Genomic DNA, 230,686 nt, shown 5'->3' with positions numbered 1-230,686 from the left:
GCGGTGGCAGCGGCCACAGCGGTGGGGTCGATGTCCGAGCCGAGGAAATGCCAGCCGTAGTCACTGTGGCCAATCAGCGGGTAAACGCAGTTGGCGCCCGTACCGATGTCCAAGGCTTTGATCAGGGCACCGCGTGGGATAACACCTTCATTGCTCTCTGCCAGCAGGTCCGCGAGGAAGTGCACGTAGTCGGCACGCCCCGGAATCGGTGGGCACAGGTAATCGGCCGGGATGTCCCAGTGAGCAATGCCATAGAACGACTTGAGCAGCGCGCGGTTGAATACCCGCACGGCGGACGGGTCGGCGAAGTCGATGCTTTCCTTGCCATACGGGTTGATGATCACGAACTTTGCCAGCTCGGGATTGCTCTTGATCAGCTTGGGAAAGTCGTAACGGCCTTGGTGGCGGTTACGCGGGTGCAGCGTAGCCTTCTCGCGCGGTTCGGCGGGAGTGCTGGGAGTCTTGGGTTTGCGTGGAGCTGTCATGGGTACAGAGGCCTGTAGGAGCGGGCTTGCCCGCGATCGAGTGCGAAGCGCTCGTCGATGATAGGCAATCGATGGTGAGGGTCGTGCCGACCTTATCGCGGGCAAGCCCGCTCCTACATAGGAGCGGGCTTGATCCTTACAAACTGGCGATACGTGCGTGTTGCTCGGCCAGTTTGCCCAGAGCCTGTTCGGCTTCAGTCATTTTGGCGCGTTCCTTGGCGATGACTTCCGGCGGTGCCTTGTCGACGAACGCGGCGTTGGACAGCTTGCCGCTGACGCGTTGCACTTCGCCTTGCAGGCGCTGGATTTCCTTGTCCAGACGCGCCAGTTCGGCATCTTTGTCGATCAGACCGGCCATCGGCACCAGCACTTCCATCTCGCCAACCAACGCCGTTGCCGACAGAGGGGCTTCCGCACCAGCCGCCAGTACAGTGATGGATTCGAGCTTGGCCAGTTTCTTCAACAGGTGGTCGTTTTCAGTCAAGCGGCGCTGGTCTTCGGCGCTGACGTTCTTGAGGAACAATTGCAGCGGCTTGCCGGGGCCGATGTTCATTTCCCCACGAATGTTACGCGTACCCAGCATCAGGCCCTTGAGCCATTCGATGTCGTCTTCGGCGGCCTGGTCAATGCGCGCTTCGTTGGCCACTGGCCAAGGTTGCAGCATGATCGTCTTGCCCTGCACACCGGCCAGCGGCGCGAGGCGCTGCCAGATTTCTTCGGTGATGAATGGCATGAACGGGTGAGCCAGGCGCAGGGCCACTTCCAGCACGCGAACCAGCGTGCGACGGGTGCCGCGCTGACGTTCGACCGGTGCGGTTTCGTCCCACAACACAGGCTTGGACAGTTCCAGGTACCAGTCGCAATACTGGTTCCAGATGAACTCGTACAAGGCTTGTGCCGCCAGGTCGAAACGGAATTGATCCAGTTGACGGGTCACTTCGGCTTCGGTGCGCTGCAGTTGCGAGATGATCCAGCGATCCGCCAGCGACAGTTCGACTTCTTCACCGTTCTGGCCGCAGTCTTCACCCTTGTCCAGCACGTAGCGCGCGGCGTTCCAGATCTTGTTGCAGAAATTGCGATAGCCTTCGACGCGGCCCATGTCGAACTTGATGTCGCGACCGGTGGACGCCAGCGAGCAGAAGGTGAAGCGCAGGGCGTCGGTGCCATAGCTGGCGATACCGTCGGCGAACTCGTCGCGGGTCTGCTTTTCGATCTTCTTCTGCAGTTTTGGCTGCATCAGGCCGGTGGTGCGCTTGGCGACCAGGTCTTCCAGCTCGATACCGTCGATGATGTCCAGCGGGTCAAGGACGTTGCCCTTGGACTTGGACATCTTCTGACCCAGGCCATCGCGGACCAGACCGTGCACGTAGACGGTCTTGAACGGAACCTGCGCGGTGCCGTCTTCATTCTTCACCAAATGCATGGTGAGCATGATCATCCGGGCAACCCAGAAGAAAATGATGTCGAAGCCGGTGACCAGCACGTCGGTGGAGTGGAAGGTCTTCAGCGCTTCGGTTTTTTCTGGCCAGCCGAGGGTGGAGAACGTCCACAGGCCCGAACTGAACCAGGTGTCGAGTACGTCGTTGTCCTGTTGCAGCGCAACGTCTGGACCGAGGTTGTGCTTGGCACGGACTTCGGCTTCGTCGCGACCGACGTAGACCTTGCCCGACTCGTCGTACCAGGCCGGAATCCGGTGGCCCCACCACAGCTGACGGCTGATGCACCAGTCCTGGATGTCACGCATCCACGAGAAGTACATGTTTTCGTATTGCTTGGGCACGAAGGCGATGCGGCCGTCTTCCACGGCGGCGATGGCCGGTTCAGCCAAAGGCTTGGTGGAGACGTACCACTGGTCGGTCAGCCACGGCTCGATGATCGTGCCAGAGCGGTCGCCCTTCGGCACTTTCAGTGCGTGATCGTCGACGCTGACCAGCAGGCCGGCTTCGTCGAACGCGGCAACGATTTGCTTGCGCGCTTCGAAACGGTCCAGGCCGGCGTAGGCGGCAGGCAGGGTGCCATCAACTGTATCGTTGAGCGTGCCATCAAGGTTGAACACTTGGGCGGCCGGCAGAACGGCGGCGTTTTTGTCGAAGATGTTCAGCAGCGGCAGGTTGTGGCGCTTGCCGACTTCATAGTCGTTGAAATCGTGGGCCGGGGTGATTTTCACACAGCCGGTGCCGAATTCAGGATCGCAGTAATCGTCGGCGATGATCGGGATGCGGCGGCCAACCAGTGGCAGCTCGACGAATTTGCCGATCAGGGCTTTGTAGCGCTCATCCTCCGGGTTAACTGCAACGGCGGCGTCGCCGAGCATGGTTTCCGGACGGGTGGTCGCGACGATCAGGTAATCCAGGCCATCAGCGGTTTTCGCGCCGTCAGCCAGCGGGTAACGCAGGTTCCACAGGAAGCCTTTCTCGTCGTGGTTTTCCACTTCCAGATCGGAAATCGCCGTGTGCAGCTTGGTGTCCCAGTTGACCAGACGCTTGCCGCGGTAGATCAGACCGTCTTCGTGCAGGCGCACGAAAGCTTCTTTCACCGATTCCGACAGGCCGTCGTCCATGGTGAAGCGCTCGCGGCTCCAGTCGACGGACGAGCCAAGGCGACGAATCTGACGGCTGATGTTGCCACCGGACTGATCTTTCCATTCCCAGATTTTCTCGAGGAACTTGTCGCGTCCGAGGTCATGACGGCTCAGGCCTTGCGCTTCGATCTGACGCTCTACCAGCATCTGCGTAGCGATACCGGCGTGGTCGGTGCCCGGCTGCCACAGGGTGTTGCGACCCTGCATGCGGCGGAAACGGATCAGCGCGTCCATGATCGCGTTGTTGAAGCCGTGGCCCATGTGCAGGCTGCCAGTGACGTTCGGCGGCGGAATCATGATGGTGTACGAGTCGCCCGCGCCTTGCGGAGCGAAATAGTTCTCGGACTCCCAGGTCTGGTACCAGGAAGTTTCGATGGCGTGCGGCTGGTAGGTCTTGTCCATGCGGGGCGGGAACCTAATTGGCATTAATTCGGGAAAGCCGGCAAGTATAGCGGGGATGAAGGGCGGGGCGTAGAGCGAGGCGATGGTGGGTGGCAGAAAAAGCGCAATTTTGTAGGAGCGGGCTTGCCCGCGATCGGCTGTGAAACAGTCGCAAAATGGTTAAAGGGTTACCGCAGGAAGGTCCTGCGGCCCTTATCGCGGGCAAGCCCGCTCTTACAGAGGGTCAGTCAAGCCGGATATTGACTCAACAACCGCTCCAGCCGTGCATCGAGGCGGCGTTTGATTTCGGTTTCGATGTGCGGAGCGAAGTCGTCGATCACGTCTTGCATGATCAATTGCGCGGCGGCGCGCAGTTCGTTGTCCAGGTGCAGCAGGGCATCCGGGTTGGGCGCTGCGGGCTCGGCCTTGACGGGCGCGGGCTCTGGTTCTTCGGTCAGGGTCGGGATCTGTGCGTCTGCGCTATCGGCGTCAGCCGCCGCGTCGCCGCCGACCAGATCGAACAGCAAGGGAATTTGATTCTCCGTGACGACCGTATCGGTCAGCAGCGGGGGTTGCAATGAATCATCGCCAAGCAACTGGCGGATCGACTCGAGGTCGTCCAGCAGGTGCGCGTCTTTCAGGGGTTTTGAAGTATCCATTGTGTACTCAGAGACGCTGTAACCGGTGATCTTGCAGAGGATAACCCTGTTCACGATAGAAGCGGAAACTCTCTCGTGCGGCCTGACGGATCGCGGGATCTTCCACGACGACTTCCGCCACCCGGGCAAAACGTTTGAAAAATTCGGGGATGCGCAGGTCGAGGTTGACCAGCAAATCCTGATGTTGCCCTGGGTCATCACCCAGTCCCAGTACGATCGGAGCGTCGTGATCGTCTTCGGCCGAGCCGTGGGGCACGAAGCTTTCGCCCTTGAAGCGCCACAGCCGTGCGTCGAGGTCGTCACGCTGCGCCGCGTCGCTGCAATGCAGGTACACCCGATGGCCGAGTCGCCAGGCTTTTTCGCTGAGTTTGCAGGCGAAATCCAGGCGCGCGGAAGGGTCAGCGCTGGGCAGGATATAAAAGTCGACTTGGGTCATGTCAGCGGTGGTTCCAGAAATAAAGCAATGGGCGCATCAATCAGAAGGCTGATGCGCCCATGAGCGCTTTACGCGCCAGCGCGGTCCAGCAGGTATTGGGTCAGCAGCGGAACCGGACGACCAGTGGCGCCCTTGTCCTTGCCGCCGCTCAGCCATGCAGTGCCGGCGATGTCCAGGTGCGCCCACTCGTAGGCCTTGGCGAAGCGCGACAGGAAGCAGCCCGCCGTGATGGTGCCGCCTTTAGGGCCGCCAATGTTGGCAATGTCGGCGAACGGGCTGTCCAGTTGTTCCTGATACTCGTCGAACAACGGCAATTGCCAGGCGCGGTCGTCGGCCGCTTTACCCGCGTCCAGCAGTTGCCCGATCAGCGCATCGTTGTTGCCCATCAGGCCCGAGGTGTGGCCGCCCAGGGCAACGACACACGCGCCGGTCAGGGTGGCAATGTCGATCACCGCTTTAGGCTTGAAGCGTTCGGCGTAGGTAAGGGTGTCGCACAGCACCAGACGGCCTTCGGCGTCGGTGTTGAGGATTTCCACGGTCTGGCCGCTCATGGTGCTGACGATGTCGCCCGGACGGGTCGCGCGGCCGCTTGGCATGTTTTCGGCGCAGGCCAGCAGGCACACCAGGTTGATCGGCAGTTTCAGTTCGAGCACGGCACGCAGGGTGCCGAATACGCTGGCAGCGCCGCACATGTCGAATTTCATTTCGTCCATGCCCGGTGCTTGTTTGAGGCTGATGCCACCGGTGTCGAAGGTGATGCCTTTGCCGACCAGCACGTAAGGCTGTTCGCTTTTTTTGCCGCCCTGGTAGTTCATGACGATCAGGCGGGGAGGTTGTTCGCTACCCTGACCCACGGCCAGGAAGGCACCCATGCCCAGTTCCTTGAGCTTCTTCTCGTCGTGGATTTCGACTTTGAGGCTTTTGTACTCTTTGCCCAGGTCTTTGGCTTGTTCTGCCAGGTAGCTCGGGTGGCACAGGTTCGGCGGCATGTTGCCTAGATCACGGGTAAAGGCCATGCCATTGGCGATTGCCTGAGCGTGGCTCACGGCGCGTTCGACGTCTGCCTGGTTGGCTTTGTCGGTCAGCAGGGTGATTTTCTTCAGTGCGCGTGGATCGGCTTTCTGGCTCTTGAAACGATCGAACACATATTCGCCATCGACCAGAGTTTCCGCCAGCAAACGCGCCTTGCCGTAGGCATTGCGGTTTTTTACTTTCAGTTGGTCGAGGGCGAGGGCTGCATCGCTGCCACCCAGACCTTTGAGAACCGACAGCACGGCGCTGATGACTTTACGGAACGGACGGTCACCCAGCTCTTCATCTTTACCCACGCCAACCAGCAGCACGCGCTCGGCTTTGAGGTTCGGCAGGCTGTGCAGCAACAGGCTTTGTCCAACCTTACCGGCCAGGTCGCCGCGCTTCAGTACAGCGCTGATCGCGCCGCCGCTGAGGGTGTCGAGGCTTTTCGCCGCGTCGCTGAGAGTACGGCCTTCGCCGACTGCAACCACCAGGGTGGCGGTTTTCAGGGTTTCTGGGCTAGTGCTTTTTACAACCAATTCCATGTCGGGTTCCCCGAATAAGCGGTGGATTTCGCAGAATAAATGGGTGCTCGCGGCCACAGAGAGTTGTCTCGTATCTGTGATGCCTGCGGCAAGGCACGCAGTTTGACCCTGACGTACGGACCCTGACAACCCTTCGCTTGCTACGCTGCCCCGTGCTTTCGTGCGGCTATCGCCTATCTACAGAGAGTGTTCAGTGACAGACACCCTCAATCACAGGATAATGCCGCATATTTTTTTGGTGGTTCGCTTCGGCGGGCCGGTAATCATCGTAGCTGATTCGCTTTTTGTTTGGCTGCCTGAGCCTGGCAATCCTGGAGTGTCTGGTTTGATCGTCTTTCGTTATTTGTCCCGAGAAGTGCTGGTGAGCCTGAGCGCCGTGAGCGCCGTGCTGCTGGTCATCATCATGAGTGGACGCTTCGTTAAATACCTGGCCCAAGCGGCCACGGGCGCGCTGGATCCGGGCGCGCTGTTCATGATCATGGGCTACCGCATGCCCGGCTTTCTGCAACTGATTCTGCCGCTGGGACTGTTCCTGGGCATTTTGCTGACCTACGGGCGGCTGTACCTCGAGAGCGAGATGACCGTGCTCGCGGCCACCGGCATGAGCCAGCAACGCCTGCTGTGGATAACCATGGCGCCGGCCGCCGTGGTTTTCCTGGTGGTGAGCTGGCTGAGCTTCGGGCTGGCACCACAAGGGGCACAGCAGGTGGCGATAATCGTTAACCAGCAGGATGCGATGACCGAATTCGACACCCTTGAACCCGGACGATTCCAGGAGTTGCGTGACGGTTCACGGATCACTTATACCGAAACCATGACCGACGACCGTGCCCACCTGGGCAACGTGTTCATTTCGGAAAAACGCACCTCTCGCGACAAGAAAAAAGATGCTGGCATTTCTGTGCTGGTGGCTGAGAAGGGTCGTCAAGAGATCAAGCCTGACGGTACGCGCTACCTGATTCTGGAAAACGGCTATCGCTACGACGGTAATCCAGGCGAGGCCAACTACCGCGTGATCAAGTACGACACCTATGGTGCTGTGCTGCCGAAGCCTGAGATCAGCGAGGAAGTTACCGACCGCGAGGCTATTCCGACCCGCGAGCTGATCAGCGCCACTTCGGCGCGTGACAGGGCCGAGCTGCAATGGCGAATAGCGCTGCCGATCCTGGTATTCATTGTCACCCTCATCGCTGTGCCGCTGTCCAAAGCCAACCCGCGTCAGGGTCGATTCCTCAAACTGCTGCCGGCGATTTTGCTGTACATGGCTTACTTGACGATTCTGATTGCCGCTCGCGGGGCGCTGGAGCGGGGGCGGATCCCGATGGCTCTCGGCCTGTGGCCGGTGCATCTGTTGTTCCTTGCGATTGGCGTGTTGTTGCTTTATTGGGAACCCCTGCGGTTGAAGATGGCAAGCCGCCGTGACGTGCAGGAGGTGGCCCGTGGTTAAACTCGACCGCTACATCGGCAAGAGCGTTCTGATCGCGATACTCGGTGTGCTGGGGGTCATTCTGGGTCTGGCTTCGCTGTTCGCTTTCATCGATGAGATGAAGGATATCAGTGCGACTTACACCCTGGCAGACGCCGTTTCCTTCGTGTTTTTGACTGCGCCTCGGCGGGTCTATGAAATGCTCCCGATGGCCGCGTTGATCGGCTGTCTGGTAGGCCTCGGCGGTCTGGCCAGCAGTAGCGAACTGACCATCATGCGCGCAGCGGGCGTTTCCCTCGGACGTATCGTCTGGGCGGTAATGAAGCCGATGCTGTTGCTGATGATCGCTGGCGTGCTGGTGGGCGAATATGTCGCGCCGGTTACCGAAAACATGGCGCAGTCCAACCGTTCCCTGGCTCAGGGGACCGGTGACGCACAAAGCGGCAGATATGGTGTCTGGCACCGTCAGGGGCAAGAGTTCATTCACATAAACTCCGTGCAACCCAATGGCGTGCTGTATGGAGTGACGCGTTATCACTTCGACAACGAACGCCACATGCAACTGGCGAGCTTTTCCAAGCGCGCCAAATTCGCCAATGGTGTATGGGATCTGGAAGAAGTCACCACCACCGTATTCCACCCGGACAGCACTGAAGTCATCACCACCCCGACTGAACGTTGGGATGTTTCTCTCAGCTCGCAGTTGCTCAGTACCTTGGTGCTGCCGCCGGATGCGCTGTCGATCAGCGGGTTGTGGAGTTACTCGCACTACCTGGCGGAGCAGGGTTTGAACAGCGGTCGTTACTGGCTGGCGTTCTGGACCAAGGTGCTGCAGCCACTGGTGACCGTGGCGCTGGTGTTGATGGCGATCTCGTTCATCTTTGGCCCGTTGCGATCGGTGACCCTGGGCCAGCGGGTGTTCACGGGGGTACTGGTGGGCTTTGTCTTCCGTATCGCTCAAGACCTGTTGGGGCCATCTAGCCTGGTGTTCGGCTTCTCGCCGTTGTTCGCGGTGTTGGTGCCGTCGGCGATCTGTGCGATTGCCGGAGTCTGGTTGTTGCGTCGGGCGGGTTAAGCCGTTCGCAGATCATTTGTAGGAGCCAACTCGTTGGCGAGGGGCTAGACGCGGTTTGTCTGACACACCGCCTCGCGAACAGGTTCGCTCCTACAGGTTTCCACCAATCCTTACTTCTTCTGCTTCGGTATCCGCACCAACTGGGTGTTGGAATACATGTCATGCCAGCTGCGCTTCTGCTTGTCGAACAGCGTCCAGAAAAAGCCCAGCCCCACGCACAACCACGATCCAATCGATACCACAAACCTCAACAAGGCCTGCCACAGGCTGATGCCTGTGCCGTCGGCGTTCTGCACGCGAATGCCCCATACCTGCATGCCCAGCGTCTGACCCGAGTGGGTCCAGAACTTGGCAAAGAACGCGAACAGGGCAAACAGCAGAATCGTCGACAACAGCGGATCGCCATCCAGCGCACCGGCATCGGACAGCGCATGCAGTTTGGCTTCACCCATGATCGCCATCTGCACCAGCTTGTAGATAAAGGTGGTGACCATCAGCAGCGCAACGCACAGCAAGGCGTCATAGAACATCGCGGCCAGGCGACGGCCGAGGCCCGCTACGGGGAAGTCGCCTTGTGGGCGAAGCTGGTGGGTCGGCATGACGGGGCTCTCCATTGCAAAAAAGAACCCATTTTACGGAATTCCACACATAAAAAAGCCCCTGATGATCACATCAAGGGCTTTTTAAGCTACAGCTATTTACGCGTCGGCTTGTACTTCATCAGCCTGCATGCCTTTCTGGCCTTGCACAGCGATGAAGGTCACTTTCTGGCCTTCTTTCAGGCTCTTGAAGCCGTTGCCTTGAATCGCGCGGAAATGGACGAACAGATCCGGCCCGCTTTCTGGAGTGATAAAACCAAAACCTTTTTCGTCGTTAAACCACTTGACGGTACCGCTCTGACGTTGAGACATTTTCTTATTCCCTTGGAGCTTCAATTAGTGACAGTACCTTTCACCTGAAAGCGTACTGGGCTGGTTGCAGGAAGAAGAAACGTCGAGCGGGATGTAGCAAATCTGGCGCTACTGCCCGGGTCCGAATCCAGCGACCCATGCAAACACAGTCAAGAAACTTTACGCTAACCCCAGCCGAAAAAACAAGCCCCGAGAAGTCCCGGTTTCCGGGGCTCTCAGGGCTGTTTGAAAAGTTTTACCGATGCCGAAGCATCGATAGTTTTTAACTTTTTCGGCTCAGTCCGACGTTAATAAATCAGTCACTTAGCCTCTGTAGTAGCGCTGCGCTACAAACGGCATTTTGCTGACTTTCATCAACACTTTCTTGCCGCGCACGATGGCCCAGACGTCAGTGTCCAGCGCCAGATGAGCGCTGTTCAGATACGCCATCACCAACGGTGCGCCAAGGGTCGGACCGAAGCCGCCGCTGCTGACGGTGCCGATTGGCTGGTCGTTGGCATCGACGATTTCCGCGCCTTCACGCACCGGGGTACGTTCCTGTGGCAGCAGGCCGACACGCTTGCTGCTCACGCCTGCGGCCTGTTGCGCGAAGATTTTCTCGGCACCGGGGAAACCACCGGCACGTGCGCCGTCGGCACGACGCACCTTGGAGATCGCCCACAGCAGGCTGGCTTCGATCGGCGTGGTTTCGGTGTTCATGTCGTGGCCGTACAGGCACAGACCGGCTTCCAGGCGCAGCGAATCTCGTGCGCCAAGGCCGATAGCAGCAACTTCCGGCTCAGCCAACAGGGCGCGGGCCAGGGCTTCGGCGTTTTCAGCCGGAACCGAAATTTCGTAACCGTCTTCACCGGTGTAACCCGAGCGGCTGACGAAGCAGTCAACGCCCAGCAGTTTCACGCTGGCGAATTGCATAAAGGTCATCTTCGCCACTTCCGGTGCCAAACGGGCAAGCACGGTAACGGCGGCGGGGCCTTGCAGGGCCAGCAGGGCGCGCTCTTCGAACAGCGGCTCGATGCTGCATTGACCGGCCAGGTGTTTTTGCAGGTGTGCGAGGTCTTCGTTTTTGCAAGCGGCGTTGACCACCAGCATCAGTTGATCGTTGCCGAGGTTGGCGACCATCAGGTCATCGAGGATGCCGCCGTTGTCGTTGGTGAACATCGCGTAGCGCTGCATGCCCACCGGCAGGTCGACGATGTCCACGGGGACCAGGCTTTCCAGCGCCTTGGCAGCGTTGGCGCCGGTCAGGCGAATCTGGCCCATGTGCGAAACGTCGAACAAGCCCGCTTGCTCGCGGGTGTGCAGGTGCTCCTTCATCACGCCGAGCGGGTACTGCACGGGCATGTCGTAGCCGGCGAACGGCACCATGCGCGCGCCGAGTTCGATGTGCAGCGCATGAAGCGGAGTGACGGACAGTTGTTCGGTGGACATACAGGAACTCCTTGGAAATTTAGCGCACTCGTCGGTATTGAGGACAAGCCCACGGGATGTCATGAGGCTGGTGTCAGCACTCGATAATGTTCACGGCGAGCCCGCCTCGAGCGGTCTCTTTGTATTTGCTTTTCATGTCGGCACCGGTCTGGCGCATGGTGCGGATCACTTTGTCGAGGGACACGAAATGTTGTCCGTCGCCCCGCAGTGCCATACGCACCGCGTTGATCGCCTTGACTGAACCCATGGCGTTGCGCTCGATGCAAGGCACCTGCACCAGTCCGCCAATCGGGTCGCAGGTCAGGCCCAGGTTATGCTCCATGCCGATTTCCGCGGCGTTTTCCACCTGCTGGACGTTACCGCCCAACACTTCGCACAAGGCCCCGGCGGCCATCGAACAGGCGACACCGACCTCACCTTGACAGCCCACTTCGGCGCCGGAAATCGAGGCGTTCTCTTTGTAGAGAATGCCGATGGCGGCCGCGGTGAGCAGAAAACGCACCACGCCGTCTTCGTTGGCGCCGGTGATAAAACGCATGTAGTAGTGCAACACCGCCGGGATGATCCCCGCCGCGCCGTTGGTGGGCGCGGTTACGACCCGTCCGCCGTTGGCGTTTTCTTCGTTGACCGCCAGTGCGTACAGGTTCACCCAGTCAAGCACCGACAGTGCGTCGCGCAAGGCGGCTTCCGGGTTCTGGCACAGTTGCCGATGCAGTGCGGCAGCGCGACGTTTGACCTTCAGCCCGCCCGGCAGGATGCCTTCGTTGCGGCAACCGGCTTCCACGCAATCCTGCATGACTTGCCAAATGTGCAGCAGGCCTTGCCGGGTTTCCGCTTCCGGGCGCCAGGCGGCTTCGTTGGCCAGCATTACCTGGCTGATGGACAAGCCATGGGCGGTGCAATGGCCGAGCAAATCCTTGGCGCTTTTGAACGGGTAGGTCAGCGGAGTGGCGTCTTCAACGATGCGGTCAGCGCCGGCAGCGTTGTCATCGACGACGAAACCGCCGCCGACGGAATAGTATTCGCGGCTGTGAATCTGCAAGCCGGCGGCATCGAAGGCACGAAAGATCATGCCGTTGGGATGGAATGCCAGGGGTTTGCGGATCATCGCCAAGTGTTGTTTTTCAATGAACGCGATGCTGTGTTCACCCAGCAGGTTCAAGCGTTCGCTGCTGCGGATTTGTTGCAGGCGCGCAGCGACGTTTTCGGTATCCACGGTGTCCGGGTGTTCACCTTCGAGTCCCAGCAGGACGGCTTTGTCGCTGCCGTGACCTTTGCCGGTGGCGCCCAGAGAACCATACAGCTCGACTTTGACGCAGGTGGTGGCAGCCAGCAGCCCGTCGCGCCGCAGCCCTTCAGCAAACCGCGCCGCAGCCCGCATCGGGCCCACGGTGTGCGAGCTGGAGGGGCCGATGCCGATCTTGAACAGGTCAAACACGCTCAGTGACATGGTGCACTCCGGGTTTTTGTTGTAGTGAATGCGGTGTTTCACGGGGACCGCGTTGGCCCATTCGCAGGCAAGCCTGCTCCCACACGGATCCCCTGTAGGAGCGAACTTGTTCGCGAGGCGGCGTGACAGATACACCGCGTCAAGCTACTCGCCAACAAGTTGGCTCCTACAGGCAAATGCGGTGTGTCAGACACACCGCAACAGTAGACCCATCCTTATCAAGCGTCTTGATAGCTCTCGATAGACGGGCACGCGCAGATCAGGTTGCGGTCGCCGAACACGTTGTCGACGCGGCCCACCGGCGGCCAGTATTTGCCGTCGATCAACGAAGCTACCGGGTACACCGCTTGTTCACGGCTGTACGGGTGGCTCCACTCGCCGACGATTTCCGCAGCGGTGTGTGGCGCGTTTTTCAGCGGGTTGTCTTCCTTGTCCAAGGTGCCTGCTTCAACTGCGCGAATCTCTTCGCGGATCTTGATCATGGCGTCGCAGAAGCGGTCCAGTTCTTCTTTGGATTCGCTTTCGGTCGGCTCGATCATCAAGGTGCCGGCCACCGGGAACGACATGGTCGGGGCGTGGAAGCCGAAGTCGATCAGACGCTTGGCCACGTCATCAACGCTGATGCCGCTGCTGTCTTTGATCGGGCGCAGGTCGAGGATGCATTCGTGCGCGACCAGACCATTGCTGCCGGTGTAGAGCACGGGGTAGTGCTCTTCCAGGCGACGCGAGATGTAGTTGGCGTTGAGGATCGCCAGCTGCGAAGCGCGCTTCAAGCCAGCGCCGCCCATCATGCGGATGTACATCCAAGTGATCGGCAAAATACTCGCGCTGCCGAACGGTGCCGCGCACACCGCGCCTTCTTTACGCTCCATGTGGCCGTGGCCGGGCAGGAACGGGGTCAGGTGTGATTTGACGCCGATCGGGCCAACGCCCGGACCGCCACCGCCGTGGGGAATGCAGAAGGTTTTGTGCAGGTTCAGGTGCGACACGTCGCCACCGAACTTGCCCGGTGCGCAGAGGCCGACCATGGCGTTCATGTTGGCGCCGTCGATGTACACCTGGCCGCCGTTGTCATGCACGATGCCGCAGATTTCGCGGATACCTTCTTCGAACACGCCGTGGGTCGACGGGTAGGTGATCATCAGCGCGGCGAGGTGTTCGCGGTGCTCGATGGCCTTGGCGCGCAGGTCTTCGATGTCGACGTTGCCACGCGCATCGCAGGCAGTGACGACTACGCGCATGCCAGCCATGTTGGCGGTGGCCGGGTTGGTACCGTGGGCCGACGACGGGATCAGGCAGATGTCGCGACGGTCTTCGCCACGGCTCTGGTGGTAAGCACGGATCGCCAACAGGCCGGCGTATTCACCTTGGGAACCAGCGTTCGGTTGCAGCGAAATCGCGTCGTAACCGGTGGCGGCGCAGAGCATCGCTTCCAGTTCGTCGGTCAGCTGCTGGTAGCCGGCGCTCTGCTCGGTCGGCGCGAACGGGTGCAGGTTGCCGAACTCGGCCCAGGTCACCGGGATCATTTCGCTGGCGGCGTTGAGCTTCATGGTGCACGAGCCCAGCGGGATCATGGTGCGGTCCAGCGCCAGGTCCTTGTCGGCCAGCTTGCGCAGGTAGCGCATCAGCTCGGTTTCGGAGTGATAACGGTTGAACACCGGGTGGCTGAGGATCGGCGATTGACGCAGCAGTGCAGCCGGCAGGCGCGCTTCAACGCTGGTAGCCAGCGCGGTGAAATCAGGCAGTGCCTGGCCATCGGCAGCGAACAGTGCCCACAGGGTTTCAACGTCGGCTTGCTGCACCGTTTCGTCGAACGACAGGCCAAGGCGCTGGGCGTCGATTTCACGCAGGTTGATCTGCTGGGCGCGGGCTTTGGCGTGCAGCGCAGCGGTATCCGCGCCAGTGTTCAGGGTCAGGCTGTCGAAGAAGAACTGCTGCTCGACGTTCAGGCCCAACTGGCTCAGGCCTTGAGCGAAAATCGCGGTCAGTTGGTGGGTGCGCTTGGCGATCTGGGTCAGGCCACGTGGACCGTGGTACACGGCGTACATGCTGGCGATGTTGGCCAATAGCACCTGCGCGGTGCAGATGTTGCTGGTGGCCTTCTCGCGACGAATGTGTTGTTCGCGGGTTTGCATCGCCAAGCGCAGTGCAGGCTTGCCATGACGATCAACCGAGACACCGACCAAACGGCCCGGCATGTCACGCTTGTACGCATCCTTGGTGGAGAAATACGCCGCGTGCGGACCACCGAAGCCCAGCGGCACGCCGAAGCGTTGCGCGCTGCCGATGGCCACATCGGCGCCAAAATCACCCGGTGGGGTCAGCAAGGTCAGGGCCAGCAGGTCAGCGGCGACCGCGACCAATGCGTGAGCCGCGTGGAAACGCTCGACCAGCTCGCGGTAGTCAAACAGATCACCGTTGCTCGCCGGGTATTGCAGCAGCGCGCCGAAGTACTGGCTGACGTCGGTGATTTGGCTTTCGTCAGCCACGACGACAGTGATGCCCAACGGCTCGGCACGGGTGCGCAGCACGTCGAGGGTCTGCGGGTGGCAGTGGCTGGAAGCGAAGAACAGGTGGCTGCTTTTGTTCTTGCTCAGGCGTTTGCAGAAGGTCATCGCTTCAGCGGCAGCGGTGGCTTCATCGAGCAGCGAGGCGTTGGCAATCGGCAGGCCGGTCAGGTCGCTGATCAGGGTCTGGAAGTTCAGCAGCGACTCCAGACGGCCCTGGGAAATCTCGGGCTGATACGGCGTGTACGCGGTGTACCAGGCCGGGTTTTCCAGCAGGTTGCGCAGGATCGGCGACGGGGTGTGGGTGTTGTAATAACCCTGGCCGATGTAGGTTTTGAACAGCTGGTTCTTGCTGGCAATGGCTTTGATCGCGGCGAGGGCGTCGGCTTCGCTTTGGCCGTCGCCGAGGTCGAGGACGCTGGTGCCTTTGATGCTGTCGGGGATGACGCTGGCGCTGAGGGCTTCCAGGGAGTCGAAGCCCAGGGTCGCGAGCATTGCGGTTTCGTCGGCCTGACGCGGGCCGATGTGGCGCGCGATGAATTCGTTGGCGGTGCTCAGTTCAATACGGTCAGTCATGTCTATTCCTCAAGCGTCGGCGTTGGCTTTGATCAGGCGGTCGTAAGCGTCCTGATTGAGCAATTGGGCGACGGCACTGGCGTCGGCCGGGATGAAACGGAAGAACCAGCCGTCAGCCATCGGGGCTTCGTTGACCAGTTCCGGGTTGCCGTCCAGGGCCGAGTTGGTTTCCACGACTTCACCGTCCAGTGGCATGTACACGCCACTGGCGGCTTTGACCGATTCCACGGTGGCGGCTTCAGCGCCTTTTGCGTAGGTTTGCAGTTCCGGCAGTTGCACATAAACCACATCGCCCAGAGCGTCCTGCGCGAAGGCCGTGATGCCGACTGTGACGCTGCCGTCAGCTTCGGTACGCAGCCATTCGTGGTCTTCAGTAAAACGCAACTCGCTCATAACAACTCCTCAACAGGGCAAGGGTCCGTGGCTTGCACGAACGTAATACCTGAGTACATAGCAAGTTTGCGGCCAAGGTTGTTAAGGCCTTGTAAATCAGGGCTTTACGCTGATTATTGAGAGATGGATTGTGAATGGGTGTAGCGAAATCGCTACAGGCAAAGCGGGATAAAAAAGGCTTATGGGATCAAAGCCTTGCAGTGCGGGGATCAGAGCTGTCTGTAGCGAAATCGTTCCGCTGTAGTGGTTTCAGTACAGAAGTCGCGATTTCTGTAGAAGCGGGCTTGCCCGCGATCATTGCGATGAGGGTGTGTCAGGAATATCGCCATCGCGGGCAAGCCCGCTCCTACAGGGCGTTAGGCTTTGCCAGGTATTCCGTATTTGCGCAGCCGGTGGGCAATCGCGGTGTGAGAAGTCTGCAACCGACTGGCGAGCTGGCGGGTCGAGGGGTAGCTGGCGTAGAGCTTTTCCAATAAACCTTTTTCAAAGTCTTCCACCGCTTGTTCAAGACTGGCCACTTCACCATCGTTCTGCCGCGCCACAGCGGTTCCGGCAATATCCAGGTCGCCGATGTCCACCAACGAACTTTCGCAAATCGCCGCCGCGCGGAAGATCACGTTCTGCAATTGCCGCACATTGCCCGGCCAGCGGTTGCCCAACAGTGCGGGATAAGTTCCGGGCGTCAGGCGACACACCGGACGCTGGATCTGCGCGCAGGCCTGTTCCATGAAGTAGCGTGCCAACAACAAAATATCCTGCCCGCGTTCGCGTAAGGGCGGCACTTCCAGATTGAGCACGTTCAGGCGATAGAACAGGTCTTCGCGGAAAGTGCCTTCGCTGACCATCTTTTCCAGGTCACGGTGGGTGGCGCTGAGGATACGCACGTTGACCTTTACTTCACGGTCGCCACCGACGCGCCGAAAGCTGCCATCGTTGAGGAAGCGCAGTAATTTGGCCTGCAAATACGGCGACATTTCACCGATCTCGTCGAGAAACACCGTACCCTGATTCGCCAGTTCCATCAGGCCCGGCTTGCCACCCCGTTGCGCCCCGGTGAAAGCGCCGGGGGCATAACCGAAGAGTTCGCTTTCGGCGAGGTTTTCCGGCAAGGCCGCGCAGTTCAGTGCCAGAAACGGCGCACTGTGGCGGGTGCTGACGGCATGACAGGCGCGCGCCACCAGTTCTTTGCCGGTGCCGGTTTCGCCTTGAATCAGCAAGGGGGCGTCCAGCGCCGCGACCCGTTGGGCACGGGTCTTGAGCAGGCGGATGGGTTGCGATTCGCCCAGCAATGAGTCGAAGCCTTCGCTGTGATCGTGGTGCAACGCAGCCAGTCGCTCACCGATGCGGCTCGGTTGATACAGGGTCAGCAGCGCGCCGGAGTCGGTAATCGGCGTTGCGTCCAGCAGCAGTACCTCACCCTTGAGCGTGACTTCACGCAGCGGCAGGCGGAAACCGTTTTCCAGCAAGGCGATTTGCAGGCGGGGGTCGGCGAACAATTCGCCCACCGACTCACCCTGTGGTTCGCGGCCGTAAAGCGCGATCAGGGCAGGATTGGCCAGCAGAACATTGCACTGTTTATCCAGCGCCAGCACGGGGTCGGTCATGGCCGCCAGCAGGGCGTCGAGTTGCAGGTGGCGACGTTGGCCGGGGAGGATGTCGACCACGGTGATGGCCTCCACGCCCCGCACGCGAAACAGCGCATCTTTCAGTTCTTCCAGCACTTGCGGGCTGAGAGTTGGCGCGTCGATGTAGACGTTCGGCGGCACCATCTCCACCGCATCCAGATTCAGATTGCGCCCACCCAGAATCGCCAGTACTTCCTGGGTGATACCAACGCGGTCGATAAAGCTGACGTGGATACGCATGGGCGGATTAAAGGTTCTGGGCGGCGGGGTGGCAAGTATGCCATCAGGGGCGGGTCAGGCACATCGCGTCAGATCATTCGTGGACGGCATCGCAGGTGGGCTCCGGGCGCGACCAGATCCACAGGTTGCCCAGGCTCATGCCGAAAATCGCCAGATAGATTGGCCAGCCATGGTCCAGCAGGGTCAGCATCAACACCGCGCACAGCAGCATGCTGACCGTCGCACTGATTTTTGCCCGGCGGGCGATCAGGCGGCCGTTGCGCCAATTGCTCAGGATCGGCCCGAACAGGCGATGGTTTTCCAGCCAGGCGCTCAGGCGGGGCGAGCTTCGGGTTGCCGCCCAAGCAGCCAGCAGAATGAATTCGGTGGTGGGCAGACCCGGCACGAAGATGGCGATCAAGCCGAGGCCAAGGCTGACATAAGCCAGGATGCCGAAGAGCATGCGGGAAAGTTTGGTTCCCGGCAGTTTCCGGGGTGGGTTCTGGTGGGTCATGGGGTGTCTGTTCATTTAACAACCCGGCCAGTCTAACAGGGCTGGCCGGGGGCAGGACGGATTCAGACGAGCTCGGTCTCGGCGGCGTAAGCCTGTTGCAGCAAGACATTGAAGCGTTCAAAGGCAGCGATGGCGCCTTGCTCTATCTGGGCTTCTTCCTCGGCGCTGAACACCAGGCCATCGAGGGTGCGCACGAAGTTCTTCCAACCTTCGGCGCGACCTCCGGCAGGTTCGCCCAGGTGTCGCGCGCCAAAGCTGTCGCTCAGGTTCAGCGCTGCAGCGCGCTTGATCAAAAAGGCCGCACCCAGCTTGGAACCTTCGGAGACGAACAGCCAGCCGAGCGCTTCGGCTGTGCCGGGATTCTGTAGCGCGCCGGTAACCGGGGCGGGCAGGGCGGTATTGAGGTCGGCGAGATCGGCCTTGGCCTGTTCGGCGCGGCAACGCTCGGCCAGATCAGGAATGATGTTGATCAGCTCGGGATCGGTGTACAGCGCTTTCAGTTCATTCTGAAAACCAAATTGCGCAACGACAAAGCGCGCGTAGCTTTCCAGGGTCTCGAACGGCGCGTTGGCCTTCACTGCTTTATCGAGCTGTTCATGGGGCGCGTTGGTCACCTGGTTCAGACGTTGCGAACGCAGGGCGGGGCGGTTTTCGGTCGTGGTCATCTTGTCTTCCTGGCAAAAATGGCGCGCGTTATAACGAGACGTATGCGCGCGCCCTGTGCGTAAAAAATCGTCGCTGGAGGTTAGATATCCCAGACCACATTGACGCCGAAGTTGCGACCCGGTTGGGTCAGGCGATCAAGGTTGGCCGGGCTGGTGACGGCGGCTTCACCGGTGCTGTCGTAGCCGCGCACGTCATCCCAACGCCAGTATTTCTTGTCGGTCAGGTTGTACAGGCCGGCGTTCACGGTTACGTCGTCGGTGACTTTGTAGTAGCCGGTCAGATCCAGGATGCCGAAGCCTGGGGTTTTGAATTGCTTGGAGGTACCGTCCGGAGCGTTGAACGCTACGCCAGTGTCATCCACACGATCCTTGCGTTTGACCAGGGTCCAGCTCAGCAAGCCGCCGTAATTATTCTGGTCGTAACCCAGACCGAAGACGCCGGTCAGCGGGTTGACGCTGTTGATCGGTTGGCCATTGTCGTTGTTCTTGCCGTAGAGGTAAGCAATCGAACCCTGGGTGTACAAGCCGGTCGGTGCGCCTAAGCTGTCGAGGTTCAAGCGACCTTTGACTTCGGCGCCCTTGATCGTCGCGTGTTTGATGTTGTTGGCTTCGAAGACGGTTTCAGTGGCACCCGGAACGATATTGTCTTCGTTAATGAAGTCGCGGTACTTGTTGTAGAACACCGCAACGTCAAACGAGCCGGACTCGAAATTGCCGCGCAGGCCGGTTTCGTAACTCTTGCTTTTTTCCGGTTCAAGGTTTGGATTCGGCGCGACGCTATATCCCTGGGGAATGTTCTCGAAGCGGCCGTAAAGTGCCTTGGCGGTTGGCGTGCGGAAGCCTTCGGCGTACTGGCCGTACCAGGTGTATTGCTCGGTCAGCGCGTAAGTTACGCCGAGTTTCGGCGACACACGATGCCAGGTTTTGTCCTCACTGCTGACTGTGCCGTTGCCTGTCGGGTCGGCACTTCTGAGGAATTCCTGAGTGATGTGCGGATCGAGTTTGGTGTAGTCGTAGCGTGCGCCTGGGAGGAAGGTCCAGTCGTTCCAGCGGATTTCGTCCTGAGCGAATAGCGAATAGGTAGTGATGGTGGGATCAGGGAAATCACTGATGGGATTCACACGGTCTGTAGCGCTGTCTGCCCCAATTGCTCGGCAACTACGGAACACTGCGACACAGGTCCCGCTGCCGGTGCGCAAACCTGTCACTTTCTGCTGCTTGATGGTCGTGCCATAGGTCAACAGGTGCTGGGTGTCGGCAATGGCAAACGCCTTGTCCAGTTGCGCGTCGAATACCCACTGCTTGTCTTTGTACACCGTGTCGCGCTCGCGCAGCACTGTGCGGTCGGGCGGGGAATACAATTCTTCGGTGCTCTGATCGGTCTTGGCTACCTGATAGTTCAAGCTCCATTTGACGTGATCCACCAGCAAGCTGTTCAGGGCGAAGCTGTTATCGATGCCAAAACGCTCCCGAGTCAGGGTGTCGTTGCCCGTACGCGACTGGTAGTAACCGAGCGCTCGACCTACGAACGGCCCACCCACTGCACTTTTCTGATTGGTATCGGTGTCGTCTTTATAACGCTCATAGGTCAAGCCCAGGCGCGATTCATCGCCATAGTTCCAACCCAGTTTCGCCAGTACGTTGGTGGCGCGAATATCTTGCGGGTTGGCGGCGGTTCGGCCCAGGCCGGTACCGCCGTGGTCGTCATAGGATTCGGTTTCGCGGCCATTGCGCTGGCTCAGGTGCAGCAAACCGTCGAAATCGTCGTGGCGGCCGGCAACGGTTGCCGAGTTCAGCCAGCTGTTGTCCGCCGAGCTGTAACCGGTCTTCAAGCGCGCACCCACGTCCTGACCCGGCTTGATGATGTCGTCCGGGTCGAGGGTGAAGTAACTGACCGCGCCGCCTATCGCGTTGCTGCCATACAGCACCGACGCCGGGCCACGAAGGATTTCCACACGCTTCATGATTTCCGGGTCGACGTAATTGCGGTGGGTCTGGGCGTAGGGGCCGTTGGCAAAGCTGTCGGGAATTTCGACACCATCGACCTGAGTCAGGATGCGGTCGCCGTCGATGCCGCGAATGTTGTAACCGGTGGTGCCAGCGCGCTGTCCGGCGCCGCCCACGGAAACGCCTGGTTCGTAACGCACCAGGTCGCGGATGTTGTTCACATTGTTGCGATCAAGTTCGGCGCGGTCATGCACAGTGACGGTGCTGGGCACCGAGTTCACCGGCTGCTCGGTACGGGTGGCGCTGACGGTCATCTGCTGCAAGGCCACGGCGTCGGCGGTGCGTTTCTCCAGCACCACATTGTTATTACCCAGCGAGCGGTAATCCAGCTGAGTGCCCGCCAGAATGCGCTGCAACGCTTTTTCCGGCGGCAAGGTGCCTTGAGCGCCCGGCGATGTCACCTCTTGCGCCAGTTCAGCCGGTAGCCCGACCTGCCAGCCGGTGACCCGACTGAATTCATTGAGCGCCGACACCAAGGATTGTGGCGCAATGTTGAATGAGTAGGTCCCCATGCTGCGGGCCGGTTGATCAGCCGAGGTTGCAGCGTTGAGCAGCGGGCTGTAGGCGCCTGCGCTGAGGACGGCAACCGTCAGCAAAGAAAGGCTGAGCTTCTGGCTCTTGTTGAAAGATGAGGCGGGGGACTTGTACGGCGACGGCATCGATAGCGCTCCCTGTCGGGCGTGTCTTTATAGTTGCTGACTGTTTCATAATGAGAATCAGTTGCATTGGCTATAACTAGACGAACGACGAACGGCTATCGCGTAAAAATAATTTCGCTCAGTTCAAAATCATCAGATCGGGCAGTTCATGCAAGTGCGCGGAGGTGATGTTGGCCAGCGAGCGAACCACGTCCACCGGGCTGTCCAGGCGATAGTTGCCGGTGACCGCAACGGTTTCCAGGTGGCGGTTGGTGGTGACGATCCAGCCGGGGTAATAACGCCGCAACTCGCTCAGGACATCGCCGAGCGGGGAGTTTTCAAAGACCAATCGACCCTGGACCCAAGCCAGATCTTTGTTGGCGTTAAGCTTTTCCCGTTGGCCGAAACCTTGCGGGCCGACGCGAATACTGTCACCGGCGGACAAGTTGATGTGGGAACTGTCCGGCACGGCTTGTAGGTCGAGGTTGCCGCGCTGCACCAGAATTTGCGCCACGCCGTCCAGATAGCGCACGGCAAATGCGCTGTTGTCGGCATTCATGCGTACCGGGCCGGCATCGATTTCCAGCGGCTGCTTGTGGTTTGTCGCGATGTCGAAAAAGGCTTCGCCCTGGTACAGGCGAGCGACGCGATGCCGGTCGTTGATTTCGCTGGAGAAGGCCGAGTTGGTGTTGAGCAGGACGTTCGAACCGTCATCCAGTTGCAAGCGCTGGCGCTCACCGACCACGGTCAGGTGATCGGCTTGCAGGCGTAGTGGCAGGTTGCTGAAACTGGTCAGGCTCAATAGCAAGACGGCGGCGATGGCCAGGGGTTTGCAGTGCGGACCAAGGCGTTGCCCGAGCGACGGTTTGCGTACCGGCAGAGCGGCGGCGACTTGAATCAGCGGGTCGGAATTCCAGATCGCCTGCGCGCGGGCGAAGGCCTCGCGGTTCGCCGGGTCGGCCGCCAGCCATGCGTCAAACGCGGCGCGCTGTTCGGCGTTGGCGCACTCCAGGTCGATCAGCCAATCCATGGCTTGATCCATCGCGCGCGTTATTTTTGGAGCCGTCACGGGGTTTCCTCGGCAGTCGCTTGGGTGGGGCAGCGTATCGCGGTGGTTGGGCTGGTGATTTCTGTAGGAGCTGCCGCAGGCTGCGATCCGTCGCAGTGAAGATCCTGCGGATCTTATCGCAGCCTTCGGCAGCTCCTGAAGTGGAATTGAGTTCTTCCTCAGGAGTCACTCATGCCGCCTCGCCACCCCTACACAGATCGCCATGATCAGTTTGAGTTCCTTCTGCACGGTACTGGCTGACACGCTGAGTTGTTCGGCAATCTGCACGTAGCTGTGACCGTTCAGGCGGTTGAGGGTGAAGATCTGTTGCTGGCGCGGGGTCAGTTTGCTGAGGCTGGCGCTGAGACTTTCCAGCAGACGCTTGGCGTGGGTCGCGTCTTCGGCGCTGGTTTGCGGTTCGACGACGTTTTCCAGGACGTCCATCGGCACGTCTTCGAGCAGCGTGCGGCCCTGGATTCGTTGCGCGCGCAGGTGGTCGAGCGCCAGGTTGCGCGCTGTCTGGTAGACAAAAGGTTCGAGGTGTTCGATTGCCCGCTCTTTCAACGCTCGGGTAACCCGCAGGTAAGTTTCCTGCAACAGATCCTCAGCGGTGCTGTGATTGCTCACCATCCGCTGCAAGGTGCGCAGCAGGATCATGCGTTGGGCGAGGAAGACTTGATTGAAGTGTGACTGACTCACGGGAGTACCCGACCAGGAAATGCAGCAGATGATAATGCTTATCATCTGCGATGCTGGTCAAGCACTTATCCGTGACGGTTCATGTACCAACGCTTACTGAGCGTTATGCAGCGCCAGGCAGTTATCCAGCATCCGGTTGGAGAAGCCCCACTCGTTGTCGTACCAGGCCAGGACCTTCAGCAGCTTGCCGCTGACTTTGGTGTGGTTGGCATCAAAAATCGACGACAGCGGGTTGTGGTTGAAGTCACTGGAAACCAGCGGCAGGGTGTTGTAGCCAAGAATCTTCGAGTGGCGGCTGGCTTCCTTGAAGATCGCGTTTACTTCGTCGGCGGTGGTTTCGCGCTTCAATTGCACAGTCAGGTCCACCAACGACACGTTGATCACCGGCACGCGGACCGACATACCGGTCAGTTTGCCCGCCAATTCCGGCAGCACCAGGCCCACGGCTTCAGCCGCGCCGGTCTTGCTCGGGATCATGTTGTGGGTCGCCGAACGCGCACGGTAGGGGTCGGAGTGATAGACGTCGGTCAGGTTCTGGTCGTTGGTGTAGGCATGGATGGTGGTCATCAAGCCGTTTTCAATGCCCAGTTCGCGGTTCAACACCTGGGCAATCGGCGCCAGGCAGTTGGTGGTGCAGGAGGCGTTGGAGATGATTTGGTGCGATTGGCGCAGCACGTCGTGGTTGACGCCGTAGACCACGGTGGCATCAGCGCCTTTGGCCGGGGCCGAAATGATGACTTTGCGCGCGCCGGCAGTGATATGGGCGGCTGCTTTGCTACGGTCAGTGAACAGACCGGTGCATTCGAACACCACGTCGATGTTCTCGGCTTTCCATGGCAGATCGGCAGGGTTGCGAATGGCGCTGACCGCAATCCGGTCACCATTGACCGTCAGACTTTCGGTGTCGAATTCGACGTTGGCGTCGAAGTGACCATGTACGGTATCGAACTGCAGCAAATGTGCGTTGATCGCGCTGTCGCCCAAATCGTTGATGGCGACGACCTGCAGGTCCTGACGGTAGCCTTGGGTATAGAGTGCTCGCAGGACATTGCGGCCGATGCGGCCAAAGCCATTGATTGCGATACGAAGGGTCATACAGCCGTCCTCATTTGAATTTGTTGTTGGAATTACAAGATTATTCGCATAAAAATAGAAAACAAGCCTTTTTAATGGCAATATTTTGTTTTATCTACAACGAGTAACCCGCAAGATCAGTACATTTGTTCAAAAATCAGCCTTTGCTCAGCGTAGGCCTGACTGTAGACAATTGGAATTATCTGAGTGGGTCACCTATCCGTTAGCCTGGAGTTCATCACATGCATCCCCGCGTTCTTGAGGTAACTGAGCGGCTCATCGCCCGTAGTCGTGCGACGCGCGAGCGCTATTTGCAATTGATTCGCGGCGCTGCCAGTGATGGCCCGATGCGCGCCAAGCTGCAATGCGCCAACTTCGCCCACGGCGTGGCTGGCTGCGGCACCGATGACAAAAACAATCTGAAGATGATGAACGCCGCCAACGTGGCGATTGTTTCGTCGTATAACGACATGTTGTCGGCGCACCAGCCCTACGAGCACTACCCGGAACTGCTCAAGCAGGCGCTGCGCGAGATCGGCTCTGTCGGTCAGTTCGCTGGCGGCGTGCCGGCCATGTGCGACGGCGTGACCCAGGGTGAACCGGGCATGGAGCTGGGCATCGCCAGCCGCGAAGTGATTGCGATGTCCACTGCGGTGGCTCTGTCACACAACATGTTCGACGCGGCAATGATGCTCGGCATCTGCGACAAAATCGTGCCCGGCCTGATGATGGGCGCGCTGCGTTTCGGTCATTTGCCGACCATCTTTGTGCCCGGCGGGCCAATGGTATCGGGGATTTCCAACAAGGAAAAAGCCGACGTCCGCCAGCGCTATGCCGAAGGCAAAGCCAGCCGCGAAGAGCTGCTGGAATCGGAGATGAAGTCTTACCACAGCCCAGGCACCTGCACGTTCTACGGCACCGCCAACACCAACCAGTTGCTGATGGAAGTGATGGGCCTGCACTTGCCGGGCGCGTCGTTCGTCAACCCGAACACGCCGTTGCGCGATGCGCTGACCCGCGAAGCCGCGCACCAGATCACCCGTCTGACCAAGCAGAGCGGCAGCTTCATGCCGATCGGCGAGATCGTCGACGAGCGTTCGCTAGTCAACTCCATCGTCGCCTTGCACGCCACCGGCGGCTCGACCAACCACACCTTGCACATGCCGGCGATTGCCATGGCCGCCGGGATCATTCTGACCTGGCAGGACATGGCCGATCTGTCGGAAGTGGTGCCGACGCTCAGCCACGTGTATCCAAATGGCAAAGCCGACATCAACCACTTCCAGGCCGCTGGCGGCATGTCGTTCCTGATCCGTGAATTGCTGGAAGCCGGTTTGCTCCACGAAAACGTCAACACCGTCGCCGGTTTCGGTCTGAGCCGTTACACGCAGGAGCCTTTTCTCGAAGAAGGCAAACTGGTGTGGCGCGAAGGCCCGATCGAAAGCCTGGACGAAGACATTCTGCGTCCAACCGCACGACCGTTTTCGCCTGAAGGCGGTCTACGCGTCATGGAAGGCAACCTCGGTCGTGGCGTGATGAAAGTCTCGGCCGTGGCGCCCGAGCATCAAATCGTCGAAGCGCCGGCGCTGGTGTTCCAGGATCAACAAGACCTGGCCGACGCGTTCAAGGCTGGTCAGCTGGAGCGCGACTTCGTTGCAGTGATGCGCTTCCAGGGGCCGCGCTCCAACGGCATGCCGGAACTGCACAAGATGACGCCGTTCCTTGGTGTGTTGCAGGACCGTGGTTTTAAAGTCGCGTTGGTGACCGACGGTCGGATGTCCGGTGCGTCCGGCAAGATCCCGGCTGCAATCCACGTGTGTCCGGAAGCCTTCAATGGTGGGCCTTTAGCGCTGGTTCGTGACGGAGACGTCATTCGTGTCGACGGTGTTAAGGGTACATTGCAAGTTCTGGTCGAACCGGCAGAATTGGCCGCCAGAGAACCGGCAGTCGGTCTGCTCGACAACGGTGTCGGTTGCGGACGTGAACTGTTCGGCTTCATGCGCATGGCGTTCAGCTCGGCAGAGCAGGGCGCCAGCGCCTTTACTTCGAGTCTGGAGACGCTTAAGTGAAATTGGCTTTGGTCGGTGATATTGGCGGCACTAATGCGCGTTTTGCCATCTGGGAAGACGATCAACTGCATTCGATCCGGGTATTCCCGACCATCGACTACGCTAGCCCGGAGAAGGCGCTGGAGGTCTACTTTGACGACCTCGATTTACATCCAGGCGATGTCGGCTCGGTGTGCCTGGCGGTCGCCGGGCCGGTCAGCGGTGATGAATTTCAGTTCACCAACAGCCACTGGCGCATCAGTCGCGCCGAGTTTTGCGCACACCTGAAAGTCGACAACCTGTTGCTGGTCAACGATTTCACTGCCATGGCGTTGGGCATGACCCGTCTGCGTGACGATGAATATTTGACCATCTGCCACGGCATTTCCGACAAGAGCTGCGCACGGGTGGTGATCGGCCCTGGCACCGGGTTGGGCGTCGGGACGTTGATCGGTCTGGCCGATAACCATTGGAAAGCCTTGCCGGGCGAGGGCGGGCACGTCGATTTACCGATCGGCACGCCTCGCGAAGCGCTGATCTGGACGCGCCTGATGCACGATCATGAGCATGTCAGCGCTGAAACCATCCTCAGCGGCGCCGGTTTGTTGTTGCTGTACCAGACCTGCTGTGCGCTGGACCACATAGAACCAACGCTGAAGTCGCCGGCGGCCATCACCTCGGCTGCCCTGGCCGGTGACCCAGTGGCGGCTGCGGTGCTGGATCAGTTTTGCTGCTGGCTCGGGCGTGTGGCCGGCAATAACGTGCTGACGGTGGGCGGTCGTGGCGGGGTCTATATTTGTGGCGGTGTCGTGCCGCGCTTTGCCGATTTCTTCATGACCAGCAGCTTTGCCAAGGCGTTCTCGGCGAAGGGTTTGATGAAAAATTACTTCAAAGGCGTGCCGGTGTGGTTGGTGACTGCCGAATATCCGGGACTTACCGGAGCGGGAGTTGCATTGCAGCAAACGTTTGGCTGACAGTGTAATCTGCGCGACCTCGGCCGCTACCTCAAGCTTGAGGCGCGTATTTTTCCCATAACAAGGACGACGGATGTGAACTCAGTCAGTAAGTCGATTTTGCTGGTCGATGATGACCAGGAGATTCGGGAATTGCTGCAAACCTACCTGAGTCGTTGCGGTTTTGCGGTGCGGACGGTGGGCGATGGGGCCGGTTTTCGCCAGGCGCTCAATGAAGAGCCCAGCGATTTGGTGATCCTCGATGTCATGCTGCCCGACGAAGACGGCTTCAGTCTGTGCCGCTGGGTGCGTCAGCATCCGCGTCAGTCACAAGTGCCGATCATCATGCTCACCGCCAGCTCTGATGAGGCCGATCGCGTGATCGGTCTGGAACTGGGCGCGGACGATTACCTCGGCAAGCCGTTCAGCCCCCGGGAGCTGCAAGCCCGGATCAAGGCGCTGTTGCGGCGTGCGCAATTCGGCCAGGAACAGCGGGTGACCGGCGAAGTGCTGGTGTTCGATGACTGGCGGCTGGACATGGTCAGTCATCGGCTGTTTCACCGTGACGGCGAGGAGGTGATTCTCTCCGGCGCCGATTTTGCGCTGCTCAAACTGTTTCTCGATAACCCGCAGCAGATCCTCGATCGCGACACCATCGGCAACGCCACCCGTGGTCGTGAGCTGATGCCGCTGGAACGCATCGTCGACATGGCGGTCAGTCGCCTGCGTCAGCGCTTGCGCGATACCGGCAAGGCGCCACGGCTGATTCGTACCGTGCGCGGCAGTGGTTATCTGTTGGCGGCGAACGTGACTTCACAGGCCAGCAATGGCTACTGAGAAAAAAACCTGGCGCCTGCCGGTACCGCGCTCGCTGTTGGGTCGCATGCTGTTTCTGACGTTGCTCGTGGTGTTGCTGGCTCAGGCGCTGTCCAGCGTGATCTGGCTGTCGCAACTGCGCGCAACGCAGATGGAAGGCCTGGTCACCAGTGCTCGCAGTCTTGCCTATTCGATGGCCGCCAGCGTCAGTTACTTTCGTTCGTTGCCGGTGGCCTATCGTCCGCTGGTGCTCGATCAGTTGCGCAGCATGGGCGGTACTCGATTCGTCGTGTCGCTCAATGACCGGCCGCTGGAAATGGCGGTGCTCGAGCCAACGCCACGCAAGCAGGCAGTGTTGAGCGCGGTGGGTGAAGTGCTGCGCGAGCATCTGGGCAACGAGCCGCGAATCTCGGCGATGTTCGTGCGTCCCGAAGACCTGCGGATTTTCAATAGCGGACTCAAGCTCGACGAACTGCCGCGCTCCTGGGCGCATTACGCCTTGAGTCTGGAGCCGGTCAACCCGCCGGTGTTGGTGACGCAAATCGAGCTGGCACCAGGTGAATGGCTGTACATCGCCTCGTTGTTGCCGGAACCCTACACCACCCTGGAAGACCAGAACCTGCCGGCGCAGCAGGTGTGGTTTATCGTCCTGACCAGTGGTTTTCTGCTGTTGTTCATTGGCTTGCTGGTGCATTGGCAAAGTCGGCCGCTCAAGCGGTTGGCGCGGGCGGCGCGGGAAATGTCGCTGGGCACGGTGGTCGAGCCGGTGGTGGAGGGCGGTGGCAGTGAGGTGGTGGAAGTCAGTCGCGCGTTCAACGCCATGCGCGAGCGAATCAGCCGTTATCTTTCTGAACGCAGCCAATTGTTCAGCGCGATATCCCATGACTTGCGCACGCCGATCACCCGTCTGCGGCTGCGGGTCGAGTTGCTCGAAGACGAAAGCGTGCAAGCCAAATTCAGCCGTGACCTCGACGAGTTGGAGTTGTTGGTCAAAGGTGCCTTGCAGTGCGTGAAGGACACCGATATCCACGAAAACATCGAGCCGGTGGACCTCAACCATGTGCTGCATTGGCTGATCGAACCTTACCTGTCACCCAACGGTAATGGTCGGGTCACGCGTGAGGGGGAAGCGGCTTCCGTGTACCTGGGCAAGCCGCTGGCGCTCAAACGCTGCATGGGCAACCTGATCGACAACGCGCTGAAGTACGGCGACCGTGCCCATCTGTACGTCGAGGACGATGCCGAAGCCTTTGTCCTGCATGTCGAGGATGAAGGCCCCGGTGTGCCCGAGCAGCGTCTGGAACAGGTGTTCGAACCGCATTTCCGTCTGGCTGGCAAACAGCAACAGGGTTACGGCCTGGGGCTGGGTATTGCGCGAAATATTGCCCACAGCCACGGCGGCGAAGTCAGCCTGCAAAACCTGCGTGAAGGCGGGTTGCGCGTGACTTTGCGCCTGCCGCGAATCAACGACTGACTCCCCAATCGCCAGGTCGGTTCCGTTATGTAACCGACCTGTGACCTTCGCGCGTCCCTTCGTTACCGTGCCGATAAACGGCTTGGTTAAAATCCTCCCAGTGCAAGCACCAGACTTGCTCATGCATAACAACAAGAAAGGTCAAATTGATGAATTCGATTACCCGTCTCGCCGCACTCGTTTCTCTCGCCTCGTTGTTCCCTCTGAGCGCTATTGCTGCTGATTCCAAAGGCACTGTCGAAGTCGTGCACTGGTGGACATCCGGTGGCGAAAAAGCGGCTGTCGATGTGCTCAAGGCTCAAGTTGAAAAAGACGGTTTCATCTGGAAAGACGGCGCTGTTGCCGGCGGTGGTGGTGCGACTGCCATGACCGTTCTGAAGAGCCGTGCCGTAGCCGGTAACCCGCCAGGCGTCGCGCAGATCAAAGGCCCGGACATTCAGGAATGGGCGTCTACCGGGTTGCTCGATACTGACGCTCTGAAGGAAGTTTCCAAGTCCGAAAAGTGGGACAGCCTGCTGGACAAGAAAGTCTCCAACACCGTGAAGTATGACGGCGACTACGTTGCCGTCCCGGTGAACATCCACCGCGTCAACTGGCTGTGGATCAACCCGGAAGTCTTCAAGAAAGCCGGCATCACCAAAAACCCGACCACCCTCGAAGAGTTCTACGCAGCGGGCGACAAGCTCAAGGCTGCGGGCTTTATCGCGCTGGCCCACGGTGGTCAGCCTTGGCAGGACAGCACCGTGTTTGAAGCGGTCGTGTTGTCTGTAATGGGCGCCGACGGTTACAAAAAAGCCCTGGTCGATCTGGATAACGGCGAACTGACCGGTCCAGGCATGATCAAGTCGCTGACCGAACTGAAGAAAATCGCGACCTACATGGACGTCGACGGTAAAGGCCAGGACTGGAACCTTGAGGCTGCAAAAGTCATCAACGGCAAGGCCGGCATGCAGATCATGGGTGACTGGGCCAAGAGCGAATGGACCGCTGCCAAGAAAGTCGCTGGCAAGGATTACGAATGCGTAGCCTTCCCGGGTACCGACAAGGCCTTCACTTACAACATCGACTCTCTGGCGGTGTTCAAGCAGAAGGACAAGGGCACGACGGCTGCTCAGCAGGACATTGCCAAGGTCGTTCTCGGCGAGAACTTCCAGAAGGTCTTCAGCATCAACAAGGGTTCGATCCCGGTGCGGACCGACATGCTGGCCGACATGGGCAAGTACGGCTTCGACTCCTGTGCCCAGACCGCTGCCAAAGATTTCCTGGCAGATGCCAAGACCGGCGGCCTGCAGCCAAGCATGGCGCACAACATGGCGACCTCGCTGGCAGTACAAGGCGCGTTCTTTGACGTAGTGACCAACTACATCAACGACCCGAAAGCCGATCCGGCCGATGCAGCCAAGAAGCTCGCCGCAGCGGTCAAGTCTGCCAAGTAATCACTGTTTCAAATAACACGTAAACCCCAGCCGCAGTTCGTGCTGTTGAAACCGTAGCCCGGTTTCACGCACGACTGTGGTCTGGATTTGATGTACTTAAAGTGGATTTTCCGATGAGCTCTGTCGCTGTGTTCAGCAAAGCCTCGCCGTTCGATGCGCTGCAACGCTGGTTACCCAAGCTGGTACTGGCGCCTAGCATGTTCATCGTGCTGGTTGGCTTCTACGGCTATATCCTCTGGACGTTTGTTCTGTCGTTCACAACATCCACCTTTCTGCCTTCCTATACGTGGGCAGGGCTGGCGCAGTACGAGCGCCTGTTCAACAACGATCGTTGGTGGGTCGCAAGCAAAAACCTGGCGGTATTCGGTGGCATGTTCATCGGTATCACCCTGGTAGTTGGCGTGTTGCTGGCGGTGTTCCTCGACCAGCGTATTCGCCGCGAAGGTTTCATTCGCACCATTTACCTGTACCCGATGGCGCTCTCGATGATCGTGACCGGTACGGCGTGGAAATGGCTGCTCAACCCGGGCATGGGCCTGGACAAATTGTTGCGTGACTGGGGCTGGGAAGGCTTCCGTCTCGACTGGCTGATCGACTCTGATCGCGTGGTGTATTGCCTGGTGATCGCCGCCGTCTGGCAGGCCTCCGGCTTCATCATGGCGATGTTCCTTGCAGGTCTGCGGGGCGTCGACCAATCGATCATTCGTGCGGCACAAATCGACGGCGCGAGCCTGCCGACCATCTACTGGAAAGTGGTGCTGCCAAGCCTGCGTCCGGTGTTCTTCAGTGCCGTGATGATCCTCGCGCACATCGCAATCAAGAGCTTCGACCTGGTGGCGGCAATGACAGCGGGCGGTCCGGGTTATTCCTCCGACTTGCCGGCGATGTTCATGTACTCGTTCACCTTCAGCCGTGGCCAGATGGGCATGGGCTCGGCCAGTGCGATTCTGATGCTCGGGGCGATTCTCGCCATCGTGGTGCCTTACCTGTATTCCGAGCTGAGGGCCAAGCGCAATGACTAGTTTCGCCGACAAACCTTCCATCAACTTCAGTCGCATCGCGATCCACGCGGTGCTGATCCTGGCGTGCCTGCTGTACCTGGTACCACTGGTGGTCATGCTGCTGACCAGCTTCAAATCGCCGGAAGACATCAGTACCGGCAACTTGCTGAGCTGGCCGACCGTGATCACCGCCATTGGCTGGGTCAAGGCCTGGGCCACGGTTGACGGTTACTTCTGGAACTCGATCAAGATCACCGTGCCTGCGGTGCTGCTGTCTACCGCGATCGGTGCGCTTAACGGTTACGTGCTGTCGATGTGGCGCTTCCGTGGCTCGCAACTGTTCTTCGGTCTGCTGCTGTTTGGCTGCTTCCTGCCGTTCCAGACCGTGCTGCTGCCGGCGTCGTTCACCCTCGGCAAAATGGGTCTGGCCAGCACCACCACTGGCCTGGTCTTCGTCCATGTGGTTTACGGCCTGGCGTTCACCACGCTGTTCTTCCGTAACTACTACATCAGCATTCCCGATGCACTGGTGAAGGCTGCACGTCTGGATGGTGCCGAGTTTTTCACCATCTTTCGCAAGATCATTTTGCCGATGTCGACCCCGATCATCATGGTCTGCCTGATCTGGCAATTCACCCAGATCTGGAACGATTTCTTGTTCGGCGTGGTGTTCTCCAGTGGCGATTCACAACCGATCACGGTGGCGTTGAACAACCTGGTCAACACCAGCACCGGGGTCAAGGAATACAACGTGGATATGGCGGCGGCGATGATCGCCGGGCTGCCGACACTGTTGGTCTACATCGTCGCAGGCAAGTATTTCGTGCGTGGGCTAACGGCCGGCGCAGTCAAGGGGTAATCATGGCAACGCTTGAAATCCGCAATGTAAACAAGACCTACGGCCACGGCCTGCCAGACACGCTGAAGAACATCGACCTGAAGATCAAGGACGGTGAATTCCTGATCCTGGTCGGTCCTTCGGGCTGCGGCAAGTCGACCCTGATGAACTGCATCGCAGGTCTGGAAACCATCTCCGGCGGCGCGATCCTGATCGATGATCAGGACGTCAGCGGCATGAGCCCGAAAAACCGCGACATCGCCATGGTGTTCCAGTCCTACGCGCTGTACCCGACCATGAGCGTGCGCGAGAACATCGAGTTCGGTCTGAAGATTCGCAAGATGAGCCAGGCCGCCATCGACGAAGAAGTCGCGCGCGTCGCCAAGCTGTTGCAGATCGAGCACTTGCTCAATCGCAAGCCGGGCCAGCTCTCCGGTGGTCAGCAACAGCGTGTGGCCATGGGCCGTGCGCTGGCGCGTCGTCCGAAGATCAATCTGTTCGACGAACCGCTGTCCAACCTCGACGCCAAACTGCGGGTCGAGATGCGCACTGAAATGAAACTGATGCACCAGCGCAACAAGACCACCACCGTCTACGTGACCCACGACCAGATCGAGGCCATGACCCTGGGCGACAAAGTGGCGGTCATGAAGGACGGCATCATTCAGCAGTTCGGTACACCGAAGCAGATCTACAACGATCCAGCCAACCAGTTCGTCGCCAGCTTCATCGGCTCGCCGCCGATGAACTTCATTCCTCTGCGCCTGCAGCGCAAGGACGGGCGTCTGGTGGCCTTGCTGGACAGCGGTCAGGCGCGTTGCGAGTTGCCGTTGGGCATCTCCGACGCCGGCCTGGAAGACCGCGACATCATTCTCGGTATGCGCCCGGAGCAGATCGTTCTGGCGCCCGTCGAACCCAATGGCTTGCCGACCATTCGTGCCGAAGTCCAGGTCACCGAGCCCACCGGCCCGGACACCCTGGTGTTCGTCACGCTCAACGAGAGCAAGGTCTGCTGCCGGCTGGCGCCGGATGTCGCACCGCAGGTAGGCGAAACGCTGACGCTGCAGTTCGACCCGTCCAAAGTACTGCTGTTCGACGCCAAAAGCGGCGAGCGGTTGGGGGTTCTGGGGAAGCCTCAGCCCGCTGAACGAGCGGGCAACGTGACACAGATTAACCGCGGCCTCTGAGGCGGCATGGAGCACTGCGGGTGGGTCGATCCTGCCGTATCGATCGATCAACCGGCAACACGATGTAAATAGAAGACCACGTACTAAAAGCTAATAACAATAAAACGAGGAGTTATGGATGAAAAAGGCACACAACAATAGCCGTTTGCTCTGCCAAGTGTCGGCAGTTGCAGCGCTGGTTCTTTCTGCCAATGCGATGGCAGACGACGCTTTCAGCGCCGATTCCAAATGGATGACTGGCGACTGGGGCGGTGAGCGGACCAAGCTGATCGAGATGGGTATCGACATCAAGGCGGACTATGTCGGTGAAGTAGGGGGCAACCTGCATGGTGGCTACAACAACGACAAGACTGCGCGTTATGCCGACCAGTTTGGCCTGGGCGCGGCGTTAGACCTGCAAAAGCTGTTGGGTTGGGATAACACCCAGGCCAAGGTCGAGCTCACCAATCGTAATGGTCAAAACATCTCCAATGACCGTGTCGGCGACCCGCGTGCCGGCACCTTGAGTTCTTCTCAAGAAGTTTACGGCCGTGGCCACATGGTGCGTCTGACCCAATTGTGGGTTCAGCATCAGTTCCTCGACAAAACGTTGGATGTTAAAGCCGGTTACATGGGCGTAGGCGAAGACTTCAACACCTTCCCTTGCGAATTCCAGAACCTGGCATTCTGCGGCTCCCAAGCGGGTAACTGGGCAACGAACATCTGGTACAACTGGCCGGTCATGCAGGCGGCTTTGCGCGTGAAGTACAACATCACGCCTGAGTTCTATGCGCAAATCGGTGTGTACGACCAGAACCCATCGCAGCTAGAGCACGGTAACGGCTTCAAGCTCAGCGGCAGTGGTACCACCGGCGCCCTGATTCCGGTTGAACTGGTCTGGTCGCCGAACCCTAACGGTCTTCCAGGCGAATACCGTGTCGGTTATTACAAGAGCTCGGCCAACGCCAATGACGTTCTTGAGGACGCCAACGGCAATAACGCAGCGACCACCGGTAATGCCTACAAGGTTCACAGCAGCAAGCACGGCTTCTGGGGCGTAGTGCAACAGCAACTGACCACTCACAACGGCGATGCTTCTCGCGGTCTGCAAGTTGCGGCTAACGCAACCTTCCACGACAAGGACACCAACTTCATCGACAACTACCAGTCGCTGATGTTTGTGTACAAAGGCCCGTTCGATATGCGTCCGAAGGATGACATGGGGATCGGTTTTGCCCGTATCCATGTTAACGATGACGTGAAGAAAAACGCCGAGTTGCTCAACGCCAGTAACGGTGTCACCGACTACGACAATCCGGCGTTCTCACCGTTGCGCAGCACCGAGTACAACTACGAAATCAACTACGGCTTCCACGTTACCAACTGGCTGACCGTACGTCCTAACCTGCAATACATCACCCACCCAGGTGGCGTGGACGAAGTCGACAACGCTCTGGTGGCCGGCCTGAAAATTCAGACGGTGTTCTGATACATCAAGAGCCCAGGCGGTGTTGATCAGGTCGGCAACGCACGCGTTGCTGGCCTGAGCATGCAGTCAAAGTTTCAGGAAGCGTTTAACAAAAGGACGTGAGCGCTTTTACAAATCAAGGGTCGTGTGTGCTTTGCGGGCAGCGTTGGCTGCCCGTTTTTTTGCTCTTTTTTTTCTGTTTTTTACGACGATCAATCGTCTTTATTTCAAGCCGCAGCAGGACAGTCATCATGATCACGGGCACGCTTGAACATCCACTGCAACGATTCTTCACCTCGTCCCGGGCACGACCGACGTTTGAGTGGGAGCGTTTTCAGCAGCGCGACGTGTTGTTGATCGATCACCCGACCTGCCAGGCGGTGTTCAGTCGTCAGGGCGGACAACTCCTGCATTTCCAGCCGCGTGGCCAGCACCCGTGGCTGTGGTGTGCGTCGCAGTGGCCGCAAGTCGGCGCGATTCGTGGCGGCGTGCCGGTGTGCTGGCCGTGGTATGGCCGTCATCCCAGTGAAGGGGTGTGGCCGTCCCATGGCTGGGCGCGGCTGCTTGACTGGAAACTCATCGACAGCACTGAAGACGAGTCCGGCGTCAGCCTGCACTGGCGCCTGAAGCTGTGGGACTGGCAGGTCGACTTGCACGCCGATCTGGGGCAGGGCATGGAGTTGCGGTTGAGCACCCAGCACGAAGACAGCGAGCCGTGCCACTTCAGCCATGCGCTGCACGCCTACTGGCGCATCAGCGATGTAGCCGACGTGGCACTCGACGGGCTCGACGGCGCCAAAGGTTACGACCAACTCAATCGACAGGCCTGCCAGCAAGAAGGCGAGCTACGGGTCGAGGGCGGGTGTCAGAGGGTGTTCAACCACGCCGGGCAACTGCAACTGCAGGACGAAACCTGGCAACGCAGCCTGTGCATTGATACCAGCGACAGCACCAACACCATCGTCTGGCATCCCGGTAGCCGCCCATTGATGGGCGTGGGCGGGCATGAGGCGATGGGCTTTGTGTGCGTTGAAGCGGCGTCCGGTGGCTCAAATGTGCTGAGCCTCGCGCCGGGGGAGCAAGCGCATTTGACGTTGCAGGCGCATTTGTTGCATTGAGGGGTGTCAGATACACCGCGATCCCTGTAGCAGCACGGCTTGCCGGCGATGGCGTCCGCAAAATCCCCATCGCCGGCAAGCCGTGCTGCTACTGGTTATTCAACTCATCATCAATCGGATAACGGCTGGCCGCTCTAACGCATTGCTGCCACGCGCCGGCCCAGCGCCTGAGTTTCTCTAAGCCGATTGGTCACTTCCAACGTCGCTGTAGACAGACTTTGTGCCGTGCTGTTTTTGAACATATCGCCGAATTCGGGGGTGTTGACGCTGCTGGCATTAAGCTGATCAAACATCGCGGTGATCGACCCCAGGCTTCCATCGATTCTTTGGATCAGGCCTGTGAGTTTATTGTCGAGTTTTTCAGCCTTTGCTTCCGACAGGCCAGAGGCGGCCCCTAAGTTTTCATGGATCAATTCAGGGATCTCAGGCAGTACTTTCAGCGCTTGGCCAAAGGGTGCTTTACCTAATGCGGTTTTTGAAAGGTCTTTCCCGAATTTGTAGGCTCCATTTTGAGTGGTCGGGAGCATTTTTTTAAATTTCGAGGCCGCGTATCCCGAGAGGTTGACGGTTTTGTGTTCACCTTCCTCGAATATTTTATCGGCGGATAAAGGACTGGTTTTCAGTTTTACAGAGGCGCTTAGTCCCGTTCTTTCGGCGGCATAATCGGCAAGCACGCTGGCTGTTTTACCGATCACATAACCACCCACCGCACCTGCCGCCGTTCCGATACCCGGCAAGATTGCCGTACCGAGCAACGCTCCGCCGATCCCGGCCCCTGTGCCGATAGCTGAGGTCGCCACGACTGCGACGCCTCGTTTGACAGCAGACGTTACGTGCTCCTGAAGTGACGAGTAATTGAGTAATTGCTGGTGAGCTGCTTCGGCGCGCTGTTTCGAGATGCTTAACACTTCCAGGTGAATGGCAACGGCGTCATTGAGCGGCTCCAGTTCTTGTGCTCGCGCCAGTTTCGCTGCGCGTTTCGATATGGTCGCTGCCTCGCTCGCTTTGCGTAATGCGCGTTCCTCGCGTCCTGCTCTTGTCATGCCATCGAAACCGAAGTTTGAGCCCGGCAGGTTTGACACACCTGCTCGTCCGTCTGGATCGCTATTGCTGATGGGATTGTTGCCCACCATTCGATAGAGATTCAGCCCGTCAATCGTCCCGGCAGGGTCGGGATTGATCCACCTCTGCAACCACGGCGCGTAGTAGCGCTGGCCGTAGTAGTAAAGGCCGCTGGCGTCGCGCTCTTTGCCCGAGTAACGAATGGTCTTGAAAGTGGCTTGCAGCGCTGACTTGGCGGCCCACCAGGCGCTGCCGCCATAAGGGTAATAGCCTTCGTGGCTGAGAAGGCTGGCTTGAAGATCCAGTTCCATGCAGCTGGTGCTCAGCAGGTCGTCAACGTTGTAACGCTGCTGATTGTTCTCGATGCCTGGTGGCTTTCCAACGACCCAGTGCAGATAGCGCATGTTGCAGCGACCGGCCTGCAACGTGATGACCTCCAGGCGCTCGCGGCTATCACTGCGAATTTCCAGACCCGGCAGGTAGCGGACCTCGGCGACGTGCGTAGTACTTTTAGCCTTGGTGGTGCTGACCTTACGTACCCGCGTTCCTTGGGCATCGTAGATATAACGCTCACTATCGTCGTCGCTGCCTTCTCGCGGCAGTATCACGGCTCCGCTGAGCTGGTTACGGTTGTCCCACTGCAAGTTCTGGCCGCGCTGCAAGGCTTGCAGGTTGCCGTTGGCATCGAAGTTTGTGTTGAAGTCGCGAGTGCCTTGATCCTCAATGATTGGCAGGGCGCGGTTGCTGCTGCGTGAAACGTCCATCACCCGCGTGTAAGAGCGGTTGCCTACATGCTGCAGCTGAGTCAGGTTGCCCGCGCTGTCGTACTGGTAGTGCTGGGTGTAGTTGAGCAACTGATGAGTGTCGCCCGGTGTCAGGTTCAGGTCCGGCAGTTGCTGGCCGATGGTGGCACCCAGGGCTTCGCGTCCCGTGGCTTTGATCAATTGATAAAGGCTGTCGTAGGTGTAGTGGTTAATCGGATCAATGCGTTGGTTGGAGAAATACCGGGTGGCTTGTGCGCTGTCTTCAACACGCACAATGTTGCCGACCGGGTCGTAGTGGTATTTCAGTGCTTGGAGGTTGCTGCGATCAGGCTTCAGTGTCTCGAGGCTTTTCAGGCGTCCGTCCGACGGGTCATATTCGGCTCGACTGATCACGCCGTTACCGGCAGTTTGCTGTTCTATCTGACCGTGGGCGTTGTAGGCAACGTCCAATAAGATGGGGTGTTCGGTGCCCCCTTTAGGGTGCAGCGTCAATGTGGACAGTTCACCCGATACGTCATAGGTCGAACGTTGCTCATTGCCCAGCGCATCGATTTGCGTCAGCGACTCACCGGTCGGGGCGTACTGCCAGTAGGTCGTGGCGCCCATACCGGGTTCCAGCAGATGATCACGGTCGGCGGGTTCGGCAGGCCAATCGGGCAGCTCCAGAGACTTCAGAAAGTGGCGGGTTTCACTCAGCGGCTGACCCAGCAACCCATACTCGGAAAACAGCAGCGAGCCTGCGCTGTCGTCCTCACGGATCGCCCGCCCGCATTGATTGTGTGCGGCGGTCACAGGTGACGCGTTGACATATGCAAAGCGCATAATGACCCGCGCGGGTTGATCTTTGCCGCGTTCGATCAGCTTCACCGGCCGCAGCATTTCATCGTAATCGGTTTGCCAGTGAGTGCCTCGACTGTCCCAGCTTTCTTTGATGTCGCCCGCATCGGTGTAGCGGTTTATCCGGTCTCCGGCGTCGACATTGCGGGTGACCAAAACCGAGCCGCCCAGGCTAAACACAGAGCGTTGGTTCGCGAGCGATGCTTCATTTAGTCGTGGGTCCCAAGCAGCAACGATGTTGCCTGTTGCGTCATGCTGGTGCCGTGTGATCCGTGCTTGAAGTGATTCAGTGGGGTCAACACGATGGTAGGCCACGTTCCGTAAAGTCAGGCCTCGGCTATCAATGGCAGTGAGTGTCGGTGTGTGGCGATGGAGTGCATGGTTCATGTTTACTCGACTCGTTAGTTTCCTGTGCTTGCAGGAAAAAAGTGCGAACAAATCCAGTTCGCGAGCGCATGAGTGAGCCGCGAAGTGGGTGATCGAAATAGAGACATAAAGCGGTCGCGAAGTAGCCGCGACCGGAACGTGTTAACCGAAGATTAAAATGTGTAGGGCTCTCTGACGCGACGCTTTACGACGCATTCTTCACATATTGATTGATCAACTCGGCTCTCTTTTGTTTGTTGATATCCTTCACTTGAGCAAACGCATTTTTGCCAAGCTCATTGGAAGTCAGGTCCTTGTGCTGTTCAGCAATTTTGGACAGTTCTTCCGCGGTATGTACGACCCCTGTCGCTTTCCACAGGAACGATGCTCCCATGATGCCCAGTTTGATCGGCCCTGGAGGGGCCAGGATTGCAGCGGTGTCCAGCACACCCGCAACACCGACGCCCGTGGCCACAGACGTGGTCAGCCCGTCCTTTGCTTCGTTACCTCTCCTGCGCAGTTCATCTTGTATTTCGTTTTGCTTTTGCGTCGGCACGGTAGCGGCGACGGCGGTTGTATGCAGCGCTTTTTTAGTCGCCGTTACGACGTTGCCTAAGTTGTTATAGGTATCAACAACTGCCGATTTAGCCAGGCTGGTCTTGTTGATTTCCGACACCTCTGAATGGGTCGCGAACTGAGCGGCCTCGGCGGTCAGTTCAGCACCTTTGGCGATGGCTTTGGCGCCCGGTAACTGACCTTGCGCCAGATTAAACGCGGTTGCCAGCCGACCGCTGAACGAGCCGATAATCTTGTCTTCTGGTTTTAAGACGTGCTGTTGCGATTTTTCCAGCCACTTGTTGGCTTGAGTTTCACCGGGTGTTTTCAGACCCGTATTGTCACGAGAGGAAGGTGTTGAGACAGAGGCATCCTGGATCTGGTTTTTTGATTTGTAGACCTGATAACCGGCAATGCCTGCTCCGCCAACTACCTTGGCTGCTGCGCGCGCAAACATCAACCCGTTCGGGTCGACCAAGGTAAGGGGAGAGTTATTAACCATTTTGTAAAGGTTAAGTCCGTCCGCATCTCCCGCAGGGTCCGGATTAATCCAGCGCTGCAACCACGGGGCGTAATATCGGAATCCGTAGTAATAAAGTCCGCTGGCATCACGCTCCTTGCCTGAGTAGCGAATGGTTTTGTATTTGGCTTGCAGTGCGGATTTGGCGGCCCACCAGGCCGTTCCGCCATATGGGTAGTAGCCTTCGTGGCTGAGCAGCTTGCCTTGGTCATCCACCTCCAGGCTGCTGGAGTTCAAGTGGTCGTTAAGGCCGAAGCGCAGTTGATTATTGTCGATACCTTGCGGTTTACCCTCTACCCAATACAGGTAGCGAACGGTGCAATGGTCGGCCTGGAGAGTCATGACTTCCAGACGTTCCGAGTTCTTGCTACGAATCTCCAGGCCTGGCAAGTAGCGGACTTCGGTGGTGAGCGTGGTGGTTTTTGCTTGCGTGATGCGGACCTTGCGCACACGCTGGCCAGCACCATCGTAGGTGTAATGCTCAACATCATCGTTGCCACCTGCGCGGGGCAACAAGACCACACTGTGCAACTGATCCAGGCCGTTCCACTGTAGCGTTTGCCCCCCCTCCAGCTTCAGCAGGTTACCGTTGGCGTCGAAGCCGCCTGGAAAATCCACTGGAGTTTTGCCCTGGGTAACGGGCAGGCTGCGATTGCTGTTGGACGCAACCTGCATGTCGCGAGTGTAGTTGTGCTTTCCGACATGGCGCAATTGCGTGAGGTTGCCGCCTGCGTCGTATTGGTAGTGCTGGGTGTAGTTGATCAATTGGCTGGTATCGCCAGGGTTGGTGCCCAGCTCGGGTAATCCTGGCTGGATGCGCCCGCCCAGCGCTTCGCGCCCAGTGGCTTCGATCAACTGGTCGAGGCTGTCGTAAACATAGTTATTGACGCCGTCGACCCGTTGATTGTTGAAGTAGTGGATCGATTGGGTGTGGTCTTCAACCCGGACGATATTGCCCACCGGGTCATAGCCATAGCTGAGGTCTTGTAGGACACCTCGACCCGGGCGTGACGCAGTGAGCCTGAGTAGATGTCCGTCGGCGGCGTCGTAGTCTGCGCGGCTGACAACACCATTGCCCGCTGTTTGACTGCTGAGTTGCCCGAAGGCGGTGTAACTCAAGTCCTGCAAAACCGTCAATTCGCTCTGGCCGCTTGGGTGCAGCTTCAGGCTGCCGAGCTGGCCGGCTACGGTGTAGGTTGAGCGCTGTCTGTTGCCTGACGCATCGAGCTGGCTAAGCATTTCTCCCACTGGACTGAATGCCCAGTGGGTGATTGCTCCCATTCCGTTTTCCAACAGTTTCTCGCGTTCGCTGACAGTGGCTGGCCAGTCCGGCTGCTCGAGATTGTTCAAGAAGTGTCGGGTTTCGCTCAACGAGTGACCGGTCAATCCATAGTCCGAATACAGCACGCTGCCAGCTCCGTCATCACGACGAATCAGACGGCCACATTGGTTATGGGCAGCATTCTGGGAGGCGTTGGCGGCATACACGAAGCGTTGGGTGACGCGGCTGGTTTGGCCGATGCTCTGGTGGTGAATGGCAGTAGGGCGAAACAGCTCGTCGTAGTCAGTCTGCGAATGCGCTCCCCTTATGTCCCAGCTTTCTCGTACGGGTCCGGCATCGGTAAAGCGTTGTATGCGGCACCCGGCATCTACGTTGGTGTTGCAGAGTAGAGCGCCGGTAAGACTGTAGATACGGCGCTGATTGGGAGGCCGGGTCTCACTGAACAAACGCGGGTCCCAGTCTGCGACGGGCAGACCTGACGCGTTGTATTCATGTCGAGTGATCCGCGCTTGCGGAGTACCACCGGCTTGTGTGCGGCGGTAGGTAACGACCCGCGCTATCAGACCTCGGCTATCAAGGGTGGTCAATGTCGGAGTATGGCGATGAACGTCCAGGTTCATGATGTGCGCTCCTTTTCTCGGCGCGCCTTGTCCGCCATGGCTTCGTCATAGGTGTCGTTTTCATCCTCGTTAATGCTGTACCAGGCCAGGTAACGTTTCCGGCGCCACAGGCCTTTGGCAGTGATGGTCAGCGTCGGTCTGCCTGACGGGTCATAGAATTGTTGATCGCTCAGCCCTAGTTGCCTGAGCGACGAGTCGTCTATGTACCGATAGTGGTCAGCGAAGAAGGGGCGGTAGACACGAATCGGCAAGCCTTTGTTGTTGTACTCGACCCCTTCGCTAACCCGCCAGCGTGAAGCGCTGGCTGCGGTCACCGGCTGACCACCCTGCCATGCGAGCCTGCCATCGGCATGGGTTTGGTAGGCGTCGCCAGGCTCGACTTTTTGCCGGGTTTGCAGCACGCGACCGAAGCCATCCCAAGAGGTGATGGAGATGCGGATCTGTGCGGCCTGGGGGTCGTCTGGGTAACGGTCGGCCAGCAGGCTGACCGCGTAGGCGGGCTCACGTTTTGCTTGCGACACCCACTGGGTCGAAGCTGGGTCAGTGGTCAGTCTCAGCCGCGCCGAATAACGGATATACCCATTGGGCAGCACGTTGCCCAGGGCCACTTGCTGTGCCAACCAGGTTTTGTCGTTGATCAAGTCTTGGGGTGCCCGGCCCATCCACGCGAATGCATGACTGAAGTGAGCGGCTGCTGCACCCTGTAATGCACTGTGTGGGTTCGCTATTGCATCTTCGGGGGCCGTGATAGCGACTCGATAGTCGGAGACAGGCGCAAAACCGGCTGCCTGGCCACGTTCGGTGCCATGGAAACTACTGACGCGCAACGTTCCAAAGGCGTCGTACAGCGCTTCTTGAGTATTTAAATTCGGGTCGATGATACGGGTAGGCAGCATGAGCCGATAATCATAGTGAGCCTCGGTAAGGCAGACGTCTGCCGTCGTGACTTGGGTTGGCAGGCAGTGATAGATGTCGTAGCCAACAGTGGTGGTGCCCTGACGTTGGGTCGCTTTCACGCCAAGGACTTTGTAGAAGCGATTGGCTGTCCCATAGGTGACGAAACCTTTGCAGGTTGACCAAAGCACGGCGTCGTCGGCGGGCAAGAACGTGGCCATGGTTTGATAGCCGTCACCCTTCAATCGGTCTTCCAGTTGAGCGGGAGACAGGACTGAGTCATAGACACGCAACGCGGTTTCATTTAGCTCTGCACTTTCGAAATACCCCTGCAGGGCCTGGTAGGTCGAGCTGCCCGCGTCGAGGATTTTGTCAGGTAGCTGCGGGTGTTTGTAACGCTGTACAGACAACCCAGTCAGTATCCGCGTGGCAGTGAGTTTGAGGGGGCCTTTCGAGTCTCGGAAATGCTCAAAGGAAATCCGTGAGGGCGTCAGTTCATGGGCTGCCAGTTCCAGCGCATCACTGCGCTGTCGGTAGGGCAAGCCCAGGCGACGATTTTCCGTAAGAGGATGTTGAATGAACTGAGCGCGCGTTTCATTGAGGTGGTAGCAGGCTTGCGCACCATCATGGGTGTCGCGCCACCAGGTTTGCTCATGCTTTTCACTGAACGGTGGTTCGTCTTGAGGGGTTTTGCGCCGTGCATAATTGACGTTCACGCTATGGGTCAGGTAGTCAAACATGTCCCAGGCGAGGTTAATGGTGTGCTGGCAAAGCGGGTCATCCGGCTGACGCTCGTAGTGGTAGGCGATGGACTCCAGCACCAGAGGACGCATGACGGCGTAGGGTTGCTGCTCGCTACTCGAACGCTCCAGTACCACCGCATAACGCGTCTGTTGCACTGCGTAGGGCAGGGCCTGTTGCGCGCTGCCGTCGAGGCCGAAAGTTTCCACGCGCAGGGTCAGGCCACTGAGGGCTCTGGCCATTTCTTGTTGGGTAGTTTTGTTCGCAGCGGGGATGACATTGTGGATGTCGTTGAACAATAGCGCCTTGCCCAAAGGCTGGGCCTGGCTGTCCGAGGTGTCATAGTCGTCGCCCGGCAGGTCGACGAAACGACCCGTGTGAAACCAGGTTTTGGTCAGCAGTGGCGCACCGTCATGCTCGCGTTCAGAGGTCCGGCTAGTGGTTTCACTGTCGGATTGCAGCAACAGACCAAACCCGCGCATTTCGCGGTCGTGCCCGTCGTAATAACCCTGGCGATAATTCAGCTGTTGAGTGAGTTGGTTGCCGGTGATCTCATCGAGTTGGTGCTGTTGGCTGACCAGATGAATCGGGAACGGCACGTAACAACTCGCGGGTTTGCCTGCCGCCAACAGTTGTTGTTTTTCGTCCAGCCATTCTTGTGCCGAACTGCGATAGGCGACCTTGCCCGATGCGCCCATATTGTTGTTGGTGCCCACCAGTAAATAGGGTTTGCAGGTGATGAAGTCACAGCGCCAATGCCGGGGCGAGCCGTGGGGCGATGTCAGAATCAGGCTGGAACAGCCCAGCCCTTGCAGGTCCGCCGTGCTCACCTGACAGAAACGGTCGTAGCGCACGCCTTCTGGCCAGGTTTGGATCCGCGGCTGCTGCTCAAAACCATTGCCGCCACGGTTCATGAAGATTTCCACGTGGTCGGCTTTGAGGTAAAGAATGTCGGCGGCTCCTGAGCCATCCAGGTCGGCCAGCAGGATGCGCGAGGCCTCGAATTCGTCGTAGGCAAACGGCAGCTCGGCGAGGCGAAAGCCTCGACCGAAATTGCCATGGCCCAGATTCGGCCAGCACCTGATTTCGTTATGACGGATCCGCACCAGGTGCTGTTGACCGCTGCCCAGCACGTCGCTGAACGCCACCACTTCGTTATGGCTATTACTCATCGCCGGCAAGCTATCGTCAGGAAGTTCATGCTCGACTTCAGTGGCGCTGGTGAAGCCTCGGCCCTGCGGGTTTGCAGAGTAGAGACGCACACTTTGGGTGCCTATCAAGGTCAGGTCGCTGAGGCCGTCGCCGATCAGATCAGCGAGTTGACCTTCGGGATGAAAGAACTCCCGAGGGAACACGCCGAAGGGCGCAAAGTTTGACCAACTGCGATCCGGGTTGAGGGTGAAAAACCCGTGCAACCCGTGCTGAGCGACAATCCAGTCCAGGCGCCCATCGCCCGAGAGGTCGGTCAAGGACTGGCTCACGTGCTTGTGTTGGTCGGCGTTGGGCAGACGGGGAAGTGCTTGCCACTCACCGTAGCTCACCTCATCAGGGTGTTGCGCTGCTTGCGCTCGCTGCGGCTCACGGTAGAACCAGCTTTTATCGGAGCGATAGAGCACTCCAGGTAAGCCTTCGCCGTAAAGATCCACTAACTGATAGCGTTGACCGTCGTTGAGTCCCGGCAAATTCTGAAAGGCGTGATAGCGACTTTTTTCGATGTCGAACGCGCTGTAACTGAATTCCAGCGGCGGTCGATATTCGACCTGACCCTTGGCGTCGTAGGCCTGGAGATGTGCAGCCAGAAGCTGGCTGTACGATAGATCGGTGGCCTGATATTCGAGCAACAGACGCTTGACCAATACCGGCGCTTCACCCAGCTCGTCAGGGAAGTGGTGAAACATCAACACTTGGCGGCACAGACGCGAGGTTCTGAGTTCGAAACCATAGGCATAACTGGAATACGGGTCACTGCGCACGGCCCAGGGATTGGGCGCGAGATAGTTGGGTTGATCGCTCAGGCCGGTGGCTCGTTCGCCGTAGTCAAAAACCAGCTGGAAATGCCATTGCAGCGGTTGCGTCAGCCGGCTCCACGCATAGAGATGGTTGTGGGCGGTGGCGTTGCCGTAGCAAACTCGGCGCAAATAGCGTTGGCTGTTGTGATCGCGTGTCGATTCCGATGTGAGTCCTTGCTCGTCTTCCTGTTTGTACTCATAAACGATGTGCTCGCCATGGGCATTCATCGATTCTTCCAGCAACCATTGAGCTACCCGTTGCTGGCCGGTTGCGGGCGCGGCGATGCGCGCCTGTTCATTGAAACCATAGAGGTGCAGGCCGCCGTCACTGGCATGGACCAGCCAGAATCCAGGATCGGTGACGCTGGAGCGCCAGTGCTCGATCAGTTCGGAGCCCGCTTTGATCCTGGGTTGGTAACGAGCGACTTGATAGGTCGTTCCCAGATTTAGCCCTTGGTACGCACGTACGCTTCGACGCTTGATACTGCCGTCGACGCTTCGTTCCGGCATCCACACCTCGCCGCCCGGACCTTCAAAAAGATCATCGTCGGTGTAGGTCGGCACACCCTTGCTGGTTCGTCGGGAAATCGCGTAATGCGACAAGCCCCACCCCAAGCCGCACACACCATTACCGGCATGGCTGCTATAGCCAAGGGACAGGGCCGGGGCGTAGCCACGGCCAGGGGAGATCGGCAACGGAATGTCAAACGAGGCCGTTCCCAGCGTGCCGACCGGCCCCAGGCCCTTGCCGATGCTTTGAATAGCCCCCCCGCCCTTGGGCAGGGAGGGGTTGTTGATGGTGAGGGAGTCTTGAGTGTGCATGCTCAAGCTCCTGTCCCGGCCTTGGCCGTGTACTGGACATGCACAATGATGTCGGTCAGCGACTCAAGCATGGTTTTTTGATCCGCATGAGCCGGGAACCTCAAGGACCAACGGGAAATTGCGCCCGTACCTTCGAACGGCAGGTAGCGCTCATCATCGAAGTTCAAGGTGAACATTCCGTCGTCGTCGACACCACTCGATAGTGCGATCTGCTGACTGGCGCGCAGGTTCTCGCGGACACTTGCGCCCACGTTGTTGGCCAGCTCGGCCTTGTTGTAGGTCTGCGTCAGCGTGGCGCGAATGTCCTCATAGGGGCCGAGTGTGACGGGTAGGGAAACGCTGATGCGCTTGATGCGTCGGCAATACTGGCCAGGGTAGTCATTGTCGAACATGGGCTGCGTCAGTTCGAAGTCCACACTGCCGTCCGCTTGCAGCTTGGTGTATACCGTTTCCCAGTCTTTGTTGAGCGCAGACGCCGAGTCTTTAGCCTTGAGCTGGCGCAGCGAGACGGTTTTGCTGATTTCCAATACTCGTTCGTTACGACTCAGGTAGGCGCTCTCCATTTTCAGCAGATTGAGTTTCAACGACTCGCCAGCGGTCAAGCCGCGATAAGCATCGTTCCAGGCCCCGGTTTGAATGAAACGGGTGGAGAAGTCAGCCAGCTCGTATTGCCAGCTGGCCTCGGCGGCCAGGCACAGTGACAGAGTGGCGTCATACACCTGGTAGTAGAAAGACGCGAGCTGGCCGTTGAGCCACTGATACAGCTGGGACTTGGTGAAGCGTTTGCCAAGGAAGGCGTAAGTGATTTTCGCCTGTTCGAGAGCGGTTTCTGCCTGACGCAATTGCAGGGCCGTGACCTGATCCTGCTCGTCCAGCACCTTGAGCTGGGCGTCGATCTGTTGGGTTTCCAGTTGTGCCTGATCGCGAGCGTGCATCCATTCTTGATGACGACGGCGGTATTGCTCGACGCGATCCAGGGCTTCACCGATACCGTGTGAAGTCGCCGCGACGCCTGATGCGGCTGCGCTGATCATTTCTGCCGGGCCTTCAAGGCGCCATCCGCCCGTTATTGCACCGTTAGAGAAACCGACAATCACACCATATTGGTTTGGCACTGTTTTAAGTGCGCTTCCAACAATGTTGGCAACGGCTGAAACCGTTTCTGCATGCCGACCTACAAGGTGGGCGGCACCGGCAGCAATCTCGCCCGGGCTGACGATCTCATCACTGCGCTCGCTGTAAAAGGCCAGACGCCCCTCAACGATTCGCCGGCTGGCGAGCAGCGCTTCGCGGTTTTCCTGGTCGATCTTCAGTGCCTGCTTTTGCAGATCGATGGCGAACTGAGCGAAATCCCAGGCTTGTTGATGTTGCAGCTCGAGCAGTTCAGCCTGCTCCTTGCGTTCGATCAGCGACAACAGGGTATTGCCGAATTGCATCAGGGTTTCCACCGCAGCATTGGCCCGGCTGTGCATGATCGAGAACCGATAGTGCGGTGTATCGAGTGTCAACAAGCGGCTGCCTTTGCCACCTGTTGCGCCTTGACCAAATGCGGCCAGTACATCCCTCGGGTCCAGCGGTGCTGCGAATATCGGCAAGGACAGGGGTTTACCGTCGAGGGTCCGGTTATTGCGCAGGTTACTCAGGCGCGATTCAAGGGTGTCCCACAGGGCAACCAGCTTGAAGTTGATCGGTAGGCGCAGGTACGGGTTGTCGATCTCGGGCAGCGTCGGGTCTTCGGCGAACGATCGCAGCCGCAGTGGCGGTTGTTCGAAGGTGTACTCAGACACCCCGTTATTGGCTTGCTGACTTTGCAGGCGCAATTGATCCTGATTATTCAATTGCATCTCGAAAGCTCTGAGCTTCTGATTTTTATCCCTGGACAGTTTCTGCAACGAGACGGGCGTCCAATGATCGATCAGCCTGATATCCGGACGGTTGCCTAACAGGTCCAGCACTCGCACGTACCACAGCTTGGCTTCGCCGAGGCTATCGGGGGTCAACTGCCGATACGCGGCGTCGCCTTGGTCAATCAGGTTTTTCAGGTAGTGGTTGTACACGGCTTTTTGGTAACGAATCGGGTGGCTGCTGGCGATACCATCCGGGTCAGTCGCGGCAAGGGTCGAGTAGCTCGAGCTGGTTTTTTCTTCTACCAGTGGCCGTACATTCCAGAACGCGGGGCGCGCAATACTTGTATCGGCCTTGCGGCCAGGGTCGAAGATAAAGCCCATCCAGCGCTCTGCCTCAGTGAAGTCCTGCTCTAGGTTCAGACGATGGGATATCAAGAATGGCAGGTGCAGGAACAGCTCCCAAAAATACAGGCCGTTGGCTCCGTGGAAATCCATATGGTCCGGTTTTCCGCCGCTGTTCTGCATGGGCGGCTCTGGCAGCCCTTGGGTTTCCCAAGACAGTAAGTATTCCAGGGCAACGTTGGCCTTTTCGGTCAACTCACGGGCAAATAGCGTATTCATTCGCAGGGGCGAACGGTTTGCCGAGGTAGATCCGTCAGTTCTGCTGATATCCGAGTCGTTGAAGTCAATAAATTCGGCAGTGCCCAAGGATTCGCTGTGATGGGTATTTATTTTGGGGGCTTTCAGGTCTTTTGAGGTGGCGGGAAGAAGCTGTAATTCAACAGTGACACCTTTGGTAGCCGCGCCCAAGTATCTATTCTGGTTGTTACCGTCCTGAACCAAAACGCCATGGATAAAAGGGATTTCTTTTTTTCCAGCGGGCCAGGTGGTGCCCCAGTCGGGAAGCAGTGTTTCTTCGTTGATTGGGATGCTGTAGGTCAACGAGTTAACGTGTGTGATAGAGGTATATCGAGTAGATATTTTTAGATCTGTTTGTTCTGTTAATCGAGTTGCTGGCCATGCGTTACTGATTTGTGTAGGTCTGGCAATGTAGTGTTGGTAATTTAATAATGCTGGTCGGGTAAGTGTCAATCTGGTGCTGCTATATCTATCGTAATAGCCATCGCCATAATGCCCGTTGTACTGTAGAAAATCTATGGATTTTGATGGGTTGGAAATAATTTGTCTTGCGGTATTTTTAACATATTTTCCTGAAAGTGAAGCAATATTTGCCACTGGCTTAGGAAGTGTGAGTTTTGTATCGAAAGGAGAGTCGCATATAAAGCTCCGGCACCAATCAATAGTTATCCCGGTTGGGCCGAGTAGATCGAAATCAAAGAAATCATACGGAATACTGGAGTGGCGAAAAGGAAGTGGAGGGCTAATTCCAGAGCCAGGAAGAAGTAAGTGGTGGGAATCGGTCGAAACGGCTCTGGTTATCAGGGTAATCGTGTGTGTTACATTCGTGCGGATTGTAAAATTAATAGTGATTGTTTGAATCGGCATTTGGAAGGGTTGGTTTACTTTTGAGCTGAACTCCAGGAGACTCGTCGTAGGGTTGTAGCGGATGTCAGTATGCAGATGTAGATCCCGTATATTAGGTTGCCATTGATTTATGTTCCAGTCCTTGACTCCTGCACCTGGGGTGAGGTTCTTCACACTTTTAATCGATATTTTCAAGTCGGGAGTTTTGAATTGAAACCGATTTTTGTTGGTCAGCGCAAAAGTCCGTGCCACGTTCAGGACATGGGCCTGCTTCACAGGTTGTGAAGATTTATCCGGAACCAAACCCAGGGTAGGGAATAGGGGAAGTGTATTGAAATTTTTGTCGACTCTTGCTGTTTTAAGAAATGAATAGGTATCACTCGTACCCTCTTTATCGGACCCGGCTCGGTAACCGGCATACATGGCAATTAGCAATGAAGTAGTCGAGTCCTGAACCGCTATGCTGTCCAATGTTTTTGGATCCGCGTCCGTATGCCACATCATGTAGGTGTGTGGTGCGCTCCAGCTATTATCATATTTTTTGTAGACCATGTTCATTCGAACCAAGGATCGAGTCTTGAATTTAGGGTCCTCGTCATAGGTGCTTTCGAAGGTCGAGCTGTCGCTGGAAATATATTCCAGCCAGCTCACGAACAAGCGGTTGTTGAAATGTACCGGGCGAATAGTGTGTTCCACCGCATTCTCAGAAATCGGCAGGCTGGCTTTTCTCCAGTCTGACCAGGCGCCGGGTTGCGGGGTGTCATGTTTTGGACCGTCGGCACCGGCCTTGAAACTACGCTGAGACATGTCCACAGAGCGCCAGTAATAGGCAGTCTCGCCACGGGATTTACCAATAAAATAATATGTGCCATTGGCAAAGTCGTCGGTGTCAATATAACCGTTAACAATGCTTAAATTAGCCACTTCCTCGAAGTTGGTCAGGTACGTCTTAACCGCTTCTTGAACCGTATCGACTTCAATTTTATTTTGATTGATGTCGTTTTCCAATTGGCGAAAATAATCGGATTTCTTCAGGCGCAAGCTCGGATCAATATAAATTTCCGGGTACCACGCCAGTTGTTGGTTGGCCGCCCAGATCGGGTATTGCGCCTGTTGATCGCGCCAAAGCGAGATCTGGTGAGGTTCCAGGGTCTTGCTTTCATAACCCGGTTCCATCCCCATCAAGATGCCATTGATATATTGCTGCAAACTGCTGATGGCTGAGGCCACCCAACTGGTTTGCACTTCCTGGCTGACCTGGACATCCAGCAGCAGGAACTGATAAAGGTCGTCAGCGTTTTTCAGTTTGTGGGTGAGCCCGAGCTCAGCCAGTTTCGGACTGTTGGTAGCGACCTCACCGAGATAATAGGCCACCAGCGCATCCCGTAGGGTTTCATTAAGCTGGCTGTCGATGGATGTAGACATAATCATTCCTTTGATCATTAAAAGTAGAGGTATCGATTAACGGCTCGCCGCCATAGCGGCTTCGCCCACGGCTTGCCAGTCAGAGGCTGGGCTGGCGGGATTCAATGTTGTGGCAAGCAGCAGGCTTGCTGCGGTCAGTCCGCTGGCCTGGCAGGTATTTTTGCAGCGGTAGAGCCAGTCAACTTCGGCGACCGTGGTGGCCTGTCGGCCGGGGAGGGTCTGGATCAGCGTGAGAATTTCGCTTTTGCTCCAGCTCAAGAGTTGGGCCAGCACGTGAGGGATGTTTTCGTCGGCGGCCGACGTGGGAGCAGAAAAGTTAGCCAACGACAGGTAATTCAATAACTCGGCTTCCGGTTTATCGAGGTTGTTGACTAGGTAGCTATAGCGTTCGAGCAAGTACAGCGATGCCAAGGACGGAACAGCGGTTACGATGGGTGTGCCCAACCACGAGGGGGGACGCCAGGAACAGCCGCAGTGCCAGCTCGCTCAAGTTAAAGGTCTGTGCGATGTGAGCATGGCGAAACAGCCGTTGGAGCGATTGCAGCAGCTCAGGGTCAAAGCTCTCCAGGGTCAGGCTGCGCTTTTTCGCAGCCGCGTTGACGGTAGTCAGCAGGGTTTCTGCCGACAAACCGGCCCAATGGGTGACCACTGCTGCACGGTCCATGGGCAGATTGGCCACCTCTTGCAGTAATCCCTCGATCAGCCGCAGTTGGCGGTCATGGGCAATCAACAGCAGTTCGCAGAGTTTGGTCTCGACTTGGGTCTTGTGCGCATCACTGAGTTTCAGCGGCTTGATCAGCGCATTAAGCGCGGTCGCCAGTTGAGCTTTTACATCTTCGATCGGTTGCAGTGGCAGCGCCTTGACCAGCCCGCCGTCGTTGATCAGCGTGCGCTTGAGCTCGGAAAACCAGTTGAATGAGGTTGGCGAAGAAGTAGGCAGATTGAGCTGTTGCACCTGTTGTTCGGTGATCTGGGTCTGTTCTACGTCCTGATGCAGTCGTTCAAGACGATCGATCAGCGCCTGGGTGGGAACCAACGTCGTGGTGTCCAATCCTATCTGACCGCGCACGGTGCTGATGTTCAGTTTGGTTTCCTTGAGCCAAGTCACTGCCCAGTCCATTTGCATCAGTACGTCGAGAATATCCGGCTGGTCGCCTGACGTGCGCAAGGCGCCCGACGTCAACGCCTTGTGGTAACTGGCGCCGCCCAGAAGGTCGGCTAGCGCCCACCCGTCTTCGGCAGACAAGCCGAACATCTGGGCTATGCGTGCCTGCCGGTATAGCGAGGACACGACCGCCAGCGAACGCCGTAACGGGCCAACGTAGGTCCGGGTATTGTGTGCAAGGCGTTCAAGGGAGGATTGCGTCGGCTGTAAACCCAGGCCGGCGCACAGTTGGTAAACGGTCTTCTGCTGTCCGGGGTCGGTGTTCGTGGTCTCGAAAGCGGTCTGATCCAGGATAAGTGGGGTATCAAAAGGGCAGGGCTGTTAAACACCTCATCGAACAGTGGAGTGCGATCACCGTCGGCATACGGCGACAGGTAATAAAGGAAGGCAGCGAACTCTTCGGCCTTGATGCCGTAGCGTTGGCTGAGGTAGCGGAACACCCCCAGTGTGCGCAAGGTGTTGTCGTTGAGCGCCATTGTCAGGTTGGCCTCACCTTCGGCGCGTATCGCCGCCACGATCAGGGTGTCCAACTCTGCGAAGGGGATATTCATCCAGCGTTGTAGGCGGATCATCCGTTGCAGGCGGTCGAAGCGCTGCAGCGAGGTGTTGGTCATGTGCCAGGCTTTACCGGTAGCAGTATCGACCTCTTTCAAGCCCAGTGAGTTGTCTACGTAGTCTTCCGAGTTTTTTTTCGAAGCCCAAGCACCTACGCCATTGACGTAACCTGCACCGTAGTGGGACGAGTAAGGGAATGCCAATGCACCGGCAACCCCGATATGCAACGGGTTGAGGGATTGGCAATTGGCCGAGACTTTCGGCGCGTGGCGACGCAGTGCAAGCAACGCTTCGACGGTGTCGGCATTCAATCCGCTTTGATCCATGAAGGTATCGAGTGCTATCAACGGATTCTGGTTGCTTAATGAAAATTCAACACCGTAGTGGCCTTTGAAAAAATGCTGTTCTGAGTCGGTGAGCAAATAATCATTACTGCCAACATCATCTAGAGAAATAGTGAAGCTACGTGCCATGAATGCTTTTTGAGGCGTGCCAGGAAGCTCGAGCCCCCCGCTGGCGATTGCTACTATGTGAAAAGTGGCTTTGTAGCCGTGTTCAGTTGGAAGATTCTCACCTTTTTGGAAGTTGATATTCAGGCATTTTGTATCGAGCCCGCTCCGGTAAGTGAAGTGTATTTGGCGTTCGGCTTTGGATACACGTAGATGGGACGCTAGATGAAATTTCAATGGGCGGTCGGCTGAGCCTGGCTTTGTAAAATTGATCTCTAAGGTATTGAACGTGGGGCTAGTTGCGCGGGTGAGCGCCGACGCGTCAGGCGTACAGCTTTTAATACTACTTTGTTTTGGCAGAACGTAGCCGTATTCCAACGCCTGCCAAGGAGAGAATGTGCTGCTGCCTGGAGAAATCCATCTACCCGCGACTGTATCTGCTCTGGAGAGGTAGAAATCAGAAAACAACGTCGGTTCAGTGATTACTGATTGCTGCTGAGGGCTAAGACCCGAAAGCAGAGCCTGTGCTGTAGCGCTGGTGGAGTTCGAAGTTTGATTGCCGAACCCATTGTCTGCATCGCGACCGGTTGGCAGGATTCGAGCAATGCGGTAGTTGATTTCGCCGAGTTGGTGATTTTTAGCGGCCAAGCCAAGTTGGCATTGATGATGGGCAAAGTGGTAAGGAAACACAAACGGGTGACGCTTTTCGGCTAACTGCTGGTTGAGTGGGGCGGCATTCTTGCCCAAAAAATCTTCGATGCCTTTGCTCAGCACCTCGTTGACGATGGTCAGCATGGGGAGCGGGGTAAAGGTTGTTTGCTGATTCACCACCAACTCTTTTAAATCCGGGCGCCTGGCGTCAAGCGGTATCTTGGAGGTGATCCCCTCGCCGTTGGGTTCCACGACAGTGGTAATCAAACGATAGAGCGATGTCAGATAAGCAACGGGCGAGTCGATGGCGGAGATGGCCCCCACCTTGCAGAACTCGCCCCATTTTTCCTTAAACAGGTTTTCGTAACTTGGGTAGTCAGGTGTTTTTTCAATCAAGGCCCTAGTGCCGGTCGGACTGGACTGGACGGCATCAGGCGAAGAGGTTTGTTGCTCTCGGTATAGCCGGCCAATCTGGATGGCATAACACATCGCGTGGTCATAAGTGAGTTCCGCATTCACCTCTTTCAAAGCGGGGCTTTTCTCGCTTAAAGCGGCGAGCTGTTGGCAGAAACTTGACTTTGGTTGTCGAATGATGTCAAAAATCGAGGTGATATCGAACTCTTTCAATGCAGCTTCGAACGCAGTGGTTTTCGACTCAGTGTCGTTTATTGGCGAGTGGGTTATGTCCGGGTTAGAGAAATCCGTGATGGGCGATTCCGCTGACTGGATGATGTTTAATAGTAGATGGTTTTTTTCGGTCATTTTAATCAGTGCTCTGTGTGAGTTCGATGTATCTGGAGTGCGCAGGCCCGTGTTAGTGGGAGTGGCTTGAGACAAAGAGTACAGAGGAACAGGGTTTGGGTGACCTTTGGTATTTTCGAGATATTGCGGTGGCGCGCTTGCGGTAGGGGGGCTGCTGTTGTGTTTCGGCGTTTTAATAGTTTCAAGTTGTTGATAGTTGGTGAGTAGAAAGTCCGCGGGGTATCTGCGTTGGATAAAGGAAATAAGGGTCGAATTGATTTATTGAATTTAAAAAAAGACCAAATATTATTTTGTAATGGAAATAGAGGTGGGTGGTTTTTAGATGTTTTTATTTTTCAGTAAAATATCACCCGTCTGAGGGGTGGATATCTGTCTATAAGTGCCCGGAATTCCTACAGTGTTTATTTTATTTTTTTTGTAGGCCGTAGTTGATTTCATACGCATGAGTTCTTCAATTCTGATGCTGTGCACCTGGCCGATGGCCGATGGCCGATGGCCGATGGCAGGTGCGCCTGAGCGTTCAGGCGCATTGGCTTAGTTGAAGTCTCAGCTCAACTCATCATCAATCGGATAACGGCTGGCATTCAGGCTTTCCTTGATCTTGCGCAGGTGCGGCTGGAAGTCCACGCCGCGGCGCAGGGTCATGCCGGTGGCCAGTACGTCGAGTACCGTGAGTTGAATGATCCGCGAGGTCATCGGCATATAGATGTCGGTGTCTTCCGGCAGCGGAATGTTCAGGCTGACGCTGCTGGCCTTGGCCAGGGGTGAGCCTTCGGCGGTCAGGCCGAGTACCGAAGCGCCGTTTTCGCGGGCAATGCGTGCGACTTCCACCAGTTCACGGGTGCGGCCGGTGTAGGAGATGATCACGAACAATTCGCCGGTATGAGCCACGGAGGCGATCATGCGTTGCATCAGCACATCGGCGTGGGCAGTCACTGCCAGGTTGAAGCGGAAGAATTTGTGCTGCGCGTCCAGCGCCACCGGTGCGGAAGCGCCGAGGCCGAAGAAGTGGATCTGCCGCGCCTGGATCAACATGTCCACGGCCTTGCTGATCAGGTTCGGGTCAAGCTGTTGCAGGGCGCTGTCCAGCGACGCGATGGCGCTGCCGAAGATTTTCCGGGTATAGGCCTCGGGGTTATCATCGGCTTCTACCGCGCGGCTGACATACGCCGCGCCGCTGGCCAGGCTCTGTGCCAGTTGCAGTTTCAGCTCGGGATAGCCACTGACCCCGAACGAACGGCAGAAACGGTTGACCGTAGGCTCGCTGACCTTGGCGCTCTGGGCCAGCGCGGCAATGCTCAGGCGAGTCGCTTGCTGCGGGTTGAGCAAGATGATCTCGGCGACTTTGCGCTCGGCCTTGTTCAATTCGTCGAGACGGCCCTGGATTTGCTCCAGGAGGTTACGCGTACGGTCCATTTAGTGTCCTTATCGGGTGCCTGTCATCGAGAGACTTCCAGAGGCGGGCAAAGGTGGCCTATCGTACTGACGGGCCTCGTGGATCACCATAAGATTCTGGTTTTAGACGAAATGTTGTGGTTATTACTACATTTGGCCTTGAGATATGCCTTTAAAAAAGGTATTTGTAGCCTAACTTGATAAAAGAACAAACATTATGCCTCTGATAACGGTTGAACCCTGCACTTTTGCCTTGTTTGGCGCGCTGGGCGATCTGGCGTTGCGCAAGCTGTTTCCCGCGCTGTACCAGCTGGATCACGCGGGATTGCTGCACGCCGACACGCGCATTATTGCGCTGGCGCGCGAGCCAGGCGGCACAGAGCAGCACTTGGCGAACATCGACACTCACCTGCGCCGCTTCGTGCCGGCCGCTGAGCTCGATGAAGCGGTGGTCCGCCGTTTTCAGGAGCGCCTGACGTACCTGCACGTGGATTTCCTCAAGGCTGAGGATTACGTTGCCCTGGCGGAAGCCGTTGGCGACGCTGAAACAATGATCGCCTATTTCGCCACGCCGGCGTCGGTGTACGGCGCGATTTGCGAAAATCTGCATTTGGTCGACCTGACCAACCGCACCCGTGTGGTCCTGGAAAAGCCGATTGGCCACGACCTGGCTTCGTCGCGTCGGGTCAACGATGCGGTCGCACAGTTCTTCCCGGAGAACCGTGTCTATCGGATCGACCACTACCTGGGCAAGGAAACCGTACAGAACCTGATTGCGCTGCGTTTCGCCAACAGCCTGTTCGAAACCCAGTGGAACCAGAATCACATTTCCCACGTGGAAATCACCGTCGCGGAACAAGTCGGCATCGAAGGCCGTTGGGGCTACTTCGATCAGGCCGGGCAATTGCGCGACATGATCCAGAACCACCTGCTGCAACTGCTTTGCCTGATTGCCATGGACCCGCCGAGCGACCTGTCGGCCGACAGTATTCGTGACGAGAAGGTCAAGGTGCTCAAGGCGCTGGTGCCCTTCACTCCGGAACGCCTCGCCACTCAGGTGGTGCGTGGCCAGTACATCGCCGGTTACAGCGAAGGCAAGCCGGTGCCGGGCTACCTGGAAGAAGAAAATTCCAACACCCAGAGCGACACAGAAACCTTCGTCGCCCTGCGTGCCGACATTCGCAACTGGCGTTGGGCTGGTGTGCCGTTCTACCTGCGTACCGGCAAGCGCATGGCGCAAAAGCTGTCGCAGATCGTGATCCATTTCAAAGAGCCGCCGCACTACATCTTCGCCCCCGAGCAGCGCATGCAGATCAGCAACCGCTTGATCATTCGCCTGCAGCCGGACGAAGGCATTTCCTTGCAGGTGATGACCAAGGATCAGGGCCTGGACAAGGGCATGCAGCTGCGTAGCGGTCCGTTGCAATTGAGTTTTTCCGACACCTATCGCAGCGCGCGGACCCCCGACGCCTACGAGCGGTTGTTGCTGGAAGTCATGCGCGGCAATCAGAACCTGTTTGTCCGTAAAGATGAAATTGAGTACGCATGGCAGTGGTGTGACCAACTGATCGCCGGCTGGAAAAAGGCCGGCGATGCGCCCAAGCCTTACGCGGCCGGGTCATGGGGGCCGATGAGCTCCATTGCACTGATTACTCGAGATGGGAGGTCGTGGTATGGCGATATCTAAACTGCAACTGCCAGCGGGGCTGAAGGCTCACGAGCTGAACAGTCCGGTGGCGCTGGCCACTGAGCTGGCGAACAACGTGGCCAAAGCATTGTCAGCGGCGATCAGTGCCAACGGCACGGCGACCCTGGTGGTTTCCGGTGGCCGAAGCCCGGTGGCGTTTTTCCAGAACCTGGCCCAGCAACAGCTCGACTGGTCGAAAGTGGTGATCAGCCTTGCCGACGAACGTTGGGTGCCGGTGGAACATGCCGACAGCAACGCTGGCCTGCTGAAGCGTTACTTGCTCCAGGGCCCTGCGGCCAAGGCGCGTTTCATCGGTTTGTACAGCGCTGCTGCCAGTGTTGAACAAGCGGCACTGGATGCTGACAGCGCCGTGGCTGAGCTGCCGCCCATCGATGTCCTGATTCTGGGCATGGGCGACGACGGGCACACCGCCTCGTTGTTCCCCAATAGCCCGAACCTGAGCGAAGCCTTGCGCCTCGACGGCGAGCGTCGCTGCCTGCCGATGCTGGCGCCGACGGTTCCGCGCCAGCGCTTGACCCTGACACGCCAGATCCTGGCGTCGGCCCGTCTGCCGATCCTGTCCATTTCCGGTCAGGCCAAACTCGACACGTTGCGCACGGCGCTGGCAGGGGATGACCTTGCCGAAATGCCGATCCGTGCCTTCCTCAACTCCTCGTTAGAGATTTACTGGTGCCCATGAGCAAAGGATCCGCCGCCATGAAAACAACTGAAAACGGTCTGCCGCTTAACAGCATGGCGAACAAGATTGCCCAAATCGATGAACTCTGCGCGAAAGCCAAGATTTTGCCGGTGATTACCATTTCCCGCGAAGAAGACATCCTGCCGATGGCCGATGCCCTGGCCGCCGGCGGTTTGACCACGCTGGAAGTGACCCTGCGCTCGGCGTTCGGCCTGACTGCTATCCGCGTGTTGCGTGAGCAGCGCCCAGAACTGTGTGTCGGTGCCGGCACCATCCTCGACCGCAAAATGCTTGCGGACGCCGAAGCAGCCGGTGCGCAATTCATCGTCACTCCAGGTTGCACTCAGGACTTGCTGGAGGCTGGCGTCGAAAGTTCGCTGCCGATGCTGCCAGGTATCAGCAGCGCCTCGGAAATCATGGTCGGTTACGCCCTGGGCTATCGTCGCTTCAAACTGTTCCCGGCTGAAATCAGCGGTGGCGTGGCAGCGATCAAAGCCCTCGGCGGCCCCTTCACCGAAGTGCGTTTCTGCCCGACTGGCGGTGTCGGTCCGTCCAACTTGAAGGCTTACATGGCACTGCCGAACGTGATGTGCGTCGGTGGCTCGTGGATGCTCGACAGCGCCTGGATCAAGAATGGCGATTGGGCACAAGTCGAGAAAGCCAGTGCCGAGGCGGTGGCTCTGTTTGATGTGAAGTGATGGGTTGGTTGTTGTTGCTGTAGACGTTTGTAGTGCTTGTGAAACGGCTTTTCACGGGGCGTCTTGGTCGGACGACCCCGTGTTTTTTATCAGGCCTGACTCAACGTTTGTAAGGCCCAGACCAACGTTTCGATCTGCTCCGCCGAAGTGGTGAACCCCGGCGTGATCCGAATGCACTGCCCGCAGGCTGCACCGTTGCGCACCACGGTGAACAGGTTGTACTCCTCCAGCAAACGCTTGACCATTGGCTGCTGATCCGCCACGCCGGTGAAGCGAAACGCCGTGATCCCGCAGTACAGTCGTGGATCATCCGGCGTCAGTACCTCAATCCCCGCTAATGCTCTTATTGGCTTGACCCACAGGTCGCGCAAGTACTTCAGGCGTGCGCCCTTGATCGCCGCACCGCCCAGAGCCTGATGTTCGTCGAACACCCGAGGCAGGCTCAACAGCGCCGGAATATTCGGTGTGCCATAGGGTGCGCGACCGAGTATGTCGTCGGCGGCGTAGCGGGTATCACCCATGTCCGGATCAATCGCTGACAAACGTTCCTTGGCGATGTAGATAAAGCCCAGGCTCAACGGCGCGCCGATCCATTTCTGCAGGTTGTAACCGGCGAAGGCTACCCCCAGTTCGTCGAGCTTGAATTCCAATTGCCCAAGGGCATGGGCGCCGTCGAGGATCACGTCGATGCCTTGGGCCTTGGCCATGGCAGCAATCGCCTGCACCGGCATCACCAGCCCGGTACGGTGGGTGACGTGGGTCAACGCCATCAACTTCAAGCGCGGGTAGCGTTCGAAGGCAGCGCGGTAGCAGTCCAGCAGAGTGTCGTAGGTGGCCGGGTGCGGCAGTTGAATTTCAATCACTTGCGCGCCACGGCTTTTTGCCAGCCAGCGCATCGAACTTTGCACGCTGATGTAGTCCAGGTCGCAGATCAGCACCTGATCGCCCGGTTGCAGGGCGTTGTAGTTACGGATCAGCGCTTGCAGCGATTCGGAGGCGCAACGGGTGAGGGCGATCTCTTCGGTCGGCACCTCGACCATCGCCGCCAGTTGCTCGCGAATCAACTGGCTGTCGACTTCATCGAACTGATAGCGCACGTACACCGAGTTGCTGGCGTTGATGTCGGCGATGTTGCGTTGGTAGTCCTCGACCACGCTGCGGGTCATGCGGCCAAAGTAACCGTTTTCCAGGTTGATCGGACCCGGTTCAACTTCGTAGCGTGCCGCGACACGCGCCCAGAAGTCTTCGTCGCGGGCGCATTCCTGGGCGGTGGCGGCGGTGTAATCGGTAGGCATGTCAGGCTCGCTTGTCAGGTGGGCGGATCAGGTGCGCGGTTTGCGTTTGCGTAATGGGTCGAGCAGAGCGCCGAGGCCGTTATGGTCGATCTCGTGCATCAAGGCCAGCAGTGCACCCAGCTCACCGGAAGGAAAGCCTTCGCGGGCGAACCAGTTCAAATACGGCCCCGGCAAATCGGCGATCAGGCGGCCTTTGTATTTGCCGTAGGGCATTTCGCGGGTCACCAGCAGTTCAAGTTTTTCCGGATTCATGTGCAGGCCATTCAAGGTGGAAGTGCCGTCGGAAGTTTCTACCGCGACCGTCCTACGATACGTGCATTCTGCATGCAGGCCAAACGACAGTTCTTGCAGAAAGCGCGATGGATCTGTCTCTTGTAATATTTAACCTGTTGATATTAGTCAGTAATTTTTATTCCGTGGGCTGGCATGAAGGCTGCTCCTTCTACTGTCATCTATAACCCGAAAAGGAGTTTGACCATGACAGATATCAACAAAGAAGCCATTTCGCTGCTTAACGATCTGATCCAGACCAGCAAGGATGGCGAAAAAGGTTTCCACACCAGCGCCGAAGACATCAAGAATCCGACCGTGAAGAGTTTTTTCATCACCCGTTCGCAAGAGTGCGCGACGGCTGTGCGTGAACTTCAGGCGGAGGTTCGAGTGTTGGGTGGCGATCCGGAGACGTCGTCTACGGTCGGCGCGTCCTTGCATCGGGCGTGGGTCGATCTGAAATCCGCGGTCACTGGTAAAAGCGATGAGGCGGTGCTGAACGAAGTAGAACGCGGTGAAGACCACGCGCTGAAGGTTTACCGGGACGCGCTGCAAAAAGCTAATGAAAAGCACCTGCCCAGCAACGTGGTGGTGTTGATCCAGAAACAATTGGACGGGGCTCAGCGCAATCATGATCAAGTCAAGGTCTTGCGCGATCGTGCCCGTGCCGCCAGTTAATTGAGCGATTGCGGCAGGAACGGAAAAACGCCAGCGAGTCTGGCGTTTTTTATTCCTGGGAAAAAAGCCGGATCACTGCGGCAGCGACTCGGGATGCGCTGCGGTTACGGCATGCTCCACGCGGTTGCGGCCGTTGTGCTTGGCCTCATACAGCGCTTTGTCGGCCGCCGTGACCAGCGCCGAGAGGCTCTCGCGAGAATGCTGAGCCTGGCAGGCAATGCCAATGCTCACGGTGATCGGGTTCGGGTCGCCGGCAAACGGCGGCAGGGCTTCGATGGCGATGCGGATATTCTCGGCGATCAGTTGCGCGCCCCTGAGCGGTGTTTCCGGCAGCACGACTGAAAACTCTTCGCCGCCATAGCGTGCCACCAGATCGCCCGGGCGGCGGATGCTGCCGACGATACTCTGTGCCACGGTGCGCAAGGTTTCATCGCCGCCATGATGACCATGGCGGTCATTGAAAGCCTTGAAGTGGTCGACGTCGATCATCAGCAGCGACATGGGCTTACCCGAACGCAGACCGCGCGCCCATTCGGTTTTCAGCACGTGATCGAGCTTGCGGCGGTTGGCCAGACCGGTCAGGCCGTCGGTGGTGGCCAATTCGGCGAGTTCATATTCGGCGCTCTGGCGAAGGCGCAGTTCGCGGCACAGCAGGAAGGTCAGCCACAGGATGCCGAAACACAGGACGCTGGTGGCCATGCCGACCAGCAGGGCATTGTGTCGCCAGACCCCATACACCTCTTCGGCGGACTGCCCGACCACTACCACCAAGGGCAAGTGGCCCACGCGGGAAAAGGTATACAACCGTTCTTTTTTATCGATGCTGGAGATGCTGGTGAAGCTGCCCCCCGCTTCGTTCAGAAAGCGTTTGAAGTTAGGTCTCTGGCTGAAGTCCTGGCCAACCAGGCTTTCACTGTCCGCACTTTCGGGCTGTCGTGCCAATAAAACGCCACGGGTGTTGATCAGGTTGACGTTGCTGTCGCGACCGATGGTCAGCGTTTTGAACAGTTCTTCGAAATACACCAGGCGCATCGCCCCCGAGGCCACGCCGAGGAACTCACCGTCAGGTGATGACATGCGTCGGCTGAAGCTGATGCACCAGTCGCGATAACCGGTGTGCAGTCTGAAGGGATCGCTGATGGTCAGGCCCAGGTCCGGGTGGTCGCGGTGCGCCTGGAAATGCGCGCGGTCGGCCAGGTTGACGGTTCTGGGCGTGACGTCCAATGAGTCGGCAAGAATGTTGCCGCGCTTGTCCAGCAATACCAGGTCACCCTTGTAAGGGGCCGCTGTCGAGCGGTCGAAGAGCACCAGTTGGCGCATTTCCGGGGACAGCGCCTGCACCTCCGGGCGCTGCCACGCGGTAATCATGCCCTGCAATGAGGTGTCATACAGTTCTGTGTTGCGCAGTACATCCGCGTCGATCAGTTGAACGATATTGGACGCTGAGCGCGCGGCAAAGTCCCGTGCACTGTCGCGCTCGCGAAACAACAGCGAGGTAACGATGGTCAGAATCGCGACCACGGCGAGGACGCTGCCCAAAATCAAAATGATTTCGGGCCTAGACCATTTGCCTGGTATTGGTCGGGTGGTAAGCGGCAAAGTCAATTCCGGGGTTCAACGGGTGTCAATGACACTGAATTAATGTAACTATATGATTTGATACATAATTATTTGTATCCAACTCATTAAGTTTGAAGAAGTGGATCCAGTTAATGAAACCGCTTATTTCGCGAGGTCATTAAAAGTTCTTTTTGCGAATTATTGCAAGTCGGATCTGTCTTTGATTTGTGTATGAATCAAATGTAGGAAATGCAACAGCGGGCATTCAACAGGTCAAAATAGCCGCCGAATGTTTTTGCGTCAGGAGCAAAATCGTTGTGTGAGCCAACTTGTTGGCGAAGGCGCGCTGTCAGTCACCGCTCAAAACGGCAAGTTGATCCCAAACGTATTAATGCCCTGCTGGCTGCGCACAAACACGGTGCCGCCATGCATCAAGGCAATGGCTTTGACGATCGCCAGGCCCAGGCCGTGATTGGCGCCACTGTTGCTGCGCGAGGCGTCGACGCGGTAGAAGCGTTCGAACAGCATCGGCAAATGTTCGCTGGCAATTTCATCGCCGGGGTTAGCGACACCAATGCTGACGTGGTCGTCCTCGGTCTGGATATCGACCCGAATAATCTGCCCCGGCGCCGTGTGTTGCACCGCGTTGTGCAGCAGGTTGATCAAGGCGCGGCGCAGGTGAGCCTTTTCGATGCGCACGCTGGCATCGCCCTGAACCTCGACGCGCACTTGCGCGTCTTCAAGGATGAAATCCAGGTAGTCCAAGGTGGTGGCGACTTCTTCGGCCATTGAGGTCGAGGTCAGTTCGGTGGCCTTGCTGCCCTGGTCGGCGCTGGCCAGAAACAGCATGTCGTTGATGATCGACCGTAGCCGCTCAAGCTCTTCGAGGTTGGATTGCAGTACCTCAAAGTAATGCTCGGCGGAGCGTCCACGGGTCAGCGCGACCTGGGTCTGGCCGATCAGGTTAGTCAGTGGCGAACGCAATTCGTGAGCGACGTCAGCGTTGAACGATTCGAGTCGCGAATAGGCCTGCTCAACCCGTTCCAGCGTCGAGTTGAACGAGGTGACAAAGTGGTCCAGCTCCGGCGGCAGTGGCGACAGTTGCAAGCGCCCGGACAGCCGCGGCGGCGTCAATTTGCGGGCTTCCAGTGACAGGCTGACCAAGGGTTTCAAGCCAATGCGCGCCACCCAGTAACCCAGTACCGAAGCGAACAGAATGCCAATCGCGGCGAGGCTGACCAAGGCCACCAGCAGTTCGTGCTGGGTCTGCCAAAAGGTCTCGGTATCGATGGCGATCAAGAAGCGCAAAGGCGGGCGTTGGTCCTGGGCCGGGAACTGGCTGACCAACACCTTGAACGGGTAATCGTGGTCGGCGAGCACCATATCGCGCATGCCCAGCTTGCCCTTGGCGAACGCGCGGACCTCGTCGGAGGGGTTGCCGAATTCATAGGTCGGGTTGTCGCTGATGGCCCAGAACCGAATGCGTTTGTCGTCTTCGCTGAGTAGCTTGAGTTTGGCGCTGACCTTGACCCAATGGTCCGGGGTGCCGAAGCGGGTGATGGTGGATTGCAGCACGCTGTAACGCGCGTCGACTTCGGCGGCCGGCAATTGGCCCAAGCCTTTTTCGACTTGCAGATAAAGCGCCCAACCAATCAGCAGGAAGACCAGCATCGCGACCAGCGCGAACATGCTGCCCAAGCGCAGGGCGATGGAATTACTCGGCACTGCGGCTCTCCAGCACATAACCCATGCCGCGAATGGTGTGCAGCAGTTTCTGTTCGAACGGCCCGTCTAGCTTGGCACGCAGGCGTTTGATCGCCACTTCGACGACGTTGGCGTCGCTGTCGAAATTGATGTCCCAGACCATCTCGGCAATCGAGGTCTTGGACAAGATCTCACCCTGACGCCGGGCCAGTACGCTGAGCAACGAAAACTCCTTGGCTGTGAGGTCCAGACGCAAGCCGGCGCGGCTGGCCTTGCGACTGATCAGGTCGACCCACAGGTCGGCGATGTTGATTTGCACCGGTTCATGACCACCGCTGCGGCGGGTCAGTGCTTGCAAGCGGGCCACCAGTTCGAGGAACGAAAACGGCTTGCCCAGATAGTCGTCCGCACCTTCGCGCAGGCCGCGGATACGGTCGTCCACTTGCTCGCGGGCGGTGAGCATGATCACTGGCGTCTGCTTTCTCGCCCGCAGCGCGCGCAGCACGCCGTAACCGTCGAGGCCGGGCAACATGACGTCGAGGATGATCACCGCGTAGTCGGTCTCCAGCCCCAGGTGCAGGCCCTCGATGCCGTCGCGGGCAACGTCCACCGTGTAACCCTGCTCGGTCAGACCTCGATGCAGGTAGTCGGCGGTTTTTTCTTCATCTTCGATAATCAGCACGCGCATGGAGCGACACTCATTTGTCTATGGCCAGAACCGGCGCGGGCTCGCTGGCCGCTTGCGGATGACGCCGGTGGAACAGCCATTCCAGTTTCAGGTAAATCACTGGGGTGGTGAACAGGGTCAAGGCCTGGCTGACCAGCAAACCGCCGACCACGGCGATGCCCAACGGTTGACGCAACTCGGCACCGACGCCATAACCGAGCATCAGCGGCAGCGCGCCCAACAGGGCGGCGAGGGTGGTCATGATGATCGGCCGGAACCGCGTCATGCAGGCTTCATAGATCGCATCGTGCGGGCTCAGCCCCCGCGTGCGCTGGGCCTCAAGGGCAAAGTCCACCAGCAGGATACCGTTTTTCTTGACGATACCGATCAACAGCACAATGCCGATCAAGGCCATGATCGAGAAGTCCTGCCCCATTAGCCACAGTAGCAGCAGCGCGCCGATACCGGCCGATGGCAGGGTCGAGATGATGGTCAGCGGATGGACGAAGCTTTCATAAAGCACGCCGAGGATGATGTACACCGCCACCAGCGCGGCCAGTACCAGCCACGGCTGGTTGGCCAGCGAGCTCTCGAACGCCTGCGCCGCGCCCTGGAACTTGCCGATGATCGCGGACGGCATGCCGATGTCGGCCTTGGTTTTGTTGAGCATGATCACCGCGTCGCCCAACGCCACACCGGGGGCGAGGTTGAACGACAGGTTGGCGGCGGGGAACATTCCGTCGTGGCTGATGGACAACGGTCCGACACTCGGCGCATCAACTTTGGCCAGCGCCGACAACGGCACCATTTCGCCGCTCAGCGGTGAGCGAAGGTAGAAATAGTTCAGGCTTTCGGCCTTGCCGCGTTGTTGCGCATCGAGCTCCAGAATGACTTTGTACTGGTTGATGTCGGTCTGGAATTCGTTGATTTGCCGTTGGCCAAACGCATCGTACAGCGCCTGATCGACATCGCTGGCGGTCAGGCCAAAGCGCGCGGCGGCACTGCGGTCGATGCTGATATGGGTGATGCTGCCACCCAGTTGCAAGTCGTTGGACAGGTCGCGAAACGCCGGGTTCTCTCGCAGTTTTTCCGTCAGGCGCTGAGTCCAGGTGTTGAGCAATTGGCCGTCGTTACTCTTGAGCACGTATTGGTATTGCGCCCGACTCGGTCCGGAGCTGAGGTTAATGTCCTGGCCTGCTCGAAGGTACAACACAATGCCGGGGATCTTCGCCAGCTTCGGTCGAACCCGGTCAATGAATTCGCTGACCGACACATCGCGCTTGCTGCGTTCTTTCAGTGAAATAAAGAAGCGGCCGTTGGCGATGGTCTGGTTGCTGCCGGAAACCCCCACCGAGTGGGAGAACGCCTGAACGGCCGGGTCTTCGCCGATGATTTTTGCCAGCGCCTGATGCTTGATCACCATGTCCGGGTAGGAAATGTCGGCGGCAGCTTCACTGGTGCCGAGGATGAACCCCGTGTCCTGCACCGGAAAAAAACCTTTGGGGATGTACACGTAGCCGGCAATCGCCAGCACCAGAGTCATGCCGAAGATGCCGAGCATGGTCCGTTGATGCGCCAGCGCTTTGAGCAGGATGCGTTCGTAGCCGCGCAACAGGCGCTCGCCGAAGCCGGGCTTGGCGTGCGGGTCATGTTTCGGCGCGCGCATGAACAGCGCGGCGAGGGTCGGGGCGAGGGTCAGTGACACCACCACCGAAATCAAAATGGTCGAAGTCGCCGTGAGCGCGAACTCTTTGAACAATCGCCCGACCACGCCGCCCATGAACAGCAACGGGATGAACGCCGCCACCAGCGAGAAGCTGATCGAGACCACGGTAAAGCCGATTTCGCCCGAGCCCTTGATCGCTGCTTCGCGCATGCTTTCGCCGGCTTCCAGGTGGCGGTGAATGTTTTCCACCACCACGATGGCGTCATCGACCACGAAGCCCACGGCGACCACGATGGCCACCAGTGTCAGGTTATTCAGGCTGAAACCCATGATGTACATCATGGCGAAACTGGTGACCAGCGACACACCGAGCACAGCACTGACGATCAGCGTTGCGGACAGCTGGCGCAGGAACAACGCCATCACCGCGACCACAAGCAAAATGGCGATCAGCAGGGTCATTTCCACTTCATGCAAGGAGGCGCGGATGGTCTGCGTGCGATCGACCAGTACCGAAACTTCGACTGAGGCCGGGAGCATTTCCTGCAGGCGTGGCAACTCGCGCTGGATACGGTCGACGGTCTCGACAATGTTGGCGCCCGGCTGGCGGAACACCACCACGTTGACGCCCTGGCGGTTACCGGACCAGGCCTTGACGTAGGCGTCTTCCGAACCATTGATCACCCGCGCGACGTCTTTCAGGTGCACCGGTGCGCCGTCCTTGTAGGAAACGATCAATTGATCGTAATCCTCGGGATGGAACAGTTGGTCGTTGGAGGAAATGGTCGAGATATTGTCTTTGCCGTACAGCGCGCCTTTGGCCAGGTTCAAACTGGTCTGTTGCAACGCCAGACGCAGATCGGCAAGGGTCAGGCCGAGGGCTGCGAGTTTTTCCGGCGCGGCCTGGACCCGAATCGCCGGCCGTTGCTGACCGGTGATGCTGACTTGTCCGACACCTTCGACCTGACTGAGCTGACGCGCCAGCAAGGATTCGGTGATGTCACTGAGTTCAGTGCCGGGCATCAGGTCCGAGCTGACGGTAAGGATCAACACCGGGCTGTCGGCCGGGTTGACCTTGCGCCAGGTCGGCAGGCTTGGCAGGTCTGCGGGCAGCTTGGCGGCGGCGGTGTTGATCGCCGCCTGCACTTCTTGCGCGGCGGTGTCGATGCTTTTGGTCAAGGCGAATTGCAGCGTCAGGTTGGTCGAACCCAAGGCGCTGCTGGAGATCATTTGCGTGACGCCGGGGACCGCACTGAACTGCACTTCCAGTGGCGTCGCCACCGAGGATGCCATGGTTTCCGGGCTGGCGCCGGGCAGCGAGGCCGAGACTTGAATCGTCGGAAACTCAGCCTCAGGCAAGGGCGCAACGGGCAGGCGCGGGAAGGCGATCAGGCCCAGCAACACCATGGCAAAGGTGAGCAATATTGTGGCAATCGGATGATCGATACACCAGGCAGAAGGACCCCGGCCTTTCATTGAGCGGACTCCTGCGTGGACTGGACCATCGCCGGCTCTTTATTGACGACATCAATCCGTGCGCCGGGCTTGAGACGCGACTGGCCATCGCTGACCAGCACATCGCCCGCGTTGGGGCCTTTGATCAGGGTCAGTTTGCTGTCCTGGTAGAGCACTTCCACAGGAATCACGTCGACCTTGTCGCCATTGACGCGATAGACGAAGTGGTTGTCGACGCCGCGCTGCACCACTTGCGGCGGAACTTTCAGCGCGTCGCGGTCGATGGCGGTCTGGATTCTTACGGTCACCAATTGGCCGGGCCACAGCTTTTCAGCGGGGTTGCTGAACTCAGCCTTGGCGCGGATGGTGCCGGTGTTGGCGGACACCTGGTTGTCGATCAGGGTCAGGTGACCGGCACCGAGCAGCGTGCCGGTTTCGCCGTCACCGATGTAAGCCTGGACCACCGCTGGCGGGGTGGCATGCGTCAGGTCCTGCAAGGTCGGCAACATCTGTTGTGGCAAGGAGAACTCGACCGACACCGGGTCGATCTGGGTCACGGAGAACAGGCCCTGGGCGTCGCTGACCCGCAGGAAGTTGCCCTCGTCAACGTTGCGAATGCCGACGCGGCCAGTCACCGGAGAGTGAATCTGGGTGTAGGACAGTTGCACCTGAGCCGCGTTGATCGTCGCCTGATTACCCAGCACGGTGGCTGAAAGCTGATGCACCAGTGCTTGCTGCTGGTCAAAGGTCTGCTTGGAAATGCTGTTGTCAGTGGTCAGCAGGCGATAGCGTTTCAAATTAACCTGGGCCACGTCCAGTTGCGCCTGGCTTTCTGCCAGTTGCGCCTGCGCCTGCTCCAGCGAGGCGCGAATCGAGCGGTCATCGATGGTCGCCAGCAGGTCGCCGGTTTTGACCTGCTGACCTTCCTTGACCAGCAATTTGGTGAGAATGCCATCGACCTGCGCACGCACGATAACGCTGTGCAACGACAAGACCGAACCGATGCCACTGACGTAACGCGGCACGTCTTCCTTGACCACGCTGATCACTTTGACCGGCACCGCTGCGGCGGCGGTGGCTTTGGCTGCAACAGGCCGGGTCAGGCCCCAACTGGCGAGCGCGATGAGCGCGACAACGGCGCTGGCAACGATGACGGTTTTGGTCTGTTTACGCATGCTGAAGAGGCGCCGGGCAAGTCGGAAATAGGAAGATGAAGGGAAGCGACAAGTGGGCTGCCTTCATCGTGGGTGTCAGCTCGTTCCTTATAGCCCTTCAACCCAGTCAGCAAGGTGACTGCTACCTGTCAGAAATGTCAGCTAGCGCTGAGGTTTTAGAGAGGTGAGCGCAGGATTCTGGATTATCTAAGTGCTGACAGTTTTATACAATAAGTAAGTACAGATGGGGTGGCTTGATTATCAGTGAAACAGTGCTGAAAGGTTGTAGAAAGAAAACGCTGGAAGTTTCCTACGGTAAATTTCTGGTTGTGCGAGCTTTTGTGGTTGTCCTGAGCTTTAATTCTTTATATGAAATGGACACACGGGGTATTGCAATGAAAAGCAAATCGGTCGGTTTCATGGTGTGCACGCTGATGCTATCCACCTTTTCAGGGACGGTATTGGCCAATGGTGGTGCGCTGAGGTTCAGTGGGCAAATGGTTGCTACAGGATGTGACGTGCTGCCGATGACGGGTCAATCGGGTGTGGATCATGGGCAGCAGATGCCGCTCGCGCAGCACGTCACGCTTGTTGTAGACACTCGGCGCGTCGCCTGTGGTGAGCGCTTCGTGCCGTTCCAGGCCGTGTACGGCGTGGTTCACGAAGGCCAGGCGAATGTCAGTGCTGTGCCTGCGATATCCCCGGCAGCGCATGGCCTGGTCACCCTGACGTATCAATAACGCAACCCGCTTATCACCCATTACGAGGGAAATGATTTCAGATCAATACATCGAATTAGTTGGAAAAACGCCAATGCGGGATTTGGCCAACACTTTGCACTCGGCTATTTCGCTGTAAGCCCCGTTTTCCGGGTGTGTCGCATTAGTTCTGAAATAACTTACAGAAAGTTCTTGCTTCATTTGTTGCCAAATCCCTATGGTTATTAGGGATATCCTGACAGCGATTCCAAGCCTGTGTCGTTATAGTTCTGCTCGTCCAATGATGGGCACACACGAACGAACGCAAGGAATGTCGTTAGCATGAAAAAAATTTCTCTTACATTGGTTGTACTGGGTGCTATGGGGCTGGGTACTGTGGGTTCCGCCAATGCGGCAAATAACGGGAAGCTGGTGTTCAACGGAACACTGACCAACATTTCCTGTGATGTCGGGCCGGGCACGGGTGTTGGTGCAGGACCTAATGGCGAAATCAACGTCGATCTGGGCAACGTTTCGTTCTCGGATATCGGTTCGTCGAGCCAGAGTAAACTGGACACTGCGACGCCGATTCAACTGCTGGTCAATTGCAGTGCCGGCGCCGAGCAGTACAACACCGTGAAAATGCGCTTCGCTGCACGTAACGGCAGCGGCCTGGACAACAATGACCAGTCGTTGCTGCGCACCACAGGTGCCGCCGATGGTGTCGGTATCGGCCTGGTCAACGCACAGAACCGGCTCATGGATTTGAGCGGGATCGAGACCATCGACAAACCACTGGTCAAGGACGGTAACGGTGGCGCAACTGCCGAGCTGAACTTTGCTGCGGTTTACGTCCTGAACGGTACTGGAACCAACCCAGGCAACGCCGACGGCTTCATGCCTTTCGTACTGGACTACGAGTAAAACCCACGACGGGGTGGGCCGTGCTCACCCCGTTGCACCTTGGCTCAAGGCGCGTTTCGTCATGGTTCTTCATACCCTGTTTCGCTTTGCTTGCGTCTGGTTGGCGATGGCGCTGGCCGTCAACGCCCACGCGGGCATTGTGCTTAATACCACCCGCATCATTTACCCGGCCTCAGACAAGGAAGTCAGCTTCGGCGTGCACAACAGTGGCGGTGGCGAAATCCTGCTGCAGTCCTGGCTCGAGTCTGCCAGCGGCGAAGCGGCCGACCTGCCCTTTGCAGTCACCCCCGGATTGGCGCGGATGCAGGGCGATGCCAAACAATTGCTGCGCATCCTGTATGCCGGTTCGGAAATGCCTCACGACCGTGAATCGGTGTTCTGGCTCAACGTGCAGGAAATTCCCCAGGCTGCTGGCGAAAATGCCTTACAAATCGCTATTCGTCAGCGCATCAAAGTGTTCTTCCGCCCACAAGGCTTGAAGGAGGAGCCGGCCGAAGCGCCGGAAGCCTTGCAATGGCGATTGTTGCAAAGCGACGTCGTGCAGGTGAGCAATCCGGGGCCTTATCACGTATCGATGGTGGGGATTGAGGTCAAGGAAGGCGTGGCTCAGATGATGAAAATGGACAGTCAAATGTTGGCGCCGAAGCAGACCATGAGCCTGACGCTCAACAAGCCTTCCACCGGCCGGCCGCTGGACCTCACGTTCACCAGTATCAATGACTTTGGCGGCCAGGTGCCGTACAGGGCCAGCCTGACTTTGCATGACATCAGCAACGCCGTCAGAGTCGCCAAAACACAAGGGACTCGTCAGTAACGCGCTTGCTTAACCTCTTCATTTGCCAAGCCATCCGAGCTGCGATGACCGCGCAGGCTCGGCAGTTTTGCGTCTGTGAGAAAGGACTCTGCGGCGCAGCAGAACTCCAGGGATTGAGTGATAACAACACATGGAAAGGCTCAACCGAAGTATCGGCGGCCTTAGCCGCTGCATAAAAGGCGCGTTTGGCGTGGCGTTGGCCATGCCGGCCATTGCCAGCGCCGAAACCCAAATCGAAGGCGGCAACCCCTCGCCAGTGAAATTCAACACGGCTTTTATTCAGGGCACTCAGGAGCCGCCTGATCTTCAGGAATTTCTCCGGGGCAACAGCGTGGTACCGGGGACATACAGTGTCGACGTTTACGTCAATCGCGCCTTGAGTGGGCGGCGCGATATTACCTTTGCGCGCAATTCGCTATCGGGGCGTATCGAGCCCTGTCTGACGGCGGAAATGTTGCAGGGGTTTGGTCTGGATATGGAGCGGCTGCAAAAGGATGCAGGGCTCGACAGTGACGCAGCGTCGGCGAGCTGTTTTGATTTGGCTAAGCACCTGGAATTCGCCCGTGTCGACTACCTGCCCAACAGCCTGCGCCTGAATATCAGTGTGCCGCAGGCCGCGATGGCACGCAGCGCTCGTGGTTATGTTCCGCCGGAGTTGTGGGATGAGGGCGAGACGGCGGCCTTCATCAATTACAACTTCAACGGCGTGCGGCGGCGAAACCAACAGCAAACCACCGATCAGTATTATTTGGGGCTGCGTAACGGTCTGAACCTTGGGGCGTGGCGTCTGCGCAATGAGTCGTCGCTGACCTATGGCGACAATCAGCCGTACACCTACCGCAGCAATCGTACCTACGCCCAGCGCGATCTCACGGGTCTGAAAAGTCAGCTGACGCTGGGGGAGATTTATTCCAACTCGACGGTCTTCGACAGTGTTCGCTTTCGCGGTGCCGAAATCGATTCGGACGACGGCATGTTGCCCGACAGTGAGCGGGTGTACGCGCCGACGATCCGAGGTATTGCCGAGAGCAATGCCACCGTGGAAGTCCGGCAGAATGGGTATTTGTTGTACAGCGGCAGCGTGTCTCCCGGACCGTTCGAAATCACCGACATTTATCCCGGTGGTTCCAACGGTGATCTGCTGGTGACGGTAATCGAAGCCGACGGCCGCACGCGAACCTTCACACAAGCCTTTACCTCGTTGCCGATCATGGTGCCGCAAGGTGCGTTGCGCTACAGCGTTGCGTTGGGGCAATACGACAGCAACACCGATCACCGGTCATCGCCGGCATTGACCAGTGGCACCTTGATTTATGGCCTGACCGAGCGCGTCACGGCGTTCGGTGGACTGCAATGGGCCGAGGAATATCAGGCGGGCAATGTGGGCGCGGGCATCAACTCGGCTGTAGGAGCGATCTCAGCGGACCTGACACAGTCGGCCAGCAAGGTTCGGGGCCAGACTGATCATGGGCACAGCCTGCGTTTGCGCTATGCCAATTCCCTTGAGGCGACCAGCACCACTTTTGCAGTCGCCGGCTACCGCTATTCCACCGAGAAATTTCGCACGCTGGAGGACCATGTCGACGAGTTGGATGCGCAAGTCGGGCAAAGCGTCATCGGTCGTGCCAAGGACCGCCTGGAACTGAATGTCACCCAGTCGTTGCTGGCATACAACAGCTCGCTCAGCCTGACTGCCAGCGATCAGCGTTACTGGAATCTGCCGGGTAGCACCCGTCAACTGTACCTGGCGTACAACGGTGTATGGGGGAGCGTCAGTTACAGCCTGTCGGTCGAGCGCAATCAGCAGCTCGACAGCAATGGCCAGTCTGTCAGCGATAACCGGGTTTCTTTGAGCCTGACCGTACCGTTGGGAACGAGTGCTGCTTCGTCCCGCGCGTCGTTCAACCTGGTGCGCGACAGCAGTGGCGAGTACAACGCCCAGGCCGGTTTGAATGGTCAGGTGCTGGATGACCGCAACACCTTTTATTCGGTGCAAGCGGGACACGACAACAGCTCCGGCTCGTTCGGTTCCGGCAAGCTCAATACCACCCAACCCTATGGCCGTTTCGAAGCCGGTTATAGCCAGGGACGTGATTACGACGCGCTCAGCCTTGGCGCTGCCGGCTCGCTGGTGGCCCATGGTGGCGGGGTGAACTTTGGCCAGCCGGTGGGCGAGACCTTTGCGCTGGTCGAGGTGCCGAGGATCAGTGGCGCGAAATTGACCACGTACAACAACGTCGAAACCGCCGCCAATGGTTATGCAGTCCTGCCTTATACGCAGCCCTATCGGACCAACTGGGTCAGTCTGGACACGCGACAGCTGGGGGCCGACGTTGATGTGGATAACGCCATTACTCAGGTGGTGCCACGGCGTGGCGCGGTGAATGTCGTGCACTTTCAGGCGTCGGTCGGGCGTCGGGTGCAATTTGAGTTGCTGAGGGCTGACGGCCGTAAGTTGCCATTGGGTGCCAGTGTCGAGGACGAGCGCGGCAAGGTGTTGGCGGTGGTCGATCCGAGCAGTCGTGCGCTGGTGTTGAGCGATCAGGATCAAGGCGTACTGCGGGTGAAATGGTCCGATCAAAGCTGCAGCTTTTCCTACAGCTTGCCGCCCAAAGACCCACAGCGAGCTTACGAGCGGCTCAAGGTCGTCTGCCAATGAAGCGCTGGCTGATCAGTCTGGTGTTGCTGTTGTCCAGCGGCGCCCAGGCAGCGGTGTCATTGAGTGGTACCCGGCTGATTTTCGACGGTGCGTTTGGCGAAGTCAGTATCGAGGTGCGCAATCGCAGCGACCATGAGGTGTTGCTGCAAACCTGGTTGAGCGAGCCCTCGGCGACCGATGTGGAACCGCCTCGCGAACTGCCGTTTGTGGTCACTCCGCACTTGTCGCAACTGCCGGCCAACGGCAGGCAGGCACTGCGGATTCTCTACGAAGGCGTTGGTATGCCGCTGGGGCGTGAGTCGTTGCTGCACCTCTACGTGATGGAGATTCCACGGCGCAGCGAGGGTGAAAATCAGTTGAGCATTGCCATCCGCCAGCGAATCAACGTGTTCTATCGACCGCCGGGGTTGTCGGGTGATCCGGCCGACACCGCGCAGCGATTGCGCTGGCAACTGAGTCGGGACCCTTCCGGCAACACTACGTTGCAGGTCAGTAACCCGACGGCCTATCACGCTTCGGTGCAACACCTGCAGCTGGGGTCGCGGGAGGTCAGTGATTATCTGTTGTTGCCTCCCGCTGAAACGCTGCGGCTGCCACTGCCTGAGTTCGAGGCGGCTCAGAAACTGACATTCAAAGCACTCACGGACTACGGCGGGCAGCGCAACTTCGTCGCTGATGCCGACTGGCACATGCCCTTCAGCGCTCGGCTGTTGCCGGACGCCACTTCTATCACGGACGTTCAACCATGAAAGATCTTCGCTGGATTCGACCCTTGTTGCTGTTGCTGGTACTCAGCCCGGCGAGTGCTTTTGCCCTGGTCTGCAAAGAACAAAACTCAGGCTCAGCGGTGATTCACGCCGACTTGAGCAGTGCAGTGGCGATCCCGGCGTCGGTGCCGGAAGGGACTGTGGTGTGGCGCTCCGATCGGCTCAATATTCAAGTGGAGTGTTTCAAGGACGGCCTGCAAGAGCAGCAGGAAGAAGTGTTCCTGTACCTGAATCCAGACAGCCTGCTGATAGGTCAGGGTATTCGTGCCGGGTTGACGCTGGACGGTGTCGATTATGTGCAGAACAGCGGTCGCATCAGCACGCGCCAGAGACTCCCGGTGTGTCATGAGGGCGACTCTAATATCGACGCCTGTCCACGCATCAGCTTCAATCTGGCGTTCTCGGTGTTCATCGAGAAATTCGGCCCGACGCCGCCTTCAGGGGTAGGCAGCCACCTGCTTAACTACCGGATGTTTCAACTGGACAGTGGGGCGGGTATTAACCCGTTGCCAGGACACAACCTGAATTACGTAATCAATAACCTCAACGGCTTGCGCTTCATTGCCTGCGACGCGGAGTTGCAGATAGTGCCGGAAACAGTGGAGTTCGGCTCGATCGGGATTCAGGGGGTGAAGGTGGGTCAAGTGGTCGAACGCCGACCCTTCTCGTTGTTGACCAGCCGCACCTGCGACACACCGTTTAGCCTGGGGGCGCGTTTCAGGCCGATGTCGGGCGTGCTTTCCGGCGATGTGTTGGTGCCAGCGGCCAACAACGGCGTAGGGATCCGCATCGCCAATGCGGTGAGTGGCAACACAATCCCCTACAACCAGCCTTTCCATTTGGCTGACTTGCTGGCGCAAAGCCCGGCATCCAGAGCCGACTTTGAAGCGCAGTTGCTGTGGAACAGCGCGAAGCCCACGGCGGGCGCCTTCGAGGCAGAGGTCATTGTTGACCTGTTTTACAAGTAGCGGTTCATGGGCGGCAAACGATGGGAGGTTGACGCGTATGGCGGCAGGTCGTCGGCGATTCAGGTATGCTGCCGGGTTTTGGGCGACTGCCGATTTCGCCAGATGATCAACTTGATACTTTTGGAGCTTCCATGACCACCCCCGAACACACACCCGCTCCAGAAGCCGCCGCCGACGACGAGAATGCTGTCGAGCAAACCGTGGACGCCGGCAAACAGCGTCCGGCAATCCCGGACTTCCGCTTTTCCTTCAAAGCGTCGGAGTTTGCCCCGGCCAAGACTCAGGATGAGCCCTACTACAAAAAGAAGGGTAAATCCGATCACACCAAAATCCCTGGCGCTGCCCCTCATGGCACGCGCAAGTCCATGGGCAAACGCTGATAGGGGTCTGTTCGAAAAGTCGGCGAGCGAAGGTCAGGCAAGGCAAAAGCAGGCGAGGAAGCGGAGTTTAGGGTCCTAAATGAGCATTCCGAGCCTGTTTTTAACGCAGCATGGCCGAGCGCAGCCACTTTTCGAACAGAGCCTAGGCTGTTTGCTGCAAGGAGATAAAGGTGTAATTCAACGGGTCGCTGCTCACCACGTGGGCACCGGCCCGTTGTAGTGTCTGGGCGATCTCCACCCCCGCGACATGAAACGACCAGCCGGATTCGGCGGACAGTTCAGGCAAGGCGTCGGCTTCGCTGATCTGCTGCACGGCGGCAGCGAATGCCTGCATATCCGGCAGGTACGCGGCGAAACCATTGCCCTTGAGGGCGGTGGTGCGAATGCCCAACAACTGGCAGATAGCATCCTTGGCGGCAATTTCATCGCGGTCGGCCTGGCGTGACTGCTCGATCAGCGCCAGCAGTTGGGTGTCCACTACATTGCCGCCAACAATTAAGTCCGGACCTTGTTGCCAGGATTCGGTTGGGCAGTCCTTGGCTTCCGGTCGCAGTGGAATATGTGGATTGATCTCCATCGGATAAATCCGACAGACCAGCGGACGCCGATCGTAGATGCGGCACAGGTTCTCTGCGTCAAGATTCCGGCAACGGCCAACGTTAAAGGCGGCGAAGGTGATGGCCACATACACCTGCGCATTGCCGCTGGGCACTCGGTGAGAACGTCGCTCGGCATGCCCGCGCTGTTCGGCCGATACACCGTAACCGTCTTCGAGGAAGGCCTCGGCCAGCACAATCACCGAGCCGCCGTCGGCCGCCCATTGTCTGGCCTCTGTCAGTGTCAGCGGGACATGGTGGTCAGTGCAGCACTTGCCACAACCGACGCAGGAAAACTGTGTGTTCATTGAGCTGTAAGACCCGAGAAGGCATGCGTTGAGGGTGACAGATCACCGCCGGATGCAGGTCTCGAAGCAAGTTGTACGCCAGCCGTTGACACCGGTTAACTGTAGGAGCGAGCTTGCTCGCGATGGCGGCGTGCCGGACACACCGCGTCAAGCTGATCGCGGGCAAGCCCGCTCCTGCAATGATTCACTTCTTCGGCGTCGTCGCGCCATCCCACTCGGTCACCACCGCCGTCTTGCTCTTGCGCTGATAAAGGCACAGCTCGGTGCCGACCTTGTTCTTCATGAACGGCTGCGGGTAGTGGCCTTTGAGCAGCAGGGCGTTGTAGCCAACGCTGTCGTCAAACATCGCTGCTGTGCCGGCCGGTTTTACATCTTTGAGCTGGCTGGCTTTGATGCAGCTACTGATCACTGCCTTGTCCAGATCGCTCCAGGCCTGCTCGCTGGAGGCCATGGCCTGGCTGGCGACAACCGTCAGGCCTGCCAGCAGCAATAGGGATGCTTTCATTATTAATTCCTTTTTTGGGTGTCACTTTCGAGCGGCGGATTATGGCAGGCAGGGCGCAGGATGCGTCTCAGTTGGTCGCAAGACGCTGGACGTAACCCATACCTGATGTTTCATACAGACGTCGCGCCGGCTCGTTGGTTTCCAACACCTTGAGATCAAGGCAGGCTTCGCCCCGCAGACGAAACACGGTAAAGGCGTGATGCAGAAGGGCACGCGCCAACCCCTGACGTCGAGCACGAGGATGGATCACCAGGTCCCTGATAAAGGCGCTGGTCCAACACTGAGCGACGCCAATCAAGCCCTGATCGTCAGCGACGACAAAGCACAGGCTTGGATCGAACTCTGCATCGTGGGTAAAGGCCGAAAACCAGGAGGGGTAATCCGGGAAGTGGCCGCAGCCGAGGTTCAACAGTTGGTGCACGGCTGGCGCGAGTTCAGGGTTGAATTCGAGCAGACGACTAGCGTGCGGCCACTGTGGAGGAGGGCAGGGCTGGCGCAGATCCCGCCGCATCAGCCAGCACCAGGACGCAGGGTCCTGGTGTTCGCTGCTGTTTATATAAGAGGCGCTTCGGGTTACAGGCCCTTGGCTTCGACCGTGCGGGCGGCCTGAATCAAGCATTTGGTCAGCTCGGGTGAGGAGAACTTGGTCAGTACGGCATCTGCCCCTGCGGCCTCGGCTTTTTCGCTGTTCATCTTGCTGTCCAGCGAGGTATGCAGCAGCACGTACAGTTCCTGGAAGTCCGGCGTTTCACGCAGGGTCCTGGTTAAGGCATAGCCGTCCATTTCCGACATTTCAATGTCAGACACCAATACGTTGATTTGTTCGGCGGTGCCTTGCAGTTCCAGCAGGACGTCGATGGCTTCCTTGGCGCTGCGCGCGGTATGGCAATCGATCCCCAGGTTACGCAGGGTGATCAGGGATTGCTGCAAGGCGACCTGACTGTCATCGACCACCAGAATTTTGGCCTTGGCCAGCACCAGCGCATCTTCTTCACTGAGTTGCGCTGCCTCGTGGACGATCTTCGCCGGGGCGATACCGTGGATGACTTTTTCGATGTCCAGCACCTGTACCAGCACGCCTTCGACCTGGGTCACGCCGGTGATGAACGACTTGCTGCCGGCGCCAAAGGGTGGCGGGCGAATGTCGGTAGTCAGGCAGTGCACGATCTTGCTCACGGCTTGAACGTGCAAGCCCTGCTTGGAGCGGCTGACGTCGGTGACGATCAGGCAGCCACCGTCCGGGTCAACCAGGGGTCGTTCGCCGATGGCGCGACTCAGGTCAATCACTGACAGCGAAGCGCCGCGCAAGGTGGCGACGCCTTTGACGTGAGGGTGGGATTCGGGCAGGCGGGTCAAGGTCGGGCAGGGGATGATTTCACTGACCTTGAGCAAATTGATCGCCATCATCTTGCCGCTGCGTAGGGTAAACAGCAGCAGCGAGAGGGAGTCTGCGCGGACGTTCTTCGAGGACATATCAACCTTCTGCGAATTAAAGGCGTCGCTACACGGGAGCGGCGAGCAGCTTTCTATAAGGGGTTATCGACTTGCACGGGGCAGGCTTGAGGGGATTTGTGGCCAAAGCCTGGAAAACCGCGTGAGCATGGCGCCCGGCACAGGAGTCATAAAGACGATGACAAGTCATTATGACTACCATGCGTTTTGTGTCTTTTTGACTGTTTATTCATATCTATTTGATTTTAATACAAAAAATAACTGGCACGGAAAATGGAATGTAGAGAGTAAACCAGCTAGAAGCCTCGCGGCTCAGGAGACCCCCATGTTGAATGCTCAAGATCGTGCCATCGTTAAGTCCACCGTGCCACTGCTCGAAAGCGGCGGCGAAGCACTGACCACCTACTTCTATAACATGATGCTGCGCGAATACCCGGAAGTGCGCCCACTGTTCAACCAGGCCCACCAGGCCAGCGGTGACCAGCCGCGTGCCCTGGCCAACGGCGTGCTGATGTATGCCCGTCACATCGACCAACTGGAGCAGTTGGGTGATCTGGTGGCGAAGATCATCAACAAGCACGTCGCCCTGCAGATCCTGCCTCATCATTACCCGATCGTCGGCACCTGCCTGATCCGCGCCATCGAAGAAGTGCTGGGCAGCGAAATCGCCACGCCGGAAGTGCTGCAGGCCTGGACCAATGCCTACAACCAACTGGCCGACATCCTGATCGGTGCCGAGCGCACCATCTATGACGACAAAGCTGACGCTGTCGGCGGCTGGCGTGGTCCGCGTGAATTCAAGGTGGCCAAGCGCGTCGATGAAAGCGCTGAAATCACCTCCTTCTACTTTGCACCGGCGGACGGCGGCCCGATCCTGTCTTACGTCGCTGGCCAGTACATCGGCATGCAGCTGTTTATTAACGGCGAAGAGACGCGTCGCAATTATTCGCTGTCGGCCGTGGCCGATGGCACGCACTACCGCATCAGCGTCAAGCGCGAGCCGAACGGTGTGGCGTCCAACCACCTGCACGACCACATGCCGGTCGGCGCCAGCATCAAGCTGTTCACGCCGTCGGGCGAATTCACCCTGACTGACAGCGACAAGCCATTGGTGCTGCTCAGCGGCGGCGTGGGCATCACACCGACCCTGGCCATGCTGGAAACCGCGCTGGCGACTTCGCGCCCGGTACACTTCATCCACTGCGCACGCAACGGTGCGGTCCATGCCTTCCGTGACCGGGTCGATGGCCTGGCCGCGCGTCACCCGCAGCTCAAACACTTCTATTGCTACGCCGAGGACGATGGCGTCAGCCCGGCTGCGCACAAGGTTGGCCTGCTTGACCAGCAGCAGTTGGAGGCATGGTTGCCGGCGAATCGTGACCTGGACGCATACTTCCTCGGCCCGAAAGGTTTCATGGCCGCGATGAAGCGTCAGCTGAAGGCCGCGGGCGTGCCTGAGCACCAGAGCCGTTATGAATTCTTCGGTCCGGCTTCCGCATTGAATTAATTCTGCGCAATAAAACAATGCCGCCGGTCTCTTTCGAGAGACTGGTGGCATTGTTGCGTCTGTTATTTGCAAGTTTACGTGCGACTATTCGACGCAGTATGTAAAGTGTCACTGCGACCAAGTGCCGCAGTGTCGCAAGTTTACCTGCGACACAATGACGCAGTATCTGGGGCAGGTATGAACCATCGATCTGCCCAATTGTTCCGTATAGCAGTTTGCCGCTTGAGTCGGCAACATCGGCCCATGAATATCGCGAGCGACCGAACAGCGGTGCATTTACACTTCGGACCACACCATTTCAGATAGGTAAAGGGATGAGCGACAACATGATGTACCTCAGACGCGAGAAGCGCTTTCTGGTCCTGCTCGGGGTGATCTGCCTCGCGATGATCGGCGGCGCCCTGTACATGCAGGTGGTGCTGGAAGAGGCGCCGTGCCCGCTGTGCATCCTGCAGCGTTACGCCTTACTGTTCATTGCGATCTTCGCGTTTATCGGTGCCGCCATGCCTGGAAGCCGCAGTGTCACGCTGCTCGAGGGCCTGGTGATGCTCAGTGCTTTAGGCGGTATTGCCGCTGCCGGGCGCCACGCCTACATTCTGGCTAACCCGACCGAGAGCTGCGGCGTAGACATCTTGCAACCGATTGTCGATGGTCTGCCGCTGGCGAGCTGGTTCCCGCTGGGGTTCCAGGTTGATGGTTTCTGCACCACGCCTTATCCGCCGGTATTGGGGTTGTCGTTGGCGCAGTGGGCTTTAGTCGCATTCGTGCTGACGCTGGTGCTGGTGCCGCTGGGCATTCTGCTCAACCGTCGCAACGGCCGCTAAGCCCGTAAATACGGCGCTGAAAGCCTTGTTTTCCCCACGGAAAGCAGGGCTTTTTTATGCCTGAAATTCGATTTTTACAGATTCTGAGAAAAACTGTTGCTGAATAAGTCATAGTCATTAAAAGGTTACATATCTACAATCGCCAGCATTCATCGGTCAGCAACCGTTCGAACTTAGCAAACTGCGATATCAAGCGCCCCTATGCAACTTATGTAGGCCGCGCCGGGTATCAGGAACTGAAGCCCTTTCAGAATACCCGCCAAATGGAATTGGACTGCTAACTCAGCCCGTTGCCCCCACTCGAATAAGAAATCTTTGTTATTTCGGACTTGTCGATTAGCTCCTCAGCTGTATTGGCCGGCCCATATTCGAATCCAGAAAATATGCCAACACCGGCAGGTTGAAGTGTTGGCGGTCGAAACCCAACTGCACTGCGCAAGCTGCTTTAGAGGTCGTGAGATGAGTAGAAAAAGGTACCCCAGACTGTCTGGCTTTTTGGCCCTTTTGAGCATGCTTGCGCTCAGTGGTTGCAACATGACCCTGCTCGATCCAAAAGGCCAAATCGGCATCGACGAGAAAAACCTGATCATCACCGCCACGCTGCTGATGCTGTTGGTCGTGGTTCCCGTGATCATCATGACGTTCGCCTTCGCCTGGAAATACCGCGAATCGAACACCAAGGCGACTTATGCGCCTGATTGGCATCACTCGACGAAAATCGAAGTCGTGGTCTGGGGTGTTCCAACCATCATCGTCGCCGCGCTGGGTGTTCTGATCTGGAAATCCAGTCACGACCTCGACCCGTACAAGCCGCTGGAATCCACCGTCAAACCGGTGACCATCGAAGTGGTCGCGCTCGACTGGAAATGGCTGTTCATCTATCCGGAACAGGGCATTGCCACCGTCAACGAGATCAAGTTCCCGGCCAACACCCCGGTTAACTTCCGCATCACGTCCGACACCACCATGAACTCGTTCTTCATTCCAGGCCTGGGCGGTCAGATTTACGCCATGGCCGGTATGGAAACCAAGCTGCACCTGATCTCGAATGAAAATCACGTGTACGACGGTATGGCGGCGAACCTGAGCGGCGAAGGCTTCTCTGACCAGAAATTCAAGGCTTATGCCACTTCTCAGGCCGACTTTGACGCCTGGGTTGCAGCAGTCAAAAAAGCACCACACCCGCTTGCCCTGGCTGAATTCAAAGAGCTCGCCAAGCCAAGCGCGAAAAACCCTGTCGAGTACTTCGACACCGTTCAACCCGACCTGTTTCAGACCGTCATCGACCAGTATGAAGGCATGAACAAGGGCATGGGCAAGCGCCATGAGGCCGGTGAGTCGAAGGAAGTGACAGAAGTGGACATGAACAAGCATTCGGCTGCCGGGGCAGAGGAGTAAGAGATGTTCGGTAAATTAACTCTGGAAGCGATTCCCTTCCACGTACCGATCGTGATGGTGACGCTGTGCGTCATCATGCTGGTCGGTGCTGGATTGCTCGCTGCTATTACGTACTACCGCAAGTGGTCCTATTTGTGGAGCGACTGGCTGACTTCGGTCGACCACAAGAAAATCGGCGTGATGTACATCATCGTCGCTTTGGTCATGCTGCTGCGTGGTTTTGCCGACGCCATCATGATGCGTTCCCAGCTGGCCCTGGCCAGCGGCGGTTCCGAGGGCTACCTGCCTCCTGAACACTACGACCAGATCTTCACCGCTCACGGTGTGATCATGATCTTCTTCATGGCGATGCCTTTCGTGGTCGGCCTGATGAACATCGTCGTGCCGTTGCAGATCGGTGCCCGTGACGTTGCCTTCCCGTTCCTGAACTCCCTCAGCTTCTGGCTGTTCGTGGTGGGTGCGGTGCTGGTTAACCTGTCGCTGGGTGTCGGCGAGTTCGCACGTACCGGCTGGGTTGCTTATCCACCGCTCTCCGGCTTGCAATACAGCCCGGGCGTGGGTGTCGATTACTACATCTGGGCACTGCAGCTATCGGGTTTGGGTACGTTGCTGACAGGGGTGAACTTCGTTGTCACCATCCTGAAAATGCGCGCCCCTGGCATGACCCTGATGAAAATGCCGGTGTTCACCTGGAACTGCCTGTGCACCGCGATCCTGATCGCTGCCTCGTTCCCGATCCTCACCGCAACTCTGGTTCTGCTGACGCTTGACCGTTACCTGGGCATGCACTTCTTCACCAACGAGCTTGGTGGCAACCCGATGATGTATGTGAACCTCATCTGGGCATGGGGTCACCCTGAAGTTTACATCCTGATCCTGCCGGCCTTCGGTGTGTTCTCGGAAGTGACGTCGACGTTCGCCAAGAAAGCGCTGTTCGGCTACAAGTCGCTGGTCTACGCGACCATCGCGATTACTGTTCTGTCCTTCGTTGTATGGCTGCACCACTTCTTCACCATGGGTTCGGGGGCGAACGTAAACGCCTTCTTCGGGATCATGACGATCATCATTTCCGTACCGACGGGCGTGAAGATCTTCACCTGGCTGTTCACCATGTTCCGCGGTCGTATCCAGTTCACCACACCTATCCTGTGGACCCTGGGCTTCATCGTGACCTTCAGCATCGGCGGCATGACCGGCGTACTGCTGGCGGTACCGGGCGCTGACTTCGTGTTGCACAACAGCCTGTTCCTGATCGCGCACTTCCATAACGTGATCATCGGTGGTGCTGTGTTCGGTTACCTGGCGGGCTTCGCCTACTGGTTCCCGAAAGCGTTCGGCTTCAAGCTGAACGAGCGTCTGGGCAAGTACGCGTTCTGGTGCTGGATCGTCGGTTTCTACCTGGCGTTCATGCCGCTGTACGTACTGGGCTTCATGGGCATGACCCGTCGTCTGAACCACTACGACAACCCACAGTGGACGCCTTGGCTGATCGCTGCCTTCGTTGGCGCCGTGGTGATCATGTTCGGCATCATCTTCCAGATCGCACAGCTGGTTGTCAGCATCCGTGATCGTGAGAAGAACCGTGACGTGACCGGCGACCCGTGGGATGGCCGCACCCTGGAATGGGCTACTTCGTCGCCACCTCCGTTCTACAACTTTGCTGAAGTGCCGCACGCTGACGAGCTGGACCACCATTGGGCAGTCAAGGCCAAGGGTGTGGTCGAGAAAGTCAAAACCGCAGCCGACTACAAAAAGATCCACATGCCGCGCAACACCGGTGTGGGCCTGTACATCGCCTTTGGCAGCCTGATCTTCGGCTTTGCGTTGATCTGGCACATCTGGTGGATGGCAATCGTCGGTCTGGTGGGCATGGTCGTGACGTTCATCATTCGTACCAACGATGACGACATCGACTACTACGTCCCTGCCGAAGAAGTGGCGCGGATCGAAAATGCACGCCTTCAAGCTATGGCCAAGCAGGTTTAAACCATGTCGAACTTAGTATTAGATAGTCAGTTAGAAAGTGAGGTAGGTCATGCTGAGGCGCATGACGACCACCACGACGCCGGGTCGATGACCGTATTCGGCTTCTGGATCTACCTCATGACCGACTGCATCCTGTTCGCGACGATCTTCGCCGCGTACTCGGTGCTCAGCAACAACATTGCCGGTGGTCCATCGGGCAAAGACATCTTCGAACTGCCTTACGTGCTGGTCGAAACCTTCTGCCTGCTGTTCAGTAGTATCACCTACGGCTTCGCCATGCTGGCGTTGCACAAGGGTAACAAGAAGGGCGTCATGGCCTGGTTGGCCGTGACCTTCTTGCTGGGCCTGGGCTTCATCGGGATGGAAATCAACGAATTCCATCACCTGATCGCCGAAGGCTTCGGTCCTGATCGCAGTGGCTTCCTGTCCGGCTTCTTCACGCTGGTGGGTACCCACGGTCTGCACGTGACGTCCGGTCTGATCTGGATGGCTGTGTTGATGTTCCAGATCAAGAAGAAAGGTCTGACCGCAACCAACGCCACCCGTCTGAGCTGCCTGAGTTTGTTCTGGCACTTCCTGGACGTGGTCTGGATCTGTGTGTTCACCGTTGTTTATCTGATGGGGACCCTGTAAATGGATCACGTACATATCAATGATGGCCACGCCACCGAGCACGGCCACGCCGGTGCTGATCACGGTAGCCTGAAGTCCTACGCGATTGGCTTCTTCCTGTCCGTGATCCTGACGGTGATTCCGTTCGGTCTGCTGATGCATCCGATCTTTGCCCAGCCTGTCACCCTGGCAATCGTCGTTGTGTTCGCTGTGGTGCAGATCTTTGTGCACCTGGTGTTCTTCCTGCACATGAACAGATCGTCCGAGCAACGCTGGAACGTCCTCGCGTTTGCTTTCACCGGCCTGATCATCGTGATCGTTGTTGGCCTGTCGTTGTGGGTGATGTACAGCATCCACACGAACATGATGGCGCACTGAGGAAATCCACATGTCACTGAAGCACTTTATCCAAATCACCAAACCGGGGATCATTTTCGGTAACGTGCTTTCGGTGGCGGGTGGCTTTTTCCTGGCCTCTAAAGGGCACGTCGACTTCGGCCTGTTCCTGGCGGCGGCGATTGGCACTTCACTGGTTGTGGCATCGGGTTGCGTGTTCAACAACTGCATCGACCGTGACATCGACGTCAAGATGGAACGCACCAAGAATCGCGTATTGGTCCAGGGTCTGGTTTCGTTGAAACTGGCCCTGGTCTACGCCTTCTTGCTCGGTGTGGCCGGGGTTGGCCTGTTGTACACCAAGGCCACGCCGCTGGCGGCGTTGTTTGCGGTTATCGGCTTTGTGATTTACGTCGGCTTCTACAGCCTGTACCTGAAGCGCAAGTCGGTGCATGGCACCCTGGTGGGTAGTCTGTCAGGGGCCATGCCGCCCGTGATCGGCTACGTGGCAGTGACCAACAGCTTCGACATGGCTGCACTGACCCTGCTGGTGATGTTCAGCCTGTGGCAGATGCCGCACTCGTATGCCATCGCGATCTTCCGTTTCAACGACTACCTTGCGGCCTCGATTCCGGTTCTGCCGGTCAAGCGTGGCATCGTGGTCGCCAAGCGGCACATCCTGATCTACATCCTGGCATTCCTCGTGGCCACGCTGATGTTGACCATCGGTGGCTATGCAGGTTTCAGCTACCTGGCGGTTGCCGCGGCCATGGGCATGTACTGGTTGTACATGGCCTGGACCGGCTACAAGGCAGTGGATGACACGGTCTGGGCACGCAAGCTGTTCGTGTTCTCGATATTCACCATCACTGCCCTGAGCGTCATGATGTCGCTGGACTTCAAAGTACCGACCGAGCTGCTGCTGACGTACGCACACTGAGTCAGCGTCACGCTCAACTAGAAACGCCCCGTTCTTCGAGAGAGGAACGGGGCGTTTTTTTGTGCTTGAATCTAGGGGGATGTAAAGCGGCCAAAACTGAATAGGCAGGGAGGTAGGCTTATCGCTACTCCGAAGTGTTCAGTGGCGGATGCTCCCGTATAAGACAGTACAAATTCGTCTCACTAACGCCTCCATCCCGCTTATTTCCACCGTGAAAATATAACAATCGGTGAGTTTTCGGCCTAGTTTGATTGCCTGTAGCGTAAAGCCTGCATTGAGCTCATGACAAAGGTGGCGTACATGGATCATGATATGTCGGCTTTAGTACAGTGAATGTAACGTGCCGTTCCGATATTCGCCGCCAGGGAGGTTGCCGATTATCGGGTCCAGAAAAATTCAAGCCAGTTGAATAAATGGCTCTGTCAAATGACGTAGTGACACATTGAATGATGACTGAAGAATTGACCTCCAGGCGTAAACAGGCGAGGGACATGGGGCCGCTTGTTTCTATTGTGGCGCCTTGCTACAACGCAGAAAAATATCTGGAGGACGCGCTCGCGAGTATCTTTGCTCAGGACTACGCCAACACCGAAGTCATCATCGTTGACGATGGATCGACCGACAGCAGCTATGCCATGTTGCAGGCATTGCAAAAAACCTATGATTTCCAACTGTACACGCAACCCAATCAGGGCGTCAGTGCGGCGCTGAATCACGGGTTGATGTACGCCAAGGGCAAGTACGTTTCCACGCCGGACCTAGACGACATCATGCTTCCAGAGTCCGTCCGTATAAGGGCTGAGTACCTGGATAAGCATCCCGAAGTGGGCTGTGTCGGGGCGCTGGTCGTGTATATGGACAGCGAAGGTAAAAATGTAAAAACGCAAAAGCTGGCAGCAATAAAACGGCTGGATTTTGACGAGATTCTCGCTAACGCGATTGTCGTGGGCGCACCGGTTTCTCTGTATCGCATGGATGCACTGCAGGCCGCGGGCTTCTACGAGCCGAGCATTAAAGTACAAGACTTCCAGATGACCCTGAGAATCGCCAGTCAGGGCTACCAAATACATGTATTGCCGGTCAGCGTGACGCGTTATCGGCGCCATCCCAACAACTTGTCCCGCCGTTACAAAGTCCTGCTCGACGCCGACATGAAAGCCATCAGCCCTTACCAGTCACATCCTGGCTATGAGAAGGGCAGGGTGGTACTTGTCAACAAGGCACTTAAATACGCGGTCGTTACCGACAAGAAAGATGCCTGGCGTCTGCTGCGCAGCATCCCGCTGATGCGATTCAACAAGACCACTTTTCGTCGATTGAAACGTCTATTGCTGCACCGCTCATAGCAGGCCGTCGTTTCCATTACGTTGCACATTTCTAGGTCAAATCCCAATCACTATAAGAGGGGAAGGCGTGAAGCTTTTGGAGTATTTTGAGCAGCGCAAAACCAGAAAGCGCCTCCGTCGTCTTGAGAAAATTGAGCGTGGTGCCGAGAAAATCAGGCTGCGCTATCCACGCTTTTCCATCGGTATTGGCACTTACGGTATTCCCGAGGTTTTAGAGTTCGGTGACGACACCGTCCTTAAAGTCGGGTCCTATACCTCCATCGCTGGCGGGGTAAAAGTCCTGTTGGGTGGCGGGCATCGTCCTGACTGGATCACCCAATACCCCTTTCCCGCAATCATTAACGAGGTCAAGGACGTTACTGGTTTCGCGCCCACCAAAGGCGATGTGATCATTGGCAGCGATTGCTGGATCTGCACTGATGTCATGATCCTCTCCGGCGTCACGGTCGGCCATGGTGCGGTTGTGGCGGCAGGGGCGGTGGTCACCCGTGACGTCGAGCCCTTTGCTATTGTCGGCGGCAACCCTTGCAAGTTCATTCGCTGGCGCTTCGACGAAAAAACCCGCCAGGTGTTGCTGGCCGCTGCCTGGTGGGACTGGCCAGTGGATGAAGTCAAATCCGTGGCCAGAACCTTGTGCAGTACCGACGTCGATGCGTTTGTCGATTACATCAAGGCGCGCAACGGTGCTGCGTCTTCATCCGTCTGAGCGCCCCCTCGATCATCCCGCCAGGAACATGTCGTTGAACTGATTGACGAATGCCGCCTCGTTGGCGCCCGGGTTGTTGCGCATCATGCGGGCGTGTTCGACCAGTACTTCATCGGCATCGGTCGCCAGCGCCGTCATGGTCTCTTCGATGAACTGTGCGAGCGGCATGGCGCGCGGTTCGTCGTTGCTGCCGAGCAGATCGGTCTGCACCCAAGGCGGCGCGATTTCCTGGACGTTTACTGACGTGCCCTTCAATTGGTAGCGCAGTGACTGGCTGTAGGAGTGGATAGCGGCCTTGGTGGAGGAGTAAACGCCTGCCACTGCCATCGGCACAAAACCCAGCACCGAAGAGACATTGACTACAGTCGCCGACGGCTGCCGTTTGAAGTGCTCGATCAGTGCGGAGGTCATGCGAATCGGGCCCATCAGGTTGGTGGTCAGGGTCGAGACCAGCAAGGCGTCATCGACCTCGGTGGCGAGGTTGTCGATCTGCATGATGCCGGCGTTGTTGATCAGCACATTGAGGGTCGGATGCTCTTCAATCAGCTGCTTGGCAACGGCCGCGATGCTTGCCGGGTTTTCGATGTCCAGTTCGATGGCAAGCATGCCGGGGTTGGCCTTGAGCGTTTCTTGCAGACGACTTTGGCGACGGCCGGAGATGATCACCTGGTTGCCCAGCTTATGCAGCGCTTCAGCCAGGCCACGGCCGATGCCGGAACCACCGCCCGTGATAAAAATGGTGTTTTCTGTCAATTTCATGGGAAAAGTCCTGCGCAAGGAAGAAGGAAACGAGCTGACGTACACGAAGTGAGTGGACGTATAAAACCAGTCGGTTCATTATTAAGTCAGCCTTTCCTGCTTTGCAAGAGTTTTGAACCAAATAGTTTTATTCGGAGTTTCGCCCATGGGACGACCCAGAAAATTCAGTCGCGAAAGCGTTCTGGAGAAAGCCCTGCCAGTGTTCTGGCAGCATGGCTACGCGCGCACTAGCGTGCAGGACCTGGAGCAGGCCACCGGCGTCAACAAATCCGGGCTGTATTCGGAGTTCAAGGGCAAGGAAGATTTGTTCCTTGAAAGCCTGCGCTTTTACTTCGAAACCCGCGGTGGGGCCGACCTCATGGTCAGCGAGCCGCTGGGCTGGGGCAACATTGAGGCGTTCATTCGCCTGGGTGAGGAACATCCGAACGGTCAATCAGGCTGTTTCTCGGTCAACTCCATGCGTGAGTTCAGCGACCTGCCGGCCGATGTGCATGACCTGGTCGCCAGCACGCGCGCCCGGCTCAAGCCGTTGGTAGTGCAAAACATTCAGGCGGAAAACCCGACCATGGACGCCGAAGCGCTGGCAGAACTGGTGATGGTGTTCTTCTCCGGGATTTGCATCGAGCAAAACATGGCCACTGGCAAACAGGCGACCAACGCCCGGATCACCAGCTTCATGCAAGCCATGCGCGTCCTTTGAAACCTGATAACAGGACGGAAGGCGGCGATTTTGAGCGCTGGGCACTAGCAGGCCGGCCCCCACTTCTGATTTGATACACCGTTGCAGTTAACGTTTATTGTCGAGGTTGGTTGGGTATGGGGTTGGCACAAATCGCACCGTATGGCGGTATTACCGTCATGCTGCCTGCTGCGGTCGTCATTGGCGCCTGGCTATGGTTCTCTGGCAACCCGCGCGGCGCACGGCTGTGGGGCGCGACGTTGCTGTCGGTTTACTGCATCGTGGCCTTCAGCAAGATCCTCTTCAAAGGTTGGGGCATCGGCCTCGAAAGCCTGAACATCGAGGTCATCAGCGGCCACGCCATGAACACCTGCCTGGTGCTGACCGTCACCCTGAGTCTGCTCGCCCGGCAATTCAAACACAGCCTACGCTGGCCAGCGGCGGCACTCGGGTTGTTGCTCGGCTGGTTGTTTGCCGTCAACTGCGTCGCGCCGTACATCCACCCCCTGGAAGAAGCCGTCGCCGGCGCATTGCTCGGTTCGATGGGCGCGTGCGTGTTTCTGTACTGCCTCGAAGAAACCGCCGAGCGGGTGAAGATTCCGGGAATGGCCCTGGCGTTGGGGCTGATGTTCATGGCCTTCAATGCGACCACTCCCAAATACACGGCTGAGCATCTGCTCAATCACGTCGCTGTTACAATCTCGGGTGGGGAGAGGGCGTACGCCAAGCCGGAATGGCGATCGCCCGAGGAGCTGTCGGAGATGAGGCCATCCAGTTGATTGAATAAAAAGCCCGCAGACTGCGGGCTTTTTGTCATTGATTGGTGCGAAGAACGAGGCCGTGTAGAGCGCCTTATTACTGTTGAACGACGCTATACCCTTCAAAAGCCGTCTGCTCTTGAATAGCCGTCACAATATTCTTGCGAGTCGCTGGCTGCTCGGCGCCGTCCTTGTCCACAAACGTTGCGACTTCCAGTTCGGCCTCATCGCCTTCACCGACAAAGCTGAAACCCAGGAACTCAAACGCTTCACGGTCCGCGCTTGGCTTCGAACGAGGCGAGCGGAGCGGGAAGGTCATGCTGACCTCGTCCTTGCTGATCACGAACACTTCAGCTTCTTTCTTCGGGCGAGGGTTCTTGGCTTTACCGCCAGCAGGCTCTTTGATCGCCTGATGGGTGTGGTTCAACACCTTCAGTGCCAGACCGAACACGATCTCTTCGAAAGCCGGGTCGGTCTTGAAACTCGACAGAATCTGCTGAATGGTGAACTGAGTGCTCAACTCTTCAAGCGCCGCGCTGCTGGCAAGCTCAGCGTCTTTCAGCTGCTTCAACTGACCCATCAACTCATAGGCCGTGTCGTCGTCGAACGCGTCGTTGGCTTTACGAATCTCGGCGCGCAGTTCACGAATCTTGTCGCTTTCCTTGGCGGTATCGAACGCGTCCAGCACCATCTCGCTGATGGTTTTGGCCTGCGGCACGTGTTGGGAAAGACTGATGGCGTTTTCGTATCCGGCTTTGGATTGAGGGGAGGTGAAGGTGTCGACGGTGTCCATATTTTGCATTTTCAATCCACTGTATCGGTTTAACTGACTATTTTGCGCGGGCGATACTATGCCACACAACACCCGTTCGTAGCAGTCTGGCTGACCAGTGATGGCGGCGCCTTAGGTCGAAGCGCTGTCTTTGTAGGAGCTGCCGAAAGCTGCGAATGGCACTAAAACGCATTGAGTGTTCTGGCACTATTGCAGCCTTCGGCAGCTCCTACCGGGGCTCGCGCTTAAGCCTCCCAGCCCGCCCCGCTGACCGCCGCCTGCGCCAGTGGGTGCATATCCTCCCCCTGATGCGCCGTTTGCCAGGCCAGCAATTCCTTGCGCATGCCGGGCGTCCAGAACATCTGCAGATGATTGCGCACGCCGAGCACGGCCTGTTGCTGGTCGGGCTCGGTGGCGAAGTACTGGGCGATTTGATTGGCCATTTTAATCAGGTTGGCAGTGCTCATCGGCGTACCTCGGCTGTTGTTCCGACACTGCGTGCCTGGCGACGTTCGTCGAGCAGGCGTTGTTGTTCGTCACTGAAGGCCTGGTAGCGTTTTTGCCACTCGGAAGGGTGGTAGACGCGGCTGACTTCCACGGCGGTGACCTTGTACTCCGGACAGTTGGTGGCCCAGTCGGAGTTGTCGGTGGTGATGACGTTGGCCCCCGATTCAGGGAAGTGGAAGGTGGTGTACACCACGCCTGGGGCGACCCGTTCGGTGATCCGCGCTCGCAGTACGGTCTGCCCGGCGCGGCTGCCGATGCCGACCCAGTCATCTTCGTTGATGCCACGGCTCTCGGCGTCGGTCGGGTGGATTTCAATGCGGTCTTCATCGTGCCAGGCGACGTTCTCGGTGCGCCGGGTCTGGGCGCCGACGTTGTACTGGCTGAGGATGCGCCCGGTGGTCAGCAACAGGGGATAGCGAGCGTTGACCTTTTCCTCGGTGGGTATGTAGCCGGTGAGCATAAAGCGCCCTTTGCCGCGCACGAATTCCTCGATGTGCATGGTCGGCGTGCCATCCGGTGCTTCGGCGTTGCACGGCCATTGCAGACTGCCGTGGCGGTCCAGTTCGGCGTAGCTGACGTTGGTGAAGGTCGGCGTCAGGCTGGCGATTTCATCCATGATCTCGGACGGGTGTTGGTAATGCATCGGATAACCCAGGGCGTTGGCCAGAGCCACGGTGCCTTCCCAGTCGGCCTTGCCGCCGAGGGGTTCCATCACCTTGCGCACGCGGGAGATGCGCCGTTCGGCGTTGGTGAAGGTGCCGTCTTTTTCCAAGAACGAGCTGCCCGGCAAGAACACGTGAGCAAACTTGGCGGTTTCGTTGAGGAAGATATCCTGCACCACGATGCACTCCATCGCCGACAGCGCGGCAGTGACGTGCTGGGTATTGGGGTCGCTCTGGGCGATGTCTTCGCCCTGGCAATACAGGCCCTTAAAGCTGCCGCCCAAAGCTGCCTCGAACATGTTGGGAATGCGCAGGCCCGGGTCGGGTTGCAGGGTGACGTTCCACGCCTGTTCGAACTGCGCGCGTACCACTTCGTTGGAGATGTGCCGATAGCCCGGCAGCTCGTGGGGGAATGAGCCCATGTCGCACGAACCCTGAACGTTGTTCTGTCCACGCAGCGGGTTCACGCCGACGCCTTCGCGGCCAATGTTGCCGGTGGCCATGGCCAGGTTGGCGATGCCCATCACCGCCGTGCTGCCCTGACTGTGCTCGGTGACGCCCAGGCCGTAGTAGATCGCCGCATTGCCACCGGTGGCATACAGACGAGCGGCGGCACGAATGTCGCCAGCGTCGACGCCGCAGATGGTGGCGAGGACTTCCGGCGAATTTTCCGCACGGCTGACGAACTCGCTCCAGTGGGCGAACTCGACGCCCGCGCAACGGGCATCGATAAACGCCTGATTGAGCAAGCCTTCGGTAACGATGACGTGAGCCAGCGCATTGAGCATGGCGACGTTGGTACCGGGGCGCAGGGCCAGGTGCACGTCGGCGCGGGCATGCACCGAGTCCACCAGATCGATGCGTCGTGGATCGATGACGATCAGTCGCGCGCCTTCACGCAGGCGGCGTTTGAGCTGCGAAGCGAACACCGGGTGGGCGTCGCTGGGGTTGGCGCCCATCACCAGAATCACGTCGGCCTGCATCACCGAGTCGAAACTCTGAGTGCCGGCGGACTCGCCCAGGGTTTGTTTCAGGCCATAACCGGTCGGTGAGTGGCAGACCCGCGCACAGGTGTCGACGTTGTTGTTGCCGAACGCCGCGCGCACCAACTTTTGCACCAGGTAGGTTTCTTCGTTGGTGCAGCGGCTGGAAGTGATGCCGCCAATCGAATCGCGACCGTATTTCTGCTGTAACCGACGCATTTCGCTGGCGGCGTAAGTCACCGCTTCATCCCAGCTGACTTCCTGCCACGGGTCGTTGATGTGCTTGCGGATCATCGGCGTGGTGATCCGATCCGGGTGAGTCGCATAACCCCAGGCAAAGCGGCCTTTGACGCAAGAGTGGCCGTGGTTGGCCTGGCCGTTCTTGTCCGGGACCATGCGCACCAGTTTGTCGCCTTTCATCTCGGCGCGGAACGAGCAGCCCACGCCGCAATAGGCACAGGTGGTGATTACGCTGCGTTCGGGCTGACCCAGTTCGACCACGCTTTTTTCCATCAGCGTCGCGGTGGGGCAGGCTTGTACGCAGGCGCCGCATGACACGCATTCCGAGTTGAGGAAGTTGTCGCCACCGGCGGCCGCGACCCGCGATTCAAATCCGCGTCCGGTAATGGTCAGGGCGAAGGTGCCCTGGGTTTCTTCGCAGGCGCGCACGCAGCGGTTGCAGACGATGCACTTGCTCGGGTCGTAGTCGAAGTACGGGTTGGAGGTGTCCTTCACGTCCGCCAGATGGTTGTCGCCTTCATAGCCGTAACGCACTTCGCGCAGGCCAACCTGGCCGGCGACAGTTTGCAGCTCGCAGTTGCCGTTGGCCGAGCAGGTCAGGCAGTCCAGCGGGTGATCGGAGATGTACAGCTCCATCACGTTGCGACGCAGGGTGGCGAGCTTGGGCGTCTGCGTGTGCACGCTCATGCCTTCAGTTACCGGCGTGGTGCAGGACGCCGGGTAGCCGCGCATACCATCGATCTCCACCAGGCACATGCGGCAGGAGCCGAAGGCTTCCAGGCTGTCGGTGGCACAGAGTTTCGGAATTGTGGTGCCCATCAGCGCGGCGGCGCGCATTACCGAGGTGCCTGCGGGCACACTGATGCTGCGACCGTCGATGTTCAGGGTGATTTGCACGTCGCTATGGCGGGCAGGGGTTCCAAGGTCGATATCGGTTTTCGGGTCGAAGAGAGTGATCATTGGTCGGCCTCCGAGGCCAGCAGGCCGAAGTCAGCGGGGAAGTACTTGAGGGCGCTGGCCACTGGATAGGAGGTCATGCCGCCCAACGCACACAGCGAACCGTACTGCAGGGTGTCGCACAGGTCCTTGAGGATGATCACCTGCGCATCGCGACTGCTCTGGTCAGGCGCGGCCAGCAGGCGGTCGATCACCTCTACGCCACGGGTCGAACCGATGCGGCACGGGGTGCATTTGCCACAGGATTCCTCGGCGCAGAATTGCAGGGCGAAGCGCGCCATGCGGGCCATGTCCAGGCTGTCGTCAGCCACCACCACGCCGCCGTGACCCAGCATAGCGCCGATGGCGGCAAACGCTTCGTAATCCAGCGGCGTGTCAAATTGCCCAGGCGGCACCCAGGCGCCGAGCGGGCCGCCCACCTGCGCGGCCTTCAGCGGCCGGCCACTGGCAGTCCCTCCGCCGTAGTCTTCCACCAGTTCGCGCAGGGTCAGACCAAAGGCCCGTTCCACCAGGCCGCCGTGACGAATATTGCCTGCCAACTGGAAGGGCATGGTGCCCAACGAGCGGCCCATGCCGTAATCGCGATAAAACTGCGCACCCTTGGCCAGAATCAGCGGCACCGAGGCCAGGGTCAGCACGTTATGCACCAGCGTCGGCAAGCCGAACAGGCCCTGCAAAGCGGGGATCGGTGGCTTGGCGCGGACGATCCCGCGCTTGCCTTCGAGCGAGTCCAGCAGCGCGGTTTCTTCACCGCAGATATAAGCGCCGGCACCGACGCGCACTTCCATATCGAAGGCCAGACCGCTGCCGCCGACATTGGCGCCGAGGTAACCGGCGGCGCGGGCGATATCCAGCGCCTCGCGCAGCGTGGCCACGGACTGTGGATATTCCGAGCGTACATAGATGTAGCCGTAGCTGGCGCCGACGCTGATACCAGCAATCGCCATGCCTTCGATCAGCAGGAACGGGTCGCCTTCCATCAACATCCGATCGGCGAAGGTGCCGGAGTCGCCTTCGTCGGCGTTACACACAATGTATTTCTGCGCCGCCTGAGTGCCGCGTACCGTGCGCCATTTGATCCCGGCCGGAAACGCCGCGCCGCCTCGACCACGCAGACCGGAATCGAACACCGCCGTCGCGGTCAGCTCGCCGCCCAAGGCAATGGCCCGAGTCAAACCTTCGAAGCCACCGTGGGCCCGGTAATCCTCAAGCGACAGCGGCCGGGTAATGCCGGCGCGAGCGAACAGCAGGCGTTGTTGAGATTTCAGATAAGGCAACTCCTCCACCAGACCCAAGGCCAGTGGATGCGCAGACGGCTCGCCTTGCAGCGCCTCAAGCACCGACGGCACATCGGCAGCCGTCAACGGGCCGAACCCAACACGGCCTTGCGCGCTGTCGACTTCCAGCAGCGGTTCCAGCCAATACAGGCCACGCGAACTGGTGCGTTGCAGCTCCAGCGGCAGATTGCGTTCCCCGGCCTGAGTCACCAGGGCCACGGCCACTTCATCGGCACCGACAGCACGGGCGAGCGAGTCACTGGGCAGATAGAGGCACGGCATCACGCATCCTCCCGGCAAGTATCGAGCAGCGCATCCAGACGCTCGGCACTGAGCCGCGCATGCAGCTGACCATCCAGCTCCAGCGCCGGCGAACAGGCGCAGGCGCCGAGGCAATACACCGGACGCAGACTGATACTGCCGTCTGCACTGCTGCCGTGATCGTCCAGTTGCAGACGCTCGCGCAACTGCGCGGCAAGCTGCTCGGCACCCCGGCTCTGGCACGACTCAGCCCGACACAATCGCAAGATATGCCGAGCCGGCGGCGCGGTACGAAAGTCATGGTAAAAACTGATCACCCCGCGCACCTCGGCCTGACTCAGATTCAGCGCATGGGCAATCTCGGGGATGGCGGCATCAGGGATATACCCGATGCCCGCCTGAACCTCATGAAGAATCGGCAACAGCGCACCCGCAGAGCCCTTATGGCGCTCCAGCACACTGTTGACCATCGGCAGCAACATCTCATCAGGCATACAGCATTCCTCACGGTCACGGACAAACCAGGCGGTTGTCGGTCGTCCGAAAGTGTCGGCTGCGGCACTCGCGCCACGTCACGGAAGCGTGGCAATTTCAGGCCGTTGGCCAGGGCACCCTTAGCGGGCATCTTGTTGAGCCCGGCACGGTCTTCGCCGCGCCTGTTGAGGGCATAAAGGGCAGATTGACACGCGGGCTTTGGTTTGGGTGTACCAAAACGACTTGGGTGGTTCTGTCTGCGACTATGTGTTTAGTCTAGAAGAGGCTGGGGGGGTGGTGTGGTCTTGGAAGGGAGTTATGAATTTTCGCTTCAGGAATTGATGGCGCTAGCCGCTTAAGTGCTTACGGCAAGAGCGTGAGTGATAGCAGGGGTGCCGTTGCGTAGCACCGTGAGAATCGGAAACCACCGTCGATGTTGCCGAGTGGAGGGCTGACCAGAACCTCGCGCACAGCGCCACCTTCGAGCATGGCGCGCAGCGTCTCCTCCTGAATTCCAGCCCGCATACCGCGCCCTAGATCAGGTGACGAAAAGTAGGTTCGATGTTGCGGCTATGCAGCAACTTCACTATGTCTTCCAGAGAGGCGTCCTTCAGCAGCAGCTCAGTCGCTACCTCTTGGCCAGCTTCCGCTTGCGGGTCCTCCCACTGGTTATTCGAGTCCAGAGGACCGCTTTCAAATAATCCGGTGCTGTAGATCGATTCGGTCTTGCTAATGAAGTCACCAATATCCGTAGGAATCTCAAAACCCAACGCACGATTTAGCGCTAGCCAAGTGCTGTCCGGGCGTGGACGGGCGAACTCACCACAATCGGGTTCTTCATAACGACGGGGCATGACCTCATGAATGCCTGCGGCACGGGCTAACGCAGCGCGGCTCATGCCGCGCAGCTCGCGACGGGCTTTCAATGCGGCCGGGAAATCGGGGTCACGAGGATAAGGTAGCATAACGTCACCAAAAGTTTGGTTAAGGAGCATAAAAGCGGGCTTACTGCCACTATATACATCTTTTTAAAACTATCAACAACTTAAAAAACACTTATAAAACTTTTTATATTTCGTAGTCTGCGTTATTCGCAGTCTCGTTCGCTTACCTTGACTCGGCTCCGCAGTTGGTCAGCACCGGCTAAGGGCCCGAATCCATGGGGCATGAATCCTTTAACTGTTCGTTAGGTGAATGTCTGTCGGATACGACCAACCGGTATGGGTCGATTCTGTTGAAAAAGTCAGCCTTAGTTTCCATTGCGAAAAAGTAAGCGTCTGAGATTAAAATCCAGGATTTTCGCAGTGGCATTCGGACTGATATTTTACGTAGCAGCGTGCTAAAAGGTGCTTCCACCGATCAATTTTTTGGCAGTTTGAGAAAACCGACTTTTTCAACAGAATCGGTCGAGAGTCGCCTCTCGTGACCGGAAATTCTCAACCCATACCGGCCGCTGACCCCAAATGTGAACGGGTCAGTCGGAGGGACTCCAAACGTGTCTAGAAAAGCAGAAGCTATTCATACAGCAGGTTTATCAAGGGCTTAGGTCGGTTCACCCTATGCCGGGGCTTTCGGTAACCCGCCCCGGTTCCCTTTCTAGCGGCGCCTGGCGCGATGCACCGGGGCTGCTCTCAAAATCCGGGCGACGCAGGTCTGCCGCGCCCGCACCAACCGCAAACAGCCCGGTTTAGCGCCGCCCTTCGACGGCCATGCGCACGGCCAAACCCGCGAGGACCGTCCCCATCAGCCAGCGTTGCACGATCTGCCACACAGGCCTGCCTGAGAGAAATGCCGCGATGGAGCCAGCCATGACAGCAATCAGCGCGTTGACGCTCACGCTAATGACGATCTGCGTGCAGCCAAGCACGAGGGACTGCGCCAGCACACTGCCGTGGTCGACGGGGTTGATGAACTGGGGCAGCAGCGACAAATACATGACCGCGATTTTGGGATTCAGCAGGTTGGTGACAAAGCCCATCATGAACAGCTTGCGCGGGCTGTCCTTGGGCAGGTCGCGCACCAGGAAAGGAGAACGGCCGCCTGGCTTGACCGCCTGCCAGGCCAGGTAGAGCAGATAGAGCGCGCCGCCGAGTCGCAGGGCGTCGTACGCATAGGGAACCGCCAAGACCAGGGCTGTGATACCCAGTGCGGCGCAAAACATGTAGACGACGAAACCCAACGCCACGCCTCCTAAGGAAACCAGTCCGGCCATTCGTCCCTGGCAGATCGACCGCGAGATGAGATAGATCATGTTCGGACCGGGAGTCAGCACCATGCCGAGTGAGATCAAGCCGTAGGCAAGCAGGTTGGACAGTTCGGGCATGGCGTAACTCCTAGGGGAAGAGATAACGAATTGGAAGCTCTGCTAAATCAATATAAAACGGTTTTCGCCATCTCTGAGGTAGCCGACCAGCCCAGTCCTTCATACACCGGCTTACCGGCCTTGGTCGCGTGTAGCACGGCAAAACTGATTCCGCGTTGAGCAAACTCGGCTTCAGCAAATTTCATCAGGGCTGAAGCCAGACCCTGGCGCCGGTAGGCGGGTTCGACGAAAACATTTAGCACATAACCGCGCTGGTCTAAGGTTGGATGGGACGGATGAGGTGGCCAGTCGATGTTCATTAGACCTATCGCTGCGACAGGCTGCTCTGTGTCGACCAACGCGAAACCGTAGTAGCGGCCATCGTGTAGGCGCTGGTGCAACCAAGGCCGGAAATATTCAGTCATCACCCGCAACTCCGATGGATATCCACCCGCCTCAAGGAACATCTTTTCTCGTTGCACACAAATTATTTCACGGTCACCCGGCCCCAGCCGACGGGCCGCCAAACCTGAGAAATCGATGTTGCCGGGAATCTCGTTCATCGTATGCACCTGGACGGAGCGGACGATAGTAGGGCGGTCAAAGGGAGAATGTTAGGCACAGATTGACTAACAAAACGTCATACAGCGGTCGCAGCACTTGGCATCCGCTCCTCTAGGGATACGTTGCGACTTCAACGTGAGCAATGACTTGCGCCAATAGCGCATCTAAACACTCTGACGCAGTCAACCACGGGCATTATGGATGACCGCTTCTGGCCGATTTCTGCCGGTGCTAACCGGCAGCTATAGGTCCAGACTGTGTGAAAACGCATGCAAGGTTTTGACGTCTGTGTTGTTACGTAAAATCAGCCAACATTTTGCTGCGCTTGGTTTCTTATGCAAATCCGTCACCCCGAGCATTTAAATCCCCGCCAAAACCATCCGTCCGACAGACTCATCCCTTTCCTTTGAAGGAAATTTCCGAGAAAATCCCCGCCGCTTGCGCCTGTCGATTTGCGCCATTAGTCTCTGCCCGTCGCTGCAAAATCAGCGGCCGGGTTTGGTAGCCCGTGGGTAATTCAAGGCGCACAGCGAATACGAAACAGGCGTTCTATCGTCTGATTTTATGGTGGCTGCGTGTAGGGCGCTTTCGAGCGCGCCGGTTTCCTTGATTCCCCGGTCTACCAACCTGCACAAAGCCACCACCCTAACGTTTGGTAGCGATAGGCGGTGGTTCCATAGGCAAAATCAAGGAATCGCTAGCATGAAGAAAATCACCCCCGATCCACCCTCCAGTAATTCCCCTCCCTCAGAAAATCTCACCTCAAGCGAAGCAGCCCAACGGGCAAGAACTCACTTCCAAAACCACTCCCAGCCCAGGGGAAAGCTGGTCAACTCCCTCCCCGAAAGCCTGTTCATTACTCGCCCAAACCTCAGTGTCGAGGAAGCTCTGACGACGGCGTATGAAGTGCTGGAAGCGGCGATCGCGACGGCGTATCAATCCGCCGAGCATCAAGACGGTTCGAGTCGGCAGCTAGCGCTGGCGGTGGTGCATCTGACTGAGATGGCGCACACCTTGGTGGCATCGGCACTGGACCAGCGGTGGGTCGCGGCGGCTGACAGTTGAGGGTGGACGCTAACTGCCGGCGGTTGTCCGGTGGTTTTAGATGTTGAGCAGAAATCTGCTGATTAATAGTGGCAGTGATTAAACCGCAAGGAGCAACACATGCAAGTGCAGCAACCCAGGAGCAGCCATGTACAACCCAACGCAACTACGCTCAGAGTCGGGGATCGGGCCTCGTACTTGACGGTGATCAACACGCCGCAGATGGCGCACGTTTACATCACCCACGGCCTGATCATCAAGATTGAGAACCAGCGGGCGACGTTGAGGTTGCCGGGTGGTCGGGCGGTGAAGGTGTTTTTGAAGAGCTTGAGTCCGGGTCGGGTGACTCATGACTTGAGTCGAGCGTTGCGTAGACGCTCGCTGCGTCGGCGGCGTAGGACGTTGTGATCAACTCTCTGTAGCGGTCCGGCTTGCCGGCGCCATCGCCCATGAAATCGCCATCGCCGGCAAGCCGGGCTGCTACGGGGTGTTCACCACTGAGCCGGTGGTAATCGACGGGTATGGAAAATGCGCAACACTTGCAGACGACCTTTACGGATGCGGTAGGGGATCAAATAGGGTAGGTCGGGTAAGGGCCACTCACGCGTACCGGGCAATCTGCCTTCACGGCCTATCGCAGGAAACTGAGCAAGGTGTTCGACGCTAGCGACTATGGAGCTGACGAAGCCGGCTGCGGCTATGGGATTGTCCAAGGCAATGTAGGCAGCTTCGTCATCAAGATTTTTAAGCGCTGTACGCAGCCACTCAACGCGCATTACCAGTCCATTTTGTTAGCGTGGCGCTGACTTCATCCGCTGTAGCGAAGTCGCCTGCATCGGCCTCTTCTATCGCTTGTTGAATCTCGGCGATTTGCCAGGCTTCGCGAGCCAGGTAATCGCGTAAGGCGTTGATGGCCAAGAAGGACTTACTACGTCCGGTAGCTTTGGCAAGTCTGGCCAGGGTGTCGGCCATTTCGTCGGGCAGGCGCAGGGACATTGTAGACATGGGAGTCTCGATGTAGTGATGTGTAATACAACATATTACGCTGTCCTACGTGAAAGTGCGTTAGTAGGCTGTCGCGAATCATTTCCTGTTCGGCTTTGCCGACGTCATCGCCCATGGAATCGCCATCGCCGGCAAGCCGGGCTGCTACGGGATTGTGGGACGGGCGCAGGGGAAAGCAGTACGCGCTGATTAATCAGCAGGCAAAAAAATACCCGCACAAGACAGCGGGTATAAAAATTATGTATCACAAGGAGTTGCTTGAAGATTGAGCTCGACGAGTTGAAGGCGGCGTGAAAGCAATGTCATAAAAACAGAAAACCCGGCATCAGGCCGGGTTCTCTGTAGATAGGGCCAAATCACTTTGGCTGACCCCATTGTGCTTGGTAAGTGTAACGAAGGTATGACACCGAAGCGGCTTGGCACAGAGTGGTAGGGGAACTGCGCGCTCAATGTTGATCGGGGTCATAGGTATACGCACCCCGTCCCCGTTGGAAGTCGTTCAAGTCTTTCAGCTCGTTGCGCACGCTGTGAAGGGTCGTCTGGATTTCGGTCAATTGCCGTTGATCGATCTCGATGTGCCCTTTGAGTTGCTTGATTTCTTTCTGCAAGTGCATCAGGTACGCCAGCGACACGACGGAGACCACTCCAATCAGCCCAACCATATCTTTCAGAAGATCCATGCGCCTATCCTTTCTGGCTTAGTGCAGGTCGAAGTCTCGTTGATCGGGGTTTACAGACGAGCATTACCGCGAGGTCCGGCCATGGCCCAGATGATCAGGCCTAGCACCGGGAGAAATGCAATCAGCGCTACCCAGAGAACTTTCTTTAAGGTTTCTGACTTGCTCCGTACCACATTGATGATCGCCCAGATATCCAGGACAAAAATGATGAAGGCGATAATGTCGTACAAGAAAGAGCCCATGGAAACACTCCAGCGTGATGAGGTTGCCGCTGAGGATAGCAAATGCTCCGCAGACTCAAGGTTCGCGAGCTGATCCGCTTAGAAAACTAAATATGTCTCCTTTTCGTCCTGGGCCAGATCGACCGCCACTGTCGTACACGCTGATGGATCGTTTGAAGACAGGACTTATTAACCGCCCTATTCTTTTTCATGGACTCGCCCTCGCTGCCGTTGGCATTCTTAAAATGCCACCGTGGCGCATTGACGCCTTGGCGTGGGCGAGTCCATCCAATTTTAGGGTGGGGCGTTACTCACCAAATCCCAGGCATAAAAAAACCGGCTCAGTGGCCGGCTTCTTCATTTCTTCAAGCTTGGTAAGCGCTTGAAGTTACTGCTATATGGTGCCCCGAGGGAGACTCGAACTCCCACTCCTTTCGAAAACGGATTTTGAATCCGCCGCGTCTACCAATTCCGCCATCAGGGCTCAATGGCGGCGAAGTATAGAGATGAGATTACCGTTGGTCAATCATGTTTCGTGGTCAATTTTGACTATTTCCGCTAAACTTTGCGGCCCTGCTAGACGAACCCCATCATGCGCGTTGCTGACTTTACCTTCGAGCTCCCTGATTCCCTGATCGCCCGCCATCCTTTGGCTGAGCGTCGTGGCAGTCGCTTGTTGACCCTGGATGGGGTTACGGGCGCACTGGCCCATCGTCAATTCACTGATTTGCTGGAGCATTTGCGCCCCGGCGATCTCATGGTGTTCAACAATACCCGGGTGATTCCGGCGCGGTTGTTTGGCCAGAAGGCTTCCGGCGGCAAACTGGAAATTCTGGTCGAGCGCGTGCTCGACAGTCATCGGGTGCTGGCGCATGTGCGCTCGAGCAAGTCGCCCAAGCCGGGTTCGATGATTTTGATCGACGGCGGTGGCGAGGCCGAGATGGTGGTGCGCCACGACACGCTGTTCGAGCTGCGCTTCACCGAAGAGGTGTTGCCGCTGCTGGAGCGGGTCGGGCATATGCCGTTGCCGCCTTATATAGATCGCCCTGACGACAGCGCCGACCGCGAGCGTTATCAGACGGTCTATGCTCAGCGCGCCGGTGCGGTCGCTGCGCCCACGGCGGGGCTGCACTTCGATCAGCCGCTGATGGATGCGATTGCCGAGAAGGGCGTTTCGAGCGCGTTCGTCACCCTGCACGTCGGTGCGGGCACCTTCCAGCCTGTGCGGGTCGAGCGAATCGAAGATCACCACATGCACAACGAATGGCTGGAAGTCAGCCAGGATGTGGTGGATGCGGTGGCTGCGTGCCGTGCGCGTGGCGGTCGGGTGGTGGCGGTCGGCACCACCAGTGTGCGTTCGCTGGAAAGCGCGGCGCGCGACGGCACGCTCAAGCCGTTCAGTGGCGACACCGATATCTTTATTTACCCAGGGCGGCCGTTCCATGTGGTCGACGCGCTGGTGACCAACTTTCATTTGCCGGAATCCACGCTGTTGATGCTGGTTTCGGCGTTCGCCGGTTATCCCGAAGCCATGGCTGCCTATAAAGCCGCGGTAGACAACGGGTACCGCTTTTTCAGTTACGGTGATGCGATGTTCATCACCCGCAATCCCGCGCCGACTGGTCCTCAGGACTCGGCCCCAGAGGATCAAGCATGAGTCGTATGTCGTTCGAATTGCTGGCCACCGATGGCAAAGCCCGTCGTGGTCGTCTGACTTTTCCACGTGGCGTGGTCGAAACGCCAGCCTTTATGCCCGTGGGCACCTACGGCACGGTGAAGGGCATGTTGCCGCGTGACATCACGGCGACTGGCGCACAGATCATCCTCGGCAATACCTTCCACTTGTGGCTGCGTCCGGGCACTGAAGTCATCAAGCGCCACGGCGACCTGCACGATTTCATGCAGTGGAGCGGGCCGATTCTGACCGACTCCGGTGGTTTCCAGGTGTTCAGCCTCGGCGCCATGCGCAAGATCAAAGAAGAGGGCGTGACCTTCGCCTCGCCGGTCGACGGCGCCAAGGTGTTCATGGGCCCGGAAGAGTCGATGCAAGTGCAGCGCGACCTCGGCTCGGACATCGTAATGATTTTCGACGAATGCACGCCGTACCCGGCTGACGAAGATGTCGCCCGGGTGTCGATGGAGCTGTCGTTGCGTTGGGCCAAGCGCTCGAAGATCGCCCACGGCGAGAACACCGCGGCGCTGTTCGGTATCGTACAAGGCGGCATGCACCAGGACCTGCGGATGCGTTCGCTGGAAGGCCTGGATCAGATCGGTTTCGACGGCCTGGCCATTGGCGGTCTGTCTGTGGGCGAGCCCAAGCACGAGATGATCAAGGTGCTGGATTACCTGCCAGGGCAAATGCCGGCTGACAAACCTCGTTACTTGATGGGTGTGGGCAAGCCGGAAGATCTGGTTGAAGGTGTGCGCCGCGGCGTCGATATGTTCGATTGCGTGATGCCTACCCGCAACGCGCGCAACGGCCATTTGTTCATTGATACCGGCGTGTTGAAGATCCGTAATGCGTTCCACCGTCATGACGATTCGCCACTCGATCCGACCTGCGATTGCTACACCTGCAAGAACTTCTCCCGCGCCTATCTGCATCATCTGGACAAGTGCGGCGAAATGCTGGGGAGTATGCTCAATACCATCCACAATTTGCGGCATTACCAAGTGCTTATGGCTGGTTTGCGCGAGTCTATTCAACAAGGTACATTGGCCGCCTTTGTAGATGCCTTCTATGTCAAACGTGGGCTACCAACGCCGCCTTTGGATTGATTGTTTATCGAGCTGCTGTCGTTTTTATAAAAATTTTGCACCTTGGAGTATTAAATGAGCTTTTTTATCTCTTCCGCTTTTGCGGACGCAGCTGCACCGGCCGCTGCTGGCCCACTGGGCGGCGGTTTTGAATGGATTTTCCTGGTCGGCTTCCTGGTCATCTTCTATCTGATGATCTGGCGTCCACAGGCAAAGCGCGCGAAAGAACAGAAGAACCTGCTGGGCAACCTGCAAAAAGGTGACGAAGTGGTCACTTCTGGTGGCATCGCCGGCAAGATCAATAAAGTGACCGACGACTTCGTGGTCATTGAAGTGTCCGACACCGTTGAGCTGAAGATCCAGAAGGGCGCTATCGCCGCCACGCTGCCAAAAGGCACCTTGAAAGCGATCTAAGATTCAGTCTTTTACCAATCGACGGGGCGCGCAAGGCGCCCCGCGTTATAAGCGGGCGGCGTGATGCTGAACAAATACCCTCTGTGGAAATACGTGGTGATCCTGGCGGTGCTGGTGATCGGCTTCATTTATTCCGCACCCAATCTCTATCCTGACGATCCGGCTATTCAGATCAGTGGCGCAAGCACTGCGCTGCAGGTGAATCAGGCTGACCTGGATCGTGCGAGCAAAGCGCTTGCCGACGCAGGCATTACGGTCAAAGCTTCCTCCCTGGCTGAGAAGGGTAAGGGCGGTTTGTTGCGTCTGAGCAAGCAGGAAGACCAGTTGCCGGCCAAGGACGTCGTGCGCAAGACGATGGGTGATGACTATGTCGTCGCACTGAACCTGGCACCGACCACGCCTAAATGGCTGCGCGGCATCGGCGCAAGCCCGATGAAGATGGGTCTGGACTTGTCCGGTGGTGTGCACTTCTTGCTGGAAGTGGACATGGACAAAGCGCTGGATGCACGTCTGAAAGTCTACGACGGCGAAGTCAAAACCCTGTTGCGCAAAGAGAAGATTCACTACCGCAGCCTGCCTCAACAGGACGGTGGCATTCAGCTCGGCTTCAGCGATAAAGACGCGCGTGACCAGGCAATTGCCCTGATTCGCAAGAACAACAACGATTTCACGCTGACCCCAAGCGATCGCCAGCGAAGACCTGTTCGTCCTGCGTTTGGCGATGACGCCAGCGAAGATCGCCGAAATTCGTGAATATTCGATCAAGCAGAACTTGACCACGGTGCGTAACCGGGTCAACGAACTGGGTGTCGCCGAGCCTCTGGTTCAGCGTCAGGGCGCCAACCGTATCGTGGTTGAGCTGCCGGGCGTGCAGGACACCGCTGAAGCCAAGCGTATTCTGGGCAAGACGGCCAACCTTGAGTTCCGTCTGGGCGCAGGTCCGGATGACAACAAGGCCACCAGCGAGCTGTTCGAGTTCCGCGAGGGTGGTCGTCCTGCGGCACCGGTCGAACGTGGTCTGATCATCACCGGTGACCAGGTGACTGACGCCAAGGCTGGTTTCGACGAGCACGGTCGTCCGCAAGTGAACATCAAGCTGGATGGCCATGGTGGCGATCTGATGAGTCGTGCAACCCGCAGCAACGTGGGTCGCAGCATGGCGGTGATCTTCATCGAACAGAAGCCGACCACCACTTACAGCAAGCAGATGGTCGACGGTGTCGAGAAAGACGTGCCGACTCAGACCTTCAAGGAAGAGAAAAAGATCATCAGCCTGGCGACCATCCAGTCGCCGCTGGGCAGTCAGTTCCGGATTACGGGTCTGAACGGCCAGGGTGAAGCTTCCGAACTGGCCCTGTTGCTGCGTGCCGGTGGTCTGGCTGCGCCGATGTACTTCGCTGAAGAGCGCACCATCGGTCCGAGCCTGGGTGCTGACAACATCACCAAAGGTATCGATGCTTCGCTGTGGGGCATGCTGTTCGTGTCGCTGTTCATCATCGCCATCTACCGCTTCTTTGGCATCATCGCCACGGTCGCGCTGGGTGTGAACATGGTGATGCTGCTGGCCCTGATGTCGCTGCTGGGAGCAACGCTGACCCTGCCGGGTATCGCCGGTATCGTGTTGACCATGGGTATGGCGGTCGACGCCAACGTACTGATCTTCTCGCGGATACGTGAAGAGATCGCGGCGGGCATGACTATCCAGCGCGCAATCAACGAAGGCTTCGGCCGGGCATTCACCGCGATCCTCGACGCCAACCTGACCACGCTGCTGGTCGGCGGGATTCTGTTCGCGATGGGTACCGGTCCGGTCAAAGGCTTTGCGGTGACCATGTCCCTCGGGATCTTTACCTCGATGTTCACGGCCATCATGGTGACCCGCGCAATGGTCAACCTGATCTTCGGCGGACGTGACTTCAAGAAGTTGTGGATTTAAGGGGCTGCCATGTTGAACACCATTAACTTCATGCGCGTTCGCAACGTTGCGTTCGCGTTTACCATGTTCCTCACGGCACTGGCGATGTTCAGCTTCTTCCATAAGGGGCTGAACTACGGGCTGGACTTTACTGGCGGTACGCTCATCGAGCTGACCTACGAAAAACCAGCCGATTTGGGCAAAGTGCGCGAAGAACTGGGTTCTGCCGGCTATCACGACGCGATCGTGCAGAGCTTTGGCGCGACCACCGATCTGTTGGTGCGTATGCCGGGTGAAGATCCACAGCTGGGCAACCAGGTGGCGGACGTACTGCGCAAGACTGGCGCGGATAACCCGGTGACAGTCAAGCGCGTGGAATTCGTCGGCCCTCAGGTCGGTGAAGAACTGCGCGACCAGGGCGGTCTTGGCATGCTGATGGCGCTGGGTGGGGTATTGATCTACCTCGCGTTCCGCTTTCAGTGGAAGTTCGCGATCGGTGCCATTGCCTCTCTGATCCACGACGTTGTGGTGACTGTGGGTATCCTGTCGTTCTTCCAGGTGACGTTTGACCTGACGGTGCTGGCTGCGGTATTGGCGATCATCGGTTATTCGCTGAACGACACCATCGTGGTATTCGACCGGGTTCGGGAAAACTTCCGGATGCTGCGCAAGGCGACGTTGATCGAAAACATCAACATCTCCACTACGCAAACCCTGTTGCGGACGATGGCGACTTCGATCTCCACCTTGCTGGCGATCGTGGCCCTGTGGATCTTTGGTGGCGACAGCCTGCACGGCTTTTCCGTCGCATTGTTCATCGGTGTTCTGGCGGGTACTTACTCGTCGATCTACATCGCTAACGTAGTGTTGATCTGGTTGAGCCTGACTACCGAGGATTTGATTCCTCCAGTAGTGGCTGAGAAGGTTGATGACCGTCCATAAAGCCTGAGCGCTTTACCGGTTAAATATTAAAGGGCGTGAGTTTTTGAACTCACGCCCTTTTTTGTGCTCCAAGGCTAGGAGTAGCGTGGGACATCTCTCGCAATCAGGTAAGCCAGGAGATTCAAGTGAACAAGTCATTATTAGTGGGTGCTGTATTGGGTGCTGTCGGTGTAACTGCCGGGGGCGCTGTGGCCACCTATAGCTTGGTCAAAGGCAATTCCGCACCTGAATACGCACAAGTGCTGGGCGTACAGCCTGTCAACGAACAAATCAAAACACCGCGTGAAGTCTGCAAGGACGTGGTGGTCACCCATCAGAAGCCAGTGCAGGACCAGCATCAGATCCTCGGCACGGTTATCGGTGCTGTCGCCGGTGGCTTGCTGGGTAATCAGGTCGGCGGTGGTAACGGTAAGAAGATCGTTACGGTTGCCGGTGCGGTCGGTGGTGGCTATGCCGGTAACAAGGTGCAGGAGCACATGCAGAACGGCGATACCTACACCACGAACCAAACTAAATGTAATACCGTTAACGACATCAGTAGCAAGGTTGTCGGTTATGACGTGAAGTACCAGTTGGATGGTAAAGTCGGTCAAGTGCGCATGGACCGTGACCCGGGTAATCAAATTCCGGTGAACAAACAAGGTCAGTTAGTGTTGGGTGATGGTGGGCCTGCGCCACAAGGCCAAACTAACCAGTAATACAGATTCAAAGAAAAGCACCTTCGGGTGCTTTTCTTGTTTAAGGGGCATGCACCCCATTTGTAGGAGCGAACTTGTTCGCGAGGCGGTATGCCTGATAGATCGCGTTATGCGGCTCGCCAACAAGTTGGCTCTGCAGATTTCGCGTCTCCCCAGGAATTTTCCGCGCAAAAAAAACCGGCCGAAGCCGGTTTTTGTTCACCTGTGTCGCTTAGCGCTTAAGCGATGCCGGCAGGTGCGGTGCGATCGAGGTCAGGACGGCCTTGAAGCACTTGGTGTTGCCGGCAACGATGTGGCCTTTTTCCAGGAAGTCGTGACCACCGGTGAAGTCGCTCACCAGGCCGCCGGCTTCTTGAATCAGCAGGGCGCCCGCAGCCATATCCCACTCGGACAGGCCCGACTCCCAGAACGCATCGAAACGACCAGCGGCTACATAAGCCAGGTCCAGGCTGGCGGCACCGGCGCGGCGGATGCCGGCAGTCTGACCAACCAGGCTGCGGAACATGCCCAGGTAATTTTCCAGGTTGTCCATCTGGCCGTCACGGAACGGAAAGCCAGTACCCAGCAGCGCGCCTTCAAGGCTCTTGCGCTGGCTGACGCGCAGACGACGACCGTTGAGTGCGGCGCCACGGCCACGGCTGGCGGTGAATTCTTCCTGGCGGACGGGGTCCAGAACCACGGCGTGCTCAAGGCGGCCACGGTATTTGCAGGCGATGCTCACGGCAAAGTGTGGAACGCCACGCACGAAGTTGGTGGTGCCATCGAGCGGGTCGATGATCCACAGGTAGTCGGTGCCTTCACCGCTGCCTTCATGCATGCCGCTCTCTTCACCCAGGATGCCGTGGGTTGGATAAGCCTTGCGCAGTGCGGTAATGATGCTCTGCTCGGCAGCGCGATCGATCTCGCTGACGTAGTCTTTCGCTTCTTTCTCGTCGACCTTGATGGTATCCAAGCGCTCGATGGAGCGGAAAATCAATTCACTGGCGCTGCGGGCGGCGCGCAGCGCGATATTCAGCATGGGCTGCATGGACGTTTCACCTAGGTCGTTAAAGAAAGCCGAACATTGTATTGGCTGCGACCAATTATTTCCAGCTTACATACGCGTCCATAGCGTAAATGAGGGGGTTTCTGTAAGATTTGCTCCCCTTTTCTCCAGTCTGTGAGAACCGCCTTGCTGCAAAATATTCGTGTTGTCCTGGTCGGTACCAGTCATCCCGGCAATATCGGTGGGGCTGCGCGTGCCATGAAAAACATGGGGCTTTCGCGCCTGGTGCTGGTCGATCCACTGTCTTTTCCCCACCATGAAGCCGACGCGCGGGCCTCTGGCGCCAACGACATTCTGGCGAACGCGCAAGTCGTCGCCACCCTGGAAGATGCGTTGGTCGGCTGCAATCTGGTGCTCGGCACCAGCGCTCGCGACCGCCGCATCCCGTGGCCGCTGCTCGATCCCCGTGAATGCGGGGTGATGGCGGCTGAACAGGCGGGGCAGGGTGCGGAAATCGCCCTGGTGTTTGGTCGTGAATACGCCGGCCTGACCAATGAAGAGTTGCAGCGCTGCCACTACCACGTGCATATCCCTTCCGACCCCGAGTTCAGTTCGCTGAATCTCGCGGCTGCGGTGCAGGTGCTCGCCTATGAGGTGCGCATGTCCTGGCTGGCGGCGCAGGGTCAACCGACCAAGCTCGAGAAGACCGAAGTGGCTTCTACTCGCAGTGCCGACGAAGTGACGATGGACGAGATGGAGCTGTTTTATGGCCATCTGCAAGCCACGTTGGTCGATATCGGCTTTCTCGATCTGCAAAACCCCCGGCACCTGATGGCGCGTATGCGTCGACTGTTCGGTCGTAGCGCGGTGTATCGGTCGGAAATGAATATTTTGCGCGGCATCCTCACCGAGACGCAGAAAGTTGCGCGCGGCGAGCCCCATAAGCGGAAGGATCAGTAATGTTCGAGCGCCTGCGGGAAGATATCCAGAGTGTGTTCCACCGTGATCCGGCGGCGCGCAACGCTTTTGAAGTGTTGACCTGCTATCCCGGCATGCATGCGATCTGGCTGCACCGTCTGTCGCGCTACCTGTGGTTGGCTGGCTGGAAATGGCTGGCGCGGGTGGTATCGAACTTCGGTCGCTGGTTGACCGGGATCGAAATTCATCCGGGGGCGTCCATTGGTCGGCGCTTCTTCATTGACCACGGCATGGGTATCGTCATCGGCGAAACCACCGAGATTGGCGATGACGTGACGCTCTACCAGGGCGTAACTCTGGGCGGCACTACGTGGAACAAAGGCAAGCGTCACCCAACGCTGGAGGCGGGCGTAGTGGTCGGTGCTGGTGCCAAGGTGCTGGGGCCGTTCACGGTTGGTGCGGGCGCCAAGGTCGGCTCCAACGCGGTGGTGACCAAAGCGGTGCCGCCGGGTGCGACCGTTGTCGGCATTCCTGGGCGAGTCATCGTCAAGTCCGATGATGAGACCGAAGCCAAGCGCAAAGCCATGGCCGAGAAGCTCGGTTTCACCGCCTATGGTGTCAGCGAGGACATGCCGGACCCGGTGGCGCGGGCCATTGCGCAGTTGCTCGATCATTTGCAGGCGGTGGATGTGCGTCTGGAAGGTATGGGCGAAGCGTTGAACAAGCTGGGCAGCGATTACCACGGCAAAGCGCTGCCAGAGCTGCGTGAAGAGGTGTTCGCCTGCGTCAAGGATGCGGATACGGTCACAACCGGCTAAAGGCTTTGGCATTGGAGTTCGGGATTAGACCTAAGGAGGGGCGTGCCATTACGCCCCTGTATTTGTTATGATGCCGCCGCTATTTCGCAGGTAATCCCGACTATTTTACTAGGTCTAATAGTTGACTTAAATACTCGGGAATAGCATACTCGCCCTCATTCCGAACCTCCGTGGTAACTGCCATGCGACTGACTACAAAAGGCCGATACGCTGTAACTGCCATGCTTGATCTGGCGTTACATGCGCAGCATGGGCCAGTGTCTCTGGCCGATATCTCTGAGCGGCAAGGCATCTCCCTGTCCTACCTCGAGCAACTGTTCGCCAAATTGCGTCGCAGCAATCTGGTGTCGAGCGTGCGCGGTCCTGGTGGTGGTTACCAGTTGTCCCGCGACATGAAAGGCATCCAGGTCGCGCAAGTGATCGACGCAGTCAACGAATCCGTCGATGCGACGCGTTGCCAGGGGCTAGGCGATTGCCATGCCGGCGATACCTGCCTGACCCACCACTTGTGGTGCGACCTCAGTCAGCAAATCCACGAATTCCTTAGCGGTATAAGCCTGGCCGACCTTGTTACTCGCCGTGAGGTGCAAGAAGTCGCTCAGCGTCAGGATCTGCGTCGCAACACATGCAGAACACCGCAGCTGGATAAGATCGAAACATCAGCCGTCGAATGAACGCAGATGAATGAGCGGCGCGCCTGCCTGATAGGAGAGACTCAATGAAATTGCCGATTTACCTCGATTACTCCGCGACTACCCCAGTCGATCCGCGCGTTGCGCAGAAGATGAGTGAATGCCTGCTGGTTGACGGAAACTTCGGTAACCCGGCATCGCGCTCCCACGTCTTTGGCTGGAAAGCTGAAGAGTCGGTCGAAAATGCTCGCCGTCAGGTTGCTGATCTGGTGAACGCCGACCCGCGTGAAATCGTCTGGACCTCCGGTGCCACCGAGTCTGACAACCTGGCGATCAAAGGTGTTGCTCACTTTTACGCCAGCAAAGGCAAGCACCTGATCACCTCCAAGATCGAGCACAAAGCGGTCCTGGACACCACGCGTCAACTGGAGCGTGAAGGTTTCGAAGTCACCTACCTCGAGCCGGGCGAAGACGGCCTGATCACGCCGGCGATGATCGAAGCAGCGCTGCGTGACGACACAATTCTGGTCTCGGTCATGCACGTCAACAACGAAATCGGCACCATCAACGACATCGCGGCCATCGGTGAGCTGACCCGTTCGCGCGGTGTGTTGTTGCACGTCGATGCGGCACAGTCCACCGGCAAGGTCGAGATCGACCTGTCCAAGCTGAAAGTCGACCTGATGTCGTTCTCGGCGCACAAGACCTACGGCCCTAAAGGCATCGGCGCACTGTACGTCAGTCGCAAGCCGCGTGTTCGCCTCGAAGCGACCATGCACGGCGGCGGTCACGAACGTGGCATGCGTTCCGGTACCCTGGCGACCCACCAGATCGTCGGTATGGGCGAAGCGTTCCGTGTGGCCAAAGAAGACATGGCTGCCGAAAACGTGCGCATCAAAGCCTTGAGCGACCGTTTCTACAAGCAGGTTGAAGACCTGGAAGAGCTGTACATCAACGGCAGCATGACTTCCCGCGTTCCGCACAACCTGAACCTGAGCTTCAACTACGTTGAAGGCGAGTCGCTGATCATGGCGCTCAAGGACCTGGCGGTCTCGTCCGGTTCGGCCTGCACCTCGGCGTCGCTTGAGCCTTCGTACGTGCTGCGCGCCATTGGCCGCAACGACGAGCTGGCACACAGCTCGATCCGCTTCACCTTCGGCCGTTTCACCACCGAAGAAGAAATCGACTACGCCGCGCAGAAAGTTTGCGAGGCCGTTACCAAGCTGCGCGCTTTGTCGCCGCTGTGGGACATGTACAAAGACGGCGTCGACATCTCGAAAATCGAGTGGGCAGCGCACTAATTTAAAGTCGCCTCCCCAACGGGCCCTGCGGATCCAGTATCCGACTCGGCCCGAAGAGCGATTCCTGATGAAAGAGGATTGATTACCATGGCTTACAGCGAAAAGGTCATTGACCACTACGAGAACCCGCGCAACGTCGGCAAGATGGACGCGGAAGATCCAGATGTTGGCACTGGCATGGTCGGCGCACCGGCGTGCGGCGACGTGATGCGCCTGCAAATCAAGGTCAACGAGCAGGGCATCATCGAAGACGCCAAGTTCAAGACCTATGGTTGCGGTTCGGCGATCGCTTCCAGCTCCCTGGCAACCGAGTGGATGAAGGGCAAGACTCTGGATGAAGCAGAGACCATCAAGAACACTCAACTGGCTGAAGAGCTGGCGTTGCCTCCGGTGAAGATTCACTGCTCGGTGCTCGCAGAAGACGCTATCAAGGCGGCCGTTCGCGACTACAAGCAGAAGAAAGGCTTGCTCTGAACAGAGCCTCTTTTTAACGAAGCTTGATTCAAGTAAGGAGTTTCGATGGCTATCAGCATGACAGAAGCTGCCGCTAACCACGTCCGTCGCTCCCTCGACGGTCGCGGCAAAGGTGACGGCGTTCGCCTGGGTGTTCGCACCACGGGCTGTTCCGGTCTGGCCTACGTGTTGGAGTTCGTCGATGAGGCGGACAGCGAAGACACCGTGTACGAATTGCACGGCGTCAAAGTGATCATCGATCCGAAAAGCCTGGTCTATCTCGATGGCACAGAGCTCGATTTCGTCAAGGAAGGGTTGAACGAAGGCTTCAAGTTCAACAACCCCAACTCGCGCGGTGAATGTGGCTGCGGCGAAAGCTTCAATATCTGAGGCTGAACGTGGGTACTCCTTGTCATTTCGCTTTATTCGAGCTGAAACCCGGTTTCCGTTTGGATCTCGATCAGTTGGCGACGCGCTACCGTGAGTTGGCGCGTGGCGTACACCCGGACCGTTTCGCTGATGCTTCCGAGCGTGAGCAGCGCCTGGCGCTCGAACATTCGGCCAGTCTCAACGAGGCCTACCAGACGCTCAAGAACGCTCCGAAACGGGCGCGTTACTTGCTGACGCTGAGCGGGCACGAGATCCCGTTGGAAGTCACCGTGCAAGACCCCGAGTTTCTGATGCAGCAGATGCAATGGCGCGAAGAGCTTGAGGAGTTGCAGGATGATGCCGACCTGGCGGGTGTCGCGGTCTTCAAGCGCCGGCTCAAAGTGGCTCAGGAACAACTGAACGAAAGCTTCGCTGTTTGTTGGGATGATGCTGCACAGCGCGAACAGGCCGAGCGCCTGATGCGTCGCATGCAGTTCCTCGACAAGCTCACCTACGAAGTGCGCCAGCTGGAAGAGCGCCTCGACGATTAACTCCGTGCTGGCCCTGGCCGCACGCCTGTGAAATTCAGATAAGCATGGCCCTACTGCAGATCGCCGAACCCGGCCAAAGTCCTCAACCACACCAACGTCGTTTGGCTGTGGGTATCGACTTGGGTACTACCAATTCGCTGGTCGCTGCATTGCGCAGTGGTCTTTCCGAGCCGCTGGCCGACGCTGACGGGCAGGTCATCCTGCCGTCCGCCGTCCGCTATCACGCTGATCGCGTCGAAGTCGGGCAGAGCGCCAAAAGCGCCGCCGCGGTCGACCCGTTCAATACCGTGCTGTCGGTCAAGCGCTTGATGGGCCGTGGCCTGTCTGACGTCAAGCAGCTCGGCGAACAACTGCCTTACCGCTTTGTCGGTGGTGAGTCGCACATGCCGTTCATCGATACTGTCCAGGGCGCGAAAAGCCCGGTGGAAGTGTCGGCGGAAATCCTCAAGGTGCTGCGTCAGCGCGCCGAAGAGGCGCTGGGTGGCGAACTGGTCGGAGCGGTGATTACTGTTCCGGCCTATTTCGACGATGCTCAGCGCCAGGCCACCAAGGACGCAGCGCGTCTGGCCGGGCTTAACGTGCTGCGTCTGCTCAATGAGCCCACCGCAGCGGCAGTCGCCTATGGTCTGGATCAACACGCTGAAGGCGTGGTGGCGATCTACGACCTGGGCGGTGGCACCTTTGATATCTCCATCCTGCGCCTGACCGGCGGTGTGTTCGAAGTGTTGGCAACCGGCGGCGACACGGCGCTGGGTGGCGACGATTTCGATCACGCAATTGCCAGCTGGATCGTCAGTGAAGCGGGCCTTTCCGCCGACCTCGATCCGTCTGCGCAACGCAGCCTGCTGCAAACCGCTTGCGTCGCCAAAGAAGCGTTGACCGATGTCGATTCGGTTGACGTTTCGCATGGCGAATGGCGTTCGGTGCTGACTCGTCAGGCGTTCGATGCGCTGCTGGAGCCGATGCTGGCTCGTAGCCTGAAAGCCTGTCGGCGTGCGGTGCGGGATGCTGGCATCGAAATCGAAGACGTCGAGGCGGTGGTCATGGTCGGCGGTTCGACCCGTGTGCCGCGCGTTCGCGAGGCGGTAGGCGAGTTGTTTGGTCGTCGTCCGCTGACCGAAATCGACCCGGATCAAGTGGTGGCCATCGGTGCCGCGATCCAGGCTGATACCTTGGCTGGCAACAAGCGCGATGGTGAAGAGCTGTTGCTGCTGGACGTGATTCCGCTGTCCCTGGGGCTGGAAACCATGGGCGGGCTGATGGAGAAGGTGATTCCGCGCAACACCACCATCCCGGTCGCTCGCGCACAGGATTTCACCACCTACAAAGACGGCCAGTCGGCGATGATGGTGCATGTGCTGCAAGGCGAGCGTGAGCTGATCAGCGACTGCCGTTCCCTGGCGCGCTTCGAGCTGCGCGGTATTCCGGCGATGGTGGCGGGCGCGGCGAAAATCCGTGTCACCTTCCAGGTCGATGCCGACGGCTTGCTCAGTGTCTCTGCCCGTGAGTTGGGTTCGGGCGTGGAGTCGAGCATCCAGGTCAAGCCATCCTACGGCCTGACCGACGGCGAAATCGCGCGCATGCTCAAGGACTCGTTCCAGCATGCCAGTGATGACAAGGTCGCCCGCGTGTTGCGTGAGCAGCAAGTGGACGCTCAGCGCCTGATCGAAGCGGTGCAAGGCGCGCTGGAGGCTGACGGTGATCGCTTGCTCGACGCTGACGAGCGGCTGGCCATCGAGCACCAGATGCAGGAACTGACTGAATTGATGCAAGGCACCGATGGTCTGGCCATCGAGCAACAGACCAAGCGTCTGTCGCAGGTGACCGATGCCTTCGCTGCCCGACGCCTGGACTCGACGGTGAAGTCCGCGCTGGCAGGCCGTAATCTGAATGAAATCGAGGAATAACTGATGCCGCAGATCATTTTTCTGCCTCACGCCGAGCATTGCCCGGACGGTATGGTGGTAGAGGCCGAAACCGGTAAGTCGATTCTCGAAGTGGCCCATGACAACCATATCGAGCTTGAGAGCGCCTGCGGTGGCGTCTGCGCCTGCACCACCTGCCATTGCATCATTCGCGAAGGTTTTGATTCGCTGAATGAGGCCGATGAGCTGGAAGAGGACTATCTTGATCGGGCCTGGGGATTGGAGGCGCAGTCGCGTCTGACCTGCCAGGCAAAGGTCGGGACTGAAGACCTGACCGTTGAAATTCCGAAATACTCGCTTAACCATGCTGCCGAAGCGCCGCACTGATTCAAGGGAACTGTCATGAGCCTGAAATGGGTTGATGTGCTGGAAATCGCGATCCAACTGGCTGAAAGCAAGCCTGATACCGATCCGCGCTACGTGAATTTCGTCGATCTGCAACGCTGGGTCGTAGCTTTGCCAGAATTCAGCGACGATCCGACGCGCGGTGGCGAGAAGGTGCTGGAGGCCATTCAGGCGGCCTGGATCGAAGAGGCGGATTGAGTCCGTCGCATGCAGTTAGGCAATACCTCTAAACCCGCGTATAATTCGCGGGTTTAATTTTTCGCAAATTACCGTTTCTGGAGTTACACCATGGCTGTTCAACGTACTTTCTCCATCATCAAGCCTGACGCTGTTGCAAAAAACGTTATCGGCGAGATCACCACTCGTTTCGAAAAAGCTGGCCTGCGCGTTGTAGCTTCGAAACTGAAGCAACTGTCCAAGGCTGAAGCTGAAGGCTTCTACGCTGAACACAGCGCTCGTGGTTTCTTCGGCGACCTGGTTGCTTTCATGATCTCCGGTCCGGTTGTCGTTCAGGTTCTGGAAGGCGAAAACGCTATCGCTCTGAACCGTGAGCTGATGGGCGCTACCAACCCTAAAGAAGCAGCTGCCGGCACCATCCGCGCTGATTTCGCTGATTCGATCGATGCCAACGCGGTACACGGTTCGGACTCCGAAGCCGCTGCTGCCCGTGAAATCTCGTACTTCTTCGCAGCTACTGAAGTAACCACTCGCTAAGCATTGGCTTAAGAGTGAAGGTGAAACCATGACTACATCGATCGGCAAAATTAACCTGTTGGGTCTGACTCAGCTGGAAATGGAAAAATTCTTCGACTCAATCGGGGAGAAGCGTTTCCGTGCCGGTCAGGTAATGAAGTGGATTCACCATCTTGGCGTCGATGATTTCGACGCCATGACGAACGTCAGCAAGGCCCTGCGTGAAAAACTCAAGGCCTGTGCTGAAGTTCGTGGTCCTGAAGTGGTCAGCGAGGACATCTCTACCGATGGCACCCGTAAGTGGGTGGTTCGCGTCGAGTCCGGCAGCTGCGTCGAGACCGTTTACATCCCTCAGGGCAAACGCGGCACCTTGTGTGTTTCGTCCCAGGCGGGTTGTGCCCTGGATTGCAGTTTCTGCTCCACCGGCAAACAAGGCTTCAATAGCAACCTCACCGCCGCCGAAGTCATCGGTCAGGTGTGGATTGCCAACAAATCCTTTGGCAGTATCCCGGCAACCGCCGACCGTGCCATCACCAACGTGGTGATGATGGGCATGGGGGAGCCGCTGCTGAACTTCGATAATGTCGTGGCCGCCATGCATCTGATGATGGATGATCTGGGCTATGGCATTTCCAAGCGTCGGGTGACGTTGTCCACCTCCGGCGTGGTACCGATGATCGATGAGCTCTCCAAGCACATCGACGTCTCTTTGGCCCTGTCGCTGCACGCGCCCAACGACGCGCTGCGCAATCAGCTGGTACCGATCAACAAGAAGTACCCGCTCAAGGTCCTGCTCGAATCCTGCCAGCGCTACATGTCGTCGCTCGGCGAGAAACGTGTGCTGACCATTGAGTACACCTTGCTCAAGGACATCAATGATAAGGTCGAGCACGCCGTCGAGATGATCGAGCTGCTCAAGGATATACCTTGCAAGATCAACCTGATCCCGTTCAACCCGTTTCCGCACTCGGGTTATGAGCGCCCGAGCAACAATGCGATTCGTCGTTTTCAGGATCAGTTGCATCACGCCGGTTTCAACGTCACTGTGCGCACCACGCGCGGCGAAGATATCGATGCGGCTTGCGGTCAGTTGGTTGGCCAGGTCATGGATCGTACTCGTCGCAGCGAACGTTATATCGCTGTACGCGAGTTGAGCGTCGAGGCCGATCTGGCTCAAAGCGCTGCGCCCCGTACCTGACTGAGAGGCTTTTGATGACCTTGCGTGCTGCACTGCTGTTGTGTTTTGTCAGCTTGCTGGTCGGCTGTGTATCAACGGGGAATGTCGACCCGATGAGCACCAGCAAAGGCCGGGATGCGGCGCGTGCGGCCTACGTCCAGCTGGGTGTAGGCTACCTGCAGCAAGGTCAGACCGAACTCGCCAAGGTTCCGCTGAAAAAGGCCCTCGACCTGGACAGCTCCGACCCGGATGCCAATGCCGCGCTGGCCGTGGTATTTCAGGCGGAAATGGAACCCGAGCTGGCAGACAAGCAATATCAGAAAGCCCTGTCATCGCGCTCCAACGACGCACGAATCCTGAATAACTACGGCAGCTTTCTGTACGACCAGAAGCGTTACAAGGAAGCCGGCGAGCGTTTTCTCCAAGCCTCCAACGATACGCTCTACACCGAACGCTCGCGGGTATTCGAGAACCTGGGGCTGACGGCCATCAAGCTTGGCCAGCGTGACGAAGCCATCACTTATTTCACCAAAGCATTGCGTCTGGACCCTCGGCAACCGCGCTCATTGCTGGAAATGGCTGAGTTGTCTTACGAAGACAGGCATTATGTGCCCTCACGCGACTATTACGACCGTTTTAGCCAACTGAGCGACCAGAATGCACGTAGTCTATTGCTCGGTGCGCGGTTGGCAAAAATCTACGACGATCGCAACAAGGCGGCCAGTTACGCCTTGCAACTAAAAAGACTCTATCCCGGTACGCCGGAATATCAGCAATACCTGTCGGAGCAATGATGAAAGCGGCGCATCCCGAAGTTGTAGCAGCCACTCGCGCAAACCCTGGTGAAACCTTGCGCCAGGGCCGTGAGAGTAAAAACTGGTCGCTGCCCGATGTGGCTTCGAGGCTCAACCTCACCGTAACGTCCTTGAGCAACGTCGAGTCTGGCGATTTTGAAAAGCTGCCTGGGCACACGTTTGCCCGCGGCTATATCCGTGCCTACGCCAAACTGCTGGGCCTGGATCAGACCTTGCTGGTGCAACAGTTCGATCACTACACCGGTACCGATGGCCAGGGCAGCAACGTGCATAGCCTGGGCCGTATCGAAGAACCGGTGCGCCTGTCGCACAACATTTTGCGCATTGTCAGCCTGTTGTTGCTGATCGTGTTGGTGGGCGCTGGATTTTTCTGGTGGCAAGACCAGGCAGCGATGCGCGGCAAAGAACCAACCGGCATGAACCTGGAGCACGTCGAAGTCGAAAGCGCCGACGGCACGACGCAGATTCACCCGCTGGATGAGCCGGAAGACCAGGCGGTCGCCGAGAACCAGAGCACACCGGCAACGCCTGCGGTCACACCTGCCGATGTTGCGGCCGCTGCTGCTGTTGCACCGTCTGTAGCGGCGGCGGCTGCTGTCGCGCCTGCCCAGGTGGTTGCGGTTGCACCGGTCCATGTCGCCGTGGCGCCGGTGGTGCCTGCTGCTCCGGTGCATACCGCGCCATTGGCTCCGGTCACCACCGTTGCACCGACACCGGCGACCACCGCGCCCGTCACCACGCCAGCGGCCCCGGCCGTTGTTGCGGCGGGTGCTGGCCAGGTCCACATACAGTTTGTGAATGATTGCTGGACCCAGGTTACTGATGGCAATGGTAAAGTGTTGGTCAGCGGTCTGAAACGCAAAGGCGATAGCCTGGACGTCAGCGGCAAGCCGCCACTGACCGTGCGACTGGGCTTCGCTCGCGGCGTTCAAGTGAGCTACAACGGCCAGCCCGTGGATGTAGCACCCTTTACCAGCGGCGAAACTGCTCGCCTGAAATTAGGGCAATAAGTCATGCACGGTGAATCCCCGATCAAGCGTCGCGAATCTCGTAAAATCTGGGTCGGTTCTGTTCCGGTGGGCGGCGATGCGCCTATCGCGGTGCAGAGCATGACCAACAGTGACACCAACGATGTTGCCGCCACCGTGGCCCAGATCAATCGTCTGGAAGCTGCTGGCGTCGATATCGTGCGGATTTCGGTGCCGGACATGGACGCTGCCGAAGCGTTTGGCCGGATCAAGAAGCTGGTCAAAGTGCCGCTGGTTGCCGACATCCACTTCGACTACAAGATTGCCCTGCGTGTCGCCGAACTGGGCGTTGATTGCTTGCGCATCAACCCGGGCAACATCGGTCGCGAAGACCGTGTGCGTGCGGTGGTCAATGCAGCGCGCGACCGTGGGATCCCGATCCGCATCGGCGTCAACGCCGGTTCGCTTGAAAAAGACCTGCAGAAAAAATACGGCGAGCCGACCCCGGAGGCACTGGTCGAATCTGCGCTGCGCCATGTCGAGCATCTGCAACGCCTGGATTTCCAGGACTTCAAGGTCAGCGTCAAGGCCAGTGATGTGTTCATGGCGGTCGCGGCTTATCGCCTGTTGGCCAAGCAAATCGTTCAGCCGTTGCACCTGGGCATCACCGAAGCCGGTGGCCTGCGTTCAGGCACAGTGAAATCGGCGGTGGGCCTAGGTATGCTGCTCGCCGAAGGAATTGGCGATACTATCCGCATCTCGTTGGCCGCTGACCCGGTCGAAGAGGTGAAAGTCGGCTATGACATCCTCAAATCGTTGCACCTTCGTTCGCGTGGCATCAACTTCATCGCCTGCCCGAGCTGCTCGAGGCAGAACTTCGATGTGGTCAAGACCATGAACGAGCTGGAAGGGCGCCTCGAAGATTTGCTGGTGCCGCTGGACGTCGCAGTCATCGGGTGTGTGGTCAACGGTCCGGGCGAGGCCAAAGAGGCGCATATCGGCCTGGCCGGTGGTTCGCCGAACCTGATCTACATCGATGGCAAACCGGCGCAGAAATTGACCAATGAAAATCTGGTGGACGACCTTGAACGTTTGATCCGTCAGAAAGCAGCCGAGAAGGTCGAGGCCGACGCAGCGCTCATCGCGCGCGGCTAATTCAGACCCATACAGATTTCGCTAAGGATTTTTTGTGAGTAAGTCTCTACAAGCCATTCGTGGCATGAACGACATCCTGCCCGATCAGACGCCGCTGTGGCGCTATTTCGAAGGCACGGTTTCGCGTCTGCTGGATAACTATGGTTATCGCCAGATCCGCATGCCGATCGTCGAGTTCACTGACCTGTTCAAGCGTTCCATCGGTGAAGTGACCGACATCGTCGAAAAAGAGATGTACACCTTCGAGGACCGTAACGGCGACTCCCTGACCCTGCGTCCGGAAGGCACTGCCGCGTGCGTGCGTGCCGTGCTCGAACACGGTATTACCGGTGGCGGCCAGGTTCAGAAACTCTGGTACATCGGCCCGATGTTCCGTCACGAACGTCCACAGAAAGGCCGTTATCGCCAGTTCCACCAGATCGGCGTTGAAGTGTTCAACCTCGACGGTCCGGACATCGACGCCGAGCTGATCGTGCTGACCTGGCGCCTGTGGGGCCTGCTGGGCATTCGCAACGCGGTCAAGCTGGAGTTGAACAGCCTGGGCACCAGCGAAGCGCGTGCGCGTTATCGTGATGCGCTGGTCGAGTTTTTGTCGGCGCGCCTGAGCGAACTCGACGAAGACAGCCAGCGTCGCCTGAAAACCAACCCTTTGCGCGTGCTCGACACCAAGAACCCTGAGACCCAGGCGGTGTTGGTCGATGCGCCGAAGCTGGCGGATTACCTGGACGACGAGTCGCGTATCCACTTTGACGGCCTCAAGGCGCGTCTGGATGCGGCGGGTATCCCGTACGTGATCAATCCCAAGCTGGTACGCGGGCTCGATTACTACAGCAAAACCGTTTTCGAATGGGTCACCGATCAGTTGGGCGCCCAGGGCACCGTATGTGCCGGTGGTCGTTACGACGGTCTGGTCGAGCAAATGGGCGGCAAGCCTACCACTGGCGTTGGTTTCGCCATGGGCATCGAGCGTCTGGTGCTGTTGCTCGAAACCCTGGAGCAGATCCCGGAAGAAATCTCGCGTCAGGTCGACGTCTACCTGTGTGCCTTCGGTGAAGCTGCCGAACTGGCTGCACTGGCGCTGACCGAACGTGTGCGTGACCAGTTGCCGAACCTGCGTTTGCAGGTCAATGCCGGCGCTGGCAGTTTCAAAAGCCAGTTCAAAAAGGCCGACAAGAGCGGCGCGGACTACGCGCTGATCCTGGGCGAGGAAGAACTGGCCCAGCAAGTGATAGGTGTCAAACCCCTGCGTGGCCAGGGCGAACAACAAAATATTGCCTGGGATGCTCTGTCCGAGCACCTGGCCGCCTGCGTTGTGCAGGGTTGAAGCTGATAAACAGCCGATTTACGAATAAGGAGTATTGGGGTGTCGGGTACCGAAGATGATGAGCTGGCGGCAGTAAAGGACTGGTGGCAACGCAACGGCAAACCCCTGGTCACCGGCGGTATGCTGGCGTTGATTGTGGTATTGGGCTGGCAGGCCTGGCACAGATATCAGAGCAATCAGTCGCAAGGCGCCTCGATTCTCTATCAGCAATTGCTGGAAACGACCCTGACTCCGGATGGCAAGGCAGACGTTGCACGCGTATCGGATATCGCCAACAAGCTGAAAAGCGAGTTCGGTGGTACGGCGTACGCGCAATACGGCAGCCTGTTCGTCGCCAAAGTGGCAGTCGATACCGGCAAGCTGGATGACGCTGCGGCAGAACTGAAGTCCGTGGTCGACAAGCCGGTCAGCGATACCTTGGGCGAAGTGGCGCGTCAGCGTCTGGCTCGGGTGTTGGCTGCACAAAACAAGGCTGCCGACGCACTCAAACTGCTCGATGGCGATGCCGACAAAGCATTCCTCGCCAGCCGCGAAGAACTCAAGGGCGACCTGCTGGTACAGCTGGGTCGTGCCGACGAGGCGCATGCTGCGTACCTGAAAGCCAAATCCGCGCTGTCTGAAGAAGCAGCTGTCGGTGGCCTGCAAATGAAACTCGACGACCTGGCTAAAGGGGATGCGTGACGTGATGCGTTGGAAACATGCAGCATTGCTGGCCCTGGCCGTTCTGGTCGTGGGTTGCAGCAGCAACAGCAAGAAAGAATTGCCACCCGCCGAGTTGACCGACTTCAAAGAAGAAGTGGTGTTGCACAAGGAATGGAGCCGTTCGATTGGTGACGGCCAGGGCGATGTCTACAACATGGTGACTCCGGCCATCGACGGCGAGCATATCTATGCCGCCGACGTGACTGGCGTCGTGATGTCGCTGAACCGCCTCACCGGTGACGTGATCTGGAAGAAAGACCTTGAACTGCCTGTATCCGGTGCCGTTGGCTCGGGTTACGGTCTGATCATGCTCGGCACCTTGAAAGGTGAAGTGGTGGTTCTCGATGCCACCACCGGCGATATCAAATGGAAGGCGCGCGCGACCAGTGAAATCCTGGCCGCACCTGGCACCAACGGCGATGTGGTTGTGGTTCAGACTCAGGATGACCGCGTGATCGGCTATGATGCCGCCACCGGTAACCAGCGTTGGATCTACGAAAGCACGCCTGCGGTTCTGACGTTGCGTGGCACTGGCGCGCCGCTCGTGACCAACCACCTCGCGGTGGCGGGTCTGTCGACCGGTAAAGTGGTCGCACTGGACACCAGCAACGGCGTGCCGATCTGGGAACAGCGCGTTGCTATTCCACAAGGCCGTTCGGAACTGGATCGTGTGGTCGACATCGACGGTGGCTTGCTGCTGTCGGGCGGCAAACTGTATGTCGCTACCTACCAGGGTCGTGTCGCTTCTCTGGATCTGGAAAGCGGCCGCGTCCTTTGGCAGCGTGATGCTTCCAGCTACTCGGGCGTTGCCCAGGGTTTTGGTAGCGTTTACGTGAGTCTGGCCAACGGTACCGTTCAAGGCATCGACGAGCGTTCGACCACCGCGTTGTGGAGCAATGATCAGCTGGCTCGCCGTCAGTTGGGTGCTCCGGAAGTGTATTCCAGCTACGTGGCAGTCGGTGACATGGAAGGCTATCTGCACCTGTTGAGCCAGGTTGATGGTCGCTTTGTCGGGCGTGAGAAAATCGACGGCGATGGCCTGCGGGCCCGTCCGCTGGTCGAAGGCAACATGATTTACGTCTACGGCAACAGCGGCAAGCTGGAAGCCCTGACGATCAAGTAACACCTGTCTATGCTTGAGACTTGAAGGTTTCAGGCGGCCTTGCTCCGGCAAGGCCTGCGGCACTTCGTGTGCTGCTCCGAACTCCGGCCGCTGCCCTGCAGCGGCTTTTGTATTTTCTGAAATAACGAAGTGGAGAGCCGCATGGTTCCCGTAATCGCCCTGGTGGGTCGACCGAACGTCGGCAAGTCCACCTTATTCAACCGCCTGACCAGGACTCGCGACGCCATTGTCGGCGATCTGTCCGGTCTGACCCGTGATCGCCAATACGGTGAGGCTAAGTGGCAAGGGCGCACCTACATTCTGATCGACACTGGCGGTATCTCCGGTGATGAGCATGGCATGGACGAAAAGATGGCCGAGCAGTCGCTGCTGGCCATTGAAGAAGCCGATGTCGTGCTGTTCCTGGTAGACGCCCGTGCCGGGTTTACCGCTTCTGACCAAATGATAGGCGAGCACCTGCGCAAGCGTGGCAAGCGTGCTTACGTGGTTGCCAACAAGGTCGACAACATTGACCCGGAAATGGCCCGCGCTGAATTCAGCCCGTTGGGCATGGGCGATGCGATTCCGGTAGCCGGTGCGCACGGTCGTGGCATCACCCAGATGCTGGAAATCGCGCTGAGCGAATTCCCGAAAGACGCCGATGAAGACATCGAAGTCGAAGACGTCGCCGAAGGTCAGGAAGCCAAGCGCATTCCTGGCCCGAGCGAAAAAGACGGGATCAAGATCGCGATCATCGGTCGTCCAAACGTCGGCAAGTCGACGCTGGTCAACCGCATGCTGGGTGAGGACCGGGTTATCGTTTATGACGAACCCGGCACCACTCGCGACAGTATCTATATCCCGTTCGAGCGTAACGACGAGAAGTACACGCTGATCGACACCGCCGGTGTGCGCAAGCGCGGCAAGATCCACGAGGAAGTCGAAAAGTTCTCGGTGGTGAAAACCCTGCAGGCAATCAAAGACGCCAACGTGGTGATCTTCGTGATGGACGCCCGCGAGGGTGTGGTTGATCACGATCTGAACCTGCTGGGCTTCGCTATTGAAGCCGGTCGTGCGCTGGTCATCGCCATCAACAAATGGGACGGCATGACCCCGAGCGAGCGCGACTTCGTCAAGGTCGAGCTGCAACGCCGGTTGTTCTTCGTCGACTTCGCCGACATCCACTTCATCTCGGCGTTGCACGGCACCGGTGTGGGCAACCTCTACCAGTCCGTACAGAACTCGTTCAAGTCTGCCGTGACCCGCTGGCCGACCAACCGTCTGACTCAGATTCTTGAAGATGCGGTGAGCGAGCACGCGCCACCGATGGTCGGCAGCCGCCGTATCAAGCTGCGTTATGCGCACTTGGGTGGTGCCAACCCGCCGATTATCGTGATCCACGGTAACCAGGTTGACGCGGTTCCGAAGTCCTACGTTCGTTATCTGGAAAACACCTACCGTCGCGTGCTGAAACTGGTCGGTACACCGATCCGGATCGAGTTCAAAGGTGGTGAGAACCCGTACGAAGGCAATAAGAACACGCTCACCGACCGTCAGGTCAACAAGAAGCGTCGGATGATGTCGCACCACAAGAAAGCCGACAAAAAGCGCCGCGATAAGCGCTGATTGTGTAACGGTCTTTCTCGAAAAGGGCGCCAATGGCGCCTTTTTTTATGCCCGTGGTATGGGCTATTCTGCTTGTCTTCCTAGCCGTCTCAGAGCCTAGAGTCGGTTGCCAAGCAAGAGAAAGACCGATGATCACCAGTAAGTTGCCGAATGTCGGCACCACTATCTTCACTGTTATGTCCCAACTTGCCGCGCAAACCGGCGCTATCAACTTGTCTCAGGGGTTTCCGGATTTCGATGGTCCGCAGGCGCTGCGTGATGCCGTGGGTCGTCATATCGCCGATGGCCACAACCAATACTCGCCGATGACCGGTCTGCCTGCACTGCGCCAGCAAGTCGCGGCCAAGATCGCTCGCAGCTATGGCAAACAGGTGGATGCCGACGGCGAAGTGACCATCACGCCGGGCGCGACCCAGGCGATTTTCTGCGCGATCCAGACCGTGATTCATCCCGGTGACGAGGTCATTGTTTTCGACCCTTGCTATGACAGCTATGAACCGTCGGTCGAACTGGCCGGTGGTCGCTGTGTGCATGTGCAATTGGGGCTGAACGACTTCGCCATCGACTGGCAAAAGCTCGCGGATGCGATCACGCCGCGCACGCGGATGATCATTCTCAACAGCCCGCACAACCCGAGTGGCGCGCTGATTACCCGCGCGGAACTCGACCAGCTCGCGGCGTTGATTGCCAATCGCGATATTTACCTGATCAGCGACGAAGTCTATGAGCATCTGGTGTTCGACGGGGTCAAGCATGCCAGCGTATTGGCTCACGAAGAGCTGTATCAGCGAGCGTTCGTGGTCAGCTCGTTCGGCAAGACCTATCACGTCACTGGCTGGAAAACCGGCTATGTGGTTGCGCCGCCAGCCTTGACCGCCGAGCTGCGCAAGATCCACCAATACGTGAGCTTCTGCGGGGTGACGCCGTTGCAATATGCGTTGGCCGACTTCATGGCTGAGCACCCGGAGCACGTTGAAGAACTGCCGGCGTTCTATCAGGCCAAGCGCGACCTGTTCTGTGATTTGCTGGAGCCCTCGAACTTCAGCTTTGAGCGGGTCGGTGGTACGTACTTCCAGTTGGTGGATTACTCGAAGATCCGCCCGGATTTGAACGATGTCGACATGTCGTTGTGGATGACCCGCGAGCATGGCGTGGCGACCATCCCGATTTCAGTGTTTTACCAGGAACCTCCACACGGACAGCGCCTCGTGCGACTGTGCTTCGCCAAGCGCGAGGACACATTGCGACAGGCCGCGGAGAAACTTTGCATGATCAAGCGCTATGCGTGACCTCAGCGAACTACCTAACCTCAACATCGCGTTGGTGCAGACCACGTTGGTCTGGCACGACGCGCAAGCCAACCGTGACCATTTCGAGCTGCTGCTCGATCAGGCGCAGGGCGCTGACTTGATTGTGTTGCCGGAAATGTTCACCACCGGTTTCACCATGGAGTCCGAAGCCCTGGCCGAGCCGGAGCAGGGCCCGACGTCGAAATGGATGCTGGCCCAGGCCAAGCGCCTGAATGCGGTAGTGACCGGCAGCCTGATCGTGCGTGCAGCGGACGGTGGCCATCGCAACCGGTTGTTGTGGGCACGCCCCGATGGCGAGCTGCTGCACTACGACAAGCGTCACCTGTTTCGCATGGCGGGCGAGCACAAACACTTCACGCCGGGCGATCGTCAGGTGCAGTTCGAGTTGAAGGGCTGGCGCATTCGGCCGCTGATTTGTTACGACCTGCGCTTCCCGGTCTGGAGTCGTGACGGCCAGGACACTGACTTGTTGCTGTACACCGCCAACTGGCCGGGCGCGCGTCGGCTACACTGGAACCGCCTGCTACCGGCGCGGGCCATCGAGAACTTGTGTTACGTCGCGGCGGTTAACCGGGTGGGCACTGACGGCAAGGGCTTCACCTATTCAGGTGACAGCCATGTGTTCGATTTCCAGGGCGAAAGCCTGCTGAGCGCGGGCGAGGCGGATGGGGTGTTCCAGGTGTGCTTGACCGCTGCCGATCTGGCCGCTTACCGCAAGCGCTTCCCGGCGTACCTGGATGCGGATGCGTTCGAGCTGCACTAAATAGATGTAGGAGCGGGCTTGCCCGCGATGGTGGTTTTTCTAATACTCCGCGTCGGCTGGATCGCAGGCAAGCCAGCTCCTACAAGGTTTTCTTGTGCAGCAGACACAAAAAACCGGCCTGAAATGAAGATTTCAGGCCGGTTTTTTATTTCAGGCGATCAGATCAAGCCGCTTTGGCTTCGGTCTGACTCAGCGAGCGGTTCAGCGCACTGAACAGGGCGCGGAAGCTGGCGGTGGTGATGTTTTCGTCGATGCCGACACCGTGCACCGCACGATCACCATTCACCCGCAGCTCGATATAAGCCGCAGCCTTGGCCGTGGTGCCCGAACCAATTGCGTGCTCGTTGTAGTCCATGATTTCCACGCTGATTGGCAGGCCGGCCACCAGTGCTTCCAGGGCGCCTTTACCCTTGCCGCGCCAGTGTTGGGTTTCGCCGTCGCAATGCACTTCGGCTTCGACCGAGCTATTGCCGTTCTCTTCCTGCAAGCGATGGCTGAGCAGGGCATAAGGCGTGTTGGCTTGCAGGTATTCACGGCGCAGCAACTCGTGAATCTGTTGCGCAGTCATTTCCAGGCCGAGACGGTCGGTTTCACCCTGAACCACCTGGCTGAACTCGATCTGCATGCGACGCGGCAGGCTGATGCCGTATTCCTGTTCCAGCAGGTAAGCGATGCCGCCTTTGCCCGACTGGCTGTTGACCCGAATCACCGCTTCGTAGCTGCGACCAATGTCAGCCGGGTCGATGGGCAGGTAAGGCACTTCCCACATTGCGTCGGATTTCTGCTGAGTGAAGCCTTTGCGGATTGCATCCTGGTGCGAGCCGGAGAACGCGGTGTGCACCAGATCGCCCACATACGGATGACGCGGGTGCACCGAAATCTGGTTGCACTCTTCGACGACTTTACGCACGCCGTCGATGTCGGAGAAGTCCAGCTCAGGGTGGATGCCCTGGGTGTAGAGGTTCAGTGCGACGGTGACCAGGTCAACGTTACCGGTACGCTCGCCGTTGCCGAACAGGCAGCCTTCGACGCGGTCAGCGCCGGCCATCAAGCCCAGTTCGGTGGCGGCAACGCCGGTGCCACGGTCGTTGTGGGTGTGCAGGCTGATGATCACGCTGTCACGGCGGTTGATGTGACGGCCAAACCACTCGATCTGGTCGGCGTAGATGTTCGGCGTGGCCACTTCTACGGTCGCCGGCAGGTTGAGGATGACTTTGTTCTGTGGTGTCGGGTTCCAGACGTCGATCACGGCGTCGCAGACTTCCTTGGCGAACTCAAGCTCAGTGGCGCTGAAGGTCTCTGGCGAGTATTCGAAGGTCCACTGGGTTTCGGGCTGCTTGGCGGCGTATTTGACGAACAGCTTGGCCGCGTTGACCGCGATTTCTTTAACGCCGTCCTTGTCCTGATTGAAGACAATCCGGCGGAACGACGGCGAGGTGGCGTTGTACAGGTGGACGATAGCTTTCTTGGCGCCGCGCAGCGATTCGAAGGTCCGTGCGATCAGGTCTTCACGGGCCTGGGTCAGCACCTGAATAGTGGTGTCGTCCGGGATGTGCTTGCCTTCGATCAGGGTACGAACGAAGTCGAAGTCGGTTTGCGACGCAGCCGGGAACGAGGCTTCGATTTCCTTGACGCCGACGGCCACCAGGGTCTTCCAGAAGCGCAGTTTTTTGACCGCATCCATCGGCTCGATCAGCGATTGGTTACCGTCGCGCAGGTCGGAACTGCACCAGATCGGCGCCGCTGTGATGGTCTTGGAAGGCCAGGTGCGGTCAGGCAGATTGATGGTCGCAAACGCGCGGTACTTGGTCGAGGGATCTTTGAGCATAGTCATGATGGCAATCCTTGAGTACGGGCCGAGAACTGGCGGCCTACCGTTGAAACGAAATAAGAGGGCGAGGCACCGCGATTAGCGTGGCAGTCGTGAACTGACGAGGCTAAGGCAGCGATGCTGGCGTAATAGAATGAGGGTCTGGGACGTGTTCATGCTGTCAACCGTAACCATTGGGGTGAAAGTTGGCAAGTAGTGCTTAAAAATTGAGAGGAATTTGCTGTTTTTCAGAATTTTCGGGATTTTATGGCCGGGCTGGGAGGAAAAGACCGCGTTAATTGCGCGGTCTTGGCGAGGTGCGCAAGTCAGGGCTGAAACGCACCAATGAAAATCGCCGGATCGACCCGCGCATCGTTCAGGCTGACATTCCAGTGCATGTGCGGGCCGGTAGCGCGGCCAGTGGAGCCGACGCGGCCCACAACATCCCCGCGCGCCACTGATTGGCCGACCGTCACATCGATCTTCGACATGTGGCAGAACATGCTGATGAAGCCCTGGCCGTGGTCGACGAATACGGTATTGCCGTTGAAGAAGTAGTTGCCGATCAGGATCACCTTGCCCGCTGCGGGGGTTTTGATCGGGGTGCCAGCGGGGACGGCGAAATCCAGACCGGCGTGAGGATTGCGCTCCTCGCCGTTAAAGAAACGTCGTACCCCGAACTTGCTCGAAAGCGGACCGTTCACCGGTTTATCCAGCAGCAGATTACTCGGTGTTCCCGGGGTGAATGTGCGATAGGCGCGAGTCTGGTCGGCCAATTCGATATTGATGCGCTTGAGGTCATCAGGATTCGGATTGACCTGACGCTGGTTTTTCAAGGTGATGTGCTGTTCTGGATAGGCCTTGCTGCCGACAACGAACGGCAGGGTCCGTGTGCCACTGGCGGTTTTCGCAATGATTTGCTGGCTACCCGGTTTGACCGTCAACGGCACGCCGACAATCGCCAACCATCGTGCATCCTGCTCTCTGACCACCAACACCGGTTTGCCTTGATAACTCGCCTGTGGCGCCTGCGCTGCGGGACCGAGATCGACCACGGCCACACCACCCGGCACCGGCTTGTTCAGCAGTCGGGCGATGTAGCTGTCAGACGCCGCGTGAGCGGGCAGGGTGAAGCAAAGAGCGAGCAGTGGAACAATAAAACGCAGCATTTAGATCAGTCCAAAAGAGAGAGGGTGACCGGTGTCAGGTGGTTATCTTCGACGCGCACCTGCAATTCACCTTCGCCGAGCCGCGCTTTCAGGCGCTGACCGTTATGGGTTTGTTCCGCGCTGCGAATTGCCTGGCCGCGCTCGTCGAGCAAGATGCTGTAGCCGCGGCTCAAGGTCGCCAGCGGGCTGACCACATGCAGGGTTTGCATCTGGCTTTGCAACTGCAAACGCCGGGACTTCAGGCTTTCGCGGATCGCTCGCGGCAAGCGTTCGGACAGACTGTCCAGCCGTTGCTTGAGGAACGCCAGGGTTCGCCCCGGATGCTGGGCGGCGAGGCGGGTCTCCAGATGCGTCAGACGCACGGCACGTTTGTGCGTCTGTTGCTCGAATGCCCGACGCAGGCGCATGTCCAGATCATCCAGACGCTGCGCTTGTTGGCGCAGACGTTCGCCGGGATGACGCAGGCGGCGAGATACGCCCTCAAGACGCAGGCGATCGCGCATCAGTCGATCCTGAATGCGCGCCACCAAACGACGTTTGAGGTTGTCGACCCGCCGTTGCAGGTCGCTGGAGTCCGGAGCCAGCAATTCGGCGGCGGCCGACGGGGTCGGTGCACGGACGTCGGCGACAAAATCGCTGATCGACACGTCGGTCTCGTGCCCGATCGCGCTGACAATCGGCGTCACACACGCGTCGATGGCCCGGGCCACGGCTTCTTCGTTGAAACACCACAAGTCTTCCAGTGAGCCGCCGCCACGAGCGAGGATCAGCGCGTCGAAACCGCGAGCGTCGGCCAGCTTCAGCGCGCGCACGATTTGCGCGATGGCTTCGCGACCTTGTACGGCGGTGGGGATCAGGGTCAGTTCGACTTGCGGTGCGCGCCGGCGGAACACGCTGATGATGTCGCGGATCACCGCGCCGGTGGGTGAGCTGATGATGCCGATACGCTGCGGATGTTGCGGCAGCGCCACTTTGCGTTCGGCACTGAACAGGCCTTCGGCGTTGAGCTTGTCCTTCAGTGCTTCGAAGGCTAGTCGCAGCGCGCCGTCGCCCGCAGGCTCGACGGTGTCGAGAATCAGCTGATAGTCGCCGCGTCCTTCGAACAGCGAAACCTTGCCCCGCACCTTGACCTGCAAGCCGTCTTTCAGCGCCTGACGCACACGTGCGGCACTCTGCCGAAACAGCGCGCAACGCACTTGGGCGCCGCTGTCCTTCAGGGTGAAATACACGTGGCCGGAGGCCGGGCGCGACAGGTTGGAGATTTCACCCTCCACCCAGATATTGCTGAATACATCCTCCAGCAGCACGCGCGCGCGGCCGTTGAGCTGGCTGACGGTGAGGACTTCCCGGTCGAGGCCGAGTCTTGCGAAGGGGTCTTTGATCATGGCGGGCATGATACACGGCTGCATGATGCACTTGTAGGCGCTGCCGCAGCCTGCGGCAGCTCCTACATAAAGCCGCGTTTTGGTAGAGTCAGCGCCAATACACTCAAGGACGTGAACCGATGACCGTTGCTGACCTGTTCAACCACCTGGCCTTCACCCCGCTGGATTGGATTTTGATGGAGCTGGGCGTCGTTGCCGCTTACGTGGTGTTCGGCATCGCCGGTTTTGGGACAGCTCTGGTGGCCGGGCCGATTCTGATCAATTTCATGTCGCTGTCGCGGATCATCCCATTGCTGGTGCTGCTGGATTTCATCGCTGCGTTCGGCAACCTGCTGCCGTCGCGCAAATCCCTGGTCAAGGCCGAGCTCTTTCGTCTCCTGCCGTGCATGGCTGTTGGCTGCACACTAGGCGTGGTGTTTTTGCTCAACCTCAAATCCGATGTGTTGCTGCTATTGATGGGGCTGTTTATTACCGCCTACGCGCTGTACAGCCTGTTGGTCAAAGTGCGCCCGACGCAACTCGCGGCGGGCTGGGCAATTCCGATGGGCACGGTGGGTGGTTTGTTCGGCGCATTGTTCGGCAGCGGCGGTTTTCTGTATGCGATTTACCTGAACAGCCGTTTGCCAGCCAAAGAGCAGGTGCGCGCAACGCAGGCCGCGTTAATCAGTTGCAGCACCATCGTGCGACTGAGCCTGTTCTTGCTGGCGGGAGTGTATGCCGAGCTGTCCTTGTTGCTTTTGGCCGCGTGCCTGTTACCGGCCATGGCGCTGGGCTCGTGGATCGGTCGGTCGCTGACCATGAAACTGTCCCGCGAGGCATTCGTGCGGCTGGTCACCTGGCTGGTGCTGGCCAGTGGTATCGCGCTGATTGGGCGCTATATTTCTACATGAAACGGCGCTTGACCTGACGATTCGAGGCATTAAGCTGCCGGCTTCTTGAAAAGCAGCAACAGGCAGCACCATGAATTCGCAGAGCATTATTGTCCCGAAGATTTCCACACTCCCGGTTCACGAACCCAGGGCGCGGGCGATTGTGCGATGGCTGGTGCGCAAGAACATCATTGCCGAGGAGTTGACCACTTGCGGGCGGACGGGCAATCGCATGGCGCATGCCATAGCGCCAGGCGCCGCCAGTGTGGTGCTGCATCCCGAGGCGCTGCCGTTTAATGAGCCAGTCAACGGCCTTGAAATCGTCTACAAGCGTTGCATCTATACCCCGGCCAAAGGGTTCCTCGAGGAAGCAGGCTGTGCCGAGTGCCGCAAAGAAGTCGGCGAAGCGCTGTTCGACAGCCTGGAAGAGTGGATGCCAGGGCGTACCGACAACTTCACCTGCCCGGAATGCGGGCACGAAGATGACATCAATGGCTTCCTGTTTCTGCAGCCGTGCGCGTTTTCCAACCTGGGATTCATTTTCAATAACTGGGCGGAAGCCGGTTTCAAGCAAAGCTTCATCGACGAATTCGCTGATTGGCTCGATCAGCCGGTGGCGTGGGTCAAGGTCGAACTGTAACGTGGGATTGTAGGAGCGGGCTTGCCCGCGATCAGCGTGATGTGGTGTGGTGTGTCAGGCGCGCCGCCATCGCGGGCAAGCCCGCTCCTACAATGAGTCGGAAAAGGTGTTTTGATATTAGACTGAGGTTTACATTGAGCCCGAGGGCCTGTCTGGGTATAATGGCGCGCTTCCAATTTCCCGCTCGGGAGCCCCCGCATGCTGCGTATCAGCCAAGAAGCTCTAACCTTCGACGACATTCTCCTAGTGCCCGGTTATTCCGAGGTGCTGCCTAACGAAGTTAGTTTGAAGACACGTTTGACCCGTGGCATCGAGCTGAACATTCCGCTGGTTTCTGCCGCAATGGATACCGTAACCGAAGCCCGACTGGCAATTGCCATGGCTCAGGAAGGCGGCATCGGCATTATCCACAAGAACATGACCATCGAGCAGCAAGCTGCCGAAGTGCGCAAGGTCAAGAAGTTCGAAGCCGGCGTGGTCAAAGACCCGATCACCATCGAGGCAGACGCCACGGTTCGTGACCTGTTCGAACTGACCCGCATGCACAACATCTCCGGCGTACCGGTGCTGCATGATGGCGACCTGGTCGGCATCGTGACCTCCCGTGACGTACGCTTCGAAACCCGTCTGGACGCTACCGTTCGTGAAGTGATGACGCCTAAAGAGCGTCTGGTCACTGTTCGGGAGGGCGCCGACAAGTACGAAGTGCGTGAATTGCTGCACAAGCACCGCCTGGAAAAAGTCCTGATCGTCGACGCTAAGTTCGCGCTCAAGGGCATGATGACCGTCAAGGACATCGAAAAAGCCAAGGCTTACCCACTGGCGAGCAAGGACGATCAAGGTCGTCTGCGTGTCGGCGCGGCAGTCGGCACCGGCAAGGACACGGGCGACCGTGTGGCTGCGCTGGTTGCCGCCGGCGTTGACGTGGTGGTGGTCGACACCGCACACGGTCACTCCAAAGGCGTGATCGACCGCGTTCGCTGGGTCAAACAGAACTTCCCTGAAGTGCAGGTCGTTGGCGGCAACATCGCCACTGGCGCCGCTGCCAAGGCACTGGTCGAAGCCGGCGCCGATGCGGTCAAGGTCGGTATCGGTCCTGGCTCCATCTGCACCACGCGTATCGTCGCTGGTGTCGGCGTGCCGCAAATCAGCGCCATCGCCAACGTTGCCGCAGCACTCGAAGGTACTGGCGTTCCGTTGATCGCCGACGGCGGCATCCGTTATTCGGGTGACCTGTCCAAAGCCATCGTCGCTGGCGCTTCGTGCGTCATGATGGGCTCGATGTTCGCCGGTACCGAAGAGGCTCCGGGCGAAATCGAACTGTTCCAGGGTCGTTCCTACAAGGCGTACCGCGGCATGGGTTCGCTGGGTGCAATGTCCCAGGCGCAAGGTTCGTCCGACCGCTACTTCCAGGACTCTTCGGAAGGTGCCGAGAAGCTGGTACCGGAAGGTATCGAAGGTCGCGTTGCCTACAAAGGCTCGCTGACCGCTATCGTTCACCAACTGATGGGCGGCCTGCGTTCCTCGATGGGTTACACCGGCAGTGCCGACATCGAAGAAATGCGCACCAAGCCTGAGTTCGTGCGTATCACCGGCGCCGGTATGGCTGAGTCCCACGTCCATGACGTGCAGATCACCAAAGAAGCGCCGAACTACCGCGTAGGCTAAATCGCGGTAGATGTTGTTCAAGTATCGGGGCTGCTAGCAGCCCCGTGTTGTTTCCGAATTTCACCGACGAGAATGAGTCATGGCCCTCGACATTCACGCCCACCGCATCCTGATCCTCGACTTCGGTTCCCAGTACACCCAACTGATCGCTCGCCGCGTGCGTGAGATCGGTGTGTACTGCGAGCTGCATCCGTTCGACATGGACGACGAAGCGATTCGCGAATTCAACCCGCGCGGGATCATCCTCGCCGGCGGGCCGGAGTCCGTCCACGTTGCTGACAGCCCGCGTGCACCACAAGCCGTGTTCGACCTGAACGTGCCGGTATTTGGTATCTGCTACGGCATGCAGACCATGGCTGAACAGCTGGGCGGTCGCGTCGAAGGTTCCGAGATGCGTGAGTTCGGCTACGCCCGTGTCGACGTGGTCGGCAAGAGCCGCGTCCTCGAAGGCATCGAAGATCACGTCGATCCAGACGGCGTCCTCGGTCTCGACGTGTGGATGAGCCACGGCGACAAAGTGACCAAAATCCCGGAAGGCTTCCACGTGTTGGCCAGCACCCCAAGCTGCCCGATCGCCGGCATGGCCGACGACAAGCGTGGCTACTACGGCGTGCAGTTCCACCCGGAAGTGACCCACACCAAGCAAGGCGGCCGCATCCTGTCGCGCTTCATCCTCGACATCTGTGGTTGCGAAGCCCTGTGGACGCCGTCGCACATTGCTGAAGACGCGATTGCCAACATTCGCGCCCAGGTCGGTACCGACAACGTGTTGCTCGGCCTGTCCGGCGGGGTTGACTCCTCGGTGGTAGCTGCCTTGCTGCACAAAGCCATTGGCGACCAACTGACCTGCGTCTTCGTCGACAACGGCCTGTTGCGTCTGCACGAAGGCGAGCAAGTGATGGCCATGTTCGCTGAGAACATGGGCGTCAAAGTGATTCGCGCCAACGCCCAAGAGCAGTTCCTCGGTAACCTGGCCGGCGAAAGCGACCCAGAGAAAAAACGCAAGATCATCGGCCGTACCTTCATCGACGTGTTCGATGCCGAATCCTGCAAGCTGGACAACATCAAGTACCTGGCCCAGGGCACCATCTACCCGGACGTGATCGAGTCGGCTGGCGCGAAAAGCGGCAAGGCTCACGTGATCAAGTCGCACCACAACGTGGGTGGCCTGCCGGAAGAGATGAACCTGAAACTGGTCGAGCCGCTGCGCGAACTGTTCAAGGATGAAGTGCGCCGTCTGGGTCTGGAACTCGGTCTGCCGTACGACATGGTTTACCGTCACCCGTTCCCGGGTCCGGGCCTGGGCGTTCGTATCCTCGGTGAAGTGAAGAAGGAATACGCCGACCTGCTGCGTCGTGCCGACCACATCTTCATCGAAGAGCTGCGAAAGGCCGATTGGTACCACAAAGTCAGCCAGGCATTCGTGGTGTTCCAGCCAGTGAAATCGGTGGGCGTGGTCGGTGATGGCCGTCGTTACGCGTGGGTGGTTGCCCTGCGTGCCGTCGAAACTATCGACTTCATGACCGCGCGTTGGGCACACCTGCCTTACGAACTGCTGGAAACCGTCAGCGGCCGCATCATCAATGAAATCGAAGGCATCTCCCGCGTCACTTACGACGTGTCGAGCAAGCCGCCAGCGACCATTGAGTGGGAATGATCTGATTGTGTTGAGCGCTTCTCGGTGCTGACATAATGAGACACATAAGGGCAGCTTAGGCTGCCCTTATTTTTTGCCAAACGTCGGTGAATCGTCCGCGCGAGTAGCGCTGGTGGCCGATAATCCCGGCATGGGGATGTTCCACTGCCATGTGATCGATCAAATGGAAACCGGCCTTATGGCCGCTATCGAGGTGTCGTGATGAGGCAGCCACAGATAATTGATCGCAGTCAGGATCAACACTTCATGCGCGAAGCCCTGGCGTTGGCGGCACAGGGCGCGGCGCTGGGCGAAGTGCCCGTGGGCGCGGTACTGGTGCAAAACGGTGAAATCATCGGTCGAGGTTTCAACTGTCCGATCAGCGGCAGCGACCCCAGTGCCCATGCGGAGATGGTCGCGATTCGCGCCGCCGCCCAGGCCATTAGCAACTACCGGCTGCCGGGCAGCACGCTGTACGTGACCCTGGAGCCGTGCAGCATGTGCGCCGGGTTGATCGTGCATTCGCGGGTCAATCGGGTGGTCTACGGCGCGCTGGAACCCAAGGCCGGCATCGTGCAGAGCCAGGGGCAGTTTTTCAGTCAGGGTTTTCTCAACCATCGAGTGCTGTTCGAAGGTGGGGTGCTGGGGGAGGAGTGCGGGACGATGCTGAGTGAGTTTTTCAGGATGCGGCGGGCAAAAACCTGAGATACACGATAACCCTGTAGGAGCGGGCTTGCCCGCGATGGCGGTGTGTCAGGTACATAGCAATCGCGGGCAAGCCCGCTTCTACAACGGGTGGTTTCAAAGCGTCGGATTAGTGCCTTCGGTGGGCTTGGTCTTGTCCACGCCAGGCACGTGCAGGTTGCCGTCGGCGACCTGGCTGCCTTCGAGTTGCGGCTGGGTCACCCACGTCAGGATGTCGTAGTAACGGCGGATGTTGGCGACAAAATTCACCGGCTCTCCGCCTCGCGCGTAGCCGTAGCGGGTTTTGCGGTACCACTTTTTTTCCGCCAGACGCGGCAGCATCTTTTTCACGTCGAGCCATTTATTGGGATTCAAGCCCTCGCTTTCGGCCATTTTTCGCGCGTCGTCGAGATGACCGCTACCGACGTTGTAGGCCGCGAGAGCGAGCCACGTACGATCGGGCTCTAATATCTTGTCGTCCAGCTGATCCTTCATGTAGGCAAAGTACTTCGCCCCACCTTCGATGCTCTGCTTGGCGTCCAGGCGGTTGGAAACGCCCATGGCTTGCGCGGTGTTCTGGGTCAGCATCATCAAACCGCGCACCCCGGTTTTCGAGGTCACGCCGGCTTGCCATAACGATTCCTGATAGCCGATGGCGGCCAACAGGCGCCAATCGACCTTTTCTTCCTTGGCTGATACCTGAAAGTGTTTCTGATATTTCGGCAGGCGTTCCTGCAGGTGTTGGGCGAAGGTGTAGGCGCCGACATAGCCGAGGACATCCACATGTCCGTAATAGCGATCTTTCAGGCGTTGCAGGGTGCCGTTCTTGTCGGCCTTGTCGAGGAAATTGTTGATCTCGTTGAGCAGGCTATTGTCTTCGCCGGGGGCCACGACCCAACGCTGGTCGCTGCCGTCGCCGAGGTCGAAGCCGACGCGAACGTTGGAGAAATACACCTGGTTCATGGCCAGCTCGTTGGAGTCGACCAGGGTCAAGTCGATCTGGCCTTCATCCACCATGCGCAGCAGGTCGACTACCTCTACGGCGTCAGACTCTTCGTATTCCAGCGCAGGTAACTTCTTTTTCAGCGCTGCCAGCATTTCGGCATGGCTGCTGCCTTTGAGCACCATGATTTTTTTGCCGATCAAATCATTGGGCGAGGAAGGGCGGGACTGGCCGTTGCGGTAGATCACTTGCGGGGTGACTTGCAGGTAAGGGTGGGAAAAACGCACCTGCTGCTTGCGTGCATCGGTGGCGACCAGTCCGGCGGCTGCCAGTACCGGGCCACCGGGTTTGTGCATTTGGTCGTACAGGTCGTCGATATTGTCCGCGGTCTCGATCTGCAGCTTGACGCCCAGATCGTCGGCGAAACGCTTGACCAGCTCGTACTCGAAGCCGGTTTCGCCGTTGCGATCCTGAAAGTAAGTGGCCGGGCTGTTACGAGTAATAACGCGCAGAACGCCGTCCTCCTTGACTCGCTCCAGTGTGTTGGGTTTATCAACACAGGCGCCGAGCATCAGGAAGAGTCCGGTTGCGATGAGCCATTTGGCACACAGCGGGCGGAAAGCGGATTGGGAAAACATCGGTGCAGTATACGCAAAGGACCCTCGTCGCCATATCTCGACAGTGAAGGTGTTGTCTGATAGATCAATACGATTCTTTACCTGCCGACATCCGGGCATCTCAGAGGCCACCGTTTTGGGTGCCGAAAGGCCCGGTTTAGGCTAGAATGCACGGCCTCAAAGCACACCCCCTTCCCGAGGCTGTCCCGAAGATGTTGATCCTGCGCGGTGCTCCTGCCCTTTCTGCCTTCCGCCACAGCAAATTACTTGAGCAACTGAAACAGAAAGTTTCAGCTGTCAGTGGCTTGTATGCTGAATTCGCCCACTTCGCGGAGGTCGCTGGCGACCTGTTCGGTGAAGAACAGCAGGTCCTTGCCCGCCTCCTGAAATACGGCCCTAGCGTGCCGGTTCAAGAGCCAAGTGGCCGTCTGTTTCTGGTATTGCCGCGTTTCGGCACTATTTCGCCCTGGTCGAGCAAGGCCAGCGATATTGCCCGCAACTGCGGCCTGACGAAAATCCAGCGCCTCGAGCGCGGGATTGCATTCTATGTCCAAGGCCAGTTCAGCGACGCTGAAGCCGCGCTGATTGCCAGCGCTCTGCATGACCGCATGACGCAGTTGGTGCTGGAGTCGCTGGATCAGGCCGCCGGTCTGTTCAGCCACGCCGAGCCGAAGCCGTTGACCGCCGTCGACGTGCTGGGTGGCGGTCGCGCTGCGTTGGAAAAAGCCAACGTTGACCTGGGCCTGGCCCTGGCCGATGACGAAATCGATTACCTGGTCACCAGCTTCATTGGCCTCAAGCGCAACCCGCACGACATCGAACTGATGATGTTCGCCCAGGCGAACTCCGAGCACTGCCGTCACAAGATCTTCAACGCCAGTTGGGACATTGACGGCGAGAGCCAGGAAAAAAGCCTGTTCGGCATGATCAAGAACACCTACGTGATGCACAGCGAAGGCGTTCTGTCGGCGTACAAGGACAACGCGTCGGTGATCGTCGGCAACGTTGCCGGTCGTTTCTTCCCGGACCCTGAAACCCGCCAGTACGGCGCGGTGCAGGAGCCGGTGCATATCTTGATGAAGGTAGAGACCCACAACCACCCGACCGCGATCGCTCCATTCCCCGGCGCATCGACCGGTTCCGGTGGCGAGATTCGCGACGAAGGCGCAACCGGTCGTGGCGCCAAGCCGAAAGCCGGCCTCACCGGTTTCACCGTGTCGAACCTGTTGATTCCAGGTTTCGAGCAGCCGTGGGAAGTGCCGTATGGCAAGCCCGAGCGCATCGTCACCCCGCTGGACATCATGATCGAAGGCCCGCTCGGCGGCGCTGCGTTTAACAACGAATTCGGTCGTCCGGCGTTGACCGGCTACTTCCGTACCTTCGAGCAGTCGATCAGCACCCCGCACGGTGATGAAGTGCGTGGTTACCACAAGCCGATCATGTTGGCTGGCGGTATGGGCAACATCCGTGAAGAACACGTTCAAAAAGCCGAAATCGTCGTTGGCTCCAAGCTGATCGTGCTCGGCGGCCCGGCGATGTTGATCGGCCTGGGCGGCGGCGCGGCGTCTTCGATGGCGACCGGCACCAGCTCGGCAGACCTGGACTTCGCCTCCGTTCAGCGTGAAAACCCTGAAATGGAACGTCGTTGCCAGGAAGTGATCGACCGCTGCTGGCAGTTGGGCGAGAACAACCCGATCAGCTTCATTCACGACGTTGGCGCGGGCGGTCTGTCCAACGCCTTCCCTGAACTGGTGAATGACGCTGGCCGCGGTGGCCGCTTCGAACTGCGTAATGTGCCGAACGATGAGCCAGGCATGGCCCCGCTGGAAATCTGGAGCAACGAATCCCAGGAACGTTATGTACTGGCCGTTGGCGCGGCGGATTTCGAGCGCTTCAAAGCCATCTGCGAACGTGAGCGTTGCCCGTTTGCCGTGGTCGGTGAAGCCACTGCCGAGCCACAACTCACAGTCACCGACAGCCACTTCGGCAACAGCCCGGTGGACATGCCGCTGGAAGTCTTACTCGGCAAGGCGCCACGCATGCACCGTTCGGCCGTTCGCGAACAAGAGCTGGGTGACGACTTCGACCCGAGCACGCTCGACATCGAAGACAGCGTCACTCGCGTCCTGCATCACCCGGCCGTGGCCAGCAAAAGCTTCCTGATCACCATCGGTGACCGCACCATTACCGGTCTGGTGGCTCGCGATCAAATGGTCGGTCCATGGCAAGTGCCAGTGGCTGACTGCGCCGTGACCGCCACCAGCTTCGACGTCAACACTGGTGAAGCCATGGCGATGGGCGAGCGTACCCCGCTAGCATTGCTCAACGCTCCGGCGTCTGGCCGTATGGCGATTGGTGAAACGTTGACCAACATCGCCGCATCGCGCATCGCCAAGCTGTCCGACATCAAACTGTCGGCCAACTGGATGTCTGCGGCCGGTCACCCAGGTGAAGACGCGCGTCTGTATGACACCGTGAAAGCGGTCGGCATGGAGTTGTGCCCTGAGCTGGGCATCACCATTCCAGTGGGCAAGGACTCGATGTCCATGAAAACCCAATGGCGCGAAGACAACACCGACAAGAGCGTGACCTCGCCGCTGTCGTTGATCGTGACCGGCTTCGCGCCGGTCACCGACATCCGTCAGACCATGACCCCTGAACTGCGCATGGACAAGGGCGAAACCGACCTGATCCTGATCGATCTGGGCCGTGGTCAGAACCGCATGGGCGCTTCGATTCTGGCTCAGGTTCATGGCAAGCTCGGTCGCGTGGCGCCGGACGTGGATGACGCGGAAGACCTCAAGGCCTTCTTCGCCGTGATTCAGGGCCTCAACGCCGACGGTCACTTGCTGGCGTACCATGACCGTTCCGATGGCGGCCTGTTGGTCACCACCCTGGAAATGGCTTTCGCTGGCCACTGCGGTCTGAACCTGTTCCTCGACGGTCTGGCGGAAGACTCGGCCGACCTCGCGGCGATCCTTTTCAACGAAGAACTGGGCGCGGTGATTCAGGTCCGTCAGGACGATACCCCGGACGTGCTGGCACAGTTCAGCGCTGCCGGTCTGGGCGATTGCGTGTCGGTCGTCGGGCAGCCGGTGAACAACGACGAAGTGGCGATCAGCTTCAATGGCGAGCCTGTGTTCGGCGCTCATCGTCGTCTGCTGCAACGTCAGTGGGCCGAGACCAGCTATCGGATCCAGCGCCTGCGCGACAACGCCGAATGCGCCGATCAAGAATTCGATGTATTGCTCGAAGAAGATAACCCGGGCCTCAGCGCCAAGGTTGGTTTCGACGTCAACGACGACATCAGTGCGCCGTACATCAAGAAAGGCATTCGTCCACAAGTGGCAGTCCTGCGTGAGCAGGGCGTCAACGGCCAGGTGGAGATGGCGGCTGCGTTCGATCGCGCCGGCTTCAACGCCATCGACGTACACATGAGCGATATCCTCGCCGGTCGCGTCGATCTGAACGAGTTCAAAGGCCTGGTCGCTTGCGGCGGCTTCTCCTACGGTGACGTACTGGGTGCGGGCGAGGGCTGGGCCAAGTCGGCACTGTTCAACAGCCGTGCACGCGATGCGTTCCAGGGCTTCTTCGAACGTCAGGACAGCTTCACCCTCGGTGTGTGCAACGGTTGCCAGATGTTGTCCAACCTGCGCGAGCTGATTCCGGGCAGCGAGTCGTGGCCGCACTTCGTGCGTAACCGCTCCGAGCAGTTCGAAGCGCGCGTGGCCATGGTTCAGGTCCAGGATTCGCCGTCGATCTTCCTGCAAGGCATGGCCGGTTCGCGGATGCCGATCGCCATTGCTCACGGTGAAGGTCATGCAGAGTACGCCAGTGAAGAGGCGCTGCTGCAGGCTGACGTATCGGGCACCGTGGCCATTCGTTTCGTCGACAACCACGGCAAGGTCACCGAGAAGTACCCGGCCAACCCGAACGGTTCGCCGCGTGGTATCGGCGGCATGACCACTCGCGACGGTCGCGTCACTATCCTGATGCCGCACCCGGAGCGTGTGTTCCGTGCCGTACAGAACTCGTGGCGCCCGGAAGAGTGGAACGAAGACGCGGCCTGGATGCGCATCTTCCGTAACGCTCGTGTTTGGGTGAACTGATAGGCGCAGGCCATGTACAAGCTCAGCTTTTTTGTTCCGCCGAGCCATGTGGAAGAAGTCAAAAGCGCTGTATTCGCCGCCGGTGCGGGGCGAATCGGTGCCTATGACCACTGCTCATGGCAGGTGTTGGGTCTCGGTCAGTTTCGCCCGTTGGACGGCAGCCAACCGTTCATTGGGCAAGCCGGCGAGATCGAACAGGTCGAGGAATGGAAAGTCGAGCTGGTAGTGGCCGACGATTTGATCGCTCAGGCAGTGGTGGCTCTCAAGCAGAGCCACCCCTATGAAACACCGGCTTATGAAGTGTGGAAGCTGGCTGATTTCTAGCCGTTACGCCTATCCCCTGTAGGCGCTAACTTGTTAGCGAGGCGGTTTACCTGACACACCTCTCGCCAACAAGTGGGCTCCTACAGCTTTCATCCCCGCAATATCACTCCCCACGCCCCAGGGTATTCAACCCGAATCGCCGGATGCACACATCGAACACGGTGTAGTACACCAGCGCATAGACCATCCCCAAGGGGAAAATCCGCCAGCCGTTGGTGGACTTGCCCCAGCCCAATACCATGTCTATCGCCCCTGCGGAAAAGGTAAAGCCCAGACGGATGTCCAGCAAATCAGACAGGGCCATGGACAGACCGGTCAGCAACGCGTGGATCAGATACAGCGGCGGCGCGAGGAACATGAACGCGAACTCGACCGGTTCGGTGATGCCCGTCAGAAAAGATGCCATAGCCATTGAAAACAGCACGCCCCCCGCCGCTTTGCGTCGACCTGGCAGGGCATTGCGGTACATCGCCAGGCAGGCGGCTGGCAATCCAAACATCATCACCGGGAACATGCCGGCCATGAATTGCCCGGCGCGCGGGTCTCCGGCGAAGTAGCGTGGCAGATCCCCGGTGACACTCAGTCCGGTGCTCGGGTCGGAGAAGCTGCCGAATACGAACCACAACAGGTGATTGAGGATATGGTGCAGGCCGGTAATGACCAACAGGCGGTTCAAGACCCCGAAAGCAAAGCCACCGAGGCTGCCGCTGTCCAGTAGCCATTGGCCAAGCTCGTTGATGCCACTCTGCAGGAGTGGCCATATCAGGCCGAAGATCAGACCGACCACCAATGCTGCCAGCCCGGCAGCGATGGGCACAAACCGCTTGCCGCTGAAGAAGGCCAGATAAGCCGGCAGTTCGATCCCCTCGAAGCGGTTATACAGGGCGCCACCCGCCAGGCCACTGAGGATGCCGGTGAGCATGCCCATCTCGATGCCGGGATGAAGCACGTTCAGTGTCGACACCATCACCAGATAGGCAATGGCGCCCGCAAGCGCGGCACTGCCATCGTGATCGCGGGCGAAACCGACGGCGGTGCCAATGGCGAAAATCAGCGCCAGATTGGCAAAGATCGCATTGCCGGCAGCGTGGAGCACAGCGATGTTCAGCAGGTCAGGGTCGCCCAGTCGTAGCAGCAGGCCGACCATTGGCAAGATGGCAATTGGCAACATCAATGCACGGCCAAGCCGTTGCAAATGTTCAATCAGTTGAAGGTACATGGCGTTGTTCTCATTCCGTGAGTGATCAAACATCACGCAATCAGTTCAGCACGCGGGTTGCAAGCGAGAGGTGCAGGCGTCGAAGGGAGAGCGGGTATTTCGGGCTGGCGTTGCACCAGTCCGATCCATCATTACGGGCGAATTTCGATCATCGTGCCGTCTTTGACCAGGTTCCAGACTTCGCGCATATCGGTGTTCTTCATGGCGATGCAGCCGTCGGTCCAGTCCAGGGTCTGGAAATACCATTCCGGGTAGTCGTCGTCGACCGGGGTGCCGTGGATCATGATCATGCTGCCCGGATTGACACCTTCACGGCGAGCGCGAGCGGAGTCGCTGATATTGGGGTAGGAAATGTGCATCGACAGGTTGTAGTTGTCGCTGACTTTGCGCCAGTCCAGCCAGTAGAAACCTTCCGGTGTGCGACGGTCGCCTTCACGGAGTTTCGTCCCTTTGGGGTACTTGCCCAAGGAAACGTGGTAGGTCTTCAGGGCTTCGCCGCGGCTGATCAATTGCAATTGATGCGCGGACTTGAGCACCAGAATCTTGTCGATGGTACGTTCGGAAATATCCTGGGTGTTGATAACTTTATGGCCCAGGAACGCCTGCTCACTGCCCTTGGGGACGATCGTTTCGGTGAACTCGGCCTGGGATAGCGAGACGAAGCAAAGACAAAAAACGGCGAGCAACCAACGCATCGAAACGGTATCCCTGAATAAATATGAACAGCATTGGCGAGCGCGCCACGGGTCGAGTCAAGTTTTCTTGATGTTGCGCGACGGTGGCATGGCTTCGCTGCGAACCGGGTAAACCTGGGGAATCCGGTCTGCGTAGTAACATTCTAGAGTACGGCTGACAGTGGGGAAAGCCAGCTCAGACCAAGGTATGTCGGCTTCATCGAAAAGTCGCACTTCCAGGCTTTCGACGCCCGCGGCAAATTCCAGGTTGGCCAGTTCGGCACGGAAAAACACATGAACCTGATTGATATGCGGCACGTCGATCAACATGTACAGACTCAGGTTGTCGACCGTCGCGCAGGCTTCTTCAATGGTTTCGCGACGGGCGGCTTGTTCGACGGTCTCGCCATTTTCCATGAAACCGGCGGGCAGCGTCCAAAAGCCGAGGCGCGGCTCGATGGCGCGGCGGCACAGCAACACCTGCGTGCCCCACACCGGCAGGCAGCCAGCGACGATATTGGGATTCTGATAGTGAATGGTCTGACAATGTTCACAGACGAAACGCAAACGGCTGTCGCCCTCGGGGATGCGCTGGATGACCGGATTGCCGCAGTGGCTGCAGAATTTCATACTGAGCTTCGATTCCTGAATGCAGCGACTATCTTGGCGTGACGCGCCGGGGTCGGCAAGCAGCGGATGTTAACCAATGCGCAATGACAGATGAGTTGTCCGACAAGGGCTTGGGCACTTCGTTTGTTTGGTGCATGATGCAGGGCAGGCAACAGATCGAGATTCCTATGCTGGACGAGCTACTTCGCCGTGTAAGCAGTCATACACCCAGCCCACTGGAAACGGATCGACGTTTTCCCGAGGCCGCGGTGTTAGTGCCGATTACCCGCAGTGACGAACCGGAGCTGATTTTGACTTTGCGCGCCAGCGGGTTGTCGACCCATGGCGGCGAAGTTGCGTTCCCCGGCGGACGACGCGACCCCGAAGACCCGGACCTGGTCTTTACCGCGCTGCGTGAGGCCGAGGAAGAAATTGGCCTGCCGCCGGGCCTGGTCGAGGTAATCGGCCCGCTGAGCCCGCTGATTTCCAAGCATGGGATCAAGGTCACGCCTTACGTGGGACTCATCCCGGATTTCGTCGAATACCGGCCGAATGACGGCGAGATTGCCGCTGTCTTCAGTGTGCCGCTGGAATTTTTCCGACAAGACACCCGCGAACATACCCACCGCATCGACTATCAGGGGCGCAGTTGGTATGTCCCCAGTTGGCGCTACGGCGGCTATAAAATCTGGGGCCTGACTGCGATCATGATCGTCGAACTGATCAACGTGCTGTATGACACCAAGATCAGCCTGCATAAACCGCCTGAACGCTTTATCACTTTCGATAGCTGATTCGCCTGCTGGCGAGTGAGTGCTCAACCCACGGCCAAAGAGCCTTGAGGAAACAAGATGAAATACCGCCTGGGGGATTCCCGTGTCGAAACCCATCCACAAAGCTGGGTCGCGCCGAACGCCACACTGATTGGCAAAGTCAAACTCGACGCCGGTGCCAGCGTCTGGTTCGGTGCCGTGCTGCGGGGTGACAACGAGCTGATTCACATCGGCGAGAACAGCAATGTGCAAGACGGTACGGTGATGCACACCGACATGGGCGCACCGCTGAACATTGGCAAGAGCGTGACCATTGGTCACAACGTCATGTTGCACGGCTGTACCGTTGGCGATTATTCACTGATCGGCATCAACGCGGTGATTCTCAACGGCGCGAAAATCGGCAAGTACTGCATCATCGGCGCTAACTCACTGATCGGCGAAGGCAAGGAAATTCCTGACGGTTCGCTGGTCATGGGCTCACCCGGCAAAGTGGTGCGCGAACTCACTGAGGGCCAGAAGAAAATGCTCGAAGCCAGCGCAGCGCATTACGTGCACAACGCCCAGCGCTATGCGCGTGACCTGGCGCCGCAGGAAGACTGATGGACGCTGAACGACCTGTTCGCTCGCCCTGCGTGAGTATCTGCGCGCTGGATGACGACGACATCTGTCTCGGCTGCCAGCGCACGGTCAGCGAAATTACCGGCTGGAACCGAATGGACAACACCGAGCGTCGCGCGGTGCTGGTGCTGTGTCATGAGCGGGCGCGTGCCAGCGGTATGCTGTGGACTGTGGGCTCGCCCGCCACCCCTTGATTCGGGCTACACGTCGTCGATGCCGGCGTTCGGTTTTTCCGGGTTTCGCCTGCTTCGTGGTAGATTGCGCGCCTTTCTTCTCCCCATGAGTCATACGCCAGCGGCGGGCTGACTCGATGACCTGCTCCACGAGGACCTGAAATGACTCAAATCGGAACGCCACTGTCGCCTACCGCGACGCGCGTAATGCTCTGCGGTTGCGGCGAGCTTGGCAAGGAAGTGGTGATCGAACTGCAACGTCTGGGCGTTGAAGTGATTGCCGTGGACCGCTACGCCAACGCGCCGGCCATGCAGGTCGCGCACCGCAGCCATGTGATCAACATGCTGGACGGCGCCGCACTGCGCGCAGTGATCGAAGCCGAGAAGCCGCACTACATCGTGCCGGAAATCGAAGCCATCGCCACAGCGACCCTGGTCGAACTGGAGTCCGAAGGCTTCACCGTCATTCCGACCGCGCGCGCCACGCTGCTGACCATGAACCGCGAAGGCATCCGTCGTCTGGCCGCTGAAGAGCTGGACCTGCCGACCTCGCCGTATCACTTCGCCGACACTTTCGAAGACTACAGCAAGGCCGTTGAAGACCTCGGCTTCCCGTGTGTGGTCAAGCCGGTGATGAGTTCGTCGGGCAAAGGTCAGAGCCTGCTGAAAAGCACCGCTGATGTGCAGCAAGCATGGGAGTACGCGCAGGAAGGCGGGCGTGCCGGTAAAGGTCGGGTGATCATCGAGGGCTTCATCGACTTCGAGTACGAAATCACGCTGCTGACCGTGCGTCATGCCGGTGGCACTACGTTCTGTGCGCCGGTCGGGCATCGTCAGGAGAAGGGTGATTATCAGGAGTCGTGGCAGCCTCAGGCCATGAGCCCGGTTGCACTGGCGGAATCCGAACGCGTTGCCAAAGCCGTGACTGAGGCGCTGGGTGGTCGTGGTCTGTTTGGTGTCGAGCTGTTCATCAAGGGTGATCAGGTGTGGTTCAGCGAAGTCTCGCCGCGCCCGCATGACACCGGTCTGGTGACCTTGATCTCGCAGGACCTGTCGCAGTTCGCACTGCATGCGCGGGCGATTCTGGGGCTGCCAATTCCGTTGATCCGTCAGTTCGGTCCCTCGGCGTCGGCGGTGATCCTGGTTGAAGGCCAGTCCACGCAAACCGCATTCGCCAACCTGGGCCAGGCCCTGAGCGAGCCAGACACCGCGCTGCGCCTGTTCGGCAAGCCGGAAGTCAACGGTCAGCGGCGCATGGGTGTGGCCTTGGCTCGCGACGAGTCGATCGAAGCCGCTCGCGCCAAAGCGACCCGTGCTTCCAAAGCAGTGAAAGTCCAGCTCTAACGCTGATCCCTGTAGGAGCGGGCTTGCCCGCGATAGCGGTGTGTTTGGCACACCGCATCAAGCGAATCGCGGGCAAACCCGCTCCTACAAGTCAGTGATCAGGCAATCTGATCCAAATCACGTTCCCGCGTTTCTTTCAGGCACAGCACGGCGATCAAGCTGAGCAAGGCTGCTGCCGACACATATCCGCCAACCCAGCTCAAACCGCCCATCTCCACCAGTTTCTGGGCGAAGAACGGCGCGACTGACGCCCCGACAATCCCGCCCAGGTTATACGCCGCCGAAGCACCGGTATATCGCACGCGTGTCGGGAACAGTTCCGGCAACAGCGCGCCCATCGGGGCGAAGGTTACGCCCATCAGGAACAGCTCGATGCTCAGGAACAGCGCGACGCCCCAGGTGGTGCCGTGGGTCAACAGTGGCTCCATGAGGAAACCCGACAGGATCGCCAGCACGCCGCCGACGATCAGCACCGGTTTACGTCCAAAACGATCACTGGCCCAGGCCGACAGTGGCGTGGCCGCAGCCATGAACAACACCGCAAAGCACAGCAGGCCGAGGAAGGTTTCGCGGCTGTAACCCAGGGATTTGACCCCGTAGCTCAGGGAAAACACGGTCGAGATGTAAAACAGTGCGTAGCAGACCACCATCGACGCCGCCCCCAGCAGCATCGGCCGCCAGTATTGGCTGAACAGTTCGGCGATCGGCAACTTCAGTTGCTCGTGACGGGCAATCGCCTTGGCGAAGATCGGGGTTTCTTCCAGTTTCAGTCGCACGTAGAGGCCGACCACCACCAGCAGTGCGCTGAGGATGAACGGGATACGCCAGCCCCAGGCGCGGAACTGTTCGTCGCTCAAGGTCATGGCCAGGGTCAGAAACAGGCCGTTGGCCGCGAGGAAACCAATCGATGGGCCCAGTTGCGGGAACATCCCAAACCAGGCACGTTTGCCTTTCGGTGCGTTTTCGGTGGCGAGCAGCGCTGCTCCACCCCATTCGCCGCCGAGGCCCAGGCCTTGGCCGAAGCGCAGCAGGCAGAGCAAGACGGGCGCCCAGTAACCAATGCTGGCGAAGCCGGGCAGGAAACCGATCAGCGTGGTGCAAATCCCCATCAGCAGCAGCGAGGCCACCAGCGTCGACTTACGGCCAATGCGGTCACCGAAGTGGCCAAACAGCGCCGATCCCAGCGGGCGAGCGAGGAACGCAATGCCGAACGTCAGGAACGCCGAGAGCATTTGCGCGGTGTCGGAGGTTTGCGGGAAGAATATCGGTCCGATCACCAGTGCCGCCGCCGTGGCGTACACGTAGAAATCGTAGAACTCGATGGCGGTACCGATGAAGCTGGCAACGGCGACGCGCCCGGCGGAGTTAGCGGGTGGGGCGGCAGTGTCACCGTTGAACGTCGTGCTACTGGTCATGCGGGTGTCCCCGGAGGTTATTGTTTTTTTTAGGTGCGGTGCAGATTAACGCGAAACGACGAGCGGCTAAACGACGGCGAGGGTCGTGTTGTAGTGCCACATCATCACCCGAGTGACCCGATTGTCTTCGGTCTCGAGGATTTCCAGGCGATACGGCCCGATTTTCAGGCACACCGAGCTTTCAGGAATGGTTTCCAGGGCTTCGGTGACCAGGCCGTTAAGGGTTTTTGGCCCGTCGGAAGGGAGGTGCCAGCCCAGCGTCTTGTTCAGCTCGCGAATCGTTGCCGCGCCATCGACCACCAGCCGGCCATCAGCCTGAGGATGGATGTGCGGGTTATCGAGGTGTTGTTCGCTCTCGAACTCACCGACGATTTCTTCAAGGATGTCTTCCAGGCTGACAATGCCCTGCACCTCACCGTACTCGTCGACCACAACCCCCAGGCGGCGTTGTTGCTTGTGGAAGTTCAGCAGTTGCAGTTGCAACGGCGTACTTTCCGGAACGAAGTAGGGTTCGTAGCAGGCACCCTTCAAATCTTCTTTGGTCAGCTGTCCGCGCGGCAGCAGATGGGCGATCTGGCGGGTGTTGAGGATGCCTTCGACCTGATTGATGTCGTTGTGATAGACCGGCAGTCGGGTGTGCCGGGAGACGATCAGTTGCTCGATGATGCTTTCGATGGAGTCGTCGAGACTGATGCCGTCAACTTCACTGCGCGGTACCAGAATGTCATTCACGGTAATGCTGTCCAGCGCGTGAATGCCTGACATCACGTGGGAACGGGTGCCGTGGTCGAGGTTGTTGTCTTGAAGGATGACCGCCAGTGGAATTTCGTCATCGTCGGGGCGCACTTTCGGTTTATCAGTGACGCCGAAGGGGCGCAACAGGGCGTCGGCGACGCTGGAAAACAGCCAGGCCAGCGGGTAGAGCGCTTTCATCGGCAGGCTCAGCAGGCTGTTACCCAGCATCAGAATCGCATCCGGGTAGCGTGCGGCGAGGGCGCGGGGCATGAATTCGGCGAAAATCAACAGCAGGCTACCGACCACGATACAGGTGAGCACCGGTCCCTTGAGGTGCCAGAAACTTACCGCGAGTACGGTGCTCATTACCACGATCAGGACTTTGATCAAGGTATTGCAGAGGATCAGGCTGCCCAGTTTGAACGCCAGCTTGGGCGTATTGGTGTCAGTGTTACGGCTGCCGCGTCGGGTGGCCTTGAGGTGGTGATGGGCGGCTTCGACGGCGGTGAGCAGGCCGGACCACAGGATCAGCAAGATCAATACGCCGAGCATCGGGCCGATGGGCAAGTTATCCATGATCAATGCCCGTCAGATGTGCAGGATGAATTCGCGTACCAGCTTGCTGCCGAAAAAGGCCAGCATCAGCAGGCAAAAGCCGCCCAGGGTCCAACGAATTGCTTTGTGTCCACGCCAGCCAAGACGATTGCGGCCCCACAGCAGTACGCTGAAGACGATCCAGGCCAGGCAGGCAAGCAGCGTTTTATGCACCAGGTGCTGGGCGAACAGGTTTTCGACAAACAACCAGCCCGAAATCAGCGACAGCGACAACAGTACCCAGCCAGCCCAGAGAAAGCCGAACAGCAGGCTTTCCATGGTTTGCAGCGGGGGGAAGTTCTTGATCAGGCCGGCCGGGTGCTTGTGCTTGAGCCGATAATCCTGGAGCAGCAGCAATAGCGCCTGGAATACCGCAATGGTGAACATGCCGTAAGCCATGATCGACAACAGGATGTGGCTGAGAATGCCGGGCTCTTCATCGATCAGCGGAACGGTACCGGACGGCGCGAACTGAGCCAGCAGCACGGTAATCAGCCCCAACGGGAACAACAGCACCAACAGGTTTTCCACCGGAAGCCGAGAGCAGGCGAGCATTGCTACTGCAATGATCGCCACTGCGATCATGCTGGCCGCACTGAAAAAGTCCAGGCCAAGGCTGGCGGCGCGGGTGAGTTGGAAGTAAAGCCCGACCGAATGACCTAACACCGCCAAGGTGCCAAGCAGGCACAGCAACCGTTTGTCGGCCTTGGTGCCCTGGGCCATGCGGATCGCTTGATAGAGTGTCGCAGCGGCATAAAGGACAGCGGCGGCGAGGCTGGGTAGCAAACTGGGTGACAAGGGGAGCATAAATCCTGTTAGGCAAGCCCGAAAGTCGTTGAGTTTGGCATACAACCGACTTCAGGTGAAAGGCCACAGAAGCAGCTTCGATGGTGTCCGTCCAGCAGAGTCTTCGCTATAATCCGCCACCTGCTCAAGTCGCAGGCTCGCGGGTCGCTCCTTAACGCTGCCTTTATAGGCACGGCCACCACGAGCCGGACCGCACCAACCGGGGTTCAGCAAGAACCTGAAAGGATCGCGCATGTTTGAAAATCTTACCGACCGTCTCTCGCAGACGCTGCGCCATGTCACTGGCAAGGCCAAGCTGAACGAGGACAACATCAAAGATACCTTGCGCGAAGTGCGTATGGCCTTGCTCGAAGCCGACGTCGCCTTGCCGGTGGTCAAAGACTTCGTCAACAAGGTCAAGGAGCGCGCTGTCGGCACCGAAGTGTCGCGCAGCCTGACGCCGGGCCAGGCATTCGTGAAGATCGTCCAGGCCGAACTCGAAGCGTTGATGGGCGCGGCCAACGAAGACCTGGTGCTCAACGTCACGCCGCCGGCCGTCGTGCTGATGGCGGGTTTGCAGGGCGCGGGTAAAACCACCACCGCCGGCAAGCTGGCGCGCTTCCTTAAAGAGCGCAAGAAGAAAACCGTGATGGTGGTCTCGGTGGACGTTTACCGTCCTGCGGCCATCAAGCAGCTGGAAACCCTGGCCAACGACATCGGCGTGACCTTCTTCCCTTCTGACATCAGTCAGAAGCCGGTCGAAATCGCTGAGGCCGCTATTAAAGAAGCCAGGCTCAAATTCATCGACGTGGTCATCGTCGACACCGCCGGTCGTCTGCACATCGACCTGGAGATGATGGGCGAGATCCAGGCCCTGCACGCGGCAGTGAAACCGGTCGAAACCCTGTTCGTGGTCGATGCCATGACCGGCCAGGATGCGGCGAACACCGCCAAGGCCTTTGGTGATGCGCTGCCGTTGACCGGCGTGATCCTGACCAAGGTCGACGGTGATGCCCGTGGCGGCGCCGCGTTGTCGGTGCGTGCGATCACTGGCAAGCCGATCAAGTTCATCGGTATGGGCGAGAAGAGCGATGCGCTCGAGCCCTTCCACCCGGACCGTATTGCTTCGCGCATCCTCGGCATGGGTGATGTGCTCAGCCTGATCGAGCAGGCCGAGCAGAACCTCGATAAAGACAAAGCCGACAAACTGGCGAAGAAGCTGAAGAAAGGGAAGGGCTTCGACCTCGAAGACTTCCGCGATCAGTTGCAGCAAATGAAAAACATGGGCGGCCTCGGCGGTCTGATGGACAAGCTGCCGAACATGGGTGGTGTCAATCTGGCGCAGATGGGCAATGCCCAGGGCGCAGCCGAGAAGCAGTTCAAACAGATGGAAGCCATCATCAACTCGATGACCCCGGCCGAACGCCGTGACCCGGACCTGATCAGCGGCTCGCGCAAGCGCCGGATCGCCATGGGTTCGGGTACTCAAGTGCAGGACATCGGTCGCTTGATCAAGCAGCACAAGCAAATGCAAAAGATGATGAAAAAATTCTCCGCGAAAGGCGGAATGGCAAAAATGATGCGTGGCATGGGTGGAATGATGCCCGGTCGCGGCATGCCAAAAATGTAATTCACGCCGCGCAAGTGCTCTCGCTTGCGTTCTTTACTCGGGGGTTCGCCCCCAGTAACCCCGCTGTTGGCGGGGTTTACAGGCCGTTGTTTGCAACGGCTCCATAGCAGATCTGGATGGCATGCCGATAGGCGCCAGAAAAAGACATTTGCAAAAGTCCGGATATTCCTTAGAATATGCGGCCTTTCGGGCACCTATGCCCGCTGTGCATCTTAGATTTGCAGCACCGACTACAGGAACGATGCTTATATGCTTACCATCCGTCTTGCCCTTGGCGGCTCCAAAAAGCGCCCGTTTTACCACCTGACTGTGACCGATAGCCGCAACCCGCGCGACGGTTCGCACAAAGAACAAGTGGGTTTCTTCAACCCGGTTGCTCGTGGTCAGGAAATCCGTCTGTCCGTGAACCAAGAGCGCGTAGCCTACTGGCTGAGCGTTGGTGCACAACCTTCTGAGCGCGTTGCTCAGTTGTTGAAGGAAACTGCTAAGGCTGCGGCCTGAGCAATATGAACGCGACGCCTGCTTCTGCTGATGATTTGATCGTTATCGGCAAGATTTATTCTGTTCATGGCGTTCGCGGCGAAGTGAAGGTTTATTCCTTTACTGATCCGATTGGAAACCTGTTGGATTACAAAACCCTGACGCTTCGGCGTGACGGTGTTGTAAAGCAGGTAGAGCTGGTCAGCGGACGCTTGCAAAACAAGTTCCTGGTCGCAAAGCTCAAAGGTCTCGATGATCGTGAAGAAGCTCGTCTTCTGTCCGGTTACGAAATCTGCGTGCCGCGTAACCTGTTCCCTGATCTGACCGACGGCGAGTACTACTGGTACCAGCTGGAAGGTTTGAAGGTCATCGACCACCTCGGGCAATTGCTCGGGAAGATCGATCATCTTCTTGAAACCGGCTCGAACGATGTAATGGTGGTCAAGCCTTGCGCAGGCAGTCTGGATGATCGCGAACGCTTGTTGCCCTATACAGAGCAATGCGTGTTGGCAGTCGACCTGGGTGCAGGCGAGATGAAGGTGGATTGGGATGCGGACTTCTAAACGCCATGGCTAGCCTGCGCGTAGAAGTGATCAGTCTGTTCCCCGAGATGTTTTCCGCCATCAGCGACTACGGCATTACCAGCCGTGCGGTGAAACAAGGGCTGTTACAGCTGACTTGTTGGAATCCGCGGGACTACACCACTGATCGTCACCACACTGTCGATGATCGCCCTTTTGGCGGTGGTCCGGGCATGGTGATGAAGATCAAGCCTCTGGAAGACGCTCTGGTTCAGGCCAGACTGGCAGCAGGGGAAGCGGCGAAGGTGATTTACCTGTCGCCACAAGGCCGTCAACTGACTCAGTCGGCGGTACGCGATCTGGCGCAAGAGGAAGCATTGATCCTCATCGCAGGTCGTTACGAAGGCATTGACGAGCGTTTTATTGATGCTCATGTCGATGAAGAGTGGTCGATTGGGGACTATGTTCTTTCCGGTGGCGAGCTGCCGGCGATGGTCCTGATAGACGCGGTTACACGGCTGCTGCCTGGAGCTTTAGGGCATGCGGACTCTGCGGAGGAAGATTCCTTCACGGATGGTCTGCTGGATTGCCCGCACTACACCCGACCGGAGGTGTATGCGGATCAGCGTGTTCCCGACGTGTTGCTAAGTGGCAATCACGCGCACATCCGGCGTTGGCGTTTACAGCAGTCCCTTGGGCGGACCTATGAACGACGCGCCGATCTTCTGGAAAGCCGCTCGCTTTCTGGAGAAGAGAAAAAGCTGCTGGCGGAATACATCCGCGAGCGGGACGATAGTTAACGTATCGATGGTAAATCCAGATGATTTACCTTAGGAGCACAGCATGACTAACAAAATCATTCTTGCACTCGAAGCAGAGCAGATGACTAAAGAGATCCCTCCTTTTGCACCGGGCGATACTGTTATCGTTCAGGTGAAAGTGAAGGAAGGCGACCGCGCTCGTCTGCAAGCGTTCGAAGGCGTTGTAATTGCCAAGCGTAACCGTGGCGTGAACAGTGCTTTCACTGTTCGTAAAATCTCCAACGGTGTTGGCGTTGAGCGTACTTTCCAGACCTACAGCCCGCAAATCGACAGCCTGGCTGTGAAACGTCGCGGTGACGTTCGCAAAGCCAAACTGTACTACCTGCGTGACCTGTCCGGTAAAGCAGCTCGCATCAAGGAAAAACTGGCTTAAGTCCAGTCTTCCCGATGCAAAAAAAAGCAGCCTGAGGGCTGCTTTTTTGTTGTCTGGTGTTTAATAAATAGCCAAGACCGAAATGCAATCCGCGTCATTTTTGAGAGAGTCACATGCCCGCTATCGACCACCCGCTGATCGACCGTTTTCTCGACGCGTTATGGCTGGAGAAAGGCCTGTCCGACAACACTCGCGATGCCTACCGCAGTGACTTGGCCTTGTTCAATGGCTGGTTGCAGGAGCACGGTGTCGAGCTGGACAAGGCGGGGCGTGAGCTGATTCTCGATCACCTCGCCTGGCGTGTCGATCAAGCTTACAAACCCCGCTCGACCGCGCGTTTCCTTTCCGGCGCCCGAGGGTTTTATCGGTATTTGCTGCGCGAAAAACTGATTGCGGTCGATCCGACCCTGCAAGTCGACATGCCGCAATTGGGCCGACCGTTGCCGAAGTCGTTGTCCGAGGCCGACGTCGAAGCGTTGCTGGCTGCACCGGACCTCAGCGAAGCCATCGGTCAGCGCGATCGGGCCATGCTGGAAGTGCTGTATGCCTGCGGTCTGCGCGTAACCGAATTGATCAGCCTGACCCTGGAGCAGGTTAATTTGCGACAGGGAGTGTTGCGGGTCATGGGCAAGGGCAGCAAGGAGCGGCTGGTGCCCATGGGTGAAGAAGCCATCGTCTGGATCGAGCGTTACATGCGTGGTGCCCGGGACGAATTGTTGGGTGGGCGCCCCAGCGATGTCATGTTCCCCAGCCTGCGCGGTGAGCAGATGACTCGCCAAACCTTCTGGCATCGGATCAAGCATCAGGCGATGGTTGCCGGGATCAACAAGTCCCTTTCGCCGCATACGCTGCGCCATGCCTTCGCCACCCATCTGCTCAATCATGGCGCCGACCTGCGCGTCGTGCAGATGCTGCTGGGCCATAGTGATTTGTCCACCACGCAGATCTACACTCATGTAGCACGCGCCCGGCTACAGGATATGCACGCCAAACATCACCCGCGTGGTTAAATTAACCCTCGGTTTTCCGATCCGTCTTACATCAGTCGAAGTCGGCCTTGCAGGGCTTATGTGATAGGCTTTGCCGGTTTCGCAAATTGGGTATCACTAAAATCTCGTGGGTCCGCAGCGGCCAGTGTTTTTAGTACCCCATCTGCCCACCGCCCAAGGAGTCCCCATGCGCGTGACCCAGATTTTTGCCACCGCAGCTATTGTGTTGGCCAGTACCTTCAGCCTGTTCGCTCAAGCGGATGACGCCGCCGACAAGGCCATCCGCAAAACGCTCGAGACCTTGAAGCTCGATCTGCCGATCGAGAGCATCGGTAGCAGCCCGTTGAGTGGTCTATACGAAGTCAAACTCCAGGGCGGCCGTGTGCTGTACGCCAGCCCTGACGGTCAATTCGTGATGCAGGGTTACCTGTTCCAGATGCAGGATGGCAAGCCGGTCAACCTGACCGAGAAAACCGAGCGTCTGGCGATCTCGAAAACCATCAACGGCATTCCTGCCGCCGAGATGGTGGTCTACCCGGCCATCGGTGAAACCAAATCGCACATCACCGTGTTCACCGACACCACCTGCCCGTACTGCCACAAACTGCACGCCGAAGTGCCCGAGCTGAACAAAATGGGTATCGAAGTGCGTTACCTGGCCTTCCCGCGCCAGGGTCTGGGTTCACCGGGTGACGAGCAACTGCAGGCCGTCTGGTGTTCCAAGGACAAACGAAGTGCCATGGACCGTATGGTCGACGGCAAGAACATCGAAGCGCCGAAGTGCGACAATCCTGTGACCAAGCAATACGCCATGGGCCAGTCGATTGGGGTCAATGGCACGCCGGCCATCGTATTGGCGGACGGTCAGGTGATTCCGGGTTATCAGCCAGCGCCACAAGTGGCCAAACTGGCGCTGAGCGCCAAGTGATCCTGCGGTGTCAGGATCAGCTGTGACGAACATGGGCGTGCGGGTCGAACCGGCGCTTGATTAAACAGAGAGCCGCCTCATTGCAGGCGGCTGTTTTCCACGGCCGGCCTCGCGTCGGCCGTTTTATGGGGAGTTCATAGTGAAACCGGTCAAAGTAGGCATCTGTGGGCTGGGTACTGTCGGTGGCGGTACCTTCAACGTACTACAACGTAACGCCGAGGAGATTGCCCGCCGTGCCGGGCGTGGAATCGAAGTGGCACAAATTGCCATGCGTACGCCAAACCCCAATTGCCAGATTACCGGTACTCCCACCACCGCCGACGTGTTCGCGGTGGCGACCAACCCAGAAATCGACATCGTCATCGAGCTGATTGGCGGCTACACCGTCGCTCGTGAACTGGTGCTCAAGGCCATCGAAAACGGCAAGCACGTGGTCACCGCCAACAAGGCGCTGATTGCTGTGCACGGCAACGAAATCTTCGCCAAGGCCCGCGAGAAGGGCGTGATCGTTGCGTTCGAAGCAGCGGTCGCAGGCGGCATTCCGGTGATCAAGGCGATTCGTGAAGGTCTGTCGGCCAACCGCATCAACTGGGTCGCCGGGATCATCAACGGCACCGGTAACTTTATCCTCACCGAAATGCGCGAGAAGGGCCGTACTTTCCCTGACGTGCTGGCTGAAGCCCAGGCGCTGGGTTACGCCGAAGCCGATCCGACCTTCGACGTCGAAGGCATCGATGCGGCGCACAAACTGACGATTCTGGCGTCGATTGCCTTCGGTATTCCGCTGCAATTCGACAAGGCCTACACCGAAGGCATCACCAAGCTGACCACTGCCGACGTGAACTACGCCGAAGCACTGGGCTATCGCATCAAGCACCTGGGTGTGGCGCGTAGCACCGCCGCCGGTATCGAATTGCGGGTTCACCCGACGCTGATCCCGGCCGATCGTTTGATCGCCAATGTCAACGGTGTGATGAACGCAGTGATGGTCAACGGCGACGCCGCCGGTTCGACCCTGTTCTACGGCGCAGGCGCCGGCATGGAGCCAACCGCTTCGTCGGTGATCGCTGACCTGGTGGACGTGGTGCGTGCCATGACCTCCGATCCGGAAAACCGCGTACCGCACCTGGCCTTCCAGCCTGACTCGTTGTCCGCGCACCCGATCCTGCCAATCGAAGCCTGCGAAAGCGCCTACTACCTGCGCATCCAGGCCAAGGACCATCCGGGCGTTCTGGCGCAGGTGGCAAGCATCCTGTCGGAACGCGGGATCAACATCGAATCGATCATGCAGAAAGAAGTCGAAGAACATGATGGCCTGGTGCCGATGATTCTCCTGACCCACAGCGTGCTGGAACAGCGCATGAACGACGCCATTGCGGCGCTGGAAGCGTTGCAGGATGTCGTAGGGCCGGTGGTTCGTATCCGCGTCGAGCATCTTAACTAATTTAGCGGCAAGCTATTAGCTGCAAGCTGCAAGTGAAGAGCCAAAGCGCCTCGACTTGCAGCGTGAAGCTTACAGCTTGAAGCCCAAACCGAAGGTTTGAAAAAATGCGCTACATCAGTACCCGTGGCCAGGCACCGGCCCTGAATTTCGAAGACGTGCTGCTCGCCGGCCTCGCCAGCGACGGCGGTCTGTATGTTCCGGAAAACCTGCCGCGTTTCACCCAGGAAGAAATCGCTTCCTGGGCTGGCCTGCCGTATCACGAGCTGGCGTTCCGGGTCATGCGCCCGTTCGTCACTGGCAGCATTCCGGATGCGGACTTCAAAAAGATTCTCGAAGAAACCTATTCCTCGGGTGAAGACGGCGTTTTCGCGCACAGCGCCATCGCGCCGCTGCGTCCGCTGAACAGCAACGAATGGGTGCTTGAGCTGTTCCACGGCCCGACCCTGGCGTTCAAGGACTTCGCCCTGCAACTGCTCGGTCGTCTGTTGGATTACGTGCTGGCCAAGCGTGGCGAGCGCGTGGTGATCGTCGGCGCGACCTCCGGTGATACCGGCTCGGCGGCCATCGAAGGTTGCCGTCGTTGTGACAACGTCGACATCTTCATCCTGCACCCGAACAACCGTGTTTCGGAAGTTCAGCGTCGGCAGATGACCACCATCTTTGGCGAGAACATCCACAACATCGCCATCGAAGGCAACTTCGACGACTGCCAGGAAATGGTCAAGGCCAGCTTCGCTGACCAGGACTTCTTGAAAGGTACACGTCTGGTCGCGGTCAACTCGATCAACTGGGCGCGGATCATGGCCCAGATCGTTTACTACTTCCACGCATCGCTGCAGCTCGGCGGTCCGGCGCGTTCGGTGGCGTTCTCGGTGCCAACCGGTAACTTCGGCGACATCTTCGCCGGTTACCTGGCGCGCAACATGGGCCTGCCGATCAGCCAACTGATCGTCGCCACCAACCGCAACGACATCCTGCACCGCTTCATGAGCGGCAATCAATACACCAAGGAAACCCTGCACGCGACCCTGTCGCCGTCCATGGACATCATGGTGTCGTCGAACTTCGAACGTTTGCTGTTCGACATGCACGGGCGCAACGGCGCGGCCATCGCTGGCCTGATGGACACCTTCAAACAGACCGGTGCATTCAGCGTCGACGCCGATCGCTGGACCGAAACCCGCAAGTTGTTCGACTCGCTGGCGGTCAGTGATGAAGAAACCTGCGACACCATCGCCGACGTGTTCGCACAGACCGGCGAAGTGCTGGATCCGCACACCGCCATTGGCGTCAAAGCCGCACGCGATTGCCGACGCAGCCTGGACACGCCGATGGTGATTCTGGGGACCGCTCACCCGGTCAAGTTCCCGGAAGCGGTCGAAAAAGCGGGTGTAGGAAAAGCGCTTGAGCTGCCTGCTCACCTGTCTGATTTGTTCGCACGAAAAGAGAAACTGACTGTTCTGCCGAACGACCTGAAAGCCGTGCAGGCCTTTGTCAGCCAACACGGCAATCGCGGCAAGCCGCTCTGACGGTATCGTCGTGTAACAACATTAGGCCCGCCACTTGGCGGGCTTTCTCATTTTGGCGTGCCACACTTCCCGGGAGCCTGGATCCATACGGAAGGAAATAGAGCGGTGAAGGAAGTCAGTGAGCACGGTATGCGTGCCTCCAGAAAAAGCTTGTTGTACACAACCCTGCTGTTGATGCTGCTATGCCTCAGCCAGCTGGCAGCGGCTGCCCAGAGTCTACCGTTCAGATTGGTAGCGCCCTTTATCGACCTGCCGCCAGTGGCCCTTGATCCCCAGGATCGGCAATGGCTGGATCAGCGTGGGACGTTAAAGGTCGGGATAGCGATTGCCGATTACGAACCCATCGACATTACCAGTGACCGGAACCGCTATCAGGGTATCAGTGCCGATTACCTGAGCCTGATCAGCAGCAAACTGTCGGTGCCCATGCAAGTGGTGGGTTTCGCCCATCGTGATGAGGCCATCGAAGCGTTGCGCAACGGCACCATCGATGTGTTGACCAGCGCCAATGGCTTTGAACACGGCGTCGAGGGGCTGGCGTTCTCGGCGGACTACATGCCGGATCGCTCGGTGATCGTTGGCCGTGGCAATGACATCACCCTGCCTGCGGGCCTGAAGGGCAAGAAAGTGGTGCTGCTCGATGGTTATGCCGACGCCACGGTGGTTCACTCGGTGTACCCCGACAGTGAGATCATTCTGGCGCCCAATCTCTATAGCGCGCTGGAAGCTTTGGGGCAGGACGAAGCCGATGCCTTCATTGGCAACGAGGTCATCGTGCGCTCCTACAGCGCCCTGCGCCCCTACATGGGCTTGCAAATCAAATCTGAAAGCGCGCTGCCTGCGGTAGGGTTTTCCTTCGCAACCCGAAAGTCGGATACCGCCCTGGTCACCTTGATCAATCTCGGCCTGGGCAGTATCGACGAGTCGGTTCAGCGGGAAATCATGGGTCGCTGGACCACCGGCCTGGGCGCAGATGTCGGACATAACCGGATCAAGCTAAGCAGTACCGAGCAGGCGTGGATTCGCAAACACCCGCACGTCATCGTGGTGTCAGAGCAACACCCGCCGTACCTGTACAAGGACAAGAACGGTCAATGGATCGGTCTGAACGTGGACGTACTCGCGCGCATCTCGCGTATGACCGGTCTGCAGTTTGTGCACAAGGAAGTGTTTTCCACCAAACAGGGTCTCGATTTGCTGCGCTCCGGGCAGGCGGATATGAGCACTACGCTGGCGGAAAACGCAGAGCGCAGGAAATTCCTCGATTTTACCTACTCATTCGGTGGCAACAGCTGGGTGTTCGTCGTCCGCGAGAACAGTTCGTCGCACATTACCCTGGAGGACATGGCGGGGCGGGTGTTGGCCCTGCCAGCCAAACACGCGCTGGAGGCCTTGATTCAGCGCAACTACCCGGACATCAAGCTGATGTCGGTCAATACTTACGAACAGGCCCGGCGGTTGGTCGAAAACGGTGTGGCCGATGCGACCATCCAAAGCGAGGCAGGTGCCTATATGGCGCCGCACGGGGTGCTGAAAGTCGCCCGCAGTGTTGAGGGGCATTGGTCCGCGGATCGCTTCTCGGTGGTGGAAACCCAACCCGAACTGCTGAGTATTCTGAACAAGGCGCTGGAAGAATATCCGGTGGCCGAGTTGCGTGCCATTCGCATGAAATGGCTGGGGGCGGTGATGTCCCAGCCGCCGGTCTGGCAGCGAATTCCACAGTGGGCCTATTGGGCAGTGGCCGTCGCGTTGATGCTGGTACTGGTGTCGTTGCTCTGGAGTGGTCGCTTGAAAGTGCAGATTCGTCAGCGTCTGCGGGCCGAGGAGCAGCTCAGCGATCAATTGGCGTTCAAGCGGGCCTTGCTGGATGGCATCCCCAATCCTATCTACGTCCGCGACCTTAAAGGACAATTGATTTCATGTAACCGCAGCTACGAGGAAAGCCTTGGCATTAGTTTCGAGCAAATGAGCGGACGGCGGTTGATTGATGTGGACCTGATCCCCCGCCACAGCGCCGAGCAGATGCATGCGGATTACCTGAAGCTGTTGGAAACCCAGCAGCCCGTGTTTGCCGATCGGCGCATGGAAGTATTTGGCCGCTTGATTGACGCCTATCAGTGGACAGTGCCCTTTTATCGCGCTGATGGCCAATTGCAGGGCTTGTTGGGTGGCTGGATCGACATCACCGAACGCAAGCGCCTGGAGACCCAGCTCATCGAAGCGCGACAGCAGGCCGACGAGGCCAACGAAGCGAAAAGTGCGTTTTTGGCGACCATGAGTCATGAGATCCGCACGCCGATGGGCGCGATCATTGGACTGCTGGAACTGGAGCGCCAAGAAACCCAGCGCCGGGGACAAGAGCCCTCGCAGAATTTGAGTGTCGCTTACCAGTCGGCGCAGGAGTTGATTGCCCTGATCGGTGACAGCCTGGACCTGGCGAAGATCGAGTCTGGCAGTGTGCAGCTGACATTGGCGGTGACGCCGTTGCGCGCGTTTTTCGACGGCATCTGCCGGCTGTTCGAGGCCAAGGCGCGGGAAAAGGGCCTCGAATTGCGCCTGACGTTCGACGAAGAGGCCGAGGGCAGTTTCTGGATCGACCCGCTGCGCTTGCGTCAGGTGTTGCACAACCTGCTGGGCAACGCCTTGAAGTTCACCTGCGATGGCGCGGTATGGGTCAGCGTCAGTGCAACGGGGGAGCGCAACCAGCCCCGCATCAGTATCAGCGTCAAAGACAGTGGCATCGGTATCAGCGCCGAACAGCAGCAAGACCTGTTCAAGCCCTTTTCCCAAGCCAGTGAAGAGACGGCAGCCGACTACGGCGGTACCGGCCTGGGCTTGAGTATCTGCAAGCAACTGGTGGCATTGATGGGCGGCCAGATCAGCTTGCACAGCGAACTGGGAGCCGGGACGCAGGTGACGGTGGAACTGACATTGGCCCGTGTCGCTCAAGCGCCAGACAAGGCCGTCGAGGTCCTGGCGCCAGAGCGGGTCGGTCGCGTGCTGCGTTTGCTGGTGGTCGATGACCTGTCGACCAATCGCATGGTGCTGACCCAGCAACTGGAGTTTCTCGGGCATGAAGTGCTGCCCACCCACAGCGCGGAGTCAGCGTTGCAGCTGTGGCGCGAGAGCCACTTCGATGGCGTGATCACTGACTGCAACATGCCGGGTATGAGTGGTTATGCGTTGGCCGAAAACATTCGCCAGATCGAGGCGCAGCAGCAATTGCGAGCGTGCCCGATCATTGGCTGCACCGCCAACGCCATGAGTGATGAACGCCAGCGCTGTGAGCAGGCCGGCATGAACCAGCTGTTGGTCAAACCGGTCGCGCTGGACCGGCTGGCACAGTTGCTCGCCCAATTGTTGCCGGTGCAATCGTTCGACATTCAGACGCTGCGCAACATGACCCAGGCCAACGACGCGCAGTTGCATGTGTTGTTGGTGGAGCTGGAAAAAAACCTGCGACAGGAAGCGCAGATTCTGCGGTCGGCCGTCAGCGCCCATGACTGGGCCACCCTCGACGCCTCGTTGCATCGGATGAAAGGCGTTGCGGTGCTGGTCGATGTAGTGCCGCTGGCCAAGACCTGTGCCGACCTCAATGCCTGCGTGCGCGAGCAGTCGAGCAGCCTGCTGCCGGCGCAATGGCACGCAGTAGAGCAGGCCATCGAACAGCTTAGTCACGATGTTCAAGGGCTATTGCGGACTTCGTCAGATTAGGACGCGTCTTATTGGGTACAGAGGCCAGGGTCTTTAAGGTACAGATATTCCTTGGCTAAACCTGCCCCGCCCTGGAGGCGAGACTGTGCGCTCACTTAGTGTTCTGATCCTTGAAGACAACGCTTTTCAATTGATGGCGTTGCACCAGATGCTCAATGCCAATCAGGTCTTCAGCGTCCTGACCGCCAGCAGCGTAGAGGCCGCCAAAGAATCGTTGGCCAATCGGGGCGGTGTTGATATCGCCATCTGCGATTTGCAGATGGACGGTCCTGACGGCCTGTCGTTGATCCGTTTCCTCGCGGCCAGCCGGCAGGCCCGCGCCGTGATTATTCTCAGCAGCAATGATCGTAGCGTGCTCGATGGCGCGGCGCATTTGGCCCGGGAGCAGGGTCTATGGGTGCTCGGCAGTCTGCAGAAACCAGCGTCTGCCACGGCGTTGCGCGAGTTGCTGGAGTCTTATCAGGAGTGTGTGCAGTGTGAATGCGAGCAGGTGCCAGCGACGCAGGTCGCACTGCGCCTGTCGCAGGAGGACGTGCGTCCGTTTGCGCCCGGCCAGGGCGTCGGCGACACGGCACCGCTCGATCAGTGGATTGCCCATTTCCAACCCAAGGTCAGTCTTGACGGCACATTACTCGGCGCCGAGGCCCTGGTGCGTTGGCAGCATCCTCGGCACGGCCTGCTGGCGCCGGACAGCTTTATTGAGGCGGTGGAATACGCGGGATTCATCGAACCCTTGACCTGGCACATGCTGGAACTGGCGCTGCAGCTGTCGGTCCGTGTTCAGCGTGAGCGAGGCAAACCCCTGCCCGTTGCGGTGAACATTCCGCCCTCGATGATCGAACAGGAACATTTCGCGGCGCAGGTGCTCGCGCTGCTGGCACGGTTCGGGCTGCCTGCCTCGGTATTGACGCTGGAAGTGGTTGAAAGCCCAGCTTTGCAGGTTTCAACGGTACACCTTGAGGGGCTGCTGCGTTTGCGTATGCAAGGGTGTCATCTGTCGATCGATGACTTTGGTACCGGCGCGTCGAATATCCAGCGTCTGCTGCAACTGCCGTTTTCCGAGCTGAAAATCCCGGCAGCGTTCGTCCGGTGCATGGCGGCTGACGGACGCAAGTCAGCGGTGGTGGCCGGGGCGTTGATCATGGCGCGGAAAATGAACTTGAATGTGGTGGTCGAGGGCGTGGAAACGGACTGTGATTATCGCGCCGTGCAGGCACTGGGCCGGCCGACGGTGCAGGGCCATTTTATTGCCCGACCGATGGCGGAGGCGGATCTGTTGCGCTGGATCAAACAGCGCGAAAGCGTCGAACTCAGGTCAACCCATGCTCTTGCAGATAGATGAACAAGGCCGCGTCATTGGCCAGTCCCAGTTTGCGCATGGCATTGACTTTCTGCGCGCTGACCGTCTGTTTACTGCGGTTGAGGTACGCGGCGATTTCCCCCACCGAGCTCCCGGCCGCCAGTAAACGCAGGACTTCCGACTCTTTGGGCGAGAGTTGCTCATAGGACAGCAGCGTTTGCGAACCATACTCGCCGGCCTCCTGCAGCACCTGGGTGACTGAGTCGGCGATGTAGGTTTTGTGATTACGAATGCTCTCGATCGCGGCAGGCAGTTCGCCGGCCAGACTGCCCTTGCTCAACAGCCCATTGACCCCAAGGTCCAGCATGTCGTGAAACAGCGCGGCATTGTTGAGCATGGTCACCACCACAATCGGCAGCTGCGGGTAATGTCGGCGGACCCGCTCCAGCAAGCGCAAGCCGTCATTTTGTTGATCGGCGGGCATCATGAAATCGGTGACCAGCACATCACAGGCGTGATCTTGCAGGCATTTCGTCAGTTCGGCCGGGCTGCTGGCTTCGGCAACCACCTTTACCTGGCTGTTCTGCTCCAGCACCACACGCAGCCCGATGAGAAAAATCGGGTGGTCGTCAGCCAGAATGACGCGCAGGGTTCCGTCAGTCGCGGCGCTCAAGATCGGGCTCCTTTGCCGTGGACAGGGTTTTTCTCGCCTCTCCCACACGGTATCGGCAAGTCAGCGGGTTGGCTGACGGTTGATTGCTGATGGCCAATGGTACGCGCGGAGTACACATCAGGCTGTTTTTTATCTGTCATCTTGCACAGGCATGCTCAAGCTTCTGGTAGCGGACAATCACCCCACTCACGACGGGAAGAACTTTCCCCTCGCGCTAATGGTCATTGAATTAGCACCTTTGTATTCATTCTGTTGAGTGGTGATCCAGATGGAAAATATCAGCTTACTGTTAAGCGAAGCCTTGTCACCTTATCAGGCAACGCTGGGTCCGGCCGGTTTTCATGGTGAGCGTCTGGTGACGCTGAAGGACTCAACCGGTACCACCGTGATCGAGCGCACGCTGTGTGTCGCTCAGCTTTGCGACAAACGCCAACTGACCGACGTGGTCGACGGTTTTCATCGGGATTTGCTGGTTGCCGAAGGCCGTCTCGAGCCAAGCATGATCGCAGCCCTGCGCCATGCCGCCCAGACACGAGGCTTTACCGCGATTCAGGCATTTTAATCAATGACCGGGGAACCTTCTTCCTGATCAGGGTTCCTATGAAGTACGGCAGGTTCAAGCATTGTGCTCCGGTGTTTGACGCCTGCCGTACTGGTCCTGAGGGACCACGGTTTGACCCCGAGTTAGTGCCCCGCTGCTCGGGGTTTCTTTTGTCTGCGATTTGGCAAAACGGAAGATCCGCGCATTCCCCTTCATGGGTTGAAACCAAATCGCAGCCTTCGGCAGCGCCTACAAAAGCCAGTCCGACTGCGCCCATCAAGGGCTCTGAAAAAACGCCTTGGCATCCTGCAAATACTCCTCGCGCGACTGCGGATCGAGCCATTCGGCATAGAATTCGATCAACTTGGTCTGACGCAAGATACGCATCTGCCGATTGATGACCTCCATGGCCTGCCGCCCTTGTTCGGTGTCTGAACAGCCGACATGGGCGAACTGGTATTTGGGCGAGCCCTTGACCGTGAAAAACAACAAATCCTCAACCGGGATGCCTTGCTGCACCGCCTGGAACCGCGCTTCTGGCCAATAGCTGAGCAGCGCCTGGACCCGCCCCAGGCGCTCCATCTGCAACAGGCTGCCGATAGCGTCGTTGCCGTAATGCGAGTTCAACTGATCGGGCAGGGCGCTCTTCATGATTTGATCGATCACCGGGCCGTAACTGCGTTCGGCGACCACGCCAAGCCGGATGCTCTGGCTCGCCAGCAACGCCTGTAGATCGACTTCTCCGTTGCTGATGAAGGGGGTGAAGCGCTCGACATCCCGGCGCTGGATCACCATGCCGTTGCTGATCACAGCGTAAGTCGGGATCGAGAAAACGATGTGTTTCGCCCGCTCGGGAGTCCAGAGCAGGGTAGGGTCGCAGGTGAACGTCGGTTCCAGCAACATCTGCATGGCCCGGGCACGGTTGACGTGCAACAACTGGTGGTTGTACTCGGGCATGCCGGCGATCAGTAGCGGCATCAAGCGGTCGATGGAGCCCTTGCCTTGTTGCGGACCATCGGCAATGGTCAGCGGTGGCAGATCGCGCAACAACCAGATCAAGGTGTCTTTCGCCAGGCCGACACGCGGCACACTGACAAGCGCCAGCAACAGCAGCGCTAATTTCAGTGAGAGCTTGCCAGAGGGCAAAGCGCGATAGACCATTCGCTGACAACTTCCTGAAAAACCGACTCTAGATTGCGCCCTGTTCCCGCAGGCGCTCGATGTGCTGTTTATCGTAGCCCAGCGTGGTCAACAACTCGTTGGTATGCGCACCCAATTCCGGACCCACCCAATCCACCGTGCCGGGCGTTTCCGCCAGCTTGGGAACGATCCCCGGCATCTGGAAAGCCTTGCCATCCGGCAGCTTCGCTTGAAGAAACATCTCCCTGGCGAGGAATTGCGGGTCCTTGAACATGTCCTCGGCTGAATAAATGCGGCTGGCCGGGACCTGCGCCTGATTCAGTTTTTTCAGCAATTCATCCAGCGGCAGCGAGTTGGCCCAGCGATCGATCACCCCGTACAACTCGTCACGACGGCTGTCGCGTCCGTCGTTGCTGGCCAGCTCTGGATCATTGGCCAAATCGTCGCGGCCGATGATCAGCATAAAGCGTTTGAAGATCGCATCACCGTTGGCGCCGATCTGCACGTGTTTGCCGTCGGCGCTGGTGTGAATCGACGACGGGGTGATGCCAGGCATAATGTTGCCGGTGCGCTCGCGGATGAAACCGAACACGTCGAACTCCGGCACCATGCTTTCCATCATCGCGAAAATTGCTTCATACAACGCCACATCCACCACTTGACCCTGACCGCCGTTGACTTCCCGATGACGCAACGCCATCAAGGCGCCAATCACGCCCCATAGCGCGGCAATCGAGTCGCCGATGGAAATTCCGGTGCGCACCGGCGGTCGATCCTCGAAGCCGGTGATGTAGCGCAAACCGCCCATGGATTCACCCACGGCACCGAACCCTGGCTGATCTTTCATCGGCCCGGTCTGACCGAAACCCGACAGCCGCACCATCACCAGCTTCGGGTTCAACGCGTGCAAAATGTCCCAGCCCAACCCCAGCTTCTCCAAAACACCTGGACGAAAGTTCTCAATCAGAATATCGGCTTCACTCAGCAGTTGCTTGAGGATGGCAATGCCGTCCGGATGCTTGAGATTGAGCGTCAGCGACTTCTTGTTGCGCGCCTGGACGAACCACCACAGTGACGTGCCCTCGTACAGCTTGCGCCACTTGCGCAACGGATCACCGCCGTCGGGTGACTCGATCTTGACCACTTCGGCACCGAATTCAGCGCAGATACGTGCGGCGAAAGGGCCGGCGATCAAGGTTCCCAGCTCAATGACTTTGAGTCCGGCGAGGGGTTTGGCAGAGAGTGACATGGGCCATCCTGTGAGCAACAAGTCGCATAAGACTATTCGATTCTGTCGTCAGATTCTGCCTAAGCTGCGTCCTGTTTTGTCGTAGGAGATTTATTTGCCTCGACCGCCGGGCAGATCGACCTGCTTCGGTCGTTCAATGAGCCAGCATCGGTTAGACTTGCGACCTTTCCCCGCATCTAGAAGTCCGTTCATGGCCCAGCCGTCCACGACCTACAAATTCGAACTCAACCTCACCGACCTGGATCGTGGCGTGTATGAGAGCGTCAAACAGACCATCGCCCGCCATCCTTCCGAAACCGAAGAGCGCATGGTCGTGCGTCTGTTGGCTTACGCCCTGTGGTACGGCGAGCAGCTGTCCTTTGGCCGTGGTCTGTCGGACGTGGATGAACCTGCATTGTGGGAAAAAAGCCTGGATGATCGGGTTCTGCACTGGATCGAAGTCGGCCAGCCCGACGCTGATCGCATGACCTGGTGTTCGCGCCGCGCTGAACGTACCAGCTTGCTGGCCTATGGCAGCTTGCGCGTGTGGGAAACCAAAGTGGTTCCGGCGGCGAAAAACATGAAAAACGTCCACATCGCGGCCGTGCCGCAAGACGTCCTGGAAATCCTGGCCAAGGACATGCCACGGGTGATCAAGTGGGACGTGATGATCAGTGAGGGGACGATTTTCGTCACTGACGATCGCGGTCAGCACGAAGTGCAGTTGCAGTGGCTGGTCGGCGAACGCGGCTAAACTGCCGTGCTCTGATCTGCCCACAGGCTGGCTCACTACCAGCCTGATCAAAAAAGAACCGTAAAACCAGCGGAAACCGAATGCGCATCGAACCACGCCTGTTGCCCGATACCTTGCCGTTTCTCGGCAATCTGCCACCGTTGTTGACCCGGCTGTACGCCTCACGCGGCGTGGTGTCGGAGGCTGAACTGGACAAAAGCCTGGCGCGCTTGATCCCCTGGCAGCAACTCAAAGGCATCGAAGCGGCGGTGGACCTGCTGGTCACGGCGCTTGAACAGCGTCAACGCATTCTGATCGTCGGCGACTTCGATGCCGATGGCGCCACTGCCAGCACCGTCGGCGTACTGGGCCTGCGTCTGTTTGGCGCGGCGCATGTCGATTATCTGGTCCCCAACCGCTTTGAATACGGCTACGGCCTGACCCCGGAAATCGTCGCCGTGGCCCTGGAGCGCACGCCACAGCTGCTGATCACCGTGGACAACGGTATTTCCAGCGTCGACGGCGTTGCGGCCGCCAAAGCTGCTGGTTTGCAGGTGTTGGTCACCGACCACCACTTGCCCGGTCATGAACTGCCGGCCGCCGACGCCATCGTCAACCCGAACCAGCCCGGCTGCGAGTTTCCGAGCAAGGCGCTGGCCGGTGTCGGGGTGATTTTTTACGTGCTGATGGCGTTGCGCGCGCGACTGCGTGACAGCGGCTGGTTCGAAAAAAATCAACAAACGCAGCCGAATCTCGGCGAGTTGTTGGACCTGGTAGCACTGGGCAGCGTGGCCGACGTGGTGCCGCTGGACGCCAACAACCGGATTCTGGTGCATCAAGGCTTGTTGCGCATTCGTGCCGGTCGCGCGCGGCCGGGGCTCAAGGCGATTCTGGAAGTGGCCCGTCGTGAAGCATCGCGCATTACCTCGACCGACCTCGGGTTTATCCTCGGCCCGCGTCTGAATGCCGCCGGTCGTCTGGACGACATGAGCCTGGGCATCGAATGCCTGCTCTGTGAAGACGAAACCCAAGCCCGGGAAATGGCCGTGCAACTGGACGAACTGAACCAGGACCGCAAATCCATCGAGCAAGGCATGCAGCGCGAAGCCCTCGCGCAGCTCAAGGATTTGCCGCTGGAGTCGATGCCGTTTGGCCTGTGCCTGTTCGAAGCGGAATGGCACCAAGGCGTCATCGGGATCCTTGCCTCGCGTCTGAAAGAGCGTTATCACCGGCCAACCATCGCCTTCGCCAGCGCCGGGGAGGGCGTACTCAAAGGTTCGGCGCGCTCGGTGCCGGGTTTCCACATTCGCGACGCGCTGGACGCCGTGGCGGCCAAGCACCCAGAGCTGATCAGCAAGTTTGGTGGCCACGCGATGGCCGCTGGCCTGTCGCTGCCGGAAGCGAATTTTCCTGCGTTTGCCGAGGCGTTCGACGTCGAAGTCCGTCGCCAATTGAACGAAGACGACCTGACCGGCCGTCTGTTGTCCGATGGCACGCTGGCGGTGGAAGAGTTTCACCTGGAGCTGGCCCGCGCCCTGCGCAATGCCGGCCCTTGGGGGCAGCATTTCCCTGAGCCGCTGTTTCATGGCGTGTTTCAATTGGTCGAGCAGCGTATTGTGGGTGAACGTCACCTGAAAATGGTGCTAAAAAGCGAATGTGGGTCGCTGAAAGTCGACGGCATCGCCTTCAGCGTCGACCGTGACATCTGGCCGAATCCGAACATTCGTTGGGTGGAATTGGCCTACAAGCTGGACGTCAACGAGTTCCGGGGCAATGAGACCGTGCAATTGATGGTGGCGCATATCGCACCCCGTTGAGCACTCGCAAGGTCGGGTTGTCTACTAGTCTCTAGGAAAAGTCGAATACGTCCTAAGTGTCTGGAAGCCTTACCCCTTACTTTGAGAGGTGCTCATGAGCCTGCTGCTTGAACCCGTAACTTTTCGCCAGCTGACCCTGCTCAATCGCATCGCGGTGTCACCGATGTGCCAGTACTCGGCCGTCGATGGACTGGCCAATGACTGGCACCTGGTGCACCTCGGCAGCCGTGCCGTCGGCGGCGCTGGTCTGATTTTTACCGAAGCCACTTCGGTGACCAAAGACGGTCGCATCACCCCGGAAGACCTCGGGTTGTGGAGCGACGAACAGATCGAACCCCTGCAACGCATCACCCGATTTATCACCGCTCAAGGCGCTGTGGCCGGCATCCAGCTGGCCCACGCCGGGCGCAAGGCCAGCACTTGGCGCCCGTGGCTGGGCAAGCAGGGCAGCGTGCCTGCCAGTGAAGGTGGCTGGACGCCTTGGGCGCCTTCTCCGATCGCCTTCGACCCGAACCACACCAAACCGGTGCAACTGACTGAAGAACAGATCCAGTTCGTGATCGACTCGTTCGTTGCCTCCGCCAAGCGCGCGCTGATTGCCGGCTTCAAAGTGGTTGAAATCCACGCGGCCCATGGTTATTTACTGCACCAATTTCTCTCGCCGATCAGCAACCAGCGTCAGGATCAGTACGGCGGCTCCTTCGACAACCGCATCCGCTTGACCCTGCAGGTCACCGAAGCCGTGCGCGCCGCGTGGCCGGAAGAACTGCCGCTGTTCGTGCGGGTGTCGGCCACCGACTGGGTGGAAGATGGCTGGAATCCCGACGAAACCGTGGAACTGGCGCGTCGCCTGAAAGCTATTGGCGTGGACTTGATCGACGTGTCATCCGGCGGCACGGCGGCCAACGCGGAAATCCCGGTCGGCCCGGGCTACCAGACCCGCTTCGCTGAACGCGTGCGCAAAGAATCAGGCATCGCCACCGGCACCGTCGGCATGATCACCGAACCGGCCCAGGCCGAACACATCCTGCGAACCTGCCAGGCCGACATCATCTTCCTCGCCCGGGAATTGCTGCGCGACCCGTATTGGCCACTGCATGCCGACGACGACCTCGGCGGCCGCAAAGCCGTGTGGCCGGCGCAATATCAACGTGCCACCCATCGTGACCAGCCGATACACGAGTCGGACTTGCGGGACTGACCGTTCGGTCCAGGCCGCTGCCCGCATTAGCCAGTTCAATCAGCCTCGGGCAGTCGGCAGGGCTCAATGCTCGACAATGCGTGCCCGCGTCTTCGGCGGCCGCCGCCGCCGTGGCATTGAGGATGGGCGTGCGTGGCGCAGTGGCATCCAGGCACAGGTTCATCAGTCGACGACCGATACCCTTGCCTTGGTACTCATCACTGACGATCACCAGGCCGATAGAGGAATAAGCGCCCTGGTGGCAGGCAAATGCGGCACCGATCAGCCAACCGTCATCTTTTCCCCACCGCGAGCCAGTGCTTCGATTTCAATCAGGTAGCCATGATGCAAGGCAGGCACGGGCACCACCGCGCGCGCCGGTCGATGTTGCCCCAGATAACGGGCGTAAATCCGGTCGAAGGCGGGCCAGTGCCCGATGCCTGCAATATAAATCGTGACCTTCAGCAGGTCACTGGGCTGTCGGCCAGCCGCATTGAGAATCGCCACCAGGTTGTCGAGCGCGATCGCTGCCTGCACTTCAAACGGTTGATCGGCACTGTGGCTACCTTCCGCGCGTACCGGCAGTTGCCCCGAAATATACAACACGCCTTCGTGCAGCACCGCCTGAGAGTAATGCCCGCCGGGCGCTGCCGCGTGGGTGGTATGAATGAGGTCGATCGAATTACCAGCCATGCAAACGACTCCAGATCTGCACGTCGCCATCGGCGTCACACGCGTGGTAATGCGGGAACTGCGCGCCAGTGGCGCAAGCATGGTTCGGCAGAATGCGCAGGCGGCTGCCGATGGGGAAGCGCGCGGCGAGGTCGACACAGTCGGCCGCCTCAAGGGTGATGAGGCCGTGTTCTTGATTGGCACCGTTGAACAGCGCGCCCTCGATCCAGTCGCCGGCTTCGCTGCACACCTGCCCATAGCCGAAGTCCCGTCGTTGGCGCTGCGTACCGCGATCACGGCTCATGGCCATCCAACCGGCATCGGTGATGATCCAGCCCTTGTCTTGCTGATGGCCGATGACGGTGGTCAGCACGCTCAATGCCAACTCGTCTGCCTGGCAGACGCCGATGTTGTGCATCACCAGGTCGAAGAACACATAGACGCCGGCCCGTACTTCAGTGACGCCTTCCAGGTTGAGCGCAGACAATGCGGTGGGCGTCGAGCCGATGCTGACCTCCGGGCACGACAGCCCGGCCTCGCGGATGCGTTGGGCCGCTGTGACGCAAACGCGGCGCTCCTGTTCCGCCATGGCTTGCAGCGCCTCAGGGGTGTCGAGTTCATAGCTTGAGCCGGCGTGAGTCATGACGCCGCGAAGGCGCATGCCGCCCTCAATGAGTACCCGCGCGACGTCGACCAGTACACCGTCTTCGACGTTCAGGCCGGACCGATGGCCGTCGCAGTCGATCTCGATCCAGACCTCGAAACACTCATCGTGTTGCTTGCCGAAGTCGACGATGGACTGCGCGGCGAACACGCTGTCAGTAAGGATGCTCAGTTGGCAGCCTTGACGCCTGAGTGACAGGGCCTGAGCCAGTTTTCCGGGCGCCATGGCGACGGCATAAAACACGTCGCTGATCCCTTCAGCGAAGCAGTGCTCGGCTTCCTTCAAGGTAGAAACCGTCACGCCGCTGGCGCCCGCGGCTATCTGCGCCTTGATGACCGGCAAGCATTTGCTGGTTTTGACGTGCGGGCGCAAGCGTACCCCCAGGGCGTCCATGCGTTGCTGCATGCGCTGGATATTGTGCTGCATGCGCGGTACATCAACGATCGCGACAGGGGTATCGAGGGAAGCAAAAGGCGCTGACATAAACGGAGCTCGGGTGGCTGGGTACAGCATCCACTCTACTGAGTCATCGTAAAGCTGTGGTTAAATGGATCGTCATTTATCCTTAAGTTGAACTGAATGATCGCTATCGATGACCTGCGTCTGGCCGTGACGCTGGCGCGCTCCGAGTCCCTCAGCGCTGCTGCCCGCATCCTCAATGTCTCGCCACCCGCGCTGTCCATGCGCCTGCGCAAACTGGAGACGCTGCTCGGCCTGACCTTGGCCAATCGCGACGCCCGGCGCTTGAGTCTCACAGCCGATGGTGAGCGTTTCGCCCGTGAATGCGCACTGTTGCTGGAACAGCTGGAGGCGCTCCCGGAGTCCTTCAAGCAACAGGACGATCGGCTGACCGGCACCCTCAGGCTGGCAGCGCCGTTCGGCTATGGCCGCCAACGGATAGCGCCATTGCTGGCGCGATTTGCCAAGGTGCACCCGCAGCTGTGCCTGCACCTGGACTTGCGCGAAACGCCATGGCCCGACCGGCACGACAGCGATGCCGTGATCCACATCGGCAGCCTCAACGACAGCTCATGGATCGCCAGAACCCTTGCGCACAACGACCGCTGGCTGTGCGCCAGCCCGGCCTACCTGGAACAACACGGTGTACCGTCGACACCCGACCAACTCGCCGAGCACCGCTGCATCTGCATCCGTGAAAATGACGAAGACGTCACCCTCTGGCACCTGCGCAAAGGCCAGGCCCGAAAAACCCTGCGCATCGAACCCGCACTGCTCAGCAACGACGGATCAGTAGCCCGACGATGGGCCGAACAAGGGCTGGGCGTGGTACTGCGATCGCAATGGGATGTCAGCGACGCCATCGCCACCGGCAACCTGATACGGGTGCTTGCGGACTGGCAATTCGATAGCGCGCCCATTAGTTTGATGGTGCCCTCGCGCAAGCTTCGTAGTGCGAGGGTTCAGGCGTTGATGGCGTTTTTGGAGGATGCGTTGAGGGAGTGATGGTGGGGCATCTGTAGCAGCACGGCTTGCCGGCGATTGGGCGTGGGGTGGTCGTGAATCCGAGGTGCCGTTTGTGCCTGCTCTCCGCGTGCTCTGTTTTACTGCTGCTAGCCATGAGGGGACGATTTCGACTCAATGTTATCTGTGCATCAGGCAGAAAGCGGCCAGGAGCGGCCACTTGCCTTTTAAAGTTGGATGGACCTTTTCGGGCTCGAAATGGCCATCTCGATAGCGGGACAAGAAGTTATCGAGTTGCCACGCATCCTTCGGCTATGTGCACTGTCACGAGTCCCATCCATCTTGCTCAAGACCGTCCAAAACGGATTCATAGAACGCCAACCCCAATTCTGCGTAGGTCTGGAGTGATGCCAGCGTGATGTCGTGGCCCGCATGGGTGTGCGGCACAGCATAGGTCTGATCGCGATTTTTCACCGTCTTTAGGCGAAGTTCGGCCCTTACTGTCCCTCTCTGATAGCCCGGTGGTGGTGGCACGTCCATCGTGACGCCGTTTATCGTGATTTTCGGGTTGCGCACTCGCATGCTGGGATTGCTAGTCGAGACGTTCTCGAAACCGCCTGGCATGACGCCAGTCGTTTCTTCATGTCGATGTTCGTCCGCATGACGAGCTTGGGAAAGGTATCGAATTAACTCATCGGACTTTAAAGCGGTCTTTACACGCTTCACGTGTGGCGAATTGAAGAACTTGGGGTCGCCCTTCAAGGCGGACTCAGTCTTGTTCCAGAAACGCGTGAGACGACCTATAAACTCTTTCCAGTGTGTCTCTTCTTCGTTAGGACTGGATGCCGACTTCAGCCCATCAAGCGCTTTCCTTGCAAGTGCGATTTCTTTGCGTGCCGCAACCAGTTTTATACCTGCCACGCCTTTTTCTCCGATTTATTCAGCGATGTCCAAGAATACAAGCACTGTTTGCCGGAGGGAACATTGAATCCGTCCCTTGCCGGCAGGTTCGCATTCGCGATTGGGCATAGATCCAACGTCCAAAAAAGGGGACCAAAAAAGGGGACGGATTTATTTTTAGGAAAATGAATCCGTCCCCTTTTCTCCTTTCCCCTTTTCTCCTCTTTTCTCCATTAGCGATTTTCAGCCATCTGTATAGTAGCCCGCAGTGGCGTTGTCCTTGAGCTGGGGTTGATTACAGTGGGGGCCTGCAATCAAGCCGAGGATGCACCTGATGGACAGCGTTAATCGTTCGAGCAAGCCTGTGATGTTTACCGGTTCAACAGTCAAGGTTCTGATGTCGGGCCGGCAAAGCGGTGGTCAGTTCTGCATGCTGGAATTCCAAAGCCCACCCGGGCGCAGTACGCCAATGCACAGCCACGATCGTGAGGAGGAGACGATTCACCTGCTGACGGGGGTATTGGAAGTGACGCTCGGTAGCGAGACAGTGCTACTCAACCCTGGGGACACGCTGCTCATTCCACGTCATGTCGCCCATCGTCTTTGCGCGCAAGGGGAGGGGAGCGCACGCTACATCGTGGTGTGTACACCCGCCGGTTTCGACGAGTTCGTGGAAGCCTGCGCGAGTGCAGACAGCGAATCTGCCCAAACATCGGTGCCTTCGGCGGCGGACATCGCCCGATTGCGCGACCAGGCTCCGCGCTTTGGCATCACGCTGCTCCCGTCGGCCTGACGCCCGCTTGAGCAACGCTGCCGGTCGTTGACGGGTTAGTCCTGATCCGGTCGCAGCGCGGCTTTCAATGCGTCCAAAAACACTTCCAGCCTTGGCTGCATGGGCCGACCGGCTGGGGTCAGCAGTGTTACATCCAGCGCAGGCGGTCGGTAGGCCGGCAACAACTCCACCAGCTCTCCAGTGGCCAGCAGGCTTTGGACCATGAACAGTGGCAGTTGCCCCATGCCGCAGTCAGTCAGCAGCGCGTCGAGCATGGCAGCCCCTTGGTTCACCTGGAGCCGTGGCTCGATCACTGTCTTTATCACCTCGCCTCGTACAGTGAACTCAAGCGGCCGATTGCGTCCGCTGCCGGGCATCCGAAAGCCGATGATCGTGTGTCCATCCAGATCATCGGGAGCGTCAGGCAGTGGGTGGTGTTGCAGGTAGCGAGAGGAAGCGCAAAGCACCAGCGACTGGCGCTCCAAAGGCCGCGAGACAAGGTTCGAATCAGCCAGTTGGCCAAAGCGTATGGCCGCGTCCAACCCCTGACCGACGATGTCCACCCTATCGTCGGACAGGCGCAGATCGATACGCAGCTCGCTGTGCCTTTCCAGTAACCGGCTCACCACCGGCATGATGACCTTGGAGCCATAACCAATTGGCGCGCTGACCCGCAGCACGCCTTGCACATGGGAAGAGGTAGCATCGGCCAGTTGATCAAGTGCCTGAATGTCCGCCAGTACCTGTGCGCACTGTTGGTGGAGGGCCAGGCCCTCTTGGGTGAGCCGAACTGATCGCGTGGTGCGATTGAAGAGTTTTACCGCGATTCGGGATTCCAGTTTGCTGATGCTTTTGGCCACAGAGGAGGGCGCTAGGCCCAACTCGCGTGCGGCTTTCGCGAAACTCAGGTGCCGAGCGACGGCATCGAAAGCGATGAAGTGGCTGAGGTTCTTGATCATGGAAGCGGTACAAAAAAAGGGGACAGATTTATTTTTAGGAAAATAAATCTGTCCCCTTTTCTCCTTTTCTCTTTCGTCCCCTTTTCTCCACGCCACCCTGATTAGCGATTTTCAGCCATCTGTATTGTAGCCCGCAGTGGCGTTGTCCTTGAGCTGGGGTTGATTACAGTGGGGGCCTGCAATCAAGCCGAGGATGCACCTGATGGATAGCGTTAATCGTTCGAGCAAGCCTGTGATGTTTACCGGTTCAACAGTCAAGGTTCTGATGTCGGGCCGGCAAAGCGGTGGTCAGTTCTGCATGCTGGAATTCCAAAGCCCACCCGGGCGCAGTACGCCAATGCACAGCCACGATCGTGAGGAGGAGACGATTCACCTGCTGACGGGGGTATTGGAAGTGACGCTCGGTAGCGAGACAGTGCTACTCAACCCTGGGGACACGCTGCTCATTCCACGTCATGTCGCCCATCGTCTTTGCGCGCAAGGGGAGGGGAGCGCACGCTATATCGTGGTGTGTACACCCGCCGGTTTCGACGAGTTCGTGGAAGCCTGCGTGAGTGCAGACAGCGAATCTGCCCAAACATCGGTGCCTTCGACGGCGGACATCGCCCGATTGCGCGACCAGGCTCCGCGCTTTGGCATCACGCTGCTCCCGTCGGCCTGACGCCCGCTTGAGCAACGCTGCCGGTCGTTGACGGGTTAGACCTGATCCGGTCGCAGCGCGGCTTTCAATGCGTCCAAAAACACTTCCAGCCTTGGCTGCATGGGCCGACCGGCTGGGGTCAGCAGTGTTACATCCAGCGCAGGCGGTCGGTAGGTCGGCAACAACTCCACCAGCTCTCCAGTGGCCAGCAGGCTTTGGACCATGAACAGTGGCAGTTGCCCCAAGCCGCAGTCAGTCAGCAGCGCGTCGAGCATGGCAGCCCCTTGGTTCACCTGGAGCCGTGGCTCGATAACTGTCTTTATCACCTCGCCTCGTACAGTGAACTCAAGCGGCCGATTGCGTCCGCTGCCGGGCATCCGAAAGCCGATGATCGTGTGTCCATCCAGATCATCGGGAGCGTCAGGCAGTGGGTGGTGTTGCAGGTAGCGAGAGGAAGCGCAAAGCACCAGCGACTGGCGCTCCAAAGGCCGCGAGACAAGGTTCGAATCAGCCAGTTGGCCAAAGCGTATGGCCGCATCCAACCCCTGACCGACGATGTCCACCCTATCGTCGGACAGGCGCAGATCGATACGCAGCTCGCTGTGCCTTTCCAGTAACCGGCTCACCACCGGCATGATGACCTTGGAGCCATAACCAATTGGCGCGCTGACCCGCAGCACGCCTTGCACATGGGAAGAGGTAGCATCGGCCAGTTGATCAAGTGCCTGAATGTCCGCCAGTACCTGTGCGCACTGTTGGTGGAGGGCCAGGCCCTCTTGGGTGAGCCGAACTGATCGCGTGGTGCGATTGAAGAGTTTTACCGCGATTCGGGATTCCAGTTTGCTGATGCTTTTGGCCACAGAGGAGGGTGCTAGGCCCAACTCGCGTGCGGCTTTCGCGAAACTCAGGTGCCGAGCGACGGCATCGAAAGCGATGAAGTGGCTGAGGTTCTTGATCATGGAAGCGAAGCTCCGGTGGTCGCGGTGTGGCCGTGCAGCCGTTTAAACGCCAGAGCTTATCGCCGTCGGGAGGGTGAAAGCGATGCTCGAAAATGCGTCGACTGGATCAAACTGTGTTGGAGCAACGGATCCCGGACACGACGGTTGATGCTAAGCCTGGCCTGGTTTTAACTGAGCTGAATCCGACGCCGCTGGTGAAGCCCGTGCGCATCCGGCTGTTTGCATGATGAACGCTGACTCCCAGCGGGTTACATGACAAGAGTGATCGTGCCGCAAATGTCCACTTTTGGCCGATTTCTGCCTGTCACTATTGATGGAGCTGGGTCGCGGCGTTGGTGAACCGCGCATCCTGACCCGTTAGGTCGGAAGCATTCGACCTGGCGCCCTCTTACGAATGAGGAGGGTCGTCCGACTCAGCGGTTCTTCAGCATCCTCCTAGGGCAAAGCGTCGCGTTTGGCGAAGATGCTTGCCATTTCCGCCGCGTTCTCAGTTCCCCAGGTGCACAGCGGGACAATTGCGTCAGCCAAGCTGCGACCGAGCGGAGTCAGCGTGTAGTCCACGCGCGGGGGCACCTCCTTGTAGTCGGTTCTCGCCAGCACGCGATCGGCTTCAAGATCCTTCAATTGCTGGATCAGCACCTTGTCGCTGACGCCGGGGATCAAGCGCTTGAGCTCGCCGTAGCGCTTCGGGCCGTCGCGCAGGAAAAACAGGACCAGCGGTTTCCACTTGCCCGAGATGATGCGCAGCGTGGCGTTGAGCCCACATCCGGTGTCGCAGATTTCAGAAGTTGTCGTCATTTTTTTGATACTTACCAAAAGGTGCATACTTGTCCTTAGGTTACCAGAGCTGCATCCTTGTTCTCAAGCAAGCAATTTCCTGCTTGGGTACATCTCAAACGAAGGATGCAAGACATGACCAGACTGAATGGAAAGACCGCCGTGATCACTGGCGGTGCTACTGGGATCGGCCTCGCCGCAGCAAAGCGCTTCATTGAGGAGGGCGCCTTCGTCTTCATCTTCGGCCGCCGGCAGGAGGCGCTCGACGCCGCCGTTGCCGAACTCGGGCCCAATGCCCGCGCGGTGAAGGGCTCGGTCTCGGATGAGGCCGACCTCGACCGACTCTACGCGGCAGTGAAGGCCGAGCGAGGAACCCTCGACATCGTCTTCGCCAATGCCGGGGTGGGTAGCCAGCTTCGGCTCGGCGAGATCACCGCCAAGCACATTGACGAAACCTTCGACATCAATGTGAAGGGTACGATTTTCACGGTCCAGAAGGCGCTACCTCTGATGGGCAAGGGCGGTTCGATCATCCTGACCGGATCGAGCGCCGGCACCACGGGCGCCCCGGCATTCAGCGCCTACAGCGCGAGCAAGGCGGCGGTGCGCAATCTCGCGCGGACCTGGGCGGAGGACTTGAAGGGCACCGGCATCCGGGTAAACGTGCTGTCGCCCGGGCCGACGGCGACCGAGCTCGCGAAGGAAGCGCTGGGCGAGGAGGGCGTGAAGGCCTACGGCTCGATGACTGCGCTCCAGCGCATGGGCGATCCGGCGGAAGTCGGGGCGGCGGCGGCCTTTCTCGCGTCGTCGGACAGCAGCTTCATGACCGCCAGCGAGGTCGCCGTCGACGGCGGCCTGGCGCAACTCTGACGCGCTAAACCTACAGCGCTCCACTCGATTGATAGGAGCGCCGTAGGGCTCGGTAAACCTAAGGAGAATATATGAGCTACGCAATTATCGGCTTCGGCAATATCGGCCAGGCTCTGGCCAAAGCGTTTGCCCGAAGCGGCATCGAAGTATCCGTTGCAACCACTCGCGACCCGGAAAGCTTTGCAGCCACTGCGGCCGCGATCGGACCCACGATCATCCCCAAAACACTGGCGGAAGCGGTCAAGGCGGACATTGTCTTTTTGGCTGTGCGTTACGAGTCGCACCGGGATGTCGCGAAGGCGCTACCGATCTGGCAGGGGAAGACCATCGTCGATGTGACGAATGCCTACGGAGTGTCTCCTGAGGAACTGGGAGGTCAGCCTTCTTCCAAGGTCGTCGCGCAGGCCTTCACGGGTGCAAGACTGGTTAGGGGCTTCAACCATCTGGCCGCTGCCGTCCTTGACCAAGATCCGGCCGTGCAGGGTGGCAGGAGAGTCGTGTTCCTGGCGAGCGACGATGACGGCGCCGCAGCGGAGATTGGTGCGCTTGCGGAAAATCTTGGTTTCTCGCCGATCAAACTTGGCGGGCTTTCGGAAGGTGGACTACTTGTGCAGGCGCGCGGAAATAGCTGGGGTCAACTGATCTTTAAGGACTTGGTCAAATTCGATTGATGAATCGTGCTCGCTAATTTCGATGCGATCCTGCCTCGTGGAAAAAGGGCCGCTACCGTCAGCATCTGGCCGATCTCCGCCTGTCGTCACACCCCGCGTTCGATCGGCTTGCCGGCAATCGAGCGCGGAGCGGTCGTAAATCCGCGTTGCCAGTTGTGCCTGTTACTCCGCGTGTTCTGGTGTCACTGGCGCTACGCGCCAGATCGCGAGCAAGCTTGCTCCTACGCCCTTCGGGCAGAAACTTGATTTCAAGCCATTGAAATAAAAGAGTTTGTTTTATATTTGAAAGGAGGCATGGCAACAGGATTTCCCCGAATACCTGTTAAAACGCCTCCCTAAGCCCTACCTCAACAGACCCTAGCCAAACCCAATAATCGTCTTGGTTTCCCGGTATTCCTCAAACCCATAAACACCCTACTCACGCCCATTACCCGAACGCTTATAGCCGCCAAACGGTGCGTACGGATCCGGGCTTCATTGGCAATTGGGCCGAGCACTGTTTCTTGTGATTGAGGGTCGCCGACGACGATGGCGTTTGCCGTTGCGGCGGCCAGCGATTCGACCTCTGCCAGCCTGTTTCTTGGCACGATCATTCGTGTCGGCGCGCTGCACGACTGTCCGACGTTGCGGAGCGCAGACATGATTCCTGTGGCGACGGCGGTGGCGAAATCGGCATCGGGAAGCAGAACGTTCGGGGATTTGCCGCCCAGTTCCTGAGTGACGCGTTTCACACTATGAGCCGCTGCCTATGCGACGAGCGCGCCCGCGCGGTTTGAGCCGGTGATCGAGATCATGTCGAGATCGGGATGCGCAGCGATGGCGCCGCCGACTTCAGGACCGCTGCCATTCACCAGGTTGAACACGCCTGGGGAAAGGCCGCGTCGTGTACCCGTTGCGCAAACAGAAGGGCGCTGAGCGGCGACAGCTCGCTCGGTTTCAGCACCACCGTGCACCCGGCGGCGAGTGCCGGTGCGACTTTCGCGGTTATTTGATAGAGCGGCCTGTTCCAGGGCGTGATCAGGCCGCAGACACCGATCGGGGGCGAAGGGGGCCCTTACAGGCCCCGCAAACCTTACTTATGAATCTGCCACGCATCCCCAGCCGGTGCAGTCCCGTGGTCATACGGTTTGCCCAGCCACATATAAACCAGGCCCAGGCCGATGACGATGGCGGTGGTCAGGACCATCGCGTAGTTGATGTACCACGCGGCATCCGGAGTGCGCGGCCAGGCCATGTTGATGATGGCAAGGACGCCGTACACCAGCGCGCCGATGTTGACCAGCATGCCCCATTTGCCCAAGGTGAACTGGCCACTCGGGATCCAGCCGCGTGCGCGGGCGAAGAGGGCGCCGAGGACGATCATCTGGAACGCGATGTAGATGCCGATGGCGGCGAAGCTGACGATGGTGGCGACGGCGTCTTGCAGGATGAAGCCGAGGCAGATGATCAACGCTGGCAACACGCCGGACACCAGCAGCGCCGCGACGGGCACTTGGGTGTTCGGTGACAGGCGTTTCAAGGCATTGCTGCCAATGATCATCTGGTCGCGGGCATAGGCGTAGAGCAGTCGGCTGGCAGCGGCTTGCAGGCTGATCACGCAGGAGATGAACGAGACCATGACCACACCCATCACCACTTTCGAACCATTGACGCCAAAGGCGTTGCTGAGAATGGTGGTGACCGGGTCTTTGTCGGTGCCGTTGATCACTGCGCTCATGTCCGGCACGGCGAGGATCAGCGCCAGGCAGGCGAACATTGCTGCGATGCCGCCGATGTAGATGGTCATGCGCATGGCGCGCGGGATCATCTTGCTCGGGTTCGGGGTTTCTTCGGCGACGTCACCGCAGGCCTCGAAGCCGTAATACAGGAACATCCCCGCCAACGACGCGGTGAGGAAGGCCGGCATGTATGAACCGTCGATGCGGATGTCGAAGGTGTTGAACAGCACGCTGATCGGCTGGTGACGCTCAAAGACCAGCAGGTAGACGCCGACGATCACAGCGCCGATCAGTTCGCACAGAAAGCCGAACATGGCGATGCGGGCCAGCACTTTGGTGCCACTGAGGTTCACCAAGGTGGCGAACAGGGTGAGCACCAGCGCAATCACGATATTGGTGTTGTTGCTGGCCTCGAAACCGAGCATCGCGGCCAGATACGGCCCTGCACCCACGGCAACGGCGGCGATGGTCACGCACAGGGCGATGGCGTAGATCCAGCCGACCATCCACGCCCAGCGTTTGCCCACCAAGCGACGGGCCCACGGGTAGACGCCACCGGAAATCGGGAACTGCGACACCACTTCACCGAAGATCAGGCACACCAGCAACTGGCCGATGCCCACCAGCAAATACGCCCAGAACATCGGTGGGCCACCGGCTGCCAGGCACAGGCCAAACAGGGTGTACACGCCTACTACGGGTGATAGGTAAGTGAAGCCCAGTGCGAAGTTTTCCCACAGGCTCATGGTGCGGTTGAAGTTGGAGGTGTAACCCAACTTCCGAAGTTGCTCGGCATCGCTGTCCGCGGCCGAAGATAGGGATGGAACGGTCATGTGTTTCTCCAGGGAATCGGCAGATTTTGGGTATGCGAATCCGGAGCGGTGCAATCCTGCACTGCCCGATTCGATCGTTATTGTTATGTCTGCATTGCGGGTGAAACGGTGAAGGTCGTACCGACCTTTTCGCAGCCTGCGGCAGCTCCTACAGGAGATCGCATTTCAACTGTAGGAGCTGCCGAAGGCTGCGAATGCTTTTAATGCTTAAACATCACATGCCTTACAGTGGTGTAATCCTCCAGGCCGTACATCGACATGTCTTTGCCATAACCGGACAACTTCTGCCCGCCGTGGGGCATTTCGCTGACCAGCATGAAGTGGGTGTTGACCCAAGTGCAGCCGTACTGCAAACGCGCTGCCAGGCGATGGGCGCGGCCCAGGTCCTGGGTCCAGACCGAAGAGGCCAGGCCGTAGTCCGATTCGTTGGCCCAGGCCAGCACTTGTGCTTCGTCGTCGAACTGAGTCACCGACACCACCGGCCCGAACACTTCGCGGCGGACGATTTCGTCATCCTGCAGCGCATCGGCAATCACCGTGGGTTCGAAGAAAAAACCATTGCCTTCAATCACCTTGCCGCCGGTGATCAGGCGAATGTGCGGCTGCGCAAGGGCGCGTTCGACGAAACCGATGACTCGGTCGCGATGCTGAGCAGTGATCAGCGGACCCATCTCGGTGTTCGGGTCACCTTGCAAACCGTGTTTGATGGTGCTGACCGCTTCGCCCAGTTTGGCGACGAACTTCTCGTAGATACCTTTCTGTGCGTAGACCCGGCACGCAGCGGTGCAGTCCTGGCCAGCGTTGTAGAAACCGAAGGTACGAATGCCCTCGACCGCCGCGTCGATGTCGGCGTCATCAAAGATAATCACCGGCGCCTTGCCGCCCAGTTCCATGTGCATGCGTTTGACGCTGTCGGCGGTGCTGGAAATGATGTGCGAGCCGGTGGTGATCGAGCCGGTCAACGAGACCATGCGCACCTTCGGGTGAGTGATCAGCGGATTGCCCACGGTCTGCCCACGGCCGAACACCAGGTTGAGCACGCCGGCCGGGAAAATCTCCGACGCCAATTCCACCAGACGCAACGCAGTCAGCGGCGTTTGTTCCGACGGCTTGAGCACCACGGTATTACCGGCGGCCAGTGCCGGGGCGATTTTCCAGGCGACCATCATCAGCGGGTAGTTCCACGGTGCGATGGAGGCAATCACACCCACCGGGTCACGACGGATCATCGAGGTGTGGCCCGGCAGATACTCACCAGCCGCCGAGCCGTTCATGGTGCGGCAGGCACCGGCGAAGAAACGGAACACGTCGGCAATCGCCGGGATCTCATCGTTGAGCGCCGCGTGATACGGCTTGCCGCAGTTGTCGGATTCCAGCTTGGCCAGCTCTTCGCCGTGGGCCTCGATGGCGTCGGCGAGTTTCAGCAGCAACAGCGAGCGATCCTTGGGCGTGGTCTGTGACCAGCTGTCAAAGGCGGCATCGGCGGCGCGTACGGCGGCATCGACCTGGGCTTCGCTGGCTTCGTTGATTTCGATCAATACCCGACCCAGGGCCGGATTGAACACCGGTTGGCTCGGACCTTCGCCGACCACCAGTTGGCCATTGATCAACAGTTTGGTTTGCATGAACACGTCCTCTTCAAACGATCGGTTTTTCTGTAGGAGCGGGCTTGCCCGCGACAGGGCCCGCGACAGCGCCGCAGCCATCGCGGGCAAGCCCGCTCCTACAAGGTGTTGTGTTTACTTACCGCCACTGCCCGCCACGCTTTCGCCGCCACGGGTCAGGTAATAGGCGCCGAGAATCGGCAACATGGTGACCATCATCACCAGCATCGCGACAACGTTGGTCACCGGCACATCCCGTGGTCGACTGAGCTGATTGAGCAGCCAGATCGGCAGCGTCCGTTCATGGCCGGCGGTAAAGGTGGTGACGATGATTTCGTCGAACGACAGGGCGAACGCCAGCATCCCGCCCGCCAATAACGCCGAGCCGAGGTTGGGCATGATGATGTAGCGAAAGGTCTGCCAGCCGTCGGCGCCGAGGTCCATCGAGGCCTCGATCAAACTGTGGGAAGTACGGCGCAAACGGGCGATGACGTTGTTGTAGACGATCACCACACAAAAGGTCGCGTGGCCGACGATGATGGTGAACATCCCCGGTTCGATCCCCAGCGTCTTGAATGCCGACAGCAGCGCGATCCCGGTAATGATCCCCGGTAGGGCGATGGGCAGGATCAGCATCAGAGAAATCCCGTCCTTGCCGAAGAAATCACGTCGGTACAACGCAGCAGACGCCAGGGTGCCGAGCACGATGGCGATCAAGGTGGCGACGCAGGCAATCTCCAGTGACAGCTTGATCGACTCCAGCACGTCGGGCCGCGAAAACGCCACGCTGAACCATTTCAGGGTGAAACCCCGAGGCGGAAAACTGAACGCAGCGTCTTCGGTGTTGAAGGCGTACATGAAGATGATGAAGATCGGAAAGTGCAGGAACACCAGCCCGCCCCACGCCGCGATCTTCAGCCCGAGGGACGCCTGGTCACTTTGCTTAACAGGTTTAGAGCGCATCGAAGGCCCCCAGACGTTTGACGATGGACAGGTAGATGGCGATCAACACGATGGGCACCAGGGTGAAGGCTGCGGCCATCGGCATATTGCCGATCGCACCTTGCTGCGCGTAAACCATGCTGCCGATGAAGTAGCCGGGCGGCCCCACCAGTTGCGGCACGATGAAATCACCCAAGGTCAGGGAAAAAGTGAAGATCGAACCGGCAGCAATCCCCGGTACCGACAGTGGCAACACCACGTGGATGAAGGTCTGCCACGGCTTGGCCCCAAGGTCGGCGGAGGCTTGCAGCAACGATGGTGGCAAGCGCTCCAGCGAGGCCTGGATCGGCAGGATCATGAACGGCAGCCAGATGTAGACGAAGACCATGAAGCGCCCAAGATGTGAAGTCGACAGGGTGCTGCCACCGACTTCGGGGATGGTCAGGATCAGCTGCAATACCGGCTCCAATCCCAGGTGCTCGATGAACCATTGCGCGACGCCGCCCTTGGCCAGCAGCAGGGTCCAGGCGTAAGCCTTGACGATGTAGCTGGCCCACATCGGCATCATCACCGCGATGTAGAAAAATGCCTTGGTCTTGCCCGTGGTGTAGCGCGCCATGTAGTAGGCAATGGGAAACGCGACGACTCCGCTGGCAATCGACACCGCCACCGCCATGCCCAGCGTGCGGGTGATGATGTCGAAATTCGCCGGATTGAACAGTGCCGCGAAGTTGGCCAGGGTCAGGTCCGGCGTGACCGCCATGGTGAAGTCGTCGAAGGTGTAGAAACCTTGCCACAGCAGGGTCAACAACGAGCCGAGGTACACCGCGCCGAACCACAGCAAGGGCGGGATCAGCAGTAGCGACAGGTACAGGTTCGGCCGGCGGTACAGCAGGTTGGAAAACCGCCGCAAGGGCGATTGTCCGGGCTGCGTCGCCGGGTGGGTGATAGCGGCCTGGCTCATGATCACTGACCCTCGCCCACGGCGGTTTCGTACAGCGGGATCATGGCTTCACGGGCCCAGCGCGCGGTCAGGCGTTGACCGGTCTGCAGTTGCGCAGTCGTCTCCAACCACTGGTTATTGGCCTGGCTGATGTTCAGGGTCTGACCGTTGTCGAGTTTGAGTTCGTAACGGGTGGCGCTGCCTTGATATTGAATGTCGTGCAGCAGGCCGCTGACCTGGATTTCATGGCTGCCGGCTTGACCTTCGCCGAAGCGAATGTGTTCCGGACGAATCGAAAACGGCAGCGTTGCGCCGCTCAATAGCAGCGCCAGGTCGCCGCGCAACACGTTCGAGGTGCCGACGAATTCGGCGACAAAGGTCGTGGCCGGTTTCATGTACAGGTTGCGCGGGGTGTCGACCTGCTCGATGCGGCCTTTGTTGAACACTGCCACCCGGTCGGACATCGACAGCGCTTCGGTTTGATCGTGGGTGACAAAGATAAAGGTGATGCCCAACTGGCGTTGCAGCTTCTTCAACTCGCCCTGCATTTGCTCACGCAGCTTGAGGTCGAGGGCGCCCAAGGGTTCGTCGAGCAGCAGCACCCGTGGGCGATTGACCAAGGCGCGTGCGAGGGCCACGCGCTGACGCTGGCCACCGGACAATTGCGCGGGTTTGCGGTCGCCGTAGCCGTCCAGCGCGACCATCGCCAGGGCGTCATTGGCTCGGCTCAGGCGCTCAGCCTTGCCGACGCCCTTGACCTTCAAACCGTAGGCCACGTTCTCGCGCACGTTCATGTGCGGGAACAGGGCGTAATCCTGGAACACCGTGTTCACATCACGCTGATAGGGCGGCAGACCGGCGGCCTCTTCGCCGTGAATACGGATCGAACCTGCGCTCGGTTGCTCGAAACCGGCAATCAAACGCAGACAGGTCGTCTTGCCCGAACCCGAAGGGCCCAGCATCGAAAAAAACTCGCCGTCCTTGATGTCGATGGAAACCCGGTCAACGGCTTTCACTTCGCCGAACTGACGGGAAACTTGGGTGAACTGGACTGCAAGCGTCATGGTGCGTAGCTCCAAAAAGGCGAGGGCCGTCGCAGCGGTCCTTGCCTGGACATCTGAAAAAACTGGATCTTTAAGTTGGGGCCATTCGTACGCGATGGTCTGTAGGAGCCAACTTGTTGGCGAGAGGCTTGATGCGGTGTGTCATGCCAAGCGCCTCGCGAACAATCGAGCGTCGACCGGTTGCTCCTACAGAAATTTGCGCCTGAGGAGACTAGCGCCCGCCCATGATCGCGATGTAATCCTGGGTCCAGCGGCTGTATGGCACGAACTTGCCGCCTTCAGCCTGTGGGGTTTTCCAGAAAGCGATCTTGTCGAACAGGTCGTAGCCATTGGTGGCGCAACCTTCGGCGCCCAGTAGTTCGCTGGCTTTGCACGCGGCCGGCACGGCGGGCAACGAACCGAACCACGCCGCTACGTCACCCTGGACCTTGGGTTGCAGCGACCAGTCCATCCACTTGTAAGCGCAGTTCGGGTGCTTGGCGTCGGCGTGGAGCATGGTGGTGTCAGCCCAACCGGTGGCGCCTTCTTTCGGGATGGTCGAAGCCACCGGCTGCTTGTCGGTTTGCAGGCCGTTGACCATGTAGCCCCACGAGCTGGTAGCCACGACACCTTCGTTCTTCACGTCACTCATTTGCACGGTCGCGTCGTGCCAGTAGCGGTGAATCAACGGCTGCTGGGCACGCAACAGATCGAGCACGGCTTTGTACTGGACTTCAGTCAGTTCGTAGGGGTTTTTGATCCCCAGTTCAGGCTTGGTCGATTTCAGGTACAGCGCGGCGTCGGCGATATAGATCGGGCCGTCATACGCCTGCACCCGGCCTTTGTTCGGTTTGCCGTCCGGCAGGTTCTGTTGCTCGAACACCACGCTCCAGCTGGTGGGCGGCGTCTTGAATACGTTGGTGTTGTACAGCAGCACGTTCGGGCCCCACTGATAAGGCGTGCCGTAGGTCTGCTTGTTGACCACGAACCACGGGCCGTTGGCCAGGCGTGGATCGACGTTTTTCCAGTTCGGAATCAGCGCGGTGTTGATTGGCTGTACGCGTTTACCAACGATCAACCGCAGCGAAGCATCGCCAGACGCGGTCACCAGGTCATAACCGCCCTTGGCCATCAAACTGACCATCTCGTCGGAGGTGGCGGCCGTTTTGACGCTGACTTTGCAGCCCGTCTCCTTCTCGAAACCGGTCACCCAGTCGTAGGCCTTGTCGCTTTCGCCGCGCTCGATATAACCCGGCCAGGCCACGATATCGAGCTGGCCTTCACCCGCACCTACTTTGTTGAGCATCTCCGCTGCCGAAACCCCGCAACTGGTAAACATCGCGGTGGCTACGGCGCTGAATAACGCGGTCTTGAGCGCTGACATGGCATTCCCTCTTCTTTAATTATGGTCGGGGCAGTTTTCAACAGGGGTAACGCTGCCTTCTTCAGGCTGACTCTTAGAATAGTGCGTAATGCTTCTTGAGCTTTGCTCAGCTCAAGTCCTGCCCGTGGCGCGCCATGATGTGGCGCACCACGCTGTAGTCCTGCAGTGAATCGCTGGACAGATCCTTGCCATAACCCGAACGCTTCAGACCGCCGTGGGGCATTTCGCTGACCAACATGAAGTGGCTGTTGATCCAGGTGCAGCCATATTGCAGGCGTGCCGCGACCTGCATGGCCTTGTCCAGGTTCTGGGTCCAGATCGACGACGCCAGGCCGTATTCCGAGTCGTTGGCCCAATCCACCGCTTGTTCCAGCTGATCGAAGCGGGTCACGGTGACCACCGGACCGAACACTTCGCGCTGGACGATTTCGTCGCTTTGTTTGCAGCCAGCGAGCAGGGTGGGTTGATAAAAGAATCCCGCGCCGGAATGCACCGCAGCGCCAGTGATGCGCTCGATGTGCGGCTGACCCAGTGCGCGCTCGACAAAACTGGCCACACGGTCGCGCTGGCGGGTGCTGATCAACGGACCGATTTCGTTGTCGGCGTCGCGTTTACCGGCGAAGCGCAGGCTGCTGACGGCTGCGCCCAGTTCCGCCACCAAGCGGTCGTGAATCCCGGCCTGGGCGTAGATCCGGCAGGCCGCGGTGCAATCCTGGCCCGCGTTGTAATAACCGTAAGTGCGCACGCCTTCGACTACCGCCTGAATGTCGGCGTCGTTGCAGACGATCACCGGCGCTTTGCCGCCCAATTCCAGATGGGTACGTTTCAGGGTTTTGGCGGCGGCCTGGAGGATTTTCTGCCCAGTGACGATATCGCCGGTCAGCGAGACCATGCGCACTTTCGGGTGGCTCACCAAATGGCTGCCGACACCTTCGCCACCACCGCAGACAATGTTGATCACGCCGCGCGGTAACAACTCCGACAGCACGGGCGCCAAAGCAAGAATAGACAGGGGCGTATGTTCCGACGGCTTGAACACCAAGGTATTACCGGCCGCCAACGCCGGGGCGATTTTCCAGGCGGCCATCATGATCGGGTAGTTCCACGGCGCGATGGACGCCACCACACCAATCGGATCACGACGCACCATGCTGGTGTAGCCCGGCAGGTATTCGCCGGACAACTGGCCAGTCTGGCAACGCACGGCACCCGCGAAGAAACGGAACACGTCGACGGTTGCGCTCAAATCGTCCTGACGCGCCAGATGCAGCGGCTTGCCGCAGTTCAGCGATTCGAGGCGCGCGAGCAGGTCGGCCTGTTTTTCAATGGCATCGGCGATGGACAGCAGAATGTTCGAGCGTTGCTGCGGCGTGGTGCGCGACCAACTGGCAAAGGCCCTGTGCGCGGCGAGAATCGCGGTTTCGACTTGCTCGGTGCTGGCCTCGGCGATACGGGTCAATACTTCGCCCGTGGCCGGGTTGAGAATCGGCTCGGCAAAACCCTGACCTGCGACCAACTCTCCGTCGATCAACAGTGCTGTAAACAGCGGTGTCGGGTGCGCGCCAGCCATTTTCGAGATTCTCTTTTTTTGTGTGGCCGTGTTTTCCATGGGCTTATTCCTTGGAGCGCCTGGCCTTTCTCTATACCTACAGAGACTAGTGCTCGGGCGAGAGGTCGACAAATACTAAATACTGAAAGCAGCGTTCGATTAAATAGATAGCCTGCGCCCGGCGTGAGGTTGCTCGCGAGCGACGGTCAGAAAAGGGTCGACCAGCGCCGGTCTGGCTGTGCCGCGACGCCAGGCCAGGCCGACATCCAGGGTCTGGCTGAGGTCCGCCAGCGGACGCGCTTCGATGATGTCGCCCTCCAGTGACCAGGGGCGATAGGTCATGTCTGGCTGAATGGACAGCCCAAGGCCGGCGGCCACCAGGCTTCGCACGGCTTCCGTCGAGGCGGTACGCAAGGTGATGTGGGGTTGCAAACCGGCGCCGGACCACATGCGCAAGGCATTCATGTCCATCTCGTCGACGTTCAACTGAATCAACGGCTCGCGCGCCACGTCCGCCAGGTTGATGCTGTCATGCTCCAACAGCGGGTGCTGCGCGGGCAACCACACCCGATGCGGCGAGTGGGTCAGCACTTCGGTTTGCAGCGCGTGGCGGTCTTCGAGGTTGGAGAGGATCAACACACCGACATCGATTTCGCCGCTGACCAGCAAGTGCTCGATATAGGGACGCTCGTCTTCCATGACCCGAATGGCAACGTTGGGGTAGGCGCGCTGAAAGCGAGTCAATAGATCCGCTAGGTAATAACCGGCGACCAGGCTGGTCACGCCGATGATCAACTGACCGGCAACCTGATCGGTACTCTGTTGCAGGCTGCGCTTGGCGTTGTCCACCGTTGCCAGAATCAAATGCGCCTGACGCAAAAACTGATGACCCTGGTGAGTCAGGGTCATGCCCTTGGCGTGGCGATTAAACAGGATGACGCCGATTTCCTGCTCCAATTGCTGGATGGCCAGGGTCAGCGTGGACTGGGAGATGAACACCGCCTGGGCAGCGGCGGAGATCGAGCCGGTCTCGGCGACAGCGATGAAGTGACGGATCTGGCGCAGGGTCATCATGGCAATGCAGTCCTTGCGTATTTTTAGAATCTTCCGAGTGTATATCTTTTTAATCGATGGAAGGCGTGAGCGCGTTGCGCTCAATCGCAGCCTTCGGCAGCGCCTACGGGATCACCTTTTTCTGTAGGAGCTGCCGATCAATCCAACGTAGAAATATGAAAATGCGCCTGCTGCTTGCCCGCATGCTTGGCGCGATACAGCGCCTGATCGGCCAACTCGAGCACTTCGTTCAGGTCTGGGTCATCCAGCGGCCACAGCGCGCCGCCCACGCTGCACCCCACCTTCGCCTGCCGATTGCCCAGCTTGACCGGATGGGCGAGGGTCTTCAGCACGCGATGGGCAATCGCCTGGGACTGGCCTGTTGCGTCTTCGCGGGTCACTTGCAGCACCATCAGAAACTCATCGCCACCCAATCGCGCAACGATGTCGCCCTCACGCAGGCAACTGCGCAGGCGGGCGGCGATTTCGCGCAGCAACTCATCACCGCCGGTATGGCCGAATTCGTCATTGATCGGTTTGAAACCGTCCAGATCCAGGTACAGCAACGCCAGGCACGTGCCGACATTCTGGCTGCGCTGCTGGGCACGCGGCAGGTATTTCTCCAGCGCGGCGCGGTTCGGCAAACCGGTCAACGGGTCGTGATGGGCGAGGCTTTCCATCACCCCCAACGCGGTCTGTTGATTGCTCAGGCTGGCCACCAGATGGCGAATCGATTGACTCAACTGAGCGATTTCCCGAGTGCCCTTGAGGTCCGGAATCTCGAGGATTTCGCCGGCACTCAAACGGTCGGCAGCTTTCGCGATGTGCCACAGCGGTCGGGTATACCAAGACGCCAGTAGCCAGCCGATATATGCCACCAATACCGCCAGGGCGACACCCCAGGCGAGAATGTCGCGCTGCAGCTGGTGCGCGGGTGCGTAGGCTTCCTCCAGCGGTTGCCGTGCGACCACCGTCCAGCCAAGGCCGGGATAATCGTTATAACCGCGGCTGGTCGCGACCCCGATCAAGTATTCATCGCCGTCTGGCCACTGCTGCACGTCCCATTGCGGGCGATGACGGGTGACCCGGTCGAGCAGCGGCAGCGGCAACGGTTGCCCGAGCATCTCCCGGGGGCCGAGCAGTACCTTATGGTCGGCGCTGAGCACGAAAAATTCGACCTTGTGCCGTACTTCACTGGGATCGGCCAACGCCTTGCGCAAGTCATCGGCCCAGGCCCAGGACATATGCGCCGCCAACACCGCCACCGTGACATGCTGATCATTCAGCACCGGCACGCTGATATCGACGAATTTCAACGCTTCGCCGCTGGGGCTGGGCAACAGCGTGGCCAGCAGCTTGGCGTCATGCACGTCACCGACCGACAAGTGCTCACGACCTTGAAGAAACACCGGCCGCTCAGCCAGGCTGGCGCCTTCGAGGACGCCGTTGCTGGAAGCCTTGACCACCCCCGTCATATCGGTAAGGCCAATCCAGGCAATTTCCGGGAACTCCAACTGCAAATGATTGAGCAACTCGCGGACCTTCCCGACGTCATCCGGTTGGCGCAGCACCTGCAAATGACTGAGTACCGTAAGAATATGTGCACGATTGGCCATGTCACGGTCCAGACGATCAATCATCTGGTAGGAAACTTCAGCGAGGTCCATGCCAATTTCGCTGCGCATCCGCGTGCTGGAGTCATGACTGATCAGCGAACCCAGGCCCCAACTGAGCAGACTCACCAGAACGGCAATCAGCAGTGCAAAGCGGCTGCGCAAACTGGGCAAGTGACGCATGAGCAGGCTTCCGCAGATTAAGAGTCGGGAGGGGGCTCTATCTTGTCAGGTTTTTCCGGAAAGACCCTAGGGGCTATTGATGATTGGTTGTGGGTTGTTTGAGCGTCATATTTTTGTAGAAGACCGGCTTGCTGGCGATGGCGGTTCGAAGGCTGCTGATGCTGGCAAGTCGGACTGCTACGAGGAGCTCGGCGTCTTTAAAGGTTGGGAGTGAAGCGCTGAGTAGGTGTCCGTAAGGCAAAACATTCAAGATCTTCGGATAATTCCCACAATCTTGATGTCCTGTCGCCGGCATTATGTCCGGCTGAGTTAACTGAAAATTGCGCGCTGATCCCACAAGGAAAGCTGCGTATGCCTCTTACCCACGGCAATCCCCCTACATTTACCTTCACTGTCCTAGATGGCAACCGAGACTACGTCCTCCGCGTCCTCGAATTCGAGGGCGTCGAAGCCCTCAGCAAACCCTACGAAATCAAGGTCGAGCTGGTCAGTCCGCATTCCTCTTACGATCTGGAAGAGTTGTTGGGTAAGCAGGCTTTCCTCTCCTTTGGCCCGAACGGGGAGGGGCTGCATGGGGTGCTCTACAGCGTTGCGGAGCGCTGGGAAGTCGGTCGCTTCACTCGCTACCAGTTCTTACTGGCGCCTTACCTGAAGTTCTTGGAACATACGAACAACCGACGCATTTTTCAGGACCAGACCGTCCCTGAAATCATCCTGCAAGTGCTCAAGGAGCACGGCCTATTCAATGGCTTGCAGGTAGAAATCGACAGACCCACCGGCCAGGTTCCGCCGCGTGAATATTGTGTCCAGTTTGATGAATCCGACTTGGAGTTCATTCATCGCCTCTGCGCCGAGGACGGCTGGCACTATCGTTTCGAGCATTCCCCCGCCGGCCATCGGCTGATCTTCGCCAACGATGAAGTGCGCTTCCCGCACCACACAGCGCTGACGGTGCCGTTCAATCGTCTGAACGGCATGGTCGGCGAAGAACAGACCGTCCTCGACTTCAGCGTCAAAGTCTGTACCCGCACCAGCCATGTCGAGTTGCGCGACTACGATTTTCAAAATGCCGACCTGACCCTGAAGGCCGAGCACGAATACGGGCCAACCCAGGATCAGATCCAGCGCAACGAAAAGCCCAAACCCGTGCCGCACCTCAGCGACTCCATCTATCCCGGTCATTTCAGGGACCAGCTCCGTGCCGCCCATCTGGCGAGACTTACTCTGCAACGTCATCGCTGGGACGTCGAACAGGCCGAAGGTAAAAGCGATCAGCCGTTGTTATGCAGCGGCACCCTGTTACGTCTTGAAAAACACCCCGATATCAGCTGGAACAGACCGTGGCTGTTGGTCTGGGTCAAGCATGAAGGCTATCAACCACAGGTTCTAGAGGAGCTGGCCTCGGCTATCAAGATTGACTCGAAGGTGATCAAGGAGGGCTATCACAACAGCTTTTTGGCCATCCCGGAAAAGGTCCAGTTCCGCATGCGGCTGGACGACGCTGGAAGGACACGGCTCATCGGCACGCACTTGGCGGTGGTAACCGGCCCGGAAAAGGACGAGATCTACTGCGATGAGTTCGGTCGCATCAAGGTCAAGTTTTTCTGGGATCGACGCGAGTTTGATGACGAACGCACCAGCTGCTGGGTCCAGGTCGCTTCCAGTTTGGCGGGCGATTATTACGGCACCGTCAGTTTGCCAAGGGTGGGCATGGAGGTCGTCGTCATCTTTATGAGCGGAGATGCCACGAAGCCGGTCGTGACAGGGTGTTTTCCCAATAACCTGAATCCAGTGCCCTACGAACTGCCCAAACATAAAACCAAAAGCGTGTTCCGCAGCCGTAGCACTCCAGATGGCAAAGGTGGCTATAACGAGGTCCATGTCGACGACAAGAGCGGTGAGGAGCTGGTCTACCTGCGTGCCCAACGCGACATGGAGCAACTGATCCAGAACGACTATCGCCTTGAAGTCGGCAACAACCGCCTGGAAACCGTGGGTGGCGATAGCCGGACCGAAATCGGTGGCGACGAAAACCTCATCGTCGGCGGCGACCGCAGGGTGTTGATTCAGGGTAACGATAATCTTGACGTGGCGGGCAGCAGTCATACCCGCGTCGGCCTGACGTATGTGGTCGAAGCCGGAACCCAGATCCACATCTCCGGCGGCGAGCACGTCGTCCTCAACGCCGGAACCAACCTGTCGCTGGGCGCAGGCGGCCATCATCTGGTCATGAACGCCTCGGGCATTTTTGTCAGCACGCCGATTTTGCCAGGTGGCGCGCCGATGGCCGGGACACCGGCAGCGCCGGTGTTGCCAGAGGGAAATCAGCCTTTGGCAGCCGGTGAATTAGGCCCGCCGCTAGACGAAACCACCCTCCTGCCGGCGATGGCAGAGGGCCTTGCTGCGGACAAATCGAAAGCAGCGCCGCCTGCACCCCCCTCCATCGACGACGCCCACGTCTCCGATTAACCGGACGGAAAAATATCCATGCAAACGTTTAAATTTCCGATTCGCAAAGCCGACGGCAGCGAGTTCAAAGATGCCGAACAACTCCACACCGCCCTTGAGGCCGAGACATCCGGCTTTTACCTGCTAGGTAAAAACCGGTTTTGGCATGGGGGGGTTCATATCAGTGATCAGAGTGCGCCGCAGTGTGTTTATGACGAGCCTGTGCGGTGTATTGCTGATGGTGAGGTGGTGGCTTATCGCTTGAACCGTGATTACCTGGAGTCGCAGGTCGGTGACGTACAGATGAAGTATTCCACTTCGTTCTGTCTGGTTCGTCACACATACGAATCGCCGCCCAATCCAGACGAAGGTCCAAATCAAGATCAAAAAAACAGCCTGACTTTCTACAGTCTCTACATGCACTTGTTGCCGTTTGAGCGTTATCCCGATGCCAATCCAAACCATATTCGCCGAGTTAAAGTCATCAATGGCGGATGGCCTGCGCGTAACGTGCCAAAGGGAAGGGAAGGCAGCACAAAATTAGGCAATATCGAGAACGGCACTGAGTTCGACATTCTGGAAGAAATCGATAATCGCGACGACTACCATTTTGCAAGAGGTCGGATTGTTAAAGGGCAAATAGGCCAACTACGAGAGGGGGCTGAGGTCTGGTTCGCCAGTCGCTATCGAAACGATCGCATCCGCGCGGCCAATGGCCACGCGCGAATGTCGGAGGTACCGGCTCCTCAGCGAGAGTGGCCAACGTACTGGCGAGGTCAAGTTCTGGCCCATGTCCGGGACGAATTGGAACTGTTTGAGGCGCCTGCGAGCGGGCGAGTTGGCGCGCGTTTGCCAGGTCGCAATCTAGGGCCTAACTCACTTATCCGTTATGACGAAGGAACAACTGTTCGAGTGACAGGCATCGATGGCGAAACATGGCGCATGGCTGAATGCACCTCAGATGGCCGCCTGTTCTGGGCCCGCGTGGAGGATGACGTTCTCAGATTTGCGCACCGAGAAATTAACTGCCCTCTATCAGCCATCGCTCCGGCAGAACCCATCCCAATCAGGGCTGGCGATCCAATTGGCTACCTCGGACTCTATGAGATGCCCGTCGATGACGGTAAAACGTCCAAACACCAGGTGCATCTCGAGGTCTTCACCTTCGACCCCAACCTCGACGCCTTCCTCGACAATGAAGCGGGTCTTAAACAAGGCAAGCAATTCCTTGAAGTTCGGAGACTTCAACAGCATATCTTGATGCGCGACGTACAAAGTGAGTTCACGAACTACCTGTTTCAGGACCAGATTTACGCCCTGAACAAAGTACCCACCGAGCACGATGAGGCAGGCGTCGAATCCTACAAAATAACCGTGGAAGCCCGAGACCGATCCGGCCAACGCAAACTGCGTACCCTTACTGGCCTGATCAACAAAGAACGGGTCAACGAGGAAGGCTCCGGCGTCCGAATCGTCAGCCAGCACGACCTGCGCGCCATCGGTTTCAAGGTGGTGGAGCAATACGTCACCAACAGTTGCAGCCCTCTGCCAGCCGACCGCCTGTGCAATTTTTATGGCGAGTTGCATGCCATCGCAGACCGTGACGGTGACGGCACAGTAACCCCCGCCGAACTTCAAAAAACCCTCAGAAATCCGGCGATTAGAGATCGCTGGTCGAAAGTCATCCCGTATCACCACACCGAATGGCAACTGCCGTCCAGCGATGCTAAATGGCAACCGCTGCGAGATCGATTGGTTAGTGAGCCGGAACGTTTGCGTTATGCCAATGAGTGTATTGATAACCTGGTGTTTTGGGACCAGTTGCCGGAGCGAGTGGGATTACCGAGGGATGGGATGGCTTGGTATTTTCATCCGGTGGAGTTTCTATCAAGTCTTATGACTCCAAGAAATTGCTGTGACGCAAAAATAAAAGTAACTCGTTGGAGGTCCAGAAGCACTAGAAATACATATTACGGCCCTGTGCATTGGGGGGACAGAAAACTGGGTGAAGAATCCCAGTGGGAGGAGCTACTCACCTTAGGAATTGTTACCGATTACGAAAAAGAGATCATCGTCGTGATGACCGAGAACGAGGGCAAGCTTAATGCGGTGCAAAGTTATGATAGCGAGATACTGACAGCTGGTGCTATGCAGAAAACAATTAGCCCATCTGGACAGGGAGAGTTCCCTCTGCAGGTTAAAAAATTTAAGGATGCTAACCCTGACGCCTATTTTGATTTTTTTGAATCTCAAGGATGGTTTTTGGATACATCCGAAAATCGCACAAGCATGTATTATCAGTATTCTGAATGGTGCGAAGGAGCTAAGTTAGAGGGTGCCGCTCTCAAGGAAAGTTTACGAGTAGGATGTAGTGATTTAACACTGAATAGTATTATTAATTGTTTGCCGATTTCGTCAATGGTATGCGCTATTTCAAGCCCGCTCTACGTTCGGTTGCAAATTATGGACTATATTGATCGCCTGCGTAGTGCTCTTAGGAAAAAACCTTCAGGTTACGGATTTTCAGCAGCCCAGTTGTTTAGGTCGAAACTTGGGCAAGCACTGGTGTTGGATCAAGATATTAATAGGCCCGGTAATGTTAGGGATGATCTAGGGGCAGCTTTAGATTCATTTTATAAAGCCAACCCTGAAGTAAGTAAGCAGGTTGAAGCTTGGGGCGATTTGCATGCAATCTACGAAAACTCTGTCATAGAAATCTATGGGCGAAATAGGAGGATGACTGAGCCAGTAGAGCGGTTAGAAAAATTGCAGAGAGAGTTGTAATGATGCGTTTTTATGTAGTTATGATCGCTGCCTTACTCTTCGCCGGAAAAAATGCGCATGGAGATGAAAAGGTTTTAGAGGGGCGAGGGAACTCAGTGCTTCGCTTAGGTGCGTGGGATGGCAAAGCGGCAGGGTGGAGTAAGGTCAGTTACTCAAATGGACAGCACGAATTTGATGTGTATGGTGTGGTAGCAGCTGATGCTAACTCTGAAGCCTTATCACCAGACAAAAGTAAAGTGTTCGTTCAGAGAGTGGAGTTTGGAGAGGTGACAGATCAGGATGGAGTTACCCTTAACACAGAAAATCAGTATTGCGATTTGTTATCGATGGATACCGGATGCGTGATGCTTAGCAGACCTGCAGAATTTTGTAGCGGAAGTTGGAGTGGGAGTGTTTGGCGGACGGAGGAAGGCGATTCAATTAAGCTTGGTCTTGAAACTGAAAGTCCTAGAGAGCTTTTAAAAACCATCGCTAAATTAAAAACAAATGAAAATAGAATGAGATTTATTGAAAGAGCAATGTACATGGGGGTGGAGTCGTATTTGGCATGTTATCCACCTTCGGATGATCCTTCAGGAGTTAATGATATAGGGTTCTATTTGGCCGAAGGAGGGGGGGATAAAAATGCATTGCTGCTATTCAGGTCTGTAGAGAGCGTGGCACCTGACCGTATTGTCCTGAAAGTCAATATTGCAGATTCATTATGGTCGGTAGGCCGGAAGGCCGAGGCGTATCGGTATTATACTATGTATAGAGAAGCTATGAAAAATGCTGGGAAGTCTAATGCTATTCCCGCTCGGGTACTCGGGCGACTTGAAGAAAAACAAGAGTAAAGATTGTTGGTTGAAAGGGGCGGCCACTTCCTTCTGTCTGGTTCTTTACCGTTATGAGTCGCCGGAAAACCCGGAAGGTCCAAAGCAGGGGGAGAAAAACAGCCTGACTTTCTACAGCCTTTATCTGCACTTGTTACCACTTGAGCAATACGCCAAAAAGAGATGGTTGCTATGGAGTTAACTTTGTGAGTAGATTTTTTATATACATTCTGGGTCTTGTAGTTTGTTCGATGGTCCATGCTGCCGATAAGCCATTTAAAATTTATCCACCCTTCATGGGGTACGATCAGTTGGAGTTGTCATCGTACCCTGACTTAGGTGGGGTCGCGATAAAGGGTACATTGATATCTCCTGATGGGCTGCGTTTGTACTTACCGGACACATGTAGCCCAGATGGAGGTGATCCATCTTTACAAGATGTATATAGTGTGGTGGGGGATAAAGAGCTCTTGGTCTTTACGTGTCTGTGGGAGGTTGTGCACTCAGGGCTTGGTATGAAAGGAAAATATTACATGTCTTATGTGTATGCCGAAGGCAGGGCTGGAGAGGTGTTAAAGGTTGGTAAAGGATTAAGTGATGTGGTATCTGGGTATGAAGGGACTTTTGAAGAGGGTGAAAGAGGTTATCTTTGGTACTCTGATAGTAGGCTCGCATCAAAAAAATAATTGAATTAATCAAAGGGGTTGAAACAGACTCTTTAGACTTGGTCGGGATGATAGCCCAAGCAAGAGTTGCTGACGGTGATTCACAAGGTGCTAGAGATTATTTGTCTCCTGAGCGCATGAGTGAACTGAGGAGAAAGTATCCGATTTCCAAGGATAATTTTCAAATATATAACCTAATAGCGGCTTTTCTTTTTGATGTGGGAGAGGTCGGTCGTGCATATGAGTTAGTCAAGGGGATAGATGAGGTTGTTCCTGATAGTAAAGTGGCTACTTTGAAGCTGGCAGATGAGTCTTGGGAGACAGATAGGGCGGCGGGTGGTGATTATTAGCGAATATATAAGTGCTTGTTGGAAATAAACGCAAAAAAAGGGACGGATTTATTTTTGTGTTAGTCCCCAATGGCGCCCTTGTGATTTTCAATTTCCGTACTTAATAATTAATCTATGAAACCACGAACCCGATAAACTTATGCCCCAACCAAAACACCCCGTCCTCGATCGAAACCCCCAACTCCGTGCCAACACCACTCGTCTGCAACTGGATTGCCTGGACACGGTCTGGCTTGGCTCTCACGTACCGCATCGTTTTATATGCACCCAAGGTCATATCCTTCTCAGACCGCCCGCACAAATCGCCAAGCGCATTAAGGGCTGTCGTATTTGTGAATGGGACAGATTGACCAAGCGGTTGCGAGCGAGTGCGCAAAAGGCTGATGTGGTGTGGCTGGATGAGCGTTGGATAGGGGTCAATGTGAAATATCACTTTCATTGTAAGTTTGGGCACACGTGGCTTCGAAAAGGTGTTCTGGCTATAGCGTCCAGTGGTTGTCGTGAGTGTGCGGGGAGTGCGCCGAAGGAGTCCGAATGGACTCTTTTCGGAATGAAGCGCATGCAGCTGAGGGTGGCGCAGCAGGGCGGGGAGTGCCTCTCGCCAAGTGGTACTACGGGCAGTCAGTGTTATAGCTTCCGTTGTGCGCAAGGGCATGTTTTTGAGCAGAGTGGCAAGGCTGTAAATCGGGGAGTCTGGTGCAGGCAATGCGCCGAGGAGCAAAGGTTTGTCGAGCGGCTGGCACGCCTGCACGTGATTTCCGAGCAACGTGGAGGTAGCTGCCTGACTGTCACGAACCCAGGTGGTGATCGCCCTTATCGTTTCCGCTGCCGGGACGGGCATGAATGGGAGACGAAAGTGAGTTCGGTTCTGTATGGGAGTTGGTGTCGTCGGTGTGCCTGGAAGGGTTTTTCGCACAACAGCGAAGCAGGTCGTTATCACGACGAGGTGGGTAACGGCCGGTCTGCCTCGATATCTATGAGCGGCATCGTCACAGGATCGTCAGGCTCCAAGTAACAGACGTACCTGCGCAATTGCGCAGGCACGTTCAGGTCTTACTCCGAGTGTTCCGCCCCAAACCCAACCAACCCATCAATCGACGCTTCAATCAGCGCCTTGCTCATCTCCACAAAATGCAAACTCGCCCACGTCAGTGAGCGCAGTCTTTGCGGGTCAGCGTTATCGGTTTCAGCAATCAACGAGCTGGCGCAGCCCATCATCACGCTGGAGTGTTCGAGGGCGGTCTGGATGGGGATGCCGTCCTGGACGGTGAACAGGTTTTCGCCCGAGGACATGTGGCCGAAGGGTAGTTTTTCGGTGGTGGGGGTGATGTTTTTTGGAATCATTGGCTGAACTCTAGTGAGGAATGAGAGCTGCCGAATTCGCCGTCAAACGAATGGGTGGCAGCTGTGCGTGGGTTGACGGACCGGTCACTAGCACCCGGCGCACTCGAAAGTGCCCCTCGCACAGTTGCCATAGCGTTGCAGTGGGCACACGAAGGTGCGCTGCATAACGGATGGACCGTGCATCGGTGCTAGTGGTGCTGCGCAGGCCGTCAAACCTGATCACGGATGTGCCGTGACGGGGGCGAGGATAGGCAGTGTCGGTGGGAGGGTCAAGCCGGGGGATGTCAGGCACACCGCTTCAAGTCATTCGCCAACACGTTGGCACCAACAGAGCCTGTGCCGGGCGCAAGACGTCTGTAGGAGCTGCCGAAGGCTGCGATCACTCTAAAACGCGAAGGCAGTTCCGGCCTTATCGCAGCCTTCGGCAGCTCCTACATGGGATCTGTGTATCAGCTGAAACATCGAATCTCCCCCGGCAACCTGCTGAAAACTATGTGGGAAACGTCCGTCTTTAGCGTAGGTGGCTGGGCTATACTCCACCCGCTTTGGACCGTCCATCGGTCCACTTCTCGAACTCGGCAAATACTGCCGATGTTGAACTCTTGAGGGCTGGACTGTGAAGAATTGGACGCTGCGCCAACGGATTCTGGCGAGTTTTGCGGTAATCATCGCCATTATGTTGTTAATGATCGTTTTGGCCTTTTCCCGGCTGCTTGCGATTGAGTCCAGCGAAGAGGAAGTGCGCACTGACGCGCTGCCGGGTCTGTTCTACAGCACTCAACTGCGCAGCGCCTGGATCAGCAGTTACATAAATGTGATGCAGTTGCTCGCCGAAGGCGAAGGCCGCTCACTGTCGCAAACCGAGCTTGATCAGTTCAAGGGTTACGGCGACACGCTGACCGGTGAGTTGAACAACTACAAAAAGACAGTGTTCGATCCCGCCGATCAAGCCCGCGTCGACGCTTTTGAAAAACAGCGCGTGATCTACGAAAAAGTTACTGGCGACGTGCTTGGTCTGTATCAAACCAAGGACTTCGCTCAGGCGCATGCCTTGTTCGTCAGCAAAATGGTGCCGGCCTGGAGTGACGGTCGCACGATGGCGACCACTATGATCAATGAGAACAAGAAGATTGCTGATAGCGCGATTGCCTCGATTGTCAGTGCAGTGGCTTCCGCCAAGATCAGCATGGGCATTTCGCTGCTGGTGGCGCTGGTGGCAGCCGCTTACTGTGGCTTGCTGTTGTTGCGCGCGATCATGTCACCCATGGGTCGTATCGTTAGCATCCTCGACATCATGCGTACTGGCGATTTGAGCAAACGCCTGAACCTGGAGCGCAAAGACGAATTCGGCGCGGTGGAAACCGGCTTCAACGACATGATGACCGAGCTGACCGGGCTGGTGTCCCAGGCGCAGCGGTCGTCGGTGCAAGTCACCACCTCGGTGACCGAGATTGCCGCCACCTCCAAGCAACAACAAGCCACCGCGACTGAAACCGCTGCCACCACCACCGAAATCGGTGCGACTTCGCGGGAGATTGCTGCAACGTCTCGCGATCTGGTGCGGACCATGACCGAGGTGAGCAACGCCGCCGATCAGGCTTCGATCCTCGCCGGCTCGGGTCAGCAGGGCTTGTCGCGCATGGAAGAGACCATGCACTCGGTGATGGGCGCGGCCGATTTGGTCAATGCCAAGCTGGCGATCCTCAACGAGAAGGCCGGCAACATCAATCAGGTGGTGGTGACCATCGTCAAAGTCGCGGACCAGACCAACCTGCTGTCGCTCAACGCCGCCATCGAAGCGGAAAAAGCCGGTGAGTACGGCCGTGGTTTTGCCGTGGTCGCGACTGAAGTGCGGCGTCTGGCGGATCAGACCGCCGTGGCCACCTATGACATCGAACAGATGGTGCGCGAGATTCAGTCGGCGGTGTCGGCCGGCGTCATGGGCATGGACAAATTCTCCGAAGAAGTGCGCCGTGGCATGTTCGAAGTGACCCAAGTCGGCGAACAGCTTTCGCAGATCATCTATCAGGTGCAGGCGCTGGCGCCGCGGGTATTGATGGTCAATGAGGGCATGCAGGCCCAGGCCACGGGTGCCGAGCAGATCAATCAGGCGTTGGTGCAGTTGGGCGACGCCAGCAGCCAGACCGTCGAGTCCTTGCGTCAGGCCAGTTTTGCCATCGATGAGTTGAGTCAGGTGGCGGTGGGGCTGCGCAGTGGCGTCTCGCGCTTCAAGGTCTGAGATCAGGCGATGATCGAGCATTCGGCCAAGCGCGGCGCCCCGGCGTTGCCGCAGAACACCTTGTTTCTGCAGTTTCGCATCGGCAACGAACGTTACGCTCTGGAAGCGATGGACATCGCCGAAGTACTGCCGCGCCTGCAACTCAAGCCCATTGCCCAGACCCCGGACTGGGTGGTCGGCGTGTTTGCCCACCGTGGGGTGATGGTGCCGGTGATCGACCTCAGCGCCTTGACCTTTGGCCGGCCGGCCCAGGCGCGGACCAGTACCCGTCTGGTGTTGGTTCACTACCGCGTCGATGCGGAACGCCCGCGCGAACTGCTCGGGCTGATTTTGGAACAAGCCACCGATACCCTGCGTTGCGCACCGTCCGAATTCAAGGATTACGGGCTGGACAACCGCGAGGCGCGCTACCTCGGGCCGGTTCGTGAGGACGAGCAGGGGCTGTTGCAGTGGGTCCGCGTTCAGGACGTGCTCAGCGACGCGGTGCGCGAGCTGTTGTATCCCGCGCAGCCGTTGAGCGCTGAGCGGTTCGGAGACGCGCCATGAGTGGCGATCCACGTTTCTCGCGCTTCCTCAAGGAGCGCATCGGGCTGGACGTTGTCTCGGTGGGTGAGGCAATCATCGAGCGCGCGGTGCGCCAGCGGCATACCGCAACCCAGTCCGAGGACTGCGAGCAGTATTGGCAACGGCTGCTGGCCTCGGCCGACGAGCAGCTAGCGCTGATAGAAGCGGTGATCGTCCCCGAGACCTGGTTTTTTCGTTACCCCGAATCCTTCGTCACCCTCGGCAAGCTGGCCGTGGAGCGTTTGGCGCAACTGATGGGCGCCCGGCCGCTGCGGATTCTCAGCCTGCCGTGCTCCACCGGCGAAGAGCCGTATTCAATTGCCATGGCACTGTTCGACGCAGGGCTCGAAGCCCGGCAGTTTCAAGTGGACGCGGTGGACATCAGCCCGCTGTCGATCGAAAAAGCCGGGCGTGCGCTGTATGGGAAAAATTCGTTTCGCGGCGACCGCCTGAGCTTTCGCGAGCGCTATTTCAGCCTTGAAGCCGATGGTTATCAACTGGATGAAAAAGTCTGCCGGCCGGTGACGTTCCAGGCGGGCAACGTGCTGGATCCCGACTTGCTGGCCGCGCAGCCGGCCTACGATTTTGTGTTCTGCCGCAATTTGCTGATTTATTTCGATGTCGAGACTCAGCAGCGCGCGCTTCAGGTGCTCAAACGCTGGACCCGTGAAGAAGGCGTGTTGTTTATTGGTCCGGCCGAGGGCAGCTTGCTGGTGCGGCTGGGCATGCGCTCGACGGGCGCCGCGCAGTCGTTCGCCTTCAGTCGCCATACGGAAAAGGTCGCCGAAGCGACAGTGCCGTTCGTTGCGCGACCTGCGTTACGCCCGGTGATGCCGTTACGCGTCACGCCCAGACCCTTTGCTTCGGGCCCATTACCGGTTGTCAGTCGCCCGGTCGCGACCCCTCAATCATTGCCCAAAGATGAACAGGCGAGCACGCTGCTACTGGAAATCGCCATGCTGGCCGATCAGGGCAGCAGCGCTGCAGCGCGGGCGGCGGGTGAACGTTATCTGCAACTCTATGAACCCGTGGCCCAGGTGTTTTACTGGCTGGGCCTGTTAAGCGATCTCGGTGGTCAGGCGAGCGAGGCGCAGGCGTTGTATCGCAAGGCGCTGTACCTGGAGCCGCAACACCCCGAGGCCTTGGCGCAATTAGCGGCGTTGCTCGCCTCCCAGGGCGATGTCGCAGGCGCCCGGCGTTTGCAGGCGCGTGCCGCGCGTGTCCCCCGCGATCCTGATGGTCGAAGTAAACAAGGAAGTCATCGATGAGCGGTGCGTTGAGTGAGCCAGGCATGATCCAGCAGGACGCCCATGCCATTGACGATTGCTGGAACCGGATCGGCATCCATGGCGATCGCTCTTGCCCGTTGCTGGCGGATCACATTCATTGCCGTAACTGTGCGGTGTATTCCGCTGCCGCGACACGCCTGCTCGACCGCTATTCGCTGGCGCAGGAACATCGGCCGCAAGTGTTCGGGCACGAGGTGGACAGCCGGGTCGAGACGCGCTCGATACTGGTGTTTCGCCTCGGCGAAGAGTGGCTGGGCTTGCCGACCCGGTGCCTGGTGGAAGTGGCGCCGTTGCAGGTGATTCATTCGCTGCCGCATCAACGCTCTCGGGCTTTGCTCGGTGTGGCCAACGTGCGCGGCGCGCTGGTGGCGTGTCTGTCGTTGGTGGAATTGCTCGGGCTGGAGAGTGCGCCAGTGGCCAATCACTCGGCGCGAATCATGCCGCGGATGTTGATCGTCGCGGCGCAGGGCGGTCCCGTGGTGGTGCCGGTGGATGAGGTCGACGGCATCCATGCGATCGCTCAGCACGAACTGGACGCGGCCTCTGCCTCGGGCCATCACGCGGACGCCAAATACACCCGTGGCGTGTTGCAGTGGAAGGCGCGCAGCCTGCGTTTGCTGGATGAAGAACAACTGCTGTCGGCCGTGACCCGGAGCCTTTCATGACCCCTGATCAAATGCGCGACGCCTCGTTGTTCGAACTGTTCACCCTGGAAGCCGAGGCGCAAACCCAGGTGCTCAGTGCCGGCTTGCTGGCGCTGGAGCGTGACCCGACGCAAGCCGATCACCTGGAAGCCTGCATGCGCGCGGCACATTCGCTCAAGGGCGCGGCGCGGATTGTCGGGGTCGATGCCGGTGTCAGCGTCGCCCATGTGATGGAAGATTGCCTGGTCAGCGCACAGGAATCGCGTCTTCGCCTGCGTCCTGAACATATCGATGCCTTGTTGCAGGGCACCGACCTCTTGATGCGCATCGCCACGCCGGGCAGCTCGGGCACCGATGCGCAGGTCATCAACGCTTACGTGGTGCAGATGAACCTGCTGCTGGTGCCTGCGCCGGCTGTCGCGCGCTCGCTGCCGATAGCGCCGGAACCGGCGCCGATCAGCGAGATGAGCAGCGCCGACTTGCTGGCAGCCGCGTTGCGTCTCGACGTACCTGAGCCGGAAACAGCGCCCCTTGCCGCAGCGGAAAAACCCGCTGCGGCGAAGCGTAACCGACGCTCGTCCGACAATGGCGAGCGGGTGTTACGGGTCACCGCCGAGCGCCTGAACAGCCTGCTCGATCTGTCGAGTAAAGCGCTGGTGGAAACCCAGCGTCTGAAACCGTTTCTGGCGACCATGCAGCGGGTTAAACGTCTGCATAACAGCAACGGCCGGGCGCTGGACAGCCTGGAGGCCAGCCTCAAGCAGGCCAGGGTCAGCAGCGAGACCCAGGAAGCACTGGCAGAAGCGCGGCGATTATTGTCCGAAGCCCAGGCAATGCTGACCCAGCAAACCGCCGAGCTGGACGAATTTGGTTGGCAAGCCAGCCAGCGCGCGCAGCAGTTGTATGACACTGCGCTGGCCTGTCGCATGCGGCCGTTTGCCGATGTGCTGGGTGGGCAGGCGCGCATGGTGCGGGATCTGGGGCGTGAGCTGGGCAAGCAGGTGCGGCTGGAGATCGAAGGCGAAAAAACCCAGGTCGACCGCGACGTACTGGAAAAGCTCGAAGCGCCGTTGACGCATTTGCTGCGCAACGCCGTGGACCACGGTATCGAATTCCCTGAGCAACGGCTGCTGGCCGGTAAACCGGCGGAAGGGCACATTCGTCTGCGAGCGTCACACCAGGCCGGATTGCTGGTGCTGGAGATCAGCGATGACGGCGGCGGTATTGATCTGCAGCGCTTGCGTCGCAGCATCGTCGAACGGCAACTGTCGCCGGCCGAGACCGCCGCGCAGATGAGTGATGAAGAGCTGTTGAGCTTTCTGTTCCTGCCGGGGTTCAGCCTGCGCGACAAGGTCACTGAAGTGTCCGGTCGCGGGGTCGGCCTCGACGTGGTGCAGCACATGGTGCGCCAACTGCGCGGCGCCATCGAACTTGAGCAGGAAGCGGGGCAGGGCAGTCGTTTCCACCTGGAAGTGCCGCTGACCTTGTCGGTGGTGCGCAGCCTGGTGGTGGAGGTCGGCGGCGAAGCCTATGCGTTCCCGTTGGCACACATCGAGCGCATGCGCGATTTGCAGGCCGACGACATCGTGCAGTTGGAAGGTCGTCAGCACTTCTGGCATGAAGGTCGGCATGTCGGTCTGGTGGCTGCCAGTCAGTTGTTGCAACGCCCGCAAAGCCAGACCCTCGGTGATGCGCTGAAGGTGGTGGTGATCCGCGAGCGCGATGCGGTGTATGGCGTCGCGGTCGAACGGTTTATCGGCGAGCGCACGCTGGTGGTGCTACCCCTCGATCCGCGTCTGGGCAAGGTGCAGGACATCACCGCCGGCGCGCTGCTCGACGATGGTTCGCCCGTGTTGATCATCGACGTCGAAGACATGCTGCGTTCAGTCGAGAAACTGCTCAACACCGGGCGTCTCGAACGCATCGACCGCCGCAGCCAGCAAACCAGCAGCGTGGCGCGCAAGCGTGTGCTGGTGGTGGATGACTCGTTGACGGTGCGCGAACTGGAGCGCAAGTTGTTGCTCAATCGCGGCTATGAGGTCGCGGTGGCGGTGGACGGTATGGACGGCTGGAATGCCCTGCGCGCCGAGGATTTCGACCTGCTGATCACCGATATCGACATGCCGCGCATGGACGGTATCGAGCTGGTGACCCTGTTGCGTCGCGACAGCCGTTTGCAGTCCTTGCCGGTGATGGTGGTGTCGTACAAAGATCGCGAAGAAGATCGTCGCCGTGGCCTGGATGCGGGCGCGGACTATTATTTGGCGAAAGCCAGTTTCCATGACGACGCCCTGCTGGACGCCGTGATGGAATTAATCGGGGAGGCGCAAGGATGAGAATCGCCATCGTCAACGATATGCCCATGGCCGTAGAGGCGCTGCGTCGGGCCATTGCTTTCGAACCCGCCCACCAAGTGGTGTGGGTCGCGAGCAATGGTGCGGAGGCGGTGGCCCGCTGTGCCGAGGTGCTGCCTGACTTGATCCTGATGGACTTGATCATGCCGGTGATGGACGGCGTCGAGGCCACGCGACAGATCATGGCGGCGACGCCGTGCGCGATTGTGGTGGTCACGGTCGACCGTCAGCAAAACGTCCACCGGGTGTTCGAAGCCATGGGCTATGGCGCGCTGGATGTGGTTGATACGCCGGCGTTGGGCGCCGGTAACCCCCGGGATGCCGCCGCGCCACTGCTGCGCAAAATCCTCAACATTGGCTGGCTGATCGGTCAGCGCGACCGTCGCGAGGCCCCGGCCACCGCACCGTTGCGGCACAACCTGCAGCGTCAGGGGCTGGTCGCCATCGGCTCGTCCGCGGGTGGCCCCGCCGCTCTCGAAGCCTTGTTGAAAGGCCTGCCCAGGACCTTCCCCGCAGCCATCGTGCTGGTGCAGCATGTCGATCAAGTGTTCGCCGCCGGCATGGCCGAGTGGTTGAGCAGTGCGGCCGGGCTGCCGGTGCGCCTGGCCCGCGAAGGCGAGCCGCCGCAACAAGGCACGGTGTTGCTGGCCGGGACCAATCACCATATTCGCTTGATGAAAAACGGCAGCCTGGCGTACACCGCCGAGCCCGTAAACGAAATTTATCGGCCCTCGATCGATGTGTTCTTCGAGAGTGTGGCCCGCTACTGGAGTGGAGACGCGGTGGGTGTTTTGCTGACGGGGATGGGGCGCGATGGCGCTCAGGGGCTCAAATCGATGCGTCAGCAGGGATTCCTGACGATTGCGCAGGATCAACAGAGCAGCGCGGTGTTCGGCATGCCCAAGGCTGCCGCTGCCATTGATGCTGCTGTCGAAATTCGGCCGTTGGAAAAAATCGCGCCGCGACTCATCGAGGTATTTGCCCAATGATTTCTCACGTCGGTACACACCTCGTCCGCGAGCAGGAGAGCGCGCATGAATGAATTACAGCTAGGTGACTTGAACAAGACCGATGAAAATTCGGCCATGGTGCTGCTGGTCGACGATCAGGCGATGATCGGCGAAGCGGTGCGTCGTGGGCTGGCTCACGAAGACAATATCGACTTTCATTTCTGTGCCGATCCGCATCAGGCCATCACCCAGGCGATTTTGATCAGGCCCACGGTGATCCTGCAGGACCTGGTGATGCCGGGGCTCGACGGCCTGACATTGGTGCGCGAATACCGCGCCAACCCGCAGACCAAGGACATACCGATCATCGTGCTCTCGACCAAGGAAGACCCGCTGATCAAAAGCGCGGCCTTTGCGGCGGGGGCCAACGATTACCTGGTCAAGTTGCCGGACAACATCGAACTGGTGGCGCGCATTCGCTATCACTCACGGTCCTACATGACCCTGCTGCAGCGTGATGAGGCTTACCGGGCGTTACGTGTGAGCCAGCAACAATTGCTCGACACCAATCTGGTGTTGCAGCGATTGATGAACTCCGACGGTCTGACCGGGCTGTCCAACCGCCGGCACTTCGACGAATACCTGGAACTGGAATGGCGCCGGGCGATTCGTGAACAGACGCAGATCTCGCTGTTGATGATCGATGTCGACTTCTTCAAGACCTACAACGACAGTTTCGGCCATCTCGAAGGCGATGAAGCGTTGCGTCAGGTGGCGGAGGCGATTCGTCAAAGTTGCAGTCGTCCCTCGCACTTGCCGGCGCGTTACGGCGGCGAAGAGTTTGCCTTGGTGCTGCCCAATACCTCGCCGGGCGGCGCTCGACTGGTGGCCGAGAAGCTGCGTCAGAGCGTGGCGGGATTGGGCATCGCGCATAACTCGCCGAAGGAAGGTTCGACCCTGACCGTCAGCATCGGCCTGGCCACCATGGTTCCGCAACCAGGCTCGACCGCACGTCAGTTGATCCAGGACGCCGACAAAGGGCTGTATTCGGCGAAGAACAATGGGCGCAATCAGGTGGTGGTTGGGGCGAGCTGACAGCCGGTTTTGATGGCTAAATTCGGTCTGTGGGAGATTCTATGTCTGTATGCAAATCACTGTAGGAGCGGGCTTGCCCGCGATAGCGGCCTACCTGACACATCGCATCAGGCTGATCGCAGGCACGCCAGCTCCTACAGACGATCGCATTCCATGCGGGAGCAGGGAAGTCGGGCGCCCTACAGATTGCTGCCAACGCTGCCCAACGGGCTGCCCTGCCGGCCCGCAGTGGGTTATACTCGCCGGCTTTCAAAAGTTCGCCTACGAGTGCTGCCCACCATGGAAATCAACCCGATCCTAAACAGCATCAAGGACCTGTCCGAGCGTTCCGAAACTATTCGGGGGTATCTTTGACTACGATCAAAAGCATGAGCGCCTGACCGAAGTCAATCGCGAGCTTGAAGATCCTGCTGTCTGGAACAACCCTGAATACGCCCAGAACCTGGGCCGCGAGCGTTCTGCGCTGGCGTTGATCGTCGACACCCTGGACGAAATGTCCTCCGGTCTGGTCGACGCCAAAGACCTGCTGCTGATGTCTGCTGAAGAAGAAGATCAGGGCGCCGTGGACGACGTGGCCGCTGAAGTCGAGCGCCTGCGCGAGTCGCTGGAGAAGCTCGAATTCCGCCGGATGTTCAGCGGCGAGATGGACCAAAACAACGCTTACCTCGATATCCAGGCCGGTTCCGGCGGCACGGAGGCGCAAGACTGGGCCAACATCCTGCTGCGCATGTACCTGCGCTGGGCCGACAAGCGCGGTTTTGACGCCACCATCATGGAACTGTCCGCCGGTGAAGTCGCCGGGATCAAGGGTGCAACTATCCACATCAAGGGCGAATACGCCTTTGGCTGGTTGCGCACCGAAATCGGCGTGCACCGTCTGGTGCGCAAAAGCCCGTTCGACTCCGGCAACCGTCGCCACACCTCGTTCTCCGCGGTATTCGTCTCGCCGGAAATCGATGACAACATCGAAATCGACATCAACCCGTCGGACCTGCGGATCGATACCTATCGTTCGTCCGGTGCCGGTGGTCAGCACGTAAACACCACCGACTCGGCGGTGCGGATCACTCACGTTCCGACCAACACCGTGGTCAGCTGCCAGAACGAACGTTCGCAGCACGCCAACAAAGACACCGCGATGAAGATGTTGCGGGCACGTTTGTACGAGCAGGAAGTGCAGAAGCGCAACGCCGCTTCGCAGGCGCTGGAAGACACCAAGTCCGACATCGGCTGGGGTCACCAGATCCGTTCCTACGTGCTCGACGCCTCGCGGATCAAGGATTTGCGGACCAGCATCGAACGCCAGCGACTGCGACAAGGTGCTCGATGGCGACATCGACGAATACCTGATTGCGAGTCTCAAGCAAGGGCTGTGATCCAGCCGTTGTACTGAATGAAGTCCCTCGTGATCCAGCGAGGGCAATGAACCTGTGATGGAAAAACCAAGACATGAGCGACCAACAACTCGACCCGCAAGACCTGCAACAGGAAGAAAACAGCCTGATCGCCCTGCGCAAGGAAAAACTTGCCACCGAGCGCGCCAAAGGCCAGGCCTTCCCCAACGACTTCCGTCGCGACAGCTACTGCAATGACTTGCAGAAGCAGTACGCCGACAAGACCAAGGAAGAGCTGTTGGATGCAGCGATTCCGGTCAAGGTTGCCGGTCGCATCATGCTCAACCGTGGCTCGTTCATGGTGATCCAGGACATGACCGGTCGCATTCAGGTCTACGTCAACCGCAAGACCCTGTCGGAAGAAACCCTGGCCTCGGTCAAGACCTGGGACATGGGCGACATCATCGCCGCCGAAGGCACCCTGGCCCGTTCCGGCAAGGGCGACCTGTACGTGGAAATGACCACCGTGCGCCTGCTGACCAAGTCGCTGCGCCCGCTGCCTGACAAACACCACGGCCTGACCGACACTGAACAGCGCTATCGTCAGCGCTACGTTGACCTGATCGTCAACGAAGAAGTGCGCGACACGTTCCGCGTGCGTTCGCAAGTCATCGCGCACATCCGCAGCTTCCTGATGAAGCGTGACTTCCTGGAAGTCGAAACACCGATGCTGCAGACCATTCCTGGTGGTGCGGCGGCCAAACCGTTCGAGACGCATCACAACGCGCTCGACCTGGACATGTTCCTGCGTATCGCGCCGGAGCTGTTCCTCAAGCGTCTGGTTGTCGGTGGCTTCGAGAAAGTATTCGAGATCAACCGTAACTTCCGTAACGAAGGCGTTTCGACCCGGCACAACCCTGAATTCACCATGCTTGAGTTCTATCAGGCGTACGCCGATTACGAAGACAACATGGACCTCACCGAAGAGCTGTTCCGCGAGCTGGCGCAGCTGGTTCTGGGCAGCACCGACGTGCCGTACGGCGACAAGGTGTTCCACTTCGGCGAGCCGTTTGCGCGTCTGTCGGTGTTCGACTCGATCCTCAAGTACAACCCGGATCTCAGCGCTGCCGATCTGGAAAACATCGACACCGCGCGTGCCATCGCCAAGAAAGCCGGCGCCAAGGTGCTGGGTTTCGAAGGCCTGGGCAAACTGCAGGTGATGATTTTCGAAGAACTGGTCGAGCACAAGCTGGAGCAGCCGCACTTCATCACCCAGTACCCGTTCGAAGTGTCGCCGCTGGCTCGCCGTAACGACGACAACCCGAACGTCACCGACCGCTTCGAGTTGTTCATCGGTGGCCGCGAAATCGCCAACGCCTATTCCGAGTTGAACGACGCGGAAGACCAGGCCGAGCGTTTCATGGCGCAGGTGGCCGACAAGGACGCCGGCGACGACGAAGCCATGCACTACGACGCCGACTTCGTTCGTGCGCTGGAGTACGGCATGCCGCCAACGGCGGGTGAAGGTATCGGTATCGACCGTCTGGTGATGCTGCTGACCAACTCACCGTCGATTCGCGACGTGATCCTGTTCCCGCACATGCGCCCACAAGCGTAAATGTTGTGAAAAAGCCGCCTGAGCAGGGCGGTTTTTTTTTGCCTGTTCTGGTTTGATTCTTCTGCGCCTGAAGAATCGTTATCGCGGGCAAGCCCGCTCCTACAGTTGAACGCATTCCCCTGTAGGAGCGGGCTTGCCCGCGATTTTACTCAAGAGGAAATCCTGTCGTGACCCGTACGGCTGCTCAAGAAGGTGCTGCTGGCATTGCCACAGCCGTTGCCCGGAGTGTTCAGTATCAAGGCCGCAAGGCCAGCCGACAGGGCAGCGAACAGCGTCGACAGGACATTCTCGATGCCGCCATGCGCATCGTGGTCCGCGATGGCGTGCGCGCGGTGCGTCATCGGGCGGTCGCCGCTGAAGCCAGCGTGCCGTTATCGGCCACCACCTATTACTTCAAAGACATCGACGACCTGCTCACCGATGCCTTCTCGCAATACGTCGAGCGCAGCGCGGCCTACATGGCCAAGCTCTGGGAAAACACCGAAGTCATCCTGCGCGGCATGCTTGCTCGCCAGCGACGGCTCCCCTAACGCCCGCGCACGATTGGCCGACGAAATCGCGGTCATGACCATGGAGTACCTGCGTCGCCAATTGACCACCCGCCGCGAACATCTGATCGCTGAACATGCCTTCCTCCAGGAAGCGCTGCTCAATCCACGGCTGGCGAAGCTGGTCAGCGCACACCAGCGGATTTTGCTGCAAGGCACCTGTCAGTTGTTGCAGGTAGTGGGTTCTTCCCAACCGCAGCAGGACGCTCAAGTGTTGACGGGGATTATCTGCCGGATGGAATATCAGGGCCTGCTGGACGGCCCGCAGCCACAGGCGGACTCAGACATGCTGAGCATCCTTACCCGTTACATGCATTTGGTCCTGGGTGCCGCGCAACGGAACGCCGAGTGATGATGGTTATTTTCTGGAAAGTCCGATGAGTGCCCGGGTCTGGCTGATGGCCTTGTCGTTCCTGCTGTTGAGCGGTTGTCTGGTCACCTTCAAGGACCCGATTCCGGCCAGGGACGCAGCGCCGGCGGAGTTGCTCGGTCGCTGGACCAGCAAGAATGCCTGGGGCGAAGCGCTGGAGCTCGAGATCACCCGCGCGGCGGGGCAGGAACGTGAATACAAAGCGGTCAGCTATCGTAAGGGTGACCGCAAGCACGGCGATGAATACACCTTTACCGTGTCACGCCACGGCAGCCGCTGGTACTTGTCGGCGGGTTTGCCGGATAAATACGGGTCGAACTATGTCATCGCCGGTTTTGAGTTGTCGGAAAACAACGAGTTGGTGGTCTACCCCCTCGATATCGACCGCATTAACCAATTGATCGAGCAGAAAACGTTGGCCGGCCAGGCGCTGGAAACCGAGAAAGGCGACGGGGTGATGGTCACCAGTCCCCTGGATCAAGTGTTCGCCTACCTTGACGATCCGGCCAACTCTGACGTTTTCCTCGAAATGGCGCGTTATCAGCGCCTGCCCAAATAGGGCGAAACCTGATCAACCAAGGAGTACCGGGTGGACGATTACCAGCAGACTATTCGTACGTTGTCGGACCGCATCGTCCTGGCACAGACGCCGATCCGCGTACTCGACGCGGTCAAATGGGACGACAGCATCCGCAAGGGCTTTCTCAAGGCCAAGGGCAAAGAAATGCCGGCCGTGGACAAGGCCTATTACGACAGCCGCCCATTGGCCTTCGACTCCGGTGCGGTGAAGCTGGAGTTCCAGAACATCGAGCGTGACATCACCCGCCAACTGGGCCAGTTCAACCCGGTCGGGCAAATCATGCGGCGTATGTGCAAAGAGTACCGGATGGTTATCCGGATGCTCGAAGCACGCGGCACACCGGACTTCGGCCTGATTTCCCAGGAGTTGTATGGCGCTGCTTCCGACGCGTTCCATGCCGGTGATCCGACGCTGTCCGACCTGGGCCTGATGCTCTCGGATTACCTGAACAACATCGCCGGGCGTGGCGACCTGAAAGACGAGCCGAAAACTCTGACGGCGAAAGACGCGGTCAATCTGCTGCAATGCCGGCTGAACAAAGTGTTTGGCGAGGCGGAGTCGACCATTCGTGTATTCGAGTCCGACGGTATCGTCGCCGACGCGGCGGCGGGCGCCGACTACATCAAGATCCGCGCCGATGCGATGTTCAACGAACGTGACGTGCGCGCGCTGGAAGTCCACGAAGGGCTGGTGCATGTCGGCACCACACTGAACGGTTTGAATCAGCCGATCTGCACCTTCCTCGCCAAGGGCCCGCCTTCGTCGACTGTGACCCAAGAAGGGCTGGCGATTCTGATGGAGGTGATCGCCTTTGCCTCCTACCCGAGCCGCCTGCGCAAGCTGACCAACCGCACCCGCGCGATTCACATGGCCGAGGAGGGCGCTGATTTCTTGCAGGTGTACGAGTTCTATCGCGAGCAAGGTTTTGAGATGGCCGACAGCTACGGCAACGCCAGTCGGGTTTTCCGTGGTTCGGTGCCCAATGGTCTGCCATTTACCAAAGACTTGTCCTACCTCAAGGGCTTTATCATGGTTTACAACTACATTCAGTTGGCCGTGCGTAAAGGCAAGCTTGAGCAGGTGCCGTTGTTGTTCTGCGGCAAGACCACCCTGGAAGACATGCGCACCCTGCGCCAGTTGGTGGATGAAGGTCTGGTGGTCGCGCCGAAGTACCTGCCGGAACAATTCCGCGACATGAACGCGCTGTCGGCATGGATGTGCTTCTCGAACTTCTTGAACCATTTGAGCCTGGATCGGATCGAAGCGGATTACTCGAATATCTTGTGATGCACCAATCCTGTAGGAGCTGCCGAAGGCTGCGATTGACCGTGAAGCGGTCATCTATGTGAAGGCCCTGCGGGCCTTATCGCAGCCTTCGGCAGCTCCTACAGGAATGTGTTGCTGCGGACAAAGGGGACAACAGTTTGAAGGTACTCAGCATCCTCGCCTTGCTCCTGACCCTCAGCGGTTGCAGCGAGCTGCTGTTCTATCCCGAGCACGGCCAGTTATTCACCCCGGCAAAAGCCCATCTGCCTTACCGCGACGTGACCCTCACCGCCGCCGATGGCACCCGGCTCCACGCCTGGTTTTTGCCGGCGAAGGAGGGCGTGCCGGTCAAGGGCACGGTGCTGCATCTGCATGGCAATGGCGGCAATCTGCCGATGCATTTGGGCGGCAGTTGGTGGCTGCCGAAAGAGGGCTATCAAGTGCTGTTGCTGGATTACCGTGGCTACGGTTTGTCTGAGGGTGAGCCGAGCCTGCCGGCGATTTATCAGGACATTGACGCAGCGTTCGATTGGCTGGACAAAGCGCCCGAGGTGCAGGGCAAGCCATTGGTGGTGCTGGGGCAGAGTCTCGGTGGCGGCCTGGCCGTGCATTACCTGGCCGAGCACCCGACACAGCGCGCGCGGCTCAAGGCGCTGGTGCTGGACGGTACGCCGGCAAGCTATCGCGATGTGGCGCGATATACCTTGGGCAACGCGTGGCCGTTCTGGCTGTTTCAGACGCCGCTGTCATGGCTGGTTCCCGATTCGGACAGCGCGATCAGAGGCCTGCCGCAACTCAAAGGCACGCCGATTCTGTTGTTCCAGAGCCTCGACGATACAATTGTGCCCCTTTCCAACGGCATCAGTCTGTATCAAGCTGCGCCCCCTCCGCGGGTGTTGCAGCTAACCCGCGGCGGCCATGTGCAGACCTTTTTCGACCCGACCTGGCGTCAGGTGATGGTGCGTTATCTGGAAGATCCACAGCACTTCAACGGCCTGCGTCGCCTGGCCGAAGTGCCGAATTATCCCAAGGCTGCACCCGAGCCACCGAATTCAGACATTGAAAGCCTAGAGAATCCGTAATGAAGCAAGAACGTGACGCAATCCCTCTGATCATCACCGGTATCTGCTGCATCTTCGGCACCATCGCTTGCCTGTGGTACTACGGCTACCTGCACTTCGCCAAACCGGAAGATGCGTTGGAGCTCAAGGAATTCACCATGCTCAAAACGATTCCTGGGCAGGACTACAAAATCTCTGTCGACGCGGCCAGCGAAGTGGCGCAGTGCATCGATGGCGTGGTGGTGTTGTTCGATACCGAACAGAAGGGCTTGAGCGGGGTGTTGGTGAATGGCAGCAAACAGGCTGTGCATTGCCTGGGGCAGGAAACGCCGCAGCAGTTGCAGCCTTGATTCGATGATGTAGGAGCGGGCTTGCCCGCGATCGCGATCCGTCTGACGGACCGTGATCGCGGGCAAGCCCGCTCCTACAAGGGATGTTGCATCAGTTCGATGATTGCATCGACGAACGTGGCGCTACCGGTTGGTTATCGTTGGAGATGGTCACTTCCACCCGACGATTCTGCGCCCGGCCCGAGTTGCTGGCGTTATCTGCCACCGGGTACTCTTTGCCGTAGCCTTGGGTCACAACACGCGACGGGTCGACGCCCATTTGCACCAGCGCCATGCGCACCGAGTTGGCACGCCGTTCCGACAGTGACACGTTGTAGCTGTCCGAGCCGCTAGCGTCGGTATAGCCCTCGATGATCACCTTACGGTCGGGGTTCTCCTGGAGGAACTGCGCAAGCTTGTTGACGTTCATCATCCCGGTGGACTTCAGTTCGGCTTTGTTCACATCAAACAGCACATCACCAAAGGTCACCAGGGTGCCGCGATCCGTTTGCTTGGCATTCAGGCTGGCCTGCAGCTGTTTGATCTGCTCATCGCGAGACGCCAGACGGGCCTGTGCGCGCATGGCGTCGGCGTTTTTCAGTTGCTCTTCAGCGGTGCGCAGGTTGATGGTTTGCTTGGCCACTTCGACGCGCTGAATGGTCAGGTAAGACAGTTGATCAACCGTCTTCGCGCTTTCCCGGTTTTCGTACGCGTGGTTGGCCTTGTCCAGGTAATCGCTGGCTTCCTTGGTCTCCAGGGCCGCGGCCGTGCTGGCATGCGGGTCGGCTTGCAGCGCCGAAAAGTTGGTGCGCGCCTGATCAAGCGTTGGATTGGGTTGCGTCGCGCAAGCCGCCAGGCCAACGCTCAGCGCCAGAAGTGCAGGAATCATCAGTTGTGTACGCATAATTAGGTGTCCTTCCAATCAATGACGAATTCACGGAAAAGCTCTGGTTGCCGCGCTTATTGCGTGGTCGTGCGCAGGCCTTCCTGACGTATTTCATCCGCGCCTTTCTGGGCGTCCTGCACCGCCTTCTCGGCTTTCGCCGCCTGGGCTTTGCGTTCGGCTACCTTAGCGTCCCACTCGGACTGCTCGGCGAGCATTCGGGCTTCGTCATACTTCTTGTCATGCATGGCCATTTCGGCCTGCTTCAGTTTGTCCTGGGCATTCTTCATATCCAGCGCGGCGTACTCGGTGCCGCCGGCGCTGACCGCGCTGTTCACGGCGGCTTGCGTCACCGCGTATTGGGTCGACGGAGGGTTGCCCGCGCATCCGGCCAATACGACGCTGCTACCGAGAGCAAGGACGGCCAGTTTCAGCCCGCGCAGGTTGCTCAATGAGGTTGTCGCAGTACTGATCTTCATGGTTTTCAACTCCATTGGATAACTCCTGAAAACAAGATTTCCATGACAGTCATAGGCCGGCAGCGGGCGGGGTAAAAAGAGCTGAGCCATCGGCTGCCAGAGCTTTTTCTGTGATGGTTACTGGCTGTGACCAGCGGCATTTTTGAATAGTTCACTAAGCTTTTTTCAACGGTATGAAGTTTTTTTCAGTGAGACGAAGGCTCTAGACCGGGGTCGACATGACGCGCAGGCGTATGCCGACCGCAAAAAGCGGTCGGGCACACAGGCAGGGAAGGAGGCGAAAGCGGGTGTCGGAATCAGTGCTTCTGGGTGTCAGCCTGTTCGGCTAAATCGCGCAGATAGCGCTTCGACAGCGAGAGAAAACGCGGGGTCGGACCGACGTCTTCGTACAGTGGGTCACCCTCTTCATCGGTGGCAACCACCTGTTGTCCCTTGACGTAGGGGAAGCTGGCTTCCAGCTCTTCCAGCGCCGCACCGATCAATTCCCCCAGCAGTTCTTCGGGGTGACGTTTGGGGTACATTTCGGCAATCGCAGCGAGCCGTGCAGCTGCTCCGACATCGAGGTGAATCGCGTAACGGGTCTTGGTCAGACGGCCTTTGGCATTCTGTTCCCAGTGTTTGGCGAGCTCACGGATTTTCATAGGAACCTCTTGGTCAACCCGCTCGTGGCGGGCAGATGGGGGAGTGCGAGTCGTCGTGCGGCTCATCGATGAGCCTAGTCCAGGCGTTGAAAGGCAGGCGTAAAGCGTATGTAAAGCGTCGCGTGCTTGTCAGAACTAGTCGCGCTGTGCACTCTTGGTAGATCAGATTTTTGCGCGCTTGTTCAGTCAGGCCTGTGTCCGGCTGAACAGCATCCGTCCAGAAACGCTGGGGAGAAGGGCTAATGGCCGACATTGACGTACGATTGCGTGAAGACGTTCACCTGCTGGGTGAGCTGTTGGGCAACACGATTCTCGAACAACGCGGGCCTGAGTTTCTCGACAAGATCGAGCGCATCCGCAAGGGTGCGAAGGCCGGGCGCCAAGGCTCGGCAGCCGGCACCGAACAGTTGAGTTCAAGCCTCGCCGAACTGGGTGAAGACGAGTTGCTGCCCGTGGCACGCGCCTTCAACCAGTTCCTCAACCTGGCCAACATTGCCGAGCAATACCAGCTCATCCATCGTCGTGACGACAGCCAGCCGCAGCCCTTCGAATACCGCGTTCTACCTGAGTTGCTGGAGCGCCTGAAAGGCAATGGGCACAGTCCTGAAGCCTTGGCCCGGCAACTGGGCAAGCTGGAGATCGAGCTGGTGTTGACCGCGCACCCCACCGAGGTGGCGCGTCGAACGCTGATCCAGAAATACGATGCCATCGCCTCGCAATTGGCGGCGCTCGATCATCGCGATTTGAACGCCGGCGAGCGCGCGCAAATCACCACGCGCCTGCAACGGCTGATTGCCGAAGCCTGGCACACCGAAGAAATCCGCCGCACGCGGCCGACACCGATCGACGAGGCAAAATGGGGCTTCGCCGTGATCGAGCACTCGCTGTGGCAGGCGATCCCCAATTACCTGCGCAAGGCCGACCATGCGCTCCATGCCGCCACCGGGCTGCACCTGCCGCTGGAGGCTGCGCCGATTCGCTTTGCGTCGTGGATGGGTGGTGACCGCGACGGCAACCCTAATGTCACGGCGGCCATTACCCGTGAAGTGTTGTTGCTGGCGCGCTGGATGGCGGCTGATTTGTATGTGCGTGACGTCGATCAACTGGCCGCCGAACTGTCGATGCAGGAAGCCAGCGATGCGTTACGTGCGGCAGCGGGTGACAGTGCCGAGCCTTATCGCGCAGTGCTCAAGCGTCTGCGTGAACGACTGAAAGCCACGCGTAACTGGGCCCAGGCTTCGTTGGCGGTCACTCAGCCGGCGCCGGATAACGTGCTGCACAACAACAAGGATCTGCTGGAGCCGTTGCAGCTGTGTTTTCAGTCGCTGCATGAGTGCGGCATGGGCGTAATTGCTGACGGGCCGTTGCTCGATTGCCTACGTCGCGCGGTGACGTTCGGTCTGTTTCTAGTGCGTCTTGATGTGCGTCAGGACTCCAGTCGTCACAGCTCGGCGATGACCGAAATCACCGATTATCTGGGCCTGGGTCGCTACGAAGAATGGGACGAAGCAACCCGTATCGATTTCCTGCTGCGTGAACTGAATAATCGTCGCCCCTTGCTGCCCGCGCATTTCAAACCGGCAGCGGATACCGCTGAAGTGCTGGCGACCTGTCGTGAAGTGGCGGCAGCGCCAGCGGCCTCGCTGGGCTCTTATGTGATCTCGATGGCCGGTGCGGCATCCGACGTTTTGGCCGTGCAATTGCTGCTCAAGGAAGCGGGTCTGCAGCGGCCGATGCGCGTGGTGCCGCTGTTCGAAACCCTGGCCGATCTGGATAACGCCGGGCCGGCCATCGAGCAGTTGTTGAGCCTGCCGGGCTACCGTTTGCGCTTGAACGGCCCGCAGGAAGTGATGATCGGTTACTCCGATTCGGCCAAGGACGCGGGCACCACGGCTGCGGCCTGGGCGCAGTATCGGGCGCAGGAAAAGCTGGTGGAAATCTGCCGCGAGCAGCAAGTCGAATTGCTGTTGTTTCACGGTCGTGGCGGCACCGTGGGCCGGGGCGGCGGTCCGGCCCATGCGGCGATTCTGTCGCAGCCGCCAGGCTCGGTGGCCGGGCGTTTCCGCACCACGGAACAGGGCGAGATGATTCGTTTCAAGTTTGGGTTGCCAGACATCGCCGAGCAAAACCTCAATCTGTATTTGGCGGCGGTGCTGGAAGCGACCCTGCAACCGCCGCCGATGCCTGAGCCGGCATGGCGGCAGATGATGGACCACTTGGCTGCCGATGGCGTTAGTGCCTATCGTGCGGTGGTGCGTGAGCATCCGGAATTCGTCGATTATTTCCGTCAGGCCACGCCCGAACAGGAGCTGGGGCGTCTGCCGCTGGGCAGCCGTCCGGCCAAGCGTCGCGAAGGGGGCGTGGAAAGTCTGCGGGCGATCCCGTGGATCTTTGCCTGGACCCAGACCCGCTTGATGTTGCCGGCCTGGTTGGGCTGGGAAGCGGCGTTGAGTAAGGCGCTGGAGCGCGGCGAAGGCGAGTTGCTGGGGCAAATGCGTGAGCAATGGCCGTTCTTCCGTACCCGGATCGACATGCTGGAGATGGTGCTGGCCAAGGCCGACAGCGATATCGCGCGGATGTACGACGAACGGTTGGTCGAGCCGCGATTGCAACATTTAGGCACGCATTTGCGCGACCTATTGTCGCAGGCCTGCACGGTTGTGCTAGGTTTGACCGGACAGTCGCAGCTGCTGGCACATAGCCCAGAAACCCTGGAATTCATTAGCCTGCGCAACACCTACCTCGACCCGCTGCACTTGCTGCAAGCCGAGCTTCTGGCGCGCTCGCGCCAGCGGGAATCAACCTTGGACAGCCCTTTAGAACAGGCTTTACTGGTCTCCGTCGCGGGTATCGCCGCCGGTTTGCGCAACACCGGTTGAGGGTGCCAGATGATTGGCGCTGCCACGTAATCGGCAGCGCGATTCATCAAATGGCAATATATTGACCTTTTAAGACGCATCCCTATAAGGTTGCTGCAGACCATGACCGTCGAGACGTGTTCGTTTGCGTGCTTGCCGGTCATCAGTTGACTGCGACTTTTAGCGGCTTGTGTGGGATTAGTCTGCTGTGTATCTTGATCAGCCTTTGGCCGATTGGCTGAACCTTTATTTTTGAGATTGGCCCCATGAGGCGAATCTGACGCAATCCATATAAAAACTTAGGAGCACATCGATGCGCGTAATTCTGCTGGGAGCTCCCGGGGCCGGTAAAGGTACTCAGGCCAAGTTCATTACTGAAAAATTCGGCATCCCACAAATTTCCACCGGCGACATGCTGCGCGCGGCGGTCAAGGCCGGTACTGAGCTTGGCCTGAAAGCCAAGAGCGTCATGGACAGCGGTGGCCTGGTGTCCGATGACCTGATCATCGGCCTGATCAAAGATCGCCTGTCGCAAGCGGATTGCGCCAATGGCTGCCTGTTCGACGGCTTCCCACGCACTATTCCTCAGGCTGAAGCGTTGTTGGCTGCCGGCCTGGAAATCGACCACGTGATTGAAATCTCGGTCGACGACGAAGAGATCGTCAAACGCATTTCCGGTCGTCGTGTCCACGAAGGCTCGGGCCGCGTTTACCACCTGCTGTTCAACGCGCCGAAGAATGAAGGCGTGGACGATGAAACCGGCGAGCCGCTGGTTCAGCGCAAAGACGACGTTGAAGCCACCGTGCGTCACCGTCTCGAGGTGTACCACGCTCAGACCCAGCCACTGGTCAAGTTCTACCAGGAACTGTCGGCCAAGAATGGCAAGCCGAAGTTCGCCCACATCGAAGGCGTTGGCAAGGTCGAAGAGATCACCGCCAAGGTTCAGGCTGCTTTCAGCTGATAATGCTTTTGCTGATCAACTACGGCCCGCTTGCGGGCCGTAGTTGTTTATAATACGGCACTTTTTTTACGCTGCTTTCAACGAATGGAACCACCGATGACCACCTTGCTGGCCCTGGATACCGCCACTGAAGCTTGCTCTGTCGCCTTGCTGCACGACGGCAAAGTGCTGAGCCACTATGAGGTCCTCCCGCGCCTGCATGCCCAGCGCCTGTTGCCGATGATCAAGCAGCTGCTGGCCGACGCCGGGGTGGAATTGTCCGAGGTCGACGCCATCGCTTTCGGCCGGGGCCCGGGGGCTTTTACCGGGGTGCGGATTGCCATCGGTGTGGTCCAAGGCCTGGCCTTCGCCCTTGATCGCCCGGTGTTGCCGGTGTCGAATCTCGCGGTGCTGGCACAACGTGCTTTTCGCGAGCACGGTGCACGGCAAGTCGCATCGGCCATCGATGCGCGGATGGACGAGGTGTATTGGGGTTGCTACCGCGAAGTCGACGGCGAAATGCGTCTGGTCGGTGAAGAAGCGGTGAAGCCACCGGAGCAGGCGGCCTTGCCGGAAGGCTCCAGCGGCGAGTGGTTCGGTGCGGGCACCGGTTGGGGCTATGGCGAGCGAATCGCAGTCGCGTTGAAGGGGCAAGACGCCGCCATGCTGCCCCACGCCGAAGACCTGCTGACCTTGGCAACCTTCGCCTGGCAGCGTGGTGAGGCGGTCGTCGCCGACGATGCGCAACCGGTGTACCTGCGCGACAAAGTTGCCACGCCGAAGATGCCGAAAGCCTGATACACCGCATAAACAATTCCCTGTAGGAGCCAACTTGTTGGCGAGCAGCCGGACGCAGTTTGTCTGATGCACCGCCTTGCGAACAAGTTCGCTCCTACAGGTCAACCGTGGGTCCTGCCCATACAAATTTCGGGCGCCAATATCTCGTCAAAATGACAGGAAATTGCAGAATAACGACACCTCATCGGTGTTTTTAAACCTTTTCTGCAAAGTGTGGTCTAGTTAACGTTCGGGCATTTGTGAAGTCATGTTCGTACTGCTAAATTGCCACTACATCATGCCGAGATCGCAGCCATGCGCATAAACGGAACGTCATCACGCTCTTACCCAATCAAGCGCAAGCCTCGCAAAGGCCCGGCGACGATTGACGGTTCCTTCGAGGAAACCGAGAGCGAGATCGAAGCCCCCGTCGCGCGTGCGCAAACCACTCAGTCCAACCCGACGCCGAATCTTCCCGCGCGTCAGCAGGACATGATTTTCCCTCGTTCGGT

At 58.5% G+C, this 230,686-nt stretch carries 196 protein-coding genes, 1 tRNA gene and 7 pseudogenes (2 of these 204 only partly in view); 118 read left to right on the top strand and 86 right to left on the bottom strand.

Features of this window, described 5'->3' with window-relative positions:
- The 5 genes from rlmF to ACF0H7_RS25760 all read right to left on the bottom strand — a co-directional run.
- Positions 1 to 485: the 5' end (the start) of a 23S rRNA (adenine(1618)-N(6))-methyltransferase RlmF gene (gene rlmF / locus ACF0H7_RS25780; protein WP_397449658.1), read on the bottom strand. 517 nt of this gene lie to the left of the window's left edge; the window shows 485 of its 1,002 coding nt (coding positions 1-485); its start codon is at positions 483 to 485; its stop codon lies beyond the left edge, outside the window.
- A 136-nt stretch (positions 486 to 621) separates the two neighbouring features.
- Positions 622 to 3,468 (bottom strand): valine--tRNA ligase, encoded by a 2,847-nt coding sequence (locus tag ACF0H7_RS25775; protein ID WP_397449657.1) that lies wholly within the window; start codon positions 3,466 to 3,468, stop codon positions 622 to 624.
- A 227-nt stretch (positions 3,469 to 3,695) separates the two neighbouring features.
- Positions 3,696 to 4,106: a DNA polymerase III subunit chi gene (locus ACF0H7_RS25770; RefSeq protein ID WP_397449656.1), complete on the bottom strand. Its 411-nt coding sequence runs from the start codon at positions 4,104 to 4,106 to the stop codon at positions 3,696 to 3,698.
- Positions 4,107 to 4,113: 7 nt separating this feature from the next.
- A complete protein-coding gene (locus tag ACF0H7_RS25765) occupies positions 4,114 to 4,542 on the bottom strand; it encodes a DNA polymerase III subunit chi (RefSeq protein ID WP_397449655.1) in 429 nt (142 codons plus the stop codon).
- A 68-nt stretch (positions 4,543 to 4,610) separates the two neighbouring features.
- Positions 4,611 to 6,101, bottom strand: coding sequence for a leucyl aminopeptidase (locus ACF0H7_RS25760; protein ID WP_397449654.1), 1,491 nt, complete (start codon positions 6,099 to 6,101; stop codon positions 4,611 to 4,613).
- A gap of 325 nt (positions 6,102 to 6,426) precedes the next feature.
- Here ACF0H7_RS25760 and lptF point away from each other — a divergent pair, with 325 nt between their 5' ends.
- On the top strand, positions 6,427 to 7,548 hold the full coding sequence (lptF, locus tag ACF0H7_RS25755) for an LPS export ABC transporter permease LptF (protein ID WP_397449653.1): 1,122 nt from the start codon (positions 6,427 to 6,429) through the stop codon (positions 7,546 to 7,548).
- Positions 7,541 to 8,602 carry an LPS export ABC transporter permease LptG gene (lptG, locus tag ACF0H7_RS25750; protein WP_397449652.1) on the top strand — a complete coding sequence of 354 codons (1,062 nt, stop codon included), beginning with the start codon at positions 7,541 to 7,543 and terminating at the stop codon, positions 8,600 to 8,602. The genes lptF and lptG overlap by 8 nt, the downstream gene beginning before the upstream one ends.
- Positions 8,603 to 8,712: 110 nt before the next feature.
- Here lptG and ACF0H7_RS25745 read toward each other — a convergent pair whose 3' ends face one another.
- The 13 genes from ACF0H7_RS25745 to gap form a co-directional block, all read right to left on the bottom strand.
- Positions 8,713 to 9,201, bottom strand: a complete 489-nt coding sequence (locus ACF0H7_RS25745; protein WP_397449651.1) for an RDD family protein — start codon at positions 9,199 to 9,201, stop codon at positions 8,713 to 8,715.
- A gap of 99 nt (positions 9,202 to 9,300) precedes the next feature.
- A complete protein-coding gene (locus ACF0H7_RS25740; protein WP_397449650.1) occupies positions 9,301 to 9,513 on the bottom strand; it encodes a cold-shock protein in 213 nt (70 codons plus the stop codon).
- Between the two features lie 303 nt (positions 9,514 to 9,816).
- Entirely contained in the window at positions 9,817 to 10,941 is a 1,125-nt protein-coding gene (gene gcvT / locus ACF0H7_RS25735; RefSeq protein ID WP_397449649.1) for a glycine cleavage system aminomethyltransferase GcvT, read from the bottom strand.
- Between the two features lie 73 nt (positions 10,942 to 11,014).
- Entirely contained in the window at positions 11,015 to 12,391 is a 1,377-nt protein-coding gene (locus ACF0H7_RS25730) for an L-serine ammonia-lyase (protein WP_397449648.1), read from the bottom strand.
- A gap of 218 nt (positions 12,392 to 12,609) precedes the next feature.
- Positions 12,610 to 15,474 (bottom strand): aminomethyl-transferring glycine dehydrogenase, encoded by a 2,865-nt coding sequence (gene gcvP, locus ACF0H7_RS25725; protein ID WP_397449647.1) that lies wholly within the window; start codon positions 15,472 to 15,474, stop codon positions 12,610 to 12,612.
- Between the two features lie 9 nt (positions 15,475 to 15,483).
- Complete coding sequence (gene gcvH, locus ACF0H7_RS25720; RefSeq protein WP_397449646.1) at positions 15,484 to 15,867, bottom strand: glycine cleavage system protein GcvH; 384 nt, start codon at positions 15,865 to 15,867, stop codon at positions 15,484 to 15,486.
- Between the two features lie 356 nt (positions 15,868 to 16,223).
- Positions 16,224 to 17,732, bottom strand: a complete 1,509-nt coding sequence (locus tag ACF0H7_RS25715) for a sigma-54-dependent transcriptional regulator (protein WP_397449645.1) — start codon at positions 17,730 to 17,732, stop codon at positions 16,224 to 16,226.
- Between the two features lie 73 nt (positions 17,733 to 17,805).
- On the bottom strand, positions 17,806 to 18,225 hold the full coding sequence (locus ACF0H7_RS25710; RefSeq protein ID WP_397454021.1) for a YbaN family protein: 420 nt from the start codon (positions 18,223 to 18,225) through the stop codon (positions 17,806 to 17,808).
- 62 nt (positions 18,226 to 18,287) lie between these two features.
- The gene (locus ACF0H7_RS25705; RefSeq protein WP_397449644.1) at positions 18,288 to 18,890 is read right to left on the bottom strand and encodes a biliverdin-producing heme oxygenase; all 603 of its coding nucleotides are present in this window, start codon (positions 18,888 to 18,890) and stop codon (positions 18,288 to 18,290) included.
- 80 nt (positions 18,891 to 18,970) lie between these two features.
- Positions 18,971 to 21,556 (bottom strand): TonB-dependent receptor, encoded by a 2,586-nt coding sequence (locus ACF0H7_RS25700; protein ID WP_397449643.1) that lies wholly within the window; start codon positions 21,554 to 21,556, stop codon positions 18,971 to 18,973.
- A gap of 118 nt (positions 21,557 to 21,674) precedes the next feature.
- Positions 21,675 to 22,577 carry a FecR family protein gene (locus ACF0H7_RS25695; protein ID WP_397454020.1) on the bottom strand — a complete coding sequence of 301 codons (903 nt, stop codon included), beginning with the start codon at positions 22,575 to 22,577 and terminating at the stop codon, positions 21,675 to 21,677.
- A gap of 192 nt (positions 22,578 to 22,769) precedes the next feature.
- Entirely contained in the window at positions 22,770 to 23,282 is a 513-nt protein-coding gene (locus tag ACF0H7_RS25690) for an RNA polymerase sigma factor (RefSeq protein WP_397449642.1), read from the bottom strand.
- Positions 23,283 to 23,375: 93 nt separating this feature from the next.
- Positions 23,376 to 24,377, bottom strand: coding sequence for a type I glyceraldehyde-3-phosphate dehydrogenase (gene gap / locus ACF0H7_RS25685; RefSeq protein ID WP_397449641.1), 1,002 nt, complete (start codon positions 24,375 to 24,377; stop codon positions 23,376 to 23,378).
- Positions 24,378 to 24,598: 221 nt separating this feature from the next.
- Between gap and edd the strand changes: the two genes are divergently transcribed.
- The 10 genes from edd (at position 24,599) to ACF0H7_RS25635 (ending at position 36,674) form a co-directional block, all read left to right on the top strand.
- Positions 24,599 to 26,425 (top strand): phosphogluconate dehydratase, encoded by a 1,827-nt coding sequence (gene edd, locus ACF0H7_RS25680; protein WP_397449640.1) that lies wholly within the window; start codon positions 24,599 to 24,601, stop codon positions 26,423 to 26,425.
- Positions 26,422 to 27,378: a glucokinase gene (locus ACF0H7_RS25675; RefSeq protein WP_397449639.1), complete on the top strand. Its 957-nt coding sequence runs from the start codon at positions 26,422 to 26,424 to the stop codon at positions 27,376 to 27,378. Before edd ends, ACF0H7_RS25675 begins: the two co-directional genes overlap by 4 nt.
- A gap of 75 nt (positions 27,379 to 27,453) precedes the next feature.
- On the top strand, positions 27,454 to 28,194 hold the full coding sequence (locus tag ACF0H7_RS25670; RefSeq protein ID WP_397449638.1) for a response regulator: 741 nt from the start codon (positions 27,454 to 27,456) through the stop codon (positions 28,192 to 28,194).
- Complete coding sequence (locus tag ACF0H7_RS25665; RefSeq protein ID WP_397449637.1) at positions 28,184 to 29,647, top strand: ATP-binding protein; 1,464 nt, start codon at positions 28,184 to 28,186, stop codon at positions 29,645 to 29,647. The genes ACF0H7_RS25670 and ACF0H7_RS25665 overlap by 11 nt, the downstream gene beginning before the upstream one ends.
- 149 nt (positions 29,648 to 29,796) lie before the next feature.
- Positions 29,797 to 31,083: an ABC transporter substrate-binding protein gene (locus ACF0H7_RS25660; protein WP_397449636.1), complete on the top strand. Its 1,287-nt coding sequence runs from the start codon at positions 29,797 to 29,799 to the stop codon at positions 31,081 to 31,083.
- A gap of 113 nt (positions 31,084 to 31,196) precedes the next feature.
- Positions 31,197 to 32,105, top strand: a complete 909-nt coding sequence (locus ACF0H7_RS25655) for a carbohydrate ABC transporter permease (protein ID WP_397449635.1) — start codon at positions 31,197 to 31,199, stop codon at positions 32,103 to 32,105.
- Positions 32,098 to 32,943 (top strand): carbohydrate ABC transporter permease, encoded by an 846-nt coding sequence (locus ACF0H7_RS25650; RefSeq protein WP_397449634.1) that lies wholly within the window; start codon positions 32,098 to 32,100, stop codon positions 32,941 to 32,943. Before ACF0H7_RS25655 ends, ACF0H7_RS25650 begins: the two co-directional genes overlap by 8 nt.
- Positions 32,944 to 32,945: 2 nt before the next feature.
- The gene (locus ACF0H7_RS25645; protein WP_397449633.1) at positions 32,946 to 34,109 is read left to right on the top strand and encodes an ABC transporter ATP-binding protein; all 1,164 of its coding nucleotides are present in this window, start codon (positions 32,946 to 32,948) and stop codon (positions 34,107 to 34,109) included.
- Between the two features lie 118 nt (positions 34,110 to 34,227).
- Complete coding sequence (locus tag ACF0H7_RS25640) at positions 34,228 to 35,577, top strand: carbohydrate porin (protein WP_397449632.1); 1,350 nt, start codon at positions 34,228 to 34,230, stop codon at positions 35,575 to 35,577.
- Between the two features lie 230 nt (positions 35,578 to 35,807).
- Entirely contained in the window at positions 35,808 to 36,674 is an 867-nt protein-coding gene (locus ACF0H7_RS25635; RefSeq protein ID WP_397449631.1) for a D-hexose-6-phosphate mutarotase, read from the top strand.
- A gap of 134 nt (positions 36,675 to 36,808) precedes the next feature.
- On the opposite strand, the gene ACF0H7_RS25630 is transcribed toward ACF0H7_RS25635, so the two are convergent.
- The 8 genes from ACF0H7_RS25630 to ACF0H7_RS25595 form a co-directional block, all read right to left on the bottom strand.
- Positions 36,809 to 39,724 carry an RHS repeat-associated core domain-containing protein gene (locus tag ACF0H7_RS25630; protein ID WP_397449630.1) on the bottom strand — a complete coding sequence of 972 codons (2,916 nt, stop codon included), beginning with the start codon at positions 39,722 to 39,724 and terminating at the stop codon, positions 36,809 to 36,811.
- Between the two features lie 184 nt (positions 39,725 to 39,908).
- Complete coding sequence (locus ACF0H7_RS25625) at positions 39,909 to 42,680, bottom strand: RHS repeat domain-containing protein (protein WP_397449629.1); 2,772 nt, start codon at positions 42,678 to 42,680, stop codon at positions 39,909 to 39,911.
- Positions 42,677 to 47,146: a SpvB/TcaC N-terminal domain-containing protein gene (locus ACF0H7_RS25620; protein ID WP_397449628.1), complete on the bottom strand. Its 4,470-nt coding sequence runs from the start codon at positions 47,144 to 47,146 to the stop codon at positions 42,677 to 42,679. Before ACF0H7_RS25620 ends, ACF0H7_RS25625 begins: the two co-directional genes overlap by 4 nt.
- Positions 47,147 to 47,148: 2 nt before the next feature.
- Entirely contained in the window at positions 47,149 to 51,903 is a 4,755-nt protein-coding gene (locus tag ACF0H7_RS25615; protein WP_397449627.1) for a neuraminidase-like domain-containing protein, read from the bottom strand.
- A gap of 36 nt (positions 51,904 to 51,939) precedes the next feature.
- Positions 51,940 to 52,299 (bottom strand): hypothetical protein, encoded by a 360-nt coding sequence (locus ACF0H7_RS25610; protein WP_397449626.1) that lies wholly within the window; start codon positions 52,297 to 52,299, stop codon positions 51,940 to 51,942.
- Positions 52,283 to 53,158, bottom strand: coding sequence for a hypothetical protein (locus ACF0H7_RS25605; protein ID WP_397449625.1), 876 nt, complete (start codon positions 53,156 to 53,158; stop codon positions 52,283 to 52,285). Before ACF0H7_RS25605 ends, ACF0H7_RS25610 begins: the two co-directional genes overlap by 17 nt.
- A gap of 5 nt (positions 53,159 to 53,163) precedes the next feature.
- Positions 53,164 to 55,485 carry a Tc toxin subunit A gene (locus tag ACF0H7_RS25600; protein WP_397449624.1) on the bottom strand — a complete coding sequence of 774 codons (2,322 nt, stop codon included), beginning with the start codon at positions 55,483 to 55,485 and terminating at the stop codon, positions 53,164 to 53,166.
- 546 nt (positions 55,486 to 56,031) lie between these two features.
- Positions 56,032 to 56,901, bottom strand: a complete 870-nt coding sequence (locus tag ACF0H7_RS25595) for a MurR/RpiR family transcriptional regulator (RefSeq protein WP_397449623.1) — start codon at positions 56,899 to 56,901, stop codon at positions 56,032 to 56,034.
- A gap of 196 nt (positions 56,902 to 57,097) precedes the next feature.
- On the opposite strand from ACF0H7_RS25595, the gene zwf reads away from it, so the two are divergent.
- The 3 genes from zwf to ACF0H7_RS25580 are packed head-to-tail and all read left to right on the top strand — an operon-like array spanning position 57,098 to position 59,965.
- Positions 57,098 to 58,567 (top strand): glucose-6-phosphate dehydrogenase, encoded by a 1,470-nt coding sequence (gene zwf, locus ACF0H7_RS25590; protein ID WP_397449622.1) that lies wholly within the window; start codon positions 57,098 to 57,100, stop codon positions 58,565 to 58,567.
- Positions 58,554 to 59,267 (top strand): 6-phosphogluconolactonase, encoded by a 714-nt coding sequence (pgl, locus tag ACF0H7_RS25585; RefSeq protein ID WP_397449621.1) that lies wholly within the window; start codon positions 58,554 to 58,556, stop codon positions 59,265 to 59,267. The genes zwf and pgl overlap by 14 nt, the downstream gene beginning before the upstream one ends.
- Complete coding sequence (locus ACF0H7_RS25580) at positions 59,264 to 59,965, top strand: bifunctional 4-hydroxy-2-oxoglutarate aldolase/2-dehydro-3-deoxy-phosphogluconate aldolase (protein WP_397449620.1); 702 nt, start codon at positions 59,264 to 59,266, stop codon at positions 59,963 to 59,965. Before pgl ends, ACF0H7_RS25580 begins: the two co-directional genes overlap by 4 nt.
- Before the next feature lie 89 nt (positions 59,966 to 60,054).
- Here the strand turns inward: ACF0H7_RS25580 and ACF0H7_RS25575 are convergent, their stop codons facing one another.
- Both ACF0H7_RS25575 and ACF0H7_RS25570 read right to left on the bottom strand, forming a co-directional pair.
- On the bottom strand, positions 60,055 to 61,260 hold the full coding sequence (locus ACF0H7_RS25575) for an aminotransferase class V-fold PLP-dependent enzyme (RefSeq protein ID WP_397449619.1): 1,206 nt from the start codon (positions 61,258 to 61,260) through the stop codon (positions 60,055 to 60,057).
- A 27-nt stretch (positions 61,261 to 61,287) separates the two neighbouring features.
- Complete coding sequence (locus ACF0H7_RS25570; RefSeq protein ID WP_397449618.1) at positions 61,288 to 61,512, bottom strand: DUF3820 family protein; 225 nt, start codon at positions 61,510 to 61,512, stop codon at positions 61,288 to 61,290.
- 225 nt (positions 61,513 to 61,737) lie between these two features.
- On the opposite strand from ACF0H7_RS25570, the gene ACF0H7_RS25565 reads away from it, so the two are divergent.
- Positions 61,738 to 62,208: a PA2169 family four-helix-bundle protein gene (locus tag ACF0H7_RS25565; protein ID WP_397449617.1), complete on the top strand. Its 471-nt coding sequence runs from the start codon at positions 61,738 to 61,740 to the stop codon at positions 62,206 to 62,208.
- Between the two features lie 72 nt (positions 62,209 to 62,280).
- Here the strand turns inward: ACF0H7_RS25565 and ACF0H7_RS25560 are convergent, their stop codons facing one another.
- The 5 genes from ACF0H7_RS25560 to ACF0H7_RS25540 all read right to left on the bottom strand — a co-directional run bounded on the left by ACF0H7_RS25560 (position 62,281) and on the right by ACF0H7_RS25540 (position 70,435).
- Complete coding sequence (locus ACF0H7_RS25560; RefSeq protein WP_397449616.1) at positions 62,281 to 63,813, bottom strand: diguanylate cyclase; 1,533 nt, start codon at positions 63,811 to 63,813, stop codon at positions 62,281 to 62,283.
- A 315-nt stretch (positions 63,814 to 64,128) separates the two neighbouring features.
- A complete protein-coding gene (locus ACF0H7_RS25555) occupies positions 64,129 to 65,493 on the bottom strand; it encodes a heavy metal sensor histidine kinase (RefSeq protein WP_397449615.1) in 1,365 nt (454 codons plus the stop codon).
- A complete protein-coding gene (locus ACF0H7_RS25550; RefSeq protein WP_397449614.1) occupies positions 65,483 to 66,160 on the bottom strand; it encodes a heavy metal response regulator transcription factor in 678 nt (225 codons plus the stop codon). Before ACF0H7_RS25550 ends, ACF0H7_RS25555 begins: the two co-directional genes overlap by 11 nt.
- 10 nt (positions 66,161 to 66,170) lie before the next feature.
- Entirely contained in the window at positions 66,171 to 69,281 is a 3,111-nt protein-coding gene (locus tag ACF0H7_RS25545; protein WP_397449613.1) for a multidrug efflux RND transporter permease subunit, read from the bottom strand.
- Positions 69,278 to 70,435: an efflux RND transporter periplasmic adaptor subunit gene (locus ACF0H7_RS25540; RefSeq protein WP_397449612.1), complete on the bottom strand. Its 1,158-nt coding sequence runs from the start codon at positions 70,433 to 70,435 to the stop codon at positions 69,278 to 69,280. Before ACF0H7_RS25540 ends, ACF0H7_RS25545 begins: the two co-directional genes overlap by 4 nt.
- A 233-nt stretch (positions 70,436 to 70,668) precedes the next feature.
- On the opposite strand from ACF0H7_RS25540, the gene ACF0H7_RS25535 reads away from it, so the two are divergent.
- From ACF0H7_RS25535 to ACF0H7_RS25505, 7 genes are all read left to right on the top strand, one after another.
- Complete coding sequence (locus ACF0H7_RS25535; RefSeq protein WP_397449611.1) at positions 70,669 to 71,154, top strand: hypothetical protein; 486 nt, start codon at positions 70,669 to 70,671, stop codon at positions 71,152 to 71,154.
- A gap of 300 nt (positions 71,155 to 71,454) precedes the next feature.
- Positions 71,455 to 72,036, top strand: a complete 582-nt coding sequence (locus ACF0H7_RS25530; RefSeq protein ID WP_397449610.1) for a fimbrial protein — start codon at positions 71,455 to 71,457, stop codon at positions 72,034 to 72,036.
- 61 nt (positions 72,037 to 72,097) lie between these two features.
- Entirely contained in the window at positions 72,098 to 72,850 is a 753-nt protein-coding gene (locus tag ACF0H7_RS25525) for a molecular chaperone (protein ID WP_397449609.1), read from the top strand.
- Positions 72,851 to 73,052: 202 nt separating this feature from the next.
- Positions 73,053 to 75,509, top strand: coding sequence for a fimbria/pilus outer membrane usher protein (locus ACF0H7_RS25520; RefSeq protein WP_397454019.1), 2,457 nt, complete (start codon positions 73,053 to 73,055; stop codon positions 75,507 to 75,509).
- Entirely contained in the window at positions 75,506 to 76,258 is a 753-nt protein-coding gene (locus ACF0H7_RS25515) for a molecular chaperone (protein ID WP_397449608.1), read from the top strand. Before ACF0H7_RS25520 ends, ACF0H7_RS25515 begins: the two co-directional genes overlap by 4 nt.
- Entirely contained in the window at positions 76,255 to 77,244 is a 990-nt protein-coding gene (locus ACF0H7_RS25510) for a fimbrial protein (RefSeq protein ID WP_397449607.1), read from the top strand. The genes ACF0H7_RS25515 and ACF0H7_RS25510 overlap by 4 nt, the downstream gene beginning before the upstream one ends.
- 131 nt (positions 77,245 to 77,375) lie before the next feature.
- Complete coding sequence (locus ACF0H7_RS25505) at positions 77,376 to 77,624, top strand: hypothetical protein (protein ID WP_397449606.1); 249 nt, start codon at positions 77,376 to 77,378, stop codon at positions 77,622 to 77,624.
- 142 nt (positions 77,625 to 77,766) lie between these two features.
- Here the strand turns inward: ACF0H7_RS25505 and ACF0H7_RS25500 are convergent, their stop codons facing one another.
- The 4 genes from ACF0H7_RS25500 to ACF0H7_RS25485 all read right to left on the bottom strand — a co-directional run bounded on the left by ACF0H7_RS25500 (position 77,767) and on the right by ACF0H7_RS25485 (position 80,506).
- Positions 77,767 to 78,528: a YkgJ family cysteine cluster protein gene (locus tag ACF0H7_RS25500; protein ID WP_397449605.1), complete on the bottom strand. Its 762-nt coding sequence runs from the start codon at positions 78,526 to 78,528 to the stop codon at positions 77,767 to 77,769.
- Between the two features lie 184 nt (positions 78,529 to 78,712).
- Complete coding sequence (locus tag ACF0H7_RS25495) at positions 78,713 to 79,033, bottom strand: hypothetical protein (protein WP_397449604.1); 321 nt, start codon at positions 79,031 to 79,033, stop codon at positions 78,713 to 78,715.
- Between the two features lie 67 nt (positions 79,034 to 79,100).
- Entirely contained in the window at positions 79,101 to 79,544 is a 444-nt protein-coding gene (locus tag ACF0H7_RS25490; RefSeq protein WP_397449603.1) for a GNAT family N-acetyltransferase, read from the bottom strand.
- Between the two features lie 62 nt (positions 79,545 to 79,606).
- On the bottom strand, positions 79,607 to 80,506 hold the full coding sequence (locus ACF0H7_RS25485) for a chemotaxis protein (protein WP_397449602.1): 900 nt from the start codon (positions 80,504 to 80,506) through the stop codon (positions 79,607 to 79,609).
- Between the two features lie 304 nt (positions 80,507 to 80,810).
- Between ACF0H7_RS25485 and hmpA the strand changes: the two genes are divergently transcribed.
- The 9 genes from hmpA (at position 80,811) to ACF0H7_RS25440 (ending at position 90,140) form a co-directional block, all read left to right on the top strand.
- Entirely contained in the window at positions 80,811 to 81,992 is a 1,182-nt protein-coding gene (gene hmpA, locus ACF0H7_RS25480) for an NO-inducible flavohemoprotein (protein WP_397449601.1), read from the top strand.
- 314 nt (positions 81,993 to 82,306) lie between these two features.
- On the top strand, positions 82,307 to 82,816 hold the full coding sequence (locus tag ACF0H7_RS25475) for a disulfide bond formation protein B (RefSeq protein ID WP_397449600.1): 510 nt from the start codon (positions 82,307 to 82,309) through the stop codon (positions 82,814 to 82,816).
- A gap of 459 nt (positions 82,817 to 83,275) precedes the next feature.
- The gene (cyoA, locus tag ACF0H7_RS25470; protein ID WP_397449599.1) at positions 83,276 to 84,214 is read left to right on the top strand and encodes a ubiquinol oxidase subunit II; all 939 of its coding nucleotides are present in this window, start codon (positions 83,276 to 83,278) and stop codon (positions 84,212 to 84,214) included.
- Between the two features lie 3 nt (positions 84,215 to 84,217).
- Positions 84,218 to 86,200 carry a cytochrome o ubiquinol oxidase subunit I gene (gene cyoB, locus ACF0H7_RS25465; RefSeq protein ID WP_397449598.1) on the top strand — a complete coding sequence of 661 codons (1,983 nt, stop codon included), beginning with the start codon at positions 84,218 to 84,220 and terminating at the stop codon, positions 86,198 to 86,200.
- A 3-nt stretch (positions 86,201 to 86,203) separates the two neighbouring features.
- The gene (locus ACF0H7_RS25460) at positions 86,204 to 86,833 is read left to right on the top strand and encodes a cytochrome o ubiquinol oxidase subunit III (protein ID WP_397449597.1); all 630 of its coding nucleotides are present in this window, start codon (positions 86,204 to 86,206) and stop codon (positions 86,831 to 86,833) included.
- On the top strand, positions 86,834 to 87,190 hold the full coding sequence (gene cyoD, locus ACF0H7_RS25455; protein ID WP_397449596.1) for a cytochrome o ubiquinol oxidase subunit IV: 357 nt from the start codon (positions 86,834 to 86,836) through the stop codon (positions 87,188 to 87,190). It abuts the gene before it with no gap.
- Between the two features lie 10 nt (positions 87,191 to 87,200).
- Positions 87,201 to 88,088 carry a heme o synthase gene (gene cyoE / locus ACF0H7_RS25450; protein WP_397449595.1) on the top strand — a complete coding sequence of 296 codons (888 nt, stop codon included), beginning with the start codon at positions 87,201 to 87,203 and terminating at the stop codon, positions 88,086 to 88,088.
- Positions 88,089 to 88,537: 449 nt separating this feature from the next.
- Positions 88,538 to 89,434 carry a glycosyltransferase family 2 protein gene (locus tag ACF0H7_RS25445; RefSeq protein ID WP_397454018.1) on the top strand — a complete coding sequence of 299 codons (897 nt, stop codon included), beginning with the start codon at positions 88,538 to 88,540 and terminating at the stop codon, positions 89,432 to 89,434.
- A 67-nt stretch (positions 89,435 to 89,501) separates the two neighbouring features.
- The gene (locus tag ACF0H7_RS25440; protein ID WP_397449594.1) at positions 89,502 to 90,140 is read left to right on the top strand and encodes a CatB-related O-acetyltransferase; all 639 of its coding nucleotides are present in this window, start codon (positions 89,502 to 89,504) and stop codon (positions 90,138 to 90,140) included.
- 12 nt (positions 90,141 to 90,152) lie between these two features.
- Here ACF0H7_RS25440 and ACF0H7_RS25435 read toward each other — a convergent pair whose 3' ends face one another.
- Positions 90,153 to 90,899, bottom strand: coding sequence for an SDR family oxidoreductase (locus ACF0H7_RS25435; protein ID WP_397449593.1), 747 nt, complete (start codon positions 90,897 to 90,899; stop codon positions 90,153 to 90,155).
- 145 nt (positions 90,900 to 91,044) lie between these two features.
- On the opposite strand from ACF0H7_RS25435, the gene ACF0H7_RS25430 reads away from it, so the two are divergent.
- Positions 91,045 to 91,599 carry a TetR/AcrR family transcriptional regulator gene (locus ACF0H7_RS25430; protein ID WP_397449592.1) on the top strand — a complete coding sequence of 185 codons (555 nt, stop codon included), beginning with the start codon at positions 91,045 to 91,047 and terminating at the stop codon, positions 91,597 to 91,599.
- A gap of 116 nt (positions 91,600 to 91,715) precedes the next feature.
- The gene (locus tag ACF0H7_RS25425) at positions 91,716 to 92,357 is read left to right on the top strand and encodes a phosphatase PAP2 family protein (RefSeq protein WP_397449591.1); all 642 of its coding nucleotides are present in this window, start codon (positions 91,716 to 91,718) and stop codon (positions 92,355 to 92,357) included.
- A 76-nt stretch (positions 92,358 to 92,433) separates the two neighbouring features.
- Here ACF0H7_RS25425 and ACF0H7_RS25420 read toward each other — a convergent pair whose 3' ends face one another.
- The 8 genes from ACF0H7_RS25420 to ACF0H7_RS25385 all read right to left on the bottom strand — a co-directional run bounded on the left by ACF0H7_RS25420 (position 92,434) and on the right by ACF0H7_RS25385 (position 101,334).
- Positions 92,434 to 93,138, bottom strand: a complete 705-nt coding sequence (locus ACF0H7_RS25420; protein ID WP_397449590.1) for a hypothetical protein — start codon at positions 93,136 to 93,138, stop codon at positions 92,434 to 92,436.
- Between the two features lie 215 nt (positions 93,139 to 93,353).
- Positions 93,354 to 93,575 (bottom strand): formate dehydrogenase subunit delta, encoded by a 222-nt coding sequence (locus ACF0H7_RS25415; RefSeq protein ID WP_397449589.1) that lies wholly within the window; start codon positions 93,573 to 93,575, stop codon positions 93,354 to 93,356.
- Positions 93,572 to 96,460 (bottom strand): formate dehydrogenase subunit alpha, encoded by a 2,889-nt coding sequence (gene fdhF / locus ACF0H7_RS25410; RefSeq protein ID WP_397449588.1) that lies wholly within the window; start codon positions 96,458 to 96,460, stop codon positions 93,572 to 93,574. Before fdhF ends, ACF0H7_RS25415 begins: the two co-directional genes overlap by 4 nt.
- Complete coding sequence (locus ACF0H7_RS25405; RefSeq protein ID WP_397449587.1) at positions 96,457 to 98,016, bottom strand: formate dehydrogenase beta subunit; 1,560 nt, start codon at positions 98,014 to 98,016, stop codon at positions 96,457 to 96,459. Before ACF0H7_RS25405 ends, fdhF begins: the two co-directional genes overlap by 4 nt.
- Positions 98,016 to 98,489, bottom strand: a complete 474-nt coding sequence (locus ACF0H7_RS25400) for a formate dehydrogenase subunit gamma (protein ID WP_397449586.1) — start codon at positions 98,487 to 98,489, stop codon at positions 98,016 to 98,018. Before ACF0H7_RS25400 ends, ACF0H7_RS25405 begins: the two co-directional genes overlap by 1 nt.
- Positions 98,490 to 99,002: 513 nt before the next feature.
- Positions 99,003 to 99,434 carry a multiprotein-bridging factor 1 family protein gene (locus ACF0H7_RS25395; protein ID WP_397449585.1) on the bottom strand — a complete coding sequence of 144 codons (432 nt, stop codon included), beginning with the start codon at positions 99,432 to 99,434 and terminating at the stop codon, positions 99,003 to 99,005.
- 722 nt (positions 99,435 to 100,156) lie between these two features.
- A complete protein-coding gene (locus tag ACF0H7_RS25390) occupies positions 100,157 to 100,792 on the bottom strand; it encodes a LysE family translocator (RefSeq protein ID WP_397449584.1) in 636 nt (211 codons plus the stop codon).
- A 47-nt stretch (positions 100,793 to 100,839) separates the two neighbouring features.
- Positions 100,840 to 101,334 (bottom strand): GNAT family N-acetyltransferase, encoded by a 495-nt coding sequence (locus tag ACF0H7_RS25385; protein WP_397449583.1) that lies wholly within the window; start codon positions 101,332 to 101,334, stop codon positions 100,840 to 100,842.
- Between the two features lie 703 nt (positions 101,335 to 102,037).
- Between ACF0H7_RS25385 and ACF0H7_RS25380 the strand changes: the two genes are divergently transcribed.
- Both ACF0H7_RS25380 and ACF0H7_RS25375 read left to right on the top strand, forming a co-directional pair.
- Positions 102,038 to 102,400, top strand: a complete 363-nt coding sequence (locus ACF0H7_RS25380; protein WP_397449582.1) for a DUF6124 family protein — start codon at positions 102,038 to 102,040, stop codon at positions 102,398 to 102,400.
- 99 nt (positions 102,401 to 102,499) lie between these two features.
- The gene (locus tag ACF0H7_RS25375; RefSeq protein ID WP_397449581.1) at positions 102,500 to 102,787 is read left to right on the top strand and encodes a hypothetical protein; all 288 of its coding nucleotides are present in this window, start codon (positions 102,500 to 102,502) and stop codon (positions 102,785 to 102,787) included.
- Between the two features lie 83 nt (positions 102,788 to 102,870).
- On the opposite strand, the gene ACF0H7_RS25370 is transcribed toward ACF0H7_RS25375, so the two are convergent.
- The 5 genes from ACF0H7_RS25370 to ACF0H7_RS25350 form a co-directional block, all read right to left on the bottom strand.
- A complete protein-coding gene (locus ACF0H7_RS25370; RefSeq protein WP_397449580.1) occupies positions 102,871 to 103,155 on the bottom strand; it encodes a type II toxin-antitoxin system RelE/ParE family toxin in 285 nt (94 codons plus the stop codon).
- On the bottom strand, positions 103,145 to 103,384 hold the full coding sequence (locus ACF0H7_RS25365) for a CopG family ribbon-helix-helix protein (protein ID WP_397449579.1): 240 nt from the start codon (positions 103,382 to 103,384) through the stop codon (positions 103,145 to 103,147). The genes ACF0H7_RS25370 and ACF0H7_RS25365 overlap by 11 nt, the downstream gene beginning before the upstream one ends.
- Before the next feature lie 446 nt (positions 103,385 to 103,830).
- Entirely contained in the window at positions 103,831 to 104,064 is a 234-nt protein-coding gene (locus ACF0H7_RS25360; protein WP_397449578.1) for a hypothetical protein, read from the bottom strand.
- A gap of 50 nt (positions 104,065 to 104,114) precedes the next feature.
- On the bottom strand, positions 104,115 to 104,306 hold the full coding sequence (locus tag ACF0H7_RS25355) for a PLDc N-terminal domain-containing protein (protein WP_397449577.1): 192 nt from the start codon (positions 104,304 to 104,306) through the stop codon (positions 104,115 to 104,117).
- 378 nt (positions 104,307 to 104,684) lie between these two features.
- Positions 104,685 to 104,769, bottom strand: a tRNA-Leu gene (locus tag ACF0H7_RS25350).
- A 108-nt stretch (positions 104,770 to 104,877) separates the two neighbouring features.
- Between ACF0H7_RS25350 and queA the strand changes: the two genes are divergently transcribed.
- The 6 genes and pseudogenes from queA (at position 104,878) to ACF0H7_RS25320 (ending at position 111,011) form a co-directional block, all read left to right on the top strand.
- Positions 104,878 to 105,942 carry a tRNA preQ1(34) S-adenosylmethionine ribosyltransferase-isomerase QueA gene (gene queA / locus ACF0H7_RS25345; RefSeq protein ID WP_397449576.1) on the top strand — a complete coding sequence of 355 codons (1,065 nt, stop codon included), beginning with the start codon at positions 104,878 to 104,880 and terminating at the stop codon, positions 105,940 to 105,942.
- 5 nt (positions 105,943 to 105,947) lie between these two features.
- A complete protein-coding gene (gene tgt, locus ACF0H7_RS25340) occupies positions 105,948 to 107,063 on the top strand; it encodes a tRNA guanosine(34) transglycosylase Tgt (RefSeq protein ID WP_397454017.1) in 1,116 nt (371 codons plus the stop codon).
- 54 nt (positions 107,064 to 107,117) lie between these two features.
- Positions 107,118 to 107,456 carry a preprotein translocase subunit YajC gene (gene yajC / locus ACF0H7_RS25335; protein ID WP_397449575.1) on the top strand — a complete coding sequence of 113 codons (339 nt, stop codon included), beginning with the start codon at positions 107,118 to 107,120 and terminating at the stop codon, positions 107,454 to 107,456.
- A gap of 63 nt (positions 107,457 to 107,519) precedes the next feature.
- Positions 107,520 to 109,392, top strand: a pseudogene (gene secD, locus ACF0H7_RS25330) (protein translocase subunit SecD).
- Positions 109,393 to 109,401: 9 nt separating this feature from the next.
- Entirely contained in the window at positions 109,402 to 110,313 is a 912-nt protein-coding gene (gene secF, locus ACF0H7_RS25325) for a protein translocase subunit SecF (protein WP_397449574.1), read from the top strand.
- Between the two features lie 125 nt (positions 110,314 to 110,438).
- Positions 110,439 to 111,011 carry a glycine zipper 2TM domain-containing protein gene (locus ACF0H7_RS25320; RefSeq protein ID WP_397449573.1) on the top strand — a complete coding sequence of 191 codons (573 nt, stop codon included), beginning with the start codon at positions 110,439 to 110,441 and terminating at the stop codon, positions 111,009 to 111,011.
- Between the two features lie 211 nt (positions 111,012 to 111,222).
- On the opposite strand, the gene suhB is transcribed toward ACF0H7_RS25320, so the two are convergent.
- A complete protein-coding gene (suhB, locus tag ACF0H7_RS25315) occupies positions 111,223 to 112,038 on the bottom strand; it encodes an inositol-phosphate phosphatase (protein WP_397449572.1) in 816 nt (271 codons plus the stop codon).
- Between the two features lie 144 nt (positions 112,039 to 112,182).
- On the opposite strand from suhB, the gene trmJ reads away from it, so the two are divergent.
- The 21 genes from trmJ (at position 112,183) to ACF0H7_RS25210 (ending at position 130,943) form a co-directional block, all read left to right on the top strand.
- Positions 112,183 to 112,956 carry a tRNA (cytosine(32)/uridine(32)-2'-O)-methyltransferase TrmJ gene (gene trmJ / locus ACF0H7_RS25310; protein WP_397449571.1) on the top strand — a complete coding sequence of 258 codons (774 nt, stop codon included), beginning with the start codon at positions 112,183 to 112,185 and terminating at the stop codon, positions 112,954 to 112,956.
- Positions 112,956 to 113,732, top strand: a complete 777-nt coding sequence (gene cysE, locus ACF0H7_RS25305) for a serine O-acetyltransferase (protein WP_397449570.1) — start codon at positions 112,956 to 112,958, stop codon at positions 113,730 to 113,732. Before trmJ ends, cysE begins: the two co-directional genes overlap by 1 nt.
- A 182-nt stretch (positions 113,733 to 113,914) precedes the next feature.
- Positions 113,915 to 114,406 (top strand): Fe-S cluster assembly transcriptional regulator IscR, encoded by a 492-nt coding sequence (iscR, locus tag ACF0H7_RS25300; RefSeq protein ID WP_397449569.1) that lies wholly within the window; start codon positions 113,915 to 113,917, stop codon positions 114,404 to 114,406.
- 44 nt (positions 114,407 to 114,450) lie between these two features.
- Entirely contained in the window at positions 114,451 to 115,665 is a 1,215-nt protein-coding gene (locus ACF0H7_RS25295; RefSeq protein ID WP_397449568.1) for an IscS subfamily cysteine desulfurase, read from the top strand.
- A gap of 87 nt (positions 115,666 to 115,752) precedes the next feature.
- Positions 115,753 to 116,139 carry a Fe-S cluster assembly scaffold IscU gene (gene iscU / locus ACF0H7_RS25290; RefSeq protein WP_259105889.1) on the top strand — a complete coding sequence of 129 codons (387 nt, stop codon included), beginning with the start codon at positions 115,753 to 115,755 and terminating at the stop codon, positions 116,137 to 116,139.
- 45 nt (positions 116,140 to 116,184) lie between these two features.
- Positions 116,185 to 116,508, top strand: coding sequence for an iron-sulfur cluster assembly protein IscA (gene iscA, locus ACF0H7_RS25285; protein WP_397449567.1), 324 nt, complete (start codon positions 116,185 to 116,187; stop codon positions 116,506 to 116,508).
- An 8-nt stretch (positions 116,509 to 116,516) separates the two neighbouring features.
- Positions 116,517 to 117,038 carry a co-chaperone HscB gene (gene hscB, locus ACF0H7_RS25280; protein WP_397449566.1) on the top strand — a complete coding sequence of 174 codons (522 nt, stop codon included), beginning with the start codon at positions 116,517 to 116,519 and terminating at the stop codon, positions 117,036 to 117,038.
- Positions 117,039 to 117,082: 44 nt separating this feature from the next.
- Positions 117,083 to 118,945, top strand: a complete 1,863-nt coding sequence (gene hscA, locus ACF0H7_RS25275) for a Fe-S protein assembly chaperone HscA (protein WP_397449565.1) — start codon at positions 117,083 to 117,085, stop codon at positions 118,943 to 118,945.
- 3 nt (positions 118,946 to 118,948) lie between these two features.
- A complete protein-coding gene (gene fdx, locus ACF0H7_RS25270) occupies positions 118,949 to 119,290 on the top strand; it encodes an ISC system 2Fe-2S type ferredoxin (RefSeq protein ID WP_397449564.1) in 342 nt (113 codons plus the stop codon).
- 15 nt (positions 119,291 to 119,305) lie between these two features.
- Positions 119,306 to 119,506 (top strand): Fe-S cluster assembly protein IscX, encoded by a 201-nt coding sequence (gene iscX, locus ACF0H7_RS25265; protein ID WP_397449563.1) that lies wholly within the window; start codon positions 119,306 to 119,308, stop codon positions 119,504 to 119,506.
- A gap of 90 nt (positions 119,507 to 119,596) precedes the next feature.
- Positions 119,597 to 120,022 carry a nucleoside-diphosphate kinase gene (gene ndk / locus ACF0H7_RS25260; protein WP_007916882.1) on the top strand — a complete coding sequence of 142 codons (426 nt, stop codon included), beginning with the start codon at positions 119,597 to 119,599 and terminating at the stop codon, positions 120,020 to 120,022.
- A gap of 28 nt (positions 120,023 to 120,050) precedes the next feature.
- Complete coding sequence (rlmN, locus tag ACF0H7_RS25255) at positions 120,051 to 121,199, top strand: 23S rRNA (adenine(2503)-C(2))-methyltransferase RlmN (RefSeq protein WP_397449562.1); 1,149 nt, start codon at positions 120,051 to 120,053, stop codon at positions 121,197 to 121,199.
- A 14-nt stretch (positions 121,200 to 121,213) separates the two neighbouring features.
- The gene (gene pilW, locus ACF0H7_RS25250; protein WP_397449561.1) at positions 121,214 to 121,972 is read left to right on the top strand and encodes a type IV pilus biogenesis/stability protein PilW; all 759 of its coding nucleotides are present in this window, start codon (positions 121,214 to 121,216) and stop codon (positions 121,970 to 121,972) included.
- On the top strand, positions 121,972 to 123,003 hold the full coding sequence (locus ACF0H7_RS25245; protein ID WP_397449560.1) for a helix-turn-helix domain-containing protein: 1,032 nt from the start codon (positions 121,972 to 121,974) through the stop codon (positions 123,001 to 123,003). The genes pilW and ACF0H7_RS25245 overlap by 1 nt, the downstream gene beginning before the upstream one ends.
- A 3-nt stretch (positions 123,004 to 123,006) precedes the next feature.
- On the top strand, positions 123,007 to 124,116 hold the full coding sequence (ispG, locus tag ACF0H7_RS25240; RefSeq protein WP_397449559.1) for a flavodoxin-dependent (E)-4-hydroxy-3-methylbut-2-enyl-diphosphate synthase: 1,110 nt from the start codon (positions 123,007 to 123,009) through the stop codon (positions 124,114 to 124,116).
- Positions 124,117 to 124,150: 34 nt separating this feature from the next.
- Positions 124,151 to 125,440, top strand: a complete 1,290-nt coding sequence (gene hisS, locus ACF0H7_RS25235; protein WP_397449558.1) for a histidine--tRNA ligase — start codon at positions 124,151 to 124,153, stop codon at positions 125,438 to 125,440.
- A gap of 39 nt (positions 125,441 to 125,479) precedes the next feature.
- Entirely contained in the window at positions 125,480 to 126,121 is a 642-nt protein-coding gene (locus tag ACF0H7_RS25230) for a tetratricopeptide repeat protein (protein WP_397449557.1), read from the top strand.
- Entirely contained in the window at positions 126,114 to 127,265 is a 1,152-nt protein-coding gene (gene bamB / locus ACF0H7_RS25225; protein ID WP_397449556.1) for an outer membrane protein assembly factor BamB, read from the top strand. Before ACF0H7_RS25230 ends, bamB begins: the two co-directional genes overlap by 8 nt.
- Before the next feature lie 141 nt (positions 127,266 to 127,406).
- The gene (gene der, locus ACF0H7_RS25220) at positions 127,407 to 128,870 is read left to right on the top strand and encodes a ribosome biogenesis GTPase Der (protein ID WP_397449555.1); all 1,464 of its coding nucleotides are present in this window, start codon (positions 127,407 to 127,409) and stop codon (positions 128,868 to 128,870) included.
- A 128-nt stretch (positions 128,871 to 128,998) separates the two neighbouring features.
- Complete coding sequence (locus ACF0H7_RS25215) at positions 128,999 to 130,159, top strand: pyridoxal phosphate-dependent aminotransferase (RefSeq protein WP_397449554.1); 1,161 nt, start codon at positions 128,999 to 129,001, stop codon at positions 130,157 to 130,159.
- A complete protein-coding gene (locus ACF0H7_RS25210; protein WP_397449553.1) occupies positions 130,152 to 130,943 on the top strand; it encodes an amidohydrolase in 792 nt (263 codons plus the stop codon). Before ACF0H7_RS25215 ends, ACF0H7_RS25210 begins: the two co-directional genes overlap by 8 nt.
- A 163-nt stretch (positions 130,944 to 131,106) precedes the next feature.
- Here the strand turns inward: ACF0H7_RS25210 and leuA are convergent, their stop codons facing one another.
- The 3 genes from leuA to xseA form a co-directional block, all read right to left on the bottom strand.
- Entirely contained in the window at positions 131,107 to 132,777 is a 1,671-nt protein-coding gene (gene leuA / locus ACF0H7_RS25205) for a 2-isopropylmalate synthase (RefSeq protein ID WP_397449552.1), read from the bottom strand.
- Positions 132,778 to 133,079: 302 nt separating this feature from the next.
- Complete coding sequence (locus tag ACF0H7_RS25200) at positions 133,080 to 133,922, bottom strand: peptidoglycan DD-metalloendopeptidase family protein (RefSeq protein ID WP_397449551.1); 843 nt, start codon at positions 133,920 to 133,922, stop codon at positions 133,080 to 133,082.
- A 5-nt stretch (positions 133,923 to 133,927) separates the two neighbouring features.
- Positions 133,928 to 135,307 carry an exodeoxyribonuclease VII large subunit gene (gene xseA / locus ACF0H7_RS25195; RefSeq protein WP_397454016.1) on the bottom strand — a complete coding sequence of 460 codons (1,380 nt, stop codon included), beginning with the start codon at positions 135,305 to 135,307 and terminating at the stop codon, positions 133,928 to 133,930.
- Positions 135,308 to 135,426: 119 nt separating this feature from the next.
- Here xseA and ACF0H7_RS25190 point away from each other — a divergent pair, with 119 nt between their 5' ends.
- From ACF0H7_RS25190 to tadA, 6 genes and pseudogenes are all read left to right on the top strand, one after another.
- Positions 135,427 to 136,197, top strand: coding sequence for a sulfite exporter TauE/SafE family protein (locus tag ACF0H7_RS25190; protein ID WP_397449550.1), 771 nt, complete (start codon positions 135,427 to 135,429; stop codon positions 136,195 to 136,197).
- Positions 136,198 to 136,267: 70 nt separating this feature from the next.
- Positions 136,268 to 136,816: a sugar ABC transporter ATPase gene (locus ACF0H7_RS25185; RefSeq protein ID WP_397449549.1), complete on the top strand. Its 549-nt coding sequence runs from the start codon at positions 136,268 to 136,270 to the stop codon at positions 136,814 to 136,816.
- Positions 136,817 to 137,014: 198 nt separating this feature from the next.
- On the top strand, positions 137,015 to 138,484 hold the full coding sequence (gene guaB, locus ACF0H7_RS25180) for an IMP dehydrogenase (protein WP_397449548.1): 1,470 nt from the start codon (positions 137,015 to 137,017) through the stop codon (positions 138,482 to 138,484).
- 79 nt (positions 138,485 to 138,563) lie between these two features.
- Entirely contained in the window at positions 138,564 to 140,141 is a 1,578-nt protein-coding gene (guaA, locus tag ACF0H7_RS25175; RefSeq protein WP_397449547.1) for a glutamine-hydrolyzing GMP synthase, read from the top strand.
- Between the two features lie 94 nt (positions 140,142 to 140,235).
- Positions 140,236 to 140,343 (top strand): annotated as a pseudogene (locus tag ACF0H7_RS25170) (multicopper oxidase domain-containing protein); the annotation flags it as partial.
- Complete coding sequence (tadA, locus tag ACF0H7_RS25165; protein ID WP_397449546.1) at positions 140,343 to 140,825, top strand: tRNA adenosine(34) deaminase TadA; 483 nt, start codon at positions 140,343 to 140,345, stop codon at positions 140,823 to 140,825. The pseudogene ACF0H7_RS25170 and the gene tadA, both read left to right, overlap by 1 nt.
- A 96-nt stretch (positions 140,826 to 140,921) precedes the next feature.
- Here the strand turns inward: tadA and mltF are convergent, their stop codons facing one another.
- Positions 140,922 to 142,385, bottom strand: coding sequence for a membrane-bound lytic murein transglycosylase MltF (mltF, locus tag ACF0H7_RS25160; protein ID WP_397449545.1), 1,464 nt, complete (start codon positions 142,383 to 142,385; stop codon positions 140,922 to 140,924).
- A gap of 191 nt (positions 142,386 to 142,576) precedes the next feature.
- Here mltF and purL point away from each other — a divergent pair, with 191 nt between their 5' ends.
- Together purL and ACF0H7_RS25150 are read left to right on the top strand one after the other, a co-directional pair.
- Positions 142,577 to 146,473, top strand: coding sequence for a phosphoribosylformylglycinamidine synthase (purL, locus tag ACF0H7_RS25155; RefSeq protein ID WP_397454014.1), 3,897 nt, complete (start codon positions 142,577 to 142,579; stop codon positions 146,471 to 146,473).
- 12 nt (positions 146,474 to 146,485) lie between these two features.
- Positions 146,486 to 146,797: an NGG1p interacting factor NIF3 gene (locus tag ACF0H7_RS25150; RefSeq protein WP_397449544.1), complete on the top strand. Its 312-nt coding sequence runs from the start codon at positions 146,486 to 146,488 to the stop codon at positions 146,795 to 146,797.
- Between the two features lie 112 nt (positions 146,798 to 146,909).
- Here ACF0H7_RS25150 and ACF0H7_RS25145 read toward each other — a convergent pair.
- The 3 genes and pseudogenes from ACF0H7_RS25145 to ACF0H7_RS25135 form a co-directional block, all read right to left on the bottom strand.
- Positions 146,910 to 148,016, bottom strand: a pseudogene (locus tag ACF0H7_RS25145) (PTS transporter subunit EIIC); the annotation flags it as partial.
- Positions 148,017 to 148,147: 131 nt separating this feature from the next.
- Positions 148,148 to 148,711 carry a murein L,D-transpeptidase family protein gene (locus ACF0H7_RS25140; RefSeq protein WP_397449543.1) on the bottom strand — a complete coding sequence of 188 codons (564 nt, stop codon included), beginning with the start codon at positions 148,709 to 148,711 and terminating at the stop codon, positions 148,148 to 148,150.
- 57 nt (positions 148,712 to 148,768) lie between these two features.
- Positions 148,769 to 149,320, bottom strand: coding sequence for an NUDIX hydrolase (locus ACF0H7_RS25135; protein ID WP_397449542.1), 552 nt, complete (start codon positions 149,318 to 149,320; stop codon positions 148,769 to 148,771).
- Positions 149,321 to 149,487: 167 nt separating this feature from the next.
- On the opposite strand from ACF0H7_RS25135, the gene ACF0H7_RS25130 reads away from it, so the two are divergent.
- From ACF0H7_RS25130 to purT, 4 genes are all read left to right on the top strand, one after another.
- On the top strand, positions 149,488 to 150,093 hold the full coding sequence (locus tag ACF0H7_RS25130; protein ID WP_397454013.1) for a CoA pyrophosphatase: 606 nt from the start codon (positions 149,488 to 149,490) through the stop codon (positions 150,091 to 150,093).
- A 57-nt stretch (positions 150,094 to 150,150) separates the two neighbouring features.
- Positions 150,151 to 150,675 (top strand): gamma carbonic anhydrase family protein, encoded by a 525-nt coding sequence (locus ACF0H7_RS25125; protein ID WP_397449541.1) that lies wholly within the window; start codon positions 150,151 to 150,153, stop codon positions 150,673 to 150,675.
- Positions 150,675 to 150,887, top strand: a complete 213-nt coding sequence (locus ACF0H7_RS25120) for a DUF1289 domain-containing protein (protein ID WP_397449540.1) — start codon at positions 150,675 to 150,677, stop codon at positions 150,885 to 150,887. Before ACF0H7_RS25125 ends, ACF0H7_RS25120 begins: the two co-directional genes overlap by 1 nt.
- A gap of 141 nt (positions 150,888 to 151,028) precedes the next feature.
- Positions 151,029 to 152,210 (top strand): formate-dependent phosphoribosylglycinamide formyltransferase, encoded by a 1,182-nt coding sequence (gene purT / locus ACF0H7_RS25115; protein ID WP_397449539.1) that lies wholly within the window; start codon positions 151,029 to 151,031, stop codon positions 152,208 to 152,210.
- 98 nt (positions 152,211 to 152,308) lie between these two features.
- Here purT and ACF0H7_RS25110 read toward each other — a convergent pair whose 3' ends face one another.
- From ACF0H7_RS25110 to ACF0H7_RS25100, 3 genes are all read right to left on the bottom strand, one after another.
- The gene (locus tag ACF0H7_RS25110; RefSeq protein WP_397449538.1) at positions 152,309 to 153,625 is read right to left on the bottom strand and encodes an MFS transporter; all 1,317 of its coding nucleotides are present in this window, start codon (positions 153,623 to 153,625) and stop codon (positions 152,309 to 152,311) included.
- Between the two features lie 66 nt (positions 153,626 to 153,691).
- Positions 153,692 to 154,936 (bottom strand): HlyC/CorC family transporter, encoded by a 1,245-nt coding sequence (locus ACF0H7_RS25105; protein ID WP_397449537.1) that lies wholly within the window; start codon positions 154,934 to 154,936, stop codon positions 153,692 to 153,694.
- A 12-nt stretch (positions 154,937 to 154,948) separates the two neighbouring features.
- Complete coding sequence (locus ACF0H7_RS25100; protein ID WP_397449536.1) at positions 154,949 to 155,761, bottom strand: inner membrane protein YpjD; 813 nt, start codon at positions 155,759 to 155,761, stop codon at positions 154,949 to 154,951.
- Positions 155,762 to 155,993: 232 nt separating this feature from the next.
- Between ACF0H7_RS25100 and ffh the strand changes: the two genes are divergently transcribed.
- The 11 genes from ffh (at position 155,994) to ACF0H7_RS25045 (ending at position 169,511) form a co-directional block, all read left to right on the top strand.
- Positions 155,994 to 157,370, top strand: coding sequence for a signal recognition particle protein (ffh, locus tag ACF0H7_RS25095; protein ID WP_397449535.1), 1,377 nt, complete (start codon positions 155,994 to 155,996; stop codon positions 157,368 to 157,370).
- 249 nt (positions 157,371 to 157,619) lie between these two features.
- Positions 157,620 to 157,871, top strand: a complete 252-nt coding sequence (gene rpsP / locus ACF0H7_RS25090) for a 30S ribosomal protein S16 (RefSeq protein WP_042557823.1) — start codon at positions 157,620 to 157,622, stop codon at positions 157,869 to 157,871.
- Between the two features lie 5 nt (positions 157,872 to 157,876).
- A complete protein-coding gene (gene rimM / locus ACF0H7_RS25085; RefSeq protein WP_397449534.1) occupies positions 157,877 to 158,413 on the top strand; it encodes a ribosome maturation factor RimM in 537 nt (178 codons plus the stop codon).
- Positions 158,414 to 158,418: 5 nt separating this feature from the next.
- Positions 158,419 to 159,171, top strand: coding sequence for a tRNA (guanosine(37)-N1)-methyltransferase TrmD (trmD, locus tag ACF0H7_RS25080; protein ID WP_397449533.1), 753 nt, complete (start codon positions 158,419 to 158,421; stop codon positions 159,169 to 159,171).
- Between the two features lie 43 nt (positions 159,172 to 159,214).
- The gene (gene rplS, locus ACF0H7_RS25075) at positions 159,215 to 159,565 is read left to right on the top strand and encodes a 50S ribosomal protein L19 (RefSeq protein WP_397449532.1); all 351 of its coding nucleotides are present in this window, start codon (positions 159,215 to 159,217) and stop codon (positions 159,563 to 159,565) included.
- A 113-nt stretch (positions 159,566 to 159,678) separates the two neighbouring features.
- A complete protein-coding gene (xerD, locus tag ACF0H7_RS25070) occupies positions 159,679 to 160,575 on the top strand; it encodes a site-specific tyrosine recombinase XerD (protein ID WP_397449531.1) in 897 nt (298 codons plus the stop codon).
- Between the two features lie 166 nt (positions 160,576 to 160,741).
- Positions 160,742 to 161,482, top strand: a complete 741-nt coding sequence (gene dsbC, locus ACF0H7_RS25065) for a bifunctional protein-disulfide isomerase/oxidoreductase DsbC (RefSeq protein WP_397449530.1) — start codon at positions 160,742 to 160,744, stop codon at positions 161,480 to 161,482.
- A 139-nt stretch (positions 161,483 to 161,621) separates the two neighbouring features.
- Positions 161,622 to 162,926 (top strand): homoserine dehydrogenase, encoded by a 1,305-nt coding sequence (locus ACF0H7_RS25060; RefSeq protein WP_397449529.1) that lies wholly within the window; start codon positions 161,622 to 161,624, stop codon positions 162,924 to 162,926.
- A gap of 104 nt (positions 162,927 to 163,030) precedes the next feature.
- On the top strand, positions 163,031 to 164,455 hold the full coding sequence (gene thrC, locus ACF0H7_RS25055) for a threonine synthase (RefSeq protein WP_397449528.1): 1,425 nt from the start codon (positions 163,031 to 163,033) through the stop codon (positions 164,453 to 164,455).
- A 129-nt stretch (positions 164,456 to 164,584) separates the two neighbouring features.
- Entirely contained in the window at positions 164,585 to 168,169 is a 3,585-nt protein-coding gene (locus ACF0H7_RS25050) for a transporter substrate-binding domain-containing protein (RefSeq protein WP_397449527.1), read from the top strand.
- Between the two features lie 85 nt (positions 168,170 to 168,254).
- Complete coding sequence (locus tag ACF0H7_RS25045) at positions 168,255 to 169,511, top strand: EAL domain-containing protein (RefSeq protein ID WP_397449526.1); 1,257 nt, start codon at positions 168,255 to 168,257, stop codon at positions 169,509 to 169,511.
- On the opposite strand, the gene ACF0H7_RS25040 is transcribed toward ACF0H7_RS25045, so the two are convergent.
- Positions 169,480 to 170,142, bottom strand: coding sequence for a response regulator (locus ACF0H7_RS25040; protein ID WP_397449525.1), 663 nt, complete (start codon positions 170,140 to 170,142; stop codon positions 169,480 to 169,482). The genes ACF0H7_RS25045 and ACF0H7_RS25040 overlap by 32 nt on opposite strands.
- Before the next feature lie 268 nt (positions 170,143 to 170,410).
- Between ACF0H7_RS25040 and ACF0H7_RS25035 the strand changes: the two genes are divergently transcribed.
- Positions 170,411 to 170,704, top strand: a complete 294-nt coding sequence (locus ACF0H7_RS25035; protein WP_397449524.1) for a DUF3509 domain-containing protein — start codon at positions 170,411 to 170,413, stop codon at positions 170,702 to 170,704.
- A 255-nt stretch (positions 170,705 to 170,959) separates the two neighbouring features.
- On the opposite strand, the gene ACF0H7_RS25030 is transcribed toward ACF0H7_RS25035, so the two are convergent.
- Both ACF0H7_RS25030 and ACF0H7_RS25025 read right to left on the bottom strand, forming a co-directional pair.
- Positions 170,960 to 171,844 (bottom strand): TIGR02285 family protein, encoded by an 885-nt coding sequence (locus ACF0H7_RS25030; RefSeq protein ID WP_397449523.1) that lies wholly within the window; start codon positions 171,842 to 171,844, stop codon positions 170,960 to 170,962.
- A 28-nt stretch (positions 171,845 to 171,872) separates the two neighbouring features.
- The gene (locus ACF0H7_RS25025; protein ID WP_397449522.1) at positions 171,873 to 173,072 is read right to left on the bottom strand and encodes a CaiB/BaiF CoA transferase family protein; all 1,200 of its coding nucleotides are present in this window, start codon (positions 173,070 to 173,072) and stop codon (positions 171,873 to 171,875) included.
- Between the two features lie 190 nt (positions 173,073 to 173,262).
- Here ACF0H7_RS25025 and ACF0H7_RS25020 point away from each other — a divergent pair, with 190 nt between their 5' ends.
- The 3 genes from ACF0H7_RS25020 to ACF0H7_RS25010 all read left to right on the top strand — a co-directional run bounded on the left by ACF0H7_RS25020 (position 173,263) and on the right by ACF0H7_RS25010 (position 176,802).
- Positions 173,263 to 173,805, top strand: a complete 543-nt coding sequence (locus ACF0H7_RS25020) for a YaeQ family protein (RefSeq protein ID WP_397449521.1) — start codon at positions 173,263 to 173,265, stop codon at positions 173,803 to 173,805.
- 80 nt (positions 173,806 to 173,885) lie between these two features.
- On the top strand, positions 173,886 to 175,601 hold the full coding sequence (recJ, locus tag ACF0H7_RS25015; RefSeq protein WP_397449520.1) for a single-stranded-DNA-specific exonuclease RecJ: 1,716 nt from the start codon (positions 173,886 to 173,888) through the stop codon (positions 175,599 to 175,601).
- 94 nt (positions 175,602 to 175,695) lie between these two features.
- Entirely contained in the window at positions 175,696 to 176,802 is a 1,107-nt protein-coding gene (locus ACF0H7_RS25010) for an NADH:flavin oxidoreductase/NADH oxidase (RefSeq protein WP_397449519.1), read from the top strand.
- A gap of 1 nt (position 176,803) precedes the next feature.
- On the opposite strand, the pseudogene ACF0H7_RS25005 reads toward ACF0H7_RS25010, so the two are convergent.
- The 3 genes and pseudogenes from ACF0H7_RS25005 to ACF0H7_RS24995 form a co-directional block, all read right to left on the bottom strand.
- Positions 176,804 to 177,067: pseudogene (locus tag ACF0H7_RS25005) on the bottom strand (GNAT family N-acetyltransferase); the annotation flags it as partial.
- A complete protein-coding gene (locus tag ACF0H7_RS25000; RefSeq protein WP_397449518.1) occupies positions 177,064 to 177,474 on the bottom strand; it encodes a RidA family protein in 411 nt (136 codons plus the stop codon). The pseudogene ACF0H7_RS25005 and the gene ACF0H7_RS25000, both read right to left, overlap by 4 nt.
- Positions 177,464 to 178,600: a DSD1 family PLP-dependent enzyme gene (locus tag ACF0H7_RS24995; protein ID WP_397449517.1), complete on the bottom strand. Its 1,137-nt coding sequence runs from the start codon at positions 178,598 to 178,600 to the stop codon at positions 177,464 to 177,466. The genes ACF0H7_RS25000 and ACF0H7_RS24995 overlap by 11 nt, the downstream gene beginning before the upstream one ends.
- A gap of 96 nt (positions 178,601 to 178,696) precedes the next feature.
- Here ACF0H7_RS24995 and ACF0H7_RS24990 point away from each other — a divergent pair, with 96 nt between their 5' ends.
- Entirely contained in the window at positions 178,697 to 179,581 is an 885-nt protein-coding gene (locus ACF0H7_RS24990) for a LysR family transcriptional regulator (RefSeq protein ID WP_397449516.1), read from the top strand.
- 282 nt (positions 179,582 to 179,863) lie between these two features.
- On the opposite strand, the gene ACF0H7_RS24985 is transcribed toward ACF0H7_RS24990, so the two are convergent.
- Positions 179,864 to 180,460: a hypothetical protein gene (locus ACF0H7_RS24985; protein WP_397449515.1), complete on the bottom strand. Its 597-nt coding sequence runs from the start codon at positions 180,458 to 180,460 to the stop codon at positions 179,864 to 179,866.
- A 313-nt stretch (positions 180,461 to 180,773) separates the two neighbouring features.
- Between ACF0H7_RS24985 and ACF0H7_RS24980 the strand changes: the two genes are divergently transcribed.
- Positions 180,774 to 181,232: a cupin domain-containing protein gene (locus tag ACF0H7_RS24980; protein ID WP_397449514.1), complete on the top strand. Its 459-nt coding sequence runs from the start codon at positions 180,774 to 180,776 to the stop codon at positions 181,230 to 181,232.
- Between the two features lie 35 nt (positions 181,233 to 181,267).
- On the opposite strand, the gene ACF0H7_RS24975 is transcribed toward ACF0H7_RS24980, so the two are convergent.
- On the bottom strand, positions 181,268 to 182,170 hold the full coding sequence (locus tag ACF0H7_RS24975) for a LysR family transcriptional regulator (RefSeq protein ID WP_397449513.1): 903 nt from the start codon (positions 182,168 to 182,170) through the stop codon (positions 181,268 to 181,270).
- Positions 182,171 to 182,372: 202 nt separating this feature from the next.
- Between ACF0H7_RS24975 and ACF0H7_RS24970 the strand changes: the two genes are divergently transcribed.
- Positions 182,373 to 182,831 (top strand): cupin domain-containing protein, encoded by a 459-nt coding sequence (locus ACF0H7_RS24970; RefSeq protein ID WP_397449512.1) that lies wholly within the window; start codon positions 182,373 to 182,375, stop codon positions 182,829 to 182,831.
- Positions 182,832 to 182,866: 35 nt separating this feature from the next.
- Here the strand turns inward: ACF0H7_RS24970 and ACF0H7_RS24965 are convergent, their stop codons facing one another.
- Positions 182,867 to 183,769 (bottom strand): LysR family transcriptional regulator, encoded by a 903-nt coding sequence (locus ACF0H7_RS24965; RefSeq protein ID WP_397449511.1) that lies wholly within the window; start codon positions 183,767 to 183,769, stop codon positions 182,867 to 182,869.
- Positions 183,770 to 184,204: 435 nt separating this feature from the next.
- Positions 184,205 to 184,567, bottom strand: coding sequence for a winged helix-turn-helix transcriptional regulator (locus tag ACF0H7_RS24960; protein WP_397454012.1), 363 nt, complete (start codon positions 184,565 to 184,567; stop codon positions 184,205 to 184,207).
- A gap of 114 nt (positions 184,568 to 184,681) precedes the next feature.
- Here ACF0H7_RS24960 and ACF0H7_RS24955 point away from each other — a divergent pair, with 114 nt between their 5' ends.
- Both ACF0H7_RS24955 and ACF0H7_RS24950 read left to right on the top strand, forming a co-directional pair.
- The gene (locus ACF0H7_RS24955) at positions 184,682 to 185,416 is read left to right on the top strand and encodes an SDR family NAD(P)-dependent oxidoreductase (RefSeq protein WP_397449510.1); all 735 of its coding nucleotides are present in this window, start codon (positions 184,682 to 184,684) and stop codon (positions 185,414 to 185,416) included.
- 71 nt (positions 185,417 to 185,487) lie between these two features.
- A complete protein-coding gene (locus ACF0H7_RS24950; RefSeq protein ID WP_397449509.1) occupies positions 185,488 to 186,087 on the top strand; it encodes an NADPH-dependent F420 reductase in 600 nt (199 codons plus the stop codon).
- Positions 186,088 to 186,527: 440 nt separating this feature from the next.
- Here ACF0H7_RS24950 and ACF0H7_RS24945 read toward each other — a convergent pair.
- From ACF0H7_RS24945 to ACF0H7_RS24900, 10 genes and pseudogenes are all read right to left on the bottom strand, one after another.
- Positions 186,528 to 187,126 (bottom strand): annotated as a pseudogene (locus ACF0H7_RS24945) (aldehyde dehydrogenase family protein); the annotation flags it as partial.
- 33 nt (positions 187,127 to 187,159) lie between these two features.
- A complete protein-coding gene (locus tag ACF0H7_RS24940) occupies positions 187,160 to 188,638 on the bottom strand; it encodes an APC family permease (protein WP_397449508.1) in 1,479 nt (492 codons plus the stop codon).
- 200 nt (positions 188,639 to 188,838) lie between these two features.
- Positions 188,839 to 190,263 carry a gamma-aminobutyraldehyde dehydrogenase gene (locus ACF0H7_RS24935; protein ID WP_397449507.1) on the bottom strand — a complete coding sequence of 475 codons (1,425 nt, stop codon included), beginning with the start codon at positions 190,261 to 190,263 and terminating at the stop codon, positions 188,839 to 188,841.
- Between the two features lie 114 nt (positions 190,264 to 190,377).
- Positions 190,378 to 191,205, bottom strand: a complete 828-nt coding sequence (locus ACF0H7_RS24930; RefSeq protein WP_397449506.1) for an ABC transporter permease — start codon at positions 191,203 to 191,205, stop codon at positions 190,378 to 190,380.
- Positions 191,195 to 192,148 carry an ABC transporter permease gene (locus ACF0H7_RS24925; protein ID WP_397449505.1) on the bottom strand — a complete coding sequence of 318 codons (954 nt, stop codon included), beginning with the start codon at positions 192,146 to 192,148 and terminating at the stop codon, positions 191,195 to 191,197. The genes ACF0H7_RS24930 and ACF0H7_RS24925 overlap by 11 nt, the downstream gene beginning before the upstream one ends.
- A gap of 2 nt (positions 192,149 to 192,150) precedes the next feature.
- Positions 192,151 to 193,191 carry an ABC transporter ATP-binding protein gene (locus ACF0H7_RS24920; protein WP_397449504.1) on the bottom strand — a complete coding sequence of 347 codons (1,041 nt, stop codon included), beginning with the start codon at positions 193,189 to 193,191 and terminating at the stop codon, positions 192,151 to 192,153.
- Positions 193,192 to 193,402: 211 nt separating this feature from the next.
- Positions 193,403 to 194,554, bottom strand: a complete 1,152-nt coding sequence (gene ydcS / locus ACF0H7_RS24915) for a putative ABC transporter substrate-binding protein YdcS (RefSeq protein ID WP_397449503.1) — start codon at positions 194,552 to 194,554, stop codon at positions 193,403 to 193,405.
- 106 nt (positions 194,555 to 194,660) lie between these two features.
- Positions 194,661 to 196,124 carry a gamma-aminobutyraldehyde dehydrogenase gene (locus ACF0H7_RS24910; protein ID WP_397454010.1) on the bottom strand — a complete coding sequence of 488 codons (1,464 nt, stop codon included), beginning with the start codon at positions 196,122 to 196,124 and terminating at the stop codon, positions 194,661 to 194,663.
- 138 nt (positions 196,125 to 196,262) lie between these two features.
- Positions 196,263 to 197,177, bottom strand: coding sequence for a LysR family transcriptional regulator (locus tag ACF0H7_RS24905; RefSeq protein ID WP_397449502.1), 915 nt, complete (start codon positions 197,175 to 197,177; stop codon positions 196,263 to 196,265).
- Positions 197,178 to 197,314: 137 nt separating this feature from the next.
- Complete coding sequence (locus ACF0H7_RS24900) at positions 197,315 to 198,952, bottom strand: diguanylate cyclase domain-containing protein (protein WP_397449501.1); 1,638 nt, start codon at positions 198,950 to 198,952, stop codon at positions 197,315 to 197,317.
- Between the two features lie 351 nt (positions 198,953 to 199,303).
- Between ACF0H7_RS24900 and ACF0H7_RS24895 the strand changes: the two genes are divergently transcribed.
- The 5 genes from ACF0H7_RS24895 (at position 199,304) to ACF0H7_RS24875 (ending at position 206,011) form a co-directional block, all read left to right on the top strand.
- Positions 199,304 to 201,421 carry a type VI secretion system Vgr family protein gene (locus tag ACF0H7_RS24895; protein WP_397449500.1) on the top strand — a complete coding sequence of 706 codons (2,118 nt, stop codon included), beginning with the start codon at positions 199,304 to 199,306 and terminating at the stop codon, positions 201,419 to 201,421.
- Positions 201,422 to 201,439: 18 nt separating this feature from the next.
- Positions 201,440 to 204,184 carry a calcium-binding protein gene (locus ACF0H7_RS24890; protein ID WP_397449499.1) on the top strand — a complete coding sequence of 915 codons (2,745 nt, stop codon included), beginning with the start codon at positions 201,440 to 201,442 and terminating at the stop codon, positions 204,182 to 204,184.
- On the top strand, positions 204,184 to 205,017 hold the full coding sequence (locus ACF0H7_RS24885) for a tetratricopeptide repeat protein (protein ID WP_397449498.1): 834 nt from the start codon (positions 204,184 to 204,186) through the stop codon (positions 205,015 to 205,017). Before ACF0H7_RS24890 ends, ACF0H7_RS24885 begins: the two co-directional genes overlap by 1 nt.
- Before the next feature lie 185 nt (positions 205,018 to 205,202).
- Complete coding sequence (locus tag ACF0H7_RS24880; protein WP_397449497.1) at positions 205,203 to 205,682, top strand: hypothetical protein; 480 nt, start codon at positions 205,203 to 205,205, stop codon at positions 205,680 to 205,682.
- Between the two features lie 47 nt (positions 205,683 to 205,729).
- Positions 205,730 to 206,011 (top strand): hypothetical protein, encoded by a 282-nt coding sequence (locus tag ACF0H7_RS24875; protein ID WP_397449496.1) that lies wholly within the window; start codon positions 205,730 to 205,732, stop codon positions 206,009 to 206,011.
- A gap of 1,053 nt (positions 206,012 to 207,064) precedes the next feature.
- On the opposite strand, the gene ACF0H7_RS24870 is transcribed toward ACF0H7_RS24875, so the two are convergent.
- A complete protein-coding gene (locus tag ACF0H7_RS24870; RefSeq protein WP_397449495.1) occupies positions 207,065 to 207,355 on the bottom strand; it encodes a DUF3077 domain-containing protein in 291 nt (96 codons plus the stop codon).
- Between the two features lie 616 nt (positions 207,356 to 207,971).
- On the opposite strand from ACF0H7_RS24870, the gene ACF0H7_RS24865 reads away from it, so the two are divergent.
- The 14 genes and pseudogenes from ACF0H7_RS24865 to ACF0H7_RS24800 all read left to right on the top strand — a co-directional run bounded on the left by ACF0H7_RS24865 (position 207,972) and on the right by ACF0H7_RS24800 (position 223,617).
- Positions 207,972 to 209,594, top strand: coding sequence for a methyl-accepting chemotaxis protein (locus ACF0H7_RS24865; RefSeq protein WP_397449494.1), 1,623 nt, complete (start codon positions 207,972 to 207,974; stop codon positions 209,592 to 209,594).
- A gap of 9 nt (positions 209,595 to 209,603) precedes the next feature.
- On the top strand, positions 209,604 to 210,140 hold the full coding sequence (locus ACF0H7_RS24860) for a chemotaxis protein CheW (RefSeq protein WP_397449493.1): 537 nt from the start codon (positions 209,604 to 209,606) through the stop codon (positions 210,138 to 210,140).
- Positions 210,137 to 211,426, top strand: coding sequence for a CheR family methyltransferase (locus ACF0H7_RS24855; RefSeq protein WP_397449492.1), 1,290 nt, complete (start codon positions 210,137 to 210,139; stop codon positions 211,424 to 211,426). The genes ACF0H7_RS24860 and ACF0H7_RS24855 overlap by 4 nt, the downstream gene beginning before the upstream one ends.
- The gene (locus ACF0H7_RS24850) at positions 211,423 to 212,112 is read left to right on the top strand and encodes a chemotaxis protein CheW (RefSeq protein ID WP_397449491.1); all 690 of its coding nucleotides are present in this window, start codon (positions 211,423 to 211,425) and stop codon (positions 212,110 to 212,112) included. The genes ACF0H7_RS24855 and ACF0H7_RS24850 overlap by 4 nt, the downstream gene beginning before the upstream one ends.
- Positions 212,109 to 214,427 (top strand): hybrid sensor histidine kinase/response regulator, encoded by a 2,319-nt coding sequence (locus tag ACF0H7_RS24845; RefSeq protein ID WP_397449490.1) that lies wholly within the window; start codon positions 212,109 to 212,111, stop codon positions 214,425 to 214,427. Before ACF0H7_RS24850 ends, ACF0H7_RS24845 begins: the two co-directional genes overlap by 4 nt.
- Positions 214,424 to 215,434: a chemotaxis response regulator protein-glutamate methylesterase gene (locus ACF0H7_RS24840; protein WP_397449489.1), complete on the top strand. Its 1,011-nt coding sequence runs from the start codon at positions 214,424 to 214,426 to the stop codon at positions 215,432 to 215,434. Before ACF0H7_RS24845 ends, ACF0H7_RS24840 begins: the two co-directional genes overlap by 4 nt.
- A gap of 45 nt (positions 215,435 to 215,479) precedes the next feature.
- Positions 215,480 to 216,490, top strand: coding sequence for a diguanylate cyclase domain-containing protein (locus tag ACF0H7_RS24835; protein ID WP_397449488.1), 1,011 nt, complete (start codon positions 215,480 to 215,482; stop codon positions 216,488 to 216,490).
- 279 nt (positions 216,491 to 216,769) lie between these two features.
- Positions 216,770 to 217,866 (top strand): annotated as a pseudogene (gene prfB, locus ACF0H7_RS24830) (peptide chain release factor 2).
- Positions 217,867 to 217,939: 73 nt separating this feature from the next.
- Positions 217,940 to 219,442 carry a lysine--tRNA ligase gene (gene lysS, locus ACF0H7_RS24825; protein ID WP_397449487.1) on the top strand — a complete coding sequence of 501 codons (1,503 nt, stop codon included), beginning with the start codon at positions 217,940 to 217,942 and terminating at the stop codon, positions 219,440 to 219,442.
- 167 nt (positions 219,443 to 219,609) lie between these two features.
- Positions 219,610 to 220,342: pseudogene (locus tag ACF0H7_RS24820) on the top strand (TetR/AcrR family transcriptional regulator).
- 25 nt (positions 220,343 to 220,367) lie between these two features.
- On the top strand, positions 220,368 to 220,919 hold the full coding sequence (locus ACF0H7_RS24815) for a hypothetical protein (protein ID WP_397449486.1): 552 nt from the start codon (positions 220,368 to 220,370) through the stop codon (positions 220,917 to 220,919).
- A 30-nt stretch (positions 220,920 to 220,949) separates the two neighbouring features.
- Positions 220,950 to 222,227: a flavohemoglobin expression-modulating QEGLA motif protein gene (locus tag ACF0H7_RS24810; RefSeq protein WP_397449485.1), complete on the top strand. Its 1,278-nt coding sequence runs from the start codon at positions 220,950 to 220,952 to the stop codon at positions 222,225 to 222,227.
- Between the two features lie 137 nt (positions 222,228 to 222,364).
- A complete protein-coding gene (locus ACF0H7_RS24805) occupies positions 222,365 to 223,288 on the top strand; it encodes an alpha/beta hydrolase (protein ID WP_397449484.1) in 924 nt (307 codons plus the stop codon).
- Positions 223,288 to 223,617 (top strand): hypothetical protein, encoded by a 330-nt coding sequence (locus ACF0H7_RS24800; RefSeq protein ID WP_397449483.1) that lies wholly within the window; start codon positions 223,288 to 223,290, stop codon positions 223,615 to 223,617. The genes ACF0H7_RS24805 and ACF0H7_RS24800 overlap by 1 nt, the downstream gene beginning before the upstream one ends.
- 91 nt (positions 223,618 to 223,708) lie before the next feature.
- On the opposite strand, the gene ACF0H7_RS24795 is transcribed toward ACF0H7_RS24800, so the two are convergent.
- From ACF0H7_RS24795 to ACF0H7_RS24785, 3 genes are all read right to left on the bottom strand, one after another.
- Entirely contained in the window at positions 223,709 to 224,500 is a 792-nt protein-coding gene (locus ACF0H7_RS24795; protein WP_397449482.1) for an OmpA family protein, read from the bottom strand.
- Positions 224,501 to 224,556: 56 nt separating this feature from the next.
- Positions 224,557 to 224,973, bottom strand: a complete 417-nt coding sequence (locus ACF0H7_RS24790) for a DUF4398 domain-containing protein (protein WP_397449481.1) — start codon at positions 224,971 to 224,973, stop codon at positions 224,557 to 224,559.
- A 281-nt stretch (positions 224,974 to 225,254) separates the two neighbouring features.
- Positions 225,255 to 225,599, bottom strand: a complete 345-nt coding sequence (locus ACF0H7_RS24785) for a pilin assembly protein (protein ID WP_397449480.1) — start codon at positions 225,597 to 225,599, stop codon at positions 225,255 to 225,257.
- Positions 225,600 to 225,841: 242 nt separating this feature from the next.
- Here ACF0H7_RS24785 and ppc point away from each other — a divergent pair, with 242 nt between their 5' ends.
- The 4 genes from ppc to ACF0H7_RS24765 form a co-directional block, all read left to right on the top strand.
- The gene (gene ppc / locus ACF0H7_RS24780; RefSeq protein ID WP_397449479.1) at positions 225,842 to 228,478 is read left to right on the top strand and encodes a phosphoenolpyruvate carboxylase; all 2,637 of its coding nucleotides are present in this window, start codon (positions 225,842 to 225,844) and stop codon (positions 228,476 to 228,478) included.
- Between the two features lie 292 nt (positions 228,479 to 228,770).
- Complete coding sequence (adk, locus tag ACF0H7_RS24775) at positions 228,771 to 229,418, top strand: adenylate kinase (RefSeq protein WP_397449478.1); 648 nt, start codon at positions 228,771 to 228,773, stop codon at positions 229,416 to 229,418.
- A 96-nt stretch (positions 229,419 to 229,514) separates the two neighbouring features.
- Positions 229,515 to 230,195: a tRNA (adenosine(37)-N6)-threonylcarbamoyltransferase complex dimerization subunit type 1 TsaB gene (gene tsaB / locus ACF0H7_RS24770; protein ID WP_397449477.1), complete on the top strand. Its 681-nt coding sequence runs from the start codon at positions 229,515 to 229,517 to the stop codon at positions 230,193 to 230,195.
- A 294-nt stretch (positions 230,196 to 230,489) separates the two neighbouring features.
- Positions 230,490 to 230,686, top strand: the 5' portion of a protein-coding gene (locus ACF0H7_RS24765) for a hypothetical protein (RefSeq protein ID WP_397449476.1). Its footprint extends 97 nt past the window's final position; only the first 197 of its 294 coding nucleotides appear in the window; it begins with the start codon at positions 230,490 to 230,492; its stop codon lies off the right edge, out of view.

The sequence above is a fragment of the Pseudomonas sp. NA-150 genome (genome assembly GCF_044336365.1).
In the GTDB taxonomy this organism is placed as follows: domain Bacteria; phylum Pseudomonadota; class Gammaproteobacteria; order Pseudomonadales; family Pseudomonadaceae; genus Aquipseudomonas.
Note: the sequence above shows the minus strand (reverse complement) of the source record. Positions and strands in the feature narration are given on the sequence as shown.

Excerpts from the sequence above, each read along its gene's own strand:
- ACF0H7_RS25775 (WP_397449657.1), bottom strand. The coding sequence starts at position 3,468 with ATGGACAAGACCTACCAGCCGCACGCCATCGAAACTTCCTGGTACCAG.
- ACF0H7_RS25770 (WP_397449656.1), bottom strand. The coding sequence starts at position 4,106 with ATGGATACTTCAAAACCCCTGAAAGACGCGCACCTGCTGGACGACCTC.
- ACF0H7_RS25765 (WP_397449655.1), bottom strand. The coding sequence starts at position 4,542 with ATGACCCAAGTCGACTTTTATATCCTGCCCAGCGCTGACCCTTCCGCG.
- ACF0H7_RS25760 (WP_397449654.1), bottom strand. The coding sequence starts at position 6,101 with ATGGAATTGGTTGTAAAAAGCACTAGCCCAGAAACCCTGAAAACCGCC.
- ACF0H7_RS25745 (WP_397449651.1), bottom strand. The coding sequence starts at position 9,201 with ATGCCGACCCACCAGCTTCGCCCACAAGGCGACTTCCCCGTAGCGGGC.
- ACF0H7_RS25740 (WP_397449650.1), bottom strand. The coding sequence starts at position 9,513 with ATGTCTCAACGTCAGAGCGGTACCGTCAAGTGGTTTAACGACGAAAAA.
- gcvT (WP_397449649.1), bottom strand. The coding sequence starts at position 10,941 with ATGTCCACCGAACAACTGTCCGTCACTCCGCTTCATGCGCTGCACATC.
- ACF0H7_RS25730 (WP_397449648.1), bottom strand. The coding sequence starts at position 12,391 with ATGTCACTGAGCGTGTTTGACCTGTTCAAGATCGGCATCGGCCCCTCC.
- gcvP (WP_397449647.1), bottom strand. The coding sequence starts at position 15,474 with ATGACTGACCGTATTGAACTGAGCACCGCCAACGAATTCATCGCGCGC.
- gcvH (WP_397449646.1), bottom strand. The coding sequence starts at position 15,867 with ATGAGCGAGTTGCGTTTTACTGAAGACCACGAATGGCTGCGTACCGAA.
- ACF0H7_RS25715 (WP_397449645.1), bottom strand. The coding sequence starts at position 17,732 with ATGCGTATCCACGTCAGCTTTATCGACCGCGTTGGTATCACCCAGGAA.
- ACF0H7_RS25710 (WP_397454021.1), bottom strand. The coding sequence starts at position 18,225 with ATGACCCACCAGAACCCACCCCGGAAACTGCCGGGAACCAAACTTTCC.
- ACF0H7_RS25705 (WP_397449644.1), bottom strand. The coding sequence starts at position 18,890 with ATGACCACGACCGAAAACCGCCCCGCCCTGCGTTCGCAACGTCTGAAC.
- ACF0H7_RS25700 (WP_397449643.1), bottom strand. The coding sequence starts at position 21,556 with ATGCCGTCGCCGTACAAGTCCCCCGCCTCATCTTTCAACAAGAGCCAG.
- ACF0H7_RS25695 (WP_397454020.1), bottom strand. The coding sequence starts at position 22,577 with ATGGATCAAGCCATGGATTGGCTGATCGACCTGGAGTGCGCCAACGCC.
- gap (WP_397449641.1), bottom strand. The coding sequence starts at position 24,377 with ATGACCCTTCGTATCGCAATCAATGGCTTTGGCCGCATCGGCCGCAAT.
- edd (WP_397449640.1), top strand. The coding sequence starts at position 24,599 with ATGCATCCCCGCGTTCTTGAGGTAACTGAGCGGCTCATCGCCCGTAGT.
- ACF0H7_RS25665 (WP_397449637.1), top strand. The coding sequence starts at position 28,184 with ATGGCTACTGAGAAAAAAACCTGGCGCCTGCCGGTACCGCGCTCGCTG.
- ACF0H7_RS25660 (WP_397449636.1), top strand. The coding sequence starts at position 29,797 with ATGAATTCGATTACCCGTCTCGCCGCACTCGTTTCTCTCGCCTCGTTG.
- ACF0H7_RS25655 (WP_397449635.1), top strand. The coding sequence starts at position 31,197 with ATGAGCTCTGTCGCTGTGTTCAGCAAAGCCTCGCCGTTCGATGCGCTG.
- ACF0H7_RS25650 (WP_397449634.1), top strand. The coding sequence starts at position 32,098 with ATGACTAGTTTCGCCGACAAACCTTCCATCAACTTCAGTCGCATCGCG.
- ACF0H7_RS25645 (WP_397449633.1), top strand. The coding sequence starts at position 32,946 with ATGGCAACGCTTGAAATCCGCAATGTAAACAAGACCTACGGCCACGGC.
- ACF0H7_RS25640 (WP_397449632.1), top strand. The coding sequence starts at position 34,228 with ATGAAAAAGGCACACAACAATAGCCGTTTGCTCTGCCAAGTGTCGGCA.
- ACF0H7_RS25635 (WP_397449631.1), top strand. The coding sequence starts at position 35,808 with ATGATCACGGGCACGCTTGAACATCCACTGCAACGATTCTTCACCTCG.
- ACF0H7_RS25630 (WP_397449630.1), bottom strand. The coding sequence starts at position 39,724 with ATGAACCATGCACTCCATCGCCACACACCGACACTCACTGCCATTGAT.
- ACF0H7_RS25625 (WP_397449629.1), bottom strand. The coding sequence starts at position 42,680 with ATGAACCTGGACGTTCATCGCCATACTCCGACATTGACCACCCTTGAT.
- ACF0H7_RS25620 (WP_397449628.1), bottom strand. The coding sequence starts at position 47,146 with ATGCACACTCAAGACTCCCTCACCATCAACAACCCCTCCCTGCCCAAG.
- ACF0H7_RS25615 (WP_397449627.1), bottom strand. The coding sequence starts at position 51,903 with ATGTCTACATCCATCGACAGCCAGCTTAATGAAACCCTACGGGATGCG.
- ACF0H7_RS25605 (WP_397449625.1), bottom strand. The coding sequence starts at position 53,158 with ATGTTCGGCTTGTCTGCCGAAGACGGGTGGGCGCTAGCCGACCTTCTG.
- ACF0H7_RS25600 (WP_397449624.1), bottom strand. The coding sequence starts at position 55,485 with ATGACCGAAAAAAACCATCTACTATTAAACATCATCCAGTCAGCGGAA.
- ACF0H7_RS25595 (WP_397449623.1), bottom strand. The coding sequence starts at position 56,901 with ATGGACCGTACGCGTAACCTCCTGGAGCAAATCCAGGGCCGTCTCGAC.
- zwf (WP_397449622.1), top strand. The coding sequence starts at position 57,098 with ATGCCTCTGATAACGGTTGAACCCTGCACTTTTGCCTTGTTTGGCGCG.
- pgl (WP_397449621.1), top strand. The coding sequence starts at position 58,554 with ATGGCGATATCTAAACTGCAACTGCCAGCGGGGCTGAAGGCTCACGAG.
- ACF0H7_RS25580 (WP_397449620.1), top strand. The coding sequence starts at position 59,264 with ATGAGCAAAGGATCCGCCGCCATGAAAACAACTGAAAACGGTCTGCCG.
- ACF0H7_RS25575 (WP_397449619.1), bottom strand. The coding sequence starts at position 61,260 with ATGCCTACCGATTACACCGCCGCCACCGCCCAGGAATGCGCCCGCGAC.
- ACF0H7_RS25570 (WP_397449618.1), bottom strand. The coding sequence starts at position 61,512 with ATGAATCCGGAAAAACTTGAACTGCTGGTGACCCGCGAAATGCCCTAC.
- ACF0H7_RS25565 (WP_397449617.1), top strand. The coding sequence starts at position 61,738 with ATGACAGATATCAACAAAGAAGCCATTTCGCTGCTTAACGATCTGATC.
- ACF0H7_RS25550 (WP_397449614.1), bottom strand. The coding sequence starts at position 66,160 with ATGCGCGTGCTGATTATCGAAGATGAAGAAAAAACCGCCGACTACCTG.
- ACF0H7_RS25545 (WP_397449613.1), bottom strand. The coding sequence starts at position 69,281 with ATGAAAGGCCGGGGTCCTTCTGCCTGGTGTATCGATCATCCGATTGCC.
- ACF0H7_RS25540 (WP_397449612.1), bottom strand. The coding sequence starts at position 70,435 with ATGCGTAAACAGACCAAAACCGTCATCGTTGCCAGCGCCGTTGTCGCG.
- ACF0H7_RS25530 (WP_397449610.1), top strand. The coding sequence starts at position 71,455 with ATGAAAAAAATTTCTCTTACATTGGTTGTACTGGGTGCTATGGGGCTG.
- ACF0H7_RS25525 (WP_397449609.1), top strand. The coding sequence starts at position 72,098 with ATGGTTCTTCATACCCTGTTTCGCTTTGCTTGCGTCTGGTTGGCGATG.
- ACF0H7_RS25520 (WP_397454019.1), top strand. The coding sequence starts at position 73,053 with ATGCCGGCCATTGCCAGCGCCGAAACCCAAATCGAAGGCGGCAACCCC.
- ACF0H7_RS25515 (WP_397449608.1), top strand. The coding sequence starts at position 75,506 with ATGAAGCGCTGGCTGATCAGTCTGGTGTTGCTGTTGTCCAGCGGCGCC.
- ACF0H7_RS25510 (WP_397449607.1), top strand. The coding sequence starts at position 76,255 with ATGAAAGATCTTCGCTGGATTCGACCCTTGTTGCTGTTGCTGGTACTC.
- ACF0H7_RS25505 (WP_397449606.1), top strand. The coding sequence starts at position 77,376 with ATGACCACCCCCGAACACACACCCGCTCCAGAAGCCGCCGCCGACGAC.
- ACF0H7_RS25500 (WP_397449605.1), bottom strand. The coding sequence starts at position 78,528 with ATGAACACACAGTTTTCCTGCGTCGGTTGTGGCAAGTGCTGCACTGAC.
- ACF0H7_RS25495 (WP_397449604.1), bottom strand. The coding sequence starts at position 79,033 with ATGAAAGCATCCCTATTGCTGCTGGCAGGCCTGACGGTTGTCGCCAGC.
- ACF0H7_RS25490 (WP_397449603.1), bottom strand. The coding sequence starts at position 79,544 with ATGCGGCGGGATCTGCGCCAGCCCTGCCCTCCTCCACAGTGGCCGCAC.
- ACF0H7_RS25485 (WP_397449602.1), bottom strand. The coding sequence starts at position 80,506 with ATGTCCTCGAAGAACGTCCGCGCAGACTCCCTCTCGCTGCTGCTGTTT.
- hmpA (WP_397449601.1), top strand. The coding sequence starts at position 80,811 with ATGTTGAATGCTCAAGATCGTGCCATCGTTAAGTCCACCGTGCCACTG.
- ACF0H7_RS25475 (WP_397449600.1), top strand. The coding sequence starts at position 82,307 with ATGAGCGACAACATGATGTACCTCAGACGCGAGAAGCGCTTTCTGGTC.
- cyoA (WP_397449599.1), top strand. The coding sequence starts at position 83,276 with ATGAGTAGAAAAAGGTACCCCAGACTGTCTGGCTTTTTGGCCCTTTTG.
- cyoB (WP_397449598.1), top strand. The coding sequence starts at position 84,218 with ATGTTCGGTAAATTAACTCTGGAAGCGATTCCCTTCCACGTACCGATC.
- ACF0H7_RS25460 (WP_397449597.1), top strand. The coding sequence starts at position 86,204 with ATGTCGAACTTAGTATTAGATAGTCAGTTAGAAAGTGAGGTAGGTCAT.
- cyoD (WP_397449596.1), top strand. The coding sequence starts at position 86,834 with ATGGATCACGTACATATCAATGATGGCCACGCCACCGAGCACGGCCAC.
- cyoE (WP_397449595.1), top strand. The coding sequence starts at position 87,201 with ATGTCACTGAAGCACTTTATCCAAATCACCAAACCGGGGATCATTTTC.
- ACF0H7_RS25445 (WP_397454018.1), top strand. The coding sequence starts at position 88,538 with ATGACTGAAGAATTGACCTCCAGGCGTAAACAGGCGAGGGACATGGGG.
- ACF0H7_RS25435 (WP_397449593.1), bottom strand. The coding sequence starts at position 90,899 with ATGAAATTGACAGAAAACACCATTTTTATCACGGGCGGTGGTTCCGGC.
- ACF0H7_RS25430 (WP_397449592.1), top strand. The coding sequence starts at position 91,045 with ATGGGACGACCCAGAAAATTCAGTCGCGAAAGCGTTCTGGAGAAAGCC.
- ACF0H7_RS25425 (WP_397449591.1), top strand. The coding sequence starts at position 91,716 with ATGGGGTTGGCACAAATCGCACCGTATGGCGGTATTACCGTCATGCTG.
- ACF0H7_RS25420 (WP_397449590.1), bottom strand. The coding sequence starts at position 93,138 with ATGCAAAATATGGACACCGTCGACACCTTCACCTCCCCTCAATCCAAA.
- ACF0H7_RS25415 (WP_397449589.1), bottom strand. The coding sequence starts at position 93,575 with ATGAGCACTGCCAACCTGATTAAAATGGCCAATCAAATCGCCCAGTAC.
- fdhF (WP_397449588.1), bottom strand. The coding sequence starts at position 96,460 with ATGATCACTCTCTTCGACCCGAAAACCGATATCGACCTTGGAACCCCT.
- ACF0H7_RS25405 (WP_397449587.1), bottom strand. The coding sequence starts at position 98,016 with ATGCCGTGCCTCTATCTGCCCAGTGACTCGCTCGCCCGTGCTGTCGGT.
- ACF0H7_RS25400 (WP_397449586.1), bottom strand. The coding sequence starts at position 98,489 with ATGCCTGATGAGATGTTGCTGCCGATGGTCAACAGTGTGCTGGAGCGC.
- ACF0H7_RS25395 (WP_397449585.1), bottom strand. The coding sequence starts at position 99,434 with ATGCTACCTTATCCTCGTGACCCCGATTTCCCGGCCGCATTGAAAGCC.
- ACF0H7_RS25390 (WP_397449584.1), bottom strand. The coding sequence starts at position 100,792 with ATGCCCGAACTGTCCAACCTGCTTGCCTACGGCTTGATCTCACTCGGC.
- ACF0H7_RS25385 (WP_397449583.1), bottom strand. The coding sequence starts at position 101,334 with ATGAACGAGATTCCCGGCAACATCGATTTCTCAGGTTTGGCGGCCCGT.
- ACF0H7_RS25380 (WP_397449582.1), top strand. The coding sequence starts at position 102,038 with ATGAAGAAAATCACCCCCGATCCACCCTCCAGTAATTCCCCTCCCTCA.
- ACF0H7_RS25375 (WP_397449581.1), top strand. The coding sequence starts at position 102,500 with ATGCAAGTGCAGCAACCCAGGAGCAGCCATGTACAACCCAACGCAACT.
- ACF0H7_RS25370 (WP_397449580.1), bottom strand. The coding sequence starts at position 103,155 with ATGCGCGTTGAGTGGCTGCGTACAGCGCTTAAAAATCTTGATGACGAA.
- ACF0H7_RS25365 (WP_397449579.1), bottom strand. The coding sequence starts at position 103,384 with ATGTCTACAATGTCCCTGCGCCTGCCCGACGAAATGGCCGACACCCTG.
- ACF0H7_RS25360 (WP_397449578.1), bottom strand. The coding sequence starts at position 104,064 with ATGGATCTTCTGAAAGATATGGTTGGGCTGATTGGAGTGGTCTCCGTC.
- ACF0H7_RS25355 (WP_397449577.1), bottom strand. The coding sequence starts at position 104,306 with ATGGGCTCTTTCTTGTACGACATTATCGCCTTCATCATTTTTGTCCTG.
- queA (WP_397449576.1), top strand. The coding sequence starts at position 104,878 with ATGCGCGTTGCTGACTTTACCTTCGAGCTCCCTGATTCCCTGATCGCC.
- tgt (WP_397454017.1), top strand. The coding sequence starts at position 105,948 with ATGTCGTTCGAATTGCTGGCCACCGATGGCAAAGCCCGTCGTGGTCGT.
- yajC (WP_397449575.1), top strand. The coding sequence starts at position 107,118 with ATGAGCTTTTTTATCTCTTCCGCTTTTGCGGACGCAGCTGCACCGGCC.
- secF (WP_397449574.1), top strand. The coding sequence starts at position 109,402 with ATGTTGAACACCATTAACTTCATGCGCGTTCGCAACGTTGCGTTCGCG.
- suhB (WP_397449572.1), bottom strand. The coding sequence starts at position 112,038 with ATGCAGCCCATGCTGAATATCGCGCTGCGCGCCGCCCGCAGCGCCAGT.
- cysE (WP_397449570.1), top strand. The coding sequence starts at position 112,956 with ATGTTCGAGCGCCTGCGGGAAGATATCCAGAGTGTGTTCCACCGTGAT.
- iscR (WP_397449569.1), top strand. The coding sequence starts at position 113,915 with ATGCGACTGACTACAAAAGGCCGATACGCTGTAACTGCCATGCTTGAT.
- ACF0H7_RS25295 (WP_397449568.1), top strand. The coding sequence starts at position 114,451 with ATGAAATTGCCGATTTACCTCGATTACTCCGCGACTACCCCAGTCGAT.
- iscU (WP_259105889.1), top strand. The coding sequence starts at position 115,753 with ATGGCTTACAGCGAAAAGGTCATTGACCACTACGAGAACCCGCGCAAC.
- iscA (WP_397449567.1), top strand. The coding sequence starts at position 116,185 with ATGGCTATCAGCATGACAGAAGCTGCCGCTAACCACGTCCGTCGCTCC.
- hscA (WP_397449565.1), top strand. The coding sequence starts at position 117,083 with ATGGCCCTACTGCAGATCGCCGAACCCGGCCAAAGTCCTCAACCACAC.
- fdx (WP_397449564.1), top strand. The coding sequence starts at position 118,949 with ATGCCGCAGATCATTTTTCTGCCTCACGCCGAGCATTGCCCGGACGGT.
- iscX (WP_397449563.1), top strand. The coding sequence starts at position 119,306 with ATGAGCCTGAAATGGGTTGATGTGCTGGAAATCGCGATCCAACTGGCT.
- ndk (WP_007916882.1), top strand. The coding sequence starts at position 119,597 with ATGGCTGTTCAACGTACTTTCTCCATCATCAAGCCTGACGCTGTTGCA.
- rlmN (WP_397449562.1), top strand. The coding sequence starts at position 120,051 with ATGACTACATCGATCGGCAAAATTAACCTGTTGGGTCTGACTCAGCTG.
- pilW (WP_397449561.1), top strand. The coding sequence starts at position 121,214 with ATGACCTTGCGTGCTGCACTGCTGTTGTGTTTTGTCAGCTTGCTGGTC.
- ACF0H7_RS25245 (WP_397449560.1), top strand. The coding sequence starts at position 121,972 with ATGAAAGCGGCGCATCCCGAAGTTGTAGCAGCCACTCGCGCAAACCCT.
- ispG (WP_397449559.1), top strand. The coding sequence starts at position 123,007 with ATGCACGGTGAATCCCCGATCAAGCGTCGCGAATCTCGTAAAATCTGG.
- bamB (WP_397449556.1), top strand. The coding sequence starts at position 126,114 with ATGCGTGACGTGATGCGTTGGAAACATGCAGCATTGCTGGCCCTGGCC.
- der (WP_397449555.1), top strand. The coding sequence starts at position 127,407 with ATGGTTCCCGTAATCGCCCTGGTGGGTCGACCGAACGTCGGCAAGTCC.
- ACF0H7_RS25215 (WP_397449554.1), top strand. The coding sequence starts at position 128,999 with ATGATCACCAGTAAGTTGCCGAATGTCGGCACCACTATCTTCACTGTT.
- ACF0H7_RS25210 (WP_397449553.1), top strand. The coding sequence starts at position 130,152 with ATGCGTGACCTCAGCGAACTACCTAACCTCAACATCGCGTTGGTGCAG.
- leuA (WP_397449552.1), bottom strand. The coding sequence starts at position 132,777 with ATGACTATGCTCAAAGATCCCTCGACCAAGTACCGCGCGTTTGCGACC.
- ACF0H7_RS25200 (WP_397449551.1), bottom strand. The coding sequence starts at position 133,922 with ATGCTGCGTTTTATTGTTCCACTGCTCGCTCTTTGCTTCACCCTGCCC.
- xseA (WP_397454016.1), bottom strand. The coding sequence starts at position 135,307 with ATGATCAAAGACCCCTTCGCAAGACTCGGCCTCGACCGGGAAGTCCTC.
- ACF0H7_RS25190 (WP_397449550.1), top strand. The coding sequence starts at position 135,427 with ATGACCGTTGCTGACCTGTTCAACCACCTGGCCTTCACCCCGCTGGAT.
- ACF0H7_RS25185 (WP_397449549.1), top strand. The coding sequence starts at position 136,268 with ATGAATTCGCAGAGCATTATTGTCCCGAAGATTTCCACACTCCCGGTT.
- guaB (WP_397449548.1), top strand. The coding sequence starts at position 137,015 with ATGCTGCGTATCAGCCAAGAAGCTCTAACCTTCGACGACATTCTCCTA.
- guaA (WP_397449547.1), top strand. The coding sequence starts at position 138,564 with ATGGCCCTCGACATTCACGCCCACCGCATCCTGATCCTCGACTTCGGT.
- tadA (WP_397449546.1), top strand. The coding sequence starts at position 140,343 with ATGAGGCAGCCACAGATAATTGATCGCAGTCAGGATCAACACTTCATG.
- mltF (WP_397449545.1), bottom strand. The coding sequence starts at position 142,385 with ATGTTTTCCCAATCCGCTTTCCGCCCGCTGTGTGCCAAATGGCTCATC.
- purL (WP_397454014.1), top strand. The coding sequence starts at position 142,577 with ATGTTGATCCTGCGCGGTGCTCCTGCCCTTTCTGCCTTCCGCCACAGC.
- ACF0H7_RS25150 (WP_397449544.1), top strand. The coding sequence starts at position 146,486 with ATGTACAAGCTCAGCTTTTTTGTTCCGCCGAGCCATGTGGAAGAAGTC.
- ACF0H7_RS25140 (WP_397449543.1), bottom strand. The coding sequence starts at position 148,711 with ATGCGTTGGTTGCTCGCCGTTTTTTGTCTTTGCTTCGTCTCGCTATCC.
- ACF0H7_RS25135 (WP_397449542.1), bottom strand. The coding sequence starts at position 149,320 with ATGAAATTCTGCAGCCACTGCGGCAATCCGGTCATCCAGCGCATCCCC.
- ACF0H7_RS25130 (WP_397454013.1), top strand. The coding sequence starts at position 149,488 with ATGCTGGACGAGCTACTTCGCCGTGTAAGCAGTCATACACCCAGCCCA.
- ACF0H7_RS25125 (WP_397449541.1), top strand. The coding sequence starts at position 150,151 with ATGAAATACCGCCTGGGGGATTCCCGTGTCGAAACCCATCCACAAAGC.
- ACF0H7_RS25120 (WP_397449540.1), top strand. The coding sequence starts at position 150,675 with ATGGACGCTGAACGACCTGTTCGCTCGCCCTGCGTGAGTATCTGCGCG.
- purT (WP_397449539.1), top strand. The coding sequence starts at position 151,029 with ATGACTCAAATCGGAACGCCACTGTCGCCTACCGCGACGCGCGTAATG.
- ACF0H7_RS25110 (WP_397449538.1), bottom strand. The coding sequence starts at position 153,625 with ATGACCAGTAGCACGACGTTCAACGGTGACACTGCCGCCCCACCCGCT.
- ACF0H7_RS25105 (WP_397449537.1), bottom strand. The coding sequence starts at position 154,936 with ATGGATAACTTGCCCATCGGCCCGATGCTCGGCGTATTGATCTTGCTG.
- ACF0H7_RS25100 (WP_397449536.1), bottom strand. The coding sequence starts at position 155,761 with ATGCTCCCCTTGTCACCCAGTTTGCTACCCAGCCTCGCCGCCGCTGTC.
- ffh (WP_397449535.1), top strand. The coding sequence starts at position 155,994 with ATGTTTGAAAATCTTACCGACCGTCTCTCGCAGACGCTGCGCCATGTC.
- rpsP (WP_042557823.1), top strand. The coding sequence starts at position 157,620 with ATGCTTACCATCCGTCTTGCCCTTGGCGGCTCCAAAAAGCGCCCGTTT.
- rimM (WP_397449534.1), top strand. The coding sequence starts at position 157,877 with ATGAACGCGACGCCTGCTTCTGCTGATGATTTGATCGTTATCGGCAAG.
- trmD (WP_397449533.1), top strand. The coding sequence starts at position 158,419 with ATGGCTAGCCTGCGCGTAGAAGTGATCAGTCTGTTCCCCGAGATGTTT.
- rplS (WP_397449532.1), top strand. The coding sequence starts at position 159,215 with ATGACTAACAAAATCATTCTTGCACTCGAAGCAGAGCAGATGACTAAA.
- xerD (WP_397449531.1), top strand. The coding sequence starts at position 159,679 with ATGCCCGCTATCGACCACCCGCTGATCGACCGTTTTCTCGACGCGTTA.
- dsbC (WP_397449530.1), top strand. The coding sequence starts at position 160,742 with ATGCGCGTGACCCAGATTTTTGCCACCGCAGCTATTGTGTTGGCCAGT.
- thrC (WP_397449528.1), top strand. The coding sequence starts at position 163,031 with ATGCGCTACATCAGTACCCGTGGCCAGGCACCGGCCCTGAATTTCGAA.
- ACF0H7_RS25050 (WP_397449527.1), top strand. The coding sequence starts at position 164,585 with ATGCGTGCCTCCAGAAAAAGCTTGTTGTACACAACCCTGCTGTTGATG.
- ACF0H7_RS25035 (WP_397449524.1), top strand. The coding sequence starts at position 170,411 with ATGGAAAATATCAGCTTACTGTTAAGCGAAGCCTTGTCACCTTATCAG.
- ACF0H7_RS25030 (WP_397449523.1), bottom strand. The coding sequence starts at position 171,844 with ATGGTCTATCGCGCTTTGCCCTCTGGCAAGCTCTCACTGAAATTAGCG.
- ACF0H7_RS25025 (WP_397449522.1), bottom strand. The coding sequence starts at position 173,072 with ATGTCACTCTCTGCCAAACCCCTCGCCGGACTCAAAGTCATTGAGCTG.
- ACF0H7_RS25020 (WP_397449521.1), top strand. The coding sequence starts at position 173,263 with ATGGCCCAGCCGTCCACGACCTACAAATTCGAACTCAACCTCACCGAC.
- recJ (WP_397449520.1), top strand. The coding sequence starts at position 173,886 with ATGCGCATCGAACCACGCCTGTTGCCCGATACCTTGCCGTTTCTCGGC.
- ACF0H7_RS25010 (WP_397449519.1), top strand. The coding sequence starts at position 175,696 with ATGAGCCTGCTGCTTGAACCCGTAACTTTTCGCCAGCTGACCCTGCTC.
- ACF0H7_RS25000 (WP_397449518.1), bottom strand. The coding sequence starts at position 177,474 with ATGGCTGGTAATTCGATCGACCTCATTCATACCACCCACGCGGCAGCG.
- ACF0H7_RS24995 (WP_397449517.1), bottom strand. The coding sequence starts at position 178,600 with ATGTCAGCGCCTTTTGCTTCCCTCGATACCCCTGTCGCGATCGTTGAT.
- ACF0H7_RS24990 (WP_397449516.1), top strand. The coding sequence starts at position 178,697 with ATGATCGCTATCGATGACCTGCGTCTGGCCGTGACGCTGGCGCGCTCC.
- ACF0H7_RS24980 (WP_397449514.1), top strand. The coding sequence starts at position 180,774 with ATGGACAGCGTTAATCGTTCGAGCAAGCCTGTGATGTTTACCGGTTCA.
- ACF0H7_RS24975 (WP_397449513.1), bottom strand. The coding sequence starts at position 182,170 with ATGATCAAGAACCTCAGCCACTTCATCGCTTTCGATGCCGTCGCTCGG.
- ACF0H7_RS24970 (WP_397449512.1), top strand. The coding sequence starts at position 182,373 with ATGGATAGCGTTAATCGTTCGAGCAAGCCTGTGATGTTTACCGGTTCA.
- ACF0H7_RS24965 (WP_397449511.1), bottom strand. The coding sequence starts at position 183,769 with ATGATCAAGAACCTCAGCCACTTCATCGCTTTCGATGCCGTCGCTCGG.
- ACF0H7_RS24960 (WP_397454012.1), bottom strand. The coding sequence starts at position 184,567 with ATGACGACAACTTCTGAAATCTGCGACACCGGATGTGGGCTCAACGCC.
- ACF0H7_RS24955 (WP_397449510.1), top strand. The coding sequence starts at position 184,682 with ATGACCAGACTGAATGGAAAGACCGCCGTGATCACTGGCGGTGCTACT.
- ACF0H7_RS24950 (WP_397449509.1), top strand. The coding sequence starts at position 185,488 with ATGAGCTACGCAATTATCGGCTTCGGCAATATCGGCCAGGCTCTGGCC.
- ACF0H7_RS24940 (WP_397449508.1), bottom strand. The coding sequence starts at position 188,638 with ATGACCGTTCCATCCCTATCTTCGGCCGCGGACAGCGATGCCGAGCAA.
- ACF0H7_RS24935 (WP_397449507.1), bottom strand. The coding sequence starts at position 190,263 with ATGCAAACCAAACTGTTGATCAATGGCCAACTGGTGGTCGGCGAAGGT.
- ACF0H7_RS24930 (WP_397449506.1), bottom strand. The coding sequence starts at position 191,205 with ATGCGCTCTAAACCTGTTAAGCAAAGTGACCAGGCGTCCCTCGGGCTG.
- ACF0H7_RS24925 (WP_397449505.1), bottom strand. The coding sequence starts at position 192,148 with ATGAGCCAGGCCGCTATCACCCACCCGGCGACGCAGCCCGGACAATCG.
- ACF0H7_RS24920 (WP_397449504.1), bottom strand. The coding sequence starts at position 193,191 with ATGACGCTTGCAGTCCAGTTCACCCAAGTTTCCCGTCAGTTCGGCGAA.
- ydcS (WP_397449503.1), bottom strand. The coding sequence starts at position 194,554 with ATGTCAGCGCTCAAGACCGCGTTATTCAGCGCCGTAGCCACCGCGATG.
- ACF0H7_RS24910 (WP_397454010.1), bottom strand. The coding sequence starts at position 196,124 with ATGGCTGGCGCGCACCCGACACCGCTGTTTACAGCACTGTTGATCGAC.
- ACF0H7_RS24905 (WP_397449502.1), bottom strand. The coding sequence starts at position 197,177 with ATGATGACCCTGCGCCAGATCCGTCACTTCATCGCTGTCGCCGAGACC.
- ACF0H7_RS24900 (WP_397449501.1), bottom strand. The coding sequence starts at position 198,952 with ATGCGTCACTTGCCCAGTTTGCGCAGCCGCTTTGCACTGCTGATTGCC.
- ACF0H7_RS24895 (WP_397449500.1), top strand. The coding sequence starts at position 199,304 with ATGCCTCTTACCCACGGCAATCCCCCTACATTTACCTTCACTGTCCTA.
- ACF0H7_RS24890 (WP_397449499.1), top strand. The coding sequence starts at position 201,440 with ATGCAAACGTTTAAATTTCCGATTCGCAAAGCCGACGGCAGCGAGTTC.
- ACF0H7_RS24885 (WP_397449498.1), top strand. The coding sequence starts at position 204,184 with ATGATGCGTTTTTATGTAGTTATGATCGCTGCCTTACTCTTCGCCGGA.
- ACF0H7_RS24875 (WP_397449496.1), top strand. The coding sequence starts at position 205,730 with ATGATAGCCCAAGCAAGAGTTGCTGACGGTGATTCACAAGGTGCTAGA.
- ACF0H7_RS24870 (WP_397449495.1), bottom strand. The coding sequence starts at position 207,355 with ATGATTCCAAAAAACATCACCCCCACCACCGAAAAACTACCCTTCGGC.
- ACF0H7_RS24860 (WP_397449493.1), top strand. The coding sequence starts at position 209,604 with ATGATCGAGCATTCGGCCAAGCGCGGCGCCCCGGCGTTGCCGCAGAAC.
- ACF0H7_RS24855 (WP_397449492.1), top strand. The coding sequence starts at position 210,137 with ATGAGTGGCGATCCACGTTTCTCGCGCTTCCTCAAGGAGCGCATCGGG.
- ACF0H7_RS24850 (WP_397449491.1), top strand. The coding sequence starts at position 211,423 with ATGAGCGGTGCGTTGAGTGAGCCAGGCATGATCCAGCAGGACGCCCAT.
- ACF0H7_RS24845 (WP_397449490.1), top strand. The coding sequence starts at position 212,109 with ATGACCCCTGATCAAATGCGCGACGCCTCGTTGTTCGAACTGTTCACC.
- ACF0H7_RS24840 (WP_397449489.1), top strand. The coding sequence starts at position 214,424 with ATGAGAATCGCCATCGTCAACGATATGCCCATGGCCGTAGAGGCGCTG.
- ACF0H7_RS24835 (WP_397449488.1), top strand. The coding sequence starts at position 215,480 with ATGAATGAATTACAGCTAGGTGACTTGAACAAGACCGATGAAAATTCG.
- lysS (WP_397449487.1), top strand. The coding sequence starts at position 217,940 with ATGAGCGACCAACAACTCGACCCGCAAGACCTGCAACAGGAAGAAAAC.
- ACF0H7_RS24815 (WP_397449486.1), top strand. The coding sequence starts at position 220,368 with ATGAGTGCCCGGGTCTGGCTGATGGCCTTGTCGTTCCTGCTGTTGAGC.
- ACF0H7_RS24800 (WP_397449483.1), top strand. The coding sequence starts at position 223,288 with ATGAAGCAAGAACGTGACGCAATCCCTCTGATCATCACCGGTATCTGC.
- ACF0H7_RS24795 (WP_397449482.1), bottom strand. The coding sequence starts at position 224,500 with ATGCGTACACAACTGATGATTCCTGCACTTCTGGCGCTGAGCGTTGGC.
- ACF0H7_RS24790 (WP_397449481.1), bottom strand. The coding sequence starts at position 224,973 with ATGGAGTTGAAAACCATGAAGATCAGTACTGCGACAACCTCATTGAGC.
- ACF0H7_RS24785 (WP_397449480.1), bottom strand. The coding sequence starts at position 225,599 with ATGAAAATCCGTGAGCTCGCCAAACACTGGGAACAGAATGCCAAAGGC.
- ppc (WP_397449479.1), top strand. The coding sequence starts at position 225,842 with ATGGCCGACATTGACGTACGATTGCGTGAAGACGTTCACCTGCTGGGT.
- adk (WP_397449478.1), top strand. The coding sequence starts at position 228,771 with ATGCGCGTAATTCTGCTGGGAGCTCCCGGGGCCGGTAAAGGTACTCAG.
- tsaB (WP_397449477.1), top strand. The coding sequence starts at position 229,515 with ATGACCACCTTGCTGGCCCTGGATACCGCCACTGAAGCTTGCTCTGTC.